We start from the raw sequence: 229,802 nt of genomic DNA on the forward strand, positions 1-229,802 counted from the left end.
CGTTCGAACCTCTGCACATCTGCTCCGACCCGAGGGCCGGAACCATTTCTGTTTGTTGTGCTTCAGGTTACCGAAGTAACGCAAAGCCGTCCAAACAGTGAAGCTGACACTCCATCATCGGATCATGATGTCCACGAAGGACGACCCTAGGAGCGTAGATATGTGCAGTTGTTTGTTCATCGAAATGAACCAAACCGCCCACATATCTCTTCAGATACTCGCGATTTCAAAGAGCGTAGAGACAAAATCAAACTGGATGCGCCGTAACTTCCTGGCGCGCCCCGCCCAACCTTACCTCTGTTTTTCCCGTCAGGCCCTTCGAAGCGTCCGCTCCGTCGTTCCGTCTGGCGTTCCGTTGTGCGCCTCAGCGCCGCCGGTGAAGGGGTATTTACGGATGGGGCCGGATGTCCGCAAGCGCTTTTTGCCGGGGACCGTCATCTTTTTTTCAAAAACCTGGAACCTCGTTCAAAATCAGTAAGTTACACAGAGATTTCTTTCGGATGGTCAGGATTTTCAGGGCACCCTGGTACTCTCGTTTCCGTGAGCTGCTCCCAGATTTTGGGTTATCCACGGGGTTATCCCCAAGTGGGGGTGAATCCGCCCCTGCGTCACCCGATTCATCACCCCGACTCGTGGGTGAATCGCCCCCGACTCGCGAATGACCCGGGGCGGGCCCGACTCGAAAGGGCGGCCCATCGGGCCGCCCTTTCCACTCATTCCGCCGGAGCCGTCCTCTTTCGCCGCGGCAGCCGGATACGCAGCGCGAGCAGGAGGAAGATCACGCCGAGGTAGATCAGCGGCTCGATCTGGAAGCCCTTCACGAGGAGGAAGAAGTGCAGCCCCCCGAGGGGGACGATCACGTAGACCAGCTTGTGCAGCTGGCGCCAGCGCGGCCCGAGCTTGCGGATCGACCAGTTGTTCGAGGTCAGCGCCAGCGGGACCAGCAGCACGAAGGCGGCCATGCCGACGGTGATGTAGGGCCTTTTGTAGATGTCGGCGATGATCTGGCTGACGATCTGCACGTCCAGCACAAGCCAGATGAGCAGGTGCAGGAAGATGTAGAAGAAGGCCGTCAGCCCGATGGCGCGGCGATACTTGATCAGCCTGACGCCCGCGAAACGCTGGAGCGGCGTCACGCAGAGCCCCGCGATCAGCAGCCAGAGCCCCCAGAGGCCCATCTGGTGCTCCATCTCCTTCACCGGATCGACCCCGAGCCCGCCGGTGAAGCCCTGGAAGAGCAGCCAGAGCGGCGGCAGCGCGCCCAGGATATAGAGCGGCCACGCGGGAACCTTGCGGGTCGCCCTGTTGATGCGGTCTGCGATCATGGCTCAGAAGTTCTTCTGGAGGTCCATGCCGTCGTAGAGGCTGGCCACCTCCTCGCCGTAGCCGTTGAACATCTCGGTCTCGCGCCGCGACCCGAAGAGGCCCGCGCCGATGACCCGCTCGGTCGCCTGGCTCCAGCGGGGGTGGTCGACGGTGGGGTTCACGTTGGAATAGAAGCCGTACTCGCGCGGGTTGGCATCGTTCCACGAGGTGAAGGGCTCCGTGTCCTGCAGCGTGATGCGGACGATGCTCTTGATCCCCTTGAAGCCGTATTTCCACGGCACCACCAGCCGCAGCGGCGCGCCGTTCTGGTTCGGCAGGTCCTTCCCGTAGAGCCCGGTGGCAATGAGGGTCAGGGGATGCATCGCCTCGTCGAGGCGCAGGCCCTCGCGATACGGCCAGTTCAGCACCTGATAGCGCAGGCCCGGCATCTCTTCGGGCCGGGTCGCCGTCTCGAAGGCCACGTATTTCGCGCCGGACTGGACGCCCACGCGACCCAGCAGCGAGGCGAGGGTGAAGCCGTTCCAGGGGATCACCATGGACCAGGCCTCGACGCAGCGCAGGCGGTAGATGCGCTCCTCGATCTGCGCCTTGGCCAGGATGTCCTCGAACTGGTAGTCGCCCGGCCTGTCGACCATCCCGTCGATCTTCACCGTCCAGGGGCTGGTGGTCAGCATGTGCGCGTTCTCGGCCGGATCGCGCTTGCCGGTGCCGAACTCGTAGTAGTTGTTGTAGTTGGTGATGTCCTCGAAGCTGTTCGGCTCGAGCCCCTCGGGCGCCGCGAAGGCGGGCCCGGCGAGGCCCAGCCCGGCGCCCGCCGCGGCCGAGGCGATCAGCTGGCGACGGTTCAGGTAGTGCCTTTCGTCGGTCACGTCGCGGTCGCGGAATTTCGGCGTGGTCAGGCGGTGCATGGCGGTCCCTCCGGTGTCTGTCTCACTCTTCACTACGGGCGACAGCGGGGAAACGTTTCAAAAAAGGCCGGCGCTCACGGGATCGTAACCTCGGGGAAGGTGGACCGGGCACGACGCACCCCGGATCGCACCCCGGCTCTCGCGCGCCGCTACTGCGGCCGGCCCTCTTCGCCCATCGTCGGATCCCAGCTCGGCCGGATCTGGCGCAGGGGCACCGACTCGCCGTTGGCCTGCATCACCCGGACATGGCGCCGCCGCATCAGCCGGGGTTCGGCAACGCCGACCGAATGGGCGATCATCTCGACCTCCTTCACGATGGATTTCGCGTAATTCGCCACGCTGAGATACTTCTCCTCCACGACCAGCCCGCGTTGCAGGTGTGGCTGGTGCGTCGTCACCCCCGTCGGGCAGGTGTTCCGGTTGCACTTCAGCGCCTGGATGCAGCCGAGCGAGAACATGAAGCCCCGGGCGGTGGTCACGAAATCGGCCCCCGCGCAGATCGCCCATGCGACATCCGAGGGGTTCACGAGCTTGCCGCTCGCCACCACCCGGATGCGCTCCTTCAGCCCGTAGCGGTCGCGCATGTCGACCAGGCGCAGCAGCGCCTCGCGCAGGGGCATGCCCACCAGGTCCATCAGCGGCATCGGGGCGGCGCCCGTGCCGCCTTCGCCCCCGTCGACGGTGATGAAGTCGGGCGCGCTCTCCTCCCCGCGCTCGAGGATCAGGCGGAACAGCTCCTCGTAGGATTCGGACGAGCCGACCACCGTCTTGAAGCCCACGGGCTTGCCGGTGATCGCGCGGATATGCGCGATCTTGTCGAGAAGCGCCGCGTAATCGCCGATGTCGACGTGGCGGTTCGGAGAGATCGAATCCTGACCCGGATGAATGCCGCGGATCTCGGCGATCTCTTCGGTCACCTTCTCTCCGGGCAGGATGCCGCCCTTGCCGGGCTTGGCGCCCTGCGCGAGCTTCAGTTCGATCATCTTCACCTGCGGATGCGCCGCCACCGCCTTCAGACGGGACTCGTCGAGCCGCCCCTCGAGGTCGCGCACCCCGTATTTCGCCGTGCCGATCTGGAAGACGATGTCGCAGCCACCCTCGAGGTGGTAGGGGCTCAGCCCCCCTTCCCCGGTGTTCATCCAGATGCCCGCCTTCTGCGCGCCCTTCGACAGCGCCCGTACCGCCGGGCGCGAGATGGCGCCATACGACATGCCCGAGATGTTGAAGAAGGAGGGCGCATCGTAGGGCTCGCGGCAATGCGGGCCGATGCGCAGGGGCTGGGTCGCGGCGAACTGGTCGTCGATCGGCGGGAAGGCGGCGTTCACGAAGATCGCCGTGCCGGGGATCGACAGGTTCCGGGTCGAGCCGAAGGCCATCGTGTTCCCCTCGCCCCGGCCCGCACGGTAGACCCAGTCGCGCTGCGCCCGGTTGAACGGCATCTCCTCGCGGTCCATCGCGAAGAAATACTGCCGGAAGAATTCGCCCAGCGTGCTGAACCAGCCGCGGAACCGGCCGATCAGGGGATAGTTCCGCCGGATCGCGTCCGCGGTCTGCATCCGGTCGGCGACCCAGAGAACCGCCGCCGCTGCCGCAACGAGGCCGATCACGATGACGAAGAGGATGACGAGCCACTCCAGCGCGCTCGCCGCGAAACTGACCTTGTCCATGTCGGTGCCTTTCGTTGCCTGCCGGCCCAGACTGCGCAGAAGCCGACGCCGCGGCAAGGGGCCGTCGGGTAAAACCGCGCTGGAGAGATCGTGACCCGGCCCTATCTTGGCAATCGACCGGGAGGATGAGACCTTCTCCCAAAGACATCACCGAAAGGAACGCCCCATGATCCGCCTGCCTGTCGCCGCCGCCCTCTGTGCCGCGATCGCCGCCCCCGCCCTCGCGCAGAGCAAGATCGAGAACGAGCAGATGGTGGTCTACGAAGGCCAATGGGTGCAGTCCAAGCTGCCCGAACAGGCCGGCGCGCTGATGTTCCTGACCCTGCCGCGCGGCCAGGCCGGGGAGTATTTCACCATCTCCTGCAAGCGCGCCGGCGGCGCCGCCGACCGGACGGTGAAGCTGGGCTACCCGAAGCCGCTGCCGCAATCGCCGATGACCCTGACGCTCACCGTCGACGGCAAGCCGGTGCAGGCGACCGCAAGCTTCACCGGCAAGACCCGCGACGACGCCTATACGCAGTCCGACATCCACAGCTATGAGCTCGACTTCGGCGGGAACGCGCAGGAGGAGGCCTTCTTTCAGGCGCTGTCCGCGGGCGGCCAGCTGAACATCGCCGGCCAGTCGATCCCGGTCAGCCTGAAGGGTGTGACTGCCGCGCTGAACGGCCAGGGCGCCTATTGCTCGTAAGCCTCAGGCCCGCTCATCCTTGGGAGAGCCCATCACCACGTAGCTGGTGATGGCGCTCACCTGCGGCAGCGTGCCCAGAACATCCGTGTGGAAACGCTTGTAATCGGCGAGGCCCCCGGCCTCGATCCTGAGAAGGTATTCCCGGTTGCCGGTGATGTTGTGGCACTCGCGCACCTCGGGCGCGGTCGCGACCGCCTTCTCGAATGCCTCCTGCGCGGCCTTGGTGTGCTCGTTCAGGCCGACGGTCACATAGGCGATGAACCCCACCCCCCGCGCCGCGGGGTCGAGCACCGCGCGATAGCCCGCGATCACCCCCTCCCGCTCGAGCGCCGTCACACGCCTCAGGCAGGCCGATGCAGACAGCCCCACGCGGTCTGCGAGCTCGAGATTGCTGATCCGCCCCTCCGCGGTGAGGATCTGCAATATCCTGTCGTTGATGCGGTCTCGTTTCGTCATTTGTTGCGGATGATGCCAGTCGGCACATCATTACGCAATTCCATGCACGACCCTGCCGCATAAACATGCGCCATGACGCATGATCTCCTCCTTGCTCTCGTGGCCTTCGCCTTCGTCTCCTCGATCACGCCGGGGCCGAACAACCTGATGCTGATGGCCTCGGGCGCGAATTTCGGCTTCCGGCGCACGGTGCCGCACATGCTGGGGATCGGAATCGGTTTCACCGTCATGGTGATCCTCGTCGGCGCCGGGCTGATCGGCATCTTCGATGCCGTCCCCGTCACCCACCAGGTGCTCAAGGTCGTCTCGATCCTCTACCTGCTCTGGCTGGCGTGGAAGATCGCCCATGCCGCGCCTCCCGCCGACCGGTCCGAGACGGCGGGCCGCCCGATGACCTTCCTCCAGGCGGCCGCCTTCCAGTGGGTCAATCCCAAGGCCTGGACCATGGCTCTCACGGCCATCGCGGTCTATGCGCCGGACCGCTCTCTCTGGGCGATCCTTCTGGTCGGGCTGACCTTCGGGCTGGTCAACCTGCCCTCGGTCAGCACGTGGGCCGTGCTCGGCCAGCAGCTCCGCCGGTTCCTGACCTCTCCCGCGCGGCTCAGGGTGTTCAACTGGACCATGGCCGCGTTGCTCGTGGCGTCGCTCCTGCCGGTGGTCTATCACTGAGCGCATGACGCTCACGCTGCTGCATACCTCGCCGGTTCATCTGCTGACCTTCGCGAAGCTCCGCGACCGGATCGCCCCCAGGGCGATCATCCGGCAGGAGGTGCGCGAGCCGTGGCTGGCCGAGGCGCGGGAGAGAGGGCTCACCCCCGAGCTTGCCGCCCGGCTCGCCGCTTTCGTGCGCGCGGCGAACGGCCCGGTGATCTGCACCTGCACCACGCTCGGCCCAGCGGCCGAGGCGGCCGGCGCGATCCGGGTGGACCGCCCGATGATGGCCGAGGCCGGCCGCATCGGCGGAAGGATCGTGATGGCCTATGCGCTGGAAAGCACCGCCCGCGCCTCGCTCGACCTGCTCGCCGAGCACCTCCGGCCGGGCAGTTCGATCCGGCCCTTCGAGATGTGCGAACACTGGCCGCTGTTCGAGGCGGGAGACATCGCCGGCTTCCACGCCGCCCTCGCCCGCGGGGTGCAGGAGGAGGTCCGCACCCACGGCGGCGATTGCGTCGTGCTGGCGCAGGTCTCGATGGCCGGGGCGGCGAAGGGGCTGCGGAAACTGGGCGTGCCTGTGCTGACCTCGCCCGAACTCGCGCTGCGCGCGGGCCTGGCCGCCGCACGCTGATCCGCGCGGCGGCCGGGCCCGCGATGCAGGCCGGGCCCGAGCCCGGCCGCCGATCCTCACATCTTGCCGATCGACCAGAAGAAGGTCTCGCCCGAGCTGTCGTCGACGCCGTCGTTGTCGGTCGAGACGAACATCTCGCCCGCGGCGTCCACCGCCAGCCCCTCGACCTTGTCGACGACGTAACCGCCCCAGGCCTTCAGGTCGGGTATCAGGTCGCGCACCTCTTCCTTCGACACGACCGGCAGCGCGCCACCGAGCGGCGCCGCCTTCATTTCGGACAGCGGGATCCGGTAGACCTTCTTCACCTTCGCCGCCGCGCCGATCTGGTTGTCGCGCTCGACCACGTAGACCCAGTCGCCATGCGCCACGATCTCGCTCAGCCCGGTCCAGCCGGTGTCCGCGGCGGCCTTCCGGTAATGCACCGCGCCCCATTCCCCGGTTGCGGGGGTATAGGCCACGAGCTTGACGTGATCCGCCGGATCATCCTTCCATTCCCGCTGCACCGCCATCCAGAGCGTGTCGCCCACCATGGTGACGCCCTCGAAACCGAAGCGTTTCTCCTGCGCGAGCAGTTCGGCGGGCAGGGCCACCTCTTCCACGATCTCGCCCGAGGCATCCACGTGGTAGAGCGCATGCGGCACCAGCTTGTCGGTGTTGCCCTCCGAGGCGATCCAGAAGCCGCCCGCGCCGTCGAGGGTGATCCCTTCCATGTCCAGTTTCTGCGCCGGCATGCCCGCGCGGGTCACTGGCAGCGCACCCAGGATCCGCGCCGGCCGGGCCGAGGCGTCGATGGTGAAGATCGTCGGCTGGTAGCCGTAGAAGCTGTCGTTGACCGCGTAGAGCAGCCCGGGCCGCGTCGCGTCGCCCACCATGCCGGAGAGCGCGCCCCAGCCGATCAGCTGTCCGCTGCCCGCAGAGGTGAGCGTCGGGTAGGAGGCCGTCCCCTCCGCGTAGCGGAACAGCATCACATGCGCCCGCACGCCGCCGTCCGCCACCAGGTCCGTCTCGTTGGCCGAGACGAGCAGCCCGCGGTCCGGCAGCGCCACGTAGCCCTCCGGCCCGATGCCCGAGGGCAGGATCTGCTTCAGCACCGGGACTGCGGGATCGGTCACGTCGTAGACGCCGACCGCGCTGCCGCGCTCCGATCCGACGAAGACCATGGGCGTGCCGTCGAACACCGCCGTCTCGATGCTCTCCGGCTCGACGCCCTTGGCGTCCGACCGCTTGTCCGGGTAATGCCCGATCTCGATCAGTGCGCGCTCGAAATCGGTGCCGCTGTCGTAGACCACGGTTCCGTCCTTCGCGAAGATCGTCCAGCCGCGCGACCCGCCGTCCATGTCGCCCTCGTTCGCCGTGGCGAAATGCGTGTCGTCGATCCACTTCACGGCGTCGGGCTCGCGCTTCCGGCCCAGCTGGCTTTCGGTGAAGATCAGCGCGCCGCGCTCGTCGGTCGCGTCGATCCCCTCGAGCTCGACCGCCCCGGCCGGGAAATGCGACAGCACCGCGCCGTCGCGCGAGACGACGACCATGTGGTTGTTCTCCTGCAGGCTCACCACGATTTCGCCGAGCGCGTTGATGTCGACGAATTCCGGCTCCGGATCCTCGGGGGCGATCTCGGCCAGGCCGGTGAGATCGACCTTCACCAGGCTCTCGCAATCGGCGAGCCCGTCCGCAACGCTCAGCAGGGCAAGGAAACCCGCGGGCATCTGGCCGAGGCGACCGTCGCCTGCATCCTCGTCCCGCTCGTTCTCGATCGCGACGGCGACGAAGCTGCCGTCCTTGGCGACGGCGACGGAATCGGGCTGCCCGCCGAGATCGCAGGCGGCCTCCTCCTGCCGGGTGCCGAGGTCCAGCACCACCAGTCGCCCCGAGGGATTGGCGTGGCTCTCGGAGGTGTTCACGCCGATGAAGGCCGTCGCGCCGATGACGGCGACCGAGGTCGGCTCCCCGCCCATGTCCACGGTGCCGAGCGGTTCCGGCCCCGCGGGATCGGTGATGTCGACCAGGCCGACCGCGCCAAGCGGGCTGTCGGTGTAGACCAGCGTCATGCCGTCCTTCGTCGCGGCGATGATTTCGGCGCTGGTCTCGCGCGCGCGGTCCTCGCCCTCGGCCATGTTGTCGGGGGTCGCGAAGCTGGCGATGCGGTTGAAGGTCATCTCGGCCTGCGCCGTCCCGGCGATCAGGGCCAGAAGCGAGGCGGCCAGCGGCAGATGCGCTTTCATGTGGTGTTCCCGTTGCGATATGTCCCGCGCGGGGGATGCGCCCGGAATGTATCGGCCACGTATAGCTTTGGTGACAGCACCGTGACGCCGGGGGCGCAGCCGAAGAAAAACCCCGGCTCTGGAGAACCGGGGCAAGGCAGCCTTGGCAGGCACGGGGAAGATGATGAAAGGGGCCGTTACCAGTCGTTCGGGCCCTTGTCGGAGAACGCCTTGACGAGGAAGTCGATGAAGGCGCGCACCTTGGGCTGGGTGAACCGGCCCGGCGGATAGACGGCGTAGATGCCCTGAAGCTCTATCGGCAGGTCGGGGATCGCGTCCTCGACCAGGCCCTTGTCCATCGCATCGGCGTAGAGGAAGCTGGGCAGGTAGGCGATGCCGAGCCCGGCGATGGCCGCGTTCAGCAGCGATTGCCCGTCGTTGACCGAGAGCCAGCCCGCGGTGCGCACCTGCCGCTTCTCGCCCGAGGGGGCGGTGATCTTCCAGACGTTGCCCGAGGCCTGGCTGGAGTAATGCAGGAGCTTGTGGTCGTTCAGGTCGTCGATCTTGCCCGGCCGCCCGTAACGTTCGAAATAGCCGGGGCTCGCGATCATCCGCTTGGTGGTCTCGGTCAGCTTGCGGGCCCGGAGGGTGGAATCCTCCAGCTCGCCGATCCGGATGGCCATGTCGAAGCCTTCCGAGATGAGCTCCACGTAGCGGTTGTTCAGCACCATGTTCACGGTGATGTCGGGGAATTCGGCAAGGAATTCGCCCAGCACGGGAGAGAGATGATTCACCCCGAAATCCGTCGCGACCGAGATGCGCAGCAGGCCCGAGGGCGCCGATTGCATCGAGGTCACAAGCGCGTCGGCCTCTCCGGCATCGTTCAGCACCCGGCGGGCGCGGTCGTAATAGGCAAGCCCGATCTCGGTCGGGCTGACCCGGCGGGTCGTGCGGTTGAGAAGTCGGGCACCGAGGCGCGCCTCAAGCGAGGAGACGTGCTTGGAAACGGCGGATTTGGAAATCCCCATCTTCTTGGCCGCATCCGTGAAGCCACCCTGGTCCACGACTGTGGCAAAGGCCTCCATTTCGGTCAGACGGTCCATGATCGTGTCACCTGTGTCACTGCTCGTTGAGGAGGAGGTATCGTTTCCAAATCGGGCAGGAACGCGGCAGGGCGCCGACAATATCGGGGTAATGTCTGGGATTGGTGAAGGCAGGGAAACGGGAGAGCGGCGCCCGAGCGTGGCAGATCCCCGCGGTTCCGCAAGGGGTTGCGCCGTCCGGAGGACGTCGCGGCGGAGGTCGTGCGGACCGGGCATCGAGCCCGGTCCGCACGAGGCCTCCGGCGGGAGTATTTCCGGAAAGATGAAGCCCGGGGTTCACCCCGTCTCGCTGCAATGCCGGCGGAAGGCGCGTTTCAGCAGGTCCAGCTCGGCCCGCAGGAGCGCGACCTCGGAGACCAGGGCCGCGTCGGCGAGCTCGCCGCCGATCACCGCGAACTGGCCCAGGATCGCACCATCCGCGGGACTGCGGATCACGAAACAGCGGATGCCATCGCCGATCGCCTCGGCCGGGACCGGCACGCGGAGCAGGCGGCCGCCCTCGGGCAGCGCCTCAAGCGTGACGCCCTGCACCGGCTCGGCGTCCAGCACGACCTCGAGCGGCCCCGCCCCGCCCGTGACGACGCCCTCCCAGATCCCGCCGGTGAACCGCGTCTTGGTGAGTGTCAGTTCGCGCATCGGCGTCTCCTAGAGGTCCGCCCGCAGGCGGCGGCTGAACGTCAGGTCGCGCAGCACGACCCGGTTCATCTCGGGGCGCTCGAAGATCAGGTCGAGCCACATCCGCTCCACCCGCTTCTCGTTCAGGTTGGAATAGCCGAGGTCGAATTCGACCATCCCGCCGTCTTCCCCGAGCGGCAGTTCGCGGACCAGCTGTTCGGTGTTGGGCCCGTGCTTGATGTTGAGCCGCGCGAAGATCTCGAGCGGCTTCTCCAGCTCGAGCACCGGTTCGAGGCGCACGAGGTGCCTGCGGCGCAGCCCGGCGATCGCCTCCGGCGGCAGGTCGATCACCAGCGACAGGAAGGATCCGTCGAAGCCGAAGACGTCCATGGCGAGGCCGAAGGGGGCGCGGTCGGCCCCGCGCGTGTTGCGCAGCTGGCGCAGGCTCAGTTCGCTCAGGCTGCAATCGTGGAACAATGTCACCTCGTCGCCCAGCCGGGACGGGGAGGGCACCGGCGCGATCCCCTCCTCGGGCAGCGGCCCGCGCCACGGCTCGGGCCGCCAGCACCAGTCGGCCCCCTGCGGCAGCTCCGCGCCCGCGCCTGTCCGCGGCAGGGCGAGGCGGGCGTCGGCCAGGTGGATCACGCGGTCGAGCTCTGCCCGCAGCGCGCGGGCCGCGCGGCGGGCCCCGCGCAGCCGGTCGAGCCCGGCCGTGGGCGCGCCCGCCGCCAGCGCGTGCCAGCGCCGCAGCTCGCGCCGCCACGCGATCCTGTCGAACACGGAGCCGTTCGTCTTGCCCATCTGTCCCGTCTGTCCCGCCTGTCCCGAGGGTCCGCCCAGTCTAGGCGGCGCTATTGCAAGAGACCACCCAGCACCGCATCGCGTTTCGCGGGGGCCGGCACCCGGGCCTCGGGGTCGGGCGCGGGCCGTGGACGCGCCGCGCGCAATGTCTGCGCCAGTTCCACCAGCAGGGCGCTGCCGCCGCGCTCGGCCGCCTGGCTGCCCGCCGGACTGTAGAGCGCCAGCAGCACGAGATGGCCGTTCAGCTCCATCGCGCCGCGCCAGTGCCGGGGATCGGCCCGCGGCACGGCCTTCTCGCCGCCGGTCGCGAGGTGGACGACGGAGACGCCCTTCACCCGCGTGGCGGCCAGAACCCGGGCCGGCGCGAAGGCCCCGGCCAGCTGCCGCGGATCGGGCACGCCGCTGGCCGGGTCGATCTCGGAGGCCGAGACGGTCATCACCACCGGCGCGACGGGACTGCCGTCCTTCCCGCCCGACATCACGAAGCACGAGGCGAGCAGGGCGAAACCGCCGTCGGCGCGGTTGCGCAGCGACCGGCCCTCGACGCAATAGCCTTCGGGTCCGCGCACGAGGATGTCGCCGCCGGCGATCGGCGCCTGCGGCAGAGGCTCGCCCACGGGGCGCGACACGGTCGAGATCACGCCGAAGAGGTCAGCCTCGCCACTGCCGTCCTGCGGCACCGCGAGGCAGCCGCCGAGCGCCATCAGAACCGCGCCGATCGCGGCGGCGCGTGTCACGAATGTCCGGGCCATGCGCCCTCCGATCTTTCCCTGTCCGGAGATCATGCATCCACAAGCCCCCGTGTCGCAAGCATTTGAGCCACAACGCGCAGGCTTGGCCCGGGGTCCCGCGGGATGCGATTGCCGCCGCCCGGGCGCGGGGATACGGTCCGGTCCATGCGCTATCCCGCCTACGAGTCCCTGATCGCCCCGGCCCGGGCCCGCCCGCAGCTCTGGCGGCTGGCGGCGGGGCTGGTGCTGACCGGCGCGGTCTACATGCTGCTCCTGCTCGGGCTGTTCTCGCTCGACCTCGGGAACGACATGTCGGTGATGGGCGGCGGGCTGGGGCGGACGCCGGCCTCGGCCCTGGCGCTGCTCGCCAGCTTCGCCTGCGTCTATCCGGGCCTCTGGCTGGCGCTGCGCTGGCTGCACCGGCGGCGCCTGCGCACGCTCTTCGGGCCGGGGCGCGACATGCTCCGCGACGGCGGGCGCGTGATGGTGGTGGCGCTGGCGCTCTACGGGATCAGCCTGTTCCTGCCGGGGCCCGACTCGGTCGCGCCCGAGCCGAACCTCGCGCCCGGCACCTGGCTCGGGTGGCTCGTCCCCGGTCTGCTCGCCCTCGCGGTGCAGATCACGGCCGAGGAGCTGGTGTTCCGCGGCTACGTGCAAAGCCAGCTGGCCGCGCGGTTCCGCTCGCCCCTGATCTGGCTGGTGCTGCCTGCGCTCGGCTTCGGCCTGCTGCACTACAACCCCGCCGATGCGGGCGACAACGCGCCGTGGCTGCTGCTGCCCGCGATCGCCTTCGGCCTGCTCGCCGCCGACCTGACCGCGCGCTGCGGCAACCTCGGCCCGGCACTGGCGCTGCATTTCCTGAACAACTTCGCCGCGCTGCTGCTGCTCGCGCCCGGAGAGGAGATGTCCGGCCTCGCGCTCTACCGCCTGCCGATCGAGATGTCGGACCCGGGGCTCGTGAGCCACCTGCCGGTCGAGATCGGGCTGCTCTTCATCCTCTGGCTGGCCGCCCGCGTGGCCCTGCGCCGATGACCCCCGCGGTCTATGCCCCGCATAGGGCCTTCGTCGCCCCGGCGCGCGGGTCGAACGACCTCGGCCGCCTCGTCATGGGCATCCTCGCGGTCGAGTTCCTGTTCGGCATCGGGCTGAGCCTCTTCTCGCACCTGATCGAATCCGCGGCTCCGGACCTCGCCCACAACGTGCTCTACGGGCTGACGCCGGCCGGGCTGTCGATCCAGCTGGCGACCTTCGGGCTCTTCGCCGGCAGCCTCGCGCTCGTCATGCGCCGCGCGCACGGCCGGCCGCTCGCCAGCGCGATCGGCCCCCTCGGACCGGCGGCGGCGAACCTGATCCTCGCCGCGGCGGCGGTCTCGGTGCTCTATCTCGCGCTCGAGATCCTGCCGCCGTGGTGGAGCGCCGCCACCCTGCAGGACGGGCCGGGCCTTGTCGCCTGGACCCTCGCCCTGCCCTTCGGGCTGGCCGCGATCCTCGTGCAGGTGTCGGCGGAGGAGCTCTTCTACCGCGGCTACATCCAGCAGCAGCTGGCCGCCCGGTTCGACAGCCCGCTGGTCTGGATGCTGGTGCCCAACCTGCTGTTCGCGGCGGCGCACTGGGACAACGGCGGCACCTCGGAGGAAAGCCTGCAATACGTGATCTGGGCGCTCTTCTTCGGGCTCGCGGCCTCGGACCTGACGGCGCGGACCGGCAACCTCGGGGCGGCCATCGGGCTGCATCTGGCGAACAACGCCTATGCCTTCCTCTTCTTCGGCGAGGTCGGGGCGCCCGATTCCGGGCTGGCGCTGCTGCTCTTCGCGCCCGAGCCGATGACCGAGATGGTTCAGGCCCCGGCCGCGCCGGCGGGCGTGCTGAACATCTACCTCCTGATCGACGTGACGATCGTCTGGCTGTCCTGGCTGGCGGCGCGGGTGGCCATCCGGCGCTGAGCCCGCGGCACGGCCCCGCGAACCCGCCCATGCCCCCGCCGTCGCCCCGCCGCGATTGCAATCCGGGCCGCCGCCGACTATCTCCATCCCCGACCGCAGCCCAAGGGATACCGGCCGCATGAACTGGATCACCAACTACGTCCGTCCGCGGATCAACTCGATCTTCTCGCGCCGAGAGGTGCCCGAGAACCTCTGGACGAAATGCGACGAGTGCGGAACCATGCTGTTCCACCGCGAACTGGCGGACAACCTCAACGTCTGCACCCATTGCGGGCATCACATGGCGATCACGCCGCGCGCGCGGTTCTCCGCGCTGTTCGACGGCGGCATCTTCACCGAGGTCAAGGTGCCCGAGCCGCTGGCCGACCCGCTGAAGTTCCGCGACCAGAAGCGCTATCCCGACCGGATGAAAGACGCGCAGAAGAAGACCGGCGAGCACGAGGCGATGCTGGTCGCCGAGGGCGAGATCGGGCGCACGCCCATCGTCGCCGCCGCGCAGGACTTCTCGTTCATGGGCGGCTCCATGGGGATGTACGTGGGCAACGCCTTCATCGCCGCCGCCGAACGCGCGGTGAAGAAGAAGGCCCCGCTGATCGTCTTCTCCGCCGCGGGCGGGGCGCGGATGCAGGAGGGGATCCTCTCGCTGATGCAGATGCCGCGGACCACCGTGGCGATCCAGATGCTGAAGGAAGCCGGCCTGCCCTATATCGTCGTGCTCACGCACCCGACGACGGGCGGGGTGACGGCCTCCTACGCGATGCTGGGCGACGTGCACATCGCCGAGCCGAATGCGCTGATCTGCTTCGCGGGTCCGCGGGTCATCGAACAGACCATCCGCGAGAAGCTGCCCGAAGGGTTCCAGCGGGCGGAATACCTGCTCGACCACGGGATGCTCGACCGGGTGACGCCCCGGACCGAGATGCGGGACGAGCTGATCCGGATCACCCGCATGCTGATGTCGCTGCCGCCCGAGGTGCGTGGCGACCTGCCCGCGCCCGAGACCGCGCCGCAGATCGAGGCCGCGCCCGAGACGGCGCCGGTGCCCGATCCGAACGCCCCCGCCCCCGCGAAGGACGCCAAGCCCGCGGCCAAGGCGGAGACCGGCAAGTCGTGACCGCGACCTCTGACGTCATCCTCGAGAGGATGATGGCGCTGCACCCGAAGATCATCGACCTCACCCTCGATCGGATGTGGCGGCTTCTGGACGCGCTCGGCAACCCGCAGGAGCACCTGCCGCCGGTGATCCACGTCGCCGGGACCAACGGCAAGGGCTCCACCCTCGCCATGATCCGCGCGGGGCTGGAGGCGGACGGCAAGCGCTGCCACGTCTACACCTCGCCGCATCTCGCCCGGTTCCACGAACGCATCCGGCTGGCCGGAGACCTGATCTCCGAGGCGTACCTCGCCGAGGTGCTCGACGAATGCTATGCCGCGAATGGCGGCGAGCCGATCACCTATTTCGAGATCACCACCTGCGCCGCCCTCCTGGCCTTCGCCCGCACGCCGGCCGATTACTGCCTGCTCGAGGTGGGCCTCGGCGGGCGGCTGGACGCGACCAACGTGGTCGACAAGCCCGCCCTGACGGTGATCACGCCCGTCTCCATCGACCACCAGCAATACCTCGGCGAGACGCTGGGCCAGATCGCCTTTGAAAAGGCCGGCATCCTCAAGCGCGAGGTGCCCTGCGTCGTCGGCCCGCAGGGCGACGCCGCGCTCGAGGCGATCGAGGCGCGGGCGGCCCGGCTGGCCGCGCCGCTGATCGCCCAGGGGCAGCACTGGCACGTCTGGGAAGAGCGCGGGCGGCTGATCTTCCAGGACGAGACCGGGCTGATCGACCTGCCGCCACCGAACCTGCCGGGCGCGCACCAGTTCGACAACGCGGGCAGCGCGCTTGCCGCCCTCCGCCATCTCGGCCTGCCCGAGGAGGCGCTGGAGGCGGCCGTCACCCGCGCCGAATGGCCCGCCCGGATGCAGCGCCTGACCCGTGGCCCGCTGGTGGACAGCGCCCCGGGGATCGAGCTCTGGCTGGACGGCGGGCACAACCCCGCGGCGGGCGAGGCGCTGGCGAGGCATCTCGCCACCCTGCCCGACCGGCCGACGCACCTGATCTGCGGCATGCTCAACACCAAGGACGTCGCGGGCTTCATGCGTCCGCTGGCGCCCCACGTGGCAAGCCTCACCGCCGTCTCGATCCCCGGAGAGGCCGCGACGCTCACCGCCGAGCAGACCTCGGGCATCGCCGCGGCCTGCGGCATCGCCGAGCGGCAGGCGGGGTCGGTGGCCGAAGCGCTGGCGCTGATCGCCGAGGAGACACCCCGCGCACGGGTGCTGATCTGCGGGTCACTCTACCTGGCCGGTCGCATCCTCCGCGAAAACGGCTGAGCGCGGCCGTCAGGTCGGCGATTTTCACGCGATTCGCCGAATCGGGATGAAAAATGCGGATTTTCGATCACGGCGAATCGCTTTCTGTTGACTGATTCGCCTCGATTCGGCATTGTGGTGTCAGCAGCACAGGCATCCGGTCACCACGGACACCAATTCTCAGTCAGACAGATCCGACTTCCCTCGTTGGAGCTAAAAACAGGTGGCAGGCAAGGAATTTGCGGGCACAACGAACATGGGGGCCGGTAAACGGCCCCCTTTTTTCATGCCCGGGCCGCGGCCCAATCCTCTGACATCATCTCGCGCAGACGGCTCGCCGTGCGCTCGAATTCGAAGACGCCCTCGCCCTCCACGTAGAGCGATTCGGGCCAGTCCGCAGCCGAACAGATCAGCCGCACCTTCGCCTCGTAGAGCGCGTCGATCAGGGTCACGAAGCGCTTCGCCTCGTTGAAGTTCGACCGGCCGAGGCAGGGGATGTTCTCGAGGATCAGCACCCGCGCCGCGTCGGCCAGCGCGAGGTAGTCCGCCGCGCCCAGCATCCGCCCGCAGAGATCGTGGAACCCGGCCCGCGCGACCCCGTTCCGGAACGCCGGTATCTCGACCTCGCGGCCCTTCACCTTGAGCGTCAGGGGGTCCGCGTCGCCGCCGGTCAGGTCCTGCCAGATCGCCTCGATCTGGGCCCGGGCCTCGGCGTTGGCGGGGGTGAAGTAGACCTCGCCGCCCGAAAGCCGGTCCTGCCGGTAATCCTTCTCGGACGCCAGCTCATGCACCACCAGCCGCTCCTTGATGAGCTCGATGAAGGGAATGAAGCGTTCGCGCTGGAGGCCGTGCTTGTAGAGGTCGTCGGGATGCCGGTTCGAGGTGGTCACGATCACCACGCCCGCGTCCATCAGACCCTCGAAGAGCCGGCCCACGATCATCGCGTCCGCGATGTCGGTCACCTGCATCTCGTCGAAGGCCAGCACCCGCACCTCCTCGGCCACCGCCTTGACGACCGGGGCCAGGGCATCGTCCACCTTGTCCTGCCGGGCGCGGTGCATGCCGTCGTGCACCTCCTGCATGAAGGCGTGGAAATGGACGCGGCGGACCGGCACGTCGAGGCTTTTCGCGAAGAGGTCCATCAGCATCGACTTGCCGCGCCCGACCCCGCCCCAGAGATACAGGCCCTTCGGCGCCTCGGGCGCCTTGCGCGAGAAGAAGCCGCGTTTCACGGGCTGGTGCAGCCCTTCGCGGATGCGGTCGAACTCGGGCAGGACCTCTTCCTGCGCCGGGTCGGGGTGGATCGTGCCCGCGTCGATGCCGCGGGCGTAAAGCTCTCTCATCGCTGACATGGACGCCGGGATAGCGCGGGGGCGGCGGGTTGGAAAGCGGATACGTCAGAAGGGCTGATGGATCGCATCACCAAGGCTGAATTGACGCCGGCCGGGAAGCTCATACAGTCGCCGCGCGAGCAGGAGTAGCACGATGGAAACCAAGGCCCCCCTCTTCACCCCGGTCCTGATCGTGGGCTGCATCATCATCGTCGTCAGCTTCTCGATCCGCGCCTCCTTCGGCGTGTTCCAGATCCCGATCGCGGCCGAATTCGGCTGGGCCCGGAGCGAGTTTTCCCTCGCCATCGCGCTGCAGAACCTGGCCTGGGGGATCGGCCAGCCGATCTTCGGCGCCGTGGCCGAGAAGATCGGCGACCGGGTGGCCATCGTCATCGGCGCGCTCTGCTATGCCGCGGGGCTGGTGCTCAGCTCGGTCGCGGTGACGCCGGAACAGCACCAGATGCTCGAGATACTCGTCGGCTTCGGCATCGCGGGCACGGGCTTCGGCGTGATCCTCGCCGTCGTGGGCCGCGCCTCGTCGGACGAAAACCGCTCGATGTCGCTGGCCGTCGCCACAGCCGCGGGATCGGCCGGCCAGATCTTCGGCGCGCCGCTGGCCGAGTGGCTGCTCTGGCAGATGCCCTGGCAGCAGGTCTTCGTGATCTTCGCGGCGATGATCCTCTGCACCCTGTTCCTGCTGCCCTTCATGCGGGCGCCCACGCCGCCGGCCACCCGGGCCGAGCTCGAGGAAAGCCTCGGCGGCATCCTCCTGCGGGCCGGGCGGGATCCGTCCTTCATCATGATCTTCCTCGGGTTCTTCTCCTGCGGCTACCAGCTGGCCTTCATCACGGCGCATTTCCCCGCCTTCGTGACCGAGCTCTGCGGCCCCATCGTCCCCGGCGGCTTCCTGCACAACATCGGGATCACGACCACCTCGGCGCTCGGCGCCATCGCGATCTCGGTGATCGGCGCGGCCAACGTGGCGGGCACGCTGCTGGCGGGCTGGCTGGGCCAGCGGCACACGAAGAAATATCTCCTCGCGGGGATCTACACGCTGCGGACCATCGTGGCGGGGACCTTCATCCTGATGCCGATCACGCCGGGATCGGTGATCCTCTTCTCCGTCCTGATGGGCAGCCTCTGGCTTGCCACCGTGCCGCTGACCTCGGGCCTGATCGCGCATATCTACGGGCTGCGCTACATGGGCACGCTCTACGGGATCGTCTTCCTCAGCCACCAGATCGGCGGGTTCTTCGGCGTCTGGCTGGGCGGCTGGATGTACGACCTCTACGGCAGCTACACCCTGGTCTGGTGGATCGGCGTGGGCGTCGGCGCCTTCTCGGCGATCATCCACCTGCCCATCCGCGAGACGCGGGCGCCGCTGCCGAACCCCGCCTCAGTCTGAGCCGCGCAGCGCCCGCGCGACCTCGCGCGGGTGCGTCAGCGGCAGCCAGTGGCTGGCGCCCTTCACCTGCACCTGCCGCGCGTCGCGGTTCCACGCGGTGAGCCGCCCCATGTGGGACAGCGGGATCAGGGCGTCCGCCGTGGCCCAGATCGCCAGAACCGGCAGCTTCGCTGCGGCGATCGCCCGGTGCTCGGTCTCGAGCGTCTCCGACAACATGCCCCGCAGCGACGACAGGACCGCCGGCACGAACCCCCGCGTGTCGAGCTCGGCCGCCTGCGCCGCCGCCACCTCGCGCGCCACGCCCTCGTTGCGGTGCAGCAGCTCCGCCGCACGCCGGTGGCGGCGCGGGAAGCGGAGCCGGAACAGCCAGTCGCCCAGCACGGGCCATCCGGCGCAGCGCCGCTCCAGCCGCTGCGGCACCTGCCCCATGCCCGCCGGCGCGATCAGGGCCAGACGGCGGAGCATCTGCGGATTGCGCGCGGCGTAGCAGGCAGCGATGGCCCCGCCCATCGAATAGCCGACCAGCGTGATGTCGCCCTTCAGCCCCTCGTGGCGGATGATCTCCTCGAGCTGCTCGAGAAAGAACTCCCGGTCCTGCGGGCCCGGCGGCCGGTCGGACCAGCCCCGCCCGTAGAGGTCGAAGGCCAGCACCCGCCAGCCATGGGCCACCATGTCCGCCGCCACCCCGTCCCAGACGAAGGAGGGCGTGGTCAGCCCGTGCACGCAGACCGCCACCGGCCCTTCCGTGCGGTCGCCATACCAGCGGTAATGCGTGCCGCCGCGCGACAGGCGGGCGAAATGGCCCGGGGCCGCGGTCCGGCGCGCGTCGCTCATCGGCGGCTTGCGCCATTCGACCGCGAAGGGCGCCGCGGCGAGGGCCGCGAGCCCGGCAAGGAGCGCCCAGCCGATCACCCCTGGCTCCAGCGCTCCAGCACGTGCCGCGCGGTCATCAGGTCGAGATGCGCCCCGCCGCCGTTCTTGAACAGCGTGATCTCCTCGTCGCTGCCGCGCTGGAAGGCGCTGAACTCGTAGTAATCCGCCTGCACGTCCGCGGCCTCGATCGCGCCCTCGGCGAGCGGGATCTTCAGCTCGCCGATATGGTCCAGGACCGTGTCCCGGCTGTCGACGAAGACCCGCGCCCGCTGCAGGGCCCGGTCGTCGGCCTCGCGCATGTCGGGCCGGAAGGCGCCGATCAGGTCGAGATGCGTGCCCGGCCGCAGCCACTCGCCGAGGATCAGCGGTTCGGTGGACATGGTCGCGCAGGTGACGATGTCGGCCTCGGCCACCGCCTCCTCCAGGTCGATCACCATGCGGGTGTCGGGGTATTCCGCCGCGAGCGCTGCGGCGGCGGCGTTGGTGCGGTTCCAGACCATGAACTCCGCCCCCGGGAAACCCGCGCCATAGGCCTCGCGCAATGACCGCGCCACGGTCCCCGCGCCGACGATCAGGATCCGCCGGCTGTCGGCCCGGGCCAGCCGGCGTGCGGCCATCAGGCTGTCGCCGGCGGTCTTCCACTTGGTCACGAGGTGGAAATCGACGATCGCCTCGAGCGTGCCGTCCGCGTCGGAATAGAGGTTCACGCCGCCGTTCACCACGGGCGTCTCGTGGCCGTCGTTGCCGGGAAAGATCGTCGCCGTCTTCACCGCGATGCCCATCCCGTCGATCCAGGCCGCGCGGCTCAACAGCGTGTCCCCGCCACGGTAGAGGAAGGTGTCGCCGATCTCGGCCCGGGGCCCGCGATGCCCCGCGGCGAGCGCCTCGGTCAGGGCGATCCAGTCCAGCCTGGCCTCGCCCGCCTCGAATGAGATCATCGGAACGCTCATGCCGCCTCCGCCGTCTCGAGCAGCCCGGCCTCGACCAGGCGCGCGGCCCAGCCTTCGGGCCCCTCAAAGAGATGGGTCTGCCAGCCGCGCGCCGCGGCCGCGGCGATGTTCTTCTCGCGGTCGTCGGTGAAGAGCAGCCGCTCGGGCGCGATGCCGCAATCGGCCTCCACCATCTCGTAGATCCGCACGTCGGGCTTGATGACGCCCATGTGGCCCGAGACATAGGCCCGGTCGAATTCGCTCAGGAAATCGTATTCCGTCCGCGCCAGCTCGAAACTGCCGATCCCGAAATTGGTCAGCGCGAAGACCGGCACGCCCCGGGCCTGCAGCGCCCGCATCAGCCGCACCGATTGCGGGATCACCGGCCGCGCCAGCTCCAGCCAGCGGTCGTGCCACATCCGCACCGCGTCGCCATGGGCCGGGTTGGCCGCCGCGGTGCCATAGATCGTCTCGCGGAAATCGTGGCCCAGGTCGACCCGGTCGTTCATCCCGTGAAGGTCGACCTCCGAGAACAGGCGCGTGCGCGCCGCCCGACCGATCTCCCGGTCGTAGAAGTTTTCGGGCTGCCACTCGATCAGCACGTTCCCGATATCGAAGATCACCGCCTCGACCTGCATCGCCTCTCCTTTTTCCGGGCACCGCCCGTTGCGGCGACAAGCCTAGACCGAACCGCAGGGTGACGCCAAGCCGTGACACCCGCTTGCGCCCAGTGTGGCGATGCCCGACACTCCCGCCGCGTCAAAGGAGAAGCAGATGACCGAGGACAGCGACCGTCACGCGAAGAAGATGGCCAAGAAGAAGGCCGCCCGCGACAAGATCATGGCGACCAAGACCGGCGAGAAGGGGCTGGTGATCGTCCACACCGGCAAGGGCAAGGGCAAGTCCACCGCGGCCTTCGGCATGATCTTCCGCTGCATCGCCCATGACATGCCCTGCGCCGTGGTGCAGTTCATCAAGGGCGGGATGTCGACCGGGGAACGGGACCTGATCCTCTCGACCTTCGCCGACAGGTGCCGGTTCCACACCATGGGCGAGGGCTTCACCTGGGAGACGCAGGACCGCGAGCGCGACATCGAGATGGCCCAGGCTGCCTGGGAGAAGGCGAAGGAGCTGATCCGCGACCCCGACTTCCGCATGGTGCTGCTCGACGAGATCAACATCGCGATCCGCTACGGCTATATCGACGCAGCCGAGGTCGTGGCCTTCCTGGCGGCGGAAAAGCCCGAGATGACCCATGTCGTCCTGACCGGCCGCAACGCCGCCGAGGAGGTGATCGAGGCCGCCGACCTCGTGACCGAGATGGAACTAGTCAAGCACCCGTTCCGCTCCGGCATCAAGGCCCAGATCGGCGTCGAATTCTGACGCTGCCCCGGCTTTCCTCTGGTTCCGTATCCTCGGGGGGAGTCGGGCCGCAGGCCCGGCGGGGGGCAGACAGCCCCCCTCCCCGCGCAAGGCCCGCGCCCGGCCGCAAGACAGGAGACCCGCAAACGAAGGAACCCGGCCGCATGGGCCGGGTTCGTTCCGTTCAGCGCCTGAGCGACCTGGTCAGTGCAGTTTCGCGTCCACCGTGGCGATCGAGTCGTCGATCAGCTTGTTGGCCTGGGCCGCGCTGATCTCCTTCGCGATCACCTCGCGGGCGGCGGCAACGGCCACCTGGGCGGCCTGGTCGCGAACCTCGCGGATCGCCGCCGACTGGGCCGATTCGATCTGATCCTCGGCCGAGGCCAGACGCCGCTTGATCGAGGCCTCGAGGTCGCGCTTCGCCTGGTCGGCGGCCGCCTTCGCCTCGGTTTTCGCGGTCTCGACGATCCGGTCCGCCTGCGCCTGCACGTCCTTCTGCTTGCGCTCGTAGGAGGCCAGCAGGGTCTGCGCTTCCTCACGCAGGGCCCGTGCCTCGTCCAGCTCGGAACGGATGCCGTCGGCGCGCTTGTCGAGCATGCCCGCCAGCTTGCCGGGGACCTGGAAGTAGACCAGGACGGCAAGGAACAGGATGAAGGCCAGCAGCACGATGAAGTTCGTGTTGCCGAGCGAGAAGAACGGCCCCGTCGCCGCGGCCGCCGGGGTGGCGGCCAGAACGGCTGCGGGGACGAGTGCGATGCGTTTCATCATGCCCATCATCCCTTCACCCGGTTGTCGACGGCTGCGTCGATCGTGCCCTGGTCGGCGCTGAAGCCGAGCGCGGTCACGATCTCGGCCGCGGCGTCCTTGGCCACGACCCGCACGCTTTCCACGGCGCCGGCACGGATGTCGGCGATCGCCTTTTCGCTCTCGGCGCTCTTCGCGGCGATCTGTTCGTCCGCCTTCGCGATGGCCGCGTCGAGCTCGGCCTGGATCTCCGCCTTCGCCTCTGCGGCGATGCGGCCCGCCTCGACCCGGGCATCCGCCAGGGCCTTTTCATAGGCGTCTTCCGCCTCGGAGGCCTTGCGCTTGAGATCCTCGGCGGCGGCGATGTCGTTGCTGATCGTCCCGGCACGCTGTGCCAGAACGGCACCGATGCGCGGCAGCGCCACGCGGCTCAGCACCAGGTAGATCACGATCAGCGTGACCACCAGCCAGAAGATCTGGTTGGGGAAATGCGCGAAGTCGAGCTGCGGCATCCCGGCGCCCGAGGCACCGTGATCGCCCGCGACGCCGGTGGCGTCCGCGAAGCCCTGTGCGTTTTCGCCCACAGTTTCGGTTGCCATGTGATCCTCCTGGAACCCGATGTTACCACGGACGGGGCCGCTCGGGCACCCGTCCGCACGTAAGGATTGTCAGGTTCGGATCAGACGGCGAACATCAGCAGCAGCGAGACGAGGAAGGCGAAGATGCCCAGTGCCTCGGCGAACGCGATGCCGATGAAGAGGGTCGCGGTCTGCGACGCGGCGGCCGAGGGGTTGCGCAGGGCGCCGGACAGGAAGTTGCCCGCAACGTTGCCCACCCCGATTGCGGCAGCGCCGGAACCGATTGCTGCGAGGCCTGCGCCGATGTGTGCCAGATCGCCTTCCATGATGTGTCTCCTTACGATGGAATTGGTGATTTCGGTGTCATGGGCCGAAGCCCGGGTTGATCGTCCCGGCCCGAAGGCCGGGGGTATGCCGTGGGGTGCGTGCCCTGCAGGCACCGCGCCTCAGTGTGCCGGGTGCAGCGCGTCCTTCAGGTAGACGCAGGTCAGGATGGTGAACACGTAGGCCTGGATGAAGGCCACGAGCACTTCCAGCCCGTACATCGCGGTGACGGCCACGACCGAGAGCGGCGCGATGGCGGCGATCGCGGCGAAGCCGGCGAAGACCTTGATCACGGCGTGGCCGGCCATCATGTTGCCCGCCAGACGGACGGAGTGGCTGACCGGGCGCACGAAGTACGAGATCAGCTCGATGATCGCGAGGATCGGGCGCAGCGCGAGCGGCGCCGACTTGACCCAGAAGAGCTCGAGGAAATGCGCGCCGTTCTTCACGAAGCCCAGGATCGTCACGGCGAAGAACACCGCGAAGGCCAGCACGGCGGTGACCGCGATGTGGCTGGTGGTGGTGAAGGCGAGCGGCAGAAGGCCGAGGAAGTTCGCGAAGACGATGAACATGAACAGCGTCATGATGTACGGGAAGTACTTGATGCCGTCCTTGCCGGTGACGTCCTCGATCATCTTGTAGACGAAGCCGTAGGCAAGTTCGGCGACCGATTGCGTGCGGCTCGGGATGGTGGCCCGCTTCGAGGTGCCCATCACCAGCAGCAGCACGATGGCCAGCACGGTGAGCGCCATCCAGAAGGTCGCGTTGGTGATCGTGTACCAATGCACCGCGCCGTCCCCGAACAGCGGCTTCACGATGAACTGGTCCATCGGGTGGAACTGGAGCGCGCTTTCGCCCCCGTGTGCGTCAGTAACCGCTTCCGTCGCCATCTCAGCCCTCTTCGTCCCTGTCCCCCTTGGGGGAAGCATCCCTGGCGGTCTCTTCGACCGTCCATTCCCGTTGGATTTCCTGGGCCGAGCGAAGCATCGTCTTCACCCCGGCCACGAAACCCAGCAGCGTGAACACGATCATCCCGAAGGGTGCGGTTCCCGCCACGAAATCCAGCCCGTAACCGATCACCGCCCCGATCCCGAGGCCTGCGACCAGCTCCGTGACCATCCGCCAGGCCAGCTGGGCCTGGGAATGGTGGTCCTCCTTGCGGGGGCCCGGCTCCTGCGATTTCTTCATCGCGGCAAGCCGTTCCTCAAGCTGCGCCATGCGCTCCTTATGGTCTGGCTCGGACACCGGAATTCCCCTGAGGACGTCCGCGATGTTGCTATGCGGCATCGCTATGCGAGTCAAGCGACGCAGGCGCGCGGGTCATGCCCATCTAACCCGTTGAAATAAAACGGCATCACGCTACCGCGAAAGGCCGCCCCTCGCCCGGACACCGGCCGCGCAGGCCCGCTTACGCGGTTTCCCCTCATTCAACCGAAAAGTTGAGCAAGCCTCCGGCGCGTCTTGACCCGCCCGGCCCCGCGCGCCTTATGGGGGCGATGACCCGCGCGCTCGATCACGTCTTCTCGGCCCTCGCCGACCCGACCCGCCGCCGCATCCTCGCGATGCTGCTGGAGGACGACATGGCCGTGACCGACGTGGCCGAGCCCTTCGACATGTCGCTCGCCGCGATCTCCAAGCACCTTGGCATCCTGACCCGGGCCGGCCTCATCAGCCAGGAGAAGCGCGGCCGCATCACCTGGTGCAAGCTCGAACCCAAGGGCCTCTACGATGCCTCGGTCTGGATGCAGGGCTTCGGCCAGTTCGAGCCGGTGAACCTCGACGATTTCGAGCGCTTCCTGCTGGCGCAGCTGGAAGAGGGCCCGCCGGACTGACCGCCGCTTTCCGGTCACCATTCGGCAACACCTGTGGCCGATCCGCCCCGGCCGGCCCCGCTTCGGTCGAAATGAGGCCCCAAACGCCCGATACCTGCATCCCGTCATGCAAAGCACCGCGTCCCCGATTCCCCCTCACTCCGCCCCCGGTTCCGGGCCCGGGCGCCCGATGCGCGACTGGCGGCGCGGGGCGCTCCGGCTGCTGGTCCGCCAGCGCGGCGGCAAGGAAGGCGCGCCGGAGACCGAGGGCGGCGCGGCCCATCTCGACAGCGTCCTCTTCCTGCTTGTCGTCTGCGCCATGCTGCTGCCCACCTCGGCCGGCTACGAACTGGCCACCGCGGCGGCGCAATCGGTCGTGGGCCTGCCCTTCGCGGTGATGATGTTCCTCAGTCCCTTCGCCGTGATGGCGCTGCTGCCGCTGCGGCTGCTGCATCTCACGCTCGACGGGCTGTTCGGCATCCGCCTGCGGCTCGGCCTGCTGGCCCCGCTGGCGCTGGTCTGCCTCGCGATCTTCCTGGCCCTCGGCCCGCTCGGCCTGCGGCCTGCCCCCGCCGGTCTGGCCGTCCCCGACGAGGTGGCCGTCGTGGCGGGCCTGTCCTGACCGCGCTCACTCCTCGCGGAGCAGCATCAGCAGCGCCACCACCGTCAGCAGCACGCCGACCAGGATGATCGGGGGCGGCACGCCGTGTCCCAGCATGGCCTCCCAGGCGATCACCCAGGACGGCGTCAGGTAGGTGTAGGCCATCACCTTGGCGGACGGCAGGTGGAGCGTGGCGAACTGGAGCAGCACGAAGGTCGCCGCGCTGGCGAAGATCGACACGTAGAGCAGCGTGATCCAGACGATCGGCGGCAGCGCGGCCCAGTCCGTCGCCAGGATCTCGGGCCAGGCATAGGCGGTGAGCACGAGGAAGCCCGCGACCAGCATGCCGAAGGTGAAGACGACCGGCGGCTCGCCGCGGTTCAGCCGGGCGACCAGCGGGGTGTAGATCGCATGCGCCACGCAGCCCCAGAAATAGATCACCTCGCCCCGGCCGATCTCCATCGCCAGAAGCGCCGAGAGGTCGGCGCGGAAGATCACCCAGAGCGCGCCGGACCCGCCGACGGCCAGCGCGAGCGCCATGCGCGCGGTCGTCACCTGCCGCAGCAGGACCCAGCCCGCGACGGCGGCCATGATCGGCGTCAGGGTGAAGACCGCCGCGGTCGACACCGCGGGCGCCGTCTTGAGCCCCTCGAACATGAGCACGAAGTAGATCGCGAAGATCCCGCCGAGCAGCGGATACCGCCAGGGCGCCCGCAACGCGCTGCGCGGGATGCCGGTGGTGGCCAGGGCCACGGCGCCGACGATCACCGCCGCCAGCAGGAAACGGACCGAGTTGAGCGCCGCCGGCGCCACGAAGGGCGCGGCCATCGACCCCAGCGAGAACGACCCGGCGACCAGCGCCGAGAAGGCCAGCATGGCGGCATGCCCGCGCATCGGGCGCCGTTCGCGCAGGTAGCTGGCCGTCGTCGTCACTGCAGCTTCTCGTCCTTGAACCAGTCCTTGAGGAAGGTCAGGAAGGTCTGGACCTTCGTCGTCCGGTGCAGGTCCATGTGGGTCACCAGCCAGAGCCGGCCCTGCCACTCCTCGGCGGGGGGATGCACCTCGACCAGCTCGGGATGCTGCGCGGCCTCGTCCCGCCGCAGGAAGCCCAGGCCGATCCCGGCCAGGATCGCGCGCTGCACCGCCCGGTTGTCGCCGGACCGGAACACCACCTGCGAGGACGGCACCTGCTCGCGCAGCCATTGCGCATAGGGCGCCCGGCTGGCGGGATCGTCGAAGCCCACGAAGCGGTGCTTGACCACCTCTTCGGCGCTCTCCGGCTTGCCGTGCCGCGCGATGTAGGCGGGCGCCGCATAGATCGCCCAGTTGAGCTCCATGAAGGGCTGCACCACGTTGTCGGGCTGCTGCGGCGGGCTGCCGGCCCGGATCGCCACATGCGCCTCGCCGTATTCCAACCGGAACAGCCGCACCGAGGTCAGGTAGCGCAGGATCACGTCCGGGTATTTCTCCTGGAACGCGGCCAGCGGCGGCACCAGAAGCTGCGAGAAGCCCGAGAGCGTCGTCACCACCAACTCGCCCGAGACGGCGTTGCCGCGCCCCTTGATCCGGCCCGACAGCTGCGAGAACTGGTCATCCGTGGCCTGCGCCACCCGCAGAAGGTCCTGCCCGGCCTCGGTCGGCGTGTAGCCCCGGGCGTGGCGCTGGAACAGCTTGACCCCCAGCCGACCCTCGAGCGCGTCGATGTGCCGGATCACCGTCGCATGGTGGACGCCCAGCACTTCGGCCGCCCCCGAGACGGTGCCCAGCCGGGCGACCTGATAGGCGGTGCGGATTTCGTCCCAGTTTTCCATGTGGCCCTCTTCCGACAACGTTTCTTCTGTGCGTGTACCAACAGTTACCGCAATCAATGCGCTTTGCGTGCGGAGATGCAAGGGGGCACGCTCTGCCACCTGTCGCGACGGCGCGGAACCGGATGCTGCGCCGCAGCGTTCAGCCCCGGTCTGGACGGGCGTGCCCCACTGGTGGAGAGATCGGATGAACTACTACCTGAAAGCCTGGCTCAGCGCCGCGACCCTTCCCGTCTGGCTGGCCTCTGCCTGCTGGTTCGACGCCGTGAAACTCGCGAGCGCGCCGCTGAAGCCCTTCGAGGACGCACGCCGCGAGGAATGACCGCGGGCCCCTCGCGGGCGTCCGCCGACATGGGCCGGCGCAGGAACGGCGGTGCCGGCCGGCGCGTTGTCCCCGGCGACCGCCCGGATGGGTCGCGCGGAAAGGAGTGCTCCCCATGACCCCCTACAACCCCTTCGCTCTCTGGACTTGGCCGATGCAGGCCTCGGCCGCGTTCTGGAGCGCCTACTGGACCAACATGTCCCGCATGATGTCCATGCCCCTGCCGCCGGGCGCTGCCGAAGCGACCGATGCGGCCGCCGCCGGCGCCGCGGCCGTCACCAAGGGCGGCCGCACGCCCGTCTGAGCTCAGAACTCCACTTCGAGCTCGACCACCGCGTCGGGCTCGGCCAGCGCGGCCTCGGTCCATTCCCGCATCGGCGCCCAGTCGAAGATCGTCTCGCAATAGGCCTGAAGCGGGTCCTCCAGCTCCACGGCATAGGTGCGGAAGCGGGTGCAGACCGGGGCCCACATGGCATCCGCGATCGTCGGCCGGCCGAACAGGAACGGCCCGCCGTAGGTCGAGAGGCAATCGGCCCAGATCTCCTTCACACGCGCCACGTCCGGCCGCGCGCCCGAGAAGATCTTGAACGACGCGTGCCGCGCCTTGAGGTTCATCGGCAGGGCCGAGCGCAGGTTGTAGAAACCCGAGTGGATCTCGCCCGAAACCGCGCGGCAATGCGCCCGCGCCTTGATGTCGTCGGGGTAGAGCCCGGCGTCGGGGAATATCTCGTTCAGGTAGCCCGCGATCGCCAGCGTGTCCCAGACGTCCACACCGTCATGGCTCAGCCGCGGCACCCGGACCGACGGGGCGAGCAGCAGGAGCTCCTGCCGGTTCGCGGGATCGTCGGGATCGACCGGCTTCTCGTCGAACTCCAGCCCGGCCATCCGGCACAGCAGCCACCCCCGGAGCGACCAGGACGAGTAATTCTTGGACGAGATCGTCAGCGTTGCCTTCGACATGGTCACACCCTTCGCATTTGATGCTGCGCTGCCAATAATTTTGTCGCACCGCAGCACGCGTTTCACTAGCGTTTTCGCAAGAGACAGGCGCGAGAGGCCGGAATGCTCTACCAGATGTATCAATTTCAGGACGATATGATTGCGCCGATGCGCCATGCGGCGCGCGGGGCCCGGCTGGAACAGAGCGCCCTGGGCCGGATGCTGAACGGCTCGATCCGGCCCTTCGACGCGACGATGGAGATGATCTCGCGCTTCCGGCTGACCCATGAGCGGCCGGATTTCTGCATCCGCAGCGTGCCCGTCGGCAACCGGGAGGTCGCGGTGCGCGAGGAGATCGCGCTCGACCTGCCCTACGGGCGGCTCCTCCACTTCGCCAAGGACATCGACGTGGCCCAGCCCAGGGTCCTGATCGTCGCCCCGCTCTCGGGACATTTCGCCACCCTGCTGCGCGGCACGGTCGAGGTGATGCTGCGCGACCATGACGTCTATGTCACCGACTGGATGAACGCCCGCGACGTCCCGACCGGGGCCGGGCCCTTCGGCGTGGAGGATTACGTCGCCTATCTGATCCGCTTTCTCGAGGTGCTGGGACCGGACAACAACATCCTCGCCGTCTGCCAGCCCTGCGTGCAGGCGCTGATCGCGGTGGCGGTGATGTCACGGGACGACCACCCCTGCACCCCGCGCAGCATGACGCTCATGGCCGGCCCGATCGACGTCCGCGAGAGCCCGACCGAGGTGAACGACCTCGCCTTCGCCAACGAGCTGGCCTGGTTCGAGCGCAACGTGATCGCCACCGTGCCCAACCGCTTCGCCGGGCGCGGGCGCCGGGTCTACCCCGGGTTCGTGCAGCTCTTCAGCTTCATGATGATGAACATGGACCGCCACCGGGCGCAGCACCGCAAGCTCTACCGCCACCTCGCGCGGGGCGAGACGGCCGAGGCCGAGCGGATCATGGAATTCTACGACGAGTATTTCGCCGTGCTCGACCTGACCGAGGAATTCTACCTCGAGACCATCGAGCGCATCTTCCAGAAGGCCGAGCTGGCGAAGGGCGAATTCACCTATCGCGGCGCACCGGTCGACCCGTCCGCGATCCGCAAGACGGCGCTGCTCACCGTCGAGGGCGGGCGCGACGACATCTGCGCGCTCGGCCAGACCGCGGCGGCCCATGATCTCTGCTCGTCGCTCCGGCCGCATCTCAAGCGGCACCACCTGCAGGCCAACGTCGGCCATTACGGCGTCTTCAACGGCACCAGGTGGGAGCGCGAGATCTACCCGGTGGTCCGCAACATGATCCTCGCGATGGAATAGGCGCGACACGCATCTCAGTTTCCGCGTGTATCCCCGGAACGATTCGGGCATCTTGCGCGCATGAGCATCTACCTGCGGCAGATCTGCCTTGTCGCCCGGGACATGTCCCCGGTCCTCGAAACCCTGACCGACATCTTCGGCATGGCCCCCGTCTTCGCGGACGAGGCTGTCGGACGATACGGGCTCGAAAACACCCTCCTGGGCGTGGGCACCCAGTTCCTCGAAGTCGTGGCCCCCCTGCGCGAGGGGACGGCCGCGGGCCGCTACCTCGACCGGATGAAGGGCGACGCGGGCTACATGGTCATCTGCCAGGCCCAGACCAGGGCCGAGCAGGACGCCGTCCGCGCAAATGCCGCGGCGCAGGGGGTCCGCGTGGCCACCGAACGCGACGCCGGCAGCTACCGGATGCTCCAGCTCCATCCCGGCGACATGGGCGCGGCCTTCCTCTCCCTGCCCTGGGTCGAGGGCGGCGATCCGACGGGCACGTGGCCCTTCGCCGGCCACGACGCCTGGCGCGACAGGGTCCGGGACGACACCGTCTCCGCGATCACCGCCGCAGAGCTGCGCTCGCCCGATCCCGACCGGCTCGCCGCCCGCTGGGGCGCGGTGAGCGGCCTGCCGGTCGAGACCTGCGGCGGGCTGCCGATGATCCAGCTCGGCAATGCCACGCTGCGGTTCGCCGAAACCCGCGGCGGCCGGCCCGAACGGCTCGCCGGGCTCGACCTGCGGGTGCGGGACCGGCAGGCGATCCTCGACCGCGCCGCGGCGCGCGGGCTCGAGATCTTCAAGGAAGAAGTGACGATCTGCGGCGTCCGCTTCGCGCTGCACGAGGCGGAGTGACGCGCCGTCTCCCCGACCTGGCCGAAGGCCCCCCGGCTTCCTCTTGCCGGAAATATCCCGGGGGGAATTGGCGGCCCCCGGCCGCCAAGGGGGGCAGCGCCCCCGGGACCCCAGGCATGTAATGCGCCGCGCCGAAGGCGCGGCGCTCCGCTGGATCGGACCTCCCTGCAGATCCCCGCAATGCCCGCCACGGCCGCGCGTTCGGCCGGCCCGGCGCCGCGACGCGTTTGTGGCAAACCCTTGCGCGGCGCGCGGTTCTGCGGCCTCCTGCCAGGAGGGACCGGCCCCCAAGGAGGACGACGCATGATCGAGGACTACGAGGTCTATGCCGTGCAATACGGCACCATCGCCGAGCGGCGCGCCTCCGAGAACTTCCTGGGCGGCGATCCCCACGACGCGGCGCCGATGCCGCTCAACTACTACGTCTGGCTGATCCGGAACGCGGACCGGGTGATCCTCGTCGACACCGGCTTCAATGCCGAGCGGGCCGCGCGCCGGGGCCGGGTGCTGCAGCGCAACCCGGTCGAGGCGCTCGAGGTGCTGGGCATCGCGCCCGAGGATGTCGACACCGTCATCATCACCCATCTCCACTACGACCATGCGGGCAACATGGACCGTCTGCCCAATGCCCGCTTCGTGCTGCAGGAGGCCGAAATGGCCCATGCCACCGGCCGGTCCATGCGGCACGCGCTGCTCCGGCATCCGTTCGAACTGGGCGACGTGCAGCTCATGGTGGCGCTGAACTACGCCGAGCGGGTCAACTGGGTCTCGGGCGAGGCCGAGGTCGCGCCGGGCGTCTGGGTCCACCATCTGCCGGGCCATTCGGCGGGACTGCAGGCGGTGACGGTCGAGACGCGGGCGGGGCGCCTCTGCCTCGCGTCGGACGTGGCGCATTTCTACGACAACATCTCGCGCGGGCTGCCCTTTCCGGTCACCGCGGACGTGGCGCGGCAGCTCGACGGGCACGAGGCGGTGAAGCGGCTCGCGGGACGGCCCGAGCTGCTGATCCCCGGCCACGACCCGCGGGTGAACGAGCTGTTCGCGCCGATCCCGCAGGACCCGCTGATCTTCGACCTGACCCGCCCGCGCTGAAGGCGCCCCTGCCCGATACACCTGCACATGAACCCGGTGACGCCGTCCGCGCGGGCGCTCAGGCCTCGGCCGAGGCGCGGATCATCGTCTTGCCGAGGTTTCCGCCCTGCATCATGTCGATATAGGCGGCGGGCGCATTTTCGATCCCGTCGCGGATGTCCTCGCGGTAGTGAATCCGGCCCTCGGCATACCAGCGGGAGACATCGGCGAGGAAGCGGTCGAAATGGCTGTCCACGAAATCGCCCACGAAATGCTCGTTGACCGTGACGCGGCGCGCGGCGCGCAGATCGGCCGAGCGGGCGAGAAGCGCGGCCTTCCCCTTCGCGGAGGAGCCGTCGGGCCGCTCTCCGATCAGGCCGCAGATTGTCATCCGGGCGCCCCGGTTGAACAATGCGGCGGTGGCGTCGAACAGCCGGCCGCCGACATTCTCGAAATAGACGTCGACACCGTCGGGGCAGGCCTTGGCGAGGTCCCCCGGCAGGTCGGGCGACAGGTGGGAGACCGCGGCGTCGTATCCGAGGTCCTCGCGCGCGACCCGCATCTTCTCTTCCGTCGAGACGATGCCCACCACCCGGCAGCCGCGGATCTTCGCAAGCTGGCCGACGATCTGACCGACCCCGCCCGTCGCGGCCGAGACCACGACCGTTTCGCCCGGTTCCGGCTGCCCCTGCACCAGAAGGCCCGCATAGGCGGTCAGCCCGTTCATCCCCAGCACGCCGAGCGCCAGCGACGGATGACCGAGGGACGGGTCGATCCTCCGGGTCTTCATGTAGGCATGTTCCGGGACGCCCGCGCCGATCAGCCCGTATTCGGACCAGCCGTTCAGGCAATGGACGAAATCCCCGGGCTGCCAGTCGGGGGTGTTGGAGGTCTCGACCTGCGCGACGGTCCGGGCGTGGAGGACGTCTCCGGGCCGCTCCAGCCCCTTCACCTTGTAGCCCCACTGGTAGGGGTCGAGCGAGATGTAGACCGTCCGCGCCAGCGCCTGGCCAGGGCCGGGCACCGGAACCGGGCTCTCGCGGAGGGCGAAGTTCGCGAGCGTCGGCATCCGCTCGATCGGGGCGTCGGTCAGGGTCCACTGGCGGTTGGTCATCGCGGCCTCCAAGCCGCCCGGCGTGCCGCCGGGCAAGGCCCGTGTCAGGGGGGGCTTCGGAGCCCGGGCGGGGATTGGGGGTCAGGGCGCATTGAGCTTCCCCGACCGCCCCGGTGATGCTCAGCCGGCCTTGCGCTTCTCCGTCCCGGCCGTCTTCAGCCCGCCGAGGTCGAGATCGACGAAGGACCCGCCCTCGGCCGCGAGCTTCTTCAGCGTCTCCGCGGGTGCGAAATCCGGGTCCTCGGCTCCGAGCTTCTCCATCCGCGCCAGCACGGCCTTCGGCCCCACCATGTCGCCGTAATACATCGGCCCGCCCTTGTCCTGCGGCCAGCCGTAGCCGTTGATCCAGATGACGTCGATGTCCGAGGGTCGCTGCGCCTTGTTGTCCTCGAGAATCTTCACCGCCTCGTTGATCATCGAGAAGATCAGCGTCTCGGTGATCTCCTCCTTGGTCATGGTCGAGGGCTCGGCCCCGGTCACGTCGCGGATCACCTTCTCCGTCACCTCCGAGGGCTTGCGGTTCCGCGCCTCGTCGTAATCGTAATAGCCCGCGCCGGTCTTCTGGCCGCGGCGGTCCATCTCGCAGAGCGCGTCGCGGATCGGGTTCGCGGTCTTGGCGCCTTTCGACCAGCCGATGTCCAGACCGGCAAGGTCCGACATCTGGTAGGGCCCCATCTTGAAGCCGAAATCGTTGATCGCCGCGTCGATGTCCCAGGGCATCACGCCCTTGTAGAGCAGCTTGTTCGCCTGCACCTGCCGCGCGCGGAGGATCCGGTTGCCGACGAAGCCTGGGCAGACGCCCGCCATGACGGCGACCTTGTTGATCTCCTTCGCGACCTTCATCGAGGTCGCCACCACGTCGTCGGCCGTGTGATCGGCGCGGACGACCTCGAGCAGCTTCATCACGTTGGCGGGCGAGAAGAAGTGCAGCCCGATCACGTCCTCGGGGCGCTTCGTCATCGCCGCGATCTCGTCGATGTCGAGGCCCGAGGAATTCGTCGCCAGGATCGCCCCGTCCTTGCAGATCGCGTCGAGCTTGGTGAAGACCTCCTTCTTGACGCCCATGTCTTCGAAGACCGCCTCGATCACGAGGTCGCAATCCGCGAGATCCTCCATCTTCAGCGTGGGCGTCATCCGGCCCATCCGCGCCTCGACCTCGTCCTGCGGGAAACGGCCCTTGTCGGCGCTGCGCTGGTAATTGCCGCGCATCACCTTGAAGCCGCGGTCCAGCGCCTCCTGCTTGGTCTCGACGATGATCACCGGGATGCCCGCGGTGGCGAAGTTCATCGCGATGCCGCCGCCCATGGTGCCGGCGCCGATGATGCCCACGGACCTCACCGGACGCGTCGACGTGCCGGGCGCGAGGTCGTCGACCTCCCAGGCGAGCTTGCCGGATTCGCCGAGGTAATCGGCCACGTCCATGCCGGAGTGTACGTTGCTCATGATGGTCTCCCAGATCCTTCCGACCGGCCCCGCGGCCGGTCTCCTCCCGCGCCGGATCGAGTCCCGGCGCCGACTTGGACGCGACGTTAGGAACGCCCCCCGGAAGGGTCAAGCGAGCCCCCCGCGCAGTTCACAAGTCTGGGAGAGAAGCCCCGGCGCGGCCCCCGCGCCGGGGCGGGCGGTCATTCCGCCGCGGCCATGCGCCGGTTCAGACGGACCGAGGACCAGAGCGCGATCCCGATCAGGAGCGCGCCGCCAAGCCCGGTGATGACCTCGGGGACATGCACCAGCGTCTGGGCATACATGATGACCGACAGGACCAGGATGGCATAGAACGCCCCGTGTTCGAGGAACTGGTACTGTGTCAGCGTCCCCTTCTCGACCAGCATGATCGTCATGGAGCGCACGTACATCGCCCCGATGCCGAGGCCGATGGCGATCACGAAGAGGTTCTGCGACAGCGCGAAGGCCCCGATCACCCCGTCGAAGGAGAAGGACGCGTCGAGCACCTCGAGATAGAGGAACGCGCCCAGCCCGCCCTGCGCCGCACCCGTCACCGCCTGCTGCTTGCGGTCGAGCACGCCGCCCAGCACCTCGACCAGCAGGAAGGTCAGCAGCCCCCAGACCCCGGCCCGCAGGAAGGTCGCCGCCTGCCCGTCGTCCTGCAGGCGCGAGAACAGGATGAGGAAGACCAGCACCACGGCCACCTCGATCCCGCGGATCGAGGCATAGCGCACGGCCCAGGCTTCCAGGCGCCGGATCCAGTGCACCTCCTTCTCGTGGTCGAAGAAGAAGCTCAGCGCCACCATCATCAGGAAGGTCCCGCCGAAGGCCGCGATCGGCAGATGCGCGTCGTGCATGATCTCGGAATAGCGCCCCGGGTCCGAGGCGGCGAGCACCAGCGCGTCGATCGGCCCGATCCGGGCGGCGATCACGACGATCAGCACCGGGAAGAGGATCCGCATGCCGAAGACGGCGATCAGGATCCCCCAGGTCAGGAAGCGGCGCTGCCAGACCGGGGTCATCGTCTTGAGCTTGTTCGCGTTGACGATGGCGTTGTCGAAGCTGAGCGAGATCTCGAGCACCGAGAGGACCGCGACGATGAAGAGGACGGAGAGCGTCCCCTCCAGCGTCCCGGTCATCGCCCAGCCGAGCCAGCCGCCAAGCCCGATCCCGACCGCGGTGAAGAGAAAGGCCCAGCGGAAATAGCCGAGCGTGGATTTGTGGCCGTGGGTGGCGTCGGTCATGACGTCGCCTCCACGAAATTCGTCTGCGGCGAGCCCGTGCCGCAACGTGCCGTTCTGAACATGATGTATCGACCGTATGCGGCTTTCCCGTCATCTGCGCCGACATCGCAAGAGTGCCGCAAGACTCTTGCCAGAGGGGCCCGGTCGCCACCGGCCCGGGCCGCGGTGCGCGGCGGGGGCGGTATCTTCGGGCATACCTAGTCCGATCCGGGCGACGGTGCAAATCCCGCGCGAAAAGAATCCCGGCTCCTGCGGCGCGGCGATGACAGGGCCCCTGCCACCGGGCTAAGAGGGGGCGGACGACAAGGGGATGTGCAGCGTGAAGATCGTGCAGTTCGGGCTCTGCCACAGCCCCAACCTCGGCGACGGGGTGATCGCGGAATGCCTCGCCCACGGGCTGAGGGCGCGGGCGACCGGGGCCGAGGTCGTGCATGTCGACATCTCGGGGCGGCAGGCGCGCGGCGCGACGACGATCCGCAACCGGCGCCTCGTGCTCGCGGTGCTGGAGGCCCTGCCCCGGCCGCTGCGCCATGCGCTGGCGCGGCGCAGGCTGAACGCGATGATCGACGGGGTCGAAGGCCGCTGGCGCGCGGCCGCGCGGGCCGATCTCGCCGTGATCGGGGGCGGGCAGCTGTTCTCGGACGCGAACCTGAACTTCCCGGTCAAGATCGGCCGCGCGGCCGGGATGATCGCCGAAGCCGGAACGCCGCTTGCCGTTCACGCGGTCGGCGTGTCGCGCAACTGGTCGGCCGAGGGCACGGCGCTCTTCGCGAAGGTGCTCGGTTGCGACCTGCGGACGGTCGGCTGCCGCGACGCCGCCTCGGCCGAGGCCTGGCGCGCGCAGATGCCCGGCGGACCCGCGCCGGGCCTGACCGCGGATCCGGGGCTTCTGGCCGCCGATTGCTATGGCGCGCCGGGCGATGCGCCGCGGGGCATCGGGCTCTGCATCACCGATTTCGCGCTGCTCGCCCATCACGCGGACCAGGACATCGCCGGCGGCGCCGCGGGCCCCGCCTTCTATGGCAGCCTCGCCGCGGCGCTGGCCGGCGCGGGCCACGAGGTGACGCTCTTCACCAACGGCGCGGCGGAGGACGAGGCCGAACTGGCCCGCCTCGCCCGCAGCGCGGCGCTCGCGCTCCTGCTGTCCGCGGGGCAGGTCAGGATCGCCCCCGCCGCGGCATCGCCCGCGGCGCTCGCCCGCCGGATCGCCGGGTTCGAGGCGGTGATCGCGCACCGGCTGCACGCCTGCATCCTCGCCTACAGCTACGGACGTCCCATCGTCGGGCTGGGCTGGGACCGCAAGCTCCAGGCCTTCTTCGGGTCGGTCGGGCTGGAAGGCAGCTTCTCGGCCGATGCGGCGATCGACGGCGCCGGCGTGGTCCGGATGGTCGACGCCGCGCTCTCTGCCGGGATCGCGCCCGAGACCCATGCGAAAGCCATCGCCGCCGCGTGGGACGGGGTCGACGCGCTGCTCGCCTGCGTCAGCCCGCCCGGCGCAGGGTGAAGCGGTAGCCGGTCACGTCGCCGGTCGAGGTCTCGCCCGGCGCCACGCGGATCGAAAGCTCCGCTCCGGCGGGCAGGGCAAGGCCGGCTTCATCCAGCTCCAGCCGGTCGGTGACGGTCCAGCGCCCGACCTCCTCTCCGTCCAGCGCGAGGGTCACGACGACGCCATCCGCGCTGCGTTCCGGCGGGTCGATCCAGCCGGTCAGGTCGACCTCCATCGCCTCGGGCGCGACATAGACATGCTCGACCCCGACCTGATGCGTCCCGCCGCCGCCCGGCAGCAGGCTTTCGGGCAGCAGGCGGACCGAACGGTCCGAGCTCAGCCCGAGGTAGGGGGTCCACGGCATGCCCGGCCGGTCCTGGCCCGGCATGGTCACGAAGGGCGCCCGCCCGCGGGGCGAGACGGCGAAGCGCGCGAAGCCCGCGGCGTCGGCACTGTCGGCCCCCGCCTCCGGATAGGGGAACTGGTGGAAACTGTCCGCCAGCACCTCCTGCGGGCCGAGGGTGTAGTCCACCGCGCCGCTCCCGGCGGTCAGGATCAGCGGCGCCGTCTCGCCGAGCCGGAAGCTCCGCCCCTCCAGGACCTTGCCGGTCGCATCACGGGCGGTGACGCCCTCGCCCGGTTCCAGCGCCCGCGGCATGCCCCAGAGGATCACGCCGCCCGGGAAGCGGCAGCCGTAGGTGAAGGGATCGGGCGCGATGTCCTCGACCGGTTGCCCCGCGAATTCCGATTGCACGAAGCGATAGGCCCGCCCCGCAGCGGTGAGCTCGAGGTCCGGGCCGACCAGCGGTGCGTAATCGTCGCCGCGGGTGTTCAGCGCGTACCAGACCGCCCGCGACACGCCCGACAGCGCCATCTGGCAATAGGCGCGCACCAGAACGTCCGGCGCGGCATCGGGATCCTGCGACCCGAACTCGGTGATCTCGACCGGCATCCCGGCCAGCGCGGGATCGCGCCGCATGACGGCGATCTGGCGCGCGAGATGCTCGATCGGCGTCGAATAGGGGTGGAGCGCGATCGCATCCATGTCCGCCGCCGCGCCGAGCGCCGTCAGCCGCGAGAGGTAGCCCGTGGGGATCGAATGCACCCCGCCGCCCACGATCCGCACCCCGGGCCGCACCGCACGCACCTGCTGCGCCACGGCGTGAAGCAAGGCGGCATAGGCCCGCGCCCGCGCATCGAGCGTGTCGTCCTCGAGCGGGCCGGTGACGAAATTCGCGCTGTTGAACTCGTTGCCCACCTCGACCGCCCGGATCGCCGGAAAGCGCAGCGCGGTCTGCGCCGCGTGGTGGCCGAAGGCGCGCACCGCCTCGGGGCTGAGCGGGGTGGTGCCGCCGTCATGGGCGGGGTGGCCGTTGTTCACCGTCAGGCTCATCCGCGCGCCGCGGGCACCGACGAGGTCGGGGAACATGGTCCGGGGCGTGTCGAAGACGAAGCGGCCCGGCCCCTGTTCGACCTCTCTCCAGTAGACCGCGTCGCGGAAGTCGCGCACCGGCAGGTCCAGCGCGGCGGACATCATCCCGACCTCGAACCCCTGACCGAAATTCGACGCGGCGGCGAGCGCGGGGCCCTTCAGGTCCAGCGCGTGGCCGGCCCCTGCGCCGAGCCCGATCATCAGCGTCGCGGCGGTGAATATGCGCACGTCCTGCCCCTTTGGCCAACCCGCCCGGACCGTGGCCGCCGCGCGGCGGAACCGCAACCGGATTGTGGCGGATGTTTCGCGCTCGTGAACAGAGAACTGCCGCACCCCGGTGCCGTTGCGCCGCAGGTGACGATAACCGGCTCGCCTGCGCGCGGCGCACTTGACGAGCGGGCCCGGAATGGCGCCAGAAGACGGCATGGAGATCGTCCCCAGCACAGTCCTCGCCCTGATCGCGATCGCGGGGCTGCTGATCAAAGGGCCTTATCGCGGCCTCTGGATATTCTTCGCCGTGACGCCCCTCGGAGCCGCGGCGGCCTTCAACCTGCCCGCGCTCGGCGGGGCGACGATCCTGATCTCGGACCTCGCGGCGGTCACGATGCTGGGGCTGGTGCTGGTCCACCGGGGCGGTCCCGGCATGGTGGCGGGCACGCTGCGCTTCGGCGAGCCGGGGTTCTGGCTGATGCTGCTGGTGGTCTACGCGATCTTCTCCGTGCTCTTCCTGCCGCGCCTCTTCGCGGGCGAGACCTCGGTCTTCTCGCTCGCCCGGGTGAACAACGAGACGGGCATCGTCGAGGTGCCGCTGCGCGCCACCACCGGCAACATCACGCAGCTCTTCCGCCTGATGCTGGGGGTCGCGGCCTATCTCGCGCTGGCCACCGTGTTCCGGATGCGGCCCGACGCCCGCACCGTGGTTCACGCCGTGGCGGTGGCGACCGGGGTCAATGCCGCGCTCGGGCTGCTCGACCTGCTGAGCTACGAGATCGGCGTGCCCGAGGTGCTCGAGCTGATCCGCACCGCGAATTACGCGATCCTCTACGACGTGCGGATGATCGGCATCAAACGGATGATCGGCGGCTTCCCCGAGGCGTCGAGCTTCGGGTTCTACACGCTCGGCCTCTTCGGCTTCTGGCTGCAATACTGGATCGGCACGCCGCGCTCCCGCCTCGCCATCGCGATGCTGTCGGTCACCACGGTCGCGCTGCTGCATTCGACCTCCTCCTCGGCCTATGTCGCGCTGGTGGCCTTCGCCGGGGTGCTGGGCGTGGTGGCACTGGCGGCGAACCTGCGGCACAGGCTGCCGCGTCGGGGCACGATCATCGCGGTCGGCGCGGGCATGACGGTTCTCGTGACGGTCTTCGCGCTCTTCCTCGCCTACGAGACGGTGCCCTCGGTCGCGCTCTTCTTCGACCGCGCCCTCTTCGACAAGCTGGGCGGCGCCTCGGGCGTCGAGCGGATGAGCTGGAACGCGCAGGCGTGGCAGAACTTCCTCGACACGATGGGCCTCGGCGCGGGGCTGGGCAGCGTCCGCGGGTCGAGCTGGCTGGTCGCCACGCTCGCCAGCCTCGGGGTGCTGGGCACGCTCTTCTACCTGCTCTTCATCGGGACGGTGATGGGCGGCGTGTCGGGGCGGCGCGGCACGGACCAGCGCTCGGTCGTGATCCGCTCGCTCCGGGCCGCCTGCCTTGCGCTGGTGATCTCGGCCACGCTGGCGGGGGCGACGCCGGACCTGGGCGTGACCTTCTTCGCCTTCGCCGGCCTGGCCGCCGGGCTTGCCCGCGGTGCGATTCTGAAGCGCCGTGCCGAACAGGCGGAGCACAGCGTCGCCGCAGGTTCTGGCGACAATGTGAAGCCATCCCACGCATTGTAGCTGGAAACCCTGCGTCAAAGCCGGTTCTGTGGCCAAAATTGGGCAAAACCTTGACGCAATCCGCCCGGTTTTCAGATAAGCGGTAAAGAGGCGGTTCACCCGTCCGGCCTGACCTGGCCGGCCTCCCGGAAATCGCAGAACCCCAGTCGCCCTCTCGGAGAGTGTAATGGCCATGACCTCGGGAATGTCGGATGCCTTCGGCCGCGGGATCCTCTCGATCCCGTCGCGCGGAGCGGCCCGTGGCGACAGCGACGGGGTGGACCTTGGCGACCTGTCCCGCGGCGTCTGGCGCGGCCGGTTCGTGATCCTCGCCGTGGCGCTGGCCTGCGGCCTGATCGCGGCGCTGGCGGTGAACCAGGTGACGCCGCGCTATTCCTCGGTCAGCCAGGTTCTGCTGGAAAGCCGCGAACGGCGCTACATGACCGACGAACAGGTCGTCTCGGACCTCAAGCTCAATGACCAGGTGGTCGCGAGCGAGATCTCGATCATGCGGTCGAACGTGCTGCTCGAGACCGTGATCCAGTCGCTGGACGAAAGCCACCCCGGCCTGATCGACGCCATCGACCCCGCCAAGCAGGAGCCCGGCGCGATCGACCGGGCGAAATCGGTCATCAAGTCGGTGCTGTCGCTCGGCGGCAGCGACGGCGAGACGGTGGACGAGGTCTCGCGCCGCGCGCGTCTGGAACGGCTGACCTGGGCGATCCGCAACAATGTCGAGATCTGGCGCGACGGCGATGCCTACATCATCTCGATCTCGGCCAAGACGGTGAACCCCGAGCTGTCGGCCGCCCTCGCCGGCACCATTGCCGAGCAATACATCGCGCTCCAGCTTCAGGGCCGGCAGCAGACCGCCGCGCAGGCGACCGAATGGATCGAGAAGCGCGTCAACGAGCTGCGCGCGCAGGTCGAGATCGCCGAGGACAAGGTCGAGGATTACCGCGCCCGGATGCTGGTCTCGCACGGGACCAGCCTCGACATCATCTCGCAGCGCATGGTCACGCTGAACGACGAGCTGGTGAAGGCCCGGATCGCCCGCGTCACCGCCGAGGCCCGCCATCAGGAGATCACCCGCCTGATGGAGACGGGCGGTTACGAGGCGCTCGGCTCGATGCTGGGCAGCGACACGATCACCGAGCTGCTGCAGCGCCGGGTCGACATCCTCGCCAACGACGCGCAATGGGCCGAGAGCTTCGGCGAGGACCACCCGGAACGCCAGAAGCTCGCGCGCCAGCTTGCCGAAGTGGACCGGGCGCTGAGCGTCGAATTCCAGCGCGCCGCCGATGCGCAGCGCAACGAGGTCGAGATCGCCCGGGTGAGCGAGCAGACCCTCGGCAAGGACCTTGATGACATCGAGGAGAAATACCTGTCGATCTCGCGCGGCTCCATCGGCCTGCGCGAGCTCGAGCGCGAGGCGGAAGCCGCCCGCAACATGTACAAGGATCTGCTGAACCGCTACGCCGAGACCCGCACGCAGGAGCAGTTCCAGGCCGCCGACGCCCGGATCGTCGAACGCGCGACCGTCCCCGGCTCGCCCTCCTCGCCGCGGCCGAAGCTGATGATCTTCCTCGGCCTGATGGTCGGCGGCACGCTCGGTCTCGGCTACGTGCTCTACCAGGTGCTGGCGCGGCCGACCTATCGCAACCTCGCGGATCTCGAGGCCGAAACGGGAATGCCCGTGCTCAGCGTCGTGCCCGCCCGCGACTGGGGCTGCACCGCCGACGCGCTGGCCGAGGTCGAGGCGAAGCCGCTCGGCCCGGTGGCCGAGGCGGTGCGCAAGCTCCGCAACGAGCTGTCGCTGGGCTCCGAGGATACCGAACCGCTGAGTGTCGCGCTGATGTCCGCCCTGCCGGGCGAGGGCAAGACGACGACGACGCTTCTGCTCGCGCGGCTCGCCGAGATGGCGGACAAGCTGGTGATCGTGGTAGATTGCGACATGCGTCAGAACTCGATCCAGAAGGAATACCGCTGGACCATGGAGCATGATTTCGGCGATCTGATCCGCGGCGAATGCGACCTGCTCGACGCCGTCTATACCGAGACCGGCCGCGGCTTCGACGTGCTGGCGGCGCGCGAGCGGCTGCCCGATGCCGCCGACCTGCTGTCCTCGGACTGGCTGCGCGGCGTTCTGGACGAGCTCAAGGATTACTACGACGTGATCCTCGTGAACTGCCCGGCGATGCTGCCCGCCGCCGATGCGCTGGCCGTCGCCCGCGCGGTCGACCAGCGGGTCATGCTGGTGCGCCACGACGACACCCCGCGCCCCGCGGTGAAGCGCGCGCTCTCCATGCTCGAGAACAACGGGCTGGACACGCATGGCAACGTGCTCACGCAGGTCGATCCCGACACCGTGCCGCAGGCGTATCTCTACGAATACGGCTACGACCTGAGAGACGCCTGAGCCCATGGCACGGACCACCGAACCGCGGGTGGCGCTGATCCATTACTGGCTCGTCGGCATGCGCGGCGGCGAGAAGGTGCTGGAAGCGCTCTGCCGGATGTTCCCGCAGGCGGACATCTTCACCCATGTCCACGACCCCGAAAGCATGAGCGACACGATCCGCGCGCACCGGGTGACAGAGACCCGCGTCGGCCGCCTGCCCTTCGCGCGGCGGATGTACCAGAGCTACCTGCCCTTCATGCCCCGCGCGCTGGAAGAGCTGGACCTGACGGGCTACGACCTCGTGATTTCCTCCGAATCCGGTCCCGCCAAGGGGGTGATCGCACCGCCGGACGCCTTCCACCTCTGCTACTGCCATTCGCCGATGCGCTATCTCTGGGACCAGTACCACGTCTACATGCGCGGCACCGGGCCCTTGCAGCGGCTGGTGCTGCCGCATGTCGCGCACCGGCTCCGGGGCTGGGACGTGACCAGCGCCGCGCGGGTGGATTCCTTCGCCGCCAACTCGAACCACGTCGCGGCGCGGATCCGGAAGTACTGGCGGCGGGAGTCCGAGGTCGTGGCCCCCCCGGTCGCCGTGCAGGATTTCGCGCCCGTCGCACGGGAAGAGGTGGGCGACTTCTACCTCTGGTGCGGCGAGCTGGCGCCCTACAAGCGGCCCGACCTCGTGGTCGAGGCGTTCAACCGGCTGGGTCTGCCGCTGGTGATGATCGGCGGGCCGGAGAAGACCGCCGCGAAGCTGCGCGCGCAGGCCAGGGGCAACGTGAAGGTGCTGGGGCGGCGGCCGTTCGGGGAGCTGAAGGAGGCCCTCGCCCGCTGCCGCGCGCTGGTCTTCCCGGGCGAGGAGGATTTCGGGATCGTCCCGGTCGAGGCGATGGCCTCGGGCCGCCCGGTGATCGCCTACGACCGGGGCGGCATCCGCGACACGGTGGTGGACGGCGAGACCGGGCTGCTCTTCCCCGAGCAGAGCGTCGAGGCGATCGTCGAGGCGATCCGCCGGTTCGAGGGCGAACGCCTCTGGGACGTCGACAGCGCCGCGCTGGTGCGCCACGCGAGCGGCTTTTCCGAGGACGCCTTCCGCGCGGGAATCGCCCGGATGCTGCCGCCCGGCTATCTGCCTGCGGAGCCCGTGCCGCTCAGCCGTCCGGCAGGATAGAGAGCTCGACCCGCGAGGGCGTGTCGCCGCCGGTGTGGATGGTGATCTGCGCCGCCTGGGCTTCGGTCTCGGCGTAGGGGTCGCCACCGCCGTTCAGGTTCCGCGCGAGCCGCGGGAAGCTGCTGCCCGCCACATGCAGGCGGAGGCGGTGGCCGGCCGGCACGGTGTAGGCGATGTCGCGCAGGTCGACGGTGGCCTCGTAGACCGTTCCCGGCTCCATCAGCTCCGGCGTGGCGTAGCCGTCCCGATAGCGCAGGCGCAGGGCGCCTTCCTGGATCATCAGCGAGGTCCCGTCGGGGGCGACGTCGGTCAGCCGGGCAACGAGGTCGGTATCGGGCACATCCGTCGAGACGTGGAGACGCGCCCGCATGGGGCCGACGATGCGGAGCGGCTCGGTGAGCTCGGACCCGGTGAGGACGAGGAGGTCCTCCCGCCCCTCGATCGGGCGCTGGTCAAGCGGCCCGGCCCGCTGGTCCGGATCCCCGGTGCAGCAGATCGTCCCGCCGATGGTGGGCACGGGGTCCATGGGATCGGAGGTGAAGCTCTCCCTGCCCTGCGCAGGCGGCTCGCGGTTGAGGCTCTCGCCGTCGAGATAGAAGGTCTCGGTGACGGCGGCGGCGGGGGGCCAGCTTTCGGCGTCCATCCAGCGGTCCTCGCCCATCAGGTAGTAGCGGACGGGGGGCAGCTCCGGCGCGGGCGCGCCTTTCAGGTGGTGATCCATGAACCCGACGAAGAGCGCGTCGAAATCCTGCCCCTGCGCGGGATCGACCGGCATGTCCCCGACCGCGCCGTCCACGAAGGCCCCGCCGATGTCGCAATGCAGGCCCGGCAGGATCAGCGCCGTCCCCTCCGCCCCGGTCTCGCGCATCCGGGCGGCAAGCCGGAGGCTTTCCCGCGCGCCGTCGTACCAGTTGTCGACGATCAGGAATGGCGTGCCGAAACGGTCGTCTGCGTCGATGAAGCCCGAGGCCGCCCAGTAGGCGGGGTCGTCGAAATGGTCGAGGAAGGCGGTGTAATCGGTCGGATCCTCGCGGAACGTCGCCACCGCATCCTGCACCGGAAGGGTGTTCAGCCCCCGCGGATAATCCACCGGCGGCTTGCCCATCCGGTCGGGCGTCTTGCCCCCGGCGGCGACGAACCAGCCGAAGCCCGAGGCGAGGTTGAGGATGCCGCCCTCGAAGAAGCCGAAGAACCCGTAGGCCCCGTCCAGCGTCCCGATGGCGCCGCCCGCCCCCATCGGGATCATCGCGCCATGCGCCGGGTGGCGCTCGCTGCCGAGCATCAGCTGCGTCTCGCCGAGGGCCGAGCAGCCGATGGTGCCGACCTTGCCGTCCGACCAGCCCTGCGCCGCGATCCAGTCGAGCGTCGCCGCCCCGTCCGCCGCCTCGTCCGGATAGGGCGCCCAGACCCCTTCGCTGGCGTATCGTCCGCGCATGTCCTGCACGACGACGGCATAGCCCTCGGGCAGGAAGGTGCGCATCCACTTGCGGACCTCGCCGAACCGCGTCTTGCCATAGGGCAGCCGCATGAGGATCGCGGGAAGCGGTCCCTCCGCCCCCTCCGGCAGGTAGACATCCGTCGCCAGCCGCACGCCGTCCGGCATCGGCACCATCGCCTCGTCCAGCCGCTCGGCCCCCATGGCCGAGACGGCGCGACCGTGTTCCCACTCGGCCTTCTGCGCACGCAGCAGCGTCTCGATCCGGTCCCTCTGCCAGAATGCGACGGCGGCCAGGGCCGCGATGACCAGAACCACCAGCAATAGAACTCTCATCCCTGCCTTCCCCTCGACCCTGCCACCACACCCGGTCTAGTCTCGCCCCGACCAAGCCCGGAGGGCCGATGCCCGTCACCATAGCCCTGCATTTCTGGCGCCTGACCGACGCCGAGACCGCGGACACCCTCGCACGCCACCTCTCCGAGGACGAGGCCGCCCGTGCCGCGCGCTTCGTGTTCGAGAAGGACCGGATCGCCTATCGCATCGGCCGGGGCCGCCTGCGCGAGATCCTCGGCGCGGCGACCGGGCAGGCGCCGGGTGCGCTCAGGTTCTCCTACGGCTCGCATGGCAAGCCCTTCCTGCCCGGCGGGCCGGCGTTCAACCTCAGCCATTCGGGCGGCCTCGCCTGTCTCGCGATCGCCGACCGGGTGCTGGGCGCCGACATCGAGGCGCACCGGGAGATCGAGGAGGGTGTCGCCGAACGTTTCTTCTCGCCGCAGGAATTTGCCACGCTCTCCGCCCTGCCGCCCGAGGAATGGAACCCCGGTTTCTTCCGCTGCTGGACGCGCAAGGAGGCGGTGGTGAAGGCCATGGGCGACGGGCTGTCGATCCCGCTCGATCGCTTCGACGTGACGCTCCGCCCCGGCGAGCCCGCGCGGATGACCCGCCTCGACCCGGCGCACGGAGCGCTCGCGGGCTGGCGGCTCGCGCATCTCGACCTCGGGCCGGGGATGGCGGGGGCGCTGGCGATGGAAACCGGGGGCGACACGCTCGCCCCCGAGATCCGCGAGGTGCCGGAGGGGCTGGTGGCTCACGCCTCCGCCTGAGCGCCGGTCTCGCCGAGGAAGCGCTCCATCTCGCGGGCCATGTCCTCGACGCCGACACGCTTGTCGCGCAGGACGAGGACCTTGGGCAGGCGGACGGTCTTCAGCTTCTCCGGCGCGACGATCTTCTCCCAGCCGATCGACGGGCTGAAGCCGCCGCCCGATGGGGTGATCCCGGTCACGACATGCAGCACGGGGAAGTCCACCGGCGCGGGACGATAGGCATCGCGCTTGCGGGACACGTGGGAGATGAAGCGCTCCTGGTCCTCCTCCAGATCGCTCCGCTTGACCCGTTCGATCAGGCCGAGCCTGGTGCCGAGCTGGAGGATGCCGAGCTTCCGGGTGATCGAATACATGCCCAGAAGCGCCGGGAACGACATTTCGCCCGCCCGCACCGCGCGCAGGCGCGAGCGGAGCCCGTGCCATTTCTCCTGCCGGTTCAGCTTGGGGTTCTTCGGCAGGTCGCCGGTGTAGGAGGGCTCCCACACGTCCTTCATCACCACGCCCGCGATCTCGGCGCCCTCGCGTTTCAGCACGCGCGCGGCCTCGAGCGCGAGGTTGCCGTGCACGCAATTGCCGTAGAGCAGGTAGGGCCCCTCGGGCTGCGCCTTGCGGATGACCTCGGCGTAGTCCGCGGCGATCTCCTGGAACGGGCGGTCGTCGAGCGCGATGCCGCGGCCCGCGTCGAAGATGCGCACGCAGGCGGTCTGGCGCGGGACGCTTCCGGCGGTGCCGAGGGCCAGCGCGGTCGCGGCGTTGTTCACGGCGATGAGCGGCAGGCCCTCTCCCTCCTTCCGCAGGCGCATGATCCGCCAGTCCTCGGCCGGGGTCTCTGCATGGGACCGGCGGGCCGAGACGAGGCGGGCAAGGTCGGCGGGCGTCGAATGCTCGTAGACCTGCGTCACGTCGAGCTGCACGCCCCAGCGGTCGCGGATCTTCGTCAGCAGCCGGAGGACGAGGACGGAATGGCCGCCCATGTCGAAGAAATGCGAGGCGGGGGTGACGGTCCCGACCCCCAGCACCTCGGCGAAGTCCTCTTGCAGCGCCTCGAGCACGGCCGGGTCCATCGCCTCGGACCGCACCTGTTTCGCGTTGCGCTTCGGCGCGGCCAGCACGGCACGGTTGACCGCCCCGGTCGAGCTCCGCGGGAAATCGGCGACGATGCTGATGCCGGTCAGGTCGGCGAGGGCCGCGTCGGGGCTCTCGTCCATGATCTTCTGCGGCAGCTCGTCCAGCGGCAGCGCGCCGGTCGCCTGCGGGACGACGAAGGCGTGCAGCGCCTCCTCGGTCCGGATCACCGCCGCCTCGCGCACCATCGGGTGCCGCATCAGGGCGTGTTCGGCGGCCGAGATGCGGCGCCTGTCGTCCTGTCCCCGCTCGGCGAGCAGCGCCGGCAGGGGGATGGCGGAGAGCGGCGCCTCGGCGTCCGCGAAGGCCGTCTCGAAGGCGCCGCGCACCAGCTCGGCCAGCGCCTGCGCCGTTTCGCGGTCGAAGAGCGAGGTCGAATATTCGAGGTTCATCTGCCAGCCCGAGGGCCGGCCCATCACCGCGAGGTCAAGGTCGTAGATCGCCCCCGGCGCGTGGCTGGGCGAGGACCGCAGCGAGAAGGTGCCGTAGGTCTTCGTCTCCATGAAGACCTGCTGGAGGTTGAAATTGACCGAGATCAGCGGGGTCCGCGACGGGTCGCGGCGCGGGTTCAGCCGTTCGACGATCCGGTTGAAGGGCATCGACTGGTGGGTGAGTGCGCCCTCGACCACCTGCTTGGCCTCGGCGACCTGCGCCGAGAGCGGCCGGTCGGCGGGGGCCGAGAAGCGCAGCACGAGATTGTTGATGAAGACGCCGATCATCGGGTCGAGGTCGCTGTCGAGCCGCCCGGCGATCTGGGTCCCGAAGAGCACGTCGTCCCGCCCGCTCGCCCGCGCCAAAGCCGCGGAGAAGAGCGCGCAGCCATAGGTGAAGGGCGAGACGCCCGCTGCCTGCGCGGCTACGGCGAGGCGCGGACCGAAATCCTCGGGCAGGTCGAGGTTCACCTGCTCGACGCTCGTCGTCTTGACGGGCGGGCGCGGCTTGTCGGGCTCGAGCTCGAAATAGGGGGCGTCCTTCAGGCGGGCTTCCCAGTAGGCGCCCTCCTCCTCCAGCACACCCGAGGCGAAGTAATCCTGCTGCCAGAGGGCGAAGTCGCCATATTGCAGCGGCAGGTCCGGCAGGTCGGGCGTGCGCCCCTCCTCGAAGGCCTGGGCGGCGGTGCCGATCTCGTGGCCAAGCACGCGGATCGAGGCGCCGTCGAAGCAGGACTGGTGCACCACGAAGGTCAGGATCGCCCGGTCGGCGGCAAGGCGGATCAGCGTCGCGCGGATCAGCCCGGGCTGGCCGAGGTCGAAGGGCCGCTCCGCCACCTCGTGCGCGATGTCCGAGACGCGGGCCATCTGCTGCGCCTCGGGCACGGTGCGGATGTCCACGGTGTCGAGCTTGAAGGGCACGTCGGCGACCACCTGCTGCACCGGCGCCCCGTCCTTTTCGACGAAGCGGGTGCGCAGGATCTCGTGGCGCTCGATGACGTGCTGGAAGGCGCGCTCGATATTGGCGGTCTGGACCTGCCCGCGCAGCTCCCAGCGGACGGCGACGTTCAGCGAGGGATTGCCGGGCTGCATCCGGTCGAGGAACCAGCAGCGGGTCTGCGTGGCGCTGAGCGGGAACTCGGCGACGAGCTCCGTGGCCTCGGCGGGCTGGCTGTGACGGTCTTCGCTCATTCCGCGGGCCTCCGCTCATTCCGGCGGGCACCGTTGCGGAAGTCCTTCAGCGAGGGCCGCGCCGGGCGGGCGGGTTCGCCGCCGCGGCTGTCGTGGAAGGCGGCGAGCTGGCGGATCGAGGGATGGGCGAACATGTCCCGCGCCTCGAGGTCGAGCCCGGCGTCGAGCATCTGCGCGGCGATCCGGAAGACGGCGAGGCTGTCGACGCCCAGGGTGAAGAGCGTGTCGGTGACGCCGATCTGCTCATGCCCCAGCACCTTGGCCCAGATCCCGGCGATCCGCTTCTCCGTCTCGGTCTCGGGGGCCACCTGGCTGTGCAGGGGCGTGACGCTGGCGCTCTCCGCCGGGTCGGGCAGCGCCTTGCGGTCGAGCTTGCCGTTGCCGGTCTGCGGCAGGGACGAGAGCGTCACCCAGGCGCGCGGGATCATGTAATCCGGCAGGTCCCTCGCCAGTGCCTCGGTCAGCGCCTCGGGGGCCGGGTCCTGTCCCGCGACCGGCACGACGTAGCCGACAAGCTGGCGGTCCCCGGTGCCCCGGGCGCGGAGGTCCACGGCGGCCTTGTCGACGCCCGGGAGGGCGCGGAGGCGGGTCTCGATCTCGCCCAGCTCGATCCGGAAGCCGCGCAGCTTCACCTGCGTGTCGATCCGGCCCAGCACCTCGATCTCGCCATCCGCGCGGCGGCGGGCGAGGTCTCCGGTCGCGTAGAGCTTGCGGGGGGTGCCGCCGAGGCTGACGGACCGGAAGGCGGTCGCGGTCAGGTCGTCGCGGTTGAAGTAGCCGAGCGCGAGGCCGTCACCGCCGATGTTCAGCTCCCCCGTGGCGCCGACGGGCGCGATCTGGCCCGCGTCGTCGAGGATGTGCAGCTCGGTATTGGCGATCGGGTGGCCGATGGTGATCGGCTGGCCAGGCTCGACGCGCTTGACGGCGGACCAGATGGTGGTCTCGGTGGGCCCGTACATGTTCCAGAGCTCGGCGCCCTGCGCGGTCAGGCGCTGCGCGAGGTCGGCCGGCAGGGGTTCGCCGCCGCAGAGCATCCGGAAGCCCTTCGCGGGGGTGAAACCGGCGGTCAGGACCATGTCCCAGAGGGTCGGCGTGGCCTGCATGACGGTGACGTCGCCCCGGTTCAGGCGCTCCACCAGCTTGAAGCCGTCGATCACGTCCTCGGTCTTCGCGATGACCAGCTTCGCGCCCTTCGTCAGCGGCAGGAGAAGCTCAAGCACCGCGATGTCGAACATCACCGTCGTCACGGCGAGGAGGGTGTCGGAGGCGGAAAGTCCCGGCTCCTCCGCCATCGAGGCGAGGAAGTTCACCACCGCGCGGTGCGGGACGGCGACGCCCTTGGGGGTGCCGGTCGAACCGGAGGTGAAGATCACGTAGGCCGCCTGTTCGGGCGGGACCTGCACGGGTTCGGGCGTTGCGCCCTCTTCCGCATCGCCCGTCAGGATCAGCGGCAGCGCGTCTCCCTCGGCGAAACCGGCGGTCTCGGCGCTGTCGGTGAGGATCGCGGCGACCTCGGCCGTCTCGCAGATCGCGGCGAGGCGCGCGGCGGGCTGGCGCGGGTCGAGGGGCACGTAGGTGTGGCCCGCCTTCAGGACCGCGAGCAGCCCCGCGAGCATCCCCGCGCCACGCGGCAGGCAGAGCGCCACGCGCTGGCCCCTGCCCGGCACGCGGGACTGGATCAGCGCGGCGAGCGCATCGCTCCGGGCGGCAAGCGCCGCGTAGGTCAGCGTTCCCTCCGCATCCTCGACCGCCGGGTCCCCGGCATGGGCCGCGACGCTGCGGTCGATCAGGTCGGTGAGCGTCGCCTGCCGGTCGTAGGCCCGGGCGGTCGCGTTCATCTCGGCGCCGATCGCAAGACGGTCGGCCTCGGCCAGGGTCGAGACGGCGGCGACCGGCTGCTCGGGGTCGGCGACCATCGCGGCGAGCACCGTCTCGTAGGCGCGGGTCCAGCCGCGCACCGTCTCTTCGTCGTAGAGATCGGCGTTGTAATGGGCGTCGATCCGGAGGCCCTCGGAGGTTTCGGCGAGGTTGAAGAACAGGTCGAAGTTCACCGCCCGCTTGGCGTTCGGGCGGAAGCCGACTTTCAGCCCCGGCATCTCGGCCATGGCGCTGTCCTTCTCGAGGTTGAACTCGATCTCGGTCAGCGGCAGGCGGTCGAGCTTGCGCGGGATCTCGAGCGCCTGGACGATCGCCCCGAAGGTCGTGTCCTGGTGGTCGAAGGCGGCCATCATCCGGTCACGCACGGCCTGCATGTGGGCCGCGACCGAGGCGCCCTTCGCCATCGGCGCGCGGACCGGCAGGAAGTTCACGCAATGGCCGACGAGGTTCGGGTTCGGCAGGGTCTGCTGCTCTGCCGTCGGCACGCCGAGGACCACGTCGCGCGCACCCGAGAGGCGCGAGACGAGGACCTGCATCGCGGTGAAGGTCGTGGCGAACAGGGTGCAGCCGCGCTTGCCGCCCATCTTCCGCGCGGCCTTCACCGCCTCGGGCGCGATGGTGTGGAAGACGGTGCCGCCGGAATAGCTCTTGCGCTCGGGGCGCGGGCGGTCGACGGGCATGTCGGGCAGCGCCGGGATGGTCTCGTATTGAGCCTTCCAGAACGCCATGGTCGCGCCGTTCGCCAGCTTCGCGGCGGCGGCGCGGGCATGGGCGGCGAAGGAGGGCGCGGGCGGAAGGTCGGCGGAGCGGCCCTCGACCCGGGCGGCGTAGAGGGCCGCGAGATCGTCGAGCATGACGCCGAAGGACCAGCCGTCCGCGACGATGTGGTGCATCGTCATGACGAGGACGTGGGAGGCCTCGGAGAGCGTCACCAGCGTCCCGCGCAGGGGCGGTTCGGCGGTGATGTCGAAGGGGGTCTCGCCCTCCTCGGCGATGAGCGCGTCGAGGGCCTGCTGCGGGTCGGCCGCGCCGGTCAGGTCGAGACGGGCGAGCGGGAGGGGCGCCGGGTCGGTCACGTCGAAGGTCGACCCGTCACGGGCGAAGCGCAGGCGGAGCGCGTCGTGCCGGGCGATCATGGCGTCCCAGGCGGATTGCAGGGCGCCGGCGTCGAGCGTGCCGTCGAGCGTGAGCGAGCCGCATTCGTTGAACGCCGCGGCGGCGGCACCGCCCATCTGGTGCGACATCCAGATCTCGCGCTGGCTTTCGGTCAGCGGGACCTGCGTCGCGGGGGCCAGCGTCGCGGCTGCCGGGAGCGCGGGCGCATCGGCCGCGCGCAGATCGGCGAGGATGCCGACCGACAGCAGCGTGTCGAGCGCCTTCTCGAAGGCCGAAAGCACGCGGGCACATTCGGCCTCGCCATGTTCGGTGGTCAGGAAGCCGCAGAAACCGTCCATGACATGCACGCCCTCCATCCGCATCAGCGGGTAGAGCAGGGTCGCGCGGGGGTCGGCCTCGGTCGTGTTGATGACGAACCAGCTCGAGTAATGCTCGATCAGGTCCGGCAGCCCGCGCGAGGTCATCGCATGCTTGAGCTGATCGGCGAGCGTCCTGCAGCGCTCCGCCGCCTCGACCCAGAGCCTGTCGCCCTCGCGCTCCATGAAATCGAGCGAGGCATCGACGGCGGCCAGCACCAGCGGGTGGCGCACGAAGGTGCCCGCGAAGAAGGTCGGGACCTTCTCGGGACGCGAGTCGTCGCCGTATTGCCACGGGCCGCCGTCCAGCGCGTCCATGAACCGGGCGTCACCGGCGAGCACCCCGATGGGCATGCCGCCGCCCACGACCTTGCCGTAGGTCGCCATGTCGCCCTGTATGCCCCAGACGCCCTGCATGCCGCGGCGCGAGGTGCGGAAGCCGGTGACCACCTCGTCGATGACGAGCGCGGTGCCGCCCTCCCTTGTGACATCGCGGAGGGTACGCACGAAGCTCTCGGGGCGGTGCTCGGGGTGGCGGCTCTGCACCGGCTCGACGATGACCGCGGCGACGTCGTTTATGTTGTCGCGGATCCAGTCGAGCGCGCTGTCCGCGCCGTAGGGCAGCACGATCATGTTGGCGATGCCCGAGCGCGGGATCCCCGGCGCGATCGGCAGGGGACGCGGATCGCCCGGCTTGGTGCGGCCCTTCACGAGGACCTCGTCGAACTGGCCGTGGTAATCGCGGTCGAAGACCACGACGAGGTCGCGGCCCGTCACCGTCCGGGCGACGCGCATCGCGGCCATGACGGCCTCGGAGCCGGTGTTGCAGAAGGTGACCCGCTCGTGGCCCACCCAACGGGCGAACTTCTCGGCCACCGGGCCCGCGAGGTCGGCCTGCGGTCCGATGGGGAAGCCCTTCTCCATCTGTTTCGTCACCGCCTCGACCACGAAATCGGGCGAATGGCCGAAGGCGGTCTGGCCGAACCCGTTCACGAGGTCGACGAAATCGTTGCCGTCGAGGTCGTGGATATAGGCGCCCTTGGAGCGGTCGGCGACGATCGGGAAGACGAGCTCCTTCCACTCGGCCCGGAACCCGGCGGCGGTGCGGGGGTCGGCGTGGACGTCGCGGTATTTCGCCGTGTAGGCCTTGGATTTCGCGTGTTTCGCGGCGTAGCGGTCGGCGAGGTCGCGGGCAAAGGCGGTCTGGGCCGCGTCCATCGTGCCGCCGGTGACGCTCGGGCCGCGGCCAAGCTTGAAGCCGCCCTTGGGCTGGGCCTCCTCGTCGTCCGTCGCGACCGCTTTCGGGGCGGGCGCCGCGGCGACGGCGGCCGGAGCGGGGGCCGCTGCGGGCGCAGGCTGGACCGGCGCGGGCTGCGCCGGGGCCGTGCCGCCGAGGGACTGGAGCTGCTGCGCGAAGATCGCCTGCATGGTCTGGAGCTGGGCCTGGAGCACGCCCTCGACGCCCGAGCCGAGCGCGACGGGCTGCGCTGCGGGCATCGCGGGCGCGGCGGCAACGGCGGCGACCGGGGCGGCCGCGGGGGCCGCGGCGACCGGCGCGGGGGCGGTTTCGGCCGGCATCTCGCTATCGAGATGGGCGGCGAGGTCGCTGAGCGTCGAGAGGTCCGACAGCAGCCGGCGGAAGCCGATGTCCACGCCGTATTGCCGCGAGAGCGCCTGGCTCACCTGCCCCATGAAGAGCGAATCGAAGCCGAATTCGAGGAACGAGGTTCCGGCCTCCGCCGCGGTGATCTCCTCGCCGGACATGTCGGCGAGCAGGTCCGCCAGTTCGGCGATCAGGCGGGGAAGACGGTCCACGGCGACGGGAGCGGTGGTCATGGCGGGCACCTCTTGGGCGATAGGGGCTTGAGACGGCGGGGCGGGCGGCACGGCGGGCATCGCCGCGCCCCGGGCCTCTGGCGGATCGATCCAGTAGCGCTGGCGCTGGAACGGATAGGCGGGGAGCGGCACCTTGCGGTGCCCGCGCGGCCCCTGGCGGGACCAGTCGACGGCAACGCCGCTGGCCCAGAGAGAAGATGCCGCGGCAGCCATCGCATTCATATCGGGAACCGATCTGGCATGATCCGGCAGCGATTGAATTGTACCTTGATGACTGCCGCGACCCAAGGTCTGGCCGGCAAACGCCGAGAGGGTTCGGCCGGGGCCGACCTCGACGAAGACCGGGGACCTTGTCCCGGCGACCGCCTCGAGGGCGGCCTGGAAATCGACGCAGGCCCGGGCCTGAGCCGCCCAGAAGGCGGGGTCCGTGGCCTCTGCGTCCGTCAGTTCGCGGCCGGTGACGGCCGAGACGATGGGGGTGTGAGGGGCGTTCAGGGTGACGCCCCCGGCGGCGGCATGCAGCGCCTCCGTCACCGGGTCCATCATGCGGGAATGGAAGGCGTGCGAGGTGTGGAGCCGCTGGTTCGCGATCCCCGCGGCCTCGAGCCGCGCGGCGAGCGCGTCGATCGCCTCGAAGGGACCGGCCACGACCTGGAGCTTCGGCGCATTCCTGGCGGCGAGGTCGGTGGTGTCGTCGAGATGGGGTTCGAGTTCGGCGAGCGGCGCCCGGACCGAAAGCATCGCGCCCCCGGGCTGGTCCATCATCAGGCGGCCGCGTTTGGCGATGAGCGTGAGGGCGTCCTCGAAGGACATCACGCCCGCCAGCGCGGCGGCGGCGAATTCGCCGACCGAATGGCCGATCATGGCGGCGGGGGCGATCCCCCGCGCCTGCCAGAGCTTCGCGGTCGCGTATTCGGTCAGGAACAGCGCGGGCTGGGTGATCCATGTCTCGCGGAGGGCCCGGGCGGCCTCTTCGGACGTGAGGTCCTGCCCGAGGATCAGGCGCCGGATGTCCTGCCCGAGGATCGGGGCGAGGATCTCGGTGCCCTGATCGATCCAGCGGGCGTAACCGGGTTCGGCCGCGTAGAGCCCGGCGCCCATGCCGGGATACTGGGAGCCCTGTCCGGGGAAGAGGAAGACCACGTCGGGAGCCGCCCCTGTGGCCTTCGGCGCCTTGGCGGCGCGAAGCTGGGCGATGGCGTCGGCCCTGTCCGCGGCGGCGAGGCCGAGGCGGAACTCGTGGGTCCGGCGGCCCTCCTGCAGGGTGAAGGCGACGTCCGGAAGCGGGGTGTCGGTGGTCTCGAGGTGAGAGGCCAGTTCGCCCGCCATCTGCATGAGCGCCTCGGGGGTCCGGGCGGAGAGCGGCAGGAGGGAAATGGCCTCAGTGGCCGGGGTGGCCTCCGCCGAGGGGGCCCCGACCGTCGGAGCCTCGCCGATCACCACATGCGCATTGGTCCCGCCGACGCCGAAGGAGGAGATGCCGGCGAGGCGCGGGCTGTCGCCCTCCCACGGGCCGGCGCCCTCGGGAACGTGGAAGCCCGAGCCCGCGAGGTCGATCCGCGGGTTCAGCGTGCGGAAATGGGCCACGGGAGGGATCTCGCGGCGCTCCAGCATGAGGACGGTCTTGATGACCGAGGTCACGCCCGCCGCGGCGTCGAGGTGGCCGATGTTGCCCTTGACCGAGCCGAGGGCGCAGCGCCCCGCGCCGGTGCCGAAGGCGGACTTCAGGCCCGCGATCTCGATCGGATCGCCCAAGGGCGTGGCGGTGCCGTGGCACTCCATGTAGCCGATCTGCGCGGGCGCCACGTGCGCGTCGCGGTGCGCCATGCGGATCGCATCCGCCTGACCTGCGACCGAAGGCGCGGTGTAGGACATCTTCGCCGCGCCGTCGTTGTTCAGCCCCACGCCCCGGATGACGGCGCGGATGTGGTCTCCGTCGGCCAGCGCATCGCTCAGGCGCTTCAGCACCACGACACCCGCGCCGTGGCCGAAGACGGTGCCGCCCGCCTCCGCGTCGAACGGACGGCAGAGGCCGTCGGGCGAGGCCATGCCGCCCTCCTGGTAGAGGTAGCCGCGCTTCTGCGGGAAGGTGACCGAGACGCCGCCCGCCATCGCGACCCGCGCCATCCCGGCGCGCAGGGCCTGAACGGCCTGCGTGACGGCGACGAGCGAGGTCGAACAGGCGGTGTTGACCGAGATCGCGGGACCGGTGAGGCCCAGCTTGTAGGCGACGCGGGTGGCGATGCCGTCGGAATCGTTGCCGCTCAGCAGCGTGTAGTCGAGCTGGAAGCCGGTGGTGAAGTCGCGCTGCGCGGCGCGGTCGGGGATCAGGTTCTCGAGCAGGTAGGTCGACATGGACGCGCCTGCGTAGAGGCCCACGGGGCCCGCGCGCGTCGGGTCCACGCCGGCGTCATCCAGCGCCTGCTGGCAGAGCTCGAGGAAGATGCGGCCCTGCGGGTCGGTCTCGGCGGCCTCGCGGGGGCGCATGTCGAAGAACTTCGCGTCGAACATCTCGGGGGACGAGAGGATCGAGCGGGCGGGGACGTAATTCGGCAACGCGCGGGTGGCGGGGTCGAAGGCGTCCTCGGCCTGCGCGGGATCGAAGCGTTCGATCACGCTGCGGCCGTCGCGGAGCACATCCCAGAAGGCGTCGAGGCTGTCGATGCCGGGGAGCCGCGCGGCAAGGCCGATCACCGCGATGGCGCCGTCGTCCGCCTTCTGCGGGACGGTCTCGGGTGCAGGCGCCTCGGGGGAAAGCGTCGAGAGCCGGGTGGCGAGGTCGCCGAGGCGCGGCGTCTCGAACATCAGCGCGATGTCGAAGCGGGCGCCGAGGGCGGTCTCGATCCTGGCATGGGCCTCGATCAGTTGCAGCGAGGTGCCCCCGAGGTCGAAGAACGTGTCCGAGGGCCGCGGCGGAGGGCAGCCGAGGACGGATTGCCAGACCTCCGCGATGCCCCGCCGGGTGGCGTTGGTGTCGCGGCTCTGCTCGGGCGCGGGGGCGGCCTTCGCGGCGCGCAGGGCCTTGCGGTCGACCTTGCCCGCCTGCGTCAGCGGGAAGGCGTCGAGGAGGTCGATCTCGCGCGGGATGATCTCGCGCGAGAGGGCGCCGGCGGCGGCCTCCTTCAGCGCGGCGGTGAAGGCGGCAGGGTCGGCGACCGGCGCCTCGGGGATGACGAAGGCGACGAGGCGGGCGGCGGGGGTCTTCACCAGCTCGACCACCGCGTCGGCCACGCCGGGGAGGTCGCGCAGGACGTGTTCCACGCCGTCGATCTCGACCCGGCGGCCGGCGAGCTTCACCTGCCGGTCGGCGCGGCCGGCGAAATCGTAGAGCCCGTCGGGACGGCGGCGGGCGAGGTCCCCGGTCAGGTAGACGAGGCCGGCGTGCCCGGGGCGCGGGTCGGGGATGAAGACCTCGGCCGTCTTCTCGGGGCGCTGGTGGTAGCCGAGCGCGACCTTGGCCCCGGCGATGGCAAGCTGCCCGGTCTCGCCCTCGGCGACCGGCTGCAGGTCGTCGCCGAGGAGCAGCGCCTCTTCCAGGGGGAGCGCGTGGCCGAGAGGAATGGCACCGGCACGGGCGTCCTCGGGCGTGACCTCGTGCACGAGGCTCTGCACGCAGGTCTCGGTGGGACCGTAGGCGTTCACCAGCCGGATCCCGGGCCAGCGCTCCAGCAGGCGCGCGGCGAGCGGGGCGGACATCACGTCCCCGCCCGCGACCGAGAGGCGGACGGTGGCGAAGGCCTCGATCCGGTGCTCGATCATCAGGTGGTGCAGCCCGGCGTACCAGGGCGTGACGGTGACGCCGTGGCGGGTGATCGCCTCGGCCACGATGTCGAGCGAGGCGGTCGCGGCCTCGACCACGGCCACCGCGGCGCCCGAGAGCAGCGGCACCATGATCTCGTGCAGCGCGCCGTCGCAGGCGATGGTGGCGGCATGCAGGCAGACGTCGCCCGGCCCCATGGCGATCGCGGGCTGGCAGAGCGCCATCGCGGTGATCGCCCGGTGCGGCAGGACCACGCCCTTCGGCGTGCCGGTGGTGCCCGAGGTGTAGAGCACGCAGGCCGGGGCCTCGGGGCCGGCAGAGAGCGGCGCGCCGGGTTCGGCCCCCTCGGACCCGGCCTCGCCGATCACGAGCAGGGGGAGCGCCGCGCCGAAGAGGGCCCGGCTGTCCTCCAGCCGCCCGGGGGGGCAGAGCGCGGCCCGCATCGGCAGGTCGCCCGCGATGAACGCCAGCTGTTCGGGCGCGAAATCCGGGTCCATCGGGACGTAGACCGCGCCAAGCCGAAGGCAGGCGAACATGCCGGTGATCGCCTCGAACCCGCGGCCCGCGCAGAGCGCGACATGATCGCCTTCCCCCACGCCCTCCGCCTCGAGCGCGGCGGCAAGGCGCAGGACCTCCGCCGCCAGCCCGGCATAGCTCAGGCGGCGGTCACGACCCAGCAGCGCCGGGGCGTCCGGCGCCGCCGAGACAGCCGCGGCAAACGCCTCGTACACCCCGGTATCGGGGAGGCGGGCGGTGTGGGTGTCCGTGCTCACGAGGGTGCGTGGCTCCTGGAACTGCGTCGCCGGAGGGCCGGGCAGACGCGCGGATGATGTCGCGGATCCATGACGCGCAGACGATCGGGGCGGGCGTCAGGCCCGCTCCGTCCGGTGCCGATCAGGGATTGCGCGGCTTGGAAACAATGAAACCGGGGCACAGATTTACTGTCAAAAGAATAACGCGAAACATGGCGGTCATGCGGCGCGCGGCGGGACGGGACAAGGGACATATCCTCATGATTAGCAACGATTTCAACCGGCCCCGGGCCTTCACCACCGGACCGCTGCGCACAGGCTCCATTGTCGGATGCGCGACGACAAACAGACGCCGTTCCGAAGATTGGTGCAACGACCCGGCATGATCGGGGGTCTCGCATCGCTTTGCGGGGAATCATGGACCGTTTCATGGCAATGGCGGGACCGGCCCGCGCCTTGTCGCCACGTGGTGCCATTCAGTCACGCCGCTCCAGCAGGTAGCCGCGGCTTGCGCTGCGGCCGAGCCAGGGGTGGGTGGGGATCGCATGGGAGAGCTCACCGATCTCCCAGCTGTCGCGCAGATCGTAGCCGAGGGCGTCCAGCTCGGCCTGCCAGGCGGCGCGGGACCGGATCTGGTAGGGCACGCGGCCGTGGCCGATACGCTCGATGGTGAAGACCGCGGGACCGTCGCGCAGCGCGACCTTGTTCAGCAGGATGTGCCGCGGCCGGCCGCCCAGATCCTCCAGCAGGGCGGCGAGCGGGCGGTCGAGGTATTGCATCAGACCGGAGGCGAGCAGCAGGTCGGGACATTCCAGCCCCTTCAGCGTCTCCGCGAACCGCAGATCCGCCGGCAGACCGCCCGCCGCCTGACGCTTCCGCGCGGCGGCGACGATGCCGGGCAGGTCCTGCACGGTCCATTGCAGGCCGGACAGGTCCAGCACGCCCGAGAAGGCGATGTATTTCGTGCCGAGGTGCCCGCCCGCGTCCACCACATGGCGCAGGTCGGGCAGAAGCCGGCTCAGCCAGAAGATCAGCGGGTAGTCGAAGGCCGCACGTTCACACATCTGCGGGAAGGAGACATCGGCGATGCTCTCGTCGTCATAGCCGCCCCGCAGGCTGGCGGGGATGGCCGCAAGCGCGGCGTCCCGGCTGTCGTAGGCGCCGGCGAAACGCGGCGGCCGGGGTGTCATTGCCCGGGCGCGCGCGCCCGCGGCGCCGACCCCCTGGGCAAGGGATTTCGCCGCCCGACCGGTGGCGCGCAGGACGTCGTTCATGAAAGGACCCTTTTGCGGAAACCCGAGGAAAGCTGCGCCCAGAGCCGGGGCGCGAGGCGCCAGAGCGCCAGGATGTAGACGGCCAGCGCCGCGAGCCCGTAGAGCACCGCCTCGACCAGCGGCGGAAGGCCCATGCCGTCGGTGCCGAGGTTCAGCGCCAGCAGCACCCCGGTCCCGAGCGCCAGCGGCACCAGCGCGCCGGTGATGTCCGACAGGATCTCGGCCGGGGTGACGCCGGCGTAGCGCCGGAACAGCCAGAAGGTCGCGACCAGCACAAGCACCGCGATCGCCACCTGCGACCACGCGAGCGCTTGGAGCCCGAGGTGCACCGCCCCGAAGGTCAGCGCGGTCGAGATGGCAAAGACCACCCCCGCGAAGACCGGCAGCACCCGGGCATGGCCCGAGACGGACATGGTCGGTTCGGTCAGCAGGCCGAACATGAAGACCAGACGGCTGAGCGCGAGGATGGCCACCAGCGGCCCGGCGGGCTCCCACTCGGCGCTGAGCAGGCCGCGGATCAGCTCGTCGCTCATGCAGATGAGCCAGAGGAAGACCGGCGCGCTGAGCGCGAAGAGACCGCTGAGAAACCCCCGCAGCGCCACGCGCAGCCGGGCCTGCTGCGCGTCGGCAGGCCCTTCGTCGCGGGCCAGCCGCAGCCGCGTCCAGGCCAGGAGCTGGCCGGGCACGGCGATCACCTCGGCCACGGCGCTGACCAGACGGTCGGCGGCGCGGAAATAGCCGACCGCCGCCGCGCCGAGGAAGCCGCCCACGATGAATGTGGCAAGGTAAAGGCGGACGTAGGTGAACATGCGGCTTGCGAAGATCTGCGCCGAGAACGTCCAGAGATCGCGCAGCACCGGCCCCCGCAGCCCCGCCCGCGGCGGCATCCGCGTGACGAGGAAACTGAGCGCGAGATGCGTCGACTGGTAGGCGATCCGCCCGTAGGCGAGCGAATAGACACCATGCCCGCGCAACAGCCCCGCGACGGCGACGATGAGGCCCACGACCTCTCCGACGATCTCGCAGAGCGCCGAGGCCTTCATCTTCCGCTGCCAGATCATGACCCCCTTCTGCGCCGAGGAGGCGGTGGCGAGAACCACCCAGGCCGCGAAAAGCTCCATCAGGACAACGGTATCCGCGGCGACGCCGAAACGCCCCGAGAGCTGCGCGGCAAGGATGCCCAGGAGCGAGACCGCCGCGCCGCTGGTGATGGCGATGAAGAGCACCTGCTGCGGCACGCGGCTGTCGCCCGACCAGGCCATGATGAAGGGCGCCCAGCCGAATTCGGAAAACCGGAAGAGCAGGATGGCGCAGGCAGAGACGAGGGCGAAGACCCCGAACTCGGCCGGCCCGAGAACGCGGGCAGCGACGATGAAGATCGCGAACTGGGCCGCCTGGGAGACGATCCTCTCGGCAACGGTGATCGCACCGTCGCCCAGCATGGAGCTTCCGCCCCTGCGCGTCTCTGCGGAGGTGTCTGTACTCATGAATGTGGCAGTCTGATGGCGATGGCTGGCGGCGTGTCTGAATGTGGGCAAGTTAATGGCCGATTTCGCGCCAAGTAAGGACGCATCGCGTTTAAATTATGGCAGTGGTTTCACATATCGAAACGAAGCGTTCTTGGTGACAGCGGCTTAACCTTAGTTTACAGGGCCCGTGTTGCCGAAAGCGAAACGCTGTGTCGCGGAAAGAAAAAAGTCACTCCGCCACAATCGTCTATCTTCAGAACTGGCATGATTCGGCACGTAAATTTGGGGGTGGGGTAAGTTTTACCCTGACTTAGTATGACTTTTCAGTTGTCGGATCGCACCGACCGGGCAGGCTTCATCGGAAGCAGCTTCGGGGTGCTCGTTGCGGAGAGAGCTGCCCTCTCCCGCCCGCACAATCCAAGGGCCAAGGCCGCCTTCGACAAGGTGCTCGCCCTGCTGGCGCTGCCGGTGCTGCTGCCGGTCGGGCTGATCGTGGCGCTGGTGCTCGTCATCGCCGATGGCGGGCCGGTGCTCTATTTCCAGCGCCGGGTCGGACGGCACGGCAAGACGTTCCGCTGCTGGAAGTTCCGCACCATGGTCCGCGACGCCGACGCGGCGCTCGAACGCGCGCTCAAGGCCGACCCGGCGCTGCGGATCGAGTGGCTGGCGAACCGCAAGCTCAGGAACGACCCGCGGATTCACCGCGTCGGCCACTTCCTGCGGAAGAGCTCGCTCGACGAGATCCCGCAGCTCTGGAACGTGCTGAAGGGTGACATGTCCTTCGTCGGCCCCCGCCCCGTGGTCGCGGACGAGCTGCATTTCTACGGCCCCTTCGCTGCCGATTACATGTCGGTGCGCCCGGGCTTGACCGGCGCATGGCAGGTCAGCGGCCGCAGCAACACCACCTATGACGAGCGGGTGGCGCTGGATGTCGACTACGTCCGCAACATGACATTCGCGAACGACTTGAAGATCGTGGCCAAGACGGTGAAGGTGGTGCTCGCGCAGACCGGCGCCCGGTAACCTTCCGCATGATGATGGCCCGCCCCGTTCCCGACCTGGCCGACCCGGCACCCCTGATCGTGGCGATCGCCACGACGGGCCGGGCCCCGGTGCTGCGGGAGACGCTGCGCCACCTCGCCACCTTGCCCGACCGGCCCGATCTCGTGGTCCTGTCCGTCGCCGACCCCGCCGATCACGACGGAGACACCGCGGCGCTGCCCTTCCCCCTGACGGTGATCGAGGCGCCGCGCGGGCTCTGCGCCCAGCGGAACGCGGTGCTCGACGCGGTCGGCGGCTCGGGCGTCCTCGTCTTCCTCGACGATGATTTCCTGCCCGCGCCGGGCTTCATGGCGGCGACCCGCGCCGTCTTTGCCGCCGAACCGGACGTGGTGATGGCCACGGGCCGCGTGCTCGCCGATGGCATCCTCGGCCCCGGGCTGGACCACGCCGAGGGGCTGCAGCTGCTCGCCGCCGCGGACGACACCGCCGCGGCGCCCGAAGAGGTCTACAACGGCTACGGCTGCAACATGGCGATCCGCCTGGGCGCGGTGGCCCGGACCGGCTTGCGGTTCGACACCGCCCTGCCCCGCTACGGCTGGCTCGAGGACGTGGACTTTTCGCGCCGGCTCGCCGCCGAGGGCCGGATCGTGAAGGCGCCCGCGATGCAGGGCGTGCATCTGGGCACCAAGACCGGACGCTCGCGCGGCGTGCCGCTCGGCTATTCGCAGATCGCCAACCCCGTCTACCTGATGCGCAAGCGCACGATGGCGCCGCGCCGCGCGCTGCGGATGATGCTGCGCAACTGCCTCGCCAACCTCGCCCGCGCCCCCCGCCCCGAGCCCTGGGTCGACCGGCGCGGGCGGCTGAAGGGCAATCTCCTCGGGCTGCGGGACCTCCTGCTCGGACGGATCGCGCCCGGCCGGATCGACCGGCTGTGAGCGCCGCCGGCCCTGCGCCGGGCAAGGGGCGCGTCGTCATCCTCAACGATTCATCGATCGCGCGGGGCGGGGCCACCGGGCTCGCGCTGATGTCGGCCCGGATGCTGCGGGCACGCGGCCACGCGGTGAGCTTCATCAGCGGCGACACCGGCGACGGCGGCGCGCTTGCGGCGGAGGGGATCGAGGCGCTCGCCCTCGGGGGTCGGCTGCTGCTCGACCGCAAGCGGATCGAGGCGGTCCGCAGCGGGCTCTACAACCGCGCCATGGGCCAGCGCATCGCGGCAGAGATCGCCGCGCGCGACACGGCCCAGACGGTCTATCACCTGCACGGCTGGTCCCGGATCCTCTCGCCCGCCGTGTTCGATGCGCTGCGGCCGGTGGCAGCCCGGACCTACGTCCACGCGCATGACTACTTCCTCGCCTGCCCGAACGGCATCTACTTCGACTATCGCCGGGGCGAGGTCTGCGGCCGCGTTCCGCTGTCGGCGAGCTGCCTCGGGACGAATTGCGACCGGCGGTCCTATGGCCACAAGCTCTGGCGCGTGCTGCGCCAGCGGGCGCTGCGCCGCGCCTTCGGGCCCGGGGCGCCATGGGCGGGGGTGATCTCGCTCGGGCCGTGGATGACGGAGCCTCTGGCGCGCGGCGGCGTGCCCGAACGGCTGATCACGCCGGTCGGCAACCCGGCGAGGGCCTTCACCACCGAACGGGTGCGGGCCGAGGCGGCGGAGCGGTTCTGCTACATCGGCCGGACCGAGCGCGGCAAGGGGGTCCGCACCCTCTGCGAGGCCGCGCGGCTCGCGGGCGTGAAGCTGCGGGTGATCGGCGATACCGCGCTTCAGCCCGACCTGCCGGACGCCTTTCCCGAGGTCGCCTTCACCGGCTGGGTCGATCAGGGCGACATCGGCCGCCACCTTGCCGATTGCCGCGCGCTCGTCGTGCCCTCGCGCTACCCCGAGCCTTTCGGCCTGGTGGCGGCAGAGGCGTCCCGCAGCGGGCTTCCTGTGCTCATCTCGGACGTGATGCCGCTGGCGCGGGAGGTGGCCGACCGCCGGCTCGGCCTTGCCGTGAACAGCCGCAGCGCCGAGGCCCTGGCCGACGACCTCCGCCGAGCCGCCGCCCTGCCGGCGGCGGAACTGCGCGACATCTCCATCCGCGCCTTTGCCGCGGAGGACACGTTCAGCCTGACCCCCGAGGCCTGGATGGACCGGCTGGAAGCGCTCTACGCCCGCGCCGCGGGCGCCGGCTGAAGAACGGAAAATGCGGCGCCGGGAGCAGCGCCGCATTCCCTTTCGACCGGGGGCCGGAGCCCCGCGGTTCAGACCTCGACGGTCGGGTTCACGACCTCGGGGTTGTTCTTCAGCGCAAGGCCGAAGGTCATCAGGGCGACGCCCGTGGTCAGCAACTCGACCGCCAGCAGGATGCCCAGCGAGACGACGGCGGAGCCCGGGTAATTGGCGAAGATCATGATCGCGAGGATGATCGAGATCGCCCCCGAGAGGACCATCATCCAGCGATATTGCGTCATGCTGAAAGCGTAGAAGATCTTCGCGATGCCGCTCGCCAGGAACAGGATCGCGGCCACGAAGGTCAGGGTCAGCACGCCCGCCAGCGGGTTGGCGAGCAGGGTGATGCCCATCCAGATGTAGACCACGGCCAGGAAGATGTTCCAGAGCCGCGCGCCCCAGCCCGAGACCTGGAAGATCGCGATGACCTGAAGGATGCCGCCGATCAGGAAGAACCAGGCGACGAGCTGTTCGGCAGTGACGCTCGCCGCGAAGGGATTGAACAGGGCCAGCACGCCGCCGACCACGCTGAGGACTCCGAGTCCGAACCACAGATACCAATAGCGCATATTGAGCCTTCCTTCTGAACGCGGAGACATCCGCGGAGACCACTCAACCTTGATGCGAATTGGACATTCGGTCAACGGCTCGGAATGGCGAAGTATTTTCACTGTTACCCAACGGCACCTAACCCAGCGTCATGCAGGGCGGCAGATCTACCCGAGGTTGCGGTCGGACGGGGGCGGTGCGGCGCTGCCGCGCGCGATGAACTCGACCTCGATCACGTCCGATGGCCCGGTCAGCGCGGCGGTGTCGATGAGGCCCAGCAGCAGCTCGGCCGCGCTCTCTCCGATGCGGGTGCGGGGCTGGCGGATCGTGGTCAGCCGCGGCGTCAGGTGCTGGGCCATCTCGATATTGTCGAACCCCACGACCGAGACGTCCTGCGGCACCCGCAGCCCCGCCGCCTGCACCACGCCCATGAAGCCCACGGCCATCTCGTCGGACGACAGGAAGAGCGCCGAGGGCCGGTCCGCCATCCGCAGGAAGGCCCGCGCGGCGGCGGCCCCCGAATCCATGGTGAAATCGCCCTCGAGCACCCAGTCCTCCCGCAGCGGAAGACCCCGGGCGGCCAGGCCGCGGGTGAACCCCTCAAGCCGTGTCTCGGTCAGCACGTTGCCCCGCGGCCCCGTGACATGCCCGATCGCCCGGTGGCCGAGACCGGCAAGGTGATCCACCGCCATCTCGGCGCCGCGCGCGTTCTCGACCGTGACCGAGGGCAGGTCGCTGCCCATCCATTCGCAGGCCATCACCACCGGCGGGCGGCCCGGCGTCCGCAGCACCTCGGGCGAGAGCGTGCCGTCGAGCAGGATCAGCCCGTCCGCCTGGCCGGAGGTCAGGTAATGCGCCAGCCGCTCGTCGGGATCGGGCCCGGACTGGGTGTCGGCCACCAGAAGCCCGTACTGGGCGGGCGTGAGCACCGAGGAGAGTCCGGCGAGGATCTGGGAGAAGAACGGGTTGGCAAGGTTGGGCACCAGCACGATCACCGACCCGGTGCGCTGGCGCCGCAGGTTGGAGGCGGTGGCGTTGACCCGGTAGCCGGTCTCGGCAATGGCCGATTGCACCGCCTCCCGAGTCGCGGGCGCGACCACCGAGGGTTTCGAGAGCGTCCGGCTGACCGTCGCCGTGGAGACGCCGGCCGTGCGGGCAACGTCCTGAATAGTCGCAATTTTCCGATCCATGGGGTCTCCGCCGCTGAGGCGCCAATCTGGGCCATGAAAAAGATGTTGTAAACGATTTCATCTTTTGTCACGCTCCCGTGCAAACGATTACATGCGCCCCGGAGGAGACCCGGCGCATGGGGAGGACATAGTGAAGACGATCAAGGGCCCGGCGCTCTTCCTCGCGCAGTTCGCGGGAGACGAGGCGCCGTTCAACGACTGGCCGGGAATCACCCGCTGGGCGAAGGAAGCCGGCTATGACGGCGTGCAGGTGCCAAGCTGGGACAATCGGCTGGTGGACCTCGACAAGGCGGCCGAGAGCAAGGGCTATTGCGAGGAATGGGCCGGTCAGGCCGCCGAGGCCGGGATCGAGGTCACGGAGTTCGCCTGCCACCTGCAGGGCCAGCTCGTCGCGGTCCACCCGGCCTATGACGCCGCCTTCGACGGTTTCGCGACCGAGGCCGTCCGCGGCGACCCGAAGGCGCGGCAGGCCTGGGCGGTCGATCAGGTCCGCAAGACGATCAAGGCCTCTGCCAACCTCGGGCTCACTGCCGTGCCGACCTTCTCGGGCGCGCTGGCCTGGCCCTACATCTATCCCTGGCCGCAGCGCCCGCAGGGTCTGGTCGAGATGGCCTTCGACGAGCTTGCCACCCGCTGGCAGCCGCTGCTCGATTACGCGGACGAGCATGGCGTGAACCTCTGCTACGAGATCCACCCGGGCGAGGACCTGCACGATGGCGTCAGCTACGAGATGTTCCTCGAGCGGGTGAACAACCACCCCCGGGCGATGATGCTCTACGACCCGAGCCATTACGTGCTGCAATGCCTCGACTACATCGACAACCTCGACATCTACGCCGAGCGGATCGGGGCCTTCCACGTGAAGGACGCCGAGTTCAACCCGACCGGGCGCCAGGGGGTCTACGGCGGCTACCAGTCCTGGGTGAACCGGGCCGGCCGCTTCCGGTCGCTGGGCGACGGGCAGGTCGATTTCGGCGCGATCTTCTCGAAACTCGCCGCGATGGATTTCGACGGCTGGGCGGTGGTCGAATGGGAATGTGCCCTCAAGCACCCCGAGGACGGGGCCCGCGAGGGCGCGCAGTTCGTCCGCGACCACATCATCCGCGTCACCCCGCATGCCTTCGACGATTTCGCCGACGGCGGAGCGGATGATGCGGCCAACCGGAGGATGCTGGGGCTGTGAACAGGTTCGAAGGACGCGAGGGGCCGATCCGGCTCGGCATGGTCGGCGGCGGACAGGGGGCGATGATCGGCTCAGTCCACCGGATCGCGGCGCGGCTCGACGGGCATTTCTCTCTGGTGGCGGGGGCGCTGTCCTCGACGCCCGAGAAGGCGCTGGCCTCGGCCCGCGAGGTCGGCCTGCCGGAGGACCGGACCTATACCGACTACGTCGAGATGGCGAAGCGCGAGGCGCGGCTGAAGGACGGGATCGAGGCGGTGGCGATCGCCGCGCCCAACCACATGCACTACCCCGTCGCCCGCGAATTCCTGAAGCGCGGCATCCACGTGATCTGCGACAAGCCGCTGGCCGGCACGCTCCAGGACGCGAAGAAGCTCGCGAAGGCGGCCGAGAGCTCCGAGGCGCTCTTCGTTCTGACCCACAATTACACCGGCTACCCGATGGTCCGCGAAGCGCGCGAGCGGGTGGCAAGGGGCGATCTCGGCGAGATTCGCCTCGTGCAGGTCGAATACCCGCAGGACTGGCTGGGCGACGTTCCGGCGCCGGACAACAAGCAGGCCGCGTGGCGCACCGACCCGGAGCGCAGCGGGCCCGGCGGGGCGACCGGCGACATCGGCACCCACGCCTACAACATCGCCCGTTTCGTCACCGGGCTGGAGCTCGAGGCGCTGGCCGCCGACCTCCAGGCCTTCGTGCCGGGGCGGCCGATCGACGACAACGCCCACGTGATGCTGCGATTCAAGGGCGGCGCGCGGGGGATGCTCTGGTGCTCCCAGGTCGCCGCCGGCTGCGAAAACGCGCTGCGGCTGCGGGTGTTCGGCACGAAGGCAGGCGTCGAGTGGCGCCATGACGAACCCGAACGGCTGCGTGTCACGCCCATGGGCGGCCCGGTCAGCATCGTCACGCGCGGCTCGGCGTCTTCCGGTGAGGCCGCCGGGCGCCTGACCCGCATCCCTGCCGGTCACCCCGAGGGCTTCTTCGAGGCCTTCGCCAACATCTACGCCGAGGCCGCCGCCGCGATCCGCGCCGCGCGCACCGGCGCGGCCCCCGACGCGGCGGTCACCTACCCCACCATCGCCGACGGGGTCGAGGGCGTGGCCTTCGTCGACGCCTGCGTCCGCTCGTCGAAACGCAACGCCGCATGGGTGAGCCTGTGAGCGCCATCCTCGCCGCCCGCGGGGTGACCCGCAGCTTCGGACCCATCGAGGTCCTGCACGGGGTCGATTTCGACCTGCGGCCCGGCGAGGTCCATGCGCTGATCGGCGAGAACGGCGCCGGCAAGTCGACGATGATGAAGATCCTCGCGGGCTACCTCGCGCCCACCACGGGGGATCTGCTGCTCGACGGAGAGCCCGTCCGCTTCACCGACCAGCGCGACGCGGAACAGGCCGGGATCATCATGATCCACCAGGAGTTCAACCTCGCCCTGCCGCTGACCATCGAGGAGAACATGTTCCTCGGCCGCGAACGCCGGAAGGGTCCGTTCCTCGACCAGAAGGCGATGCGGGCCGAGGCGAAGGGCCTGCTCGCGCGGCTGGACTGCCACATCGACCCGCGGGTGCGGGTGAAGGACATCTCGGTCCCGAACCGCCAGATGGTCGAGATCGCCCGCGCCATCGGCCGCAACGCCCGCGTCCTCATCATGGACGAACCGACGGCCGTGCTGACCAACCGCGAGACGGACATCCTGCTGGAGCAGATCGACCGCCTTCGCGCGCAGGGGACGGCGATCCTCTACACCTCCCACAAGCTGGACGAGATCGCGCGCATGGCCGACCGCGTGACGGTCCTGCGCGACGGGACCCACATCACCACGCGGGCGGCCCAAGGCTTCACCGAACACGCCATGGCCGAGGCGATGGTGGGCCGCGAACTGTCGGACCTCTTCCCCGAAAAGCCCGTGCCGCGGGACGAGGTGGTGCTGGAGGTGCAGAACCTCACCGTTCCCGGCAAGGTGCGCGACGCCTCCTTCACCCTCCGCCGCGGCGAGGTGCTGGGCTTTGCCGGCCTCGTCGGCGCGGGCCGGACCGAGCTGATGGAGGGGATCGTCGGCCTCCGCCCCGCGACGGGCCGCGTGAGCGTTCACGGCCATCCGCTGAAACCCGGCAGCGTGCTGGCGGCGCGGCAGGCGGGGCTCGTCTACCTGACCGAGGATCGCAAGGACAAGGGCCTGCTCCTCGGCAAGAACCTGGTCGAGAACCTGACCCTGCTGGCGCTCGACCGCTTCGGCACCCTATCCATCGACAAGGCCGCCGAGGCCGCGGCGCTCGACCGCGCGATCGACGAGTTCGACATCCGCGTGAACGACAAGGAGATGGTCGCGGGCAGCCTCTCGGGCGGCAACCAGCAGAAGCTGCTGCTGGCCAAGACCATGCTGGCCGAGCCCGGGATCGTCATCATCGACGAGCCGACCCGCGGCATCGACATTGGCACGAAACAGCAGATCTACGAATTCATCGCGGCCCTCGCCCGCGCGGGCAAGAGCGTGATCGTCGTCTCCTCGGAACTGCCCGAGGTGATCGGCCTCGCCTCCCGCGTGGTGGTCATGGGCCGCGGCTTCATCGCGGGCGAACTGACCGGGGACAAGATCACCGAGGACGCGATCCTGCGCCGCGCCATGGGCGTGGCAGACGAGAAGGCAAGCGCATGACCGACACCACCGCCACCGAGACCCGCGCCACCCCGCGCCGGAGGCTCAATCTCCAGGTTCTCGGCCCCGTGATGGCGCTGATCGTGCTGATCATCCTCGGGGCCTCGCTGAACTCCAACTTCCTGAGCTACGGCAACGTGACCAACGTGCTCGCGCGCTCGGCCTTCATCGGGATCATCGCGGTCGGCATGACCTTCGTGATCACCGCCGGGGGGATCGACCTGTCGGTCGGCTCCATGGCGGCCTTCATCGCGGGCGTGATGATCATGGCGATGAACTACATGATCCCGACGCTCGGGATCGGCATGCCGCTGGTGCTGGCGGGGATGGTCGTGGCCCTGCTGACGGGGCTCGCGGCGGGGCTGCTCAACGGCTTCCTGATCGCCAAGGTCCAGATCGAGGCCTTCATCGTCACGCTGGGCGCCATGGGCATCTACCGCAGCCTCGTGACCTGGCTGGCCGACGGGGGCACGCTGTCGCTGAACTACGACGCGCGCAGCTTCTACCGCCCGGTCTATTACGACGGCCTCTTCGGCGTCGCCTGGCCGATCATCGTCTTCGCCCTCGTCGCGATCCTGGGCGAGCTGGCGATGCGCAAGACGCCGTTCGGCCGGCACTGCGCCTCGCTCGGGGCCAACGAACAGGTCGCCCGCTACTCGGCCGTGAAGGTCGACCGGGTGCGCATGGCCACCTACGTGCTGCTCGGCCTGCTCGTCGGCGTGGCGACGATCATGTACGTCCCGCGCCTCGGCTCCGCCTCCGGCTCGACCGGCGTGCTCTGGGAGCTCGAGGCCATCGCGGCCGTCATCATCGGCGGCACAGTCCTCAAGGGCGGCTTCGGCCGGGTTTGGGGCACCGTGATCGGCGTGCTGATCCTGAGCCTCATCGACAACATCCTGAACCTCGCCTCGATCGTCTCGCCCTATCTCAACGGCGCGATCCAGGGGGTCATCGTCATTCTCGCTGTCGTCTTGCAGCGCGAAAGCAAGTCCGCCGACTGAGCGGCAATCTGGGAGGAAACCACATGAAACGCAGAGACATCTTCAAGGGCGCGGCGCTCGCCGCGACGATGGCACTGGCGGCGCCCGCCGTGGCGCAGGACAAGCAGACCATCGGCGTCGCCATCCCCTCGGCCACCCACGGCTTCATGGGCGGGCTGAACTGGCACGCGCAGGCGGCCATCGACCGGCTGAAAGAGACCTACCCCAACCTCGACTTCGTCCTCTCCACCGCCGGGGACGCGGGCAAGATGGTCAACGACATCGAGGACATGGTCGCCACCCGCAACATCGACGCTCTCGTCGTGCTGCCCTTCGAATCCGAGCCGCTGACCGCGCCGGTGCAGGCGGTCGCGGACCAGGGCATCTGGGTGACCGTCGTCGACCGCGGCCTCAGCCAGGAGGGGATCGAGGACCTCTACGTCGCCGGCGACAACCCGGGCTTCGGCCGCGCGGCGGGTGAGTACTTCGCCGAGAACCTGCAGGAAGGCGACAACATCGTCGTGCTCCGCGGCATCCCGACGACGCTCGACAACGAGCGGGTCGAGGCGTTCCAGGCGGCGATCGAGGGCTCCGGCATCAACGTGCTCGACATGCAGCACGGCAACTGGAACCGCGACGACGCCTTCAACGTGATGCAGGACTTCCTGTCCAAGTATGACGACATCGACGCGGTCTGGGCCTCGGACGACGACATGGCCGTCGGCGTGCTGGAAGCGATCGACCAGGCGGGCCGCAACGACGAGATGTGGGTCGTCGGCGGCGCCGGCATGAAGGAGATCATCAAGCGCATCATGGACGGCGACCCGATGCTGCCGGTGAACGTGACCTACCCGCCCGCGCAGATCGCCACCGCGATCGAGCTGACGGCGCTCGGCCTCGTCTCCCCGACCCCGGTCTCGGGCCGCTTCATCATCGGCTCGCAGCTGGTGACACCGGAGAACGCCGAACAGTTCTACTTCCCGGACAGCCCGTTCTGATCCGACCCGCCCGAAACGCGGTCAGCCCGGGTCGATGTGCCCGGGCTGACTTGTTTTCGGCGCCCCGAACGGGCAGATGAAACGGATGCAGGCAGGAGAGGCGAGATGCGGCTGATCGCGGACGTGGGCGGAACCAACACGCGGATGGCGCTGTCGTCCGCCGGAGAGGTGCTTCCCGGCACGGTGCGCAGCTTCGTCAACCGGGACTTCCCGGATTTCGAAACCCTCCTGCGGGATTTCCTCACGATGGCGGGCGAACGCCCGGACGAGATCGTGGTCGCCATCGCGGGCCCGGTGAACCCCGGCCGCGCCCGGCTGACGAACCATGACTGGAGCTTCGACGCCCGCGCGCTCTCGGCCGGGTTCGGCGCGCGCCACGTGGCCTTCGTGAACGACCTCAAGGCGCTCGGCCACGCGCTCCCGGCGCTGGATGCCGAGGGGCTGATCCCCGTGGGCCACACCGGCGGCGCAGGCCGCGGCTCGCAATCGCTGGTCGCGGGCATCGGGACCGGCTTCAACGTCTCGCCGGTGCTCTGGACCGGCGGCACCGCGCAATGCCTGCGCTCCGAACACGGCCACCTCGCCCTGCCCGACGACGTGGCCACGCCGCTGCGGGCGGAACTGGGCGAGCGCGCCGGGCATTTCGGGACCGTCGAGGATGTCTTCTCCGGCAGCGGCCTGGCCCGGATCCTGGCCGCCATGACCGGCCGGAGCGGCCTGCCGGCCGAGATCCTCGCGGACGAGGCGGCGGCGGACGTTCAGCAGGCCCGCGCCTTCTATGCCGGGCTGATCGGCCGTCTCGCGCGGAACCTGAAGCTGGCCTTCATGCCGGATGCGGGGCTCTATTTCTCGGGCTCGGTCGCGCGGGCGATCCTGACCTCTCCGGCGCGGGCGGATTTCCTGCGGGAATACGACCGGGCGATCCCGCTGGAATTCGACCTGGTGACCCCGATCTGGATCATCCGCGACGATTCGGCCGCGCTGAAGGGCTGTGCCCGGCTCGACGCCGCGCGCGAGGCCTGACACCGCGCCGCGCCACCCTTGCGGTCTCGCGCCACAGGCGCTCAACGGAGAGTTGCCGCGCGGCGCGCACGGTGCTCTACTCCATCCGACGACGCTCGCGTCCACCGGGTGCGCCCGCCGGGACGCCCTTTCGGGACATTGTGGATGGACACGACCACTCTCGCCGAGGCCTATTCGGGGATCACCCTGAACAGGTATTCCCTGATCACCGCCGAACTGATCCTGCTCATCATCCTGCCGCTCTGCGCGCTGACGGGGGTGCTGGTCGGGCGCTGGCAGCGCGGCTGGCGCATGTCGCGCGGCCTCGATGTCGACGTGAGCGTGGGCGACACGACGCTCGGCGCCATCCTCGCCCTGCTGGGCCTGATCCTCGCCTTCACCTTCGGCAATGCGCTCAGCACCTTCCAGGGCCACAAGGAGACGCTGCTGCGCGAGGCCAACGCCCTTGGCACCGCCTTCCTGCGCACCGACTACCTGCCCGAGCCCGGGGCGACCGAGCTGAAACGGGCGCTCTACGATTACGCCAATTCCCGCATCTTCCCGGATCAGCCGCTGGCCGGCGACCGCGCGGCGCTCTTCGCCTTCATCGGCCGGACACTCGAGGCGCAATCGAAGCTCTGGCCGCTGACCGTCGAGGCGACACAGCGCGACGATGTCCCGGCCCCGGTCCGGACCTTCATGGCGGGGGCCATGAACGACGTGCTCGACGCGCATCTGATCCGGGTCCAGTCGTTCAACGTGCCCGTGGCCGACGCGAGCCAGTCGATGACCCTGATGATCGCGATCATCGCGCTCCTGCTGCTCGGAGGACGCGAGGGGCTGGCGGGCCACAGCATCAACTGGCGGACCTTCGTCTTTCCCGCGATGCTCTGGGTGGTCATGTGCACGATCCTCGACACCCAGCGCGGGCAGGAAGGGCTGGTGCAGGAAGATGACGGGGTGATGCTCGCCACCATCCGCGACATGGAGCAGGCCCTGGCGCGCTGAGAGCGCGGCGCCCCGTACTCAGCCCCCCGTCGGCCGGCCCCGGAGGCCGACCAGCTCGGCCACGATGGCGCGCAATTCGTCGAAGGCGCGGGTCATCGCGCGGTCGATCAGCGCATCCGGATCGGCCTGCACCCTGGCGATGGTCCCGGTCACGGCTTCAAGCTGCGCCTCGATCCGGTCCAGCCGCTCGGCGAGCCCCGCGGCGGCGGCCGCACCTTCCGCGCTCCGCAGCTCCGCCAGATCGGATCGCGCCCCCGCGATCTCGGCCGTCAGGGCGGCGACGTCCTCGCGCAGCGGCAGCACCGCCTCGGTCGCCTGGTTCAGCTGGGCCGAGACGCCTTCCGCGGCGTCCAGCACCTTCCACGCCAGCCAGAGGCAGATGATGACGAGGATCAGCGTCGCGTTGATCAGCGCGAGCAGAAGGTTCTTGGCGGTGGTGCCGACGGTTCTTTCTGCCATGCGCTGACCCGAACTCAGGATTGCAACCGGGCTCAGGTTTGCACGCTCAGGTTTTTCCGTCCAGTGCGGACGCCGCAGGGGCCCGGCGGCGATGCATCACGGGCTGCGGGAAATCGGCCACTGACTTCCCCTGCGTCACCTATTCGATTGTCACAACACAATTCCTACGGTATCCAAAATACATCTACGCAATCTCCGGAGAACCCGCCGTGCTGAAGATGATCTACTCCCTTCTGGCCTATCTACTTGCCAACGCGGCGGGTCTGCTGCTCGCCACGCTGCTGCTTCCCGGGTTCCGCATCGACGTCCTCTCCTTCGTCTTCGCCGTCGCCCTCTTCTCGGGCATCCAGACGCTGCTCGGGCCGCTGGTGACCAAGACGGCGATCCAGTACATCCCGCAGATCCGCGGCGGCATCGCGCTGGTGACGATCTTCGTCGTGCTCTTCATCGTCGACATCCTGATGGACGGCTTCCACATGGGCGGGCTGTCCAACTGGCTCGCCGCCACGCTGCTGGTGTGGATCGGCAGCCTCGTCGCGGCGATTCTCCTGCCGATCTATGTCTTCAAGGAACTGGTCCAGCACCACCGGGAAGAGCGTCGCGACCTCTGATCAACCTGCGGCGCGGGCCGCCGCGACGGTCGCCCGCCCGGAGACACCCTTTGCCCCGGGGTCCGACGCCCCCCCCAGCTGAGAGGCCTTCCCATGCGCGTGATCCGCTTCCTTTTCGTCATCGTCGTGCTGCTCGTCGTCTTCGTGATCGGCATGGGCTACCTCTTCCCCCTGCCGGACAAGAGCGGGGTGGAGACCTCCGAGGGCGTGCCCGCCTCCGAGAACACCACCCTCGGCGCGCTTTCGTTGTCCGAATCCGAGAAGAACCCCGGCCTGAGCGGTGTCTACCCGCTGGCGGACGGGCCCGAGGCTCTGGCGGCGCGCGTCCTGCTGGCCCGCAACGCGGAAGAGACGATCGACGCGCAATATTACATCTGGCAGATGGACACGACGAGCTTCCTGCTGCTGGACGAACTGCGGCAGGCCGCCGAGCGCGGCGTGCGGGTGCGGCTCCTGCTGGACGACAACGGCATCCCCGGGCTGGACGACATGCTCTCGGGGCTGAACGCGATGGAGAATTTCGAGGTCCGCCTCTACAATCCGTTCACCCTGCGCAGCCCGAAGCTTCTGTCCTACACGTTCAACTTCTCCCGCCTGAACCACCGGATGCACAACAAGTCGATGACCGCGGACGGCGCCGTCTCGGTGATCGGGGGCCGCAACATCGGCGACATCTATTTCGAGTTCGGCGAGGGCGCGCATTACTTCGACTTCGACGTCATCGCCATGGGCCCGGTCGCGCAGGCCACGCAGGAGACCTTCGACGCCTACTGGTCCAGCGCCGCGGCCTACCCGGCGGAGCTGCTGCTGGAGGACGCGCCGGACGGGGCACAGCAGGTGGCCGATGCGGGCGCGGCCGCGCGCGAGTCGGTGGACGGGTCGGCCTATGTCGAGAAGATCCGGACCTCCAACCTGATGGCCGACCTGACTTCGGAGGAGGGCTTCTTCGACTGGACCGAGGTGCAGCTTCTGACCGACGATCCGGCGAAGACCCAGAAAGAGGTCGCCCGCGAGGATCTGCTCGTCAGGAAGCTGGGCCAGATCCTCGCCACGGCGGAAGAGAAGGTCGACCTGATCTCGGCCTATTTCATCCCGGCCGACGAGGGGACCGCCCTTCTGACATCGCTCGCCGAGAAGGGCGTCGACACCCGCGTGATGACGAACTCGCTTGAATCGAACGACGTGGCCCCGGTGCACAGCGCCTACATGAAGTACCGGCCCCAGCTGCTGGAAGACGGCGTGAAGATGCTCGAGCTCCGCTCGGATTCGCCGAACGAGAACACCGCGCTGGTGCCCGATCCGCTGGGCGTGAGCTCGAGCCTGCACGCCAAGTCCTTCGCCATCGACGGCCGGCGGGTCTTCATCGGGTCGTTCAACTTCGACCCGCGCTCGGCCTCGCTCAACACCGAGATGGGCTATCTGATCGACAGCCCCGAGATCGCCGCGAACATGGCCGCGGCGCTGGACGACGTCGAGGATTACTACCGCGTCACCTTCGACGACGACGGCCGGATCGTGTGGTTCCTGACCCGCGACGCGACGGACGAGCAGTTCGAGGTCGAACCCAACACCAGCGCCTTCCAGCGCGCCGTCGTGACCTTCATGAGCTGGCTGCCGGTCGAGTGGATGCTCTGAGCCGCGGGCGCCGCGCGTCCCGGCTGGATCCGCCGAATGACGCGGGCTGGACCTGTCGCGGCGCCCGCCGCTCGTCTTGACTGGACCATGGGCAGCCCTGCCCGATGAAGCCACGACAGGACATTCCATGCCGACCACGATCTACGCCGCGAAGAAGATCCACACGATGAGCCATGCGCGCCCGGTGGCAACCCATGTCGCGGTGCGGGACGGCCGGATCCTCGGGGCCGGAACGCTGGAAGAGCTGGAACGCTGGGGCGCCTACACGCTGGACGAGACCTTCGCCGACAAGGTGCTGATGCCCGGTTTCGTCGAGGGGCACGCCCATTCGAGCGCCGGATCGACATGGGACGGCACCTACCTCGGCTGGTTCGACCGGACGGACCCGGACGGGAGGGTGTGGGACGGGCTGAAGTCGATCGACGCCATCGTCGAGCGGCTGAAGACCGCGGCCGAGGCGAGGCCCGACGAGCCGCTCGTCATTGGCTGGGGGCTCGATCCGATCTACATGGACAACGTCCGCGTCACCCGCGAGGACCTCGACCGGGCCTGCGCTGACCGGCCGATCGTGATCATGCACGCCTCGGGCCACATCATGAACATGAACAGCGCCGCGCTGGAAAAGGCGGGCCTCCTGAAGCCCGGCATGAACCACCCGGGCATCCCCCTGGGCGGCGACGGGCTGCCCATGGGCGAGCTCAGGAGCCCCGAGATCATGGGCCCCGCCGGCGCCAAGGTGGGCTTCGACCGCGGCAAGGCGATCGAGGGCTCGTCCGAGGGGCTGATCTCCTACGCCCGGCTCTGCGTCCGCGCCGGGGTCACCACCGCGACGGACCTCGCCCGCGCGCTGACGGACGAGTCGGTCGAGCAGGCGCTGAAGGTCACCGGCGCGAAGGATTACCCGCTCTGCCTCGTGCCCTTCCGGATCATGCTCGGCATGTCGCCTGAGGACCTGGTGACCTTCACCGCCGGGCTGAAGGCGAAATCCACCGAACGCTGCGACCTCGGGCGGATCAAGGTGGTCGCCGACGGTTCCATCCAGGGCTTCACCGCCCGGCTGCTCTGGCCCGGCTACCAGAACGGCGCGCCGAACGGCCTGTGGTACATCGCGCCCGAGCAGATGGCCGAGATCTATGAACGCGCGCTCGAGGCCGGTGTTCTGGTCCACACCCACACCAACGGCAACGAGGCGACCGAGCTCGCCATCGAGACGCTCGAAGCCGCGCTGAAGAAGAGCCCCTCGCGGGACCACCGCTTCACGCTCCAGCACTGCCAGCTCGCCACGCCCGCGCAGTTCAGGCGGATGGCGCGGCTCGGGATGTGCGTGAACCTCTTCGCGAACCACCACTTCTACTGGGGCGACGAACACTACAGGTACACCGTCGGGCCGGAGCGCGCCGAGCGGATGAACGCCTGCCGCACCGCGCTCGACTCGGGCGTGCCGATGACGATCCACTCCGACGCGCCGGTGACCCCGCTCGGGCCGCTCTTCACCGCATGGGCCGCCGTCACCCGCATCACCGCCTCGGGACGGGTTCAGGGCGAGGGCGAGAAGATCACCGTGGCCGAGGCGCTCGAGGCGATCACCCTCGGCGCGGCCTTCACGCTGGGCATGGACCACCTGATCGGCTCGATCGAGGCCGGCAAGCGCGCCGATTTCGCCGTGCTCGAGGACGACCCCTACGAGGTCGCCCCCGAGGCGCTGAAGGACGTGGCCGTCTGGGGCACCGTGCAGGGCGGCCGCATCTTCGCGGCCGAAACGATCTGAGGCGACGGTCGTGACCAGGCGCCCCCGATCCGCCGGGGGCGGATCGGTGCCTCGTGGTGAGGGATGCACCCAGGTCTCCACGGTCCGTGATCCACGAACCGGCCGATTGCGGTCCCTCGCCCCCCGGTCCCCCTCTCATCACCCGATCCCGCGCTCCAGAAGCCCCATCCGGACAGGCACCCCATGCCCATGACCCCAACCCTCCCCGTCACGATCATCGGCGGCTATCTCGGCGCCGGAAAGACCACCCTGGTCAATCACCTGCTCAGGACCTCGGGCCTGCGCCTCGCGGTGATGGTGAACGAATTCGGCGCCCTGCCGATCGACCGCGACCTGATCGAGGCCGAGGGGGACGCGCTCATCTCCATCGCCGGCGGCTGCGTCTGCTGCGAATACGGCGACGACCTCGTCGGCGCGCTGATGCAGGTGCAGCAGATGACGCCGCCGCCCGACCAGGTCCTGCTGGAAAGCTCGGGCGTGGCGATCCCCGGCTCGATCCTCGCCTCGCTGATGTTCGTGGACGGGATGCGCGGGGACGGCGTGGTGGTGATGGCGGATGCGGCCGGGATCCGGACCACGGCCGCCAACCGCTACCTCGCGGACACGATCCTGCGGCAGCTCGCGGATGCCGATATCCTCGTGCTGAACAAGACGGACCTCGTCCCCGAGGCGGAGCTCGAGGCGGTCACGGCGTGGCTGCGCGAGGCGGTGCCCGGACCCCGGATCATCCCCTGCACGCAAGGCCAGGTGCCGCACGAGGCGCTCCTCGGCTCGGTCCCCCTGCCCCGGCGCGGACACCGGGTGAGCGGTCATGCGGAGGGCCTCTTCCGTTCGGTCGTGCTGCAGCCCGAAGGCGCGGTGGATGCCGTCGCGCTGGCGCGGGAGCTGGCCGAGGGCGGGCACGGGCTGGTCCGCGCGAAAGGCTACGTCCGGAATGCCGAGGGCGGGCTGGTGCTGATCCAGGTCGTGGGCGAGAGATGGGCGGTGGAGCCGATCTCCGGCCCGCACGAGACAGGCGTGGTCTGCATCGGGCTGAAGGCGGGATTCGACCCGGCGGGACTTGCGGGGCTGGGGCGGATCGAGGCCGCCTGAACCGCAAGGGCTTCGGCCATCCCGCGCACCGGAAGATCGGCAAGCGCCGCGCAGGGAACGACGAGGGACCGCCGGGTCCTGGCCGGGCCCGCCTCCCGGGCCGGGCGCTCCGGCAACAGCCCGGGGCGCGCGCGGGTCCACCCCGCCCCGTCCCGACCGCCCCGGGGTGCGTGACCTGCACGCAGCGCCCGGCCTCAGGCCGCGCGCCTCAGTTCCGGGATCGGCGGCTCCAGCTCGCCCGCGTAGTGGCAGGCGACCCGGTGCCCCTCGCCGAACCCGCGCAGGGCGGGCTTCTCCGCCCGGCAGCGCTCGGTCGCGAAGGGGCAGCGGGCGGCGAAGCGGCAGCCTGGCGGCGGGGCGGTCGGGCTCGGCGGCTCGCCCCCCAGGAGCGGCCGTTTCGCCAGGGTCCCGCGCTCGGCCTCGGGCGACAGCGCCGCCGACATCAGCGACCAGGTGTAGGGATGCATCGCCGAGGAGAAGAGCTTCGCCGCCGGCGCCTTCTCGACGAATTCGCCGAGATACATCACCGCCACCTCGTCGCAGACATATTGCACCACCGCCAGGTCGTGCGAGATGAAGACGTAGGACAGCCCCATCTCGGCCTGCAACTGCCGCAGCAGGTTCAGGATCTGCGCCTGGATCGCCACGTCGAGCGCCGAGACCGGCTCGTCGCAGACGATCAGCTCGGGCCGCGAGGCGAGCGCCCGCGCGATGCAGAGCCTTTGCCGCTGCCCGCCCGAGAACTGGTGCGGGAAGAGCCGACCGGCCTCGCGGTGCAGCCCCACGGCCGCCAGCATGTCCTCGGCCACCTTGTCGCGGCCCTTCTCGTCACCGATCCCCAGGAGGTCCAGCGGCTCGCGGATCGCCGCGCGGGCCTTCTTGCGGGGGTTGAGCGAGGAGAACGGGTCCTGAAACACCATCTGGAAGCGGTCGCGGACGGCCCGCAGGCTCTGCCCCTCCAGCCCCGAAATCTGGTGTTCCTTCAGGAAGATCGACCCCTCGGTGATCGGCACCAGCCGCATGATCGCCTGCGCGATGGTCGACTTGCCCGACCCGCTTTCGCCCACGATGCCGTAGCTCGTGCCCTTCCTGACCGAGAAATCCACCCCGTCCACCGCGTGCACCGTCCGGCGCCCGCCGCCGGGCGCGCGGCCCGCGTCGAAATGGACCTTGAGGCCGTTCACCCTGAGAAGTTCGTCGCTCATGCCATGACCTCCGTTTCGGCTTTCCAGCAGGCGGCCGCATGGGCCGGGCCGACCTCCACGTCGGGGGGCATCACGCTCCGGCAGCGGTCGTCGGCCAGCGGGCAGCGCGGCGCAAAGCGGCAGCCCTGCGGCATCCTGCCCAGCTGGGGCACCATGCCGGGGATCTCGCGCAGCACCGCCGCGCCGTCCCGCGCGGCCGCGCTGAGGCGCAGGCGCGGGGTGCAGGACATCAGCCCCGAGGTATAGGGATGCGCGGCGTGGCGCAGGATCGCGCCGGCCGGGCCGCTCTCGATCCGTTTCCCGGCGTAGAAGACGGCGACGTCGTCGGCCAGCTCGGCCACCGCGCCGAGGTCGTGGGTGATGAGCATGATCGCCGTCCCCGTCTCCTGCTGGAGCTCGCGCATCAGGGCGAAGATCTGCGCCTGCACCGTGACGTCCAGCGCCGTCGTCGGTTCGTCCGCGATGATCAGCCGGGGCTGGCAGGCGAGCGCCATGGCGATCATCACCCGCTGGCGCATCCCGCCCGAGAACTCGTGCGGATAGGCATGCAGCCGCGCCTCGGCCCCGGGGATCTGCACCGCCTTCAGCATCTCGATCGCTCGCTGCTCGGCCGCCCCGGCATCAAGCCCCTGGTGCTGCTTCACCGCCTCGGCGATCTGGTCGCCCACGGTGAAGACCGGGTTGAGCGAGGTCATCGGCTCCTGGAAGATCATCGAGATGTCGTTGCCCCTCAGCGCCCGCATCCGGGCCTCGGGCACACGGGTGATGTCCTCGCCCTCGACCAGCACCTGCCCGGCGGTGATCTCGAACCCCGGCGGCAGCAGGCGCATGATGGCGAGCGCGGTCATCGACTTGCCGCAGCCGCTCTCGCCCACGATGCCCATCGTCCTGCCGCGTTCGATCCTCAGCGAGACGTCGTCGAGCACGCGGATCGCGCCGCTTTCGCCCTTCATCTCGACGGTGAGGTTGCGGACCTCAAGGAAGGGAGTGCCGGTCATCCGCGTTTCCTCGCTCTGGGGTTCAAGGCGTCGTTGATGCCGTCGCCGATCAGGCTGATCGCGAGCACCGTGAGGAAGATGGCGATGCCCGGGCAGGTCACGGTCCACCAGGCGTCCATCAGGTAGTTCTGGTTCTGCCCGATGATCAGCCCCCAGCTCAGCTGGTTCGGATCGCCGAGGCCGAGGAACGAGAGCCCCGCCTCGAAGAGGATCGAGGCGCCCGTCACCAGCGCCGAGGCCACCACGATCGGCGGCAGCGACCCCGGCAGGATCACCCGGAACATCAGGTAGCCGTCCCTGGCCCCCGCCGCGCGGGCGGCCTTCACGTATTCGAGGCTGGCGATCCGCATGAACTCGGCCCGGGTCAGGCGGGCGATCTGGGCCCAGCCGACGATGCCGATGGCGAAGATGATGGTCCCGAGGCTGGGCGAGAAGATCGTCACCATGACCATGGCCAGCAGCAGCGAGGGCAGCACCTGGAAGAATTCGGTGAACTTCATCAGCGCCGCGTCCACCCGTCCGCCGAAGAACCCGGCGAAGGACCCCACGACGAGCCCGATCACGATGGTCATCACGGCCGAGACGGCGCCCACGATCAGCGTCACCCGCCCGCCCACGAGGATCCCGGCCAGGATGTCACGCCCGATGTAATCGGTGCCGAGCGGGGTGCCGTCTCCGGGGGGCGAGAGCGGCATCCAGACCATCTCGTAGGGGTCGACCCCGTAGATCGCCGGCCCGAAGATCGTCGCGAAGAGGATCAGCCCGAGCAGGATCAGCCCGCCCGCCGCCGACCTGTTCTTCAGGAAGATCTTCAGCGTCTCCCGCATCGGGTGGTCGGGCTTCGCGGCGGGCGCGGCCTCGACCGGGGCGGCGGTGGCCTGCATCGGTTCGCTGCTCATCATGTCCGGGCCTTTCTCATGCGGGGGTCGATCCGGCGGTAGGCGATGTCGGTCAGCAGGTTGGCGATCATCACCAGCACGGCCGAGAACAGCAGGATGCCCAGAAGGGTCGGGTAATCGCGCCGCAGGATGGATTCGTAGGCCAGCCGCCCGAGGCCGGGCCAGTTGAACACCGTCTCGACCAGCACGGCGCCGGCGAAGAGCTGACCGAACTGGAGGCCCACCATGGTCACGATCGGGATCAGCCCGTTGCGGAGCGCGTGCTTCCAGATGACCTTGTTCTCGGGCAGGCCCTTGGCGCGGGCGGTGCGGATGTAATCCTGGCCCAGAACCTCGATCATCGAGGTCCGGGCGAGGCGGGAGTAATAGGCGATGTAGATCATCGCCAGCGTGATCGTCGGCAGCACGAGGTGGTGCAGGATGTCGAGGTAATAGGCGAACCCCGAGGGTTTCCTGAGCGACTGCATCCCGGCCACCGGGAAGATCGGCCAGACCGAGGCGAAGAGGATCAGCAGCATCATCCCGATCCAGAAGACCGGCGCCGAATAGCCCACGAGCGAGATCACCGTGACGATGTGGCTGCCCGCCCCGTCGGGCTTCCGCGCCGAGAAGGCGCCGGCGAAGGTGCCGACCAGCACCGCCACGAAGAGCGCCGAGAGGCAGAGCAGCACGGTGGCCGGCACGCGCTGCAACAGCAGGTCCAGCACCGGCGTGTTGAAGTAGTAGGAATAGCCCAGGTCCCCCGTCAGCACCTTGCCGAGGTAGATGCCGAGCTGGTGCAACACGGGCTGGTCCAGCCCGTATTGCTGGCGCAGCTGGGCGATCAGCTCTTCCGAGGCGCCGCCCATCTCGCCGACGATGACCTCGACCGGATCGCCCGGGGCCATCTGGATCAGCAGGAAGTTGAGGATCACCACCGCCATCACCAGCCCGAAGGCCTCGAGCACGCGCTTGAACGCGGGTGTCAGTTTTCGCAGGGTCTGCATCGGTGGGATCCTCTCCTTCCTAGGGGGTCAGGCCGGGCTCACTCTGCCCAGTGAAGGTCGTCCATCGGAGAGACGGCGCCCCAGATCCCGTCCGGCACGCCGGCGAGGCCCTTCTTGTAGACGGTGGCGTAGGGGATCACGTTGATGAAGTAGATCGGGCTCTCGTCCACGACGATTTCCTGGAACTCGTCGTAAAGTGCCTTCCGCTTCTCCTGATCGGTCTCGAGCGCCGCTTTCTCCAGAAGCTCGTCCACCTTGGCGTTGGAATATTGCTGGGTGTTCGACCAGATCACCCCCTCGCGGATGTTCGAGGACATGTAGGTCCGGTTCACGCCGATCACCGGGTCACCCCAGTTGAACACCTGGTCCATGGTCACGTCGAAATCGTGGCTCGAGATCCGCCCGGCCCAGGTCGGGAAGTCGGGGGCGATGCGCAGCTCGACACCGATGCCGACCTTGCGGAGCTGGGACTTCATGTATTCGAGGACGTTGCGGCCCATCTCCTCGTTCGCCGCGGTGGTGTCCGCGGTGATGGTGAAGCGCAGCCCGTCGGCCCCCGGCGCCAGCCCGGCCTCGTCGAGCAGCGCGTTGGCCTTGTCGAGGTCGAGGTCGTAATTCTCGACACCCGCGTTGGCGAGCGGCGAGCCCGGCACGATCGGGCCGGGGGCCACGGGCGCCTGGCCCTGGAGCAGCGCCTTCAGGATGAAATCGCGGTCGATGGCGTAGTTGATCGCCTTGCGGACACGCACGTCGTCCAGCGGGGCCTTCCTGGTGTTGTAGGCGAGCCAGTTGATCGGCCCGATGGCCTGTCCGAGATCGCTGTCGACCACGAGGTCGGAATTCCCGCTCAGCCGTTTCAGCTCACGCGGCGAGCTGACGAAGGGCACCATGTCCAGATCGCCACGCTCCAGCGCGAGCATCAGGGAGTTGGTGTCGGGGAAGATCTGGACATAGACCTCGTCGAGGATCGGCTTGCCCTCGATGAAGAAATCCTCGTTCTTCACCATCTTGTAGTATTCGCCCTGCTTGTACTCCTCCAGCTTGAAGGGGCCCGCGCCGATCGGCTTCAGGTTCGCGGGGTTCTGCTGGATGTCGCCGTTCTCGGGGCCGTAGACGTGCTCCGGCAGGATCGGCATCAGCACCGGGGACATCGCCAGCAGCAGCGCCGGGTGCGGGTGGTCGAGGTGGATCACGACGGTGGTGTCGTCCGGCGTGTCGACCGAGGCGACCGGGGCCAGCATGGTCTTGAACGGGTGGTTCGCCTTGATCGTCTCGATCGAGAACTTCACGTCGGCCGAGGTCAGCGGCTCGCCGTCATGGAATGTCACGTCGTCGCGCAGCTTCAGCGTGACGGTCAGCCCGTCCTCCGAGGTCTCCCAGCTTTCCGCGACATAGGGCTCGGGCTCCCAGCTGTCCGAGTAGCGCAGCGGCGAGGCGTAGATGTTGGACGAGGGCATGAAGGTGAAGATGCCCGACTGGATCGCCCCGTTGAAATGGCGCGGCACGCCGGTGGAGCCGATCACGACCGAGCCTTCCGCCATCGCCGAACCGGCGCTCAGCGCGGCCATGCAGGTGGCGGCGAGCAGGGATTTCCAATGTTTCATGAGTGCAGTCTCCTGTTGGGTCTTTTGTGGTTATCGCTAAGTGAAATCGGCCTCAGACCAGCCCCGCCAGCCCGCGCAGGCCCGAGGCGATGGCGGTCGCCAGCAGCACCAGCATCGCCATGCGGCGGAACCCGCTCTCGCTGGTGCGGGCGAAGGCGCGGCCCCCGGCCCAGGTGCCGAGCAGCATCAGCGGCAGGGCGATCAGCGCCATGACGACGCTCGGCCCCGTGACCACCCCGCCCCAGATCAGCCCCGGCAGGGCCAGCAGGGAGGTGGCGAAGAAGAAGATGATCAGCGAGGCGCGGGTGCGGATCGCCGGGGTGTCCGTGGTCAGGAAATAGGCGACCGCGGGCGGCCCCGGCATCGCGGCGAAGCCGCCGAAGAGCCCCGCGACAAGCCCCGCCAGCATGGCCAGCGGCATCGACGGCGGGCCGAAGCCCGCGCGCGGCTTCCACATCAGCATGGCCAGCCCCACGAGGATCAGCGCGGCGATGGCCAGCCGCGTCACCGTGGGGTCCAGCACCAGGAGCAGCGCGACCCCGAAGGGCGTGCCGACGACCGCCCCCGCCACCATCCGCTTCAGGATCGGTCCGTCCCAGGTGCCGCGAAGCGTCACGCTGTCCTTCAGCCCGGCAAGGGATTGCAGCAACACCGCCATGGCGACCGCCTGCGAGGGCGGCAGGAAGAACGACATCGCCGGCACCGCCGCGAGGGCGAAGCCGAAGCCCGTCAGCCCCCGCAGGAACCCGGCCGCAAGGACCGAGAGGCAGACCAGAGCCGTCTCGGCCCATGGAAGCGCGTTCAGCATATGTCGGCCCCGCCTTCATCCGCCTCACATCGCCATCACGATGGTCTTCTTGCGGGTGAAATGCTCCAGCATCGCCTCGAGGCTCGCCTCCTTGCCGAGGCCCGAATTCCCGAAGCCGCCGTAGCTGAGGTTCGGCTGGATGGTCAGGTTCTGGTTCACCTGCACGTAGCCCGCGTTGATCCGGCGCGTCGCATCGAGCGCGGTGGCGAGGCTGTCGGTCCAGACCGTCGCCGCAAGCCCGTAGGGCGAATCGTTCGCCGCCGCGATCACCGCCTCGTAATCGCTCCACCGCTGGATCATGCAGACCGGGCCGAAGATCTCCTCGCGCGCGGCCGGGCTGTCCTCGGGCAGGTCCAGCAGCAGCGTCGGCTGCATGAAGAGGTCGGGGGCGAGGTGATCCTCCGTCGGCAGGGTCCCGCAGCGGAGGACGCTGGCGCCCGGCGTCTGCTCGGCGATGCGGACATAGCGGTCGATGGTCGCCTTCTGCCGCGGATTGATGATGGTCCCGATCTCGGTCGCCTCGTCCAGCGGGTCGCCGATGACCATCGCGTCGAGCTTCGTCTTCAGCGCCGAGAGGAAAGCGTCGTAGAGGCTTTCGTGCACGTAGATCCGCGAGGCCGCGGTGCAGCTCTGCCCCTGACGGGTGAAGCGCATCCCGTTGATCGCCCCGGCCACGACCTTGCCGAGGTCCGCATCCGCGCAGACGATCATCGGGGACTTGCCGCCCAGCTCCAGCGACACCGGCACGATCCGCTGCGCGCCCGCGCCATAGACGATGCGGCCCGCATTCTCGGATCCCGTGAAGGTGATCTTGGCGATGTCCGGATGCGCGGTCAGCGCCGCGCCGCAGCTCGGGCCGTCGCCCACGACCACGTTCACCACGCCCGCGGGCAGGTAACGGTCGAGGATCACGGCGCAGGCGAGGGTGGCAAAGGGGGCTTCCTCGGACGCCTTGATGACGACGGTGTTCCCGGCGACCAGGGCGGGCGCGATCTTCAGCATGGTCAGCACCAGCGGCACGTTCCACGGCACGATCGCGCCCACGACGCCGAGCGGTTCGCGCGTGGTCGTGGCGAAGACGGAGGGGTCGAAGGGCACGGTCTCGCCCTTCAGCTCGGAGCCGAGCCCGCCGTAGAATTCGAGCAGGTCCGCGGCGACCGCCAGCTCTCCCCTGCATTCGGTGGCGACCGCCTTGCCGGTCTCGCGGGCCAGCAGTTTCGCCAGCACCGCGGCCTCGGCGATGATCGCGCGGCCCGCTTCGGCCACCATCTTGCCGCGCTTGCGGGCGTTGGTGCCCGCCCATCCCGGCTGCGCCGCCTTCGCGGCGGCGACGGCGGCGGAGACCTCGGCCTCTCCGGACGCGGCGGCGGAGCCGAGCACCCGCATCAGCGCGGGTTCCATCACGTCGAGCGAGGCGGCGGCCCCGGTCAGCGCACCGCCGATGAAGTTGCGATCGGCCAGGACGGCAAGCCAGTCCTCGGCGGTGGTTGCGTCCTCGGGACGCGTCGGGGTGGGGAGTACCTTGTCCATGGTGCCACTCTGCCGCGTCGCAGCGTGGCCCATAGGTCCAGCCAGCGGGATTGGAGGGTTCCAGAGCCCCGGCGCCCTTGTTTCACGGCAAGGGCGGGAGGGAACGCGCGGACCGGCGCCTGTTTATTGTGCAGCATTCCGCAGCGATGCCCGCCTGGACGCCAAGGCGCGTCAGCGGCCCTGCAGATACCGCGCGGCCGTGGCGATCTCGGCAATGCCGGGCGCGATGAGTCGCTGGTCGATGGCGCTCAGACCCAGCCGGAAGAACCGCCCGCCCAGATGCGGCGCGACGAAGGGATCCCCCTTCTCGACCAGCACGCCGCGCTCCGCGCAGGCGGCGATCAGCTCCGTGGCCTCGAGGTCGGGCGGACATTCGATCCAGAGGCTCGAGCCCCCGATGCTCCGGCTCATGCGGAAGTCCGGCAGCTCGCGCCGCACGCAGGCGACGGCCTCCTGCCAGCGGTGCGACAGCGCCTCCCGGACGACCCGGACCATGCCCTCGTAATGCCCGTTCGCCAGAAGGATCGCCGCCGTCCGCTGGTTGTTCAGCGGCGCCGAACGGTGCATCAGCCGCCGCATCGCGCGGGCCTCGGCGATCAGCGGGGCGGGGGCGACGATGTAACCGATCCGCACGCCCGGCGCGAGGATCTTGGACATGGTGCCGATGTAGACGACCCGCCCCGAGCGGTCGATCGACTTCAGCGCGGGCGGCGTCTCGGCCGAGCGGATCTCGCCCTCGTAATCGTCCTCGAGGATCAGGAAATCCTCGCGCTCCGCGAGGTCCAGAAGCTGCGACCGCCGCTCGTGGCTCATCGTCACCATGGTCGGGCAATGGTGCGCGGGCGTGACGAAGACGAGGCCCGCGCCCCGCAGTTTCGCCTGCGCCGCGCCGTCCAGCACCACCCCGTCGTCGTCGACGGCGAGGCGGCGGATCTCGGCCCGGTGCGCCTCGAAGATGTTCTGCGCGTCGGGATAGCCCGGGTCCTCCACCGCCACCGGGTCGCCGGGGCGCAGCAGCAGTTGCGACAGCAGGAAGATCCCGTGCTGGGAGCCCAGCGTCACCATCACCTCGTCGCGCCGGGCGAAGATGCCCCGCTGCGGCAGGACGTGGCGGCAGAGCTGTTCGACCAGCAGCGGATCGTCCTCGAGCGCGCGGTCCGAGGCCCAGTAGTCGATCGCCGACCGCCCGAGCGCGTCCCGCGAACAGGCGCGCCACTGGTCGACCGGGAAGAGGTTCCGGTCCACCTGGCCGTAGACGAAGGGATACTTGTAATCGTGCCAGTCCCACGGCTTCTCGATGTGCCGCATCCGGGAGGGGGCGAATTTCAGGTGCCGGTCCCAGGCGACCTCGGTCCCCGTGGGCGCGTTGGCCTCCGCCTCGACGGGCAGGTGCTGCTCGGTCGCGCCGACGAAGAAGCCCATCCGCTCGCGGGATTCGAGGAACCCCTGCGAGACGAGTTCCTCGTAGGCCGCCGTCACCGTGTTCCGCCCGATGCCGAGGCTCTTGGCCAGATGGCGGGTCGCCGGCATCCGCTGGCCGCCCTGCAGCTTGCCGTCGAGGATCGCGTTGACGAGCGACTGGCGGATCCATGACTGGAGCGGGGTCCCCGGAGCACGGGGCTGGAAGAGAGCGTTGTCGAGCATGGCCCGAGGGTCGCGTCGGGGGCCGCGCCCGTCAATATGCCGCGCCGCGGCGCCGGGTCACGATACGCGAAGGTCCGGGCGCGCCGCCGGACTCTGCCTGTTATTCGGGCGGAGCTCACGCGCCCACCCCGCGTGAGCCGGGCATCGGGAAAGGCTCGGCCGCCGGAGCGGCCGGCTCCTCAGCCCGCCACCTCGCCGATCGCCGCGTCGATCGCCTCGACGATCATGTCGATGTCATCGCCCGTCGAGATCAGCGCGGGCGACAGGCAGAGCGTGTTGTTGAACCCGGGGATCGAGCGGTTCGTCATCCCGATGATCACGCCGCGCCTGTCGCAGGCGCCCACCACCTGCGCCACGAGCTTCTCGTCCATCGGCTCCCGGGTCTTGCGGTCCGCCACCAGCTCGGCCCCGGCGAAGAGCCCGAGCCCCCGCACGTCACCGACGCAGGCGTGCTTCTCCTTCAGCCCCTCGAGCCCGGCCATCAGCCGCGCGCCCATCTCGGTCGTGTTGGCCAGAAGCCCCTCGGCCTCGATGATCCGCATGTTCTCGATCGCCGCCGCCGGGCCGGCGGTGCAGCCGCCGAAGGTCGAGATGTCGCGGAAATGGTCCAGCGGATCGCCCGCGTCGGTCCGGAACAGGTCGAACACCGCCTCGGTGGTCACGAGGCAGGCGATGGCGGCATAGCCCGAGGCCACGCCCTTCGCCATCGTCACCATGTCGGGCTTCACGCCGTAATGCTGGTAGCCGAACCATTCGCCGGTCCGGCCCACGCCGCAGACGACCTCGTCGATATGCAGCAGGATGTCGTACTTGCGGCAGATCTCCTGCACCCGCTCCCAGTAACCCTTCGGCGGCACGATCACCCCGCCCCCCGCCGTCACCGGCTCCAGGCACAGGGCACCGACGGTCTCGGGCCCCTCCCGCAGGATGACCTCCTCGATGGCATCTGCCGCCCGCTCTCCGTAATTCTCCACGTCCCATTGCGCCCGGTATTCCAGGCAATGCGGCACCTCGACGAAATCCGGCGCGAAGGGGCCGTATTGCGCCGCCCGCTGCTGCTGCCCGCAGGCCGAGAGCGCGCCGATGGTGGTGCCGTGGTAGTCCCGCTCGCGGAACAGCACCTTCGTCTTCTTCCCGCCGTAGCGCTTGTGCGCGATCTGGCGGACCATCTTGAAGGCCTTCTCGTTCGCCTCGGATCCGCTGTTCGTGTAATAGACCCGGGTCATCCCGGGCATCTTGTCGGTCAGCATCTCGGCAAAGCGCGCGCCGGGGATCGAGCCCGCGCTGCCGGCGAAATAATTCATCCTCACCACCTGGTCGCGGATCGCGTCGCCGATGCTCTCGCGGCCGTAGCCGACGTTGACCGTCCAGACCCCGCCCGAGACGGCGTCGAGGAACTCGGTCCCGTTCTGGTCCCAGACCCGCAGGCCGCGGCCCTCGACGATGATGCGGGGGTCCTTCGCGTCGAAGGCGCGGTGCTGCATGAGGTGGTGCCAGACATGGGCGCGGTCGGCCTCGACGATGCCGCTCAGATCGTTGTCGTACATGGAATGCTCCTTCGGGAATGGCGTGTTCGGCCCACCAAGCGGGCTCCGGCGGCCAGGGAACAGCGCCAGCCCGGCCGAAACGGAGGTGCCAGCCGCGGGCCGGCGCGCTGATCCGGGAGCAAGCCGGCCCGTCAGGGCCTGCGCGGGTTCAGCGCCGGGACCGGGCCGTAGGCGCGCGGCGCGTCCTGGAAGATCGCCGCCGGCGCGGGGTAGGAGACCGGGCCGTTCGGCGTCTCGACCGTCACGCGCCTGAGATGCGGATGCGCCGAGAGCCCCGCCATGTCGTTCACGACCGCGAGCGCCACGTCCGCGCGCAGGAGCGCCGCGATGGCGTCGTCGCGGTCCCGCGCCGCGAACGCCGCGCCCACGATGGCATCCGTCTCGGCCCGGTTGCGCACCCGCTCCACGTTGGTGGCGAAACGCGCATCGGTCCCGAGCCCCACGTCCTCCAGGAACTCCGCGCAGAGCTTCCGCCACTCCCTGTCGCTCTGGACCGAGATCAGCACGAGCGTGCCGTCGCGCGTCTCGAAGGCGCCGTAGGGCGCGATGGAGGGATGCGCCATCCCGATCCGCCGCGGGCTCTTGCCGCCCTCGTGGTTCAGGAGCGGCACGGTCAGCCAGTCCGCCATCACGTCGAACATGGAGATCGAGATATGCGCCCCCTCGCCGGTGATCCCGCGCCGGATCAGCGCCTCGAGGATCGCGGCATGCGCCGTGGCGCCGGTCGCGATATCGACGATGGAGAGCCCCACGCGGGCGGGTTCCGACGGCCCGCCGGTGATCGAACAGAGCCCGCTTTCGGCCTGGATCAGCAGGTCATAGGCCTTGCGGTCGGCCATCGGGCCGTCGTCGCCATAGCCGCTGATCCCGCAGGTGATGAGCCGGGGATAGTCGCGCCCCAGCCGGTCGGTCCCGAACCCGAGCCGCTCCAGCGCGCCGCGCTTGAGGTTCTGGATCAGCACGTCGGCCTCGCCCAGCAGGGCCTCGAGCTCGGCCTTGCCCTCCGGCGAGGCGAGGTCCAGCGTGACCGAGGTCTTGCCGCGGTTCAGCCAGACGAAATAGCTCGACTGCCCGGCGGCCACGTCGTCGTAGCCGCGCGCGAAATCACCCTCGGGGCGTTCGATCTTTATGACCTCGGCCCCGGCATCCGCCAGCCGGGACGAGGCGAAGGGCGCGGCCACCGCCTGTTCGATGGCGACGACCTTGAGACCCGCGAGCGGCAGCACCATCAGAAGGACCTCGGCATGCCGAGCACGTGCTGGCCGACGTAGCTGAGGATCATGTTCGTCGAGATCGGCGCGACCTGATAGAGCCGGGTCTCGCGGAACTTGCGTTCGACATCGTATTCCTCGGCGAAGCCGAAGCCGCCGTGGAACTGGATGCAGGCGTTGGCCGCCTCCCAGGACGCCTTGGCGGCGAGGTACTTCGCCATGTTTGCCTGCGCGCCGCAGGGTTCGTCCGCGTCATACAGGCGGCAGGCCTCGAACCGCATCAGGTCGGCCGCCGCGGTCTCGATGTAGCTTTCGGCGATCGGGAACTGCACGCCCTGGTTCTGGCCGATGGGCCGGCCGAAGACGACGCGTTCCTTGGTGTAGGCGGTCACCTTGTCGATGAACCACCACGCGTCCCCGATGCATTCCGCCGCGATCAGCACCCGCTCGGCGTTGAGCCCCGAAAGCAGGTGCTTGAACCCCTGCCCCTCGGTCCCGATCAGGTTCTCGGCCGGGATCTCGAGGTTGTCGAAGAAGAGCTCGTTGGTCTCGTGGTTGACCATGTTGCGGATCGGCTTGACGGTCAGGCCGTTCCCGAGGGCTTGCTTGATGTCGACCATGAAGATCGACATGCCCTCCGACGGCTTCCGGCACTCTTCGACGGGCGTGGTCCGGGCGAGCAGGATCATCAGGTCGGAATGCTGGACCCGGCTGATCCAGACCTTCTGGCCATTGACGACGTATTTGTCGCCCTTCTTCACCGCGGTGGTCTTGAGCTTCGTGGTGTCGGTGCCGGTCGTGGGCTCCGTCACGCCCATCGACTGGAGCCGCAGGTCGCCCGCGGCGATGGCGGGCAGGTACTTCTGCTTCTGCGCGTCGGACCCGTACTTGATGAGCGTGTTGATGACGTACATCTGCCCGTGGCAGGCGCCGGAATTGCCGCCCGAGCGGTTGATCTCTTCCATGATGACCGAGGCTTCGGCGAGCCCCAGCCCCGAGCCGCCGAATTCCTCGGGGATCAGCGCGGCCAACCAGCCTTCCTTGACCAGCGCGTCGACGAACTCTTCCGGGTAGCCGCGCTCCTGGTCGACCTTGCGGTGGTATTCGTCGGGGTACTGGGCGCAGAGCGCGCGGACGCCGTCGCGGATGTCCTGGTACTGGTCCGGGGCCTGTTCGATCATGGGTGTCTCCTCTGGGTCGCGCGGGATGATGCCGTCCGGGGGCATAATGATCAAATATCCGATTTGCCTGTGTCCCATATCGAAAATATATGGATAAGGATCCGGACCGGAGGCGACCATGGACACCAGAAAGCTCCGCTATTTCCTCGCCATCGTGGAGGAGGGCGCCTTTTCGCGCGCCGCCGGGCGGCTCAACGTGGCCCAGCCCGCGCTCTCGCTGCATGTCCGCCGGATGGAGGAGGCGCTTGGCACGCCGCTCCTGATCCGCGAACCGCAGGGCGTGCGCGTGACCGAGGCGGGCGACCTCCTCGCCCGCCGCGCCCGCGCCGTCCTGTCCGAGCTCGACCGGACCGAGGAGGAGCTGAAGAGCTTCGGCCGCGAACCCTCCGGCACCGTCAGGATCGGCCTGCCCGGCACGATCAGCGGCATCCTCTCGGTCCCGCTGATCGCCGAGACCCGGGCACGCTACCCCCGGATCAAGCTGATCATCGCCGAGGCGATGTCGGGCTTCGTCCGGGACTGGCTGCACGACGGGCGGGTGGATCTGGCCGTGCTCTACGCCGAATTGCGCGAGCCCGGCGTGCGGTCGGAGGTCCTTTTGCGCGAGGAGCTCGTGCTGCTGCGCCCGCCCGGCCCGACTGCGGCCCCCCTGCCCCCGGAGGCGCTGAAGGACCTGCCGCTGATCCTGCCCTCGAACCCGCACGGCCTGCGCAAGATGATCGAGGCGGACCTGCCCGGCATGACGCTCGATCCGGTGATCGAGGTCGACAGCTATGCCAGCATCAAGAAGCTGGTGGCGGCGGGATACGGCTGCTCCGTCCTGCCCTATCACACCGTGGTCGACGAGGTCGCCCGGGGCGCGCTGCAGGCCCTGCCCTTCGCCGGCCCGGGGCTGAGCCGTCACGCCTGTCTCGCCTATGCCTCCGCCCGCCCGCTGACCGGGGCCGCCGAGGCCGTGAGCCTGCTGCTGAAGGAGGTGGTCGCCGGGCTGATCCGCGACGAGACATGGGCCGGCGCCCGGCAGATCGACGGCTGAACCGGGCCCGTCGCGCCTTTGCCAAACGGCGCCACATCTGTATCACCTGCAGGGACGCTTCCCGAAAGGACAGGCCATGACCCACGTTTTCCCCCGTCACACCAAGGCAGACCTGCCGGTCGCCGTCCACGGCGACGGCATCTACCTCGTCGACAGCACCGGCAAACGCTACCTGGACGGCTCCGGCGGCGCGGCGGTCTCCTGTCTCGGCCACAGCGACGCCGAGGTGCGCGAGGCCGTCCGGCGGCAGGTGGACACGCTGGCCTTCGCCCATACCTCCTTCCTGACCTCGGAACCCGCCGAGGCGCTGGCCGACAAGCTGATCGAACATGCGCCGAAGGGTCTTGACCGGGTCTACTTCGTCTCGGGCGGTTCCGAGGCGATGGAGGCCGCGCTGAAGCTGGCGCGGCAGTATTTCCTCGAGATCGGCCAGCCGCAGCGCCATCACATCATCGCCCGGCGGCAGAGCTATCACGGCAACACGCTGGGCGTCCTGGCCACGGGCGGCAACATGTGGCGCCGCGAACCCTTCGCGCCGCTCCTGATCGGCACCAGCCACATCGCGCCCTGCTACGCCTACCGCGACCAGCGCGGCGACGAGACCGCCGAGGCCTACGGCCTGCGCGCCGCGGACGAGCTGGAGGCCGAGATCCAGCGCCTGGGCCCCGACAACGTGATGGCCTTCGTCGCCGAGCCTGTGGTCGGCGCCACGCTGGGCGCGGTGCCGCCGACCCCGGGCTATTTCCGGCGCATCCGCGAGATCTGCGACCGCCACGGCGTGCTGCTGATCCTCGACGAGGTGATGTGCGGCATGGGCCGGACCGGCACGCTCTTCGCCTGCGAGCAGGACGGGATCGCGCCCGACATCACCGCGATCGCCAAGGGGCTCGGCGCGGGCTACCAGCCGATCGGGGCGATGCTCTGCACCGGCGCGATCTACCGCGCCATCGAACAGGGCTCGGGCTTCTTCCAGCACGGCCACACCTACCTCGGCCACCCGGTCGCCACGGCGGCGGCGCTCGCGGTGCTGGGCAAGCTGACGGACGGCGGGCTCGTCGCGCGCTCGCAGGCAATGGGAGAGGTGCTCCAGTCCGCGCTCGAGGCGGCCTTCGGCCAGCATCCGAACGTGGGCGACATCCGGGGCCGCGGCCTCTTCCGCGGCATCGAGCTGGTCGCCGACCGCGAGACGAAGGACCCCTTCGCGCCCGGTCACAACGTGGCCGCGCGGGTGAAGAAGGCGGCTTTCGAGGCCGGGCTGATCTGCTACCCGATGAGCGGCACGGTCGACGGCCGGCACGGCGACCACGTCCTGCTGGCCCCGCCCTTCATCATCGAGGAGGCGCAGATCGACGAGCTGGTCCGGAAACTGGGCATCGCGCTCGAGGCCGCGACCGGCACGGGGGCCGCGGCATGAGCAGCGCGCCCGACCTTTCCCCGATCGCCGATGCCGACTGGCCCGAGGCGGTCGCGGACCTGCTGCCGGGCTTTGCCGGCCAGCTCAACGTCTACCGCACGATGGCGCATGGTCCCGATCTGCTCCGCGCCTGGGCCCCGCTGCGCCAGCACGTGGTGAAGGACACCGCCCTCGGTCCCGCGCGGTCCGAGGTGGTGATCCTGCGCACCGGCCATGCCCTCGGCTCGCCCTACGAATGGGCGCACCACGTCGTCCGCGCCCGCGCCTGCGGGCTGAGCGACCGGCGCATCGCCGCGCTCCGCGGCCCGGTCGAGGCGATGGAGCCCGAGGACGCGCTCATCGCCGGCGCGGTGGACGAGCTTTTCGGGCGGAAGGCGCTCTCGCAGGACACGCAGGCCCGGCTCACCGCGCTCGTCGGCGTGCAGGGCATGCTCGACCTGATCGCCACGGTTGGGTTCTACTCGGTCCTCGGCTACCTGCTGAACAGCGCCGGCACGCCGATCGACCACGACATCGCGGAGGCGCTGGAGCGCGACCCGCTGGAGGGGTGACGGCGGGGGCCGCCGGGCGCGGTGGCGGACCGGACGGAAGAAGGTTCGAACACATTCTTCGACGCACTCGAGAGTCCTGCCGCCGGGCTCTCGGCACCAAAGGCTCGCAGGATGATCTCTGGCGGCGCGCGGCACCAGCCGCGCCATGTTTGACGCGAACTGCGGACGGACGTCAGTCCCTTCCCACAATCTGAGCGGGAGACGAGCGCCGCCCGTCCAGCGGTCGACAGGGCCATGGATCGCACCTGCGCCTGCGCCCACATCGCCAGGACGGGCAAATGCATCGCCTTGCAGCAAGACCTGCGAAATGCCGCAAAAGCGGACCTTCAGATGGAAGCGGCGGGGCAGGTCCTCTTCGGGGAGGGATCTTGAGGTTTGCGGGCTTTCGCCGCGATTTCATTTGCCCGGAGGCACCTTACGACAGCATACTGACTTCACCGAGGCCATTCGCGGTGAACCATGTTCAACATCCGTGCCAAGCATATCGAACAGGATCTGGCGGCGGTCCATGCGGCTTACGGCGACGTGGTCGAGGGGCTGACCTTCGACTTTGCCGACCAGGACACCGGCGGCATCCTTGCCACCGGAGGTTGTCTGGGCCCTCTCGGCATCATGTTGACCTCCTACGAGATCACGGCAGGCTACGCGACCCTGCCAGGCGATGATTTCCTGAAGTTCGAACAGGCCCGGAACGGTAGCATCGTTCAGGTTCAAGGCGCTTCAGAGCTGATTTCACGAAACGGAACGACCGTGTTGACCGGACCGGGCCTGAACAGGATGGCGTTCCAACCTGACGGTAGGGCCGTTCGAAGCATGAGTGCGAACCTCTCGGTAACCGTATTGCAGGAGCTACTGGACAAGTCGGAAGAACCGATCGTGCTGGGAAAGGTAACTCAATCCGGAAACGGCTCACGCCCCGCAAGCGAGGCCCAGCTTTCGGGGCTGGTGCAGCATCTGCTTGAACATTTCCAGGAATATGCCGCTTCGCCAAGGCGCGGCGAGCTTGCGGAAGCTCTTCTGATGGAGTGCTATTCCGCCTATCTGCGTGACACGGGCTACATTCGCGGGGTCGAGGTCGCCGGTTTGCGCCCGGACACCAGAGGCGTGAGAGGCAATGCAAGGATCGTTGCCCGGGCCGAGGCCTTCATGCGGTCACACTATCAGCTGCCCCTCACGATGGCCGATGTCGCGGCAAATGCCGGCGTGAGCCTGCGCAAGCTCCAATCCGTGTTCCGTGAACGCCGCAATTCGACCCCCAGCATGTTCCTCAACGAAACCAGGCTCGCGCAGGCACGACAAAGGTTACTGCACCCGGAGAGTTCCGACAGTGTAACCTCGGCCGCGCTGGAATCCGGAATCTTCCACCTGGGGAGGTTCTCGAGGGCCTATCTCGCGAAGTACGGAGAGTTCCCGTCCGAAACCCTGGCCCGTTCGAAACGATAGTCCGGATGGGCCCTTCGGCACAGGTTCAGCAGTCGCTGAGCGGCCGGACCCTGCCGCCCGGACAATGGCCCCCGCTGCGGGAGGTACGGCGAACCAGCCGCCTGCCGGCCCAAGGCAGCAAGCATCTCTCGGCTGGGTGGCGCTTGTCCACCGTCAGGGCGTCAAGCGGGATCTCCACGCTGAAGCATCCGCCTGCGTCTCTTGACGGTTTCAGTTGCCGCTGAAGAAGCCCTTGATCTTCCCGGCATCGTAGGTGTCGCCGCCATCCGTCGTCACCGTTTCCAGCGTGGTTTCCAGAACGCTGCAGAAATCGGCCTGAGGCATGTCGCTGACATCCTCTCCGTTGACCCGGGCAACCTTCTCTCCCAGCGTCAGGCCCGCGGACTCGGCCGGGCCGCCTTTCGCGAGGGCACTCACGTAGACCCTCTCGCCGTCATGGGCGAGACCGACCGAAGCGCCATCGCCAAGGCGCGGGACGCTGCCATCCTCCGATAGCGGGTCGAGGTACATGGTCCGGGTCGCCCAGTCGAAGGTGACAACGAAGTTCTTCAGGAAACCGTGCCCCATGTTGCCCTGCGTCGTGGGCGCCATGCCGTCACCGACAATGACGGTCGTGGTGATCTCGGTCTCGCCGAACCGTATGGGAAGCGTCACGCCAGAGACGGTCGCCTCGAAAGTTCCGGCCGCGCCGCCGGTGAGCGTCGCGCTTGTCGGCGCGTCCTCGGGTACCTTCAGGCCGGTGGCGGCAAAGTCCGCAGCATTTACCGTCAGCGGGATGCCGCCCCCGGTGTCCACGATGAACGTCAGTGTCCCCTCGCCGATGCCCAGTTCGACCACGGGCGAAGGCGAGATCGTCTTTTCGTTCCAGGTGAAGGGCAGCGCAATCGCGCCATCGACATGGTCGAGCTCGTCGACCGTCGCGGCGACATGGATCTCCTGGGCGCCGTAATCCACCTGCCAGACCGCGTTTCGCATGGCCGGGGCTCCCAGCAGCCCGTTCCGGGTTATGCAGTAGAACGCGCCGGCCGGGGACCAGCCCGTCTCGGCCGAAGCATTCCTGATCTCCAACCCCCCGATGGTGAGCGAGGGAATCCTGACCATCGGGTTCCACAGGATCCCGCCGCCCCCCGCGGCACTTCCCATTTCGGCCAGAACTTCGCCGCCATGCGCTGCCGTGATCTCGGGCGTCAGGATCGTCGGCGCGCCCGTATCGAACATCAAGGGCACCGGATCGTCGTCGCCGAAGGCCACGTCGATCACGACATGGTTCTGAATTTCGCGATACGGAATGGTGACGGGCAGCGAGGCCGGATCGATCTGGTTGATCGTCGGAATGATGCCGTCGATGTTCTCCAGGAAGGCGGCGAGCGCTGCCAGTTTCTCCTTGTCCGCTTCCGTGAGGTCGAGCTGCTGGGCCGACAATGCGCTCGATTGCAGCGCCACCATGACGGGAAGGCAGACGCTGACGCAGATCGTTCGTTTTGGCGAAGCCTTCGGTGTCATGTTTCCGCTCCTGTTGAAAACTGTTCTGTCTCAGGCGTAGGGACCACCGGCATCGTCCTGCGGATGCGCGTGACCTGGCTGGCGTTGATCTGAAACCAGCCCCCTGCTCTTGCAAGGTTGGCAGGTATCGCTGCCTTCCGATCGCCGGTGACGAGGGAAACACCTTTTCGAAAGGCAGCGATCTGGAGCCAGCGAGAATTCGTCCACCGGCCCAAGGGTACGGACGCCGCTATTCGGCCATGGTCAGCACGATGGTCTCCGAGCTTCCTTCGGTCGATCCGACCTCGGCTTCCCCCATTTCGCAGAACAGTTCGGGATTCAGCGCATGCACGGCCTGGCCGGTCGCCATATATGCGGCCAGCGACATCTGCATCGAAGCCCGGACGACCTGGTAGTCCGCATCACCGCTGTCGTGGCCCTCCAGCGCAGTCCCCAGAAGATCTGCAAGCTTGTCTTCATCCAGGTCGAGACCATCACAGTTCCGGGCGATGGCGATCTGCATGCCAATGTCTTTCAGCAAGCTGATCTGGTTTGTCTGGAAGTGTTCTCCGATGAACTCTTCAACCCAGGCGGTGATCTCCATATCCATCTTGGCGATCGTATCGGCATCATTCGCCAGAGCTGCGCCCGAAGAAAAGAACATCGAGGCAAAGACAGTGGCGGCACCCAATTTATTGATCATTTCGTATCTCCTCTCCGGCTTCAGAATTCGTGCTGGGTCCAGCGGGACGAATAGACCCCGTTCCAGTAGCATTTCCGGACCTCCGGGAAGCAGCGCACGTTCTTGGCTGCGACATAGGGTTCCCCCCCGGCTTTCTTGTCCTCCTGCACTTCCTTGAGTTTCGAGGCGATCGCGATCCCCACCAAGGCGCCCGCCAGCTTCTTCTTCTCGTCGTCTGTAAGGGCATGACTTGCTTGAGGTGCGACTGCGGCAGCAAACAAGGCGGCCGCCGTCGTCAGCAAAAGAAGTTTCTTTTTCATCCTGAAAGTCTCCTGTTGATTTTGAACTCTATGGAAAACGAGTGGCACTCTTTACGCCAAGGTCCTTGGCCGACGCGGTGATTGTCCTTTTCTCACCAGGCGTTGACCCGTTTTTCCGGTGGCAGCCACATCGGATCGCCTTCCTCGATTCCGAATGCGTCATAGAAGGCGTCGACATGCTGCAATGGCGCTGTCGTGCGGAATGTGTCCGGAGGATGGTTGCCGGCCGTGGCGACATTGATCAGGAACTCGTCGGTCGCCTGTTCGGCCCAAAGCTGCGCCCAGGCGACAAAGCAAAGCTGCTCCTGCGTGAAGCCACCGATTTCGACATCCTCCTCGGGATGCTCCGCGAGGTAGTCCATCAGCGCGGCATGGCCGAGCGTGATCCCCCCCACATCGGCCATCATCTCGGGCAGCCAGTATTCGCCGCGGCCCGTATAGCCCGCCACGATCTCGGTTTCGTTCGCCTGGTCGATCAGCTTCTGCGCTTCGCCCAGGAAGGCGCCGGCGTCCTCGTCGGTCCACCAGTTGCGCAGGTTGCCCTTGGCATCGTACTGCCTGCCGGTCGTGTCGAACCCATGCGTGGTTTCATGCCCGATGATCGCGCCGAAAGCGCAATACCGCACCGCCGGGATCTCCGGCTGGTAGGCCGGTGCCTGCGCGATGGCCGTGGTGATCTCGAAGCCGTTGATCCCGAAATTGTAGGCGGCGTTCATGGCGATCGGGAAGGTGCTGTTGCCGAAGAACTTGTCGCGCACGACAGGGCCGCCGAACTGGTCGAGAGAGCGTTGCCATTCGAATTCGGCAACGACCATCAGGTTGGCCACCGGGTCGTCGGGAACGATCGTGAGTTCGCTGTAATCCACCCAGTCCTCTTCGTCGGGATAGCCGACGGCAACGGAGAAGGAGTCCACCTTGGCCAGGGCCTCGGCCTTGGTTTCCTCCGACAGCCAGTCGCGGGTCGGGATCCGCTCGCGGAAGGTCGTGAGAACATCGTCGATCATGACGAGGAGGTCGGTGCGCGTCTCCTCCTCGAAGACCGCTTCGGCGTAGATCCGGCTGATCGGGTGGCCGAGCGATTCCGTGAGAAGCGCAAGGGCACGGTCCTTCAGCGGATCGAGTTCGGCGACGCCCTCGAATGCCAGGCTCAGGGTCCGTTCCGGTGCCTCGAAGTCGGTCGACAGGACATTGGAGAAACTCTTGATCAGCCGGTAGGTCGCGTAAACCTTGAAATCCTCGAGGGGGCGCTCGTCGAGCATCGAGGACAGGACCGGGAAGAACCTCGGCTCGACCAGGATGACCTGCTCGGGAAGCTCGAAGCCGAGCTCGTCGAGATAGACCGAGAAATCCAGGTTGGGGATCTGGGCCTGCACCTCCGCCGGCGGGGTCAGGTTGTAGAAGTTCCGGGGATCGCGCGATTCCTCATCGGTCAGAAGGGCCGCGTTCAGCTCCGTTTCCATCTCCAGAATGGTGTCGGCCATTCCGGATGCAACATCCGCCTCGTAGCCCGCGACCGTCAGCAGCTCTTCGATATACGCCCGGTAGGCCACCCGGCGCGGCGCATCATCGTCCGACGTGTAGACATCGCGTTCCGTCTCCAGCCCCAGGCTCGTTCCGGCGGCAAGGACGGCGTATTTCGTCCCGTCGGCCAGGTCGGGCCAGGGTCCGAAGCCGAGGAACAGCGGCGCAGCGGCAATCGTCTGGAAACGGGCGGCATAGCGGGCGAGATCGTCGATGGAGGAAATCGCGGCAATCCTGTCGAGATCCTCCTGCAGCGGGGCCATGCCCTGTGCATCCCGGTGCGCGGTGTCCATGTAGGCCTTGTAGAAGTCACCGACGAGTTGCGTCACGCTGCCCTTCGGCGCCTCGGGCGCGTCTTCGACCACCGTGTCGAGAAGCGCGAAGGCTTGTGCCTTGATCCGCTCCGACTGGATCCTGGCGAAGCCGTAGGACGCGAATTCGGCCGGACGTTCCACCCGGTCGATCCACCCGCCGGCGGCAAACCGGGCGAAATCCTCCGCCGGATCGGCGTTCAGGTCCATGTTCTCGATCGCAAACATCAGATCGTCCGGCCCGAGCTCCGGCAGGTCGATCTCCTGAGACGCCGCCAGATTTGCCATAAGGGCCATGGCGCTGGTCGTCATCGCGACACCAGTGAATTTCATTCTCGAAGTCTCCCTATCGTTGAACGAATTGGTACAAGGCGGCCCATCATCCGCCGTAGATCACGGCGTCGGGAATCTCGTAGCGTTCGATTCCGTCGATGAAGATCAGGTTCAGGTCTCCCAGGCGTTCCTGGTGGGTTGCCTTGCCGGGGTCGGAGCCGACGAGATTGCCCTCCCTGAAATCGAGGTAGCGTTCGCCTCCGGCCGGAAGCGCCACCCACAGGCTGGCGGTGCCACCGCTTCCGCGCGACACGCGAAAGGCGCAGCGGCCCATCGGCTGGCTTTGGGAGACCGCGCAGGGTATCGATCCGCTGGCCCCGTTCACGGGCGGGGCCGCCGCCTCGACGAGATACCGCCCCGCGACCCAGCCGCGCACAGGCTGGTCGCCCGGCATCTCGACCCGGCACCAGCGGGTCGACCCGTTCATGGCGCATCCGAGGTTTCGCACCCGGTCGCCGTTTCCGAACGCCCCGATGACGGAATTCCCGATCCCGGCGCCCGTGCGGACGTTGAGCGTGTCATTGGCGGCCAATCCGGTCACTTCCCACCAGTCCGGCCCGCCGGACAGACCGTCAGCGAAATCGCCCGAGGGAGGCGCGGCAGCCGCGGATTGCCCGGCGATGGAAACGCGCAACGTGTAGTATGCGACCTCGTTCCGGCGGGCCGCGTTGCGCATGAGGTAGACGCGAACCCGGTAATCCCCGGACGCCGGAAGCGCACCGTCGAACCTGTTGCCGGCTATGGAACCGACGTGCAATGCGGCAGGATCATTGCCGCGCATCAGATTGAAATAGGCCGAAGGATTGTCCGTCGTGAAATCCACCGTCATCCGCTGGCCTTCCGAGGCGCCAAGCAGATAGTCGACCGAGGAATGGCCCTGAATCCGCCCCTCGATTGTCGTTCCCGAACTGCCGGGAGAGAATTCGATCCGTTTCTCGACGGTATCCTGCGACCACGCGGCGTAGGGCAAGGCCGACAGCAACAAGAGAACTAAGTACCTCATGGAGGGACTCCAGGGTTTGGGAGCAGCAGCCCCGCCGGCAAGCCGGACAGAAGCCGGGAACTGCATAGTAAGTTCGCACAGATTCGCTTCTTAAGATGTTTGATCTTAGCCGTTGCCTCATGGCGGCCGCCAAAGCATTCGATATCCAGATCGCGCGGAAACCTATCCAGATTGCGCGCCTTGCCTGCAGGCGTATCCTCACGCCCATTACCCCGCCCCTTTCAGGCTGTTTCAAGGAAGCGCTCGCAAAGAAATCGCAACGGTCAGGATGACAATTGCCCGATTTCCTTTTGGCGTCTTGTGGGGCTGATCAACGGGTCATCATGACCGACGCGAAAAAACGCCTGCGAGAACGCCATTCTCGCTTTTGCGGTGAATGGCGGAACTGACGGGCAGCTTCGCAGCGACAATCGGGCCGGATGTCGGGCGACTCCGAGACATGGCCGGACTTTGGCAGCGAGATGCAAGAAAGTCCGAACCGGGCGGGCATGATGTTGAAATGGTTGCCGGGGTTCGAAGTCTTCAGATCGACGACCAGACGCCAGGCTGCGCTGGCCTGCAGTCGATCCCTCCATACCCGGTGATGCTGTCCCGAATGACAGTGCCGCACGTCCCCGCATCGAACCGCATCTGCCGGATCGCCATCTGCCGGCTCAGCGCCGCGCGTTTGGATCGAAGCCTCATGCAAGACCGCCTCGACCGGAAATCGGGAGCGATCATCCGCGGCCCGCAAGTGCGGTGGCTGCGCCCGGTCGGGCGCGGCGGAAAGGAAGGCAGGCGCTGTCTCATCCCTGGTGGTCGTCCTGCGACGGATCCGCTGGGTCGGTGTCGACAATGTCCTCGGCCGGTGAGATCTCGGGGTCCGCCAAGGGCTCTCCATCGACGGCCGCCCCCGCATCGAGCTCGACCAACCGGGCGCCATCCACGCCGTCATGCGGCAACGCCTCGCCCGCGGGAATGCCGAGAGCGTCTGCGTAGGGATCCTCGGTCGCATCGGGCAACCGGTCGGTCAGCGCGGTCTCCGGCGGAGCGGTGCTCGCTATCGCGCCGAGATACGGGTCACCCGGTTCAGGCGACACCACAGGAGCCTCGGGCGCCTCCGACTCCCCTGACAAGGAGGAGATGGCGACGTTTGCATCCCCTTCCGGAACCGTCACGTCGCCCACGTCCGTCGCCCTGTGCTGCTCCGCATCGGCATCACCGATGTGGCCCGAGAGGTCGAGCGCGCTCGGCTGATCCTCGATGGCGTCGATCGACACCTCGGAGGGTCCGGCCGAGGCCGTTTCCGTGGCTGTCTGCCCGGCCGCCACCGACTGCACCGACAGGGTCGGTGCGTCGAGTCCGCCTTCGATGGTGATCGTGACCTCACTGCGATGGCCGTCGACGGTGGTGACCCCGATCACCTCGGTCAGATGCTGATCAGGACCAAGCGCCTGTATCGCTCCCTGGCTTTCGCGCGCGGCGTAGCGCCACTGGCCGTCGGCGGTGATTTCGAGCGTGCCGTATTGGCCGTCGATCCGATCGGCCTGAAAGGCCTGATCGCCGGTATCGGCATCCCGGATCGTCAGCTGGCCGGTGATCTCGATACATTCCTCCGCAGCCGCCGGCGCATCGACAATGGCACCCGATCGGGAGGCGGCCAGCGCCTGAGTGTCGACCAGCCCCTGCCCCATGGACGGGTGATAGCCCAGGTCTTGCAGTTTCTGCAGGACGATATCGTTGATCGTGTCCGACCAGCGCGCAACGAATTTCGGCTCGAGGTCCGCAAGATGCATCGCCTGTCCCGGCGGTATGTCGAAGTCCTTCGGGTTCTGCTGGATCTCCCAAAGCACCTGCTGCGCGACGGCTTCCTGCACCTGAGGCGGCACCTGTTGCAGGTGCAGACCCAGGTCCGGGTTTCCACCATCGGTCAGCCCGCCGATCAAGGCATCGACGTTCGGGTCGAACGCGCTGATCGTCACTGTGCCCTGCGCGATCGGCTGAGGCTCAGGTGTGGGTGTTCCCGTGTCCGCCGGTTGCGGCTGCGGTTCCGGGGTGACTTGCGGGAGCGGCTGAGGCTCCGGTCTGGGCGCTCCCTGGTCCACCGGTTGCGGCTGCGGTTGCGGCACCGGGGTGCCTTGCGGGATCGGCTGAGGCTCCGGCCTGGGCGGGCCCTGGTCCACTGGCTGCGGCTGCGGCACCGGGGTGCCTTGCGGGAGCGGCTGAGGCTCCGGCCTGGGCGGGCCCTGGTCCACTGGCTGCGGCTGCGGCACCGGGGTGCCTTGAGGGAGCGGCTGAGGCTCCGGTCTGGGCGGGCCCTGGTCCACCGGCTGCGGCTGCGGTTCCGGGGTGCCCTGCGGGAGCGGCTGAGGCTCCGGCCTGGGCGTTCCCTGGTCCACCGGCTGCGGCTGCGGCTGCGGGGTGCCCTGCGGGAGCGGCTGCGGCTCCGGCGTGGGCGGACCCTGGTCCACCGGTTGGGGCTGCGGCACCGGGGTGCCTTGCGGGATCGGCTGGGGCTCCGGCGTGGGCGCTCCCTGGTCCGCCGGCTGCGGCTGCGGTTCCGGGGTGCCCTGAGGGAGCGGCTGCGGCTCCGGCGTGAGCGCTCCCTGGTCCACCGGCTGGGGCTGCGGCACCGGGGTGCCTTGCGGGAGCGGCTGAGGCTCCGGCCTGGGCGCTCCCTGGTCCACCGGCTGCGGCTGCGGCACCGGGGTGACTTGCGGGAGCGGCTGAGGCTCCGGCGTGGCCGCTCCCTGGTCCACCGGTTGCGGCTGCGGCACCGGGGTGCCCTGCGGGATCGGCTGAGGCTCCGGCCTGGGCGCTCCCGGGTCCACCGGCTGCGGCTGCGGTTCCGGGGTGCCTTGCGGGAGCGGCTGAGGCTCCGGCGTGGCCGCTCCTTGGTCCACCGGTTGCGGCTGCGGCACCGGGGTGCCTTGCGGGAGCGGCTGAGGCTCCGGCCTGGGCGTTCCCGGGTCCGCCGGTTGCGGCTGCGGTACCGGGGTGCCCTGGGGGATCGGCTGGGGCTCCGGCGTGGCCGATCCCTGGTCCACCGGTTGCGGCTGCGGTTCCGGGGTGCCCTGCGGGAGCGGCTGAGGCTCCGGCTTGGGCGCTCCCTGGTCTGCCGGTTGCGGCTGCGGTTCCGGGGTGCCCTGAGGGAGCGACTGAGGCTCCGGCCTGGGCGCTCCCTGGTCCACCGGCTGAGGCTCTGGCGCCGGGGTGCCTTGCGGGACCGGCTGCGGCGTGACGGGCGGCGGTAGATGGGGATCGGTGGTCGGGCCCAGGGGAACGTCGTCGGGCAAGCCCGGCTCCAGACCGCCTTCTCGCTGCGTGCGGTCCTGGTCCGGCGGAACGAGGCCCGGGGTTCGAGGGGGCGTCGTCTCGACCGCGTCGCCGGGCGTATCGGGCGCCTTCGTCCCGGTACGCCATCCGAACGCCTCTTCGGACTGACCATGACGGGGATCCCTCGCATCCTCCGGCGTTCCGGCCAGACGCGACCAGAGCCGGTGCAGAAGGCCGGTCGCGGGTTTGTCGTCCTCGGGCGATGATCCGGTCATGTCGTCCCCTACCGCTCGGTCAGTGCAAGATCGAGATTGGTGAAGACCGGCTTCCAGAGATACGCGAAGACGGTCTTGCTGCCGGTGGTGATATCCGCCTCGCCCGTCATGCCCGGCAGCAAGGCAAAGCGCTGTGGATCCTCGCCGAAGAAGGCCTGCGGCAGGTCGATCAACACCTGGTAATGAGACGCCCCTTGGTCATCGTTCACCGTGGTTGGAGAGACCTCGGCGACCCGCCCCTCGAGTGCGCCGAACCGGCTGAAATCGAAGGTATCAATCTTCACCCTCACCGGCTGGCCAACCGTCACGAAGCCCACGTCACGCGGGCTGAGCGCGCCCTCGAAGCGCAGCGACACGTCACGGGGGACGATCTCGGCCACCAGTCCGCCCGCCTCGATGAAGCGGCCGACCACGGTTTCCGGCAGGCTCTGGACGGTGCCTGCCACCGGCGTTCTGAATTCGGTCTGGGCAAGGCGCCTGATCAGCCGCGCGATGCGCTCGGCCACTTCGAAAAGGTCGCGGTTGACGTCGGCGATCCGGGCGCTGGCGATGTCTGCCTCGCCCACGTCGATCTCGGAAAGGCGCTGTTCGAGCTCGGTCTTGCGGGCGCGCAGGACCGCGGCGCGCCCGGTCAGTTCGGCCAACTGGAATTCGTAGTCCGCCTCGATCTGGATCGCCTCGACGAGATCGGCCTGTGGCGTGAGGCCTCGCTCCTGCAGCTGCTCCAGCTTGTCCACGCGGTCGCCAGCCGCGGCGCGCTGCCGCTCCACCGCCGGCCGCTCCGTGGCGATCGCGTCAAGTTCCGCGCTGGCCGAAATGATCTGCTGCTGCACGAGGTTGCGCGCATTGTCGAGATAGTCCTTGCGGGCTTCGAACACGGCCATCTCGCGCGCGATCGCTTCGTCCACATCGTCTTCCGGCAGGCCAAGGTGGCGCGCACTGGGAACCTCCGGCAGGGAGGGGAAGTCGGGATCGACGGCGCGCGCCCTGATCGGTTCGAAATCCGGCGTCCCGCCCTCGACGAGCGCGGTCAGGCGCTCGCTCTCCAGCGCCATCCCGAAGGCCTGGCTGCGCGCCTCGCGCAGTTGCGACAGAAGTTCGGCCGCATCGAACTCGACGATGAGCTGTCCCGCCTCGACCTGCTCACCAAGCTCCACGTGCACCGCTCCGACGGCACCGCCGAATTCGCTCTGCAAACGCTGCGTGGAGCTTTCGGGCTCCACCACGCCGCGCGCACGCACGACTTCATCCACCGGGGTGATCATCGTCCAGCCGAGCAGCAGGACGAGGCACCCGAGCACAGCAAGGCTGGCGATCCGCGCCAGCCGCGCCACCGGCGCGTCGTTCAGCTCGAACCGCTCGAGCGGGGAGGTTTCGTCTCGATCGGCCATGCTGTCAGGCTGCCCCCTGTTCGTTGTGCTCGCCGCGACGGGCGGGGCCGAAATGACGCAGTAGCCCGTCGTCGAGATAGATCGCGTTGTCCGCGGCCGGGACCAGCGAGAGATCATGGGTGGAAAAGAAGACCGTGGCGTGACCTCGAACGCTGCGCAGGTAGGCCAGGAAGGCCTCGCGCTCGGCGGGATCGGCACAGCCGGTCGGATCGTCCAGCAGAACCAGGACCGGATCGCATCCCGAGGGCGCAGGGCTGTCCGGCGGCGCCGCATCCGGCGCCAGTGCATCGGCCAGTACAGCGTCCATGGCGGCGCGCGGAGACCACGCGCCCGCCTCCGACAAGGACCAGGGCGCCCCGCTTCCCGATCCGCGCTCAGCAAGCGCGGGCAGGATCAGGGAGGTCAGCGCAAGCTCTGCGGGATCGTATTGGCGCAGCGTGACACCGTCCAGCAGCACCTGCCCCGATTGCGGAGCGAGGCTGCCGGAGAGCAGCCGCAGAAGCGTGGTCTTGCCAGCCCCATTGGCCCCGATGATCACGTTGACGCTTCCTGGCGCGACGCTGAATGACACGTTGTTCAGCGCCGGTTCGGTTTCGGCATCATAGCGAAAATAGGCGCCCTGCAGGGCGATATCCGGCGCGCCGCGCGGCGCCGACTGAAGGCCCGCCGGAGCGGGGCCCGCAAGCTCGCTCGCGACCGGCGTCTTCAGCGAGCGCAGGGCAAGACGAATGGCCTGCAGCCGCGGCAACGCGATGAAGAGCGCCTGCGCCGGGCCGGTGATCCGCCAGGTCAGCAACATGGTTGCCACGAGGGCGCCCGAGCTCATCATGCCGCCGATGGCAAGCCAGACACCGACAGCCAGTGTTGCCAGCGCCGCGCCGGTCCCGAGGATCGCTCCCAGCGCCATGATGCCGGCCGAGCGCAGCCCGCGCGCGTAGCTCCCACGGGCCGCATGCGCGGCCTGTTCCGCCAACCGCCCCAGCCAGACGGCGCCAAGCCGGTTTTCCATGATCTCGGGAGCCTTTACCCCGACCTCGTGCAGCATCGCAGCGCGTTCCCTGCCGGCTTGCGCCAGCATCGGGTCAGCGCCGAAACGGTCCCGCGACACCAGCAGGGCCACCCCCATCATGAGCAGCAGGTAGAGCGCCGGGACCAGGACGAGGATGCCGCCGAGCAGCCCGATCGCGAGAAGCGACAGCAGCACGAAGGGCGCGTCAAAAACGGCGGCCGTATTCGCCGATGCAAAGACATCCGCACCCCGCCGCGCCGCCGTGATGCGTGCCTCGATGCTCTCTCTCGACTGGGCCAACACCGCCTGCAACGGCAAGCTCAGGAGCCGGGCCTCGGCGGCGGCACCGGCAAGCGCGGCCAGTCTGGCGTGCTGGGCGGCGAGATAGCGCGCGCGCACCAGCCGCAGCAAGGCGACACAGGCCACCGCGAGGGCCGCCCCCGAGAGGATCGGCCACAGCGAACCGGCCGCCCCCACCCCCAGCACCCGGTCGAAGACGGCCATGATGAAGAGCGGCACGAGCACCGCCACGACATGGATGAAGAAAGAGAGCGCCAGCCCCGTCCGCAGGCCCTGGCGCAGGCGGCGCAATAGCATGTCGCGCGTGATGCGGTCGCGGTCCGCCTCTGCCGACCGGTAGACAAACAGCACGCGTTCGGCTTGGCGGAGCGTCCTGCGGATATCCGGTCGCGGAGTATCCGTACTGGCGAGGACGATCTCCTGACCGTTGATCCGGGCCATGGCGACCGCTTCCTCCCCCGAAAGCGCCAAGATCGCTCCGTCGCCGCCATCCTGCCACGCGCGCGGCGGAGCGCTGCCGACCTCGCTCGGCAGGCAGAGCCCGGTCAGAAGCATCGAGGCGTCATCGAGCGAGGCCAACGCATGCTGCGGCGGCAGGGCGCTATCGAACACGACCGGCGCTCGCTGCCATCCCAGGCGGCCCAGCACCTCCGGCAGAAGATGCTCGAGCGGGCTGCGACGTCGACCGGGACGCTCAGGCCGAGGCGGTTGCGCTGGCTCGGGCATCCTGGCATCCGCTGCCGCGCTACCGTGGGCGACATTCATGCCGCCACCTGCGCGGGCGCACCCCTGTCGCCGCCATCGGTGGCGGAAAGATCACGCCCGTCAAGCACGCCTTCGCGCGTCAGGACGACGACCGTGGTGCTGGCCGAAACCTTCCGCAGAAAGGCAAGGAGCCGGTCGACGCCGTCCTTGTCGAGTGCATAGGTCGGGTGGTTCAGCACCACCAGACCGGGTGCGCCGGCGAAGGCGCGAACCAGACCGATCCGCTTGATGGCACCGCTCGACAGCGGCGCACCAAGCCGGTTGCCGACCTCTGTCTGGTAGCCGTTGGCCAATCGTCCCACAGGCCGCTGCAAGCCGAGTGTTTCGCTTATCTGCATGGCGACGGTGGTCCGCGACGGATCGAAGCCTGTGATGTTGCCCAGGATCGTGCCGCGAAACAGGCTGGGCATCGCCCGCACCATGGCGATCCGGGACGCATGAGCATGCGGCACTGCCTCGCCGGTCCCGGCGAGCTTCAGCGAGAACGGATCGATCCCGTCGTGCCGCGCCTCGCGCAGCGCATCATGGAAGGCGACGAAAGCCGCATCCGCATCGTCGAAGCTCGGGAATGTCACGACCGTCAGCGCACCCGCAGCGACCTCGATCCGGCGTCCTTCCGGCCCGACCCAGGACAGGCCAAGCGGGGCGGCCAAGGCCGCTTCGTCCATTGCGGGCGGGATGAGTGGGGCCGTATCGGCCATCACCGCCTGCAGCATCCGATGCGCCGAGGCGGCTGTCTGACGACGCGCCAGCCCGGCCAGGAGCCCGACCAGCCCGGCCACCGCGCGCTGACCAAGGATGAGGCATGCCGCCAGGGCGCCGACGGTCATGTTTCCCTCAAGCACCTGCACGGCCCCAAGGCCAAGCACCGACACCGCCGTTGCCAGGCTGGAAATCTGCGTCAGGTCGGTGAGCCGCCCGGTCTGGCGCTCGGAGCGCTCGGTGGCCGCCGCCCCGGCTCTGGCGGTCTGGCGCAGTCGGGCCATGAGCCGCCCCGGCAGGCCCTGCGTGCGCAGCAACTCGATGCGATTGAACGCCACCGTCAGCAACGACGTCCACTTGGAATGTTCCGCGAACCGCTCCGCGACGGCCTGCCTGTTGAGATATGCAGCGCGAAAGGCCAGCGCGCCGATCACGCCGATCACCGCAAGCGGCGCAAGCACGACTGCTCCTCCCAGAAACCAGACAAGGGCAAGAAAGGCGAATGCAAAAGGCGCGTCGAACAATCCCATCAGGGACCGCGCCTCGAGGATCTCGCGGGATCGGGCGATGGTGGCGAAAAGCCCGTCGATCCGTCCAGCCCCCATGCGACCGAACCTTTCGCGCGGCATGGTGAGGACATGTTTCGCGACGCGAAGGGAAAGGCGATGCTCCTCCACGCTGCCGATCCTGGCAAAGATGGCCGACCGGGCAAATCGCGCGAGACCATCCAGCAGGAGTGCGATCAAGACCGCGGAAAACAGCACCGCCGCCGTGCCAAGCGACTGGTTCGGGATGATGCGATCATACACCTGGATGAGCGCCAGGGGCAGTGCCAGGCCGAGAATATTCGACAGAAGCGACAGCGCAACAATCCAGACGCGTGACATAGGCGACCTCCACAACCCACGGAAATACACTACGCAGTCAAGGCGCCGAAGCAATTGAAAGTGACCCCATCTTGCCCCCGAAAATAACCGGCTAGGCGAACTCCATCTCCGCTCGTCCCCGCGGTGATCCTGAACGCGCTCGCCGGCACAAGGCACACGGAACAAGTGTGACCTGCGCCTTTGGGCAGCCGGTCATTGCTCGGTCTCCCGCAACGGTAGCTCTCACTCCGCTCGCAAGATGACATCGGCACATGTCCATCCTGCCCGAAGGACGCACGTTTGCGAGGCCGCAGTATGGCATCTGCACCAGATTGAGGCGATCCGGGGCCCCTGAAGCGCCAGCGGTGCCGGACGGTTTTTCGTAACGGGTTTCGACGGGGGATCGGGATGCGAAACCACCCACACAATCCGGAACTTTACGCTGGCATCCCGAACAACGCGCCTACTGTGTCTTCCGTCTATGCTGCCATTCATATCACTCGGAACGCGCGTTTGGGTGTTGGCGGGGTTCGGCAGCATAGTGTTGGAATATAAGGACCGAACCGGAACGAGCGATGTTCCCAAACCGAGACTGAGGCCCATCCTGAGCCCAGCTTCGGCCGGGCGGCGCGTCTATAAGGTTCGGCCGGTTCTTGCAAACCCCTTTGATAACACGGAAAAAGCCGTGCCCGTCAAATCGCTGTCACTGGTTCGGCAGGGTGATGATGGCGGGCCGAAGCCGACGAAACGGAGAACTACACCTACGCTATAGCCCTCTAAATTGCGGCACGAGCGAATGACTAGCTGCGTGCGAGTCAAACTCCGAGGGTGGGGACTGCCTAGCCGCGCGAGCTGTCCACCCAATCCAGAGTCGATTTGCATGCAAATCGCGCGGCACTTTAAAGATTATGATGTATCGTTGGCGCAACGACTGTAGTGACCCAGTGATGCCACGGAATGGGGGGCGATAACATGGAATATTCGGATGCCTATCTGCGCGAATACCTGCCGCGCGAGAACCCGCCGATGGAGTTGGTTCCGGGCGATGTCATCGACGAAGTCGAGCGCTGGGGTGATTTCATCGGCGAGGATCGCGAACTGATCGCACGGTCCACCTTCTGGACCTATGCAATCTTCTCTGAACTGGGCCTAGGTCGCTATCGATCCGAACGTTTGCATGACCGCTTCTGGCGGGTCAGGCCGTGGTTCACGCTGGCTGGAACAGACTTCAATATGAAGCGGGTCACATTCGGTCTTTTCGACAAGGACCGAGAAAAGGCGGGGATCGGGTTCGCCATCGACGTTCCCCAGTGGGACGGGCCGGAATTTGCAATCATTGACAGGCTAAGCTTTCCGCTCCTCGGGGGTGTAACCTTCCCTTTCGCGATCCGACAGAACGAGATCGAGCATCATGTGGCGCATCCCAGCGGGGCGACCAGCGCTTGTTGGGCACAGTGCAGGACGACATCGCTCTGGGGCGTGCTCACCGCAGGCCATGCGGTCAATGGCAACCGACCCGGCCGGGCCGTGTCTATGGCGTCGGGCGACACCGCCTCGCTCGGCCGCTCCTACTTCCAGCCGGTTGATGCCGCCTTCGTGCTGACGCCAGCACCGAGCCACAAGCCGACGCAGCTTCCTTTCATGAGCTTTGCCTCAATGGGACTACCGGTCATCATCGACTGTCAGTCTGGTTCGGTCTCACGCACCGTCGTCGATGTGCAGAACAATTGCGGAGTCCTCAACACGCGCGAGGTCGGCGTCACGCTCTGCCTCGACCAACCTGTCTCCAAAGGCGATTCCGGGGCGCTTATTCGCGTCGCAAATGGCGACGCCGTTGGCCTCTATCGCGGTTCGATGAAGGCGCCGAGCGCGCCGAATGGTTTTCGCGGCCTCGCCCAGAATTTCGAGCAGGCGATCCTCGCCCTCGATGTCTTTCCCTATCTGTAGAGGAGCATCCCATGACCGAGCCTGCGCAGGACGAATTCGAGATCTCGATCTTCGTGCCCGAGGAGGGTACGGCCGTGCCGTTGCCGCCCGATCCATCGGTCGAGCATCATTCGATGCGCGACTGGGTGCCGGGTCTTGGCCGGGTCGCCAAGGTCCGTGCAGGGCAGGTCCAGGAGCAATGGACCCGCACTGTCGATACGCTTATGAAATTGAGTTCAACCACCGCCGCCCGCTCGAAGGAATGGTCGATCGAGGAAATCGAGGTCGGCCTGACCCTGAGCGCCAAGGGCGAGCTGTTATTCATCGCTGAGGCGGGCGCTGAGGCGAGCATCAAGTTCAAGCTGACCCGCAAGGGCGAGTCCGCGCCCCAGGCGCCTACGCTCTTGCCGTCAGGAAATTGACGCCGATGGCAGCAATGACCGATCCGGGCAATGCGCTGGCGCTCTATCAGCAGGCGTTTGCGGCCGGCGTGATTCCGCTGCAACCCTGCCGGCTCGACCCGAGCCTGTTGATGGCGGTCGATCACCCCAACGGCAAGAAGCGCTTCTCCTATATGCGGTTCACGGGGACGAAGATGACTGCTCTGGTCATGTTCGCGCAGGACGGGATGGAGGAGGGCGGCCCGATCTTTAACATCGGTTATGCCGTCGATGATTGCGCGCGCGGGCGCGGTCTTGCCCAATCGACACTGGTCGCAGCCCTTGCTGAACTCGAGCATGGACTGAAAGGTGCGAATGTGCCTGTGCTTAATGTTGAGGCGGTGATCAACATTGATCACATCGTCTCGCAGCGCGTCGCCGCAACGATCTTCCCCGATGCGCCCAAGCCCATAATCGACAGCGGATCGGGCCTGCCAGCGCTCCATTATTACCGATCGATTCTGCTCAACGCGCCGCGCGCGTGAAGAAGGCCCTCAGTTGCACGCTAAACCCGAAGGCTGAGGTGCGGCGATAGAGAACCATGAGGCACAGCGAGCAAGACATCTTCGCCAGTCGCAGCAGCGCTGCTATCCTAAAAATGCTGGGACGACAACTCATGACATATCCGGACCTTTACGCCTAGGCCGGCGAGAGTTGATATCTGGTCAAAAGCATCCGCACTACTGACCCGGACATGCTGGTATCGGACAATAGCGTGGAATCGGCGGTTCGTTATACGGCATGGTGGCGTGCCGTAATCGGCGGCAATATCGCGCCATAGAGAGCAATCGGCGGCGTTTGGCGGAGGGGATGGGCCTGATATCCAACCTTCTTTTGTGGATGCAGCTCGGTTTGCAAGGAATTTCTGATCGTCTGGGCATGTGATCGAGTGCGAACTTTTGTCAGGCCTGTTCGTGCGGCCGACTGGCGCCGCTGGCCGGGATGGTGATGCGCGGAGCGGGGCCAAATCTCCAAGAGCGAGCTCGAGGCTCGGAGAAGGTTTCTGGTTTGCCCGACCCGGATCATATCGATCATTTGCCCATACTGATCATGCCTTCCTCACAACTCGGTGGCCCGAGTGCCCCTTCGGTGCCCGATCAGGCGCCGATCAGCACCGGGCCACGATAGCTTTCACCGCGCGTCAGCATCGCCCAGATGCCGCGCGCCATCTTGTTCGCCAGGGCTCGACATGGAGTTCAACAGCCTCGATGCGCAGCGGGAGGCTTGCGAGGCCTACATTGCCAGCCAGCGCGCCGAGGGGTGGGCCTGCCTGCGCGAACGCTACGATGACGGCGGCGTCTCGGGCGGCACGCTGGACCGCCCCGCGCTGAAGCAGCTGATTGCCGATGTCGAGGACGGGCTGATCGACGTTGTCGTGGTCTACAAGATCGACCGCCTCAGCCGCGCGCTGATGGACTTCTCGAAGCTCGTCGAGATCTTCGACCGCCACGGAGTGACCTTCGTGTCCGTCACCCAGTCCTTCAACACCACCACGTCGATGGGCCGCCTGACGCTGAACATCCTGCTCAGCTTCGCCCAGTTCGAGCGCGAGGTGATCGGCGAACGGATCCGCGACAAGGTCGCCGCCTCGAAGAAGAAGGGCATGTGGATGGGCGGCTACGTGCCGCTCGGCTACGATGTGGTCGACCGCAAGCTGATCGTGAACGAGGCCGAGGCCGCGCAGGTCCGGACCATGTTCGAGCTCTTCGCGCGGTCCGATTCCACCGCCGCCGTGATCCGGGAACTGAACGCCCGCGGCATCCGGTCCAAGCGCGGCCGGCCCATCGACCGCGGGGCGCTCTACAAGCTTCTGCACAACCGCATCTACCGCGGCGAGATCACCCACAAGGGCGAGACCTATCCCGGCATGCACGAGCCCATCGTCGATGCAGAGCTGTGGGACGCCGCCCACGCTGTGCTGGCCGGCAACCGGAACCAGCGCGCCGGGCGCACCCGGAGCACCGAACCGGCGCTGCTGCGCGGGCTGATCTTCACCGAAACCGGCGCCGCGATGACCCCGCACCACACGAAGAAGGGGAACAGGCGGTACTGCTACTACGTCTCGATGGACGTGATCCAGAAGCGGCCGACGGCCGAGTTGCGCGGGCCCCAGCGGCTCCCTGCGGCCATGGTGGAGGAAGCGGTCATCGGCGAGACCCGGCGGCTGCTGCGTACGCCGGAGATCATTGCGCGGACCGCCCGCGCGCTGAAGAAGGAACGGCCTGACCTCGACGAGGGCACCGTCACCGCGGCGCTGACGCAGTTCGACGATCTTTGGAAGGCGCTGATCCCAGCCGAGCAGGCTCGTATCGTCCAGCTGCTCGTGGCGCGCGTGACAGTGGGCGAGGACGGGTTGGACATCGATCTTCGCCATGACGGGCTCGGCGCACTGGCGAGCCTGATGGCGCCCACGCGGGTGGACGCTGCCTGATGCCCGCGAACGAGACGATCCGCGTCCACATCCCGCTCACGGTCCGCAAGCGCGGCGGTCGCCCGCGCATCCTGCCGCCGCGGGATATCGAGACTTCGGACCCGCCGCCGGGGCAGGATCCGCGCGTGCTGCGCGCCATCGGCCGGGCATGGGCGTGGCGGCAGCGGATGGAGCGCGGCGAGGTCACCACCATCGCCGATCTCGCTGCCGAGGAAGGCCTCTCCGACCGCTATGTCAGCCGCCTGCTGCGCCTCGCATGGCTGTCGCCGGAGGTTCTCGAGCGACTGGTCGTGCGCCGCGAGCCCTGCGCAATTAGCCTCTACGACCTGTGCTTCGTGGCCTCTCTGCCGTGGGACGAGCAGCAGGCGCAGGTTTTCGACTGAGCCACTCCCAAAAGACCATTCAAAGGATCCAGATTCGAGGCTACCGTTGGCAAAAGTCACCTTACTTGAGGTTTGTTTTGCTTGCCGAAAATGCACTGGGGCCTGGCTTTCCCGAATGGACGGAACTAGGGCAGGAAACGGGTCTTGATCCACTTGGGATGCAGCGACCAATCGAGGTCGTCTATCAATCCCTTTTGCCGGGCATCAGCACCATCACACTTCGGCTTCGCTACTATTCGTTCTTTCCCTGGCTTCTGGACTCGTATGCGCGACGCAATGGAAGCACCGATATGCAGGAGTTTCGGTTCTTTCAGCGAAAGGCGGAAGCTCTCTATGCACTACTCTGCGCCCATCGTGACTATGAGCTCGGCATCGCCGGGATACTTTGGGCCAGTCGGGAACTGCAGAGTCTGGCCGAAGAAACCGATCCGAATGCCATAGTTGATTTCGCGTCATCCGCAGACCCGGATTCCCGTCAGAACCGCTACCTTGAGAACAAGGGAGGTGCCTTCGGCGGCATCTACGCCAGCCAGCTTCGTGAGATGGGCCTCGTGCGTGTCGATGACCCCAACATACCCATTCCGTATTGTACAAATGCTGCGATGGACCTGGCAGACGCCATGTCTGATCAGCTTGGTGATCTCGCAGAGGTCTTTCTCAGTGCTGTTGAGAAGGGCCAGGTAACGGTTGAAACGCTCGACCGGCTTGCGCTGATGAAACCGTCGAGAGTGCCCGCCGACAGCGTTGAGCAAGAGGCGCTGGCAGCGGTCTTGATGGGACGACAGCAGAACGCGCGCGAGCCAGATGTCATGAGGCGCCAAACGCTCATTGAACTGCTGCGGTTAGCCGGCGAGCTACAAAGAATTCCGCGGGCCGATGACGCGAAGTGGGCGTGGTTCAACGAGGGAAATTCACAAGAGACCGACCGTATCGATGTTCTCGGGCTTTGGTCTCTGTATCAAGCCAGCGACCTTTGCCGCCTGGCATATGAAGGCTTTCTGTCGGCAGCGCTTCAGTCGCTCGAGGCCGCCCCGTACCGCAGGAAAACACTTCGCGAGATTGTCGCCGACCTGATCGAGCCAACGGATTTGGAAAATACGACAACGCTCGCGGAATATCTTCGGAATCAGACGGCAGACGAAGAACCGGAAACCTTGGCGAAGCAGGCTGCTTCCGAACTTCTCGAGGCTGAAAAGACTGGCGACGTCGACGGTGAGGTCAGAGCGTCGATTCGTCTGCTTTCGGCGCTTTGGCGAAAGAGCTCGGATTATTCGAGTTCCGTTCTCAGACGGCTCCGCTCGGCTGATCACTTCCAGTCGTATGCTACCGAGATACGCTTTCTTGAGCAGCGATTGTCGACGCCGGCAAGAACAGCATTCGAGGAGATGATTTCCTCCCGCGTGATCAAGCGCCATCTCTGGGTGGCCTCGCGCAAGTTTCGCAATCAGAAGGCCTACACATTCCTCATGGAACCGGACGACGGCCAGTTGCGCTTCCGCAGCCGGTTTTCCGTCTCTCCCAGTAGTCCGCGCATCGACCAGGCAGTTCAGTTTCTGCACGACGCAAAATTGTTGGACGACAAAGGCCCAACATCCCTTGGAATTGCTGAAATCGAGCGTCAATGAAGTATTACGAAGCTTTCTCGGGAAGTGGATACGACTCTGCTTTCATGACGACCTACGCCTTCTCGGCACAGGCATTTGAAGATGTGCCGTTTCCGAGGCTGCGGGGTGGCGGATGCCGGAACATCACCGTTCTGGCGGACCGCGGAATGCTCAACATGAGCTTTGATGAGTTCGGACCGCCGCGCTATGCCGGCACACTCTACCATGTGGTGAAGGCCACGATGCCTGGCGCCTTCCACCCCAAGATCGCTCTTCTGGCAGGTGCCGCGAAGGGCCGATTGATGATCGGTTCCGCAAACCTGACTGGATTGGGACTTGGCGGAAATCGAGAATTGGTAGCCGATCTCGCCTACACCACAGACAACCCTGAATTCACCTCACTTTTCGGACAGGCAATGCGGTACATAGCGCGCCACGTGCCCAACGACGATCCGTGGTTTTCCTCGGCACTTGACCGAGCCTTGAGGCACGCCTCCTGGCTGCGAACGGCCATGGCCGACGAGTCCGTGACAGAACGGGACGACATCCGTCTAATAATCGACCGTTCCGAGGGCACCATTCTTGATCAGATCGCGGCCAGTATCGGTACTGACCCGATCCGCCGCCTCATTGTTCTTTCGCCTTATTGGGACGAACGACTGGAAGGATTAAGACGGCTACGATCGGTCTTGGGGATGCCGCCAACGGACATCCTTATCCAACCCGCAGCAGGTTTGTTTCCGGCTGAAAGCCTCGGCAGGCATGACAATCTGCGGCTGTTCAATTCTGGGTCTGAGCGTTCGTCGCGCTTCATTCACGCCAAGCTCTTTGTGGCCCTTGGTGAAGAATCGGATCATTTGATCTCAGGCAGTATGAATTGCTCGGCCCCTGCATTGCTTGGTTCTGCCGATGTCTCGGGCAATGCCGAGGCCGGGATCTACAAACGCGTTCCAAGCGGCACGGCGCTGGCCGCGCTCAACCTGGAGGGATACGAAGAAAACCCCGTCAGCCTGTCAGATTTGCCTGCACGCGAAGAGCGGGAGCGATCCTCATCTGCTGAAGCATTGCCTGCCGATGCAGGCAACTTCGAACTGCGTGGTGGAGAATTGTTCTGGCGCCCCCCGAACGATGGTGCGTTGGATGCCTCCGAGATCCGGTTGTTTGACCGCGACTACGAGGAACTGGCGCAAGTACTTCAAATCGAAGCTGGCGGAACCAACAGGTGGGCCATTGATCCTGACCTCCGACGCCCGAGGGTCGCACGCCTGGTTGGCCATGCCGGAACGTGGTCTGCACCAGCCTCAATCGTTGATCTTGAGATACTGTCGTCCTCCACGCTTCCTGTCCGAAGGGGGCGGAAGCGAACGCTCGTCGATAGCCTGGCCGAGCTCGACCAGGAAGATCTGACAATTCTAGAAGCCCTCAACGAACTGGAGATGCTCGAGGAAACCGAGCACAGCAAGAACCCGGGCACCGTTTCATCCCGCAGCCAGACACCGACGACGCAGAGGGACACAGAGCAGCTCCATCAGGTGCTGCCCTACGAGGTGTTCGTGGCTGCACGCAATCGATCACGAGCAGAGAAGGACGGACGGACTGCGTGGTCCCGTGCGCGCGAGGATGACCCGGCCGGGATGATCAATGCCTGCCTGAATCGCCTGGTCGGCCTTGTATCTGAAGATCTGTCAGAAGACGAAGAGCGCGCCATGCTGGAAGACGCCGCGACCGACCTGCGAACTACCGAACCGGCCAAGGCTGAGGACACAGATGCCGAAGGACTGAATTCTGCAGACAATTCAATCAGTCCAGCTCGGCGAGCTCACGTCACGGCAACAGCAAAGAAATATGTCGACGCTGTGAAGGCCTTTGAGAAGCGAACGACGGCGCTGAAGGGCAGCCCGATAACAACGGCTGAACTGGTTCGGTTGCGGGCCCTCCTGCAAATTGTCCTGGCTGGGGCGATGCCCGTTGCCGGACAGGCGAAAGAACATCAGGTGCTTCCATTGGAAACGAAGGATAGCACTGAGTGGCCGCGTCTGATTGGGCGATTGCTGCGCCAGCATTTTGGGACGATCCGCGCGCTACAGTCCCTTCAGGTCGAAGACGATGAGAGCGAGCACACGCGGGTTCTGGATTACCTTGCAACGGCGAAATTCGCAGCACAGATGGCTGTTCGAGGGGCTCAGTCGAGTCGGTCGCTTGCTCCAATTCAGAAAGCCCTCGGCGCGCTTTCTGCAGACTTGGAAACTCAGATCAAGGCGATCGCCGCCTCCGACGAAGCTGACCTCGCCCGGCTGCAAGAACTGGATGGCAAACTGGCCTCGCGGTTTGGACCAGCGCTCGGGATATGAAACTGACTTCGCTCCCCGCATCTGCCGTCATCATCACGTTGGTTTACGACCAACTGCGCCTCTCGCCTGTTGCGGCTCTGTTCTCCTCGAAGGCGATGGAAACAGGGGGCGAAGTTTTGGCGGAGTTGAAACTCAGGTCATTGGAAAAGCGTGAAAAAATCCGACCGAACCGAATTTAGCGAGGTTCGCCTGAACAGAGACGGAGGGCCATTCAGAGCCCGAAACAGGCTTGGCGCGCAGTCTCCGAGGTTCGCATGGGGGAAGCAAAGCCCTTTGAAAACACGACTATTTCAGCGCGGCGATGGGCGTCTGTCCGTGTTCGCAACTGGGATAGTGGCGGAGGAGGTGGGATTCGAACCCACGGTACGCTTGCACGCACGACGGTTTTCAAGACCGCTGCATTCGACCACTCTGCCACTCCTCCGGGTCCGGACCCGATTAGACGGGCCGGATCGATTCGGCAAACCCCCGCCGGCGGTGCAAAGACGTCACGCCGGGCGGGGCCCGGGGTGGCGGGCCGCGGGCAGGCTTCCCAAGTTCGCGGGAAAAGGCTACACTCGCTGCCAAACAACGCCCGAAAAGGGCGATCCTATCGGCAGCGCCGGGGCAACCGGCATCGCGCGGCGCAGACCGCGACAGGCAAGAGGCAAGGGCATGATTGCAGGGACTTCCGACGATTTCGGGGCCGTACGGGCCATTTCCGGCCGCACGCTGCGCGCGGCAGGGGCGGCGGCCCTGGTGCTGGGCCTGAGCGCCTGCGTCGACGGCGGCGACTTCCCGATGTTCAAGTCCGAGGCCACGGACAGCGGCGACGAGGTCGCCACCCGCCGGGCCACGCGGCTGATCGAACGCGACATCGAGGCGCCCGAGGTCTTCCAAGTCACCGAGGCCGGGCTCTGGGACGGGCGGCCCTCGCTCGGCGGTGTCTGGGTCGCGCATCCGGACGTGAAGGAGCCCGAACGGGTCCTGATCCGCAACACCGCCAACGACAAGTTCGTCATCGGCGCCCTGTTCCGCCGCGAACGCGAGAACCCGGGCCCGCGGGTGCAGGTGTCCTCCGACGCCGCCGCGGCGCTCGGCATGCTGGCGGGCGCGCCGCAGAACCTCAACGTCACCGCTCTCCGCCGGGAAGAGGCGCCGAAACCGGCCGCGGCCGCGGCAGAGAACACGGGATCCGCGGAGCCCGCGGCCGATCCGGCCGCGCAGGGCGCCGAGGGCGGCGCCATGGCGCTGGCCGCACCCGAGGTGAACACCGTGCCGCTCGCCTCGCCCGCGGCACCGGCGGCGCAGGTCCGCCCGCAGCCCGCCTCGGTCCCCGCGGCCCCGGCCCCGAAACCCGCGGCCTCGTCGCTGACGCGGCCCTATCTCCAGATCGGCATCTTCAGCGTCGAGGAGAACGCCCGCAACACCGCCACCGCGATGAGCCAGCAGGGCATGGTGCCGACGGTCCGCAAGCAGTCGAGCAAGGGCAAGACCTTCTGGCGCGTGCTGATCGGCCCGGCGACGACCGAATCCGAGCGCGACGCGCTTCTCGATAAAGTGAAGGCGACGGGCTTTACCGACGCCTATGCTGTGACAAACTAGGCCGCCCGTGCCAGTATGGCGGGACAACCGGACCCGCCGGAGGGTCCGGGACAGACGGAGACATTGATGACCAAGACCAGAGCACAGCGCGCGCCGCGTGCGATGCTGGCAGCCCGGTGGACCTCCGCCGGGCTGAGCCTCGTTTCGGCCTGCCTTCTCACGCTCGCGACCGCCCTGCCGGCCAGCGCCTTCGACACCTCGGCCCGGGCGGCCTACGTGATCGACGTCACGACCGGGACCGTGCTGCTGTCGAAGAACGCCGACGAGCCGCTGCCGCCCGCCTCCATGTCGAAGCTCATGACCCTCTACGTGGCCTTCGAGGCGCTCAAGGACGGCCGCCTGACGCTGGACGAGAAGCTGCCGGTCTCCTCGCACGCGATGAGCTATGGCGGCTCGACCATGTTTCTCGACACCACGGACAAGGTCGCGGTCGAGGACCTCCTGCGCGGCATCATCGTGCTGTCGGGCAACGACGCCTGCGCCGTGATCGCCGAGGCGCTCTCGCCCGACGGGACCGAGGCGGGCTTCGCGCGCTACATGACCCAGCGGGCGCAGAAGATGGGGCTCGACCATTCCACCTTCCAGAACTCCAATGGCTGGCCGGCCGAGGGTCACCGGATGTCGGTCCATGACCTCGCCCTGCTGGCGACGCACATCATCCGCGACTTTCCCGAATACTACCCGCTCTTCGCCGAGACCGAGTTCGCCTTCGATGGCCGGGCGCCGCAGAACGTGCACAACCGCAACCCGCTCCTGGGCATGGGCATCGGCGCCGACGGGCTGAAGACCGGCCATACGTCCGAGGCAGGCTACGGCCTCGTCGGCTCGGCCAAGCAGGATGACCGGCGGATCGTCTTCGCCTTCACGGGGCTCGACAGCACCACCGCGAGGGCCGAGGAGAGCCGTGCCATCGTCAACTGGGCCTTTCGCCAGTTCGCCGAGAAACAGATCGCGACATCCGGACAGGTGATCACCAGCGCCGAGGTCTTCATGGGCGCCTCGCCCGCCGTCGGCCTCACCCCGCGCGAGGATCTCGTGACCCTGCTGCCGGTGCTGGTCGGCGACACCCTCGATGCGGAGGTCGTCTACAACGGCCCGATCGTCGCGCCGGTCAAGGCGGGCGACGAGCTGGCCGAGCTGATTCTGAAGCCCGAGGGCCTGCCCGAGACCCGCGTGCCGCTGGTCGCCGCCGCGGATGTCGCGAAGGGCGGCTTCCTCGTGAAGCTGCGCACCGCGTCGCAGCACCTGATGGAACGTTTCGGCGGAGCGGCCGAGCCTGTCCCGGCGGCGGACGCCTCTTGAGCCCTGCCGGATCCGGGCTCTTCATCTCCTTCGAGGGGATCGACGGGTCCGGCAAGTCCACCCAGGCCCGGCTGCTGGCCGAGGCGCTGGAACGCTCCGGCCGCGAGGTCGTCCTGACGCGCGAGCCCGGCGGCTCTCCGGGCGCCGAGGACATCCGCAAGCTGGTGCTCGAGGGCGACCCCGACCGCTGGTCGGCCGAGACCGAGATCCTGCTCTTCACCGCCGCGCGCCGCGATCACCTCGAACGGACGATCGAACCGGCGCTCGCCGCCGGCAAGGTGGTGATCTGCGACCGCTTCGCCGATTCCACCCGGGTCTACCAGGGCGTCTCCCGGGGGGATCTGCGCGGCCTGGTCGACCGGCTGCACGCGCTGATGATCGGCCGCGAACCCGACCTGACCGTGCTGATCGACATGGACCCGGCGCAGGGCCTCTCCCGCGCGCTCGGGCGGCAGGGCACCGAGGAGCGGTTCGAAAGCTTCGGCGAGGGACTCCAGCAGAAGATGCGCGCCGCCTTCCTCGCGCTGGCCGAGGAATTTCCCGCGCGCTTCCGCAGGATCGACGGCAACCGCGGGATCGAGGCGGTGGCCAGGGATGTCCTCGCCCTCGCCGCGACGGAGCTGGCCTGACGGCCGGCCCCCCCGCCCGCCACCGTCCTCGCAGGGCCCGAGGGGCAGCTGCGACCACCAATACCCTGCACCTTCCTCTGGTCCATGTATCCCCGCCGGAGGCACACCGCGATTTGCCCCGCAAATCGCAAGGCATCGCGTGCGCGCCAAGGGCGCGCGCCTTTCGACACCGCCCCCTCGCGCCGTCCGACGAGGTCTTCACCTCCCGCCCCATCCCCCCTATCCTCCGCCCGACCAAGCCGGACCGATCCATGACCGACGACACGATCCCCCAGCCCGACCGCATCGACGGCGCGCCCCATCCGCGCGACACGCCCCGGATCTTCGGGCAGGACGCCGCGCAGCAGGCGTTTCTCGAGGCGTTCAACACCGGCCACCTGCATCACGCCTGGCTGATCACCGGCCCCAGGGGCACCGGCAAGGCGACGCTCGCCTGGGCCATCGCCCGGTTCCTGCTCGCCACGCCGCCCGACGCGGGCGACGCCCTGTTCGGAGCGCCGCCCCCCGTCACCTCGCTCGACATCGACCCCGGGCATCCGACCGCCCGCCGCCTCCGCGCGGGGTCGGAGCCGGGGCTCTTCGTGCTGAAACGCCCCTGGGACGAGAAGGCCAAGCGCCTGCGCCAGGAGATCACCGTCGAGGAGGCGCGCAGGATGAAGGGCTTCTTCGCCCTCTCCGCCGCCGATGGCGGCCGCCGGGTGGTGATCGTGGACGCCGCGGACGAGCTGAACACCTCCGCCGCCAACGCGATCCTGAAGATCCTCGAGGAGCCGCCGAAGGACACCACGATCCTGATGATCGCGCACCAGCCCTCGGCGCTCCTGCCCACGATCCGCTCCCGCTGCCGCGAATTGCGGCTCGCGCCGCTCTCGCCGGAGGACATCGCGCAGGCCCTGACCCAGGCCGGCATCGCCCCCGAGGGCCAGACCGACGCGCTCGCCGCGCTCGCGGCGGGCTCGGCGGGCGAGGCGGTGCGCCTCTCGCTCCTCGACGGGCCCAAGCTCTATGCCGATCTGGTGCAGCTCTTCGACACCCTGCCCCGGCTCGACCGCGCCCGGGGCCTCGCCCTGGCCGAGGCGGCCGCCGTCCGCGGCGCCGAGGACCGCCGGGATCTCATCAATTCCCTGACCGATCTCTTCCTCGCCCGCCTCGCCCGCACCGGCGCCACGGGCGCTCCGCCCCGGCCCGAGGCCGCCCCCGGCGAGGCGCAGCTCCTCGCCCGTCTCGCCCCCGATGCCCGCTCCGCGCGCAGATGGGCCGAGGCCGCGCAGGAGATCGGCGCCCGTTCGCGGCACGGCAAGGCGGTCAACCTTGACCCTGCCGCGCTCATCCTTGATACCCTCTTCAGGATTCAGAAGACCGCCGCGGCCTGACGCCTGCGGCATACCGGACCCGGAATGACAGAACCCCAGATCACCGACAGCCACTGCCACCTCGACTTTCCCGATTTCGACGGAGAGCGCGACGCGGTCATCGAACGCGCCCTCACGGCCGGCGTCACCCGCATGGTGTCGATCTGCACGAAGATGAAGAACGTCCCCCAGGTCCGGCAGATCGCCGAGGACCACGCCCAGGTCTTCTGGGCCGGCGGGCTTCATCCGATGAGCGTGGCCGAGCACCCGCCGGTCTCGGCCGAGGAGCTGATCGCGCTTGCGCAGCATCCGAAATTCGTCGGCATCGGCGAGACCGGGCTCGACTACCACTACACCGCCGAGAGCGCCGAGGCGCAGCAGGCCTCGCTCCGGACCCACATCGCCGCCGCGCGCGAGACCGGGCTGCCGCTCATCATCCACGCCCGTGCGGCGGACGAGGACATGGCCCGGATCCTGACCGAGGAGCACCGCAACGGCGCCTATTCCTGCGTCATGCATTGCTTCTCCTCGAGCGCGGAGCTCGCGAAGGCCGCGCTCGATCTCGACTTCTACCTGTCGATGTCCGGCATCGCGGCCTTCCCGAAATCCGCCGAGCTGCGCGGGATCTTCGCCGCCGCGCCGCTCGAGCGGATCCTCGTGGAGACCGACAGCCCCTACCTCGCCCCGCCCCCGCACCGCGGCAAGCGGAACGAGCCCGCCTTCACCGCCCACACCGCGCGCAAGGGGGCCGAGACGATGGGCGTGGATTACGAGACCTTCGCCCGCGCCACGCAGGAGAATTTCGACCGGCTGTTCTGGAAGGCCGCCGAATGGAGGGCGGCCGCCTGATGGGAGAACTGCGCTTCACGATCCTGGGCTGCGGCTCTTCCGGCGGCGTGCCCCGCCTCGGCGGCAAGTGGGGCGATTGCGACCCGGCAGAGCCGAAGAACATCCGCAAGCGCTGCTCCATGCTGGTCGAGCGCGAGGGGCCCGAGGGCACCACGACGGTCCTCATCGACACCACGCCCGACATGCGCCAGCAGCTGCTCGACGCGGGCGTCGGCAAGCTGGACGCGGTGATCTGGACGCATTCCCACGCCGATCACGTCCACGGGCTCGACGATCTCAGGATGATCGTCTTCAACACCCGCAAGCGGCTGCAGGTCTGGGCCGACGGCGACACGCAGAACGACCTGTTCTCCCGTTTCGGCTACGCCTTCGTGCAGCCCGAGGGTTCGCCCTATCCGCCGATCCTGAACATGCACACGATCGACGGCCCGATCACCGTGGAGGGCGCGGGCGGCGAGATCACCTTCACGCCGTTCTGGGTCAACCACGGCTCGATCGAAGCGCTCGGCTTCCGGATCGGCGACCTCGCCTACCTGCCCGACGTCGCCAAGATGAACGACGAGGCCTGGGCCGCGGTCGAGGGGCTCGACTGCTGGATCCTCGACGCGCTGCGCCGGGATCCGCATCCGACCCATTCCCATTTCGCGCAATCGCTCGAATGGATCGAACGGGCGGCGCCGCGCCGCGCCGTGCTCACCAACATGCATATCGACATGGACTACGCGACGGTGGAGGGCGAGACGCCCGATCACATCACGCCCGCCTATGACGGCATGACGATCACCTACCCGGCCTGAGCCGATGCAGTCCCTGATCACCGTCATCCTGCCGGTCTTCCTGCTGATCGGCGCGGGATGGACGGCGACCCGCTACGGCCTGACCTCGGCCGCCGCGGCCGAGGCGCTGACCAAGTTCGCGCAATCGGTGGCCTTTCCCTGCCTTCTGTTCCGCGCCGTCGTGCAGCTCGACATCGGGCAGGAATTCAGCGCGCCGCTCCTGCTGAGCTACTACGCCGCCGCCACCGCCTGCTTCTTCGTCGGCCTGATCGCCGCGCGGGTGGTGTTCCGCCGGGACTGGGAGGATTGCGTCGTCGTCGGCTTCTGCTGCCTGTTCTCGAACACGCTGATGCTGGCGATCCCGATCACCGAGCGCGCCTACGGACACGAGGCGCTGGCCTCGAACTTCGCCATCGTCGCGATCCACGCGCCCTTCTGCTACACGCTGGGCATCGTCGCGATGGAGATCGTCCGGGCCGGTCCCGGCCGCCTGAACCCGTTGCGCCTCGGTGCGCAGATCTCGCGGCAGGTGGCGACGAACCCGCTGGTGATCGCGCTGATGCTGGGGTTCATCGTCAACCTCTCGGGGCTGGTCACGCCCGCGCCGCTCTATGCCGCGGTGAACATGCTTGCGAACGCGGCGGTGCCCGTGGGTCTCTTCGCCGTCGGGGGCGTGCTCACCCAGTACAGGCTGGAGGGCGACGGCCGCCTGATCGCGATGATCTGCGGCGTGACGCTTCTGCTGCACCCGTCCCTGATGTGGCTCTTCGGCCGGGCGGTGGACCTGCCGACCTCGGCCTTCCGCTCGGCCGTCATCACCGCCGCGGTGGCGCCCGGGGTGAACACCTATGTCTTCGCCAACATCTACGGCCGGGCCAAGCGGGTCGCGGCCTCCTCGGTGCTGATCACCACCGTGGGCTGCATCCTGTCGGTGTGGTTCTGGCTCTCCGTCCTGCCCTGACGCTCAGCCCCGCCCGGCATCCGACGCCTCGAAATGCGCCATCTGGTCCGCGACGGCCTTGCCGAAGGCGGGCCGGGCGCAGGCCCGTTCGACATAGTCCCGCAGCGCCGGGTGATGGCCGAGGCGGCCCAGCTCGTCGGGCAGGCGCAGCACGTCCGCCATCAAGATGTCCGCCGCGGTGAAGCGCCCCGCGGCCAGCCAGTCCCGCGACGACAGCACCGCGTCGAGCCGTTCGAACCGCTGCTCCATCCAGCCCGACAGCGGGTTCTGCTCCGCGCCCGACATCTTCACGAACCACCATGGCACGGTGACCATCTCGATCGAGTTCAGCGCCGCGATGACCCATTCCAGCACCTCGGCCCGCCCCACCGGGTCGCCGGGCATCAGCGCCTCGCTCTTCCCGGCGATGTGCAGGAGGCAGGCGCCGCTCTCGAAAAGGCGCACCTCGCCGTCCTGCAGGAAGGGCACCTGCGCGAAGGGCTGGCGGGCGAGATGCTCGGGGCTGCGATCCTCGAAAGGCACGGTGGCGACGCGGTAGGGCAGCCCCGCCTCCTCCAGCGCCCAGCGAAGCCGGACGTCGCGCACCTTGCCCCGCGGCATCTGCGGCACCCAGTCGTAGGTCCAGATGGTGAGAAGGGGGTCCGTGGCGTCCTGCGGCATGTCGCGCTCCTCCCGGTGAGACGCCCCATGGAAGCACGGTGCGCGGACAGGTCAAGCGCGGCCGCGCGCCATGGGCGGGAAGCCACCCATGGCGCGGGGCGACCGGTCAGGCCCCGTTCAGCCGGGCGCGGAGCGCGGCCATGTCGGCCTGCATGACGGCGTGGCCCGCCCCCGGATGGACGTGGAACGACACGTCCGCCCCCATGCCGCGCAGCGTCTCGGCGCTGTCGCGGGCACGCTTCAGCGGGATGTGCGGATCGCGCTCGTGGACCGAGATCCAGACCTGTGCGCCCTCGCGCCGCCCGTCATAGGCCAGCCGCTTGTCGGCGGCGCCGTAGAGCGCCTCGACCTGGGCGGAGCCTGCGTCCGCCGTGCCGACCAGCCCGCCGGAAAAGGCCAGCACCCCCGCCAGCCCGGCCCCGTCGCGGGCGAAGCTCTCGAGCGCGAGGCAGGCCCCCTGCGAGAAGCCGCCCAGCCAGATGCGCCCGCGCGGGATGCCCTCGGCCTCGGCCGCCGCCACGCCGTCGCGCATCGCCGCCAGTCCGCGCCCGAGCGGTCCGGCCATCTGCGCCATCGGCGCAAGGTACGAGGTCGGCCACCACGACGCCCCCGGCGCCTCGGGCGCGAAGCCCGCCACGTCGGGCAGCGCGGCCTGGTCGAGCAGGCCGAGGATGTCGGCCGCGGACCCGCCCCGGCCGTGGGCAAGGACGACGGCCGCCCGCGCCTCCCCGGCCATCGCGCCGCTGCGCCTCACGTCGTCACCCTCAGCTCGGGCAGGATGCGTTCGATCTGGCCGCGCAGCCGCTCGTGCTGTTCGGGCAGCTTCAGCGCCTGGCCGAGCGTCTCCAGCGGCTCGTCCGCGGTGAAGCCCGGCGGGTCGGTGGCGATCTCGAACAGCACGCCGCCCGGTTCGCGGAAGTAGATCGCGTTGAAATACTGCCGGTCGATCACGGGTGTCGTGGGCAGGCCGACCGCGGCAAGGCGTTTCTGCCATTCGGCCTGCTCGGCATCCGAACGGGCGCGGAAGGCCACGTGATGGATCGTCCCCGCCCCGGGCCGCCCGATCGCGGGCTTCTCCGACAGGTAGATGTCCACGACGTTGCCGCGCGCATTGCCCGGTGCCACATAGCGCAGGCGGCGGCTGCCGTCGGCGCCCGCCTCCTCGCCCGCAGCTTCGTAGCCGAAGACCTCGGTCAGCACGCGGGCCGTGGCCTCGGGCGCCCGTTCCCAGAGCGTGACGGAGTGGAAGCCGTCCAGCACGGTGTCGGCCGCGCGGTCGGTCTCGACCAGCTCGACCGGGGCGCCGTCCGGATCGGAGAGCGTGATGACCCGCTGGCCGAACCGCTCCACGGGTCCGGCGAAGTCGATGGCGCGCGCGGCCAGATCCGCCATGAGCGCATCGAAGCGGCCCTTCGAGACCGAATAGGCATAGGCCGAGGCCATGCCCGCGCCGGCCCGGCCGGGGCCCGCGTCGACGAAGGGGAAGAAGGTCAGGATCGTGCCGGGGCTGCCGGCATGATCGCCGTAATAGAGGTGATAGGTGTCGGGCGCGTCGAAGTTGACGGTCTTCTTCACCAGCCGCTGGCCCAGCGTGCCGGTGTAGAAATCGACATTCTCCTGCGGCGGGCCCGAGATCGCGGTGACGTGGTGGAGGCCGGGAATCGTGGTGGCCATGATGTTTCCCTTCCTGTGGCGGCCCGAGAGCCGGGCCGCTTCAGCCTCCAATATCGGTGTGCATCCGCGCCGATCAACGGGCGGCCGGCCTGCGCCATTGCACAGGGTCTGTGTCGTATCGGTCGCGGACGGCCCGCGCCGGCCCGTTCAGCCGCCGAGCCGGGTGCGCAGGCGGGACACCGTCTCGTCGGGCAGGCCGATCGTGCGCATGTAGGCCGTGGCCCCGCCATGTGCCTGCTCCAGCCAATCCAGCGTCGCGCGCATCGTCTCGGGCCGGGAGCCGAGAACCCGTTCGGCATGCGCGGGATCGCTGCCGCGGGCGCGGGCCTTCTCGCGCAGGGTGTCGATCAGGCCGGCGCCATGGGTCGCGGTGGCGGCGTAATCCGCGACCACGTCCTCGCGCTCCACCCCGGCGTTCAGGAGCAGGAGCGCGGCGACCAGCCCGGTCCGGTCCTTGCCCGCCGTGCAATGGAAGAGCGTCGCGCCCTCCTCCGCCTCGGCGAGATGGCTCAGCGCCGCCGCGAAGGCCTCGCGGCAATCGCCGAGCGCGGCGCGATAGCGCAGCCCCATGTCGAAGCCGTCCGGGTGGGTCTTCGTCATCGCGTCGATCGTCGCCAGCCCGTTGTAGATCGGCAGGTGGCGATAGCCGATGACCTCGTGACCGGCGAGCGGGTTGGGGCCCTCGGCCACCTCCATGTCCGAACGCAGATCGAGGATGCGCACCAGCCCGCCGTCGAGCAGCGCGCGCAGCCCCGCGGTATCGAGCCCGCGCAGCGCGTCCCCGCGCAGGAACACGCCGGACCGCGTCACCCCGCCGCCCGGCAGGGGATGACCCCCGAGGTCGCGGATGTTGTGAATGCCGCTCAGGGCGGCGGCGGTCGTGGTCGCGTGCATCTGGCTCTCCTGTCTCGCCGCGGACCTTGGCGGCAAACGCCGCGCCGCGCAACCGGACGGGCCGGGCTTCCTCATACCCGTCCGATGTCGCCGCGGGCCACCGCCACCGACTTGACGATGGCATGGCAGGAGCGGCCCGGCGCAAGGTCCAGCGCCTCGGCGGACCGGCGGGTCAGACGGGCGAGGATCACGTCCTCTCCGGCGCGGAGCTGCGCGATCACGCCCGGCCCCTCGCCCTGTTTCAGCGCGACGACCACGGCGGGCAGGATGTTCAGCGCCGAGAGCCCCTCGGGCCGGTGGCGCGACAGGATGACGTCCTGCGCCTCGATCCGGACGCGCAGGCGCTGGCCCTCGGCCGCCTGCACCCGCGGCAGCAGCAGCGTGCCGCCGGACACCCGCAGCTCGCTCAGCCCGTCGGGGTGATGCGCCACGACCTCGCCGGTCAAGAGCGCGCCCGCCTCGCGCAGGCCGAAGCGCGGCGCGAGGTCCGGGTCGGCGAAGAGCGCCTCTGCCGGGCCGGCGCGGACCACGCGGCCCTCGGCCAGCAGCACGACGGTCGTGGCCAGCCGCGCGACCTCGTCCAGCGCATGGCTGACGTAGAGGATCGGCAGGCGCATCTCGTCCCGCAGCCGTTCGAGATAGGGCAGGATCTCGGCCTTGCGTTCGGCATCGAGCGCGGCGAGCGGTTCGTCCATCAGCAGCATCCGGGGCGCGGAGAGCAGCGCGCGCCCGACGGCGACCCGCTGCTTCTCGCCGCCCGAGAGCGCGCCGGGCCGGCGCTCGAGCAGCGCGCCGATCCCCAGCATCTCGACCACGCGCGCGGTCTCGGCGGCATCGGCCTTCCGCCCCGTGACCCGCGCCGGATAGGCGAGGTTCCCGGCCACCGTCAGATGCGGGAAAAGCCGCCCCTCCTGGAAGACGTAGCCGATCCGCCGCCGGTGCGGTTTCAGGCAGACCCCGGCGGCGCTGTCGAAGAGCACCTCGCCGTCCAGGTCGATCCGTCCGCGTTCGGGCCGCAGAAGCCCGGCGACCGCGTTCACCAGCGTCGTCTTGCCCGCGCCGGAGCGGCCGAAGAGCGCGGTCACACCCTCGGGCGCCTCGAAGGCGGCCTCCAGCGTGAAGCCACCGAAGCCGTGGCCGATATCGACGAGAAGGCTCATTCCGCCGTCCCGATCCGGCGCGCCAGCGCGCGCGACAGCGCCTCGGCCCCGATCAGCGCGATCATCGACACGGCGATCGAGACGCCGACAAGCACGCCGACCGCCCCCTCTCCGCCGGGGACCTGCAGGAAGGTGTAGATCGCCGAGGCGAGCGTCCGGGTCTCTCCGGGGATGTTGGAGACGAAGGTGATCGTGGCGCCGAATTCCCCCATGGCCTTGGCGAAGGCCAGCATCGCGCCCGCCAGCACGCCGGGCAGGGTCAGCGGCAGGGTCACGGTCAGGAACACCCGCCACGGCGGCGCCCCGAGCGTGCCCGACGCCTCCTCAAGCCGCCGGTCCACCGCGTCGAGCGACAGCCAGATCGCGCGCACCATCAGCGGAAAGCCCATGACGGCGGCGGCCAGCGCGGCACCCGTCCAGCGGAAGGCGAGAACGAGGCCGAAGGTCTCGTCGAGCCAGCCGCCGACCATGCCGTTGCGCCCGAACCCCAGCAGGAGGAGATAGCCCGTCACCACCGGCGGCAGCACCAGCGGCAGATGCACCGCGACGTTCAGCAGCCCGCGCCCCGGAAAGCGCCAGCGCGACAGGGCATAGGCCGCCAGAACGGCGAACGGCAGGGAACAGAGCGTCGCCCAGAACGCGACCCTGAGCGAGAGGCCGAGCGCCTGCCATTCCTCCGGCCCGATCAGGTCCATCATCGCCCCTTCCGCTGCGTGCCGGGGGATCTGGCAAGCAAACCAGCCCCTTGGCAAGCCCCCGCGCGGCAATTCGCGGCCGGGTCACTCGTCGAAGGCGATCTCTCCGGTCCGGGCGGGCGGGAAGGCGAGCACGGCGATGTTGAAGCAGCAGAAGGCGACGGCGGTCAGCGCCGACATGCCGTGGAAAATGCCGAGGTCATAGACCGTGGTGGCATCGAAGGCATAGCCCGCGATGACGCAGATGCTGGTGGAAAGCCCGGCGACCGCGAAATAGACCGGCCCGTCGGGGTCCGGGTTTTCGGGCGCCATCAGCGCGAGGACGCAGTAGCTGCCGATCAGCATCCCGATCGCCGTCGGGACCGACATGTGATCCGCCCCGATCCTGTCGCCCAGCAGGACGCCGTCGATGCCGGGGCTCGAGAGGAGGAGGAAGCTGGCCAGGTTCACCAGCGCGACCACCACGACCGCGAAGGACATCGCCCAGGCGACCCGCGCCCGCCACGACCGGTCGCAGAACCATCCGAGGATCAAGGCCGTGCTCAGAAGCACGAGGCAGAGCGCCGTGCTGGGCACCATGTCGACATAATCGCCGGGCGCACGATCAACCGCCGCACGGGCCGAGGACCACCCGTCGTAAAGGCCGTAGAGCCCGATCACACCTGTGAGCGTTGCAAAAGGCAGTGGAACGACGTCCAGAACCCTTGCAGCAAGGCTGTGTTCCATACATCCCCAATTCCGTGACGCTGCATGGGGGCAGATCACGTCAGCAACGATACGGAAGGGGCTGCGCCCTGTCTCGGCAAAGCGTTAATTCTTCCTTAACGATTGCGAAATGTTACGCGGCGCCGGGTCTCCCCTCGCATGGCGGGCAATCGGCGCGGGGGCGGGACTTCCGCGCGCAACTGTGCGAGGGTCGCCGCAGACGCAGGAGAGACCCGACCATGACGATCACGCGCGACGACGAACTCGAGGGGCTGAAGGACATCGGCCGCATCGTGGCCAACACCCTCCGGGCCATGGCCAGGGCGATGGAGCCGGGCATGACGACGGCCGAGCTCGACGCGATCGGGGCGGCGCTTCTGGAGCGCGATGGCGCCGTTTCCGCCCCCCGGTCGACCTATGACTTCCCGGGCGCCACCTGCATCAGCGTGAACGAAGAGATCGCGCACGGCATCCCGGGCCCCCGCGTGATCCGGGCCGGCGACATGGTGAACATCGACGTCTCGGCCTCGAAGGCGGGCTATTTCGCGGACACCGGCGCCACCTACCGCGTGCCGCCGACGCGGCCCTCGCAGGACACGCTCTGCCGCGACGGGCGCAAGGCGATGCAGATCGGCATCGCGCAGGTCGGCGCCGGCCGGCCTCTGGCGGGGATCGGCAATGCCATCGGACGCTTTGCCTCGGCCAGGGGCTACACGCTGATCCGCAACCTGGCGAGCCACGGTGTCGGACGCGCGCTGCACGAATACCCCGAGGAGATCGCCACCTGGCCCACGCGGTCCGACCGGCGGCGCATCACCCGCGGGCTGGTGATGACGGTGGAACCCTTCCTGTCGCGCGGTGGTCTCTGGGCCGAGCAGGGCGATGACGGCTGGACGCTCTACAGCGAACCCGCGGCCGAGGTGGTCCAGTACGAACACACCGTCGTGGCGACCGACCGCGGCGCGATGGTGGTCACGCTGCCGGGCTGACGCGACGGCGCGATCAACTCTCGTCCCGCGGAAGGAACATCCGCCCGCGCGCCATGGTTGCCCGGATACACCGGTTCCATGGAGACGCCAGCTATGACCAGCGGTAAGACCGTTCCCCCCACCACCACCGACGCAGGCATCCGCGTCCAGAGCGACGAGCACTCCCTGACCGTCGGGCCCGACGGCCCGATCGTGCTGAACGACCATTACCTTCTCGAGCAGATGGCGAACTTCAACCGGGAGCGCATCCCGGAACGCCAGCCCCACGCCAAGGGCGCGGGCGCCTTCGGGCATTTCGAGACCACCGCGGACGTGACGAAATACACCAAGGCCGCGATCTTCCAGCCGGGTGCCCGGTGCGAATCCGTGGTCCGTTTCTCGACCGTCGCGGGCGAACGCGGCAGCCCCGACACCTGGCGCGACCCGCGCGGCTTCTCGGTCAAGCTCTACACCGAGGACGGCAATTTCGACATGGTCGGGAACAACACCCCGATCTTCTTCATCCGCGACCCGATGAAGTTCCAGCACTTCATCCGCAGCCAGAAGCGCCGCGCCGACAACGACATGCGCGACCATGACATGCAGTGGGACTTCTGGACCCTCTCGCCCGAGAGCGCGCACCAGGTGACCTACCTGATGGGCGACCGCGGCATCCCGAAAAACTGGCGCGAGATGAACGGCTATTCGAGCCACACCTATTCGCTGGTCAATGCCGAGGGCGAGAAGTTCTGGGTGAAGTTCCACTGGCACACCGACCAGGGCGACGGCAACGCCTACCTCAGCCAGGACGAGGCCGACAGGCTCGCGGGGTCGGACGGCGATTACCACCGCCGCGACCTGTTCCAGGCGATCGCGGACGGCAATTTCCCGAGCTGGACGCTGAAGTGGCAGGTCATGCCCTACGAGGACGCCAGGACCTACCACCTGAACCCGTTCGACCTGACCAAGGTCTGGCCGCACGGGGATTATCCGCTGATCGAGGTCGGCAAGCTGACGCTCGACCGCAACCCGACCGACTTCCACACCCAGATCGAACAGGCCGCGTTCGAGCCGAACAACATGGTCCCGGGCATCGGGCTGTCCCCCGACAAGATGCTGCTGGCGCGCGGATTCTCCTACGCCGATGCGCACCGCGCGCGGCTTGGCGTGAACTACAAGCAGATCCCGGTGAACGCCGCGAAGTCGCCGGTCCATTCCTATTCCAAGGACGGCGCCGGGCGGACCGAGACCGTATCGGACCCGGTCTATGCGCCGAACTCCTACGGCGGCCCGGCGGCCCAGCCGGACCTCGGCGGCGAGGCGGGCCTGTGGTATTCGGACGGCGACATGGTCCGGCAGGCCTACACCCTGCGCGAGGATGACGACGACTGGAGCCAGGCCGGCAAGCTGGTCCGCGAGGTCATGGACGACGGCATGCGCGAACGGCTGGTGATGAACGTCGTGGGCCACCTCTGCGACGGGGTCAGCGAGAAGGTGCTGCTCAGGGCCTTCGACTACTGGAAGAGCATCGACAGGGACACCGGCGAGAAGATCGAGGCCGGGGTCCGCGAGAAGCTCGGCGGCACGTCCGAGGCGCCGGGCCTCGCCTCGGCCGAGAGCATCTCGAAACAGGCGGCCGAGTGACGCCGCACGCGAAAGGGGCCGCGGTTTCCCGCGGCCCCCTCTCTGCCCCTCGCGGGGAGGTCCGGTTCAGAGCGTCCAGCCGGAGACGGCCTTCACTTCCATGAAGTCCTCGAGGCCCCAGACGCCGCCCTCGCGGCCGTTCCCGGACATCTTCATCCCGCCGAAGGGCGCACCCGCGCCGCGCGGCTTGCCGTTCATCTCGACCATGCCCGAGCGCAGTTTCAGCGACATCCGGTTGGCCTTCTCGCCGTCCTGGGTCTGGACGTAGTTGGTCAGGCCGTAGGGCGTGTCGTTGGCGATCTCGACCGCTTCCTCTTCGGTCTCGAAGGGGATGATGGTCAGGACGGGGCCGAAGATCTCTTCCCGCGCGATGGTCATCTGGTTGTTCACGTCGGCGAAGACCGTGGGTTTCACGAAGTAGCCGCGGTTCATCCCCTCGGGCTTTCCGGTGCCGCCGGCGACCAGCCGCGCGCCCTCGTCGATGCCCTTCTGGATCAGGTCCTGGATCTTCTCGAACTGGCTCGCATTGACCACCGGACCGATGTGCTTGCCGTCCTCATGGGCGGACCCCACGGTGACCTTGCCGGCGATCTCGGCGGCCGCCTCGACGGTCTTGTCGTAGATCCCCTTCTGCACCAGCATCCGGGACGGCGCGTTGCAGGACTGGCCCGAGTTGTTCATCATGTGCAGCACGCCACGCTTCACCGCCGCGTCGTCCGCGTCGTCGAAGATCACGTTGGCGCCCTTGCCGCCCAGCTCCAGATGCACCCGCTTCAGCGTCTCGGCCGCCGCGATGGAGATCTGGCGCCCCGCGCGGGTCGAGCCGGTGAAGCTGACCATGTCCACGTCCTCGTGGGTGGTCAGCGCGTTGCCGGTGTCCACGCCGTTGCCGTTCACCAGGTTGAAGACGCCCTTCGGGAAGCCCGCCGCGTCGATCATCTCGGCGAAGAGCATCGCGTTCAGCGGCGATTCCTCGGAGGGTTTCAGCACCATGGTGCAGCCCGCGATCAGCGCCGCGATCACCTTCAGCGTGATCTGGTTCATCGGCCAGTTCCACGGCGTGATCAGCGCGCAGACGCCGACGGGCTCATAGACGATGCGGGTGTTCGGGTCATGGTCGCCCAGCGGACGGTTGAACTCGAACGCCTTGGCGGCGCGGATGAAATTCTTGGTGTGGCCGAGCCCGGCGCCCACCTGGGCGGAGCGGGCCAGCGCGATCGGCGCGCCCATCTCGGTCGAGATCGCCTTGGCCATCTCCTCGGCGCGCTCCTGGTAGATCTCGAGGAATTTCTCGACCTTCGCGATGCGCTCTTCCGGCGGCGTGGCCATCCAGCCCGGGAAGGCGGCCTTGGCGGCGGCGACGGCGGCGTCCACGTCGGCCTTGCCGGCGATGGAGATCACCGCGCAGGGCTCCTCGGTGGAGGGGTCGATCACCTCCAGGTCCTTGCCCTCTTTCGGGTCCACCCACTCACCGTTGATGTAGAACTGACGTTTCTCGAGCATGTTTGTCTCTCCCTTGTCCCGCGGATTCCGCCTCGCGGGCGGCGCTTCCGCATTTCGGCGGCACTGTTGCACCGGGCGCATGGCGCTGCAAGCGCAGACGGGGGTGCAAAGGCGCACGATGCTGTCTATCTATTGCGCAACGACATCCAGACAGGAGGACCTCATGGGTTTGCGCATCAACGACACCGTCCCCAATTTCACCGCCGAGACCGACCAGGGCGAGATCAAGTTCCACGACTTCATCGGCGACAGCTGGGCGATCCTGTTCTCGCACCCCAAGGACTTCACCCCGGTCTGCACGACCGAGTTCGGCGCCGTCGCCCAGCTGGCCGACGAATGGGAGAAGCGCAACACCAAGGTGATCGGCATTTCCGTCGACAGCGCCGAGGATCACCGCAAGTGGAAGGGTGACATCGAGAGCTTCGCGGGCGCCAAGGCCGGCTTCCCGATCATCGCCGACCAGGGGCTCGAAGTGGCCAAGATGTTCGACATGCTGCCCGCCGAGGCGCATCTGCCGGACCAGCCGACCCCCGCCGACAGCGCGACCGTGCGCTCGGTCTTCATCGTCGGGCCGGACAAGAAGCTGAAGCTGTCGATGACCTACCCGATGACCATCGGCCGGAACTTCGCCGAAGTGCTCCGCGCGCTCGACGCGCTGCAGGCGACCTACGAGAAGCCGATCGCCGCGCCCGCCAACTGGGTGCCGGGGCAGGACGTGATCGTCGCGCTGTCGCTGGACGACGCGGCGGCCGAGGAGAAATACGGCAAGCTCGACAAGAAGCTGCCCTACCTGCGGTTCGCCAAGGATCCGAGCTGAGAGCGTCCGTCGGGCACCCTGCCGGCCGGGGTTCGCCCCGGCCCGAGGCTCTGAAAACACGTAGATGACATCGCAGGGCGGGATCGATCCCGCCCTGCCTATGCCGGCCGACCCGCACCTGCCGGAGCGCCAACCGATCCCCGAGGGCGGATTCACCCCGCCGGTCCCCCCGGGTCCGGGGCCAGACTCCTCCCACCCCGCCCCATACCGGTTCGCGCCCGAGGCCGAGGGCGGAGAGCGCGCGCCATGATGGACCCCGCGGATTGCAACCGCTCCCCCCTCAACCCGTCTTGCCCCCGCCCCGCGCTCCCCCGATGATGCGCGCATGGATTGGCGGGATCAGGGGATCGTTCTGGCGGTGCGGCGGCACGGCGAAAACGCGGCCATCGTCGAGGTGTTCACCCCCTCGCGCGGCCGCCATGCCGGCGTCGTGCGCGGCGGCACCTCGCGCAAGATGACGCCCGTCCTGCAACCCGGCGCGCAGGTCGACCTCGCCTGGCGCGCACGGCTCGAGGATCACCTCGGCCATTTCACGGTCGAGCCGGTCCGCTCCCGCGCCACCGCCCTGTCGGACCGGATGTCGCTGGCCGGGCTCAACGCGGTCTGCGCCCTGCTCAGCTTCTGCCTGCCCGAGCGCGAGGCGCACCAGCCGCTCTATCGGCGGACCGAGACGCTGCTCGACCTGCTGGGCGACGACGATCTCTGGCCGCTGGCCTATCTTCGCTGGGAACTCGCCCTGCTGGAGGAGGTGGGCTACGGGCTCGATCTCTCGGCCTGCGCGGTGACCGGCGCGCGGGAGGGGCTGGCCTTCGTGTCACCCCGCACCGGCCGGGCGGTGACGCGGGCCGGTGCGGGGGAGTATGTCGACCGCCTCCTGCCCCTGCCGCCCGTGCTGCTCGGCGCCGGCGAGGCGCCGGACAGCGAGATCGCCGAGGCATTCCGGGTCACGGGCCATTTCCTGTCGGAACGGCTGGCGCCCGAGCTGGGCTCCAGGCCCCTCCCGGATGCGCGCCAGCGCTACGTGGACCTCTTCGCGCGGCGCCTGCGGCAGGGCGGCGGCGTGCCGGGCTGAAACCCGGCCCGGCCCCCCTCCCCTGCCCGCGGGATGGGCGGAGCCGCGGCGTCCCGGCCCCAGGGGCCCCCGGGGCGGTAGACATCCCGCCCCCGCCCGGCCTATCAGGGGCCGGACAAGCAAGAGGCCGACATGGACATTCCGAAACCGGTGGTTCTGTGCATTCTCGACGGATGGGGGATCGGCGAGACCGAGACCGCCAACGCGCCTGCCCTGGCGAAAACCCCCACGTTCGACCGGATCATGGCGACCTGCCCGCATGCGACGCTGATCACCCACGGGCCCGACGTGGGCCTGCCCTCGGGGCAGATGGGCAATTCCGAGGTCGGCCATACGAACATCGGCGCCGGACGCGTCGTGGCGATGGATCTCGGCCAGATCGACCTCGCCATCGAGGACGGGTCCTTCTTCCGCAACGCGGCGCTGCAGGACTTCATCGCCCGGCTGAAGGAGACCGGCGGCACCGCGCATCTGATGGGCCTCGCCTCGGACGGCGGCGTGCACGGGCACACAAACCACATCCTTGCCGCGGTGAAGGCGGTGACCGACGCGGGCGTGCCGGTGGTGCTCCACGCAATCACCGACGGGCGCGACGTGGCGCCCAAGTCGGCCTATGGCTACATCGGCGAGATCGAGGACGCGCTGCCGGAAGGCGCCCGGATCGGCACGCTTTCGGGGCGGTACTACGCGCTCGACCGGGACAATCGCTGGGAGCGGGTGGCCGAAGCCTACCGCGCGATGATCGGCGGCGAAGGGCAGGTCTCGGCCACCGCCCATGCGGCGGTGACGCGGGGCTACGAGAACGGCGAGACCGACGAGTTCATCACCCCCACCGTCATCGCGGGCTTCCGGGGCGTGCAGGACGGAGACGGCGTCTTCTGCCTCAACTTCCGCGCCGACCGGGCGCGCGAGATCGTCGCGGCGATCGGGCAGCCGGATTTCGACGGGTTCGACACCGGCCCGCGCCCGAAACTGGCGGCGCTTCTGGGGATGGTGGAATATTCGCAGGCCCACAACGACTACATGACCACCTGTTTCCCGAAGCAGGAGATCGTGAACACGCTCGGCGAATGGGTGGCGAAGAAGGGCCTGCGCCAGTTCCGGCTGGCCGAGACCGAGAAATACCCGCATGTCACCTTCTTCCTGAACGGCGGCAAGGAGCCCCCCGAGGAGGGCGAGTCGCGCTTCATGCCGAAATCGCCGAAGGTCGCGACCTACGACCTGCAGCCCGAAATGTCGGCAGCGGAGGTCACCGACCGCTTCGTCGCCGCCATCGAGGCCGGCTATGACCTGATCGTGACGAACTATGCCAACCCGGACATGGTAGGCCACACCGGCGACCTCTCTGCCGCGATCGCCGCCTGCGAGGCGGTGGATGCGGGGCTCGGCCGGGTCGTCGAGGCTCTGGAAACGGCGGGTGGCGCGATGATCCTGACCGCGGATCACGGCAATTGCGAGATGATGGTGGACCCGGTCACGGGCGGGCCGCACACGGCGCATACGACGAACCTCGTCCCGGTGGCGCTGTTCGGCGGGCCGAAGGGGGCGACGCTGAGGGACGGACGGCTGGCGGACATCGCGCCGACGCTGCTCGCGCTCATGGGGCTGGAGCCGCCGGCCGAGATGACGGGGAAGAGCCTGATCGCATGAGGCGCGGGGGCTTCCGATATCCGGCGCGATCCGGCCTGCCAGGCGCAGATCGGGGCTCTGTCGCCCAGGCGGTCACGCGGGGACCGAAAGCCGTCTTGGCCGCCGCCCTCCTCGCCCTTCCCCTTCCCGCCCTCGCCACCCCCGCCGACCCCGGCGCGGCGGCAAGGAGTGCCGCGCAGATGCTGGGCGCGGCTGCGGAAGAGCTCGACCAGGCCGACACCGCGCGGAACCGCGTCAAGGCGCTGACCGCCACGGTCCGCGCCTACGAGGCCGGGCTCGCCGCGATGCGCGAGGGGCTGCGCCATGTCTCGATCCGGGAAGCCGCGCTCGCCGCCGAGCTGTCCTCGCGCGAGGCCGAGATCGCGCAGCTCCTGGGCGTGCTCCAGACCCTCTCGCGCAACACCTCGCCGGTGCTGCTGCTGCACCCGGCCGGGCCCGTGGGCACCGCACGGTCGGGCATGATCCTCGCGGACGTCGCTCCGGCGCTCGAGACGAAGGCCGCGGAGCTGCGCGCCAAGCTCGAGGAGGCCCGGACGCTCCGGACCCTCCAGCAGGCGGCGCTGAACCAGCTGCAGGACGGGCTCGACGGCGTGCAGAAGGCCCGTGCCGCGCTCTCCGAGGCGGTGGCCGACCGCAAGGACCTGCCGAAACGCTTCACCGAGGATGCGGTGAAGACGGGGATCCTGATCGCCTCGACCGAGACACTCGAGGGCTTCGCCTCGGGCCTCAGCGATATCGCGACCGACGAGGCGCCGGGCTCCCTGCCCGACATCACCGCCCGCAAGGGCAGCCTTCCGCTGCCCGCCGAGGGCCGCGTCCTGCGCCGCGCGGGCGAGGCGGACGCGGCGGGCGTGACCCGTCCTGGCATCGTTCTGGCGACTCGTCCGCGGGCGCTCGTGACCACGCCCACGGCCGCCACGATCCGTTATCGCGGGCCGCTTCTGGACTACGGAAACGTGATGATCCTTGAGCCGCAGGCCGGGGTTTTGTTCGTGCTGGCCGGTCTGGAGGTGGTCTATGGTGCCGCCGGACAGGTCTTGCCCGCAGGCTCTCCGATCGGCCTTATGGGCGGCGACCAGCCCTCCGCCGAATCCATCGTCCGGCAAGCGTCCGACGGCGGGGGCAGCGAGCGCAGCCAGACGCTCTACATCGAAGTGAGACAGGGGAATGACCCCCAGGACCCGGAAACGTGGTTCCAAACGGCGAAGGAAGGTTAAGGCATGAAACGGTTCTTCATTGCGGCAGCGGGCGGGATCGCCACCGGGGTGCTGATCAGCACCCAGGTCGCCGCCCCGCTCCTGGCGCAGGAAACCTCGCGACCGGCGAGCGTCTACGAGCAGCTCGACCTCTTCGGCGACATATTCGAGCGCATCCGCGCGCAATACGTGGAGGAAGTCGACGAGGGCAAGCTGGTCGAGGCGGCCATCGACGGCATGCTGACCTCGCTCGATCCGCATTCCAGCTATCTCTCGCCCGACGACGCCGCGAACATGCGCGTCCAGACCCGGGGCGAGTTCGGCGGTCTCGGGATCGAGGTCACCCAGGAAGACGGCTTCGTGAAGGTCGTCTCGCCGATGGACGGCACCCCCGCCGCCGAGGCGGGCGTCGAGGCGGGCGATTTCATCACCCACGTGGACGGCGAGAGCCTTCTGGGCCTGACGCTGGACGACGCGGTCGAGATGATGCGCGGCCCGGTCGGCTCGGAGATCGTCATCACCGTGGTGCGCGAAGGCCAGGCCGATCCGTTCGACATCTCGATCATCCGCGACACGATCAAGCTGACGGCCGCCCGCGCCCGGACCGAAGGCAAGACCGTCGTGCTGCGGGTGACCACCTTCAACGACCAGACCTATCCGAACCTCGAGGAAGGGCTGAAGAAGGAGATCGAGGCCGCCGGCGGCATCGACAACGTCAACGGCGTCGTGCTCGACCTCCGGAACAACCCGGGCGGGCTGCTGACGCAGGCGATCAAGGTCTCCGACGCCTTCCTCGACAAGGGCGAGATCGTCTCGACCCGGGGCCGCAATCCCGAGGACGGCGAGCGCTACAACGCGACCGAAGGCGACCTGATCGACGGCAAGCCGATGGTCGTGCTGATCAACGGCGGCTCGGCCTCGGCCTCCGAAATCGTGTCGGGCGCGCTGCAGGATCACCGCCGCGCGGTCGTCGTGGGCACCAAGAGCTTCGGCAAGGGGTCGGTCCAGACGGTCATGCCGCTGCGGGGCGACGGCGCGATGCGCCTGACCACGGCGCGGTACTACACGCCGTCGGGCCGCTCGATCCAGTCGCTGGGCATCTCGCCCGACATCGTCGTGGCCCAGCCTACGGCCAAGCCCGAGGAAGAGGAAGAGGACGAAGGCAGCATCGCCCGCCGGAACCGGTCCGAAGCGGACCTGCGCGGCGCGCTGTCGAACGACTCGCTCTCCGAAGACGAGATCCGGCAGATCGAGGACGAGCAGGAGCAGGCCGAACAGGCCGCCAAGCTGCGCGACGAGGATTACCAGCTCGCCTATGCGATCGACATCCTGAAGGGCTACACGGCGCTGAAGCCGTAAGCCCCTGACAAAGCTATGCGAAGGGCCGGTGCGGATGCGCCGGCCCTTTTGCTTTGCGCCATCGGAGCCGCGCGCTCAGACGATCCCGTGAAACCGCTCGGGAATGCGCACGACACGCGGCGCGCCGGGCATCAGCGGCTTGTTCCAGGCATAGGGCGGCCGCAGCAGCGTCTGGACCCGGCGCGCGGTGCGGGTCGTCTCGTCGAAATCGCCGGGCGGGGTGCCCGCCACGATGTCGAAGGCCTTCTGCCGGCGCCTGAGGTGGTTCGTCCAGCCGCCGGCGATCCGGTCGCTGTCGCCGCTGCGCGCGGTGGCCGTGGCGTGGTCCATCATCCCGAGGTGGAAGAGGTAGAGATGCGGCTGGATGTGGAAATTCCGCCGCTTCACCCGGTGGAACCCGCTCCCCCACGTCACCGGCGCGAAGGAGATCGCGGGCTTGGTGTAGCGGGTCGAGACATGGGCAAAACGCCGCTGCCCGAGGATCGGCCGGTCGAGCGCGATCGGCCCCTCCTCTCCGGTGTGCTGGGCGACGTCGAGCCCGAGCCCCGAGAGGGAGCTGACGTTGCGCTCCGCGAGCGTCCTGGCCAGCAGCGCGGAGAGGTCGGTGTAGTGGTCGGGATCGGGCACGAGGAATTCGTCCACGTCCAGCGCGATCACCACGTCGTAGAGACGGTGCAGCCCCCGCGCGATGTCCGAGATCAGCCGCGCCCGGCGCCGGTCCGCGACCGAGCGTTCGGCCGGCACGAAGGGCACCCGGAGGAGGTTCGGCGCCGGCACGGCGTCGGGCAGCGGCTGGTCGAAGCCGTCGAGCACCACGTAGAGGCATTCGGGACCGAACAGGCGGCCGTAATAGCGCAGCCACAGGTCCAGGAAGACGCTGTCGTTGCGCACGGAAGTGAGGACGGCGACTTTCATCCGGGCTCGCGTGCTTTGGTCTCGGGTGGCGCGAGTCTTACGCGAAACGGCGGCAGAGGAAAGCGCCCGGCCGGGGCCGGGCGCGACAGTGTCACGGGGAACGGGCCGCCCGCCTGGCGGGGCAGCCCGCGCCCCGGCGCATCATTTCCGCAGGCGGCGGCCCGAGGACAGTTCGTCGTCGATCTCGAAGGAGCCCGAGATCGTGACCTCGACCTCCACGTCGCCGGCCGAGACCGGAACCGCCATGTCCGCGGCCATCTCCATCCGCTGTGTCTTCATCGGCATCGGGCGGCCGACCATCTGCTCGTCGATGCTGATCACGCCGACGACCCGGGTGCCGATCGCCTCGGCATATTGCTCGGCCTTCTCGCGCAGTTCGGCGGCGGCCTTCGCGCGGGCCTCGGCCTCGAGCTCGCTGGTGTCCTCGATCGAGAACTCGATGGAGTTGATCGTGTTCACCCCGGCCTCGACCACGGCATCCAGCGCCGAGCCGAGCCCGTCGATCTCGTCCACCCGGATCCGCACGATGTTCGTCGCCTGATAGCCCGCGATGCGCGGCACCTCGCCGCTTTCGGGCCGCTCGTTGGCATAGCGCGGATCGAGCGAGATGCTGAGCGTCGCGATGTCCTCGGACGGGATGCCGGCGGCCTGCAGACCGGTCATGACCTGCTGCATCTTCTCGGTATTGGCGCGCATCGCCTCCTGCGCGGTGAGACCCTCGCTCACCACGCCGATGGTCACGCTGGCCTCGTCCGGCGGCGCGGTCACGGTGGCGGTGGAGGTCACGCGGATCTGCGGGATCTGCTCCTGCGCGGCGACGGGGGCGGCCAGCGCGAGCGTGGCAGCCAGCGCGAGGGGCGTGCTCATAGTCCTGAGTTTCAAGGCGAAATCCTTTCCTGATCGATTCCCGCCCAACGTTGTGTGGCGGGGCCCGGTTGCATCCTAGCGAGCCTTGCGCGCCGCGTCCCATCACGGCTGCTTGTGCACGGGGAGAGGGGCGTTGAAGGCGGCGGGCGGATACCGCAGGATCGCCGGAACCGGAGGAGCCCCATGACCCTGAAAGCCGCCTGCCTCGCCCTGATCCTCGCCCTCGCCGCGGCCGCCGCTCCCGCGCAGGACCGCGCCGCCGTCGAACGCCAGTTCCGCGGCTGGCTCGAACAGGTCGTCTGGCCGCGGGCCGCGGAGCAGGGCGTCACCCGCGCGACCTTCGAGCGGGCGTTCGACGGGGTCCGGCTGAACTGGGAGCTGCCCGACCTCGTGCCGCCGGGGACCACGCCGCAGACGCCGAAACGCCAGCGGCAGGCCGAATTCGGCGCGCCGGGGAAGTATTTCAACCGCGGCTCCGTCGACGGCGCCACCGCCACGGGCCGCGAGATGGCGCGCCGCCATGCCGGCACGCTTGCGGCCGTCGAGAGGACGACCGGCGTGCCCGGCCGCATCATCCTCGCCATCTGGGGCCGGGAAAGCGGCTATGGCCGCGTCGCGATCCCCCACGACGTCTTCGAGGTGCTGGGCACCAAGGGCTTCATGTCCACCCGCGCCGGGTATTTCACCGACGAGCTGGTCGCCGCCCTGCAGATCGCCGAGGCCGGCCATGCGCCGGAACGCGCCATGAAAAGCTCCTGGGCGGGCGCGCTCGGGCAGCCGCAGTTCATGCCGTCGAACTTCCTCGCCTACGCCGCGGACGGCGATGGCGACGGGCGTGCCGACATCTGGCGGTCCGAGGCGGACACCATCGCCTCGATCGGCCATTACCTCGCGCGGCACGGCTGGGTGCCCGGACGGGACTGGGGCTTCGAGGTGACCGTCCCCGGCACCGTGTCCTGCGCGCTGGAAGGGCCGGATCAGGGCAGGCCGATCCGGGCGTGGGAAGCGCTCGGCATCGCCCGCGTCGGCGGCAAGGCCTTCCCGGAGCACGAGCGCGACGGCGAGGGGTTCCTGCTGATGCCTGCCGGCCGGAACGGGCCCGCCTTCATCGTGACGCCGAATTTCTACGTGTTGAAGGACTACAACATGAGCGACCTCTACGCGCTGTTCGTGGGCCACGTGGGGGACCGGATCCAGTACGGGATGGGCGATTTCTCGGCCGGCTGGGGCGCGGTCGGCGGGCTCTACCGCTCGGACGTGGCGGCGATGCAGCGCGCGCTCGAGGCGCAGGGCCATGATGTCGGTGGCGCCGACGGGCTGGCGGGCTTCAAGACCCGCCGCTCGATCGGACGCTGGCAGCAGGCGCAGGGCATGCCCGCGACCTGTTTTCCCGAGGCGGCGATGAAATCCGCGCTTTCGCGCTAGGCCGTAAACCTTCGGGCAAGGTTTCGCGGGTAGTCCGGAGCGGCACAGCTCCGGGAGGGCGCAGATGTTCACCCCGTCGATCATGGGCAGCGGCCTAGTCGGCTATACCTTCCTCGCCCGCACCCGGGCCGACCAGCAGGCCGCGATGGCCCGCACCCCCGTGATCGCGCGCGAAGCCTCGGCCTTCGTCGCCGGGCTGAAGGACGTCCAGACCGTCGATCAGCTGATGGAGAACCGGACATTGCTGAAGGTCGCGCTCGGCGCCTTCGGGCTGGGAGAGGACATCGACAACCGCGCCTTCATCCGCAAGGTGCTCAGCTCCGATCTCGCCGACGAACGGTCGCTGGCCAACCGGCTGGCGGACAAGCGCTATCTCGCCTTCGCGCGGGCCTTCGCCTTCGGTGGCAGCGGCACGCCCGCGCTGGCCGGGCTCACGCCGGCCGACAGCGTGGCCGACGATCTGGCCGCCGTCCGCACGGTCGACGACCTGATGGCGGATCCGGCCCTCCTGCGCGCGACGCTCCAGAGCTTCGGGCTCGAAAAGGACATCGGCAACACCTATTTCCTGCGCCAGGTGCTGGGCTCCGACCCGGCCGATCCCGCCTCCTTCGCCGCCCGGCTGTCCGATCCCCGCTACGCGGAGCTGGCCGCGGCCTTCGGCCTCGCCGACAAGCAGCGGGAGGCGGCGGGCATCCGGGGCTTCGCCGACGCCTTCGCCGACGCGGCGGAGGGGCTGAAGACCGCCGACGACCTCTTCGCCGCCCCCGATCTTCTGCAGCGGGCGCTGCGCATCTTCGGCCTGCCCGACGCCCCGGAAGACACGGACTTCCTGCGCGGGGTGCTCGAATCGGACCTCGACGACCCGGCCTCGCCCGCCAATGCGCAGGAAGATCCGCGCTACGCCGCGCTCGCCCGCGTCTTCGGCTTTGCGGAACGGGCGGCGGCGGAAGCGGCCGGAGAGGTCTTCACCAGCCGGCTGGAGAGCTTCGTCGCGAAGATGTCCGAGCGCGACACGGGGTTCACCCGCCCCAAGGACCTGCTGGACGACATCGGGCTCAGCCTCGCGGTCTTCGATTTCTTCGACCTTCCCGTCGGATCCGAGAGCTTCGCCTTCGCGCACCGCGTGCTCGCCTCGGACCGCGACAGCCCGACCTCGCTGGCCAATGTGCACCCCGACCCCCGGGTGAAGGCCTTCGCGGATGCCTTCGTCTTCCCCCCGACGGAGACGCGGCGCGTCTATCCGCCGGGCTTCGCGGAGAAGGTCGTGCAATCCTACCTCGACCGGGAATTCGAAGCCCGCGTGGGCGAAACCGATCCGGCCCTGCGCATCGCGCTGTCGCTGCCACGCGATCTGGCGCAGGTGATCGACTCGGGCGGGGGCGCCAATTCCCGCTGGTTCGGGGTGATGGCCTCGCGCCCGCTGCGCGCGGTGTTCGAGGCCGTCTTCAACCTGCCGGAAAGCTTCGGAACGCTGGAAATCGACCGCCAGCTCGGCGTGTTCCGCGCACGGGCCGAGGCGATGTTCGGCACGTCCGACCTCGCCGAACTGGCCGGGCCCGACCATATCGAGGACATCCGCCGCCGCTACCTGGTGCAGAGCAGCCTCGCCCAGAGCAAGGCCGCGCTGGTCGGCTCCGGCACGGGCGGCAGCGTCGTCTCGGCACTGCTCGCCGGGGCGATCCGGTAGGCGGGACGGTCGGACGGGCCGCCATCGATGCGGCGCGGTTCGTCACACAGGCCGATGCCGGATCATTCTGGCGCGGCTCCCCGGTTCGACCCCTCGGGCGGGATCAGCGAACCATGCGGGTCTGGTGAAGGCGGCCGCCCGGCGCATGCGGCCGAAAGCTCGTGCAGCGCGGCCTCGCGGACTTAAGCGCGGCAATGGCCAGCACACCGGCCGCAACATCGTCCCGGCGCTGCACGCCAGGGCGATCGGGCGGGAAAGGATCAGCTGGCCGGGTAGGTCGGGTGGAACAACCCGCCGGGCGACAGGGTGAAGATCTCGCAGCCATCGGCCGTGACGCCCACGGAATGCTCGAACTGGGCTGAGAGCGACTTGTCCCGCGTCACGGCGGTCCAGTCGTCGGCCAGCACCTTCGTTTCGGGCCGCCCGAGGTTCACCATCGGCTCGATGGTGAAGAACATGCCCTCTTCGAGCACAGGGCCCGTGCCGGGGCGGCCGTAATGCAGCACGTTCGGCGGCGCGTGGAAGACGCGGCCCAGGCCGTGGCCGCAGAAGTCGCGGACGACCGACATGCGATGCGCCTCGACGAAGCTCTGGATGGCGTGGCCGATGTCACCGAAGGTATTGCCGGGCTTAACCGCCTCGATCCCCTTCATCAGGGCGTCGTGGGTGATCTCGATCAGCCGCTCGGGCTTGCGGGCCAGCTTGCCCGCCACGTACATCCGCGAGGTGTCACCGTACCAGCCGTCCACGATCACGGTGACGTCGATGTTGAGGATGTCGCCGTCCTTCAGCTTCTTGTCGCCCGGGATCCCGTGGCAGACCACGTGGTTCACCGAGATGCAGGAGGCGTGCTTGTAGCCCTTGTAACCGATGGTCGCGGATTTCGCGCCCGCCTCGTCCACCCAGGTTTCGATCAGACGGTCGATCTCTCCGGTCGTCTGGCCGGGAAAGACATGCGGCGCGATGCGGTCGAGGATCTCGGCCGCCAGCCGGCCTGCCCTGCGCATGCCGGCGTAATCCGCCTCCTGGTAGATGCGGATGCCATCCTTCGTCATGCGTCCCCGGTGTTCCTGGTCCAAGGAGGTCGGTCCCTTCGAGATAATTACGTGCACTTGCAGCGAAAATAGCCCTTTGCGCGACGGATTGCCAGTGACATGCCGAAAATTGCCTGCATCGTGAGGCGGGTTTTACCCGTTCGTTACCGGGTCGGCGCCACCGCGGCCCCCGTGATCGCCCCGACATCCGCCGCATCGCCGACCGTTATCCCCTCGGGCGAGATGCGACAGCCGAGCGCCATCACCTCCACCCCCGCCGCAAGCGCCGTCTCCATCCCGGCCGCATAGGCGGGGTCCATGTCGGCGGCGAGGCGCACCTGTGCGCAATCTGTCCGCTGCACGACGAAGAGCAGCACCGCCCGGTGCCCGGCCCGCGCCATCGCCGCCAGCTCGTGCAGGTGCCTGAGCCCGCGGGCCGTCACGCTGTCCGGAAACTCGGCGAGGCCCGCGCGGCGCGACAGGGTGACCGCCTTCACCTCGACATAGGCATCGGGCAGGCCCGCGCCCTGAAGCAGGAAGTCCACGCGGCTGCCGGTGCCGTATTTCACCTCCGGCCGGACCACGTCGTAGGCCGCCAGCGCCGGCACCGCGCGGGCGACAAGCGCCTCGCGCAGCACCCGGTTCGGGACCGAGGTGTCCACACCCGTGAAATGTCCGTTCTCGTGATCGACCAGCCGCCAGCCGTATTTCAGCTTCTTCCGGGGGTCGTCGTTGGGCTCCACCCAGACCAGCATCCCCGGCTCGGCCAGCCCCATCATCGAGCCGGGATTGGCGCAATGCACCGTCACCTCTGTCCCGTCCTCGAGCCGGACATCGGCGAGGAAGCGCTTGTAACGGCGGATCAGGCGCGCGGGGACGAGGGGGGTTTGAAAGCGCATGTGCCGCGCCTATACCGTTGCGAAGGCGCACTCAAGGAGACCAAGATGCCCAATCCCTCCGCCGCGATGCTGGTGATCGGAGACGAGATCCTCTCGGGCCGCACCCGCGATTCCAACATGTATCACCTCGCCAACGAGCTGAACCGGCATGGGGTGGACCTGAAGGAGGTCCGTGTCGTGTCCGACGACAAGGACGCCATCGTGGCCGCGGTGAAGCACCTCTCGGCCAGCTTTGACGTGGTCTTCACCTCGGGCGGGATCGGGCCCACGCATGACGACATCACCGCCGACAGCGTGGCCGAGGCCTTCGAGCTGCCTATCGACGTGCGCGACGATGCCCGCGCCCTGCTGGTGAAACACTGGGAGAGCCGCGGCGTGGAACTGACCGAGGCGCGGATGCGGATGGCCCGGATCCCCGACGGCGCGACGCTGATCGAGAACCCGGTCTCGATCGCGCCCGGTTTCAAGGTGGCGAACGTGCATGTCATGGCCGGGGTGCCGGCCGTCTTCGAGGCGATGGTGGCGAGCGTCCTGCCCACGATCACCGGCGGCCAGCCGCTGATGAGCCAGACGCTCAGGATCGAGCGCGGCGAGGGCGAGATCGCGGGCCCGCTCGGGGCGCTGGCGAAGGAATATCCGGATCTCTCGATCGGCTCCTACCCCTACCAGCAGAACGGCGTCTTCGGCGCCAATATCGTGATCCGCGGCACCGACGGTGCGCAGATCGACGCCGCCATGACCAAGCTTTCGGACCTCTTCCCCGCATGACCGACCTGACACGACTTTTCGCCGCGCTGGAGGCCACCTGGCCGCCCGCCGCCACCTCCGCCTGCGGGCCCTTCACGATCCGCGACGGCCAGGGCGGCGGCAAGCGCGTTTCGGCCGCGACCGCCGCGGGCCCCGCCACGGAGGCCGAGATCGACGCCGCCGAGGCCGCCATGGAGGCGCTCGGCCAGCGCCCGCTGTTCCAGATCCGGCCCGGCGACGCGGCGCTCGACGCGCAGCTGGCCGCCCGCGGCTACGAGGTGGTCGATCCCACGCGGCTCTACGCGGCGCCGATCGACGCCATTGCCGGGGCCGACAAGGGCGTGAAGGACGTCAAGACGATCCACGGCTGGGGCCCGCTGGCCTTCATGCTCGAGATGTGGGCCGAGGGCGGCATCGGCCCGGAGCGCGTCGCGGTGATGGAGCGGGCAGCCTCTCCCAAGACGGGTTTCCTCGGGCGGATGACGAACACCCCCGGCGGGACCGCCTTCGTGTCGGTCGACGGGGACGTCGCGATGATCCACGCGCTCGAGGTCCGCAAGACCTCGCGTCGCGGCGGCATGGGCCGGGTCGCCACCATCGACGCCGCGATCTGGGCGCGGGAGCAGGGGGCGCGCACCTTCGCGCTGGCCTGCACCGAGGCGAACGAGGCCGCGAACGCGCTGTATTCGAGGCTGGGGATGACGGACGAAGGCGGCTACCATTACCGCCAGAAGCCGTAAGGAGTACCGCATGAGCCCCGACCGCATCATGGCCCTCGACCTGCCGATGGTCGATCCGCTGCCGCCGCAGACGCAGAAGTACTTCGACATCTGCCAGGAAAAACTGGGGATGGTGCCCAACGTGCTGAAGGCGCATGCCTTCGACATCGACAAGCTCAACGCCTTCACGGCGCTCTACAACGACCTGATGCTGGCCGACAGCGGGCTGACGAAGCTCGAGCGCGAGATGATCGCGGTCGTCGTCTCCTCGATCAACCGCTGCTTCTACTGCCTGACGGCGCATGGCGCCGCGGTACGGGAGCTGTCGGGCGATCCGAAGCTGGGCGAGCACCTGGTGATGAACTGGCGCTCCGCGCCGGTGACGCCCGCACAGCGCGCGATGCTCGACTTCGCCGCCAAGGTCACGACCGAGAGCCACGCCGTCGACGAGGCCGACCGCCAGGCGCTGCGCGACGCGGGCTTCTCGGACCGGGACATCTGGGACATCGCCAATGTCACGGGCTTCTTCAACATGAGCAACCGGGTGGCCTCGGCCATCGACATGCAGCCGAACGACGAATACCACGCGGCGGCGCGCTGACATGGCGCGCGCCCTGCCCCTGCTGACCGCCCTCGCGCTCGCCGCGGGCTGGAGCGGGACGGCCCGGGGGCTCGAGCTGTCGCTCCCCGCCGCGGCGCGGTCCACCGCGCAGACCGAGGCCGCGCCCGACAGCTACGCGATCCCGACAGGACCCTATGCCGATGGCGCCCTGCCGGTGATCCGGGCGGAGGGCCGGGTCAGCCGCCGCGCCTGGCAGATCCCCGCGCAGGGGCTGACGACGCTCCAGATCATCGCCCCGCTCAGGCAGCAGGTGCGCGACGCCGGGTTCGAGCCGCTGCTCGAATGCGCCGACAGCGAATGCGGCGGCTTCGATTTCCGCTATGCCGCCGACGTCTTCGACGCACCCGCCATGCATGTCGACCTGTTCGATTACCGGGTGCTGACCGCGCGACGGGGCGAGGGCGAGACCGCCTCCTACCTCATGCTGCTGGCCAGCAAGACCTCGAGCGCGGGCTACCTGCAGATGGTCCTCGTCACCCCGCAGTCGGGCGATGGCCTGACCGCCGGTCCCCCCGGCGCGGCGCCGGTCACGGTCGACGCGGGCGCGGGCCTGCCCCTGGCCGAACGGCTCGAAGCGCAGGGCCATGCCGCGCTGTCCGACCTCGATTTCGCCACCGGATCCGCCAAGCTGACCGAGGGCAGCTATGCCTCCCTCGCCGCGCTCGCCGCCTACCTCGCCGGCCACCCGGACCGGCGGGTCGCGCTGGTCGGGCACACCGATACCGAGGGCTCGCTCGACGGCAATATCGCGCTGTCGCGGCTCAGGGCGCAGTCGGTGGCAGAGCGGCTGGTCGAGAAATACGGCACCGCGCAGGGGCAGCTCGATGCCGAGGGGATGGGCTATCTCTCCCCCGTGGCCAGCAACCTCACGCCCGAAGGGCGCGAGGCGAACCGGCGGGTCGAGGCGGTCCTGCTGAACACGCAGTAGACCGCCCCTCCTGCGTCAGACGGACATGCAGACGTATTTCATCTCGAGGTAATCCTCGATCCCGTGGTGCGAGCCCTCGCGCCCCAACCCGGATTGCTTCACGCCCCCGAAGGGCGCGACCTCGGTCGAGATGATGCCGGTGTTCACGCCGACGATGCCGTATTCCAGCGCCTCGGCCACCTTCCAGACGCGGGAGAGGTCCTTGGCATAGAAATACGAGGCCAGCCCGAAGATCGTGTCATTGGCCATCGCGATCACGTCGTCCTCGTCGTCGAACTTGAACAGCGGCGCGAGCGGGCCGAAGGTCTCGTCCTTCGACACCAGCATGTCCTGGGTCACGTTGGTCACGATGGTCGGCGGGCAGAAGGTGGAGCTCTCGTCCCCGATATCGCCGCCGTAGAACACCAGCGCGCCCTTCGAGGTCGCATCCTCGATATGCTCCTTCACCTTGGTCTTGGCGTCGAGGTTGATCAGCGGCCCCAGGTCGGTGCCGTCTTCCAGCCCGTCGCCGACCTTCATCTCGCTGACCCGCTTCTTCAGCTTCTCGGCAAAGGCTTCGTAGACGCCGGACTGCACGTAGATCCGGTTGGCGCAGACGCAGGTCTGCCCGTTGTTGCGGAACTTGCACATGATCGCCCCCTCGACGGCGGCGTCGAGGTCGGCGTCGTCGAAGACGATGAAGGGCGCGTTGCCGCCCAGCTCCATCGAACATTTCATCACGCTGTCGGCGGCCTGCTTCAGCAGGATGCGACCCACTTCGGTGGAGCCCGTGAAGGTCAGCTTGCGGACCTTGGCGTTCTCGCAGAACTCCTTGCCCGCCTCCGAGCTCCTCGACGAGGTCACCACCGACAGCACCCCCTTCGGGATCCCCGCCCGCTCGGCCAGCACGCCCAGCACCAGCGCCGAGAGCGGCGTCTCCTTCGCGGGCCGCGCCACGAAGGCGCAGCCGGCGGCGAGCGCCGGCCCGGCCTTGCGGGTGATCATCGCGTTCGGGAAGTTCCACGGCGTGATCGAGGCCGCGACCCCGATGGGCTGCTTCAGCACCATGATGCGCTTGTCGCGCTGGTGGCCGGGGATGGTCTCGCCATAGACCCGCTTGGCCTCTTCCGCGAAGAACTCGATGAACGAGGCGCCATAGGCGATCTCGCCCCGGGCCTCGGCCAGCGGCTTGCCCTGTTCGGCGGTCAGGATGGTGCCCAGGTCGTCCTGGTTCTCCATCATCAGGTCGAACCATTTCCGCAGCACCGCGGCGCGCTCCTTCCCGGTCCAGGCGGCCCATTCCTTCTGCGCGTCATAGGCCGCGTCGATCGCCTTGGCGATCTGGCCGCGCGACAGGTCCGCGACCTTCGCGATCACGTCCCCCCGCGCCGGGTTCACGACGTCGAATGTGCCCTCGTCGCCCTGCACCCACTCACCCGCGAGATAGGCCGCCTCGACCAGAAGCGAGGGGTCCTTCAACAGCGATTTCAGATCGGTCGTGCTGTCCAGCATGGCAGTTCCTCCTGGAATGTAAGTCGCGCTCAGGCTGACCCCTGGCGCCGGGAAAGTCCAGCGCCACGGCCCCCCCACACTCCGGCGGCCGGGGTCCGCCTGCTTCCTCTTGCCGGAAATATCCTGGGGGGAGCTCGAGGGGGGCAAGGCCCCCCTCGTCAGCAGGAATGGACAACCCGCGCGGGCTTGCCCGCGCTCCGCTGGATCAGGCCCCGCCGTGAAGCGCCGCGTAGGCCGGAAACACGTCTCCGGGCTCCGACCGCGCCGCGAAGACCCCGCGCGCCACCGCCCGCGCCATGCAGACCGCCGCCGCATGGCCCAGGATCAGCGTGTCCGCCGCGGGCGTCTCCATCGGACGCGCCCCCGTGGCGGCCGCGAAGATCAGGTCCCCGTCATGCGGCGTGTGCGAGGGCACCAGCGCCCGGGCGAAGCCGTCGTGCGCCGCCGTCGCGAGCCGCGTGCATTGCGCCTGCGTCAGCGCCGCGTCGGTGGCGACGATGCCGATGGTGGTGTTGCGCCGGGCATTGGCCTTGGTCACCGCGAGATGCGGGTCCGGCCAGTCCGTCGCCACGCCGCGCCCGCCGAATTCGGTCCCCAGCTCGAAGGGCGCCGCCCAGAAATGCGGCCCGCCGTCCACCGTCGCGGCGCCGAGCGCGTTCACGGCCACCAGCGCCCCCACCGTGTGGCCCGAGGGCAGCACGACCGAGGCCGAGCCCAGCCCGCCCTTCAGCCCCGCGGTCATGGCCCCGGTCCCGGCGCCTTCGGTGCCGAGCGCGAACTCTTCCCCCAGCGCGTCGAAGGCTGCCCGGCCGAGCGCCGCATAGGGGTTCCCGGTCCACCCCTTGTCGCCGCCGTTCACCAGATCGAACAGGATCGCCGCCGGCACGATCGGCACCCGGACGGGCCCCGCGGCATAGCCGCGTCCCGCCGCCCTCAGCCGGTCCACCACGCCCGAGGCCGCGTCGAGCCCGAAGGCCGAGCCGCCCGAGAGGACCAGCGCGTCGACCTCCTCGACCGTCTTGTCCGGCGCCAGCAGGTCCGTCTCGCGCGTGCCGGGCGCGCCGCCCATGACATGCACCCCCGCGGTGAAGGGCCGGTCCGCCGAGAGCACCGTCACCCCGGTCCGGATATCCGCGTCCGAGGCGTTGCCGACCCGCAATCCGGGCACGTCGGTGATCAGGTTGCGCGCCCCGGTGGGCATCCTCTCGGCCATGCTCGGATCCTCGTCTTCTCGGCCGCGGCGGTCTGCCCGCCCGTGCCGGTTTCGGCGGCACGCTAGCCCCGGCCCCCGGCATTGAAAACCCCGGCCCGCGCGAAAAGCCGGCTGGACAGGTGGGGCGCCCGTGGTATGGATCCGGCGGGCCAAGCGCGATGGCGTCGCGCATCCCCGGCCCCGCGCAACCGTCCTGTACGCCGGGACCTCTTCACACGGAGGTCGCGATGAGCGAACGCACCCCCTTCTACCGCATGCACAACGGCGCGAAGGCCACCCTGCCCTTCCCCGAGCTCGAATACGAAACCCGCCTGCGCGGATTGCGCCGGAGCATGGACGAAAAGGGCCTCGGCGCGGCCGTCCTGACCTCGATGCACAATATCGCGTATTATTCGGGCTTCCTCTACTGCGCCTTCGGCAGGCCCTATGCGCTGGTGGTGACGCCCGACAGCTCGGTCACCATCTCGGCGGGCATCGACGCGGGCCAGCCGTGGCGCCGCAGCCACGGCGACAGCCTGACCTATTCCGACTGGGCGCGGGACAATTTCGAACGCGCCGTGGCGCATGTCGCGGGCGAAGGGCAGGTGGTGGGCTACGAGGCCGATCACCTGACGCTCGCCACGCGCGACCGGCTCGAGGACGCGCTCCGCCCCCTGGTGATGGTCGACATCGCGCCCGACACGATGCGCCAGCGGATGCGCAAGAGCCCGGCCGAACTGGCGCTGATCCGCGAGGGCGCGCGCATCGCCGACATCGGCGGCGCGGCGATCCGGGAGGCGATCCGCGAGGGCGTGCGCGAGATCGACATCGCCATGGCCGGACGCGACGCGATGGAACTCGCCATCGCCGAGGCCTTCCCCGAGGCCGAGTACCGCGACACCTGGGTCTGGTTCCAGTCCGGGCCGAACACCGACGGGGCGCACAACCCGGTGACCTCGCGACGGCTCGCGCACGGGGACATCCTGTCGCTCAACACCTTCCCGATGATCTCGGGCTATTACACCGCGCTCGAGCGGACGCTCTTCCTCGGCGAGGTGGACGCCGCCTCGCTGGAGATCTGGGAGGCCAATGTCGCCGCCCACGAGCTTGGCATCTCGTTGCTGCAGCCGGGGACGAGCTGTGCGCAGGTGACGGCCGGGATCAACGACTTCCTCGCCGACCGCGACCTGCTGCAGTACCGCAGCTTCGGCTACGGCCATTCCTTCGGCGTGCTCTCGCATTACTACGGCCGCGAGGCCGGGCTCGAGCTGCGCGAGGACATCGACACGGTGCTCGAACCCGGCATGGTGATCTCGATGGAGCCGATGCTGACGATCCCGGAAGGCACGCCGGGGGCGGGCGGCTACCGCGAGCACGACATCCTCATCATCGGCGAGGACGGGCCGGAGAACATCACCGGTTTCCCCTATGGTCCGGCGCATAACGTGGTGGCCTGAACGCGCCTGGGGCGCGCGGCGCCCCGCGCTCCGGGCCGATGCGGCTGTGTCGGCGGCCCGCGCCGCCGGTCACAGCCGGATCACGTAGTCCTTGCGGGTGGTCTCCACGACCTCCCAGGTGCCGCGGAACCCGGGCGGGATGACGAAGCTGTCGCCGGGCCCGACCGGGACCGCTTCGCCGCCCTCCTCGGTGATGACCGACCGGCCCTCGAGGATGCGGCAGTATTCCCATTCGTCATAGGCGATCCGCCAGGCGCCGGGGGTGGATTGCCAGATGCCGCAATAGAGCCCGTCACGCTCTTCCAGGTTCCAGGTGGTGAAGACCGGATCGCCCGATACCACCTTGGCGGGATCCGGGCGTTCGGTCTCGGGCTCGACGGCGGGGGTGACGGGGATCAGCGGCATCGGCGCTCTCCCCGCGGCGAGGTGAGGAGCCCGGTCCGCCGGGTCCTGCCGGTGCCGTTCGAAGAAATCTGCATCTGGGCCTCCTGTGCCTGGCGCATGGCGGATCGATCCAGAATGGTCGCAGCGCCGGCCTTCGGCAAGCCCATGCTGCCCTCCCGTTTTCCGATGGCGCCGCGGTGAAATTCGCGTCTATTGTCCCCATATCAAAGCCAAGCCTTTTTGTTGACGGGAGAGTGAGATGGCCGATTTCGACGCCCAGGTGCGCGAGAGCCAGGAGCAGGTGGCCGCGGCGCAGGCCAAGATCAGCGAGCTCACCAGCCGGATCGAGACCGCCCGTCAGAAGATGAAGAGCGGCGACGACGCGATGGTCGATATCGAGAACGCCACGCTCGAGGACGTGCATGCCCATGCCGAGGTGATGAACGCCAACATCGCGGAACTCATCATGGGGCTCGACGACGTGACCGCCGGATTCTCGCGCGATTTCGAGGAGATGCGCTCGAAGACCGGGTGGGAAAGCTTCGTCGGGATCTTCTCGCCCGGGAAGTCGGAATCGCTCCGCCAGGAGCGGATGCGGACGGCCTCGATCGACGACAAGCTGCAGGACCTGATCGCGAAATCGGACACGATCACCCGTCTTCTGCAAAGCCAGCTCGACGTGCTGACCACGCAGCGCGCGCAGGTCGAGACGAACCTGACCGAGACGCTGGACGAACGCGAGCGGACGGTGGGCGAGCTCGAGGCGCTGCGGGCCGAGATCCGGGCGCTGGATCCGAAGATCATCGACCTGGAGAACAGGATCTCGGTCGAGCAGGACGCCGCGGCACGCACCAGGCTCGAAACCGAGCTGTCCGAGATGAACCGTGGCTACAACGCGATGGTGCAGGACGAACAGGTCAAGCTGGCCCGGAGCCAGACGCTGGAGCGCTACATCGAGAAGGGCAAGACCTGGGTCGACAGCCTGCAGAACCAGGCCGCGACGCAGATGGTGCTGATCAACAAGCTCCAGACCGACACCAGGCAGCGGGTTGTGCTCTATGACGCGCTGTCGAAATCGCTGAAGACCGCGCAGCAGCAGGACGTGGCGCACCGGATCAACGAGATCGGGACCGAGACCGACAAGCAGGCGCAGCAGGCGATGGCGCAGATCGGCGCGGCGACCAACGCGAAGATGGCGGACATGCTCGAGGCGCACGAGGGCCACATGGTCTTTGCCCGCGAGGTGCTGGAGGCCAAGGCCAAGGCCGACGAACGCTTTGCCCGGCGCTTCCAGAAGATCGTCGAGAAGCACGACAAGAACCTCTATGGCGCGTGAGACGGACGGGACGGCGGGCGGGGCGTCGCTCCGCAGGCGCGCAGCCGAAGGATGTGCGCCTCGGGAGCGCGCGCCGCGCGTCCGGCCCGCTGCGTGATGGCTGACCTCGAGACCCCCGTCGGGCTGACCGACACCCACGCCTCGCGCCGCTACTTCCGCAAGTTCGAGGCGATCACCGGGCACCTCGCGCCGGTCGCCGCCGTGATGGAGGTGGAGGGCCGGTTCACCGCGACCGAGGTGAGCCTGCTGGCCCGCCACCTGCAGGCGCTGACCTACACCTTCCGCGCGCTGTCGATGAAGTACCTGATGGCGGGCCGCGAGACCGGGCGCTTCTTCGGCTCGCTCTCGATCGACGACCACGAGAGCGGCTTCCCCGCGACGCAGGAGCTGCTGGTCATGATGAACGACGCGCAGCAGGCCGAGCGCCACCTGCGCGACATGCCGTCCGTGGCCGAGCTGAAGAAGCAGATGGTCGCCCAGATCATCGGCGGGCAGGAGATCCCGACACGGCTGCAATTCGCCCTGTCGCAGCGGCTCTATTACCAGGAGCTCGCCCGGGGCACGCTCTTCTGTCCGCGCAACGACCCCGAGGCGCACTGGCTGGAGACCCTCGGCCCCCGCCGGCGCTACCTGCTGCACTGGTCGGTCTACGACAGCCAGGTCAACCTGCCGGTCATCTACCTGATGGAGGTCGAGGATTCCGGCCGCACCGCCCTGCCCAAGGACGAGAACCGCTGGCCCGAGGCGCAGGCCCACCTGATGGCGCAGTCGCTGGGCGGGCTGAAGCTGCTGACCATCGCCAAGGGCTTCGACGAGGATTTCCCGGACCTGCACCCGAAACGGCTGCGGCGGCTGCACATCGGGCCGATGTATTCGCACGCCTACACCCGCCAGTCCGGGCCGATCGCCGAGGTGCTGGCCGAGGCGGCCTCGCAGGAAGGCGACGACTGGGCGCTGGTCTGGACGATGGAGGACCTGCTCTCGGAACGGGTCCGGACCGAACGCGCGGGCTGGTTCGGCACCGTCGAGCGCGAGGTCTTCGCGCTCGACCCGTTCTCGGGGCGGGGCGCGGAGACCGGGGCCTCGGCCACCGAGCGGGCCATCGTCCTGCCCGCCCGCCCCTACCAGGTGCTGGCCGAGAAGCGGCCCCCGGGGTTCGAGACGGTGCGCAAGTTCGTCGTCGGGCGCGACGGGCGCGTGATGAGCGTGCGATGACCGGGGCCGGGGACATTGGCCGGACAGCGCGGCGCTCCGAATTCGCCGCCCCTGGCGGCGAAGCCTCCGGCGGGAGTATTTTCGGAAAGATGAAGCAGGGGGGCCTGCCATGAGCCTGATGTCGGACCAGATGGAGCTGCGCGAGGAGGACATCCGCAGGCATTATGCCGCGGCCTTCGGGCTGCTGGAGGGGTTCGATCATGCGCCGCGGATCGCGACACCCTCCGGGGTCGCGGCGCCGGAACGCTCGCCGGGGATCGGGTCGCGGCCGCGGTTCCGCTCCACCACGCCGGGGCTTGCCACGCGGCGGATGGAGCGGCCCGAGGGCGTGCGGCTGATCGAACGGATCGAGGGCTCGGACGGTGACGACCCGCTGATCTCGCCCCGGCAGGCGGCCGTCGCGGGGGCGCTGCGGCGGGCCGTGGCCATCGCGCTCGCCCTGGCCGAGGCCTATGGCGCGCGCACCGGGTTGGCCGAGCTGAAGCGGGCGAACCTCGAAAGCGCGCTGCCGGCGGACCGGCGGGCCGAGTTCTCGGAGCTGCTCGCCGCCGAGGCGCTGATCACGCTGCATGTCCTTGCCAACGCGACCGCCTTCCTGCTGGCCCCGCAGGCAAGCGAGGTCACGGTCGAGACGGGCGATGTCGAGGAGGTGCTGACCGACAACGGCCAGCTCGCGCTGCACGGCGCGCTCTGGGAGCTCGACCAGGCCATCGCGCGGCACGGCAGCGACGAGGCGCGGATGGTCGCGACCGTGCTGGGCTTTGCCGAGGCGCTGATGGACAAGGTCGCGACCCGGGCCGCCAACGCCCCGCGGCTTGCGCCCTTCACCGCCGCCGCATGGCGGGTCGAGGCGGACGATTTCGCGATCCGCGGCTTCGAGCCCGCCCGCAGGGGCAAGGGCGCCACCCTCGCCATGACGTTCAAGGAGCCGCATGAGGTCGTCGGCAACCACATCGCCAAGTACCAGGCGATGAAACTGGCCAAGATGCTCATGGCCTATGATTTCGACCGCCGGCTGAATCCTTTCGCCGAGCTGGGCGGCTTCATCTTCACCTTCATGGGTGACGGCAAGCCCGGCACCGGCAAGACCACGCTGATCCAGATGATGGCCGGGCTGATCTCGGGCTATTGCGAGACGGCGGGCTATGCCTTCCGCTACCAGAACCTGTCGACCGACAACATCGACAGCTACCAGGGCAAGTCGGGCCAGAACGCCAAGGCCTTCATCGACGCGATCCTCGACCCCGGCGCCATCGGCTTCGGCACGATCGACGACATCGACCAGCTCGCCGGCAAGCGCGGCGACCGGCAGAGCTCGGCCGGGCAGCTCGAGATCACCGCCGTGCTGATGGAGAGCTTCGCGGGCGCCAACACCGTGGTCCGGGGCAATTGCACCTTCGGCATGTTCTCGAACTACCCCGAGAACGTCGACGACGCGCTGCGCCAGCGGGCGGGGGCGCGGTTCCTGGTCGACGGGCCGCAGACGCGCGAGGATTACATCGACATCCTGCACCTGCTCATGGGGAAGAACCACGCGATCCCGCTGGGCGCGCACGACCTCTACGGCGCGCAGGAGATCAAGCGCGCGGTGGCGCGGTCCTTCGAGAGCCATGCGAAGCCGCACGAGGCGGGGCTGCTGAACGTCTTCGACCGGGTGCACGAGACGGAGGGAGAGCTGGACACGATCGCCAAGCTCGGCACCTACCTGAAGGCGATCCAGGAGGCCGACGCGCGCTTCACGGGCCGGGCGATCAAGAACATCACCGACGCGGTGAAGGTGCGGGCGATGGATTTCGAACTGCCCGACGCCTGGATGGAAGAGCCGGAGCTCTTCCTGCGCAAGGGCTATGACGAGAAGAAGGCGATGATCGAGGCGCTGCGCGTGCCGATCACCACCGAGATGGTGGTCCAGGAGATCAACCGCTACGCGGATTCGGAATTCCGCTATGCCGACAAGTCCGACGAGGCGGCGGTCGAGGCCATGGTCCGCGACCTCGCCCGGCAGGAGGAGGCGCGGCGGCGCTACCTGGAGGGCAAGGGATGATCGAACTGCTCCTCCTTGCCCTGCCCGCGGCGATCGGGCTGACCGTGCCGCGGCTGCTGCTGCGCCGGCGTCCCGATGCGCCGCGCTGGCAGGTGCTGCTCGGCGCGCCGGTGCTGGCGCTTCTGGTGTCCTACGGGCTTCTGGTGCTGGTCTGGCTGGCGCTGCAGCTCTTCGCCGGGACGCTCGGCCGCGCGGGCGTGGACGTCATGGCGCTGGCCGATCTGGTCGGGGTCACCGCAACGGGCATGATCCTCGCACCGCTCTGCGCCTTCGGCGCGGCGCTGTGGCGGACGCGTGGCGCGGGGCGAGGATCATGAGCGGGGCGCAGATGCGGAGGATAGAGGGATGAAACGCCTCATCGAAAGGGGCCTGATGTTCGGGAACCTGATCCCGGTCACCGCCCCCGCCCTGGTGGAGCGCTACAACCGCGCGCTCCATCACCTGACCGGCCGGCGCACGGGGCTGAGCGATTTCCACATCGACATCTCGGGCTTCTCGCCCGAGATCGGAGAGGAGCTGGACGATCCGCTCTACCTCAACCGGAACGGGGTGAACCGGCAGTTCATCCTGCTGAGCACCGACCAGAAATCCGCCCCGCTGCTGAACGCGAGCTTCTCGACCTCGCGCGGGATCCTGCGACAGTTCATCGAGGAGAACGAGACCCAGCTCTTCGCGCTGACCGCGCGGGACGCGGTGGCCGGAGAGCTGGTGAATTCGGTCTTCTCGGTCGCCGATCCCGAGCGGCTGATGGAGATCCGCCGGATCCGGGTCGAGGCCGACACGACCTCGGGCACCGTCAGGGACGCGGAGGAGCTGGGTCGGCTGACCGACCGTTTCCTCGGCGAGGAGGACGCCTGGTTCGATGACGTGCTGATCGCCGAGATGATCACCATTGCGAAGCGGACCGGCGACGTGACGCGCAACCCGGTGCGGCTGAAGCAGATGGAGTTCCGGCAGGAGAACTTCTGGACCGCGCATTTCGGCGGCACCTACCTGTTCCGCGGCGTCGCACACCCCGCCATCCTGACGGCCGGGGATCCCGCGCCGCTGGCGCCGCTGATGGACCATGTCTACGGGCTGGAGGCCCGGAACCACGTCGCGAAATTTCTCGACCTGAACGGGCTGGTGGAGCCGGTGGTGCGCGCCCCCGGCATCGACGGGGCGGCGATCCTGCGGCAGAAGATGGACTTCATCGTCGTGGACGCGGCGCAGGAGGCGGGGCTGGACCTGACCGGCGCCACCCGCCGCGACATCCGCAACCTTGCCCGCGACCACGCCGACCGCCTGCCGTCCGAGTACCACGCGCTCCGCCGTCTCGTCGCGTGGGCCGAGGAGGGCGGGCCCTGGCCGCGCGTGTCGTCCGAGGATCCGGCCTATTTCTACACGCTCCGGGCCTCGGACGTGGCGGATGCGGACCTGGTCAACATGCTGCTGGCCGAGCTTTGCCCGAAGGACGTCCGGCAGCTCTTCATCTGCCACAAGGAGCTTTTCTACCGGCTCTACGCCGGCTGGTCCGAGACCAAGAAGAGCTATGTCGCCGATTTCCTCGCGCGGGAATACGCGGTCGACAAGGCGGGCGCGCGCCGGGCGCTCTTCGGGTTCGAGGCGCCGATGGAAGAGGTGCCGCCGCCGCCGCCCGTGACGGCGGAGCGCAGGCCGCCGCGCGAGGAGATCATCGCACGGGTCGGTCCATGGGGCGCGATCCCCCGGGGAAGGTAGGTCATGTTCGGCTTCGTTCCGGTCTTCGTGGTGGGCTTCGCCGTGCTGTCGGTGGTCTATGTCGCCGTCTCCTTCTGGTCGCGGCAGGTCCGCCGCCGCAAGCTGCGCAAGAGATGGGAGGAAGAGGGGCGACCCGGCGATCGCGAGTCCTACGTGGAGGCGGGACTCGACGAATACGACGACAGTTTCCGCCGCAAGCTGATCCTGCTGGTCTACCTCGTGCCGCTGGCCGTGATCGTCGCGATCATCTATGCCGTGAACTACATGTAAGGGAATATCGACCACATGCGTTACGTGAAATGGGCCTTCTGGATCACCTTCTGGCTGCTGGTGGCCGCCTTCTTCCACTACACCCTGCCGCAGCACGACATCGCCCGGATCACCGACACCTACGAGCGGCGGATCGATTTCGGCGAGAACTCGATCTTCTGGGCCTCGCCCGACGTGGGCAGCGACGGCACGCTCAACAACCGGGACGTCTTCTTCATCCAGACGGTGCAGCCCGACGGCGACGTGATGGTCTACCGCAACGAGGACACCGGCTGGGGCTGGCCGCCGTATTTCAAGTTCGACACCTCGAACCTGCAGGCCGAGGCCGCGGACCTGCGGTCGACCTCGGCCAATCCGACCTGGGTGGCGATCACCCATTACGGCTGGCGCAACGAGTTCATGTCGATCTTCCCGAACGCGGTCTCCGTGAAGCGGGTCGAGGGGCCGGATGCCACGATCATCCCCTGGGTGAGCATCATCGTCCTTCTGTTCTTCGCCGCGCTGGCCTGGGGCCTCTGGGTGCGCTGGAAACGATTCCGCGCCGCCCGGATCGATCCGCTGGTCTCGGACATGGGCGACAGCTGGGACGCGGCCGGGCACAACCTGAACGAACGGCGCGGCCGGTTCTCGCGCTGGCTGGACAGCTGGAAGCAGAAGTGACGGTCTGAGGGCCGCAGGAAAGGCGCCGGGCCCGGCCCCGGCGCCTTTCGTTTCTGTGCCCGGCCCGCGCGGTGGAAAGCGCGGGAACCGGGCTCCGCGATCCGGCCCCCGCCCGGTGGCTCGCCCTCTTCCCCGGATGCTCGTCGGGTGAGGTGACGGTCTACCAGGCCGGGTCCGACGATCCGAGCCGCTGCGCCGGCCGGTCCCAGGCCATCGGCGCGCCAGCGACCGTGATCGCCGGTTTCAGCCGCCGGGCCGGGCCCCACGGCGTCGCCTCCTCGGCCGCCTGCCGGTCCTCGGCCGCGTGCGACAGGGAGAGCCGTCCCGGCACCTCCTGCCGGTGCGCGCAGAGCAGCTCCGCGGTCCGCGCGAGCGACAGGCGGGCGCGGCCCGCCCCCTCTCCGGCGGCGGCGCGATGAAGCAGGCGCAGCGCCGCGGCGGCCATCAGGTAGCCCGTCGCATGGTCGAGCGCCTGCACCGGCAGGGGCGTCGGTTTCTCGGCCCCGGCCCAGCCCATGCCCGCATCGGCGATGCCGCAGGACATCTGCACCAGGCTGTCGAACCCGCGCCGCCCGGCCCAGGGCCCGGTCCAGCCATAGGCGTCCAGGGTGATTTCCACGAGGCCGGGTTTCAGCGCCTGACGGGCCTGCGTGTCATAGCCGAGGTTTGCCAGCGCGTCGGGACGGTAGCCGTGCACGAGAAGGTCCGCCTCTGCCAGCAGCCGCTCGAAGGTCTCCCGGTCGGTCGCGTCGGTCAGGTCCAGCATCGCGCAGCGCTTGCCGAGCGTGATCTCGGGCACCACGTTCGCCTCGTCCCAGCCGGGCGGGTCGATCCTGAGCACATCGGCCCCGAACCCCGCGAGCGTCCGGGTCGCGACCGGCCCCGCCAGCACCCGCGTCAGGTCCAGCACCTTGAGGCCGGCGAGCGGGCGGTCGGGGCGGCCCTGCCAGGTCAGCGCGGGCGCGGGCACGGGATCGTCCCGGTGGATCAGCGGCTCCGCCGCCACCGCGGCGCCGTTCGGATGGGCACGCCACTCGGCCCGGCTGCGCATCGCGGCGGCGACACCGCCGGCGGCGACCACCTTGGCCTCGACCTCGTCCTTGTCGCGTTCCATCAGCGCCCGCGCGACCGCCGCCCGGTCCACCCCCACGCCCAGGACCGAGAGCGCCGCATCGCGGTGGTGCGGCAGGTTCGTGTGAAGCCGGATCCAGCCGTCCCGCGTCGGGTAATCGCCCGCCACGGCATCCCAGACCGGCGGCATCTCCCAGCCCAGGGGCTCCAGCGAATGCCCCGCCCAGAGCGAGGCGAGGCGCCGGTCCACCGTCACGGCGGGCGCGACGGAGGCGAGCCCGGTGCCCGCCATCACCCCGGCAAGCGCCTCCCCGACCGCCGCCATGGAAGCGGTCAGCAGCTCCGTCACGGCATAGCGGGAGGGCAGGTTCCCCTGCCCGCTCACCTGCGCTTCCGGACCGATCAGCCCGAGCGCCGCGCGGATCTCCTGCATCAGCCGAAGACGCGGGTCAGGGCCACGTCGACGGCTTCGGTGATCCGGTCGATGTCCGCCTCGGTCGCGATCAGCGCGGGCGAGAAGGTCAGCGTGTTGTTGAAGCCGGGGATCGAGCGGTTGGTCACGCCGATGATGACCCGCTCGGCCGCGCATTCCGCGACGACCCTGGCGCAGAGCTTCTCGTCCGCCGGTTCCTTCGTCTCGCGGTCCGCGACCAGCTCGGCCCCGCAGAAGAGCCCCTTGCCGCGCACGTCGCCGATGACCGCGTGCTTCTCCTGCAGCGCGCGGAGGTTCGCCATCAGCCGCGCGCCCATCTTCTCGCAATTCTCCAGAAGCCCCTCGTCCTCGATGATCCGCATGTTCTCGAGCGCCGCGGCGGGCCCCGCGGTGCAGCCGCCGAAGGTGGAGATGTCGCGGAAGTAGTTCATCGGATCGCTGCTGTCGTCCTTGAACAGGTCGAACACCTTCTCGGTCGTCACGCAGCAGGCGATGGCGGCATAGCCCGAGGCGACGCCCTTCGCCATGGTCACGAAGTCCGGCTCGATCCCGTAATGCTGATAGCCGAACCAGGTGCCGGTCCGGCCGATGCCGCAGACGACCTCGTCGATGTGCAGCAGGATGTCGTATTTGCGGCAGATCTCCTGCACCCGCTCCCAGTAGCCCTCCGGCGGGACGATGACGCCGCCGCCCGCGGTGATGGGTTCGAGGCAGAGCCCGCCCACCGTCTCGGGCCCTTCACGGAGGATGACCTCCTCGATCGCATCCGCGGCGCGGCGGCCGTAATCCTCCACATCCCACTGCTTGCGGTATTCGAGGCAATGCGGCACCTCGACGAAGCCCGGGGCGAAGGGGCCGTACTGGGCGTTCCGCTCCTCCTGACCGCCGGCCGAAAGCGCGGCGATGGTGGTGCCGTGGTAATCCCGCTCGCGGTAGAGGATCTTGTGCTTCTGCCCGCCGTAACGCTTGTGCGCGATCTGGCGGATCATCTTCCACGCCTTCTCGTTCGCCTCGGAGCCGGAGTTCGTGTAATAGACCCGGGTCATTCCCGGCATCTTCTCGATCAGCTTCTCGGCAAAGAGCGCGCCCGGGATCGAGCCCGCGGCACCGGCGAAATAGTTCAGCTTCACCAGCTGCTCGCGCACCGCGTCGGCGATCGACTCGCGCCCGTAGCCCACGTTCACCGTCCAGACACCGCCCGACACGGCGTCGAGGTGTTCGACCCCCTTCTGGTCCCAGACCTTCATCCCCTTGCCCTCGGTGATGATCCGGGGCTCGCCGGTCTCGAAGGGTTTGTGCTGGGTCAGGTGATGCCAGACATGGGCGCGGTCGGCCTCCACGATCCTGGTGATGTCGTTGTCCTGAAACTTGCCGTCCATGAGAGGCCTCCAATCCTGCCGGAAGAATTGGCGAGAGCCTAGGCGCGCCACGGGACTTTGGCAATCTCGCTGGCGAGGCGCGGTGCAAGGCCCTAGGGTCGGGGCATGAGCATGACCGACGACACCCGCGCCTTCCTTGTCAGCCTCTTCGACGCCGCCGTGGCCGCGGCCGACCCCGGTGAGGCGCTGAAGGCGCATCTGCCTGAAAAACCTGTAGGAAAGACCGTGGTGATCGGTGCCGGGAAGGGCGCCGCACAGCTTGCCGCGGCCTTCGAGGACGCATGGGGCGCGCCGGTCGAGGGCGTCGTCGTCACCCGCTACGGCTATGCCGCCCCCTGCCGCCGGCTGAAGGTGATCGAGGCCGCGCACCCGGTGCCGGACGCCGCCGGAGAGGCCGCGACTCGGGAGGTCCTGGCGGCGCTCGACGGGCTGACGGAGGACGACCTCGTCGTGGCGCTGATCACCGGCGGCGGCTCCGCGCTGCTGGCCGCGCCGCCGGACGGGCTGACGCTGGCGGACGAGGCGGCGCTGAACGAGGCGCTCCTGTCCTCGGGCGCGCCGATCTCGGCCATGAACGCGATCCGCAAGCAGGTCAGCCGGGTCAAGGGCGGCCGCCTTGCCGCCGCCGCGGCGCCTGCGCGCGTGGTGACGCTGGTGGTGTCGGACGTGCCGGGCGACGACCCGGCCGAGGTCGCCTCGGGCCCCACGGTCCCGAGCCGCACGGGACGGGCCGAGGCGCTGGCGGCGATCCGGACCTACGGGATCGCCCTGCCGGACCGGATCATCCGCCACCTGGACGCGGCCCCCGAGGACGCCCCCGCCCCCGACGACACGGCCTTTGCCCGGAACGAGGTGCAGGTCATCGCCTCCGCCGCCCGCTCGCTCGAGGCGGCGGCCGCGCGTGCCGCGGCGCAGGGGGTGCCGGCCGTGATCCTGTCCGACGCGGTCGAGGGCGAGGCGCGCGAGGTCGCCAAGGTCCATGCCGCCATCGCGCGTGAGGTCGCCCGACGCGACCGCCCCTTCGCGAAGCCGGTGGTGATCCTGTCGGGCGGAGAGACGACCGTCACGCTCAGGGGCAAGGGCGGACGCGGCGGCCGCAACAGTGAATTCCTGCTGTCGCTCGCCATCGCGCTGGAGGGTGTGCCCGGCGTGGCGGCGCTGGCCGCGGACACCGACGGGATCGACGGGTCCGAGGACAACGCCGGGGCCTTCGCGGATGGCGAGACCACGGCCGAGATGCGTGCGGCGGGCATCGACCCCGCCGAGGCGCTCGGCGCCAACGACGCCTGGGGTGCCTTCGACGCGGCGGGGCTGCTGTTCGTGCCGGGACCGACCGGCACGAACGTCAACGACTTCCGCGCGATCCTGGTGCGCTGAGGCTCACTCGCCGTTCAGGCAGACCATCAGCGCATCGGCGATGCCCGTCACCAGCCGCCCGTAGAGCGCCGGGCCGGGTTCGAGCTGCGCGCCGATCGGGTCGAGCGTGCCGGTCCGCAGGTTCAGGTCCTCGGCCAGCGTCGCCACCTGCCGGGGATTGAACTGCGGCTCCGCGAACAGGCACGAGACCCCTTCGCGCTGCACCATCTCGCGCAGGGCCGCGACGCGGGCGGGTCCGGGCTCCACCGCGTCCGAGGCCGACAGCGCGCCCCGGGCACGAATGTCGAACCGGTTCTCGAAATACTGGTAGGCGTCGTGGAAGGTGATGAAGCCGCGGGGCGTGTCCTTCAGCCGGACCGCGATGGTCACGTCGAGCGTCCCGAGCTCCTCGGCCGTCCTTTCGGCATTGGCGCGGTAGGCGACGGCATTCTCGGGATCGGCCTCCGCAAGGATCTCGGCAATGGCGCGCAGCCACGTCTGGGCGTTGCGCGGGTCGAGCCAGGCATGCGGATCGGTGCCGTGAGCCGCGTGGTCATGATCGTCATGCCCGGCCGCTTTCGCGTGATCGTCGTGCCCGTCTGCGTGGTCGTGATCGTCGTGCCCGTCTGCGTGGTCGTGATCGTCGTGCCCGGCCGCGTGCTCGTCATGCCCGTCCGCATGCTCGTGCCCCTCGCCACCATGGTCGTGCGGCGCGAAATTGCCGCCTTCCCGGACCGGCAGCAGGATCGAGCCCTCGAGGTCCAGCATCTCGACCGACGTCGCGTCCGGCGCGAGGGTTTCGACCGTCTCGCCCAGCCACGGCGTGTCCTCCTCCCCGATCCAGAACACCACGTCCGCATTGGAGATCTTCCTCGCTTCCGAGGGTTTGAGCGCGTAATGGTGCGGCGAAACGCCCGGCTCGATGAGCAGGTACGGCTCTCCCACACCCTCCATGACCGAGGCCACGAGGGAATGGACCGGCGCGATGTCCGTCACGACATTCGGAACATCGGCAGCGGCAGGCGCGGCAAAGGCGATCAGGCTGGCGGTCAAAACGGTGCGCATCGGCAGGTCTCCGGGAATTTATGTCTGGTCACGGGCTATTTGATACATTATAACAATTCAAGATGAAAAACGACAGGACACCCATCGGCTTCCAAAGCCACGATCACGCGAGCTGCATCGCCTCGGCGCTGGACGTCGCGCAGGCGGAATGTGCGGCGCGGCGCCTCCAGTTCACGCCGGTGCGCCGGCGGGTGCTCGAGATCCTGCTGGAAAGCCACGTTGCGCTCGGCGCCTACGACGTGCTGGACCGGCTGGCGGCCGAGGGGCTGGGCTCCAAGCCGCCGGTGGCCTACCGCGCGCTGAACTTCCTCGTCGAGAACGGATTCGCGCACCGGATCGAACGGCTGAACGCCTTCATCGCCTGCGGCCATCCCGGCGAGGCCCATGCGCCCGCCTTCCTGATCTGCCGCGCCTGCGGGCAGGTGGCCGAGGCCGAGGCGCCCTCGCCCATCGAAGGCGCGGCCGGATTCGCGGTCGAGACCACGGTCGTGGAGGCCGAGGGTCTCTGCCCCGCCTGCCAGGTGGCCGCAGCGTGAGCGACCTGATCACCGCGCGCGGGCTGGCGAAACGCTACGGCGGGCGGCGGGTGCTGGACCATGTGGATTTCCGCCTCGCCCCCGGCGAGATCGTGACCATCGTCGGTCCGAACGGATCGGGCAAATCGACCCTGCTGCGGCTGCTTGCGGGGGCCGAGACGGCGAGCGCGGGCAGCATCTCCCGCATGCCGGGCCTGCGCCTCGGCTACGTGCCGCAGAAGCTGCACGTGGACCCGACCCTGCCGCTCACCGCCCGCCGGTTCCTCGATCTGCCGCACCGCGCCGACCCGGCCGCGGCGCGCGCCGCCCTGCTGCGCGTGGGGCTCGAGGACGGCGTGGAGAAAACCCAGATGTCGGACCTCTCGGGCGGGCAGTTCCAGCGGGTCCTGCTGGCCCGGGCGCTGCTGCAGGACCCCCATGTGCTGATGCTGGACGAGGCGACGCAGGGGCTGGACCAGCCCGGTTCCGCCGCCTTCTACCGGCTGATCGAGGACCTGCGCCGCGACCTCGGCTGCGCGGTGCTCATGGTCAGCCACGAACTCCACGTGGTGATGAGCGCGAGCGACCGGGTGATCTGCCTGAACGGCCACGTCTGCTGCGAGGGCGCGCCCGAGCATGTCTCCTCCGCGCCCGAGTACCGGGCATTGTTCGGCAGCGGGACGCAGGGTGCGCTGGCGCTCTACCGGCACGATCACGACCATCACCACGATCATGCGCATGACCATGACCATGCGCATGACCACGGGCACCACGGAGCGCATTGATGCTCGACGATTTCCTGATCCGTGCGGCGCTGGCGGCGCTCGGCGTGGGGCTGGTGGCCTCGACCCTGGGCTGTTTCGTGGTCTGGCGCCGGATGGCCTATTTCGGCGACGCCACGGCCCATGCGGCGATCCTGGGCGTCGCGCTGTCGCTGGGCCTCGCGCTGCCGGTGACATGGGGCGTGCTCGCGGTGGCGCTGGCGATGGCGCTGATCATCGCGGCGCTGTCGGACCGGCGGCAGGGCATGGACACGGTGCTGGGGGTGCTCGCGCATTCCGCCCTGGCCATCGGCCTGATCGCGGTGACCTTCGTGCCGGGGGCGCGGCTCGACCTCGAATCCTACCTCTTCGGCGACATCCTGTCGGTGTCGCGCGGCGATCTGGCGGTGATCTGGGGCGGTGGCGCGCTGGTGGCCGCCGTGCTGGCCTGGCGTTGGCAGGCGCTGCTGACGGCGACGGTGAACCCCGATCTCGCGGCGGCCTCGGGCATCGATCCGGGGCGGGAGAAACGGGTGCTGACGATCGCGCTGGCGGTGGTTGTCGCGGTCTCGATCAAGGTGGTGGGTGCGCTGCTGATCACGGCGCTGGTCATCATCCCGGCCGCCGCGGCCCGGCCCCTGTCCCGCACGCCCGAACAGATGGTGGCGGCGGCGGCAGGCATCGCCGCGGTGGCGGCGCTCGGCGGGCTCTGGCTGGCGTTCCGGCTGGACGCGCCCGCAGGGCCGAGCATCGTGGCGACGGCAGCGATGGTCTTCGCGGTGACGAATGTGCTGGGGCGACTGCGGGGGTAGGTCAGGTTTTCGACCTGTCCCGCGCGTGCCATCGGCTCCGGACACCTGCCCGGCTCCGGGATGCGTGGTCGCAGGCTCCATCCGCCCTGTCCACGCGTGCAGGCCGGACATCGGGACAAGCTCGCCCCCGTGCGCCGACCCGAAGGCGGAGATGCGGGCCGGGCTTCCGACCGGACCCCCCTGCCCGAAACGAAAACGCCCCCGCCTGAGGCGAGGGCGTCTCTCCATTACGAGACCAAAGCCCTCAGAGCCCGAGCTCTCCGGCCACCTGGTCGAGCGCGCCCTCGACCTTGCCGACCAGCTCGTCGATCTGCGGCTTGGTGATGATCATCGGCGGGCAGAAGGCCAGCGCGTCGCCCATGTTGCGGCAGATCAGGCCGGCCTCGAAGACCGCGGCGCCGACCCTGGCGCCAAGCGCGCCGGGCTTCTCGAGCGCGGTCTTCGCCTGCTTGTCGGTCACCAGCTCCAGCGCCGCGATCAGCCCGATGCCGCGCTTCTCGCCGACCAGCGGATGCGCGGTCAGCGCGCCCAGCTTCTCCTGCATGTAGGGGCCGACCTCGCGGACGTTGCCCAGGAGGTCGCGCTCCTCGATGATCTTCAGGTTCTCCAGCGCCACCGCCGCGGCGACCGGGTGGCCGCCGCCGGTGAAACCGTGCCCGAAGGTGCCGATGCGGTTCGATTCATCGGCGATCGGCTCGAAGACCTTGTCGTTCAGCATGATGGCCGAGATCGGCAGGTAGGACGACGACAGCTGCTTCGAGCTCACCATGATGTCGGGCTGCATCTCGCAGGTCTCCGAGCCCCACATGTTGCCGGTCCGGCCGAGCCCGTTGATCACCTCGTCGGCGATCAGCAGGATGTCGTATTTCTTCAGCACCTTCTGGATCTCGGCCCAGTAGCCCTTCGGCGGGACGATCACGCCGCCCGCGCCCATCACCGGCTCGCCGATGAAGGCGGCGATCGTGTCGGGGCCTTCGGCCAGGATCATCTCCTCGAGCTCCTGCGCGCGGCGCTTCGAGAAGTCCTCCTCGCTCTCGCCGTCCGCCGCCTCGCGCCAGTGGTGGGGCGAGCCGGTGTGCAGGAAGCCCGGCAGCGGCAGGTCGAAGGAGCCGTGGTTCGCCGGCAGCCCGGTCATCGAGCCCGAGGCGATGGTGATCCCGTGATAGCCCTTGATCCGGCTGATGATCTTCTTCCGCTGCGGCTGGCCCATGGCGTTGGCGCGGTACCAGATCATCTTGACGACGGTGTCGTTGGCCTCGGAGCCCGAGTTGGTGAAGAAGACCTTCGACATCGGGTTCTCGAGCTTCGGCGCCATCCCGATCAGCTTCTCGGCCAGCTCGATCGCCGGGGTGTGCGAGCGCATCGCGAAGGTGTGGTAATAGGGCAGCTCGGCCATCTGCTTCGCGGCCGCCTCGACGAGGCGCGGCTCGGAGAAGCCGATGCCCACGGACCAGAGCCCGGCCATAGCCTCGATGTACTGCTTGCCGTTGGTGTCCCAGACATGGACCCCCTCGCCCTTCGCCATGACCGTCGGACCGTTCTGCTGGAGCGCGCGGGCGTCGGTGTAGGGATGCATGTGGACGGCGGCGTCACGCGCCTCGATCGAATTCGGCAGGTGGTTCATGGCGGACCCTTTCGGCTATGCGCAGTTCTGCGACGAGTTGCGCCCCACCGGAGGAAAGAGTCAACCGCAGCCGGCGCACAGCCGCCTTACGCAGGTCTGTCGCGGCCCCCTCAGCTGCCTTCGTAGCCGAGCGCGGGCTCGAGCGCCTCCCAGGTCCGGTCCATGGGCCAGGCCTTCGCCGTCGGCATGGAGACATGGCCGTAGAAGAACGACAATTGCCATTCCGCCTGGAACTCCGTCGCCTGCGCGGCTCGGGCGAGGAACAGCGCCGAGGCGAGACCCGAGCGGTCAGCGCCGCTCTGGCAGTGGATCAGCAGCGGGCGCGGCAGCGTGTCGATCAGCTCCATCAGCCGGGCGAGCCGCTCGGGATCGGGCTCGGACCATGCGTCCAGCGCGAGATCCGCATGGGTCACGCCGCGCCTTTCGGTGACGGCGACCTCGCCGCGCCACCACCCGGCCGCCGGATCGGCGCCGCGCAGGTTCAGCACCGAGCGGATGCCATGGGCGGTGATCTCCCGGTCCAGCCGTTCCGGAGACAGCTGGGCCGAGCGATAGAGCAGCCCCGCCCGCACCTCGTGGAAGTTCCCCGTGACCTCGAGCCAGCCGCGCCAGAGCGCGGCCACCAGCAGAAGCAGTCCCGCCGCCTGCGCGGCGCGCATCACCCAGCGTCGCATTATCCGCCCCTCACATAGAGAAATCCGATTGTGACCGTCATGCACCCCGCCCGCACCCTCAGGCAAGCGACTCCGGCTGCGGCATCCTGCCCTTGCCCCGCCTCCGGGTAATTTTCTGTCGCCTTCTTCCACATCCCGGCGCGGCCTCTATAGTCGCCTGCGATGTCCGGCAGCCGACATGGCCTGAGCCGGACGAGCTACAGGGAGGCAACATGGACATCTCGAAACTCTTCTCGCTCGAAGGCCGGGTGGCGCTCATCACCGGCGGGTCCCGCGGCCTGGGCAAGCATTTCGCCGAGGCCTTCATCGCCGCGGGTGCGAAGGTCTACATCTCGTCGCGCAAGGCCGACGTCTGCTTCGAGACCGCCGAAGAGCTCGGCCCGAACTGCATCGCCCTGCCCGCCGACGTCTCGACCATGGAGGGGATCGAGAGCCTCGTCGCCCAGCTGAAGGAGCACGAGGACGGGCTCGACATCCTGGTCAACAACGCGGGTATCGCCTGGGGCGCCAGCTTCGACGAGTTCCCGGAAAAGGGCTGGGACCGCTCGATGGACCTCAACCTCAAGGCGCCGTTCTTCCTGACCCAGAAGCTGCGCGGGATGCTGAAGGCCCGCGCCTCGGCCGAGCGGCCCGCGAAGGTGATCAACATCGCCTCGATCGACGGGCAGCGGCTGAACCCCTGGGACACCTATGCCTACCACGCGTCTAAGGCCGGGCTGATCTACCTCACCCGGCGCGTCGCCGCCGAGTTGATCCAGGACCAGATCAACGTCACCGCCATCGCGCCCGGCGCCTTCGCCTCGGACATGAACACCGCCGCGCGGGATCACGGCGACGACGTCGGCAAGCGGATCCCGAACGGCCGGATCGGCAAGCCCGAGGACATCGCCGCCGCGGCGCTCTACCTTGCGGCGCCGTCCGGGGATTACGTCGTGGGCAACACGCTGACCGTCGACGGCGGTATCGTGAACGCCCATCTGGGCGGCTCGATCGACAAGTGAGCGCCGTGTGGCCGGGGTGCATGCCACCGGCCACACGCGAACGCGGGAGCTCCTGGAAGACCGTTCCGTCGACCTGGCGCAGACATACCGTCAGCACGCCTGTGTCCATCAGCGCAATCGTTGCAGGAAGAGAACGTTGTCAGTCACGGTTGCGCTTTGTCCGTCCGGCCCTGTGGCGGTTCGGGCAACGGGACAGAGGCATCGGTGCGTCCACGCCTCAGGCGAGAGCTGCATCGACGCGAGCGTATCCTCGGCTGTCGGGAAGCGGGTATCTTCGGGCGACCAGGACCAGGGCGCGCGCGAGGCGTGCTCCACGATCAGAATGTGACCGCCCGGCGTCACTCCCTCGGCGGCCCGTGCCAGCACTTCGCCACGGGGCCAGTCCCCGGGCGAATGCAGGAAGCTGGCGGTGACGAGGTCGAAGCGGCCCTCGGGACAGGAGAGGGCAAGATCGCGGGCCTCGAACCGGATGCGATCCGAAACCCCCGCGGCCTCGGCGTTGCGCGCGGCGATCCCGAGCGCAACGGACGAGACGTCGACCGCTGTCACCCGCCAGCCCTGCCGGGCCAGCCAGACGGCGTCGTCACCCCGGGCACAGCCGAGCTCGAGTGCCGAGCCGGGGCGCAAGGGCCCCGCAAACTGCGAAAGCGCCAGCCCCGGCTTGCCCGACGAGGTCTGCGGGCCCGTGGCGTAGATGTCGTTCCAGATGGTTTCGGTCTGCATCGGTTTTCTCCTTCAGGCGGCATCGGTGAGATCGGGATCGAAGATCAGCGACCGGTGCGCGGCGACCCCGGCCATCACGCCCGCCGCCGCTGCCAGCGTCGCATTGGCCATCGGGTTGGCGATATCCCCCGCCGCGAAGACGCCGGGAACGCTCGTGGCCTGCAGCGCGTCGACGGCGAGGTAGGGTCCGGTCGGGCCGTCTTTCGCGATGCAGCCGAGCGAGGCGCCCAGCTCGCTCGACGGTGCTGTCTGCGGCGCGACGAAAAGGCCCGCCGCGGCGATCTCGCGCCCGTCGGCCAGCCGCACCGCCTCGAGCGCCGGGGCCGGTCCGAGCAGCGCCGTGATCGGCGTGTCTTCGAGAGCGACGCCTCGGGCGGCCAGCATCCGGCGCGCCTCCGGGGCCGGCGCGAAGCTGCCTTGCGTGAAGAGCGTGGTCGGCCCCCAGTCGGGCAGCAGCATCGCCTGGTGCATCGCAGCCTCGCCGCTCGCCAGAACGCCCAACGGTCGCCGGTTCAACTCGTAGCCATGGCAGTACGGGCAATGCAGCACGCTCGCGCCCCAGCGCCGGGACAGGCCCGGCACGTCGGGCAGGGTGTCGCGCACACCGTAGGCGAGGATGAGCCGCCTGGCCGTGAGCGCCTCTCCGGCCGAGAGCGAAAGGCGGAAGCCGGCTCCCTGACGGGACGCATGCATCGCCTCGGCGTCCCGGAACGTCACGGTGGGATAGGCGCCAAGCTCGGCGCGCAGCGCATTCCTGATGTCCTCGGGGCGCCTGCCGTCCTGGCCGGGAAAGCCATGGGATGCGGCCGCGTATCGATTGCGTGGCGCTCCGGTGTCGAGCACGAGCACATTTCGCCGGGCCCGGGCCAGCTGCATGGCGGCCGAGAGCCCGGCGAAGCTGCCGCCGATGATGGCGACGTCGTGGTCCATGAAAGCGCCCCTCTGATCCGGTTTGATGCAACACGGAGAGTTACGTGATTCGGCAGAGGCCGGCAAGACACGAAACTTGAAATGTTGCGTGACGGGTGCTAGACATCGGGGACCGATAGAGGATCACGCCAGATGCCCCGCGACCTGCGCCTTTCCCGTATGCTGCATGTGCTCATCCACATGGACCGCCATGTGGCGCTCGCGACGTCAGAGCAGATATCGAAGATGATCTCGACCAATCCGGTGGTGGTGCGCCGGATGATGGGAGGCCTGCGCGACAGGGGCATCGTCACGTCGGAAAAAGGCCATGGCGGGGGCTGGAAACTTGCCCGGTCCCTGACCGACGTGACGCTGCGCGATGTCTACGAGGCCGTTGGTGCGCCGCCCCTGTTCAACATCGGTCCCAACGCGGACCCCTCCGGTTGCCTGGTCGAGAAGGCGGTGGATACCAGGCTCGACGCATCGCTGCGCGAGGTCGAGGCGCAGCTGCTTGCGCGGTTCGCCGAGATCCGGGTCGAGGACGTGGCAAAGGACTTTGAAGACCAGGTCGCCGATCAGGCGTCTGGCGGCCCCTCCTTCAGCGCCGGCCTGGAGCCGCAGTCCGAACCTGGCGCATGACTTGCGGCTCCGAAAGGCAATCGGCATCCGCGGGACGTCAGTCGACGATGCAAATCTGAGCCTCGTGACCGGTGCCGCATTGATCGACTGCTTCCGTGATCCGCGTTGTGGCGCAGAGCCGCGCGTGCTGCAGCTGCGCAGCAACTCCGTCGTCATGCCGCAATCGCACCGGGCAATCGCCGAATGACCGGAAAGTCCGCACATGAGACGCTCTGGCGAGCTGCAGCGAAGGTCGGCTTCGAGCCCAGAGTGACAGATGCTGCAAAGCAGCTAGATGATCCTTTGCTCCAGCTCGGCAGGATCTGCGACATCTACGTGCCAAAAGTCGCGCGCTTCGCCCGGTAGCTTCGCCAACACTCGCTCGAAGTCTCTCCGGTTGGTGGTTCGCCGAACCGCCCATGCCGTCGCCTCAATGGCATTGTCCGGCGTCAGGTTGTGGTTCACCCTCACCGCTTTGACCTCGGAAACGAGCTTTTCGCGGTCATAAAATTCAGCGCGGGGTTCCGTAACATCCCAGTTGTGCACGAAAATCGCACGAAGAACGGTCGGCAGGACACTTGCGAATTCCAAACCCTCTTGAGCGTTCAAACGACGCCGAAACACCTGCAGGACCGCATCGACCGCCGTGTACGCCATGTTGTCGGACTCAAGGGACATGCGCTCTTTCACATCATCGAGGAAAGCGCGCCATTCCTTGGAAGCGTGTCGATATGTCCATGGCATCGGCATGGGTAGCTGATCCCCTTCAACGGCATCGTTTCCCACACCGATATCGAAATTCACGAGATTTGTCGAATAGACGAATGACCGTTTCGTCCGCACCGCCGACGCTCGCGCCAGCCGCAGGGAATGGCCGCTTCGGCGCAGGTCGCCCGGTCAGAGGCAACGCTTCCGACGGAAAGGGCAGAGCTATGTGATACCGTCCGGGGGGATTTGGTGGAGCCTAGGGGGATCGAACCCCTGACCTCTTGCATGCCATGCAAGCGCTCTCCCAGCTGAGCTAAGGCCCCGTTACGGGCCGACCCTGCGGCCCGTTGCGGCTATCTAGTGTGGCGCGCGGAGAGGTTCAAGCAAAAAAACGGCGCCTGACGCCGCGGCCCGGACGGTCCCCGCGAACGACGAACGCCGCACCCGGGGGGCGCGGCGCTGCAAGGTCGGGAACCGGCGCAAAGGGCGCTCAGTCCTCGCTTTCATCGCTCGAGACATCAGCGATCTCGTCGAGCGAAACGTTGTCGTCGTCGTCATCGTCTTCCAGCAGATCGTCGTCCAGATCCACATCGACGTCGTCGTCGTCCTCGATCACGTCGTCGCTGTCGTCGTCCTTGGACCGGGTGCGGAGCTTCTTGGTCTCTGCGTCTTCGGCATCGGCGACGATCGTGCGCCCGCGGGCGGTGTCAATCTCGACCACCTCGCCCGTGTAGGGGCTGATGATCGGATTGGCGTTCAGGTCGTAAAACCGTTTGCCGGTGGTCGGGCAAACGCGCTTCGTGCCCCATTCTTCCTTGGGCATGGGTGATCCCCTTTTGGTGACATCTCTTGTCGGCGGTCCGCGCCACCTGCCATAACGGGATGGGGCTGTCAAAGCCTTTCCAGTAAAGCAGTCAGGGGCGGGGAACTACAGGCATATGGGGCAGCACATCCTCCCGGGCAACCCCCCGGTCGAGGTCAACCTGAAACGATCCGCCCGGGCGCGGAGAATCAGCCTTCGCGTGTCCGGCATCGACGGGCGGGTAACCCTGACGCTGCCCCGCGGCGTCAGCGAGCGCGAGGCGATGGCCTTCGCCAGCGAAAAGGCCGCATGGCTGCGCGGCCACCTCGACCGCCGCGCGCCGGTGGTGGAGGTCGGGATCGGCGCGCGCCTGCCCGTGGAGGGGATCGAACGCGACCTCCGCCCGGGCGCGGGCCGCGGCCTGAGGCTGACCGACGAGGCGCTGCTGGTCTCGGGCGATCCGGCGACGGCCGGGCGTCGGGCCGGGGCGTGGCTGAAGGCGCTGGCGCGGGACCGGCTGGCGGCGGCCTCGGACCTCTATGCGCAGAGGCTGGGGCGGAGCTATGCCCGGCTGACGCTCCGCGACACGCGGTCGAGATGGGGGTCCTGCACCGCGGACGGCGGGCTGATGTATTCGTGGCGGCTGGTGCTGGCGCCGCCCGAGGTGCTCTCCTACGTCGCCGCGCACGAGGTCGCGCACCTGGCCGAGATGAATCATTCCCCCGCCTTCTGGCAGGCGGTCGAGCGGATCCACGGCCCCTACAAGGCGCAGCGCGCGTGGCTGCGGCAGAACGGGGCCGCGCTGCACGCCTATCGGTTCGACTGACGGAGCGGCGGATTGACCGGCGCGCGGTTTGTGATCACACTCCCGCCATGCTGATCAACCCGCGCCCCGATCCCTCGCCCTCGGCCCATGACCGCACCTATCGCGGGCTGCGGACGCGCATCATGCATGGCGAGATCCCGCCCGGCGCGGCGCTGACCCTGCGCGGGATCGGCAAGGAATACGGCGTGTCGATGACCCCCGCGCGCGAGGCGGTGCGCCGGCTGGTGGCCGAGGGCGCGCTGACCCTCTCGGCCTCGGGACGGGTCGCGACGCCGGACCTGTCGAACGAACGCATCGAGGAGCTCGCCGCCCTGCGCGCGCTGATCGAGGTCGAGCTTGCCTCGCGCGCCCTGCCGCGGGCGCATCTGGCGCTGATCGACCGGCTGCAGACCATCAACGCCGCGATCGGCGACCGCGTCGACCAGCAGGACGCGGTCGGCTACATCCGCACCAACCTGGAATTCCACCGCACCCTCTACCTGCGCGCGCAGGCCCCGGCGATGCTGGCCATGGCCGAGACCGTCTGGCTCCAGCTCGGGCCCACGATGGCCAAGCTCTACGGCAGGATGCGGCGGCGGGAGGCGCCGCAATACCACCGGCACATCATCGCCGCACTGCGGGCGGGGGACGAGCCGGGCCTGCGCCTTGCCGTGCGCACCGACGTGACGCAGGGCCTGCGGATGCTGGTCTCGTGAGCGGGCTGACGCTGCACGGGTTCCGCTACTCGGTCTATGTCCGGGCCGTCCGGCTGGCGCTCGAGGAGCGCGGGCTCGCCTACGAGATGAACGAGGTGAACCCCTTCGCCGACGCGCCGGAGCTGAACCCGCATCCGATGAACCGGGTGCCGGTGCTCGACCACGGCACCTTCCGGCTGCACGAGACCGCGGCGATCCTGACCTATGTCGCCCGCGCCTTCCCCGGCCCGCCGCTGATCCCGGAGGAGGCCGCGGCGCAGGCCCGGATGGTGCAGGTGCAGGGGATCACGGATGCCTACGCCTATTGGCCGATGGTGCGGCTGGTCTATTCGGCCGGGGTATTCGCGCCCGCCCTGGGCCAGGAGCGCGACGGCGAGGCAGTGGCGCGGGGGCTCGCCATGGCGCAGCCGGTCCTGGCGATGCTCGAGACGATCGCCGCCGAAGGCCGGGTGCTCGACGGCGCCGGCCTGACCCTTGCCGACCTGCACCTCGCCCCGATGATCGCGGCCTTCACAGCCGCGCCCGAGGGCTACCGCGCGCTGGCCGCCCATCCGGCGCTGCATGGGTGGTGGCAGGCCATGGTCGGGCGGAGGAGCCTCGCCCGGACGGACCCGGGGCTGCCCGGCTGACGGGCACCCGCGCCGGTCAGGCGGCGAGGCCCTTGGACCCGATGTCGAGGAACTTCCTGCGCCGGTCCTCGATCAGCTTCTTGGCCGACAGACCGTCGAGCTGCGAGAGCATCTCGGTGATCGCCTTGCCGACCTCGACGATGGCCTTCGCGGAATCGCGATGCGCGCCGCCGAGGGGTTCGGGGATCACGCGGTCGATCACGGCAAGCTGCTTGAGGTCCTGCGCGGTCAGCCGCATCTGCTCGGCGGCCTCTCGCATCTTCTCGGAATCCTTCCACAGGATCGAGGCGCAGCCCTCGGGCGTGATGACCGAATAGACGGAATGTTCGAGCATCGCGACCCGGTTCGCCGTGGCGAAGGCCACCGCGCCGCCCGAGCCGCCCTCTCCGATCACGACCGAGATCACGGGCACGCCGATCTGCAGGCACTTCTCGGTCGAGCGGGCGATCGCCTCGGACTGGCCGCGCTCTTCCGCGCCCTTGCCGGGATAGGCGCCGGGGGTGTCGACCAGCGTGACGACGGGCAGGCCGAACTTGTTCGCCAGCTCCATCAGCCGGATCGCCTTGCGATAGCCCTCGGGCCGGGCCATGCCGAAGTTGCGTTCGATCCGCGACTTGGTGTCGTTGCCCTTCTCCTGCCCGATCACCACGACGGGGCGGTCGTTGAACCGTGCCAGCCCGCCCATCACGGCGAGGTCGTCGGCAAAGTTGCGGTCGCCCGCGAGCGGGGTGAAATCGGTGAACAGCGCGTCGATGTAATCGCGGCAATGCGGCCGGTCGGGATGGCGGGCCACCTGGCATTTCCGCCACGGCGTCAGCTCCTTGTAGAGCTTCACCAGCATGTCCGCCGCCTTCTTGTCGAGCTGCGCGGCCTCCTGTTCGACATCCGCCTCGGGGTTCTGCCGCGCCATGGCGCGCAGTTCCTCGGCCTTGCCTTCGATCTCGGCGAGGGGGCGTTCGAAGTCGAGGTAATTGGTCATCCGGGACCTCCATTGGCTTGGCTGCTATATGAAGCGCGGCGGGGCGCGATGCAACTCCGTCGCCGCTCACGCCGTTGTGCAGGAGTCGGAGACGCCGAGGAGGACACCCCATGACCGACCGTATCGAGATCCGCGACATCCCGGAGCGCCGCCTGATCGGCGTGCCGCACAAGGGGCCCTACGACCAGATCAGCGCCGCCTTTGCCCGGCTGGACGAGATCCTGGACCGCGACACGTTGCGGGCGCGGGCCGGTGCGATGGTGGCGCTGTTCCACGATTCCCCGGACGAGGTGCCGCCGGCCGAGTTGCGCAGCTTCGCCGCCGTCGAGATGGACCGCGGCACCGCCACGCCCGAGGGCGCGGAGGAGGTCATCCTGCCGGCCGGTCCCGCCGCGGTGCTGGCGCACCACGGGTCCTACACGGAGCTGCCCGCCGCCTACGACCGGCTGTTCGGGGAATGGCTGCCCGGGTCGGGGCGCAGGCCCGCGGGCCAGCCCTATGAGCTCTATCACAACACGCCCGACGAGGTCGCGGCGGACCGGCTCGTCACCGACATCCACCTGCCGCTGGAACCCTGACCCTCAGGCCGCGAGCAGGTCGAGCAGCGACACCTCCTGCGGGACGGCGCCACGCAGCAGCGCCGTCTCGGGTGCCGAGAGACAGCGCCGCGGCGCCCGGGCGGCCGGATCGAAGAGCTCGGTCGCGCGCTGGACGGCCGGGGGCAGTTCCGTCTGCCGGGCCTTTTCCGCATCCATGCTTTCGATCCAGAGCGAGCCTGCATTGATGATCTCGTGCCGGCGCATCACCACGATATGGTAACTGAGCCCGCCCATCGAGGGATCGGCGCGCGGCTCCCCGCGGCGGCTGAGGTCCGAGAACCGGGCCAGCACCTCGTCCGTGCCGAAGAAGGCTTCGCATTCCGGCCGCTTCACCAGCGCGCGCGTGCCGGGCGCGACGCGCAGCTTTTCGGTCAGCTTGCCGCCCGGGCCGTATTCCCCCGGCAGGAAGACGATCGGCGGCGGCGGCGGCGCGCCCGAGGGCAGGACCTTCATCCGCACGATGTGCAACACCTCCTGCGCGCCGTGGTCGCGGGTGATCAGCTTGTCGCCGGGGGCCAGCCATTCCACCGGGATCTCGCCGGTCGTGGCCAGCAGCATGGTGCCCGGCCCGATGCCGGAGAGGGTGTGTTCGTTCAGCATGCGCAACGCCTTTTTGCGCGACTATCACCGAACTGCCTTGCCATGGGGTTAAGCGCCGCGCTTGCCCGCACCGGCGCGCTCGTGCATCAAGGCGCGGATGGCGAAGCAACTGCCCTATAACACCATGCGCGAGATCTTTGCGCGCTTCCACGAGGCCGAGCCCGAGCCGAAGGGCGAGCTGGAGCACGTGAACGCCTACACGCTCGTCGTGGCGGTGGCGCTGTCGGCGCAGGCGACCGACGCGGGGGTGAACAAGGCGACCCGAAGGCTCTTCCAGGTGGCGGACACGCCCGAGAAGATGCTGGCGCTCGGCGAAGAGGGCCTGACCGAGCACATCAAGACGATCGGGCTGTTCCGCCAGAAGGCGAAGAACGTCATCAAGCTCTCCCGGATCATCGTCGAGGAATACGGCGGCGAGGTCCCCAATTCCCGCGCCGCGCTGCAATCCCTGCCCGGCGTGGGGCGCAAGACCGCGAACGTCGTGCTCAACATGTGGTGGCACTATCCGGCGCAGGCGGTCGACACCCATATCTTCCGGGTCGGCAACCGCACCGGAATCGCCCCCGGCAAGGACGTGGTCGCGGTGGAACACGCGATCGAGGACAACGTCCCGGCCGATTACCAGCTTCACGCGCATCACTGGCTGATCCTGCACGGGCGCTACATCTGCGTCGCGCGGAAACCCAAGTGCAATGCCTGCCTGATACGCGATCTCTGCCCATACGAGGACAAGACTCCATGAAAAAATACGACGTCGTCGGCATCGGCAACGCGATCGTCGACGTGATCACACGCTCGGACGATTCCTTTCTCGATCTCATGGGGATCCAGAAGGGCATCATGCAGCTGGTGGAGCGGGAACGGGGAGAGCTGCTCTACGGCTCGATGAAGGAGCGGGTCCAGACCCCCGGCGGATCGCTCGCCAACACCATCGCGGGGATCGGCAGCCTCGGGCTGGCCACCGGCTTCATCGGCCGGGTGCGCGACGATGCGCTCGGCAAGTTCTACGCCGAGGAGATGGAGCGCGGCGGCACCGATTTCGTCAACGCGCCCGTCGCGGGCGGAGAGCTTCCGACCTCGCGCTCGATGATCTTCGTCAGCCCCGACGGCGAACGCTCGATGAACACCTATCTCGGCATCTCCGCCGAGCTCGGGCCCGAGGACGTGTCGGAAGATGTCGCCTCCAACGCCCGGATCCTGTTCCTCGAAGGCTATCTCTACGACAAGCCCAAGGGCATGCAGGCCTTCGAGGCCGCCTCGCGCGCCACCCGCGCCGCCGGGGGGATGGCGGGGATCTCGCTGTCGGACCCGTTCTGCGTGGACCGGCACCGGCCAGAGTTCCGGCGGCTGGTGAAGGAGCTCGACTACGTCATCGGCAACGAACAGGAATGGCTGTCGCTCTACCAGACCGACGACCTTGGCTTCGCGCTCGAGACCGCGGCCTCGGAATCCGGTCTGATCGCCTGCACGCGCTCGGGCCATGACGTCGTGATCGTGCGCGGCGAGGAAGAGGCCGTGATCCCCGTCCGCCCCGTGACCCCCGTGGATGCGACGGGCGCGGGCGACCAGTTCGCCGCCGGGTTCCTCTACGGCCTCGCCACGGGGGCGGATCTGGCCGTCGCGGGCCGGATGGGCTGCGTTGCCGCCGCCGAGGTCATCGGCCATGTCGGCCCCCGGCCCCAGGCCGACCTGTCCGAACTGTTCCGCGCCGAAGGACTCCTCTAGCGCCGCACCGGGCCGCGGGCCCGGGCGCCTGCCGCGACCGCGCCGCCGACCCGGCACCCGTCCGGGGGCCCCGGGCCCGCGGCGCCTTTGCCCGCGAAAATGCCTCGTCGGGCGACATCCGGCATGGTTCAATGCCTCTCGCGCCACCGCGACCGAGGATTTTCAGCCCCCCTTGCATATCACATTCAAATAAACATATATGAATTCCACCCCGGCGACCGAAGCGAGACCAGAATGCCGCACGCCTCTTCCGCGATGAAAACCGTCCGCCGATACCTGCCCATACTCGAATGGGGCCGCAGCTACGACGGACAGACCTTCTCCAGCGACCTGATGGCCGCGATGATCGTCACGATCATGCTGATCCCGCAATCCCTGGCCTACGCGCTGCTGGCCGGGCTGCCCGCCGAGATGGGGCTCTACGCCTCGATCCTGCCGCTTGTCGCATACGCGATCTTCGGCACCTCGCGTGCGCTTGCCGTCGGGCCGGTCGCCGTCGTCTCGCTGATGACCGCCGCGGCCGTCGGCGCCATCGCCGAGGCGGGGACCATGGGCTATGCCACCGCCGCCATCACGCTGGCCTTCCTGTCGGGGCTGATGCTTCTGGCGCTCGGGCTCCTCCGGCTCGGTTTCCTCGCGAACTTCCTGTCGCACCCGGTGATCGCCGGCTTCATCACCGCCTCGGGCATCCTGATCGCGACATCGCAGCTCAAGCACATCCTCGGGGTGCCCGCCCACGGCGAGGCGCTGCCGGACCTGCTGATCTCGCTCCTGACGCACATCGGGCAGACGAACCCCTATACGCTGGCCATCGGCCTGGCCGCGCTGGCCTTCCTGTTCTGGGTCCGCAAGGGCCTGAAACCCCTGCTGCTGCGCACCGGGCTCCGGCCGCGCATGGCCGAGCTGCTGGCCCGCGCCGGGCCGGTCGCGGCGGTCGCGGTCTCGATCCTGCTGACCTGGGGGCTGGGGCTCGAAGCGAAGGGTGTGGCGATCGTCGGCGCGGTGCCGCAGGGCCTGCCGCCCTTCTCGCTGCCCTCGCTGGATCCGGGCCTGCTGCGCGAGCTTCTGGTGCCGGCGCTGCTGATCTCGATCATCGGCTTCGTCGAATCGGTCTCGGTCGCGCGCACCCTCGCCGCCAAGCGGCGGCAGCGGATCGTGCCGGACCAGGAGCTGATCGGCCTCGGCGCCTCGAACGTCGCGGCGGCCTTCTCGGGCGGCTACCCGGTCACCGGCGGCTTCGCGCGGTCGGTCGTGAACTTCGACGCGGGCGCCGAGACACCGGCAGCCGGGGCCTTCACCGCGCTCGGCATCCTGATCGCCGCGCTGGTGCTGACCCCGCTGCTCTATTTCCTGCCGAACGCCGTCCTCGCCGCCACGATCATCGTGGCCGTCCTGTCGCTGGTGGACCTGTCGATCCTGAAACGCGCATGGTCCTATTCGCACGTCGATTTCGCCGCCGTCGCCGCGACGATCCTGCTGACCCTGGTCTTCGGGGTCGAGATCGGCGTCTCGGCGGGCGTCGCCCTGTCGGTCGGGCTGCATCTCTACAAGACCTCGCGCCCGCATGTGGCCGAGGTGGGCCTCGTCCCCGGCACCCAGCATTTCCGCAACATCCGGCGGCACGACGTGGAGACGCACCCGAGCCTCCTGACCATCCGGATCGACGAGAGCCTCTATTTCGCCAACGCCGCCTTCCTGCAGGACCTCGTGATGGACCGTGTCGTCTGCGACCAGCCGATCCGCCATGTCGTGCTGATGTGCTCCGCGGTGAACGAGATCGACCTCTCTGCGCTCGAGACCCTGGAAGAGATCAACCACCGTCTCGGCGAGATGGACATCCGGCTGCACCTGAGCGAGGTGAAGGGTCCCGTGATGGACCGGCTGAAACGCTCCCACTTCCTCGACCAGCTGACGGGCGAGGTCTTCCTCGCGCAATACGATGCCTTCCGCCGGCTGACCGGACCGCAAGGGCCGGCACGGATTGACCCTGTGGCCGCCGGGGCCTAGATCCCGGCGTCATGGAATGGGTCGGCATCTGGAACACCGTTGACGGCACCCGCGGCTGGCGCTTCTCGGGCAGCGCGGTGAGCGGCACGCTCGACGCGGGCGCCTGCCGCGCGGTCTTCGGCGAGATCGACACCGACCGCATCCTCGTCGCCGGGGCCGAGAGCGCCCCGCCCGAGGCCCTGCCCGCCAAGGTCATGCCCGACCAGCTCATGACCGGCGCCGGCGCGCTGGTGCTGCCGGGGCTCGAACAGGGCAACCCGCGCCACCGGATCGACGGCGCACGGCTCACCGCGCTCGGGTTTCTCGCGCTGAACGGCGACTGGGACGGGGTGATCTGCATGCCCGGGTCCGTCACCCACTGGCTGAGCATCAGCGCGGGCGAGGCGGTCTTCCTGCAGAGCGCGCTGAGCCTGCGGCTCTCCGGCGCGCTCGGCCTGCCGGTCGAGACCCCGGACCCCGAGGCCGTCTCGGCCGCGCTCTCCCGCCCCGAACGGCTGGCCACGGCCCTGCGCAGCGCCGCGCTCGCGCGCTCCGGCGCAACCGCCACCGGCTGGCTGATCGGGGCCGAGCTGGCCGCCGCGAAACCGCTCTGGCTCGGCCAGCAGGTCGCGGTGCTGGGCGACGGCCCCGCCGCCGGCGCCTACCGTGCCGCGCTCGAGGCGCAGGGCATGGCCGTCACCGTCGCCTCGGCCGCCGCGATGGCCGAAAAGGGGATGACCGCGCTCGGGACGAAATTCGGCCTGACCCGCTAGGCTGACCCTGCGCCCGCCTTGCCTTGCTTCCCCGGCCGTGACACGCTTTTGCCCAAGATCGGGAGGAGCCCCATGGACCAAGTCACCGAGACCCTCGCCCCCGGCCTGCCCCAGACGGTCGAGCCCCGCAATCCGGGCATGGACCTCGACATGGACTGGGTGCGCGCCGTGCAGGCCAACACCTCGGCCATCGAGCGCCGCGCCGCGACCCTGCCGGGGCGGCGCTCCGTCAAGAAGGATTACCAGGCGGCCTGGCTCTTGAAGGCGATTACCTGCATCGACCTGACAACGCTGTCCGGCGACGACACCGAGGGCCGTGTCCGCCGGCTCTGCGCGAAGGCGAAACAGCCGGTCCGCGCCGACATCCTCGAAGCGCTCGGCGTCGAGGGGCTGACCACCGGCGCCGTCTGCGTCTACCACGAGATGGTGCCCGCCGCGGTCGCCGCGCTCGAAGGCACGAACATCCCCGTCGCCGCCGTGTCCACCGGCTTCCCCGCGGGCCTGTCGCCCTACCGCCTGCGCGTCGCCGAGATCGGCGAGAGCGTCGCCGCGGGCGCCAAGGAGATCGACATCGTCATCTCCCGCCGCCACGTCCTGACCGGCGACTGGCAGGCGCTCTACGACGAGATGCGCGAGTTCCGCGCCGCCTGCGGCGAGGCCCACGTGAAGGCGATCCTCGCCACCGGCGAGCTGGGCACGCTCCGCAACGTCGCCCGGGCGTCGCTCGTCTGCATGATGGCGGGGGCCGATTTCATCAAGACCTCCACCGGCAAGGAGGGGGTGAACGCCACCCTCCCCGTCTCCCTCGTGATGATGCGCGCGATCCGCGCCTATCACGAGCGCACCGGTTTCCGGGTCGGCTACAAGCCCGCGGGCGGGATCTCCAAGGCGAAGGACGCGGTGACCTACCTCGCGCTGGTGAAGGACGAGCTCGGCAACCGCTGGCTCCAGCCCGACCTCTTCCGCTTCGGCGCGTCGTCCCTGCTGGGCGACATCGAGCGCCAGCTCGAACACCATGTCACCGGCGCCTATTCCGCCGCCTGGCGGCACGCGGCGGGGTGATCGAGATGCAGACCCGAGGCGCCGCACAGACGAAGGAGGCCACCCGATGACCGTCAAGGAAATCTTCGACACCATGGACTACGGCCCCGCCCCCGAATCCGCCGAGGACGCGCTGGCCTGGATCGTCGACCAGGGCGCCAGCTTCGGCCATTTCATCGACGGCGCCTTCACCGAGCCCGGCGAGACCTTCGAGAGCCGCAACCCCGCGACCGGCGAGATCCTCGCCAACATCTCCCGCGGCACGCAGGCCGACGTGGACGCCGCCTTCGCCGCCGCCCGCAAGGCCCAGCCCGGCTGGGAAGGATCCGGCGGCCACGCCCGCGCCCGCGTCCTCTACGCCATCGCGCGGCTCCTGCAGAAGAACGCCCGCCTCTTCGCGGTGCTCGAGACGCTCGACAACGGCAAGCCGATCCGCGAGAGCCGCGACATCGACATCCCGCTCGCGCAGCGGCATTTCTACTATCACGCCGGCATGGCGCAGATCATGGAGACCGAGCTGCCCGACCGCCGCGCCATCGGCGTCTGCGGTCAGGTGATCCCGTGGAACTTCCCGCTGCTGATGCTGGCGTGGAAGATCGCGCCCGCCATCGCCATGGGCAACAGCGTGGTGCTGAAACCGGCCGAATACACCTCGCTCACCGCGCTCCTCTTCGCCGACATCTGCCGTCAGGCGGGCGTGCCGCCGGGCGTGGTGAACATCATCACCGGCGACGGCGCCACCGGCGAGATGATCGTCACCCATGACGAGGCCGACAAGGTCGCCTTCACCGGCTCCACCGAGGTCGGCCGCCGCATCCGCCGCGCCACCGCGGGCCAGGGCAAGGCGCTGACGCTGGAGCTGGGCGGCAAGTCCCCCTACATCGTCTTCGACGACGCCGACATCGACAGCGCCATCGAGGGGCTGGTGGACGCGATCTGGTTCAACCAGGGCCAGGTCTGCTGCGCCGGCTCCCGCCTGATCGTGCAGGAGGGCATCGCCGAGAGCTTCCACACCCGCCTCAAGGCCCGGATGGACAAGCTCCGCGTCGGCGATCCCCTCGACAAGTGCATCGACGTGGGCGCCATCGTGGATCCGGTGCAGCTCGACACGATCACCCGGCTGGTCGATGCGAACACCGCCGGTGAGGTCCACCGCGCCGCCTGCGACATGCCCGCCTCGGGCTGCTTCTACCCGCCGACGCTGATCACCGGCCTCGATCCCGCCGACCCGCTGATGCAGGAGGAGATCTTCGGCCCCGTCCTCGTCTCGACCACCTTCCGCACCCCCGCCGAGGCGGTGAGCCTCGCCAACAACACCCGCTACGGGCTCGCCGCGACGCTCTGGAGCGAGAACGTCAACCTCGCCCTCGACGTGGCGCCGAAGCTGAAGGCCGGCGTCGTCTGGGTCAACGGCACCAACATGTTCGACGCCGCCGCGGGCTTCGGCGGCGTGCGCGAAAGCGGCTTCGGCCGGGAAGGCGGATGGGAGGGGCTGACGGCCTACACCGCGCCGAAGGACAGCCCCGAGACGCTCGCCCCGCGCGAGGCCGAGACCGGCGAGAACGGGCCCGTCGAGGGGCTCGACCGCACCGCCAAACTCTATGTCGGGGGCAAGCAGGCGCGGCCCGACGGGGGCTATTCCCGGACGATCCACGGCCATGACGGCACGCCGCTCGGCCATGTCGGCCTCGCCAACCGCAAGGATGTGCGCAACGCCGTCGAGGCGGCGCAGGCCGCCGGGGCCTGGGCGAAATCGACCGGGCACCTGCGGGCGCAGATCCTCTACTACATCGCCGAGAACCTCTCGGCCCGCGCCTCGGAATTCGCCGCCCGCCTCGACGCGATGACCGGCCAGGATGGCGCGCAGGAGGTGCTGGCCGCCATCGACCGCCTCTTCACCTGCGCCGCCTGGGCGGACAAGTACGGCGGCGACGTCCGCGCCGTCCCGATTCGCGGCACGGCGCTGGCGATGCGCGAACCGACCGGCGTCATCGGCGCCCTCTGCCCGGACGAGGCGCCGCTGCTCGGCCTCGTCTCGGTCATGGGCCCGGCCATCGCCATGGGCAACCGCATGGTCCTCGTGGCCTCCGAGCCGCATCCCCTCGCCGCGACCGACTTCTACCAGGTGCTCGACACCTCGGACCTGCCCGGCGGGGTGGTGAACATCCTGACCGGCAGCCACGCCGAGCTGGGCCCCGTCATGGCGAAACACCTCGACCTCGACGCGGTCTGGAGCTTCTCCTCCACCGACCTCTCCGCGGTGATCGAACGCGAGAGCGCCGGCAACCTCAAGCGGACCTGGGTGAACAACGGCAAGGCGACCGACTGGGCGCGCCCCGACATCCACGCCTTCCTCGACGCGGCAACCGAGGTGAAGACCGTCTGGATCCCCTACGGCGAATGACCTGGCCGGCCCCGGCTGCGCTGCCTCCGGCGGGAGCATTTGCGGAACGACAAAGGGGGGCGCTGCGCCCCCCTCCTTCCTCTGGTCCATGTATCCCGGGGGAGTCGCCCTCAGGGCGACGGGGGCAGCGCCCCCTGACGGGCCGCCATCCGCACGCGCCTCGGGCAGTCAAGCCGGGCGCGCGCGCCGTCGGTGGCAGGGCAAGCAACAGCGGGTCCGGCCCCCCACCCCGCCGGTCACATCGGGATCGGCATGATCTCCGCGACCTCGACCGAGCCGCCCCCGGCCACCATCGGGTTGCCCCTGGCCATCTCGCAGGCGGTCGCGATGTCCGGCGCCTCGACGATCGAGTAGCCGAAGGCGGCGTTCGGGACATCGTCCACCACGCCCTCGGCGGTCACCGCTTTCGATTTCCCGACCGGCTCGCCGGGGTTGGTCATGGCCGGTCCGACCTTCTCCATCCAGTCGCCCCAGGCCTTCATCCCGGCCTCCTGCTCCTCGGGCGTGACGGGGACGGAGTCGGCGGATCCGTGGTATATGTAGAGATACTGAGGCATTCTGTTTTCCTTTCGGGTCAAAGAATTTCGGGAAGACGTCGGGCGACGCCCCTCGGGTCACTCCTGAAGCGTCGGGTTCGGATCGAGCAGGACGTCCAGCTTGCGGAGCGTCGAGAGCCAGCCCCGCGTGTGGCTCTGCGCCGTCTCGACCGAGTCGAGCGCGCGGTGCGTGAGCGTCAGGCGCGCGCCGGTCGCGGTCTCCTCGACGGTGAAGGTCACGTGGCTCTCCGCCCCGCGGGTCCCGTCCGGGTCGTGCCAGGCCCAGGTGAAGCCGACAGAGCCGGCCCGGCCTTCGGGCGGGCGGACCGAGGTGATCTGGCCCGAGACGTGGAAACGGTCGCCGCTTTCCTTGCCGACCATCACGCAATGCCACGGCCCGGTCCGGCGGAAATCCATCTCGCATTCCGCGAGATAGACACCCTCGGGTCCGAACCACTGGATCAGCTGGACCGGTTCGGTCACCGCGCGCCAGAGACGCGCCAGCGCCACGGGATAGTCGCGGACGAATTCCACGTCCGCCGTTTCGGCATCCTTCATCGCTCTCCCTCCCCGGGATCGAGCGCGAGGAGCGTGTCGAGCCGGTCGAGGCTGGTGCTCCAGAACGCGCGGTGGTCCATGGTCCAGTCCACGATGGCGCGCAGCGCCTCGGGGCGGACGGCATAGAAGCGATGCGTGCCCTGCGCCCGCTGCTCCACCAGCCCCGCCTCGCGCAGCACCTTCAGGTGGCGCGAGATGGCGGGAGCGGAGATCGCGGCCTCGGCCACCAGATCGCCCGCGGGCAGCTCGCCCCGGCGGATCAGGGTCTCGACCAGCGACAGGCGGGTCGGGTCGGACAATGCGGCAAAGGTTCGGGTCAGATCGCTCATGACCCGAATATTCGCGATTCGGTTAATTAACGCAAGTGTTAATTTATGGGTGCCGGATCAGGCGGCGAAATCCTCGCGCCGGTAGCCCTGGATATAGAGCAGGGCGGTCAGGTCCCCGTGGTTGATCCGGATGTCGCATTCCGCGGCCACCACGGGCTTGGCATGCAGCGCCACGCCCGCCCCGGCAAGCCCGAGCATCCCGAGGTCGTTGGCCCCGTCGCCGACCGCCATGACCTCGTCCTTCCGAAGGCCGAGCCGCGCCGAGATCTCCTCCAGCGCCTGCACCTTCGCCGCGCGGCCCAGGATCGGGCGGGCGACCTCTCCGGTCAGCATCCCGCCCTCGGCCAGCAGCGTGTTGGCCCGGTTCTCGTCGAAGCCGAGCTTCGCGGCGATCACCTGCGTGAAGGCCGTGAACCCGCCCGAGACGAGCGCCGCATAGGCGCCGTTCGCCCGCATCGTCGCCAGAAGCGCCGGCCCGCCGGGCATCAGGGTGATCCGCTCGTCCAGCACCTTGGCGATGACCGTCTCCGGCAGCCCCTTCAGGAGCCCGACCCGTTCCGTCAGCGCGCCTTCGAAATCGAGCTCGCCGTTCATCGCCCGCGCGGTGATCTCCTTCACCCGGGCGCCGACGCCCGCCGCGTCGGCCAGTTCGTCGATGCATTCCTGCCGGATCATCGTGCTGTCCATGTCGGCGAGCAGCATCCGCTTCCGGCGCCCCTCGGAGGGCTGCACCACCATGTCGACCCTCTGGCCCTGCATCCCCTCCCAGACCTCCCAGCGGTTGCCGGGGACCTCGGGCACCTCGAACTCCGCCGCCTCGCGCGTGGCGAGCCAGCGGATCTCGCCCCCGCCCCAGGCGTTGCGCAGCGGCGTGACGATCCCGCCGTCGAGGGTCGGAGCATCGGGCGAGGTCAGGAGCGTGACGGTGAACATGGGGCCTCCGGCGTGATCGGGCATCTCGGTCGCATTGGGGGGCGATATTCCACGTCGCGCCTGCGCTGACCAGAGGGCGGCGAAGTTTCCGATAGGAGACAGGGCCGGCGCCACAGGGCCGAAAAGCGGCCTGCAGGCGCCTGGATGCGACATCTGCCGCGTTGCGCCCTTCCCGAATCGCCCGTATATCCGGCGGCGGGACACCCCTCCCCAACGAGGGGCGCTTATCTGGAAGGATAGCTACATGGCTATTGATGCACCGGTCACGCGGCCGGCAAACCCGCGTTTCTCCTCCGGCCCCTGTGCCAAGATCCCCACATTCTCGCTCGACAAGCTCTCCGACGCACCGCTCGGGCGCTCGCACCGTGCCGCCATCGGCAAGGAGAAGCTGAAGGCCGCGATCGACGGCACCGCCGAGATCCTCGGGATCCCCGAAGGCTACAAGGTCGGCATCGTGCCCGCTTCGGACACCGGCGCGGTCGAGATGGCGATGTGGTCGATGCTGGGCGCGCGGAAGGCGACCATGCTGGCCTGGGAAAGCTTCGGCGCGGGCTGGGTGACCGACGTGGTCAAGCAGCTCAAGATCGACGCCGAGGTGAAGGAAGCGGGCTACGGCGACATCGTCGATTTCACCGAGGTGGATTTCGACACCGACGTCGTCTTCACCTGGAACGGCACCACCTCGGGCGTGCGCGTGCCGAACGGCGACGCGATCCCGGCGGACCGGGCGGGGCTCACCATCTGCGACGCGACCTCGGCCGCCTTCGCGCAGGACCTGCCGTGGGACAAGCTCGATGTCGTGACCTTCTCGTGGCAGAAGGTGCTGGGCGGCGAAGCCGCGCACGGGATGCTGGTCCTGTCCCCCCGCGCGGTGGAACGGCTGGAAAGCTACACCCCCGCCTGGCCGCTGCCCAAGATCTTCCGCATGACCAAGGGCGGCAAGCTCAACGAGGGCATCTTCAAGGGCGAGACGATCAACACGCCCTCCATGCTGGCGGTCGAGGATTACCTCGTCGCGCTCGACTGGGCGCGCTCGGTCGGCGGGCTCAAGGGGCTGATGGCGCGGGCGGATGCCAACGCGCAGGCGATCTGGGACTTCTGCGAGAGCCGCGACTGGATCGCGAACCTCGCCAATGATCCGGCGACGCGGTCGAACACCTCGGTCTGCCTGAAGTTCACCGACGACCGGATCAGCGACGGCGCTGCCTTCGCCAAGGCGGTCGCCAAGCGGCTCGAGAACGAAGGCGTGGGGCTCGACCTCGGCGCCTACCGCGACGCGCCGGCGGGCCTGCGCATCTGGTGCGGCGGCACGGTCGAGACCTCGGACATCGAGGCGCTGCTGCCCTGGATCGAATGGGCCTACGAGGCCGAGATCGCGGCGCAGTCCCAGGCGGCCTGAACGGGGGTGGGGTGACCCCCCACCCTGCGGCACCCACACATCCCATCTCCGCAGGCCGGGCTTGACCCCGGCCCGCCCCCAGACATCCATGCAAGGAACGCCTGACATGGCACCCAAGGTTCTCATTTCCGACAAGCTCTCCGCCGCCGCCGTCCAGATCTTCAAGGATCGCGGCATCGAGGTCGACTTCCAGCCGGACCTCGGCAAGGACAAGGACAAGCTGGCCGAGGTGATCGGCAATTACGACGGCCTCGCCATCCGCTCGGCCACCAAGGTGACCGAGAAGATCCTCGAGAAGGCCACCAACCTCAAGGTCATCGGCCGCGCCGGGATCGGTGTCGACAACGTCGACAAGGAGGCCGCGTCCAAGAAGGGCGTGATCGTCATGAACACGCCCTTCGGCAACATGATCACGACGGCCGAGCACGCCATCGCGATGATGTTCGCCGTGGCGCGCCAGATCCCCGAGGCCTCCGCCTCGACCCATGCCGGCAAGTGGGAGAAGTCGAAGTTCATGGGCGTCGAGCTGACCGGCAAGACGCTGGGCGTGATCGGCGCCGGCAACATCGGCGGCATCGTCTGCGACCGGGCCCGCGGGCTGAAGATGAAGGTTGTCGCCTACGATCCCTTCCTGAGCCACGAGAAGGCCGAGAAGATGGGCGTCGAGAAGGTCGACGAGCTGGACGACCTGCTGCAGCGCGCCGATTTCATCACCCTGCACGTGCCGCTGACCGAGCAGACGAAGAACATCCTGTCGAAGGAGAACCTCGCCAAGACCAAGAAGGGCGTGCGGATCATCAACTGCGCCCGCGGCGGTCTGGTCGACGAGGCGGCGCTCGCCGAGCTGCTGAAATCGGGTCACGTGGCCGGCGCGGCCTTCGACGTCTTCTCCGAGGAACCCGCGACCGAGAACCCGCTCTTCAACCTGCCGAACGTCGTCTGCACCCCGCACCTGGGCGCGGCGACCACCGAGGCGCAGGAGAACGTGGCGCTCCAGGTGGCCGAGCAGATGTCGAACTACCTGCTGGACGGCGCGGTCGAGAACGCGCTGAACATGCCCTCGATGACCGCCGAGGAAGCCAAGATCATGGGTCCGTGGGTGGCCCTCGCCGGCCATCTCGGCAGCTTCATCGGCCAGATGACGGACGAGCCGATCAAGGCGATCAACATCCTCTACGACGGTGTCGTGGCCGAGATGAACCTCGCCGCGCTGAACTGCGCCGTGATCGCCGGGATCATGAAGAAGGTGAACCCGGACGTGAACATGGTCTCGGCCCCGGTCGTCGCGCAGGAGCGGGGGGTGCAGATCTCGACCACCAACCAGTCCAAGTCGGGCGCCTTCGACGGCTACATCAAGGTGACCGTGGTGACCGAGAAGCGCGAGCGCTCGATCGCGGGCACCTGCTTCAGCGACGGCAAGCCGCGGTTCATCCAGATCAAGGGCATCAACATCGACGCCGAGGTCGGCGAGCACATGCTCTACACCACCAACAAGGACGTCCCCGGCGTCATCGGCACGCTGGGCTCCACGATCGGGACCAACGGCGCGAACATCGCGAACTTCACGCTGGGCCGGTCGGCCGCGGGCGGCGAGGCGATCGCGCTGCTCTACCTCGATGACGCGGCGAGCCCCGAGCTGGTCAAGCAGCTCGAGGCCACCGGCGTCTTCGAACAGGTCAAGCCGCTGGCCTTCGACGTCGCCTGATCCGACGCGATCGGGGAGGATGGAAAGGGGCGCCCCGTGGCGCCCCTTTTGCCGTTTGCCCCCCCGCCGCGACCGCCCCGGCCGCAAATCGGCCGCGGACCGGCGAATTTCCCCGCCCCGGCGGGCCGCGGCCGGATGACCGCTTTCCCCGCGGCGCCCGCCGTGGTTCAACATCTCCATGACGATCTACGCGATACCCGACATCCACGGCCACGCGGCCATGCTCGACAAGGCGCTGGCCCGGATCGAGGCCGACGGCGCGACCGATGCGGACGAGGTGATCTTCCTCGGCGACTACATCGACCGCGGCCCGGATTCGCGCGGCGTGCTCGACCGGCTGGTCGCCGGGCGGGAAGAGGGGCGCAACTGGACCTTCCTGATGGGCAATCACGACCGGATGATGCTCAACTACCTGACCGACGGCACGGCCACCGATCCGGCGGTGAAATCCGCGGTGCCGTGGACGCATGACCGCTTCGGCGGGGCCTGCTTCCGGTCCTACGGGGTGGAGCCCTCGGGCCGTGGCCGACCGAAGGACCTGTGGGAGGCGTTCCGCGAGGCCGTCCCGCAGGCGCATCAGGATTTCCTCACCACGCTGACCTACGCGGAGGAGCGCGACGCGCTGCTCTTCGTGCACGCGGGCATCCGTCCCGGCCTGTCGCTGGCCGAGCAGTCGCAGGACGACCTGATCTGGATCCGCGGCGCCTTTCTCGAAAGCCGCGAGCCGCATCCGTGGCTCGTGGTGCATGGCCACACCGCGCTGGTCGCGCCGCGGCATTTCGGCAATCACATCGACCTCGACGGCGGCACCGGCATGGGGCGGGAGCTGTTTCCCGCCGCCTTCGAGGGCACCGAGTGCTTCCTGCTGACCCGGACGGGCCGCGTCCGCCTGGAGCGCGAACCGCTCGGGCCGCAGGAAACCCCGCCCTGGGAGTGAGGCCGCGGCCCTAGTCCTGCCGCACGGCCCCGGTCACAGCGGCCGCACCGAGCGCGGTCAGCACCCAGCCCAGCCCCGCCGCGATCCAGCGCAGCCACCAGCCGACGCGCCCCAGCGGAGAGCGGCTGGTCGAGGGAGCCCACGCCGCCTCCTGCCCCAGCGAGACCAGGGGCACGAAGACGTCGGCGGCATAGGCGATGGGGTTGAAGGTCTCGTAATCCTGGCCGGCCTGACCGGGCGCGGACCAGAATTCGGCCGGGTTGTCGGGATGGCTCTGCACCGCCGCCTGCCAGCCCGCCGAGACGAGGATCGGCGCCGCGTTCGGCGCAATGTCCCCGGCCCGCCAGACCTGCGCGAAGAACAGCCCGAGCGCCACGACCAGCACGACGGCCAGCGCCAGCGCGCGGCCGGGGCGGTAGCCGAAGCCCACGGCGTATTCCATGATCAGATCGGCCGCCCCGCTCAGCCACCAGCGCAGGGTCCGGCCGTCGCGGGCACGCAGCGTGCGGCGATCCTCGCGGCGCAGCACGGCCTCCTTGCGCATCCGCACCGTCCGCGCGTCCGAGCGGTGGCCCATGTGGGTCAGCACCCGGGCGAACTGCTCGTAGGGCTGGGCGGTGAAATCCGCATCCTCCGGACGCCGCGCCAGCCATTCCAGCCGCGCCTCCAGCCCGGTCTCGGCGTGGCGCGAGAAATCGTCGTAGGTGAAGCCGTCCAGCCGCACGGGATAGCTCGCCCCCGGCCCCGAGGGTTCGTCCCGCAGCCGCGCGGCATGGCACCCGGCGAGCGAGACCGCACCGCGGGCGATCTGGTTCTCGCGGAAATAGAGGATGCCGCCGATCCGCGCGCGGGCCAGCGAAATGGCGTTCTGCGGCCCGTGCTCCTCGCTCGAGGCGAAGAGGCCGCCGCCCGCGCCCTCCTTGGGCGACACGGCACAGCGCGTGATGAAGAGGTCGTTCTCGATCTGCGCCGAGGCGAGGAAGATCGCGCCCTCGCACTGCAGCTCGGTCCGCGTCTCGGAGAACGGGTAGTCGCCGAGGTAGACCGACCCGCCCACCTTGAGCGTGGGCGCGAAGACCGCGTCCTGCCCCTCGGCCTTCAGAGCGACATCGCAGAGCTGCATGTCGCCCTCGATCCGCGTGCCGGCAAGGCTCAGATCGCCCTTCACCAGCGTACCGCCGCGCAGGAAGAGAGAGCCCTCCAGCACCGCGCCGTCGGCAAAGAGGCCCGGCAGGTAGCAATCGGTCATGTAGACCGAGCGCAGCCGGGCGTTCATCATCTCGGGACGGTCGGTGAAATGGCAGGACGAGAAGGCCATGTCGAACCGCGTCTCGACGGCGCGCAGGTCGAGCACGCCTTCAATGCGGGCGCCCTTCAGCCGCAACCCCTTGTCGGGCAGCGTCAGCTCGGGGTCCGCCCCGGTCAGGGCCAGCCGCAGCAAGCCGGCGCGGATCGCCGGCGCGGTCTCGCCCTCGGGCGGTTCTTCGGCGAGGACGATGCGCTCCTGCCCGGCCACCCCGGCGACAAGCGCCTCTTCCGCCGCGTTCAGCGGGGTGAAGTCGGCCAGTTTCATTTGGCCGGAGCGTTGCATGATCCTGCGCGGCAGGGCAAGACGGTGCCCGACTGCCGGTGCGGAGCCCCGCCCGGCCAGAAGGGAGAGACCGACATGAAAGACATCGTCATCCTCGACGGCGCGCGCACCGCCATCGGCACCTTCGGCGGCAGCCTTGCGGGCGTCGCCCCGATCAGCCTCGGCGCAACGGCGGCGAAGGCCGCGCTGGAACGCTCCGGCGTCGAGGGCGCGCAGATCGGCCACGTCGCCTATGGCCACGTCATCAACACCGAGCCGCGCGACATGTATCTCAGCCGCGTCGCCGCGATGGAGGCCGGGATCCCCGACACCACGCCCGCGATGAACGTGAACCGGCTCTGCGGCTCGGGCGCGCAGGCCATCGTCTCGGTCGTGCAGTCGCTCGCCATGGGCGACGCCGACTTCGGCCTCGCCGGCGGGGCCGAGAGCATGTCGCGGTCTCCCTACATCAACCCCTCGGAACGCTGGGGCCAGAAGATGGGCGACATCAAGGTGCTCGACATGATGCTGGGCGCGCTGAACTGCCCCTTCGGCACCGGCCACATGGGGGTGACGGCCGAGAACGTGGCGGGCGAACACGACATCACGCGCGAGGCGATGGACGCCTTCGCGCTGGAGAGCCAGAAACGCGCCGCCGCCGCCATCGAGAACGGGCATTTCACGTCGCAGATCGTCCCCGTCGAGGTGAAGGTGAAGCGCGACACCGTGGCCTTCGACACCGACGAGCACCTCAAGCCGTCGACCACGCTCGAGGGCCTCGCCAGCCTGCGGCCCGCGTTCCGGAAGGACGGGCGGGTGACGGCGGGCAACGCCTCGGGCATCAACGACGGCGCCGCCGCGCTGGTGCTGGCGACCGCCGAGGCCGCCGAGAAGGCGGGGCTCAAGGCGAAGGCCCGCGTGCTGGGCTACGCCCACGCCGGCGTGCGGCCCGAGGTGATGGGCATCGGCCCGGTGCCCGCGGTGCGCCGCCTGCTCGAGAAGACCGGCCTTTCGGTTTCGGACTTCGACGTGATCGAATCGAACGAGGCCTTCGCCTCGCAGGCGCTGGCCGTGAACAAGGAACTTGGCCTCGATGCCGCGAAGGTGAACCCGAACGGCGGCGCCATCGCCCTCGGCCACCCGGTCGGCGCAACCGGAGCGATCATCACGGTCAAGGCGCTCTACGAGTTGGAGAGGATCAACGGCAAGCGCGCCCTGATCACCATGTGCATCGGAGGCGGCCAGGGCATCGCGCTCGCCATCGAACGCCTCTAGAAAAGCATTTCAATAAAGAGTCTTGAGCGACCCCCCGTGTGCGGCGCGGGGGGTCTTGCCGTTCGGGATTGTCCGCAGCGGAAATTACAGTTCCACTATGCGGAATATTAATCTGCTCGGCGTTGGTTTCGAGTTTACATCGCAGAACGGCACAAATACCTTTCAGCAGACGCAAGGGAGGAGCGTTCGCTTCAGGACGATCCTTGCGGTCAACAGGAGGAACACATGACAATTCGATTCAGCGCCGCCCTTGCCGCGGCCGTACTTGCCGTGCCTGCTTTCGCACAGGACGTCGAACTCCCGGGACAGGTGAGCTGGACGGCCTATGACCTCGGCTCCGCAGGTTACAACCAGGCCGTGGCCATCGGGTCCGCCTTCAAGAATGCCTACGGCACCAACCTGCGGGTTCTGCCGGGCAAGAACGACGTGGCCCGCTCCGAGCCGCTGCGCCAGGGCAAGGTCGACTTCTCGGCCACCGGCATCGGCGGCACCTACATGGCACAGGAAGGCGCGTTCGAATACGGCGCCGAGAACTGGGGCCCGCAGCAGGTCCGCGTGATCCTCGCGAACGTGGGCCCCGTCGGCCTTTCGGTCGCGGTCACCCGTGCCGCCTGCGAAAAGGCCGGCAAGCCCGATTGCGAAGGCTTCACCTATGCCGACATGAAGGGCCTCCGCGTGGCCGAAGTCCGCGGCGCCCCGGCGCTGAACGTCGCGATGGAAGCCTACCTCGCCTACGGCGGCCTCACCTGGGACGACGTCGAGGTGGTCGAGTTCGGCGGCTACGGTGACAGCTGGAAAGCGCTCGGCTCGGGCCAGTCGGACGTGGCCTTCGCCGCGACCAACTCGGGCTTCGCCTACGAGCAGGAGACCAACCCGAACGGCCTGTTCTGGCCGCCGATCGACGCCAACGACACCGAGGCGCTCGAGCGGATGCAGAACGTCGCGCCCTATTTCGCCCCGGGCGAGGCAACCGTCGGCGCCGGGATCGACGGCAAGGACGCGATCAAGACCGCCAAGTATCCCTACCCGATCCTGATCGCGATGGCCGACAAGGACGAAGACTTCGTCTACAACCTCACCAAGGCGATGGTCGAGCAGTTCGACGAATACAACGGCGACGCACCGGGCATCGAGGGCTGGGCGCTCGACAAGCAGAACATGACCTTCGTGGCACCCTACCACGACGGCGCGATCCGCTACTTCAAGGAAGCCGGCGTGTGGTCGGAAGAGGCTCAGGCCCATAACGACCAGCTCATCGCGCGTCAGGAGGCCCTGGCCGCTGCGTGGGAAGAACTGAAGGCCGAAGCCCCGGACAATTGGGAAGAGGCATGGGCCGAGAAGCGCCGCGCGGCGCTCGAGGCCGGCGACTTCAAGGTCGTCTTCTGATCGGGTGGCCGGCACATGACTGATACGACTTCGCAGAACGAGCACGGGCTCACTCCGGACGACGGCGAAGCCGCCGCCGCCCGGATCATGCCGGGGCCGCAGCGCGCGGTGATCATCGCCGCGACGCTGGCGGGCATCGTGCTGGCCATCTACCAGCTCTTCCAGTTCCGCCAGTTCGGCGTGGTGCTGGAAGGGCGCTACCTCTACATCCTCGCGGGGCTGTTCCTCTCGATCACCTTCCTGATCTACCGGGCACGCCCCGGCGAGAAGGGGACCGCCCCGTGGTACGACTGGCTGCTCGCCGCCTTCGCGGCGGCGGTGGCCGGCTATTTCGCCTGGACCGCGGACATGTCGCTGGAACAGGGCTGGGAATACGCGGCCCCGGACAATGCCCGATGGGCCTCGCTCGCCTTCTGGGTCCTCGTGCTCGAGGCGACGCGGCGCGCGGGCGGCACCGTCCTGTTCCTGATCGTGCTGGTGATCTCGCTCTACCCGACCTTCGCCGGGTGGATGCCGAACCCGCTGAACGGTTTCCAGCAGCCCTTCTGGGACACGATCCCGTTCCACATGATCTCGGCCGAAAGCTCCTTCGGGATCCCGATGAAGAGCTTCGGCCAGCTGGTCATCGGCTTCATCCTCTTCGGCGCCGTGCTGGCGCGGACGGGGGGCGGGGCCTTCTTCAACGACCTCGCCTTCTCGCTCGTCGGCCAGTTCCGCGGCGGGGCGGCCAAGGTGGCGATCTTCGCTTCGGGCCTCATGGGCTCGATGTCGGGCTCGGTGATCTCGAACGTGCTGTCGACCGGCGCGGTCTCGATCCCGACGATGAAGAAGACCGGCTTCTCGCCCCAGACCGCCGCCGCGACCGAGGCCTGCGCCTCGACCGGGGGCGTGCTGATGCCGCCGATCATGGGGGCCACCGCCTTCATCATGGCGTCGTTCCTCGGCCTGCCCTACGTCGAGATCGCGCTCGCCGCGGCGATCCCCTCGCTGCTCTACTACTTCGGGCTCTTCACCCAGCTCGACGCCTACGCCGCCCGCAAGGGCCTCAAGGGCGTCCCGCGGGCCGAGCTGCCGAAACTGGGCAAGACGCTGGCCTCGGGATGGACCTATCTCTTCGTCTTCGCGCTGCTCATCTACATGATGGTCTCGCTGCGGCAGGAGACCCTCGCCCCGTTCTACGCCACCGCCCTGCTTCTGGTCCTGAACCAGATCCTGCCGGGCAACCGGCTGTCGCTCAGGGGCGCGTCCGATGCCATCGTCGGCACCGGCGGCGCACTGGCCGAGCTGACCACGATCCTTCTGGGCGTGGGCCTCATCGTCGGCGCCTTCTCGGCCACGGGCCTTGCGGGCACGCTGGTCAACGACCTGATCTTCATGGCCGGCAATTCGACCCTCGCCCTGCTGGTGATGGGCGCGGCCACCGCCTTCGTCTTCGGCATGGGGATGACCGTGACGGCCTGCTACGTCTTCCTTGCCGTGGTCCTTGCCCCGGCGCTGGAGCAGGTCGGCCTGAACCGGATCGCGATCCACCTCTTCATCCTCTACTGGGGGATGGTCAGCTACATCACCCCGCCGGTGGCGCTCGGCGCCTTCACGGCGGCGACGCTGGCCGGGGCCAACCCGTTCAAGGTGGGGATGGAGGCGATGCGCCTCGGCGCGGTGATCTACATCATCCCGTTCTTCTTCGTGCTCGACCCGGCGCTGGTCGGACAGGGCACGGCCTCCGAGATCGTCGTGGCGCTGGTCGCGGCCCTGCTGGGCGTCTGGTTCATCTCGGGCGGGTTACAGGGCTACGTGACCTTCTGCGGCCCGCTCGGGAAATCGGTGCTGGGCTACGTGATGCGGACGATGCTCGTCTTCGCGGGCCTCGCCATGGCGATCCCGGGGAACGAGTCTCTCGGTCTCACGCATCTCGGCACCGCGATCACGGGCGTGGTGCTGGCCGCGCCGCCGATCCTCGTGGCCCTGATGCAGGGCCGCCGGGCGGCCACCGCCTGACAAGAGACGGGCGCGGCGAGCCTCTCGCCGCGCCCCGCCTGCCTCTCACCCCGTCATTCCAGTTCGACTTTGACCCGCGCCGCGCGGCCCTCGGCGTCGATCACCGCGATCTCCGAGAATCCCGCGGGCAGGCGATCGAGCAGCAGCTCGCGCCGCCGCACGCCCGTGGCCACCGGGCGCCCGCTCACCATCCAGGTGAAGGGCGGCTTGCCCTCGCGCACCCGCACCGGCACGCCCGCCTCGCCCGCCGCCAGCACCGCGCCGTCCGGCGGAAAGGCCATCACCGGCGCCTCCGGGTCGGGGATCAGCCGGGCGGCGCGGCCGCGGAAACGCTTGAGCGGTTCCGGCAGACGCGAGGCGCCGACCAGCAGCGTCTCGGGCGGCGGCGGAGGCAGCGGGTCGAGCGACGGCTTCAACCGCTGGAACGCCTCGAAAAGCACCGGCGCCGCCGTGTCCGCGCCGAAGGCTCCCGGCACCGGCGTGCCGTCCGGACGCCCCATCCAGACGCCGATCGCGTGCCGCCCGTCGAAGCCGAGCGCCCAGGCGTCGCGGTGCCCGTAGCTCGTCCCGGTCTTGTAGGCGAGCCGGTTCATCGGCGCGCCGGGCGGCGGCGCGAGCCCCGAGAGGATATGCGCCACCTGCCAGGCGGCCGCGCGCGAGGTGATCCGCCGGGCGGACGCCTCTGAACCTTCGTCGATACGCCAGCGCAGGGGCGTCGCGATCCCGCCCTGCGCCAGACCGGCATAGAGCCCCGTCAGCTCCTCCAGCCGCACCCCGACCCCGCCGAGCGCCAGCGCCAGCCCGGGCTTGCCGCCGGGCAGGACCGCCTCCACTCCCGCCCGTCCGAGCGCCGCCATCAGCTTCTCGGGCCCGAGCGCGTCGGTCAGCAGCACCACCGGCACGTTGAGCGACAGGCGCAACGCCTCTTCCACCGGCAATTCGCCGCGGAAGGCGCCGTCGAAATTCTGCGGGGCGTAGCTGCCGAAGGCGACCGGCCGGTCGGCGATCAGCGTCTGCGGATGCGCCAGACCGGCGTCGAAGCCGAGGGCATAGACCAGCGGCTTCAGCGTCGAACCCGGCGAGCGCAGTGCCCGCGTCATGTCGACGAAGCCCTCGCGGCCCCTCACCTCGTAGCCGCCCGACCCGACCGAGGCGAGGATCTCGCCCGTCACGTGATCCGCCGCGACGATGGCGATGGAGACGCCTCGCGCCGCCTCGCGCAGCCGGTCGCGGGCAAGCGTTTCCAGCTTGGCCTGAAGGGCCCTGTCGAGCGTCAGCAGGTGGATCGCCCGGTCCGGCGCCTCGGCCAGCGCGCGGTCGGTCATGTGCGGCGCCAGCGCGGGGAAGGCGCGCCGCCGGGTCGGGACAGGATCGCGCATGGCGGCCCGCGCGGCCTCCTCGCTCAGCACGCCGGCCTCGGCCATCCGCGCCAGCACGCGGTCCCGCGCGGCGCGGGCGGCGTCGGGATCCCGGTCGGGCCGCCGCGCCTCGGGCGATTGCGGCAGCGCCACCAGCAGCGCCGCCTCGGCCGGGGTGAGGCGCGCGGGCTCCTTCCCGAACCACGCGAAGGTCGCGGCGCGCAGCCCCTCGAGGTTGCCGCCGAACGGCGCGAGCGCCATGTAGAGCCGCAGGATCTCGTCCTTCGCGAGGCGCCGCTCCAGCGACAGGGCCAGCCGCGCCTGCCGGATCTTGCCGGACCAGGCGCCGGTCCCGCTGTCCTCCAGCAGCCGCGCCACCTGCATCGTCAGGGTTGAGCCGCCCGAGACCACCTGTCCCTGCACCAGCGCCTGCCAGCCCGCCCGGAGCACCGCGAGAGGGTCGACGCCATGATGTTTTCCGAAGCGCTTGTCCTCGTAGGCGACCAGCATCGCGGTATAGCGCGGATCGACACGCGCGGGGTCCACCGGCAGCCGCCAGATGCCATCCGCCACCGTATAGGCGCGGAGCAGGGCACCGGTCCGGTCCCGCATCTCGACCGAGGTCGCGGGCGCGAGCGACGGCAGCTCCGTGGCGTCGACCCAGGCGTCGAGGGCATCCCGCCCGCCCGCGTCCAGCCCGAGGGCCAGCGCGAGGGCGGCAAGCGAGAGGCCGGCGCGGCGGGTCATTCGATGACCGTCACCGCGCCCGCCTCCGTCCGCGCGCGGTAGCGCGGGCGGTACATGTCCTCGACCACCGCGGCCGGGTGGTGATAGCTGCCCGGCGTGATCGCGCGGACGATATAGGCGAGGTCGAAGCCCTGGTCCGAGGCCCAGTCCACCGCCGCGAGGAAGCGGTCCGCGCGGAATTCGGTCGTGCGGGTGTCCACCGTCTCGAGCCAGGACAGCGCCGCGATGTCGCCCGAGCGCAGGAGGTTCGGGTTGTCGATCTCGAACCCCGCGGGCAGCGGGTCGTTCACCATCAGCCGCGCGCCGGTCTCCTCGAAGGGTTGCACGTGCAGCACCGTCACCAGCCGCGATCCGGACGCCACCGTATCGGGCGAGACCTCCTCGCCTTCCAGCGTGTAGTAGCGCCGGGTCAGCGCGTAGCCGTAGCCGTCCGCGGGCAGCGGCGTCTCGGGCACGCCGACGGTGGTCAACGTGATGTCCGTGGGCGTGGCGCCATCGTTCCGGATCGCCATGCCGACGGCGGCCTCGGCCTCCATCGCGCGGACCATGGGCCCTGCGACCGGCGTGCCGTTGACCGAGATGTTGCCGACGGAGGGGTCGTCCACCAGCGCCTTGGCCGCCAGCAGGGTCCAGGCGCTTTCCTGGGTCGAGAAGGGGCCCTCCGCCGCGCCGACATGGGCGGCAAGGAAGGCGCGGTCGACGGCGGTGGAGCCCGCCTCGACAGCGAGGGACAGCACCCCCGCGGCGTCGCGCATGTCGGTGCCGTAATCGTCGCGGAAGATGCGCGGCTCGTCGCGGTTCGCACGCGCCTGCATCATCCGGCCGGCGATGGCGAACATCGCGTCCGCCCGCACCTGGTCACCGTAGGAGGCGAGCGCCGTGCCAAGCTGCGCCGCCGCCAGCGGGGTCGCGAAATCCTCTCCCTTCGCATCCGCATAGTACCGCAGGTCGCCCATGGCCGCCGCGCCCTCGCGCGCCAGGACCATCAGCGCATAGGCCACATCCTCGCCGCCGCCGTTCACCGTGGCGTCGAAATCCGGGGCGTAGTTGATCCGGTTGCGCAGGTTGTCCATCGCCGCGCGGAAGGCGATGTCGGGCACGTCGTAGCCCGCCGCACGGGCGCGGCTGAGGAAGTCGGTGACATAGGCATCGAGCCAGAAATCGCCCGAGTCGGCCTGCCAGAGGCCGAAGGCGCCGTTGGCAGCCTGCCGGGTCAGGACAAGCGTGACCGCCTGGTCGATACGCGTCCGGATGGTGCTTGTGCCCTCCAGCCCCATGGCCTCGGCCACGGAGGAGAGATAGAGCAGCGGCATCGCCTTCGAGGCCACCTGTTCGGTGCAGCCGTAGGGATAGCGGTCGAGCGCGGCCAGCAGCTCGGGCGCGTTGAGCTTCGCGAGCGGGCCGGCCGAGACGATCGCCTCTCCGGTGCCGGGGCGCATCCCCGCGAAGACCGCCGCGTCGAGCGTGAAGGTCGCGCCCGCCGCCAGTCCGAAGCGGCGGGTCGAGGCGACCTCCGGATCGTTCGCGCGCACCGGCAGCGTGAGCGTCTTGGTCAGCGCCTTGCCGCCCGGGGTGGTGAGCGCGACGCGGATCTCGTGATCGCCGACCGCGTCCGCGGTGACGGGCAGGCGCAGCGCGACCTTGCCCTTCTCGGTCAGGTCGACCCCCGAGGGGATCGTCCCCGTCAGGCTGACGCCATCCGCCGTGACGTCCAGCCCGGCGCGGCCCGTCGGTCCCTGTGCATGCACGATCTCGAGCAGCAGGGAAGAGGTATCGCCGGGCGCCAGGAACCGCGGCAGGCTGGCGGTCACGACCACCGGGTCGCGCACCAGCACATCCGCCTCGGCGGATCCGACGCCGGTCTTCGTCCAGGCCAGCGCGGCGAGCCGGACGGTTCCGTTGAACTCCGGCAGGTCGAAGGTGACCTCGGCCCGTCCATCGGCGCCGACCTGGACGGGGCCGGAGAAATAGGCCACCAGCTCCTCGGTCGGCGGCGGGCTTTCCATACGCATCCGGTTGGACCCGTCCCCGCCCGAACGCACCGCGCCCTGCGCGCCGTTCATCCCGTCGATCAGCCGGCCGTAGAGGTCGCGGATGTCCATGCCGAGCCGGCGCTGACCGAAGTAATGGGCCCGCGGGTCGGGGGTCTCGAATCCCGTCAGGTTCAGGATGCCGACATCCGTGGCGGCGATGGTGACCCAGGCCGTCTCGCCCTCGGTCACGCCGGTCACGCGGACGGCGGCGGTGAGCGGACCGCGGGGATCGACGGCCCCGGGCGCGTCGAAGCTGACGTCGAGCGCCTTGGGCCCGGGCTCCACCCTGGCGTAGCTCAGGCCCAGCCCGCGGGCCGGGTTGCGCCCGGCGGCCACGTCCATCGGGCGGATCACGGAAACGGTGACATATGCCCCGGTGCCCCAATCGGCGGTCACGGGCAGGTCGATGAGGTTCTCGCCTTCCGTCACCTCGACCACCTTCATGTCGATCAGCCGGTTCGACAGCACGCTCACCAGAGCCGTGCCCGCGTAGCGCGGCACGACGCGCAGCTCGGCGGTGTCGCCGATGGCATAGCCCGGCGCGTCGAGCGAAAGCTCCAGCGTGTCGGGGGTGGAGGAGGCATCGGCGGGCGCGTACCAGCCGGCCCAGAAATCCTCGGAGGCGGTGACGGGCGTGCCGCCCGCGCGCTCCACGACGATTTCGTAATGGCCCCACTCCACGGGGGCCGAGACCTCGACCGGATCGGCGCCGAGGGTCGCGGTGCCGGTGGCGACCTCGGTGCGGGTGGTGAAGGGCTCCCACTCCCAGTTGCCGTATTGCTGGTACCATTGGTAGCGCGTCTCGACCCGGTTCACGGTCCATGTCACCGGCATCCCGGTCCGGGCAAGGTCCGGCCCCACGGCGATCAGGTCGAAGGCCGCCTCGGAGCCTTCGCCCGCCACGTCCTCGAACAGCTTGCGGATGCCGATCACCGGCTCGGGCGGGGCCACCATGCGGGTGATCCGGCGCTCGACCGGGCGGCCCGACCCCTCGCGTATGCGCAGGTTGACCGTCGCCTCGGCCGGACGGTCGAGCCCTTCGACCACCGGAAGCTCGACCGGCAGGCTGGCCGAGCCGTCATCACCCGTCCGCCCGCCGTCGAGATAGCCGGTCTGGGCGTAGAGCTCGGCGTCGTACTGGCCGAAGACATAGCCCGGGAAATCCTCCAGCTCCCGCACCGGACGCAGGCGGATGTCGCCCTCGATCTCCAGCCCGCCCGCGGGGGCGCCGAAGAGATATTTCGCCGCGATCTCCAGCTCGGGCACGGCGTCGTAGGCGAGCACGCCCTCGGGCAGGGTCATCTCGAAGTCGATACGCTCGGGCAGGAAGTCCTCGACCAGCACCTCCCCGGTGGCGAGCGCCGGGGCGTCCGGGTCGGCGTGGATGTCGATGCGCCAGGTGCCGCGGGGCGCGGCGGCGGCGACGGGCAGGTCGAAGACGTGGCCGCCCGCGACGTCGTCGGTCGAGGTGATGCGGGAATATTCCACCCCGTCCGGACGGGTCAGAACGGCGGTCAGCGGCAGGTCCGGGATCGCCTGCGCGGTGCCGTTCCGGGCCAGCGCGGTGGCATGGATCACCTCGCCCGCGCGATAGGCGCCGCGGTCGGTGGCAAGGAAGACGTCGATCGGCGGCGCGGGCGGCAGGCCCTCGACGCCGCGGTCGGAAAGATCGAAGGCCGGGTCGGTGAGCGACAGGAAGGCGAGGTCGCTCTCGCCGTCCTTCGCCACCACCAGCGCGGGCGCCGATCCGCCCTCGCCCCGGGTCAGCCCCTCGCCGAAATGCGCATAGCCCTGCGCGTCCGTCCGGACGGTCGCGAGCACGCGGTTGGCGCGCGACAGCAGCTCGACCGAGACGCCCTCGCGCGCGGCGGCATCGCCAAGGCCGCGGATGAAGACGTGCAGCCCGTCGGTGCCGTCCATCGTCGTCAGCCCGAGGTCGGTGACGATGAACCATTGCGTGGCGGGCTGGACGTCATAGGGATCCTCGCCCGGGACCTGCGCGGTGAGCGCATAGGCCCCCGGTGCCAGCCCCTCGAGAACCTCGTCCATGGGCAGCCGGGTGGTCATCTCGCGGTTCAGCTCGTTCTGCACCTCGCCGGTGCCGGTCCAGACCTCCTCGGCCACCTCCCCGGTGAAGCGCTCCTCCTCCCAGGCATAGACCGGACGGCCGAAGAAGCTCTCCTGGATGGCGCGCAGCAGGTTGCGGTCGGTCACGCGGCGGAGCTTCAGCTCCACCCGGTCGGTGTTCACCGTCTCGATCGGCAGCGATGCCTCGCCCGAGGCGGGCAGAACGTAGGACCGGCCGGGGAAGCGCGCCATGGGCGAGCGGTCGCGGATGTAGAAGCGCAGCTCCACGTCCTTGGCCAGCGTCTCGCCATCGCCCGCGGGCATCCCCTCGCGGAAGACCACCGTGTAGCGGTCGCCGTGCGTGCCGCCGTTGATGCAGATCTGGTTGCCGTCGGCCTCGACCGCCATCGACTGGTCGGGCAGCTTCACGTAGGTCGCGTAATCCACGCCGGTCGCGGCCAGAGGGGCGGAGAATTCGGCGCAGATGCGGGGGCGGGCCTGGTCGTTGTCGACCCGGTGCTCGGTGATGCGGAATCCGTACTTTCCGATGGCGTCGTCCAGCGCGGCGGTGATCTCGTCGCGCGGCTGAAGGCGTTCGGCAAGGCGCAGCGCCGGGATCATGTCGGCGCCGCGGTCATTCGCCCCGAGCGCGTCGGCCAGGATGGTGAGGGCATTGACCCGCAGCGGCTCCGAGCCCGACCGGAGGTAGGCGTTGACCGCGGCGGCAAGCGCCCGCTCGCGGTAGCGCCGCTGCGCCGAGCGATCCTCGGTCCGCACATCGAGCAGGAGCCGCGCGAACTCGGCCCAGTGCGCGGGATCGTCGGTGGTCGCCACCGCGCCGCCCATCCAGCGCATCGCGTCGCGGGTGTCGCCCTCGGCCCGCTTCCGGCGCGAGGTTTCCAGCATCTCCGGCACCGCGTAGGCGCCCGAGGGGTGCACCCAGCCCACCTGTTCCGCCAGGTGCCGCGCCTCTGTCAGGGTGCGGTCGCCGACGAAGGGGATCTCCGCCGCGCGGGTCTGCGCCAGGTCGCGCGCCTCGGGCGGCAGGACGATCATCCGTGCCGAATGCGCCCCGTCGAAGGGGATCGCGGCGCCGGGCGCGGCCTTGGGGAAGCAGGCGTTGGATTTGGCGTTGAAGGTGAAGGCGGTGCAGACCTCCTGTGCCGCGCAGGCCCTCCGGCAGGCTTCGAAATCGGTGTCGAAGAGGCTCTGCAGGTCGCCGCCCGGCAGGTCGGTGTTCATCGTCACCACCATCCGCTTCTGCGGCAGAAGCCCGGTGCCCTGGGCCAGCGGGGCCGTTGCGGTGACGAGAAGCGCGAGGCAGGCGGCGAGAATGCGGGACATGGAAAGGCTCCTGGGCAATGCGCGGGGATGATCGCCGGGCACCTGACGCAACGCAAGCCTTCCAGCGGCCGACGGAGGAACGTGAACGGAAATTTCACCGAGTTGCGGGAACGTGAGAGGCGGAGGCGGATCACTGGCAGGAGGCACGGCGCCGGACATGACCCTGGCCGAAAAACTTTCGGAAGAACGCCGCGCCCGGCTCGCGGCGGAACGCCTGCTCGAACAGAAACAGGCCGAGCTTCATGCCGCGAACCGCCGGCTCGGGCGGCATGCGAAGCAGCTGTCCGAAGAGATCGTCGAGACCCGGGCAGAGGTGCAGACCGTCCGCGACGAGAACCTGCGCTTCCGCTCCGAGATCACCGAGGCGAATCACAAGATCGCCATTGCGGAGCGGCGGCTCTGGCTCTCGATCCAGTCGATCCATGACGGCTTTGCCTTCTTCGACGCGGAGGGGCGGATGATCGCGGCCAACCGCGCCTGGCTGACGGTCTTCGACGGGCTGGAAGAGGTCGCGCCGGGCGTCTCCTTCGTGCGCATGCTGCAGCTGGCGACCGAGGAGGGGATCATCGACCCGGGCGCCGAGACACCGGCGCAATGGCGCGCCCGGATGATCGACCGCTGGCAGGACGCCACGCCTGACTCGGAGGTCGTGCGCCTCTGGAACGGGGAGTTCATCCGCCTGATGACGCAGCGCGGCCACGGCGGGGACATGGTCAGCCTTGCCACGAACATCACCGAGACCGTCCGCTACGAGGCCCGGCTGAAAGCGGCCCGGCGACGGGCGGAAGCCGCCAGTCGCGCGAAATCCGCCTTCCTCGCCAACATGAGCCACGAGATCCGGACACCGATGAACGGCGTGGTCGGCATGGCCGAGATGCTCTGCGACACCGCGCTGACCGCGGACCAGAGGCTCTATGCCGACACGATCCGCAAGTCGGGCGAGGCGCTGCTCGTGATCATCAACGACGTGCTCGATTACTCCAAGATCGAGGCCGACAAGCTCGAACTTCATGCCCGGCCGTTCGATCTCGAACGCTGCATTCACGAGGTCGTGACGCTGCTGATGCCCTCGGCGCGGGACAAGGGGCTCGACATCTGCATCGATTACGACCTGTTCCTGCCGACCGGCTTCCTCGGCGACGAGGGGCGGCTGCGGCAGGTCCTGACCAACCTCGTCGGCAACGCGGTGAAGTTCACCGCCCGCGGCCATGTGCTGATCCGCGTGACCGGCCTGCCCGCCGAGGCCGGCGACGGCCAGCACCTGCACGTGAGCGTCGAGGACACCGGAATCGGCATTCCCCCCGACAAGATCGCCCGTGTCTTCGAGGATTTCAGCCAGGTGGAGGACGATCGCGACCGCCCGTTCGAGGGCACGGGCCTCGGGCTCGCCATCACGCGGCGGCTGATCGGGCTCATGGGCGGCGAGGTCTGGGTCGACAGCGAACCGGGCGCAGGGTCGGTCTTCGGGTTCCGCGTCAGCCTGCCCGTCGCGGGCGCGGCCCCGGCCCCGCCGCCGCCCCTGCCCGAGGGGCTGCGCCGGGTGCTCGTGGTGGATGACGAGCCGGTCCACCGCACCATCCTGATCCGGCAGATGGAAATGCTCGGGGCGCGCGGGCTGCCCTGCGCCAGCGGCGCCGAGGCGCTCGCGCAGGCAGGGGCGGCCGACCTCGTGCTGACGGCGCATGGCATGCCCGGGATGGACGGGTTCGAACTGGCGCAGGCCCTGCGCGATGCGGGTCACGACCTGCCGGTGATCATGCTCAGCGCCAATCCCGGCCACGCCGAGACGGACCCGGCCCGGACGCATCTCTCCGCCCTCCTGCACCGGCCGACGCCGCGCCATGCCCTTTTCGCCGCGCTGGCCGCGCTCGGCGACGACAGGCGGGTGGAAGAGCCCGCGCCGGCGCCGATGCCCACCTTCGCGTCACGCCGCGCCCGGATCGCCAGCGGCGAACGGCGCCTGCGCCTGCTCGCGGCCGAGGACAACGCCACCAACCGGACCGTATTCCGCAAGATGCTGGGCGACGCCCGGATCGACCTGCACTTCGCGCGCGACGGGGAAGAGGCCCTGTCCCTCTGGCGCAGGCTGTCGCCGGACCTGATCTTCATGGACATCTCGATGCCCCGTCTCGACGGCAAGGCGGCCACCCGCGCGATCCGCGCGGCGGAGCTTGCGGAGGGCCGGGTGCCGGTGCCCATCATCGCCATGACCGCCCATGCGGTGGAGGGGGACGCGATCGAGATCCTCGCGGCCGGGCTCGACGCCTACCTCGCCAAACCGCTGCGGCGGAACGACATCCGGCAGGCGATCGACAGGTTCACACCCCCGGGCATCGCGCCGCCCTTCGCAGAGGTGTCCCTTGCCCAACCCGACCGCGACGCGCTGCCGCGGCCGGGTCTGCGCCTCAGGCTCCCGCCTGCCGCGGCCGGGTGAAGGCGGGCTTGCCGGGGGCAGAGCGTTCCGCGTCGTGGCGATAGCCGTCGAGGTCGAAGCCGGTGATCCCCTCGGGCTCGGTCACGCCGCTGGTGATGAGCCAGCGCGCCATCGTGCCCCGCGCCCGCTTGGCGAAGAAGCTGATGGTCTTGGCGGTCTTGCCGTCATCCTCGAGGAAGACCGGGGTGAGGACATCGAGCCCCAGCCGTTTCTCGTCCACCGCGCCGAAATATTCCTGGCTCGCGCAATTCACCAGCGTCTGCGTGCCGATCGCCCCGGCCTGCCGCTTCAGGGCCTTCGCGGGCTGATCGCGCCAATAATCGTAGAGGCTTTGCCCCCGGCGCGTGTGCAGCCGGCTGCCCATCTCCAGCCGATAGGGCTGGATCCCGTCGAGCGGCCGCAGCACGCCATAGAGGCCGGAGAGGATCCGCAGCCGCTCCTGCGCCTGGCCCATCTGCGCCTTGGTGAAGCTCCCGGCCTGAAGCCCCTGATAGGTGTCCCCCGCGAAACAGAGCGCGGCGGGGCGGAGCATGTCGGCCTCGGGCGCCTCCGCGAAGGCGCGGAAGCGGTCGCGGTTCAGCCGGGCGAGGTCGTCCGACAGGTCCATCAGCCCGCGCAGATCGCCGAGCGTCAGGTTGCGCATGGTCCTGGCCAGCCGGTTCGCGTCCTCGAGGAACTCCGGCTCGGTCATCGCCACGTCGCGCGCATCCCAGTCGAGCCGTTTCGCCGGCGAAATCACGATCAGCATGCCTGTCCCCTGCCCGGTGTCATCGTCGCGGGGTTCTATCCCGCCCGCCTGCGGAGGTCCAGAATGGCGCCCCCCGGAGGGCCGAGCGGTCAGCCCGCTTCCCGCAGCACGTCGAGGAAGGCCGCCCCGAACCGCTCGGTCCGCCGGTCGCCGAGGATGCGGGTCAGCCCGGCCGCGTCGCCGGGCCGGACCTCGGCCACCTTGGCGAGCAGGGCGGCAGAGCAGGACAGCGGCTTGTCGATCCCGTCGGGCCCGCGCGCCAGCTCCGCCTGCGCCTCTAGCAGCCGGTCGTAGAGCGCGCCGGAACCGCGCCCGGCCAGTTTCATCCGCGCGGGGTGAACCTCCGCCCCCGCCCCGGTGACGATCTCGAGGAAGGTCGCCCCGTAGCGTTCCAGCTTCTTCGCGCCGATCCCGTTGATCCGCGCCATGTCGTCCAAGCTCTTCGGGCGCGACTGCGCGATCTCGATCAGCGTGCGGTCGGGGAAGATGACATAGGCCGGCACGCCGCCGGCCTCGGCCAGCGCCCGCCGCTTGGCCTTGAGGGCCGAGAGCAGCGGTTCGTCCTCTTCCGACACCAGCGCCTTGACGGCCGTCCGGCTCGCCTTCTCCCGCGCGCGGTCGAGGCTGTCGCGCCGCAGCGAGATGCCCTCCTCGCCCCGCAGGATCGGGCGCGCGGCCTCGGTCATCGTCAGCGCGCCGTGGCGGTCGGGGTTCGGGCGGATCAGGTCGAAGCCCATCATCTGTCGGAAGACCGCGCCCCATTCGCGGCGCGAGAGCTCCTTGCCCACCCCGAAGGTCGGCAGCTCGTCATGCCGGCGCTCGCGGATCTTGTCGGTCTCGTTCCCGGTCAGGATGTCGGTCAGGTGCCCCGCGCCGAACCATTCCCCGGTGCGCAGGATGGCGGAAAGCGCCTTGCGGACGGCCTCCGTCCCGTCGAAGACCTCGGGCGGCTTGTCGCAGAGGTCGCAATTGCCGCAGGGCGCGGCGTCCTCGCCAAAGTAGCGCAGGAGCTTCATCCGCCGGCATTCCAGCGCCTCGGCCAGCCCCAGAAGCGCGTTGAGCCGGCCGTGATCGGCCGCGCGACGTTCGGGCGGCGCGAGCCCCTCGTCGATCTGGGCACGGCGCAGGCGGATATCGTCCGGGCCGAAGAGCGTCATCGTCTCGGCCGGCGCCCCGTCGCGGCCCGCGCGGCCGATCTCCTGGTAATAGGCCTCGATGGATTTCGGCAGGTCGGCATGGGCCACCCAGCGGATGTCGGGCTTGTCGACGCCCATCCCGAAGGCGACGGTGGCGACGACGATCAGCCCGTCCTCGCGCTGGAAGCGGGTCTCGGCGATGCGGCGGTCCTCGGCCTCCATTCCGCCGTGGTAGTGGATCGCGAGATGCCCGTCCTCGCGCAGCGCCTGCGCCAGGCTCTCGGTCTTCGCGCGGGTGCCGCAATAGACGATCCCGGACTGGCCCTTGCGGGCGGCGGCGAAGGCGAGGATCTGGCGGCGCGGGTTGTCCTTGGCGGCGAAGGCGAGGTGGATGTTCGGCCGGTCGAAGCCGCGCAGGAAGCTCTCGGGCCGGGCGCCGTCGAAAAGGCGGGTGACGATCTCGGCCCGCGTCTCCTCGTCGGCGGTGGCGGTGAAGGCGGCGACGGGCACGTTCAGCGCCTTCCGCAACGCGCCGATGCGCAGGTAGTCGGGCCGGAAATCGTGGCCCCACTGGCTGACGCAATGCGCCTCGTCCACCGCGATCCGGGTCACCCCGATCCGGCGGAGCATTCGCATCGTCGCCTCGGAGGCGAGCCGTTCCGGCGCGAGGTAGAGAAGCTTCAGCGTGCCCTGCTCGATCCGCTCCCAGACGAGGTCGGTCTCTTCCGGGGTGTTGCCGGAGGTCAGGGCGCCCGCGTCCACGCCGGCCTCGCGCAGCGCGCGGACCTGGTCGCGCATCAGGGCGATGAGCGGAGAGATGACGACGGTGATCCCGTCCGAAACGAGGGCGGGAAGCTGGTAGCACAGCGACTTGCCGCCGCCCGTGGGCATGATGGCGAGCACGTTGCGATTGGCGATCACGGCATCGACGATCTCGGCCTGGCCGGGCCGGAAGCCGTCGAATCCGAATACCTCGCGAAGGAGCCTGGCTGCGTCGCTCATCGGGCCTGTTGGTCTGGTTGATCCGCTCTTAGTGGGAATGTCCCATACTAAGATTCGGTAAACAAGGGAGGGGCGGGGAATATGCGGAGCCCCGGGGGGGGGCGTCGGGTCTTGTGTGAGAAGGGCCGCGCCCTTCCTCGGGCGGGCGCAGGGACCTCGACGGTCGGCGCCACGCCGTCACGCGCAATACGAGGGTTCGGTGCGGGGCGGTGAAGATGCGCCCTCCCGGGGGGGAGGGAGGGCGCGGCCCGGGGTGCCCCCGGGCCAGGTCAGTTCGAGCGGAGTGCCTTATTCAGGCTCGCCAGGGTGACACCCCCGGGGCTCCGCCCGTGAATTGCCCGAAACGTCCACTGGACGTTTCGCCGGCGCTGAAGGCGCCGGTCCGGCAATTCACCCCTTCTTCAGGCACTCCCGGCCGAGCACTTCCGCGATCTGCACCGCGTTCAGCGCGGCGCCCTTGCGGAGGTTGTCCGAGACCACCCAGATGTTGAGCCCGTTCTCGACCGTCGAATCCTGCCGGATCCGCGAGATGAAGGTCGCGAAATCGCCGACGCATTCGATCGGGGTCACGTAGCCGCCGTCCTCGCGCTTGTCGATCACCATGCAGCCCGGCGCCTCGCGCAGGATGTCGCGGGCCTCGTCCTCGTCGAGGAAATCCTCGAACTCGACGTTCACCGCCTCGGCGTGACCCACGAAGACCGGCACCCGGACGCAGGTCGCGGTGACCTTGATCGAGGGGTCCACGATCTTCTTCGTCTCCGCCACCATCTTCCACTCTTCCTTGGTGGAGCCGTCCTCCATGAAGACGTCGATATGCGGGATCACGTTGAAGGCGATCTGCTTCTGGAACTTCTTCACCTTCACGTCGTCGGTCGGGTTGTAGATGGCCTTGGTCTGGTCCCAGAGCTCGTCCATCCCTTCCTTCCCGGCGCCCGAGACGGATTGATAGGTCGACACCACGACCCGCTTGATCTTCGCGCGGTCATGCAGCGGCTTCAGCGCCACGACCATCTGCGCGGTCGAGCAGTTGGGGTTCGCGATGATGTTCTTCTTGGAATAGCCGTGGATCGCCTCGGCGTTGCACTCGGGCACGATCAGCGGCACGTCCGGGTCGTAGCGGTAGAGCGACGAGTTGTCGATCACCACGCAGCCCGCGGCCGCGGCCTTGGGCGCGAACTCCTTCGTCGGGCCGGAGCCGACGGCGAAGAGCGCCATGTCCCAGCCGGTGAAGTCGAAGGTGGCAAGGTCCTGGGTCTTCAGGGTCCTGTCGCCGAACGATACCTCGGTGCCCAGCGACCGGCGCGAGGCCAGCACGGCGATGTCGTCGATCGGGAATTCCCGTTCGGCGAGGATGTTCAGCATTTCGCGGCCCACGTTGCCGGTGGCACCTGCGACGACGACTCGATAACCCATAGATGAAATCTCCTTTCGGTTCGGGGCGCTCCATAAAGTATGGCCCGATGGGGGGGAAGCCAATTCCGCTTATGGGGCTGTTTGCGGAACGAGATGGAGCCCTGGGGAAGGATTGCAAACCTGACGCCACGTGGCCGGGGCCTCAATCCGTCCGGTCCGGCGCCCGGGCGTAGATCGCCACGCCGAGCGTGAGGGCCACGGCGTAGAACAGGAAGATGCCGTCGTAGGCCTGTTCATAGCTGCCGCCCGCCGCCAGCACCCGTTCGTGCAGGCGGCCGGTCAGCATCTGGCTCAGTCCCACGCCGACCATCCCGCAGAGGTTCATCAGCGTGACGCCCCGCCCGATCTGGTGCGGCGGGAAGAAGGCCCGCCCGTGCGAGATGATCAACGCGTAGGTGCAGGTCAGCAGGCAGATCGCCGCCAGCATCACCGCCGAACGGACGAGGTCGTCCGGCGGAAGCACGACCATCGCGGCGCAGACCGCCGCCGCCAGCAGGTTGCCGGCGATGGCCAGCCACTTGCGCGTCTTGAAAAGCCGCTCGGCCGGGCCATAGCCCAGCGTTCCGCAGATCATCGCCACCCCCAGCCCGAGCGCCACGGTGCCGATCACCGCCTGCGAGGCGCCGTAGACCTCGGCCAGGTAGGGGCCGGTCCAGACCCCGCGAAACCCGCCGGAGGGCATGTAGGACACGAACATCAGCGGCAGGATCGCCCACATCGCCGGGATCTTCAGGATGTCGAGCAGGGAGCCGTGGCTTTCGGTCACGACGCGGCCCGGATCGCGCACCACCGCCAGGAGCCCGAGCGCGACGGCCGCGCTGATCAGCGCCAGCGCCCCGACCGACGCGCGCCAGCCGATCGCCTCGGCCGCCCAGACCAGCGGCAGGGACGAGAAGATCGAGCCCGAGGTGCCGATCCCGAGGATCAGCCCCGCCAGGGTCGAGAACCGCGCCGCGGGGAAATCGCGGGCCAGGATGTAATAGGCCGCCATCAGCACCGGGGCGCAGCCGACACCCAGCAGCGCCATCGCCGCCGAGACATGCCACGGCTCGGTCGCCAGCGCGAAGACCGCGGCGCCGCCGCCTCCGCCCGCCAGCAGCAGCCAGCCCGAGGTCCGCCGCGGTCCGATCCGGTCCAGCGCGACCCCGACGGGCACCTGCATGGCGGCGAAGGACAGGAACCACAGCCCCGAAGCGGCGGCGAGCTGGTCCGCGGACGCGCCGAGATCCTCCTGCAGCGGCGTGGTGAGGACCGACAGGAAGCTCCGGTAGAACTGGCTCAGCACATAGGCGAGCCCGAGCAGCATCAGGTCCTTCCGCATCGTCCCCTCCCCGGCTCACGCGCCCGGCTCACGCGCGTGCCCCGCCTGCCTATGTCCGGGCGTCCGGGCCTGCAAGCGCCGCCGCGCGTGCAGCGGCCACCGTGCACGGTCATGGAAGGACCGCTCTCCATCGCGGCCATGTCCGAAGCGGGGCAGAGGGTGGCGCCGCGCCGTCAGGCGTCGAGTCCCGCCCGGGCGGGATGGTCGCGAAGGCCCTCCCTGCCCGTTCCGGCGGCGCCCGCCGGCCGCCTCTCCTCAGGCGGTTTCCGGCAATTTCGGCGCCGCTTCGATCAATTGCCGCGTATAGGGGTGGGACGGCGCGTCGAAGACCCGGTCGGTGGGCCCCTCCTCGACGATCTCGCCCGATTTCATCACCATCACCCGGTCGGTGATCGACCGCACGACGCTCAGGTCGTGGCTGATGAACAGGTAGGTCAGCCCGAACTTCGCCGACAGGTCCGCCAGCAGGTCGAGGATCTGCGCCCGCACCTGCACGTCGAGCGCGCTGACCGCCTCGTCCAGGATGATGAGGTCCGGCTTGATGATCAGCGCCCGCGCGATGGCGATCCGCTGGCGCTGCCCGCCCGAGAATTCGTGGATGTACTTTTCCTTGTCCGACGGACGCATCCCGACCGAGATCAGCGCCTCGTCGATCGCCGCCGCGCGCGCCGCGCCCCTGGGCGGATCGTCGAGCAGGTGGAACGGCTCGGTCACGAGGCGCGAGACCTTGTGCCGCGGGTTGAAGCTGCCATAGGGGTCCTGGAACACGACCTGCATCCGGCGGCGGACGTCGCGGTTCGCCCGGTGCCCGTCGAAGACCGGCTCTCCGTCGAGGCGGATGTCGCCCTCCTGCACCTCCTCGAGGCCCAGGATCGCCCGTGTCAGGGTCGATTTCCCGCAGCCGCTCTCGCCCACGAGGCCAAGGCTCTCGCCCCGCTCCAGCGTGAAGGAGACGCCGCGCACCGCGTGGACCTTCACCGGCGCCCCGAAGAGCGTCTTGCGCGGCAGGGTGTAGTCCCGGATCACCCCGCGCACCTCCAGCAGCGGCGCCTGCCCCGCGCGTTCGACCCTCTCGGGCACGTGGGACGACGCCGCCAGCAGCGCCTTCGAATAGGGATGGGTGAGGTTCGAGAAGATGCCCGGGCAGGCGCCGCGTTCGACCACGCGCCCGTGCTGCATGATGACGATCTCGTCCGCCATGTCCGACACGACGGCCAGGTCATGGGTGATCATCAGCATCCCCATCCCGTCCTCGCGCACCAGCCGGGTGAGCAGCGCGAGGATCTGCGCCTGCGTCGTCACGTCGAGCGCGGTGGTCGGCTCGTCCGCGATCAGCAGCTTCGGGCGCAGGGCGATGGCCATGGCGATCACGACCCTCTGGCGCTGGCCGCCCGACAGCTCGTGCGGATAGCGGCTCAGCGGAAAGCGGTCGGCGGGCAATTCGACCCTGTTCAGGGCCTCCCGCGCCCGTTTCATCGCCTCGGCCTTCGGCACGTCCTCGTGGATCAGGATCGTCTCGGCCACCTGGTCGCCGATGGTCCGGATCGGGTTCAGCGCCGTCATCGGCTCCTGGAACACCATGCCCACCTCGTTGCCCCGCAGGCGGCAGAGCTCGGCCTCGGGCAGGCCCAGCATCTCGTGCCCCGACAGGCGCACGGAGCCCGCGGCCTCCGCCCCGTTGGGCAGAAGCTGCATCACGGTGAAGGCGGTCATCGACTTGCCGGACCCGCTCTCGCCGATGACGCCCACGATGCGCCCCGGATCGACCGAGAAGGACACGTCCCGCAGGATCGGCGTGCCGTGGATGTCGAGGTCCAGGCCCGAGATCTCGAGCAGGCTCATGCGCGCGATCTCCTCAGTTTCGGGTCGAAGATGTCGCGCAGCCCGTCGCCCATCAGGTTCAGCCCCAGCACCGTCAGCAGGATCGCGAGCCCCGGGAAGATCGCCATGTGCGGCGCGATCGAGATCATCGTCTGGCTGTCCGCCAGCATCCGGCCCCAGGACGGCACCGGCGGCTGCGCGCCAAGGCCGACATAGGACAGCCCCGCCTCGGCAAGGATGCCCAGCGAGAACTGGATCGTCCCCTGCACGATCAGCAGGTTGGTGACGTTGGGCAGGATATGCTCGAAGGAGATCCGGGCGGAGCTCTTGCCCGACACCCGCGCGGCGAGGATGAAGTCGCGCTGCCAGAGGCTGAGCGCGCCCGACCGGGTCAGCCGCGCGAAGACCGGGATGTTGAAGATCCCGATGGCGATGATCGCATTGACCGCCGAGGGGCCGAAGGTCGCGGTGATCATGATCGCGATCAGCAGCGACGGGAAGGCGAAGACCAGGTCGTTCGCCCGCATGATCACCTCGTCCAGCATCGAGCCGCGCCGCGCCGCGGCCCAGAGCCCCAGCGGCACGCCGAAGAGCATCCCGATCCCGACCGCGACCACCGCCACGGCGATCGAGGTCCGGGCGCCCACCATGATCATCGACAGGATGTCCCGCCCGAAATGGTCGGTGCCCATCCAGTGCGACCAGGACGGCACCTGCATCTTCTCCGAGATCGCCAGCTTGCTGATGTCATAGGGTGTCCAGACGAACGAGATCAGCGCCGCGGCCACGAAGACCAGCGTCAGGACAGAGCCTATCACGAGGTTTCTCGACCGGAACGCCAGGTGCCAGGTCCGGAACGGCGTCGCCTCGGGCGGGATGTGATCGACGCGGGGATCGCTCATCGGCCGGCCCTCAGGCGCGGATCGACCAGCGCATAGGCGATCTCGACCGCGAAGTTCACCACGACCACGGCAAAGACCAGAAGCATCACCACGGATTCCACCACGACGAGGTCCCGGGACGAGATCGACTGGAAGATCAGCCGCCCGAGGCCCGGAAGGAAGAAGACGTTCTCGATGATGATGGCCCCCGCCAGCAGGAACGAGAATTGCAGCCCGATGATCGTCAGCACCGGGATCAGCGCGTTCCTCAGCGCGTGCCGGCGCAGCGCCTGCGCCCGGGTCAGACCCTTGGCCCGCGCGGTGCGCACGAAATCCTCCGACAGCGTGTCCAGCAGCGAGGATCGCATCACCCGCGCGAGGATCGAGGCCTGCGGCAGCGCCAGCGCGATGGCCGGCAGGGTCAGCGCCTTCAGGCAGGCCAGCACGCCCGCGTCCCAGCCCGGGAACCCCCCGGCCGAGAACCAGCGCAGGTTGATCGAGAAGACCAGCACCATCAGCATCGCGAACCAGAAGTTCGGGATCGCGACCCCCAGCTGGGTCACCCCCATGATCGCCACGTCCCCCGGCCGGCCGCGGCGCGAGGCGGCGTAGATGCCCGCCGGGAAGGCGATGACCGTCGACAGGACCAGCGCATAGACCGCCAGCGGCAGGGACACCTTCACCCGCTCGGCGATCATGTCGGCGACCGGCGTGCGATAGGTGTAGGAGGTTCCGAAATCGCCTTGCAGCAGCCCGAGGATCCAGGAGCTGTACCGCTCCCACCCGGACATGTTCAGCCCGAGCTGCTCACGCAGCGCGGCCAGCGTGTCCTCCTGCGCATTCACCCCCAGCATGTAGGCCGCCGGATCCCCCGGCAGCACCTCGATGGCGAGGAAGATCACGACCGAGGCCACGGCGAGACTCACCGCAAGGGACACCAGGCGTTTCAGGGTATAGCGCAGCATGGCAGCTCAGGCGGCCCGGGACGGACGGGCGGCAAGGGCGCCACGCCCCGCCTTCCTCTGGTCCCGTATCCTGGGGGTGAATTTCGCGCCTGCGCGAAAGAGGGGGCAACGCCCCCTCCCCCCCGGCCCGGAGGGCCGGCAGGGATCGTGTGCGCCGCGACGCGGCGCGCCGGTGGAGCGGACGCCGGACGCGGGCGCGACAAGGGGGCTCACGTCCGGCGCGCGCATCATTCGGTCCAGTAGACGCCGGTCATGTCGGCGGCCTGGGTCGGGGCGTTCTCCCACAGGCCCTCGATCTTCGCGTTGGCCACGGTCAGGAGCGGCAGCTGGAAGAGATACGCGTTTACGTAATCCTGCGCGATGATCTCCTGCGCCTGTTTCAGCAGCTCCGAACGCTTCGCCTCGTCGGTCTCGAGGTTCAGCTGATCCATCACGCCCTGGAACTCGGCGCTGTCGTACTGGAAGTAGTAATCAGGGTTGGCGTAGATCCCGATGTCCATCGGCTCGGTATGCGAGATGATGGTCAGGCCGAAATCCTTGCCGCGGAACGTGGTCTCGAGCCATTGCGCCCACTCGACGTTCTCGATCTGCGGCTCGATGCCGATCTCGCGCAGGGCGGCGGCGATGATCTCGCCCCCGCGGCGGGCGTAGGACGGCGGCGGCAGGGTCATCTTCACCTGGATCGGCAGGCTGACCCCGGCCTCTTCCAGAAGCGCCTTGGCCTTTTCCGGATCGTGGTCCGACATCCCGGTCAGATCGACGTAATCCGGGTGGTGCGGTGCAAAATGGGTGCCGATCGGGGTGCCATAGCCGAACTGGGCGCCGTCGATCACCTCCTGCCGGTTCACCGCGTGGGCGATCGCCTCGCGCACCTTCACGTTGTCGAAGGGCGGCAGCTTGTTGTTGATGGCGAGGATCGTCTCGCCCTCGGTCGAGCCGACCAGGACCTTGAACCGCGGATCGGCGTCGAACTGGGGCAGGTTCTCGGGCGCCGGGAAGGCGCCGAAGGCCTGCACGTCCTCGGCCATCACGGCGGCGAAGGCGGCGGTCGGGTCGCTGATGAACTTGAAGGTCACCTTTTCGAGCTTCGCGGGCTCGCCCCAGTACTCGGGGTTCTTCACCAGCGTGATGCTGTCGCCCTGCACCCAGTTCTCGAACCTGAAGGCGCCGGTGCCGACCGGGTTGGTCTTGATGGTCTCGATGCTCTCGGGCGCGACGATCACCGCATCGCCCCAGGCCATGTTGAACAGGAAGCTGCCGTTCGGCGCCGCCAGCGTCACCTTGACCGTCTGCGGATCGACGACCGTCACCTCGGTGATGCCCTCGAACAGGCCCTTCTGCGCATTGGCGCTGTCCTCGGCCCGGGCGCGGTCGAGCGAGAATTTCACATCCTCGGCGTCGAAATCGGTTCCGTCGTGGAATTTCACCCCCTCGGCCAGCTTGAAGGTGTATTCCAGCCCGTCGTCCGAGATCTCCCAGCTTTCCGCGAGCCCGGGGATGATCGAGCCGTCCGAGGCGAAGCGGGTCAGCCCCTCGAAGATGTTGGCATAGGTCACCGCGTCGATCGCGCCCGCCGCGGCCGAGGTCGGATCGAGGTGCGGCGGTTCGAGCTGCTGGCCCATGGTGAGGTCCGTGCGCGGCGCGGCCAGCGCCAGCGAGGCGCTCAGCGCGAGGGCCGAGGCCGCTCCGGCGCGGGCGAGAAAGGCGTATGTCATCTTAGGCTCCCTGTTGTCTCGCGCCGTCTTTCCGCGGCGCGTCAGTCCCTTGGTCCGAGCAGGGTCAGAAGGCTCAGCCCCATGACCTTGGCGGAATCGACCATATCATCCACACCGACATATTCATCGGGTTTGTGCGCAAGGTCCAGAATGCCCGGCCCGTAGGCGATGCAGTTCTTCAGCTTGCCGATCCGGTCGATGTGCTTCTGGTCGTAGGTGCCCGGCGAGACGACGTAGGACGGCTCGGTCCCCAGGGTGGCGCGGATCGCCTCGGTCACGGTCGTGACAACGGGCGCATCCTTCTCGGTCATCGTCGGCAGGACGCGGTGCATCTCGCGGATGCCGTAGTCGAAGCGCTCGCGCGTCTGCTTGAGCCCGTCGAGGATCGAGGTGATCTCGCGCTGCACCTCGTCGATGTTCTCCTCGATCAGGAAACGGCGGTCGATGACCATCCGGCAGCTGTCGGGCACCACGGGGCTCGGCAGGCCGGTCTCGGGGCGGACGATCTCGGACTGGCCGCCGTGGATCGAGTTGATGTTGAGCGTCGACTGCTTGGCCCCCTCGGGCACCACCGGCATGTCGGTGCGCTTGGCGGCCAGCGCCGGAAAGAGCGAGGTCTCCATCTCGTCCAGCACCGCGCCCATGTGCCGCACGGCGCAATCGCCGAGGAAGGGCATCGAGCCATGGGCGATCTCGCCGTAGGTCTCGATCTCGGCCCACCAGACGCCGCGGTGGCCAAGGCAGATGCGGTCCTTGTTCAGCGGCTCGGGGATGATGACGTGCTGCACCCGCTCGGGCGCGAAGAAGCCCTTCTGCGCAAGATAGGCGACACCGCCGAACCCGCCCGATTCCTCGTCCGCGGTGCCCGAGATCTCGATCGCGCCGCGGAAGTCCGGGCAGCATTCGATGAAGGCCTCGGCGGCGATGATCGAGGCGGCGAGCCCGCCCTTCATGTCGCAGGCCCCGCGGCCGTAGACCTTGCCGTCCTCGAGCTCACCGCCGAACGGATCCTTGGTCCAGCCGCGGCCCACGTCGACCACGTCGATATGCGAATTGAAGTGGACGCATTCGCCGGGCTCTGCGCCCTCGCGCCGGGCCACGACGTTCCAGCGCGGGTAGCGGTCGCTGTCGCCGGGGGACCCTTCGGCGCGGACCAGTTCGATCTGGAAACCCTTCGCGGAGAGACGTTTCGCGAGGTAGTCGCAGATCTCGCGGTAGTTCTCGCCCGGAGGGTTGAGCGTCGGGATCCGGATCAGGTCCTGCGTCAGCGCGATCAGGTCGTCGCGCTTGTCGTCTATCGTGGCAGTCAGGCGGTCGGTGAGCGTCAGGGTGTCCATTTGGCCTCCGTGGGGACTTGCGAAGTTTGCGAAGGGATGGCTACGGTGTCGATACCGTAGAATTACGGGTGGGCGCAGCCCTCGGGGCGTCATCCTCGGGCTCGACCGAGACTCTCGGCGGTACGAGGTCATCTGCTCAAGCCGGAGGATGACGGGTTGCGGGGTGTGGCGGAGTGAAACCCGCCATACGGAGCGCGGCGGTTTCGCAAGGTGCACCCGGATCGCGCCCGCCCTGGGGGCGGGGTCGGGCGCGATCCGATCCGGCAAGGCCGGATCGGGGCACGGGCGGAAAGCGAGGTGACTCATATGGACGAGACAGATCTTCTGCTGATGGCCTTCCAGGAGGCCCCCGTGGGCATCGTTCTCACCGAGGACCGGACCATCCGGGCCTGCAACGCCACCTTTGCGCGCCTCTTCGGCCACCCGGAGAGCGCGCTCATCGGCCAGAGCTTCCGGCTTCTCTACGAGACCGAGCGCGAGTTCGAGGAGATCCGCGACATCGGCCTCGCGCCGCTGCGCGACAGCGGCACCTATTCCGACGAACGCCTGATCCGGCGGATCGACGGCACCCGCCTCTGGGTCCGGTTCCGCGCCCGGACGCTGACGCCCGAGACGCCGCTGGCCCGGCTGGTGATGTCCTTCGCTCCCCTGCCCCGCCCCGCCGCGGCGACGGTCGCGCTCACGCCCAGGGAACGCGATGTGGTGTCAGGGCTGGCGCATGGGCGGACCTCGAAAGAGATCGCCCGGCACCTCGGCCTGTCCCCGCGCACGATCGAGGACGTCCGCGCCCGGCTGCTCCGCAAGTTCGAGGTGAGAAATGTTACCGAATTGCTCACGCGGTTGACGGGACCGGGGATTTCCGGCTGAATTCCGCCTGTTAACCACCATTTCGCGTTGCTCCGGACGGGCAGGACATCTAACCACGCGCGACTTGGAAGAACGGGCAGGGCGGACAAAAGGGTTATGAAGGCCGATTCCCATCCTGCGCAGGCGGCTCGGCTCGCCGCCCTGCGCGATTACGATATCCTGGACACCGCGCCGGAGGAGATGTTCGACGACATCATCCGGCTGGCATCCGAGATATGCGAGATGCC

General features: G+C 69.0%; 194 protein-coding genes and 2 tRNA genes (1 of these 196 running past the window's edge). 99 read left to right on the forward strand and 97 right to left on the reverse strand.

Going from position 1 to position 229,802, the window contains the following annotated elements:
• Positions 1-713: 713 nt before the first annotated feature.
• The 3 genes from msrQ to Q344_RS0110170 form a co-directional block, all read right to left on the reverse strand.
• Positions 714-1,325 carry a protein-methionine-sulfoxide reductase heme-binding subunit MsrQ gene (gene msrQ, locus Q344_RS0110160; RefSeq protein ID WP_028286604.1) on the reverse strand — a complete coding sequence of 204 codons (612 nt, stop codon included), beginning with the start codon at positions 1,323-1,325 and terminating at the stop codon, positions 714-716.
• A gap of 3 nt (positions 1,326-1,328) precedes the next feature.
• The gene (gene msrP / locus Q344_RS0110165) at positions 1,329-2,234 is read right to left on the reverse strand and encodes a protein-methionine-sulfoxide reductase catalytic subunit MsrP (RefSeq protein WP_028286605.1); all 906 of its coding nucleotides are present in this window, start codon (positions 2,232-2,234) and stop codon (positions 1,329-1,331) included.
• Between the two features lie 149 nt (positions 2,235-2,383).
• On the reverse strand, positions 2,384-3,901 hold the full coding sequence (locus tag Q344_RS0110170) for an FMN-binding glutamate synthase family protein (RefSeq protein WP_028286606.1): 1,518 nt from the start codon (positions 3,899-3,901) through the stop codon (positions 2,384-2,386).
• Positions 3,902-4,067: 166 nt separating this feature from the next.
• On the opposite strand from Q344_RS0110170, the gene Q344_RS0110175 reads away from it, so the two are divergent.
• Positions 4,068-4,589 (forward strand): hypothetical protein, encoded by a 522-nt coding sequence (locus tag Q344_RS0110175; RefSeq protein ID WP_028286607.1) that lies wholly within the window; start codon positions 4,068-4,070, stop codon positions 4,587-4,589.
• Positions 4,590-4,592: 3 nt separating this feature from the next.
• On the opposite strand, the gene Q344_RS0110180 is transcribed toward Q344_RS0110175, so the two are convergent.
• The gene (locus tag Q344_RS0110180) at positions 4,593-5,045 is read right to left on the reverse strand and encodes an Lrp/AsnC family transcriptional regulator (protein ID WP_028286608.1); all 453 of its coding nucleotides are present in this window, start codon (positions 5,043-5,045) and stop codon (positions 4,593-4,595) included.
• Positions 5,046-5,117: 72 nt separating this feature from the next.
• On the opposite strand from Q344_RS0110180, the gene Q344_RS0110185 reads away from it, so the two are divergent.
• Both Q344_RS0110185 and Q344_RS0110190 read left to right on the forward strand, forming a co-directional pair.
• A complete protein-coding gene (locus Q344_RS0110185) occupies positions 5,118-5,714 on the forward strand; it encodes a LysE family translocator (protein ID WP_028286609.1) in 597 nt (198 codons plus the stop codon).
• A 4-nt stretch (positions 5,715-5,718) separates the two neighbouring features.
• Complete coding sequence (locus tag Q344_RS0110190; protein ID WP_028286610.1) at positions 5,719-6,330, forward strand: hypothetical protein; 612 nt, start codon at positions 5,719-5,721, stop codon at positions 6,328-6,330.
• 56 nt (positions 6,331-6,386) lie between these two features.
• On the opposite strand, the gene Q344_RS0110195 is transcribed toward Q344_RS0110190, so the two are convergent.
• The 5 genes from Q344_RS0110195 to Q344_RS23665 form a co-directional block, all read right to left on the reverse strand.
• Positions 6,387-8,552: an esterase-like activity of phytase family protein gene (locus tag Q344_RS0110195; RefSeq protein ID WP_028286611.1), complete on the reverse strand. Its 2,166-nt coding sequence runs from the start codon at positions 8,550-8,552 to the stop codon at positions 6,387-6,389.
• A gap of 176 nt (positions 8,553-8,728) precedes the next feature.
• On the reverse strand, positions 8,729-9,634 hold the full coding sequence (locus tag Q344_RS0110200) for a LysR family transcriptional regulator (RefSeq protein WP_028286612.1): 906 nt from the start codon (positions 9,632-9,634) through the stop codon (positions 8,729-8,731).
• A 276-nt stretch (positions 9,635-9,910) separates the two neighbouring features.
• On the reverse strand, positions 9,911-10,270 hold the full coding sequence (locus tag Q344_RS0110205) for a hypothetical protein (RefSeq protein ID WP_028286613.1): 360 nt from the start codon (positions 10,268-10,270) through the stop codon (positions 9,911-9,913).
• 9 nt (positions 10,271-10,279) lie between these two features.
• Positions 10,280-11,050, reverse strand: coding sequence for a DUF6478 family protein (locus Q344_RS0110210; protein WP_028286614.1), 771 nt, complete (start codon positions 11,048-11,050; stop codon positions 10,280-10,282).
• A 50-nt stretch (positions 11,051-11,100) separates the two neighbouring features.
• A complete protein-coding gene (locus Q344_RS23665; RefSeq protein ID WP_051630538.1) occupies positions 11,101-11,802 on the reverse strand; it encodes a hypothetical protein in 702 nt (233 codons plus the stop codon).
• A 144-nt stretch (positions 11,803-11,946) separates the two neighbouring features.
• Between Q344_RS23665 and Q344_RS0110220 the strand changes: the two genes are divergently transcribed.
• The 4 genes from Q344_RS0110220 to Q344_RS0110235 all read left to right on the forward strand — a co-directional run bounded on the left by Q344_RS0110220 (position 11,947) and on the right by Q344_RS0110235 (position 16,106).
• Positions 11,947-12,813 carry a CPBP family intramembrane glutamic endopeptidase gene (locus tag Q344_RS0110220; protein ID WP_028286615.1) on the forward strand — a complete coding sequence of 289 codons (867 nt, stop codon included), beginning with the start codon at positions 11,947-11,949 and terminating at the stop codon, positions 12,811-12,813.
• Complete coding sequence (locus Q344_RS0110225; protein ID WP_028286616.1) at positions 12,810-13,724, forward strand: CPBP family intramembrane glutamic endopeptidase; 915 nt, start codon at positions 12,810-12,812, stop codon at positions 13,722-13,724. The genes Q344_RS0110220 and Q344_RS0110225 overlap by 4 nt, the downstream gene beginning before the upstream one ends.
• Positions 13,725-13,842: 118 nt before the next feature.
• Positions 13,843-14,838 carry an acetyl-CoA carboxylase, carboxyltransferase subunit beta gene (gene accD / locus Q344_RS0110230; RefSeq protein ID WP_028286617.1) on the forward strand — a complete coding sequence of 332 codons (996 nt, stop codon included), beginning with the start codon at positions 13,843-13,845 and terminating at the stop codon, positions 14,836-14,838.
• Positions 14,839-14,867: 29 nt separating this feature from the next.
• Positions 14,868-16,106, forward strand: coding sequence for a bifunctional folylpolyglutamate synthase/dihydrofolate synthase (locus Q344_RS0110235; RefSeq protein WP_051630717.1), 1,239 nt, complete (start codon positions 14,868-14,870; stop codon positions 16,104-16,106).
• A 263-nt stretch (positions 16,107-16,369) separates the two neighbouring features.
• On the opposite strand, the gene zapE is transcribed toward Q344_RS0110235, so the two are convergent.
• On the reverse strand, positions 16,370-17,437 hold the full coding sequence (zapE, locus tag Q344_RS0110240; protein WP_036539074.1) for a cell division protein ZapE: 1,068 nt from the start codon (positions 17,435-17,437) through the stop codon (positions 16,370-16,372).
• Between the two features lie 133 nt (positions 17,438-17,570).
• Between zapE and Q344_RS0110245 the strand changes: the two genes are divergently transcribed.
• Entirely contained in the window at positions 17,571-18,821 is a 1,251-nt protein-coding gene (locus Q344_RS0110245) for an MFS transporter (RefSeq protein ID WP_028286620.1), read from the forward strand.
• Here Q344_RS0110245 and Q344_RS0110250 read toward each other — a convergent pair.
• From Q344_RS0110250 to Q344_RS0110260, 3 genes are read right to left on the reverse strand one after another with little or no spacing between them, the layout of a single operon-like run.
• Positions 18,813-19,733 carry an alpha/beta fold hydrolase gene (locus Q344_RS0110250; RefSeq protein ID WP_028286621.1) on the reverse strand — a complete coding sequence of 307 codons (921 nt, stop codon included), beginning with the start codon at positions 19,731-19,733 and terminating at the stop codon, positions 18,813-18,815. The genes Q344_RS0110245 and Q344_RS0110250 overlap by 9 nt on opposite strands.
• Complete coding sequence (locus tag Q344_RS0110255) at positions 19,730-20,644, reverse strand: ornithine cyclodeaminase family protein (protein WP_028286622.1); 915 nt, start codon at positions 20,642-20,644, stop codon at positions 19,730-19,732. Before Q344_RS0110255 ends, Q344_RS0110250 begins: the two co-directional genes overlap by 4 nt.
• Positions 20,641-21,261, reverse strand: coding sequence for an HAD family hydrolase (locus Q344_RS0110260; RefSeq protein WP_028286623.1), 621 nt, complete (start codon positions 21,259-21,261; stop codon positions 20,641-20,643). Before Q344_RS0110260 ends, Q344_RS0110255 begins: the two co-directional genes overlap by 4 nt.
• Positions 21,262-21,397: 136 nt before the next feature.
• Between Q344_RS0110260 and cobO the strand changes: the two genes are divergently transcribed.
• Positions 21,398-22,006, forward strand: a complete 609-nt coding sequence (cobO, locus tag Q344_RS0110265) for a cob(I)yrinic acid a,c-diamide adenosyltransferase (protein WP_028286624.1) — start codon at positions 21,398-21,400, stop codon at positions 22,004-22,006.
• 183 nt (positions 22,007-22,189) lie between these two features.
• On the opposite strand, the gene Q344_RS0110270 is transcribed toward cobO, so the two are convergent.
• From Q344_RS0110270 to Q344_RS0110290, 5 genes are all read right to left on the reverse strand, one after another.
• Entirely contained in the window at positions 22,190-22,753 is a 564-nt protein-coding gene (locus Q344_RS0110270; RefSeq protein ID WP_036539441.1) for a F0F1 ATP synthase subunit B, read from the reverse strand.
• Positions 22,754-22,758: 5 nt separating this feature from the next.
• Entirely contained in the window at positions 22,759-23,328 is a 570-nt protein-coding gene (locus tag Q344_RS0110275) for a F0F1 ATP synthase subunit B' (RefSeq protein ID WP_028286626.1), read from the reverse strand.
• Between the two features lie 80 nt (positions 23,329-23,408).
• Positions 23,409-23,633, reverse strand: coding sequence for a F0F1 ATP synthase subunit C (locus tag Q344_RS0110280; RefSeq protein ID WP_008755373.1), 225 nt, complete (start codon positions 23,631-23,633; stop codon positions 23,409-23,411).
• Positions 23,634-23,753: 120 nt separating this feature from the next.
• Positions 23,754-24,521 (reverse strand): F0F1 ATP synthase subunit A, encoded by a 768-nt coding sequence (locus Q344_RS0110285; protein WP_028286627.1) that lies wholly within the window; start codon positions 24,519-24,521, stop codon positions 23,754-23,756.
• A 1-nt stretch (position 24,522) separates the two neighbouring features.
• On the reverse strand, positions 24,523-24,849 hold the full coding sequence (locus Q344_RS0110290) for an AtpZ/AtpI family protein (protein ID WP_229669263.1): 327 nt from the start codon (positions 24,847-24,849) through the stop codon (positions 24,523-24,525).
• Positions 24,850-25,127: 278 nt separating this feature from the next.
• Between Q344_RS0110290 and Q344_RS0110295 the strand changes: the two genes are divergently transcribed.
• Both Q344_RS0110295 and Q344_RS0110300 read left to right on the forward strand, forming a co-directional pair.
• On the forward strand, positions 25,128-25,463 hold the full coding sequence (locus Q344_RS0110295) for an ArsR/SmtB family transcription factor (protein ID WP_028286629.1): 336 nt from the start codon (positions 25,128-25,130) through the stop codon (positions 25,461-25,463).
• Positions 25,464-25,632: 169 nt separating this feature from the next.
• On the forward strand, positions 25,633-26,064 hold the full coding sequence (locus Q344_RS0110300) for a hypothetical protein (protein ID WP_028286630.1): 432 nt from the start codon (positions 25,633-25,635) through the stop codon (positions 26,062-26,064).
• 6 nt (positions 26,065-26,070) lie between these two features.
• On the opposite strand, the gene Q344_RS0110305 is transcribed toward Q344_RS0110300, so the two are convergent.
• Both Q344_RS0110305 and Q344_RS0110310 read right to left on the reverse strand, forming a co-directional pair.
• Positions 26,071-26,937 carry a DMT family transporter gene (locus tag Q344_RS0110305; protein WP_036539445.1) on the reverse strand — a complete coding sequence of 289 codons (867 nt, stop codon included), beginning with the start codon at positions 26,935-26,937 and terminating at the stop codon, positions 26,071-26,073.
• 35 nt (positions 26,938-26,972) lie between these two features.
• A complete protein-coding gene (locus Q344_RS0110310) occupies positions 26,973-27,854 on the reverse strand; it encodes a LysR family transcriptional regulator (RefSeq protein WP_028286632.1) in 882 nt (293 codons plus the stop codon).
• A 184-nt stretch (positions 27,855-28,038) separates the two neighbouring features.
• Here Q344_RS0110310 and Q344_RS26690 point away from each other — a divergent pair, with 184 nt between their 5' ends.
• Together Q344_RS26690 and Q344_RS0110320 are read left to right on the forward strand one after the other, a co-directional pair.
• Positions 28,039-28,173 (forward strand): hypothetical protein, encoded by a 135-nt coding sequence (locus tag Q344_RS26690; protein WP_268238695.1) that lies wholly within the window; start codon positions 28,039-28,041, stop codon positions 28,171-28,173.
• A 115-nt stretch (positions 28,174-28,288) separates the two neighbouring features.
• Positions 28,289-28,477: a hypothetical protein gene (locus Q344_RS0110320; protein ID WP_028286633.1), complete on the forward strand. Its 189-nt coding sequence runs from the start codon at positions 28,289-28,291 to the stop codon at positions 28,475-28,477.
• Between the two features lie 2 nt (positions 28,478-28,479).
• On the opposite strand, the gene Q344_RS0110325 is transcribed toward Q344_RS0110320, so the two are convergent.
• On the reverse strand, positions 28,480-29,133 hold the full coding sequence (locus Q344_RS0110325) for a glutathione S-transferase family protein (RefSeq protein ID WP_028286634.1): 654 nt from the start codon (positions 29,131-29,133) through the stop codon (positions 28,480-28,482).
• A 102-nt stretch (positions 29,134-29,235) separates the two neighbouring features.
• Here Q344_RS0110325 and Q344_RS0110330 point away from each other — a divergent pair, with 102 nt between their 5' ends.
• From Q344_RS0110330 to Q344_RS0110340, 3 genes are all read left to right on the forward strand, one after another.
• Positions 29,236-30,447 carry a polyhydroxyalkanoate depolymerase gene (locus Q344_RS0110330; protein ID WP_028286635.1) on the forward strand — a complete coding sequence of 404 codons (1,212 nt, stop codon included), beginning with the start codon at positions 29,236-29,238 and terminating at the stop codon, positions 30,445-30,447.
• A gap of 60 nt (positions 30,448-30,507) precedes the next feature.
• Entirely contained in the window at positions 30,508-31,287 is a 780-nt protein-coding gene (locus Q344_RS0110335; RefSeq protein ID WP_028286636.1) for a VOC family protein, read from the forward strand.
• Positions 31,288-31,590: 303 nt separating this feature from the next.
• Positions 31,591-32,379, forward strand: coding sequence for an N-acyl homoserine lactonase family protein (locus tag Q344_RS0110340; RefSeq protein WP_028286637.1), 789 nt, complete (start codon positions 31,591-31,593; stop codon positions 32,377-32,379).
• Between the two features lie 58 nt (positions 32,380-32,437).
• On the opposite strand, the gene Q344_RS0110345 is transcribed toward Q344_RS0110340, so the two are convergent.
• The 3 genes from Q344_RS0110345 to Q344_RS0110355 all read right to left on the reverse strand — a co-directional run bounded on the left by Q344_RS0110345 (position 32,438) and on the right by Q344_RS0110355 (position 36,162).
• The gene (locus Q344_RS0110345) at positions 32,438-33,472 is read right to left on the reverse strand and encodes an NADP-dependent oxidoreductase (protein WP_028286638.1); all 1,035 of its coding nucleotides are present in this window, start codon (positions 33,470-33,472) and stop codon (positions 32,438-32,440) included.
• A 120-nt stretch (positions 33,473-33,592) separates the two neighbouring features.
• Positions 33,593-34,915, reverse strand: a complete 1,323-nt coding sequence (locus Q344_RS0110350) for a 3-hydroxyacyl-CoA dehydrogenase (RefSeq protein ID WP_028286639.1) — start codon at positions 34,913-34,915, stop codon at positions 33,593-33,595.
• A gap of 182 nt (positions 34,916-35,097) precedes the next feature.
• Entirely contained in the window at positions 35,098-36,162 is a 1,065-nt protein-coding gene (locus Q344_RS0110355) for a DUF475 domain-containing protein (RefSeq protein WP_028286640.1), read from the reverse strand.
• A 319-nt stretch (positions 36,163-36,481) separates the two neighbouring features.
• On the opposite strand from Q344_RS0110355, the gene Q344_RS23670 reads away from it, so the two are divergent.
• A complete protein-coding gene (locus tag Q344_RS23670) occupies positions 36,482-37,666 on the forward strand; it encodes a polysaccharide pyruvyl transferase family protein (RefSeq protein WP_169739189.1) in 1,185 nt (394 codons plus the stop codon).
• Here Q344_RS23670 and Q344_RS0110365 read toward each other — a convergent pair.
• Entirely contained in the window at positions 37,644-39,308 is a 1,665-nt protein-coding gene (locus Q344_RS0110365; RefSeq protein WP_028286641.1) for a hypothetical protein, read from the reverse strand. The two genes, Q344_RS23670 and Q344_RS0110365, sit on opposite strands and share 23 nt — an antisense overlap.
• A 196-nt stretch (positions 39,309-39,504) precedes the next feature.
• Between Q344_RS0110365 and Q344_RS0110370 the strand changes: the two genes are divergently transcribed.
• From Q344_RS0110370 to Q344_RS23675, 3 genes are all read left to right on the forward strand, one after another.
• Entirely contained in the window at positions 39,505-40,956 is a 1,452-nt protein-coding gene (locus tag Q344_RS0110370) for a hypothetical protein (protein ID WP_028286642.1), read from the forward strand.
• Positions 40,957-41,122: 166 nt separating this feature from the next.
• A complete protein-coding gene (locus Q344_RS0110375; protein WP_084178376.1) occupies positions 41,123-43,354 on the forward strand; it encodes a GumC family protein in 2,232 nt (743 codons plus the stop codon).
• A gap of 4 nt (positions 43,355-43,358) precedes the next feature.
• Entirely contained in the window at positions 43,359-44,510 is a 1,152-nt protein-coding gene (locus Q344_RS23675; protein ID WP_051630542.1) for a glycosyltransferase, read from the forward strand.
• Here the strand turns inward: Q344_RS23675 and Q344_RS0110385 are convergent.
• Positions 44,491-46,281, reverse strand: a complete 1,791-nt coding sequence (locus Q344_RS0110385) for a CocE/NonD family hydrolase (RefSeq protein WP_084178377.1) — start codon at positions 46,279-46,281, stop codon at positions 44,491-44,493. The two genes, Q344_RS23675 and Q344_RS0110385, sit on opposite strands and share 20 nt — an antisense overlap.
• Before the next feature lie 68 nt (positions 46,282-46,349).
• Between Q344_RS0110385 and Q344_RS23680 the strand changes: the two genes are divergently transcribed.
• The gene (locus tag Q344_RS23680) at positions 46,350-47,051 is read left to right on the forward strand and encodes a 4'-phosphopantetheinyl transferase family protein (protein WP_051630544.1); all 702 of its coding nucleotides are present in this window, start codon (positions 46,350-46,352) and stop codon (positions 47,049-47,051) included.
• Here Q344_RS23680 and Q344_RS25115 read toward each other — a convergent pair.
• From Q344_RS25115 to Q344_RS0110410, 4 genes are all read right to left on the reverse strand, one after another.
• Positions 47,036-49,798: a condensation domain-containing protein gene (locus Q344_RS25115; protein ID WP_051630545.1), complete on the reverse strand. Its 2,763-nt coding sequence runs from the start codon at positions 49,796-49,798 to the stop codon at positions 47,036-47,038. The genes Q344_RS23680 and Q344_RS25115 overlap by 16 nt on opposite strands.
• Positions 49,795-59,517, reverse strand: a complete 9,723-nt coding sequence (locus Q344_RS23690; protein ID WP_084178378.1) for a hybrid non-ribosomal peptide synthetase/type I polyketide synthase — start codon at positions 59,515-59,517, stop codon at positions 49,795-49,797. The genes Q344_RS25115 and Q344_RS23690 overlap by 4 nt, the downstream gene beginning before the upstream one ends.
• A gap of 455 nt (positions 59,518-59,972) precedes the next feature.
• Positions 59,973-60,770, reverse strand: coding sequence for a methyltransferase, TIGR04325 family (locus tag Q344_RS23695; protein ID WP_036539080.1), 798 nt, complete (start codon positions 60,768-60,770; stop codon positions 59,973-59,975).
• The gene (locus Q344_RS0110410) at positions 60,767-62,212 is read right to left on the reverse strand and encodes an oligosaccharide flippase family protein (protein WP_028286645.1); all 1,446 of its coding nucleotides are present in this window, start codon (positions 62,210-62,212) and stop codon (positions 60,767-60,769) included. The genes Q344_RS23695 and Q344_RS0110410 overlap by 4 nt, the downstream gene beginning before the upstream one ends.
• A 354-nt stretch (positions 62,213-62,566) precedes the next feature.
• Here Q344_RS0110410 and Q344_RS0110415 point away from each other — a divergent pair, with 354 nt between their 5' ends.
• From Q344_RS0110415 to Q344_RS23700, 3 genes are read left to right on the forward strand one after another with little or no spacing between them, the layout of a single operon-like run.
• Positions 62,567-63,262, forward strand: a complete 696-nt coding sequence (locus Q344_RS0110415; protein ID WP_051630547.1) for a sugar transferase — start codon at positions 62,567-62,569, stop codon at positions 63,260-63,262.
• 8 nt (positions 63,263-63,270) lie between these two features.
• A complete protein-coding gene (locus Q344_RS0110420; protein WP_229669265.1) occupies positions 63,271-64,179 on the forward strand; it encodes a glycosyltransferase family 2 protein in 909 nt (302 codons plus the stop codon).
• Complete coding sequence (locus tag Q344_RS23700) at positions 64,176-65,426, forward strand: glycosyltransferase family 4 protein (protein ID WP_036539083.1); 1,251 nt, start codon at positions 64,176-64,178, stop codon at positions 65,424-65,426. Before Q344_RS0110420 ends, Q344_RS23700 begins: the two co-directional genes overlap by 4 nt.
• Before the next feature lie 68 nt (positions 65,427-65,494).
• On the opposite strand, the gene Q344_RS0110430 is transcribed toward Q344_RS23700, so the two are convergent.
• A complete protein-coding gene (locus Q344_RS0110430) occupies positions 65,495-66,031 on the reverse strand; it encodes an HdeD family acid-resistance protein (RefSeq protein ID WP_051630549.1) in 537 nt (178 codons plus the stop codon).
• Positions 66,032-66,178: 147 nt separating this feature from the next.
• The gene (locus Q344_RS0110435) at positions 66,179-67,201 is read right to left on the reverse strand and encodes a LacI family DNA-binding transcriptional regulator (protein ID WP_028286649.1); all 1,023 of its coding nucleotides are present in this window, start codon (positions 67,199-67,201) and stop codon (positions 66,179-66,181) included.
• A 130-nt stretch (positions 67,202-67,331) separates the two neighbouring features.
• On the opposite strand from Q344_RS0110435, the gene Q344_RS0110440 reads away from it, so the two are divergent.
• The 7 genes from Q344_RS0110440 to Q344_RS0110470 all read left to right on the forward strand — a co-directional run bounded on the left by Q344_RS0110440 (position 67,332) and on the right by Q344_RS0110470 (position 75,019).
• On the forward strand, positions 67,332-68,384 hold the full coding sequence (locus Q344_RS0110440; RefSeq protein WP_028286650.1) for a sugar phosphate isomerase/epimerase family protein: 1,053 nt from the start codon (positions 67,332-67,334) through the stop codon (positions 68,382-68,384).
• Positions 68,381-69,538, forward strand: a complete 1,158-nt coding sequence (locus tag Q344_RS0110445; protein WP_028286651.1) for a Gfo/Idh/MocA family protein — start codon at positions 68,381-68,383, stop codon at positions 69,536-69,538. The genes Q344_RS0110440 and Q344_RS0110445 overlap by 4 nt, the downstream gene beginning before the upstream one ends.
• A complete protein-coding gene (locus Q344_RS0110450) occupies positions 69,523-71,031 on the forward strand; it encodes a sugar ABC transporter ATP-binding protein (protein ID WP_028286652.1) in 1,509 nt (502 codons plus the stop codon). Before Q344_RS0110445 ends, Q344_RS0110450 begins: the two co-directional genes overlap by 16 nt.
• Positions 71,028-72,032 (forward strand): ABC transporter permease, encoded by a 1,005-nt coding sequence (locus Q344_RS0110455; RefSeq protein ID WP_028286653.1) that lies wholly within the window; start codon positions 71,028-71,030, stop codon positions 72,030-72,032. Before Q344_RS0110450 ends, Q344_RS0110455 begins: the two co-directional genes overlap by 4 nt.
• A 23-nt stretch (positions 72,033-72,055) precedes the next feature.
• A complete protein-coding gene (locus Q344_RS0110460; RefSeq protein WP_028286654.1) occupies positions 72,056-73,009 on the forward strand; it encodes an ABC transporter substrate-binding protein in 954 nt (317 codons plus the stop codon).
• A 105-nt stretch (positions 73,010-73,114) separates the two neighbouring features.
• Positions 73,115-74,032 (forward strand): glucokinase, encoded by a 918-nt coding sequence (locus tag Q344_RS0110465; protein WP_028286655.1) that lies wholly within the window; start codon positions 73,115-73,117, stop codon positions 74,030-74,032.
• A gap of 144 nt (positions 74,033-74,176) precedes the next feature.
• Complete coding sequence (locus Q344_RS0110470) at positions 74,177-75,019, forward strand: hypothetical protein (RefSeq protein ID WP_028286656.1); 843 nt, start codon at positions 74,177-74,179, stop codon at positions 75,017-75,019.
• 18 nt (positions 75,020-75,037) lie between these two features.
• Here Q344_RS0110470 and Q344_RS23705 read toward each other — a convergent pair whose 3' ends face one another.
• Positions 75,038-75,478 carry a hypothetical protein gene (locus Q344_RS23705; protein WP_051630551.1) on the reverse strand — a complete coding sequence of 147 codons (441 nt, stop codon included), beginning with the start codon at positions 75,476-75,478 and terminating at the stop codon, positions 75,038-75,040.
• A gap of 218 nt (positions 75,479-75,696) precedes the next feature.
• Between Q344_RS23705 and Q344_RS0110480 the strand changes: the two genes are divergently transcribed.
• The 4 genes from Q344_RS0110480 (at position 75,697) to Q344_RS25120 (ending at position 80,584) form a co-directional block, all read left to right on the forward strand.
• On the forward strand, positions 75,697-76,089 hold the full coding sequence (locus tag Q344_RS0110480) for a phage holin family protein (RefSeq protein ID WP_308423377.1): 393 nt from the start codon (positions 75,697-75,699) through the stop codon (positions 76,087-76,089).
• Between the two features lie 93 nt (positions 76,090-76,182).
• Positions 76,183-77,724, forward strand: coding sequence for a phospholipase D family protein (locus Q344_RS0110485; protein ID WP_028286658.1), 1,542 nt, complete (start codon positions 76,183-76,185; stop codon positions 77,722-77,724).
• A 127-nt stretch (positions 77,725-77,851) separates the two neighbouring features.
• Positions 77,852-79,492, forward strand: coding sequence for an amidohydrolase (locus Q344_RS0110490; RefSeq protein ID WP_028286659.1), 1,641 nt, complete (start codon positions 77,852-77,854; stop codon positions 79,490-79,492).
• 183 nt (positions 79,493-79,675) lie between these two features.
• Positions 79,676-80,584, forward strand: coding sequence for a CobW family GTP-binding protein (locus tag Q344_RS25120; protein WP_051630553.1), 909 nt, complete (start codon positions 79,676-79,678; stop codon positions 80,582-80,584).
• Positions 80,585-80,778: 194 nt separating this feature from the next.
• Here the strand turns inward: Q344_RS25120 and Q344_RS0110500 are convergent, their stop codons facing one another.
• From Q344_RS0110500 to Q344_RS0110550, 11 genes are all read right to left on the reverse strand, one after another.
• On the reverse strand, positions 80,779-81,789 hold the full coding sequence (locus tag Q344_RS0110500) for an ABC transporter ATP-binding protein (RefSeq protein ID WP_028286660.1): 1,011 nt from the start codon (positions 81,787-81,789) through the stop codon (positions 80,779-80,781).
• Entirely contained in the window at positions 81,786-82,787 is a 1,002-nt protein-coding gene (locus Q344_RS0110505) for an ABC transporter ATP-binding protein (protein ID WP_028286661.1), read from the reverse strand. The genes Q344_RS0110500 and Q344_RS0110505 overlap by 4 nt, the downstream gene beginning before the upstream one ends.
• Positions 82,784-83,689 (reverse strand): ABC transporter permease, encoded by a 906-nt coding sequence (locus Q344_RS0110510; RefSeq protein WP_229669266.1) that lies wholly within the window; start codon positions 83,687-83,689, stop codon positions 82,784-82,786. Before Q344_RS0110510 ends, Q344_RS0110505 begins: the two co-directional genes overlap by 4 nt.
• Positions 83,686-84,672 carry an ABC transporter permease gene (locus Q344_RS0110515; protein ID WP_028286663.1) on the reverse strand — a complete coding sequence of 329 codons (987 nt, stop codon included), beginning with the start codon at positions 84,670-84,672 and terminating at the stop codon, positions 83,686-83,688. Before Q344_RS0110515 ends, Q344_RS0110510 begins: the two co-directional genes overlap by 4 nt.
• 38 nt (positions 84,673-84,710) lie before the next feature.
• Positions 84,711-86,276, reverse strand: a complete 1,566-nt coding sequence (locus Q344_RS0110520; RefSeq protein ID WP_028286664.1) for an ABC transporter substrate-binding protein — start codon at positions 86,274-86,276, stop codon at positions 84,711-84,713.
• 52 nt (positions 86,277-86,328) lie between these two features.
• Positions 86,329-87,084: a sulfite exporter TauE/SafE family protein gene (locus Q344_RS0110525; protein ID WP_028286665.1), complete on the reverse strand. Its 756-nt coding sequence runs from the start codon at positions 87,082-87,084 to the stop codon at positions 86,329-86,331.
• Between the two features lie 24 nt (positions 87,085-87,108).
• The gene (locus Q344_RS0110530; protein ID WP_028286666.1) at positions 87,109-88,614 is read right to left on the reverse strand and encodes an aldehyde dehydrogenase family protein; all 1,506 of its coding nucleotides are present in this window, start codon (positions 88,612-88,614) and stop codon (positions 87,109-87,111) included.
• A 171-nt stretch (positions 88,615-88,785) separates the two neighbouring features.
• Positions 88,786-90,258 (reverse strand): MocR-like pyridoxine biosynthesis transcription factor PdxR, encoded by a 1,473-nt coding sequence (gene pdxR, locus Q344_RS23715; protein ID WP_036539089.1) that lies wholly within the window; start codon positions 90,256-90,258, stop codon positions 88,786-88,788.
• Positions 90,259-90,437: 179 nt separating this feature from the next.
• A complete protein-coding gene (locus tag Q344_RS0110540) occupies positions 90,438-91,805 on the reverse strand; it encodes an aminotransferase family protein (protein WP_028286667.1) in 1,368 nt (455 codons plus the stop codon).
• A 131-nt stretch (positions 91,806-91,936) separates the two neighbouring features.
• The gene (locus Q344_RS0110545) at positions 91,937-93,034 is read right to left on the reverse strand and encodes a CaiB/BaiF CoA transferase family protein (protein ID WP_268238697.1); all 1,098 of its coding nucleotides are present in this window, start codon (positions 93,032-93,034) and stop codon (positions 91,937-91,939) included.
• Positions 93,034-94,197, reverse strand: a complete 1,164-nt coding sequence (locus Q344_RS0110550) for an acyl-CoA dehydrogenase family protein (RefSeq protein ID WP_028286669.1) — start codon at positions 94,195-94,197, stop codon at positions 93,034-93,036. Before Q344_RS0110550 ends, Q344_RS0110545 begins: the two co-directional genes overlap by 1 nt.
• 118 nt (positions 94,198-94,315) lie before the next feature.
• Here Q344_RS0110550 and Q344_RS0110555 point away from each other — a divergent pair, with 118 nt between their 5' ends.
• From Q344_RS0110555 to Q344_RS25125, 4 genes are all read left to right on the forward strand, one after another.
• Entirely contained in the window at positions 94,316-95,233 is a 918-nt protein-coding gene (locus tag Q344_RS0110555) for a LysR family transcriptional regulator (protein WP_028286670.1), read from the forward strand.
• Positions 95,234-95,309: 76 nt separating this feature from the next.
• The gene (locus Q344_RS0110560; RefSeq protein WP_028286671.1) at positions 95,310-96,647 is read left to right on the forward strand and encodes an aspartate aminotransferase family protein; all 1,338 of its coding nucleotides are present in this window, start codon (positions 95,310-95,312) and stop codon (positions 96,645-96,647) included.
• Positions 96,644-97,198, forward strand: coding sequence for a carboxymuconolactone decarboxylase family protein (locus Q344_RS0110565; RefSeq protein ID WP_028286672.1), 555 nt, complete (start codon positions 96,644-96,646; stop codon positions 97,196-97,198). Before Q344_RS0110560 ends, Q344_RS0110565 begins: the two co-directional genes overlap by 4 nt.
• Positions 97,199-97,657: 459 nt before the next feature.
• On the forward strand, positions 97,658-98,641 hold the full coding sequence (locus tag Q344_RS25125; protein ID WP_028286673.1) for a helix-turn-helix domain-containing protein: 984 nt from the start codon (positions 97,658-97,660) through the stop codon (positions 98,639-98,641).
• A 210-nt stretch (positions 98,642-98,851) separates the two neighbouring features.
• Here Q344_RS25125 and Q344_RS0110580 read toward each other — a convergent pair whose 3' ends face one another.
• The 9 genes from Q344_RS0110580 to Q344_RS0110635 form a co-directional block, all read right to left on the reverse strand.
• A complete protein-coding gene (locus Q344_RS0110580; protein ID WP_156954687.1) occupies positions 98,852-100,144 on the reverse strand; it encodes a PDZ domain-containing protein in 1,293 nt (430 codons plus the stop codon).
• A gap of 229 nt (positions 100,145-100,373) precedes the next feature.
• Positions 100,374-100,826 carry a hypothetical protein gene (locus Q344_RS0110585; protein ID WP_028286675.1) on the reverse strand — a complete coding sequence of 151 codons (453 nt, stop codon included), beginning with the start codon at positions 100,824-100,826 and terminating at the stop codon, positions 100,374-100,376.
• Positions 100,827-100,846: 20 nt separating this feature from the next.
• A complete protein-coding gene (locus Q344_RS26090; RefSeq protein ID WP_156954688.1) occupies positions 100,847-101,125 on the reverse strand; it encodes a hypothetical protein in 279 nt (92 codons plus the stop codon).
• Between the two features lie 92 nt (positions 101,126-101,217).
• On the reverse strand, positions 101,218-103,290 hold the full coding sequence (locus Q344_RS0110595) for a M13 family metallopeptidase (protein WP_028286676.1): 2,073 nt from the start codon (positions 103,288-103,290) through the stop codon (positions 101,218-101,220).
• 46 nt (positions 103,291-103,336) lie between these two features.
• Complete coding sequence (locus tag Q344_RS25130; RefSeq protein WP_156954689.1) at positions 103,337-104,275, reverse strand: SH3 domain-containing protein; 939 nt, start codon at positions 104,273-104,275, stop codon at positions 103,337-103,339.
• 803 nt (positions 104,276-105,078) lie between these two features.
• A complete protein-coding gene (locus Q344_RS0110610) occupies positions 105,079-106,254 on the reverse strand; it encodes a VCBS domain-containing protein (RefSeq protein WP_028286677.1) in 1,176 nt (391 codons plus the stop codon).
• Between the two features lie 1,577 nt (positions 106,255-107,831).
• On the reverse strand, positions 107,832-109,214 hold the full coding sequence (locus Q344_RS0110625; RefSeq protein ID WP_028286680.1) for an HlyD family type I secretion periplasmic adaptor subunit: 1,383 nt from the start codon (positions 109,212-109,214) through the stop codon (positions 107,832-107,834).
• A gap of 4 nt (positions 109,215-109,218) precedes the next feature.
• Positions 109,219-111,249, reverse strand: a complete 2,031-nt coding sequence (locus tag Q344_RS0110630) for an ATP-binding cassette domain-containing protein (RefSeq protein ID WP_169739190.1) — start codon at positions 111,247-111,249, stop codon at positions 109,219-109,221.
• 35 nt (positions 111,250-111,284) lie between these two features.
• Entirely contained in the window at positions 111,285-112,877 is a 1,593-nt protein-coding gene (locus tag Q344_RS0110635) for an ABC transporter transmembrane domain-containing protein (protein ID WP_028286682.1), read from the reverse strand.
• 951 nt (positions 112,878-113,828) lie between these two features.
• Here Q344_RS0110635 and Q344_RS0110640 point away from each other — a divergent pair.
• The 7 genes from Q344_RS0110640 (at position 113,829) to Q344_RS26095 (ending at position 121,991) form a co-directional block, all read left to right on the forward strand.
• Positions 113,829-114,803, forward strand: coding sequence for a hypothetical protein (locus tag Q344_RS0110640; protein ID WP_028286683.1), 975 nt, complete (start codon positions 113,829-113,831; stop codon positions 114,801-114,803).
• Between the two features lie 11 nt (positions 114,804-114,814).
• Positions 114,815-115,204, forward strand: a complete 390-nt coding sequence (locus Q344_RS23735) for a Pepco domain-containing protein (protein ID WP_051630560.1) — start codon at positions 114,815-114,817, stop codon at positions 115,202-115,204.
• Between the two features lie 5 nt (positions 115,205-115,209).
• The gene (locus Q344_RS23740) at positions 115,210-115,707 is read left to right on the forward strand and encodes a GNAT family protein (protein ID WP_156954690.1); all 498 of its coding nucleotides are present in this window, start codon (positions 115,210-115,212) and stop codon (positions 115,705-115,707) included.
• A 704-nt stretch (positions 115,708-116,411) separates the two neighbouring features.
• On the forward strand, positions 116,412-117,653 hold the full coding sequence (locus Q344_RS23745; protein ID WP_084178384.1) for a recombinase family protein: 1,242 nt from the start codon (positions 116,412-116,414) through the stop codon (positions 117,651-117,653).
• A complete protein-coding gene (locus Q344_RS0110660; RefSeq protein ID WP_036539092.1) occupies positions 117,653-118,036 on the forward strand; it encodes a hypothetical protein in 384 nt (127 codons plus the stop codon). The genes Q344_RS23745 and Q344_RS0110660 overlap by 1 nt, the downstream gene beginning before the upstream one ends.
• A gap of 65 nt (positions 118,037-118,101) precedes the next feature.
• Complete coding sequence (locus tag Q344_RS0110665; protein ID WP_156954691.1) at positions 118,102-119,661, forward strand: hypothetical protein; 1,560 nt, start codon at positions 118,102-118,104, stop codon at positions 119,659-119,661.
• Between the two features lie 44 nt (positions 119,662-119,705).
• Complete coding sequence (locus tag Q344_RS26095) at positions 119,706-121,991, forward strand: phospholipase D-like domain-containing protein (RefSeq protein ID WP_156954692.1); 2,286 nt, start codon at positions 119,706-119,708, stop codon at positions 121,989-121,991.
• A 334-nt stretch (positions 121,992-122,325) separates the two neighbouring features.
• Here the strand turns inward: Q344_RS26095 and Q344_RS0110675 are convergent.
• Positions 122,326-122,415: transfer RNA gene (locus Q344_RS0110675), tRNA-Ser, on the reverse strand.
• A gap of 230 nt (positions 122,416-122,645) precedes the next feature.
• On the opposite strand from Q344_RS0110675, the gene Q344_RS0110680 reads away from it, so the two are divergent.
• The 7 genes from Q344_RS0110680 (at position 122,646) to Q344_RS0110710 (ending at position 129,444) form a co-directional block, all read left to right on the forward strand.
• Complete coding sequence (locus tag Q344_RS0110680) at positions 122,646-123,575, forward strand: SPOR domain-containing protein (protein ID WP_051630564.1); 930 nt, start codon at positions 122,646-122,648, stop codon at positions 123,573-123,575.
• 102 nt (positions 123,576-123,677) lie between these two features.
• Complete coding sequence (locus Q344_RS23750) at positions 123,678-124,877, forward strand: D-alanyl-D-alanine carboxypeptidase family protein (protein WP_036539497.1); 1,200 nt, start codon at positions 123,678-123,680, stop codon at positions 124,875-124,877.
• On the forward strand, positions 124,874-125,506 hold the full coding sequence (tmk, locus tag Q344_RS0110690; protein WP_028286688.1) for a dTMP kinase: 633 nt from the start codon (positions 124,874-124,876) through the stop codon (positions 125,504-125,506). The genes Q344_RS23750 and tmk overlap by 4 nt, the downstream gene beginning before the upstream one ends.
• A 251-nt stretch (positions 125,507-125,757) precedes the next feature.
• Positions 125,758-126,879 carry a DNA polymerase III subunit delta' gene (locus tag Q344_RS0110695; RefSeq protein WP_028286689.1) on the forward strand — a complete coding sequence of 374 codons (1,122 nt, stop codon included), beginning with the start codon at positions 125,758-125,760 and terminating at the stop codon, positions 126,877-126,879.
• 24 nt (positions 126,880-126,903) lie between these two features.
• Positions 126,904-127,707: a TatD family hydrolase gene (locus Q344_RS0110700; RefSeq protein WP_028286690.1), complete on the forward strand. Its 804-nt coding sequence runs from the start codon at positions 126,904-126,906 to the stop codon at positions 127,705-127,707.
• Positions 127,707-128,504, forward strand: coding sequence for an MBL fold metallo-hydrolase (locus Q344_RS0110705; RefSeq protein ID WP_028286691.1), 798 nt, complete (start codon positions 127,707-127,709; stop codon positions 128,502-128,504). The genes Q344_RS0110700 and Q344_RS0110705 overlap by 1 nt, the downstream gene beginning before the upstream one ends.
• 4 nt (positions 128,505-128,508) lie before the next feature.
• Positions 128,509-129,444 (forward strand): AEC family transporter, encoded by a 936-nt coding sequence (locus Q344_RS0110710; RefSeq protein ID WP_028286692.1) that lies wholly within the window; start codon positions 128,509-128,511, stop codon positions 129,442-129,444.
• A gap of 3 nt (positions 129,445-129,447) precedes the next feature.
• On the opposite strand, the gene Q344_RS0110715 is transcribed toward Q344_RS0110710, so the two are convergent.
• The 7 genes from Q344_RS0110715 to Q344_RS0110745 all read right to left on the reverse strand — a co-directional run bounded on the left by Q344_RS0110715 (position 129,448) and on the right by Q344_RS0110745 (position 135,253).
• Complete coding sequence (locus tag Q344_RS0110715; RefSeq protein ID WP_028286693.1) at positions 129,448-130,104, reverse strand: glutathione S-transferase family protein; 657 nt, start codon at positions 130,102-130,104, stop codon at positions 129,448-129,450.
• Between the two features lie 106 nt (positions 130,105-130,210).
• Entirely contained in the window at positions 130,211-130,858 is a 648-nt protein-coding gene (locus Q344_RS0110720; RefSeq protein WP_028286694.1) for an alpha/beta hydrolase, read from the reverse strand.
• Entirely contained in the window at positions 130,855-131,778 is a 924-nt protein-coding gene (locus tag Q344_RS0110725) for a ring-cleaving dioxygenase (RefSeq protein ID WP_028286695.1), read from the reverse strand. Before Q344_RS0110725 ends, Q344_RS0110720 begins: the two co-directional genes overlap by 4 nt.
• Before the next feature lie 147 nt (positions 131,779-131,925).
• Positions 131,926-132,672, reverse strand: coding sequence for a tyrosine-protein phosphatase (locus tag Q344_RS0110730; protein WP_028286696.1), 747 nt, complete (start codon positions 132,670-132,672; stop codon positions 131,926-131,928).
• A gap of 71 nt (positions 132,673-132,743) precedes the next feature.
• Positions 132,744-133,832, reverse strand: a complete 1,089-nt coding sequence (gene modC, locus Q344_RS0110735) for a molybdenum ABC transporter ATP-binding protein (RefSeq protein WP_028286697.1) — start codon at positions 133,830-133,832, stop codon at positions 132,744-132,746.
• Positions 133,829-134,530 carry a molybdate ABC transporter permease subunit gene (gene modB, locus Q344_RS0110740; protein WP_028286698.1) on the reverse strand — a complete coding sequence of 234 codons (702 nt, stop codon included), beginning with the start codon at positions 134,528-134,530 and terminating at the stop codon, positions 133,829-133,831. The genes modC and modB overlap by 4 nt, the downstream gene beginning before the upstream one ends.
• Before the next feature lie 81 nt (positions 134,531-134,611).
• Positions 134,612-135,253 carry a hypothetical protein gene (locus tag Q344_RS0110745; protein ID WP_156954693.1) on the reverse strand — a complete coding sequence of 214 codons (642 nt, stop codon included), beginning with the start codon at positions 135,251-135,253 and terminating at the stop codon, positions 134,612-134,614.
• A 218-nt stretch (positions 135,254-135,471) separates the two neighbouring features.
• Here Q344_RS0110745 and map (Q344_RS0110750) point away from each other — a divergent pair, with 218 nt between their 5' ends.
• Together map (Q344_RS0110750) and Q344_RS0110755 are read left to right on the forward strand one after the other, a co-directional pair.
• Positions 135,472-136,221, forward strand: coding sequence for a type I methionyl aminopeptidase (gene map / locus Q344_RS0110750; protein ID WP_028286700.1), 750 nt, complete (start codon positions 135,472-135,474; stop codon positions 136,219-136,221).
• Positions 136,222-136,314: 93 nt separating this feature from the next.
• Entirely contained in the window at positions 136,315-137,844 is a 1,530-nt protein-coding gene (locus tag Q344_RS0110755) for a catalase (RefSeq protein WP_028286701.1), read from the forward strand.
• Between the two features lie 66 nt (positions 137,845-137,910).
• Here the strand turns inward: Q344_RS0110755 and Q344_RS0110760 are convergent, their stop codons facing one another.
• Entirely contained in the window at positions 137,911-139,347 is a 1,437-nt protein-coding gene (locus Q344_RS0110760) for an aldehyde dehydrogenase family protein (protein WP_028286702.1), read from the reverse strand.
• 163 nt (positions 139,348-139,510) lie between these two features.
• Between Q344_RS0110760 and Q344_RS0110765 the strand changes: the two genes are divergently transcribed.
• The 5 genes from Q344_RS0110765 to Q344_RS0110785 all read left to right on the forward strand — a co-directional run bounded on the left by Q344_RS0110765 (position 139,511) and on the right by Q344_RS0110785 (position 145,441).
• The gene (locus Q344_RS0110765) at positions 139,511-140,164 is read left to right on the forward strand and encodes a peroxiredoxin (RefSeq protein ID WP_028286703.1); all 654 of its coding nucleotides are present in this window, start codon (positions 139,511-139,513) and stop codon (positions 140,162-140,164) included.
• Positions 140,165-140,489: 325 nt separating this feature from the next.
• Complete coding sequence (recO, locus tag Q344_RS0110770; RefSeq protein ID WP_028286704.1) at positions 140,490-141,236, forward strand: DNA repair protein RecO; 747 nt, start codon at positions 140,490-140,492, stop codon at positions 141,234-141,236.
• A gap of 132 nt (positions 141,237-141,368) precedes the next feature.
• Complete coding sequence (gene gpmI / locus Q344_RS0110775) at positions 141,369-142,886, forward strand: 2,3-bisphosphoglycerate-independent phosphoglycerate mutase (RefSeq protein WP_028286705.1); 1,518 nt, start codon at positions 141,369-141,371, stop codon at positions 142,884-142,886.
• Between the two features lie 95 nt (positions 142,887-142,981).
• Positions 142,982-144,103 carry a murein hydrolase activator EnvC family protein gene (locus Q344_RS0110780; protein ID WP_028286706.1) on the forward strand — a complete coding sequence of 374 codons (1,122 nt, stop codon included), beginning with the start codon at positions 142,982-142,984 and terminating at the stop codon, positions 144,101-144,103.
• A gap of 3 nt (positions 144,104-144,106) precedes the next feature.
• Positions 144,107-145,441 (forward strand): S41 family peptidase, encoded by a 1,335-nt coding sequence (locus tag Q344_RS0110785; RefSeq protein ID WP_028286707.1) that lies wholly within the window; start codon positions 144,107-144,109, stop codon positions 145,439-145,441.
• A gap of 75 nt (positions 145,442-145,516) precedes the next feature.
• Here the strand turns inward: Q344_RS0110785 and Q344_RS0110790 are convergent, their stop codons facing one another.
• Positions 145,517-146,356: a glycosyltransferase family 2 protein gene (locus tag Q344_RS0110790; protein WP_028286708.1), complete on the reverse strand. Its 840-nt coding sequence runs from the start codon at positions 146,354-146,356 to the stop codon at positions 145,517-145,519.
• 141 nt (positions 146,357-146,497) lie between these two features.
• Positions 146,498-147,238, reverse strand: a complete 741-nt coding sequence (locus Q344_RS23755; protein ID WP_156954694.1) for an SIMPL domain-containing protein — start codon at positions 147,236-147,238, stop codon at positions 146,498-146,500.
• 168 nt (positions 147,239-147,406) lie between these two features.
• Here Q344_RS23755 and Q344_RS0110800 point away from each other — a divergent pair, with 168 nt between their 5' ends.
• The gene (locus tag Q344_RS0110800; RefSeq protein ID WP_028286709.1) at positions 147,407-148,648 is read left to right on the forward strand and encodes a lytic murein transglycosylase; all 1,242 of its coding nucleotides are present in this window, start codon (positions 147,407-147,409) and stop codon (positions 148,646-148,648) included.
• A gap of 64 nt (positions 148,649-148,712) precedes the next feature.
• The gene (locus Q344_RS0110805; RefSeq protein ID WP_028286710.1) at positions 148,713-150,335 is read left to right on the forward strand and encodes a DUF1217 domain-containing protein; all 1,623 of its coding nucleotides are present in this window, start codon (positions 148,713-148,715) and stop codon (positions 150,333-150,335) included.
• A 260-nt stretch (positions 150,336-150,595) separates the two neighbouring features.
• Here the strand turns inward: Q344_RS0110805 and map (Q344_RS0110810) are convergent, their stop codons facing one another.
• Positions 150,596-151,390: a type I methionyl aminopeptidase gene (gene map, locus Q344_RS0110810; protein WP_036539103.1), complete on the reverse strand. Its 795-nt coding sequence runs from the start codon at positions 151,388-151,390 to the stop codon at positions 150,596-150,598.
• Positions 151,391-151,533: 143 nt separating this feature from the next.
• Positions 151,534-152,268, reverse strand: coding sequence for a DNA/RNA nuclease SfsA (gene sfsA / locus Q344_RS23760; protein WP_051630570.1), 735 nt, complete (start codon positions 152,266-152,268; stop codon positions 151,534-151,536).
• Between the two features lie 45 nt (positions 152,269-152,313).
• On the opposite strand from sfsA, the gene Q344_RS0110820 reads away from it, so the two are divergent.
• From Q344_RS0110820 to Q344_RS0110835, 4 genes are read left to right on the forward strand one after another with little or no spacing between them, the layout of a single operon-like run.
• Positions 152,314-153,036, forward strand: coding sequence for a competence/damage-inducible protein A (locus tag Q344_RS0110820; RefSeq protein WP_028286712.1), 723 nt, complete (start codon positions 152,314-152,316; stop codon positions 153,034-153,036).
• Complete coding sequence (locus Q344_RS0110825; protein ID WP_028286713.1) at positions 153,033-153,755, forward strand: GNAT family N-acetyltransferase; 723 nt, start codon at positions 153,033-153,035, stop codon at positions 153,753-153,755. The genes Q344_RS0110820 and Q344_RS0110825 overlap by 4 nt, the downstream gene beginning before the upstream one ends.
• A 10-nt stretch (positions 153,756-153,765) precedes the next feature.
• Positions 153,766-154,335 carry a peroxidase-related enzyme gene (locus Q344_RS0110830; protein ID WP_028286714.1) on the forward strand — a complete coding sequence of 190 codons (570 nt, stop codon included), beginning with the start codon at positions 153,766-153,768 and terminating at the stop codon, positions 154,333-154,335.
• Position 154,336: 1 nt separating this feature from the next.
• Positions 154,337-155,284 (forward strand): OmpA family protein, encoded by a 948-nt coding sequence (locus Q344_RS0110835; RefSeq protein ID WP_028286715.1) that lies wholly within the window; start codon positions 154,337-154,339, stop codon positions 155,282-155,284.
• Positions 155,285-155,299: 15 nt separating this feature from the next.
• Here Q344_RS0110835 and Q344_RS0110840 read toward each other — a convergent pair whose 3' ends face one another.
• Together Q344_RS0110840 and Q344_RS0110845 are read right to left on the reverse strand one after the other, a co-directional pair.
• The gene (locus tag Q344_RS0110840; RefSeq protein ID WP_028286716.1) at positions 155,300-156,775 is read right to left on the reverse strand and encodes an NAD-dependent succinate-semialdehyde dehydrogenase; all 1,476 of its coding nucleotides are present in this window, start codon (positions 156,773-156,775) and stop codon (positions 155,300-155,302) included.
• A 205-nt stretch (positions 156,776-156,980) separates the two neighbouring features.
• Positions 156,981-157,988: a P1 family peptidase gene (locus Q344_RS0110845; protein WP_229669216.1), complete on the reverse strand. Its 1,008-nt coding sequence runs from the start codon at positions 157,986-157,988 to the stop codon at positions 156,981-156,983.
• A gap of 227 nt (positions 157,989-158,215) precedes the next feature.
• Between Q344_RS0110845 and Q344_RS0110850 the strand changes: the two genes are divergently transcribed.
• Positions 158,216-159,424, forward strand: a complete 1,209-nt coding sequence (locus Q344_RS0110850) for an aminopeptidase P family protein (protein ID WP_028286718.1) — start codon at positions 158,216-158,218, stop codon at positions 159,422-159,424.
• A gap of 69 nt (positions 159,425-159,493) precedes the next feature.
• Here the strand turns inward: Q344_RS0110850 and Q344_RS0110855 are convergent, their stop codons facing one another.
• Positions 159,494-159,829, reverse strand: coding sequence for a cupin domain-containing protein (locus tag Q344_RS0110855; RefSeq protein WP_028286719.1), 336 nt, complete (start codon positions 159,827-159,829; stop codon positions 159,494-159,496).
• A 238-nt stretch (positions 159,830-160,067) separates the two neighbouring features.
• Here Q344_RS0110855 and Q344_RS0110865 point away from each other — a divergent pair, with 238 nt between their 5' ends.
• From Q344_RS0110865 to Q344_RS0110895, 7 genes are all read left to right on the forward strand, one after another.
• The gene (locus Q344_RS0110865; RefSeq protein ID WP_028286720.1) at positions 160,068-161,144 is read left to right on the forward strand and encodes a hypothetical protein; all 1,077 of its coding nucleotides are present in this window, start codon (positions 160,068-160,070) and stop codon (positions 161,142-161,144) included.
• A 96-nt stretch (positions 161,145-161,240) separates the two neighbouring features.
• Positions 161,241-162,359 (forward strand): hypothetical protein, encoded by a 1,119-nt coding sequence (locus Q344_RS0110870; protein WP_028286721.1) that lies wholly within the window; start codon positions 161,241-161,243, stop codon positions 162,357-162,359.
• Positions 162,360-162,468: 109 nt separating this feature from the next.
• Complete coding sequence (locus tag Q344_RS0110875; RefSeq protein WP_028286722.1) at positions 162,469-164,403, forward strand: AAA family ATPase; 1,935 nt, start codon at positions 162,469-162,471, stop codon at positions 164,401-164,403.
• Positions 164,400-164,720, forward strand: coding sequence for a hypothetical protein (locus Q344_RS0110880; RefSeq protein WP_028286723.1), 321 nt, complete (start codon positions 164,400-164,402; stop codon positions 164,718-164,720). The genes Q344_RS0110875 and Q344_RS0110880 overlap by 4 nt, the downstream gene beginning before the upstream one ends.
• Before the next feature lie 28 nt (positions 164,721-164,748).
• Entirely contained in the window at positions 164,749-166,122 is a 1,374-nt protein-coding gene (locus Q344_RS0110885; RefSeq protein WP_028286724.1) for a DUF6638 family protein, read from the forward strand.
• 3 nt (positions 166,123-166,125) lie between these two features.
• Positions 166,126-166,392 (forward strand): hypothetical protein, encoded by a 267-nt coding sequence (locus Q344_RS0110890; RefSeq protein ID WP_028286725.1) that lies wholly within the window; start codon positions 166,126-166,128, stop codon positions 166,390-166,392.
• Between the two features lie 15 nt (positions 166,393-166,407).
• Positions 166,408-167,052, forward strand: coding sequence for a DUF1523 family protein (locus tag Q344_RS0110895; RefSeq protein ID WP_028286726.1), 645 nt, complete (start codon positions 166,408-166,410; stop codon positions 167,050-167,052).
• Between the two features lie 160 nt (positions 167,053-167,212).
• Here Q344_RS0110895 and Q344_RS0110900 read toward each other — a convergent pair whose 3' ends face one another.
• Together Q344_RS0110900 and Q344_RS0110905 are read right to left on the reverse strand one after the other, a co-directional pair.
• A complete protein-coding gene (locus Q344_RS0110900; RefSeq protein WP_028286727.1) occupies positions 167,213-168,556 on the reverse strand; it encodes a CoA transferase in 1,344 nt (447 codons plus the stop codon).
• Complete coding sequence (locus tag Q344_RS0110905; protein ID WP_028286728.1) at positions 168,556-169,935, reverse strand: aminotransferase family protein; 1,380 nt, start codon at positions 169,933-169,935, stop codon at positions 168,556-168,558. The genes Q344_RS0110900 and Q344_RS0110905 overlap by 1 nt, the downstream gene beginning before the upstream one ends.
• Before the next feature lie 111 nt (positions 169,936-170,046).
• Here Q344_RS0110905 and Q344_RS0110910 point away from each other — a divergent pair, with 111 nt between their 5' ends.
• Positions 170,047-171,312 (forward strand): glycerate kinase type-2 family protein, encoded by a 1,266-nt coding sequence (locus Q344_RS0110910; protein WP_028286729.1) that lies wholly within the window; start codon positions 170,047-170,049, stop codon positions 171,310-171,312.
• A 3-nt stretch (positions 171,313-171,315) separates the two neighbouring features.
• On the opposite strand, the gene Q344_RS0110915 is transcribed toward Q344_RS0110910, so the two are convergent.
• Entirely contained in the window at positions 171,316-172,356 is a 1,041-nt protein-coding gene (locus Q344_RS0110915) for a zinc ABC transporter substrate-binding protein (protein ID WP_036539110.1), read from the reverse strand.
• 62 nt (positions 172,357-172,418) lie between these two features.
• Here Q344_RS0110915 and Q344_RS0110920 point away from each other — a divergent pair, with 62 nt between their 5' ends.
• The 3 genes from Q344_RS0110920 to Q344_RS0110930 are packed head-to-tail and all read left to right on the forward strand — an operon-like array spanning position 172,419 to position 174,444.
• The gene (locus Q344_RS0110920; RefSeq protein WP_028286731.1) at positions 172,419-172,892 is read left to right on the forward strand and encodes a helix-turn-helix domain-containing protein; all 474 of its coding nucleotides are present in this window, start codon (positions 172,419-172,421) and stop codon (positions 172,890-172,892) included.
• Positions 172,889-173,656, forward strand: coding sequence for an ATP-binding cassette domain-containing protein (locus Q344_RS0110925; RefSeq protein WP_028286732.1), 768 nt, complete (start codon positions 172,889-172,891; stop codon positions 173,654-173,656). Before Q344_RS0110920 ends, Q344_RS0110925 begins: the two co-directional genes overlap by 4 nt.
• Entirely contained in the window at positions 173,656-174,444 is a 789-nt protein-coding gene (locus tag Q344_RS0110930) for a metal ABC transporter permease (protein ID WP_028286733.1), read from the forward strand. The genes Q344_RS0110925 and Q344_RS0110930 overlap by 1 nt, the downstream gene beginning before the upstream one ends.
• Before the next feature lie 244 nt (positions 174,445-174,688).
• Here the strand turns inward: Q344_RS0110930 and Q344_RS0110935 are convergent, their stop codons facing one another.
• Positions 174,689-176,068 (reverse strand): aspartate aminotransferase family protein, encoded by a 1,380-nt coding sequence (locus Q344_RS0110935; protein WP_028286734.1) that lies wholly within the window; start codon positions 176,066-176,068, stop codon positions 174,689-174,691.
• 110 nt (positions 176,069-176,178) lie between these two features.
• Positions 176,179-176,742 (reverse strand): tyrosine-protein phosphatase, encoded by a 564-nt coding sequence (locus Q344_RS0110940; protein WP_051630572.1) that lies wholly within the window; start codon positions 176,740-176,742, stop codon positions 176,179-176,181.
• Positions 176,743-176,954: 212 nt separating this feature from the next.
• Between Q344_RS0110940 and Q344_RS0110945 the strand changes: the two genes are divergently transcribed.
• Complete coding sequence (locus tag Q344_RS0110945; RefSeq protein ID WP_028286736.1) at positions 176,955-177,743, forward strand: SDR family oxidoreductase; 789 nt, start codon at positions 176,955-176,957, stop codon at positions 177,741-177,743.
• Between the two features lie 108 nt (positions 177,744-177,851).
• On the opposite strand, the gene Q344_RS0110950 is transcribed toward Q344_RS0110945, so the two are convergent.
• Positions 177,852-178,466, reverse strand: a complete 615-nt coding sequence (locus Q344_RS0110950) for an SAM-dependent methyltransferase (RefSeq protein WP_028286737.1) — start codon at positions 178,464-178,466, stop codon at positions 177,852-177,854.
• Between the two features lie 12 nt (positions 178,467-178,478).
• The gene (locus tag Q344_RS0110955; RefSeq protein ID WP_028286738.1) at positions 178,479-179,396 is read right to left on the reverse strand and encodes an NAD(P)/FAD-dependent oxidoreductase; all 918 of its coding nucleotides are present in this window, start codon (positions 179,394-179,396) and stop codon (positions 178,479-178,481) included.
• A 132-nt stretch (positions 179,397-179,528) separates the two neighbouring features.
• Between Q344_RS0110955 and Q344_RS23765 the strand changes: the two genes are divergently transcribed.
• On the forward strand, positions 179,529-180,014 hold the full coding sequence (locus Q344_RS23765; protein WP_051630574.1) for an RrF2 family transcriptional regulator: 486 nt from the start codon (positions 179,529-179,531) through the stop codon (positions 180,012-180,014).
• 270 nt (positions 180,015-180,284) lie between these two features.
• Here the strand turns inward: Q344_RS23765 and Q344_RS0110965 are convergent, their stop codons facing one another.
• From Q344_RS0110965 to Q344_RS0110975, 3 genes are all read right to left on the reverse strand, one after another.
• A complete protein-coding gene (locus Q344_RS0110965) occupies positions 180,285-180,797 on the reverse strand; it encodes a DUF2267 domain-containing protein (protein WP_308423369.1) in 513 nt (170 codons plus the stop codon).
• Between the two features lie 151 nt (positions 180,798-180,948).
• A tRNA-Ala gene (locus Q344_RS0110970) sits at positions 180,949-181,024 on the reverse strand.
• Positions 181,025-181,191: 167 nt separating this feature from the next.
• Positions 181,192-181,524 carry a TIGR02300 family protein gene (locus tag Q344_RS0110975; RefSeq protein ID WP_028286740.1) on the reverse strand — a complete coding sequence of 111 codons (333 nt, stop codon included), beginning with the start codon at positions 181,522-181,524 and terminating at the stop codon, positions 181,192-181,194.
• 115 nt (positions 181,525-181,639) lie between these two features.
• On the opposite strand from Q344_RS0110975, the gene Q344_RS0110980 reads away from it, so the two are divergent.
• Genes Q344_RS0110980 through Q344_RS0110990 form a run of 3 tightly spaced genes read left to right on the forward strand, consistent with a single transcriptional unit; the run spans position 181,640 to position 183,653 of the window.
• Positions 181,640-182,329 (forward strand): M48 family metallopeptidase, encoded by a 690-nt coding sequence (locus Q344_RS0110980; RefSeq protein WP_028286741.1) that lies wholly within the window; start codon positions 181,640-181,642, stop codon positions 182,327-182,329.
• 47 nt (positions 182,330-182,376) lie between these two features.
• The gene (locus tag Q344_RS0110985) at positions 182,377-183,024 is read left to right on the forward strand and encodes a GntR family transcriptional regulator (RefSeq protein ID WP_028286742.1); all 648 of its coding nucleotides are present in this window, start codon (positions 182,377-182,379) and stop codon (positions 183,022-183,024) included.
• Positions 183,021-183,653 (forward strand): glutathione S-transferase family protein, encoded by a 633-nt coding sequence (locus tag Q344_RS0110990; RefSeq protein ID WP_028286743.1) that lies wholly within the window; start codon positions 183,021-183,023, stop codon positions 183,651-183,653. Before Q344_RS0110985 ends, Q344_RS0110990 begins: the two co-directional genes overlap by 4 nt.
• A 16-nt stretch (positions 183,654-183,669) precedes the next feature.
• On the opposite strand, the gene Q344_RS0110995 is transcribed toward Q344_RS0110990, so the two are convergent.
• Complete coding sequence (locus Q344_RS0110995) at positions 183,670-184,632, reverse strand: acetyl-CoA carboxylase carboxyltransferase subunit alpha (protein WP_028286744.1); 963 nt, start codon at positions 184,630-184,632, stop codon at positions 183,670-183,672.
• 110 nt (positions 184,633-184,742) lie between these two features.
• On the opposite strand from Q344_RS0110995, the gene Q344_RS23770 reads away from it, so the two are divergent.
• Entirely contained in the window at positions 184,743-185,210 is a 468-nt protein-coding gene (locus Q344_RS23770) for an AraC family transcriptional regulator (protein ID WP_051630576.1), read from the forward strand.
• 3 nt (positions 185,211-185,213) lie between these two features.
• On the opposite strand, the gene Q344_RS0111005 is transcribed toward Q344_RS23770, so the two are convergent.
• A complete protein-coding gene (locus Q344_RS0111005) occupies positions 185,214-185,831 on the reverse strand; it encodes a Hint domain-containing protein (protein WP_028286745.1) in 618 nt (205 codons plus the stop codon).
• Between the two features lie 97 nt (positions 185,832-185,928).
• Between Q344_RS0111005 and nth the strand changes: the two genes are divergently transcribed.
• The 6 genes from nth (at position 185,929) to Q344_RS0111035 (ending at position 193,760) form a co-directional block, all read left to right on the forward strand.
• The gene (gene nth / locus Q344_RS0111010) at positions 185,929-186,573 is read left to right on the forward strand and encodes an endonuclease III (RefSeq protein ID WP_028286746.1); all 645 of its coding nucleotides are present in this window, start codon (positions 185,929-185,931) and stop codon (positions 186,571-186,573) included.
• The gene (locus tag Q344_RS0111015; protein ID WP_028286747.1) at positions 186,570-187,556 is read left to right on the forward strand and encodes an adenosine kinase; all 987 of its coding nucleotides are present in this window, start codon (positions 186,570-186,572) and stop codon (positions 187,554-187,556) included. The genes nth and Q344_RS0111015 overlap by 4 nt, the downstream gene beginning before the upstream one ends.
• Before the next feature lie 255 nt (positions 187,557-187,811).
• On the forward strand, positions 187,812-189,563 hold the full coding sequence (locus Q344_RS23775; protein WP_156954721.1) for a SulP family inorganic anion transporter: 1,752 nt from the start codon (positions 187,812-187,814) through the stop codon (positions 189,561-189,563).
• Between the two features lie 11 nt (positions 189,564-189,574).
• Positions 189,575-190,315, forward strand: coding sequence for a 2-dehydro-3-deoxygalactonokinase (locus Q344_RS23780; RefSeq protein WP_051630578.1), 741 nt, complete (start codon positions 189,575-189,577; stop codon positions 190,313-190,315).
• Between the two features lie 72 nt (positions 190,316-190,387).
• A complete protein-coding gene (gene deoC / locus Q344_RS0111030) occupies positions 190,388-191,377 on the forward strand; it encodes a deoxyribose-phosphate aldolase (protein ID WP_028286748.1) in 990 nt (329 codons plus the stop codon).
• A gap of 46 nt (positions 191,378-191,423) precedes the next feature.
• A complete protein-coding gene (locus Q344_RS0111035; RefSeq protein WP_028286749.1) occupies positions 191,424-193,760 on the forward strand; it encodes an aldehyde dehydrogenase family protein in 2,337 nt (778 codons plus the stop codon).
• A 236-nt stretch (positions 193,761-193,996) separates the two neighbouring features.
• On the opposite strand, the gene Q344_RS0111040 is transcribed toward Q344_RS0111035, so the two are convergent.
• From Q344_RS0111040 to serB, 4 genes are read right to left on the reverse strand one after another with little or no spacing between them, the layout of a single operon-like run.
• Positions 193,997-194,317 (reverse strand): YciI family protein, encoded by a 321-nt coding sequence (locus tag Q344_RS0111040; protein ID WP_028286750.1) that lies wholly within the window; start codon positions 194,315-194,317, stop codon positions 193,997-193,999.
• 57 nt (positions 194,318-194,374) lie between these two features.
• The gene (locus Q344_RS0111045) at positions 194,375-194,854 is read right to left on the reverse strand and encodes an SRPBCC family protein (RefSeq protein ID WP_028286751.1); all 480 of its coding nucleotides are present in this window, start codon (positions 194,852-194,854) and stop codon (positions 194,375-194,377) included.
• The gene (locus tag Q344_RS0111050) at positions 194,851-195,183 is read right to left on the reverse strand and encodes an ArsR/SmtB family transcription factor (protein ID WP_028286752.1); all 333 of its coding nucleotides are present in this window, start codon (positions 195,181-195,183) and stop codon (positions 194,851-194,853) included. Before Q344_RS0111050 ends, Q344_RS0111045 begins: the two co-directional genes overlap by 4 nt.
• 57 nt (positions 195,184-195,240) lie before the next feature.
• Complete coding sequence (gene serB / locus Q344_RS0111055; protein ID WP_028286753.1) at positions 195,241-196,116, reverse strand: phosphoserine phosphatase SerB; 876 nt, start codon at positions 196,114-196,116, stop codon at positions 195,241-195,243.
• A 244-nt stretch (positions 196,117-196,360) separates the two neighbouring features.
• Between serB and Q344_RS0111060 the strand changes: the two genes are divergently transcribed.
• The 3 genes from Q344_RS0111060 to Q344_RS23785 all read left to right on the forward strand — a co-directional run bounded on the left by Q344_RS0111060 (position 196,361) and on the right by Q344_RS23785 (position 200,157).
• On the forward strand, positions 196,361-197,515 hold the full coding sequence (locus tag Q344_RS0111060) for a phosphoserine transaminase (protein WP_028286754.1): 1,155 nt from the start codon (positions 196,361-196,363) through the stop codon (positions 197,513-197,515).
• Between the two features lie 106 nt (positions 197,516-197,621).
• A complete protein-coding gene (gene serA / locus Q344_RS0111065; RefSeq protein WP_028286755.1) occupies positions 197,622-199,220 on the forward strand; it encodes a phosphoglycerate dehydrogenase in 1,599 nt (532 codons plus the stop codon).
• 178 nt (positions 199,221-199,398) lie between these two features.
• The gene (locus tag Q344_RS23785) at positions 199,399-200,157 is read left to right on the forward strand and encodes a metallophosphoesterase family protein (RefSeq protein ID WP_036539123.1); all 759 of its coding nucleotides are present in this window, start codon (positions 199,399-199,401) and stop codon (positions 200,155-200,157) included.
• A 10-nt stretch (positions 200,158-200,167) separates the two neighbouring features.
• Here Q344_RS23785 and Q344_RS0111080 read toward each other — a convergent pair whose 3' ends face one another.
• Positions 200,168-201,730, reverse strand: a complete 1,563-nt coding sequence (locus tag Q344_RS0111080) for a hypothetical protein (RefSeq protein ID WP_028286756.1) — start codon at positions 201,728-201,730, stop codon at positions 200,168-200,170.
• A 93-nt stretch (positions 201,731-201,823) separates the two neighbouring features.
• Between Q344_RS0111080 and Q344_RS0111085 the strand changes: the two genes are divergently transcribed.
• The 3 genes from Q344_RS0111085 to Q344_RS0111095 all read left to right on the forward strand — a co-directional run bounded on the left by Q344_RS0111085 (position 201,824) and on the right by Q344_RS0111095 (position 206,386).
• The gene (locus Q344_RS0111085; protein WP_028286757.1) at positions 201,824-203,002 is read left to right on the forward strand and encodes an acetyl-CoA C-acyltransferase family protein; all 1,179 of its coding nucleotides are present in this window, start codon (positions 201,824-201,826) and stop codon (positions 203,000-203,002) included.
• Positions 203,003-203,227: 225 nt separating this feature from the next.
• Complete coding sequence (locus Q344_RS0111090) at positions 203,228-204,388, forward strand: TAXI family TRAP transporter solute-binding subunit (protein WP_028286758.1); 1,161 nt, start codon at positions 203,228-203,230, stop codon at positions 204,386-204,388.
• A 15-nt stretch (positions 204,389-204,403) separates the two neighbouring features.
• Positions 204,404-206,386, forward strand: a complete 1,983-nt coding sequence (locus Q344_RS0111095) for a TRAP transporter permease (protein WP_028286759.1) — start codon at positions 204,404-204,406, stop codon at positions 206,384-206,386.
• 53 nt (positions 206,387-206,439) lie between these two features.
• Here Q344_RS0111095 and pbpC read toward each other — a convergent pair whose 3' ends face one another.
• The gene (gene pbpC / locus Q344_RS0111100) at positions 206,440-208,491 is read right to left on the reverse strand and encodes a penicillin-binding protein 1C (RefSeq protein WP_028286760.1); all 2,052 of its coding nucleotides are present in this window, start codon (positions 208,489-208,491) and stop codon (positions 206,440-206,442) included.
• Positions 208,488-213,935, reverse strand: a complete 5,448-nt coding sequence (locus tag Q344_RS0111105) for an alpha-2-macroglobulin family protein (protein ID WP_028286761.1) — start codon at positions 213,933-213,935, stop codon at positions 208,488-208,490. Before Q344_RS0111105 ends, pbpC begins: the two co-directional genes overlap by 4 nt.
• Before the next feature lie 157 nt (positions 213,936-214,092).
• Between Q344_RS0111105 and Q344_RS23790 the strand changes: the two genes are divergently transcribed.
• On the forward strand, positions 214,093-216,369 hold the full coding sequence (locus tag Q344_RS23790) for a response regulator (RefSeq protein ID WP_084178387.1): 2,277 nt from the start codon (positions 214,093-214,095) through the stop codon (positions 216,367-216,369).
• Here the strand turns inward: Q344_RS23790 and yaaA are convergent.
• From yaaA to Q344_RS0111155, 9 genes are all read right to left on the reverse strand, one after another.
• Entirely contained in the window at positions 216,341-217,117 is a 777-nt protein-coding gene (gene yaaA / locus Q344_RS0111115; RefSeq protein ID WP_028286762.1) for a peroxide stress protein YaaA, read from the reverse strand. The genes Q344_RS23790 and yaaA overlap by 29 nt on opposite strands.
• A gap of 89 nt (positions 217,118-217,206) precedes the next feature.
• On the reverse strand, positions 217,207-219,255 hold the full coding sequence (recQ, locus tag Q344_RS0111120; protein WP_028286763.1) for a DNA helicase RecQ: 2,049 nt from the start codon (positions 219,253-219,255) through the stop codon (positions 217,207-217,209).
• Positions 219,256-219,645: 390 nt separating this feature from the next.
• Positions 219,646-220,668 carry an aspartate-semialdehyde dehydrogenase gene (locus Q344_RS0111125; RefSeq protein ID WP_028286764.1) on the reverse strand — a complete coding sequence of 341 codons (1,023 nt, stop codon included), beginning with the start codon at positions 220,666-220,668 and terminating at the stop codon, positions 219,646-219,648.
• Between the two features lie 142 nt (positions 220,669-220,810).
• The gene (locus Q344_RS0111130; protein ID WP_028286765.1) at positions 220,811-221,989 is read right to left on the reverse strand and encodes an MFS transporter; all 1,179 of its coding nucleotides are present in this window, start codon (positions 221,987-221,989) and stop codon (positions 220,811-220,813) included.
• Positions 221,990-222,244: 255 nt separating this feature from the next.
• Positions 222,245-223,831: an ABC transporter ATP-binding protein gene (locus Q344_RS0111135; protein ID WP_028286766.1), complete on the reverse strand. Its 1,587-nt coding sequence runs from the start codon at positions 223,829-223,831 to the stop codon at positions 222,245-222,247.
• Positions 223,828-224,712, reverse strand: a complete 885-nt coding sequence (locus Q344_RS0111140; RefSeq protein ID WP_084178388.1) for an ABC transporter permease — start codon at positions 224,710-224,712, stop codon at positions 223,828-223,830. The genes Q344_RS0111135 and Q344_RS0111140 overlap by 4 nt, the downstream gene beginning before the upstream one ends.
• Positions 224,709-225,656, reverse strand: a complete 948-nt coding sequence (locus Q344_RS0111145) for an ABC transporter permease (protein WP_028286768.1) — start codon at positions 225,654-225,656, stop codon at positions 224,709-224,711. Before Q344_RS0111145 ends, Q344_RS0111140 begins: the two co-directional genes overlap by 4 nt.
• Before the next feature lie 227 nt (positions 225,657-225,883).
• Positions 225,884-227,371 (reverse strand): ABC transporter substrate-binding protein, encoded by a 1,488-nt coding sequence (locus tag Q344_RS0111150; RefSeq protein ID WP_028286769.1) that lies wholly within the window; start codon positions 227,369-227,371, stop codon positions 225,884-225,886.
• Positions 227,372-227,412: 41 nt separating this feature from the next.
• Complete coding sequence (locus Q344_RS0111155; RefSeq protein ID WP_028286770.1) at positions 227,413-228,708, reverse strand: acetylornithine deacetylase/succinyl-diaminopimelate desuccinylase family protein; 1,296 nt, start codon at positions 228,706-228,708, stop codon at positions 227,413-227,415.
• A 306-nt stretch (positions 228,709-229,014) separates the two neighbouring features.
• Between Q344_RS0111155 and Q344_RS0111160 the strand changes: the two genes are divergently transcribed.
• Positions 229,015-229,575, forward strand: coding sequence for a PAS and helix-turn-helix domain-containing protein (locus Q344_RS0111160; RefSeq protein ID WP_028286771.1), 561 nt, complete (start codon positions 229,015-229,017; stop codon positions 229,573-229,575).
• A gap of 96 nt (positions 229,576-229,671) precedes the next feature.
• A protein-coding gene (locus tag Q344_RS0111165) for a sensor histidine kinase (protein ID WP_028286772.1) crosses the window boundary here: on the forward strand, positions 229,672-229,802 show its beginning. 952 nt of this gene lie beyond the right edge of the window; 131 of the gene's 1,083 nt are visible here — the first part of the coding sequence; it begins with the start codon at positions 229,672-229,674; the stop codon falls past the right edge of the window.

Origin of the sequence: Pseudooceanicola nanhaiensis DSM 18065, from assembly GCF_000688295.1 — a bacterium.
GTDB classification, from domain to species: Bacteria; Pseudomonadota; Alphaproteobacteria; order Rhodobacterales; family Rhodobacteraceae; genus Pseudooceanicola; species Pseudooceanicola nanhaiensis.

Coding starts and splice junctions, on each gene's coding strand:
- msrQ (WP_028286604.1), bottom strand. CDS start 1,325: ATGATCGCAGACCGCATCAACAGGGCGACCCGCAAGGTTCCCGCGTGG.
- msrP (WP_028286605.1), bottom strand. CDS start 2,234: ATGCACCGCCTGACCACGCCGAAATTCCGCGACCGCGACGTGACCGAC.
- Q344_RS0110170 (WP_028286606.1), bottom strand. CDS start 3,901: ATGGACAAGGTCAGTTTCGCGGCGAGCGCGCTGGAGTGGCTCGTCATC.
- Q344_RS0110175 (WP_028286607.1), top strand. CDS start 4,068: ATGATCCGCCTGCCTGTCGCCGCCGCCCTCTGTGCCGCGATCGCCGCC.
- Q344_RS0110180 (WP_028286608.1), bottom strand. CDS start 5,045: ATGACGAAACGAGACCGCATCAACGACAGGATATTGCAGATCCTCACC.
- Q344_RS0110185 (WP_028286609.1), top strand. CDS start 5,118: ATGACGCATGATCTCCTCCTTGCTCTCGTGGCCTTCGCCTTCGTCTCC.
- Q344_RS0110190 (WP_028286610.1), top strand. CDS start 5,719: ATGACGCTCACGCTGCTGCATACCTCGCCGGTTCATCTGCTGACCTTC.
- Q344_RS0110195 (WP_028286611.1), bottom strand. CDS start 8,552: ATGAAAGCGCATCTGCCGCTGGCCGCCTCGCTTCTGGCCCTGATCGCC.
- Q344_RS0110200 (WP_028286612.1), bottom strand. CDS start 9,634: ATGGACCGTCTGACCGAAATGGAGGCCTTTGCCACAGTCGTGGACCAG.
- Q344_RS0110205 (WP_028286613.1), bottom strand. CDS start 10,270: ATGCGCGAACTGACACTCACCAAGACGCGGTTCACCGGCGGGATCTGG.
- Q344_RS0110210 (WP_028286614.1), bottom strand. CDS start 11,050: ATGGGCAAGACGAACGGCTCCGTGTTCGACAGGATCGCGTGGCGGCGC.
- Q344_RS23665 (WP_051630538.1), bottom strand. CDS start 11,802: ATGGCCCGGACATTCGTGACACGCGCCGCCGCGATCGGCGCGGTTCTG.
- Q344_RS0110220 (WP_028286615.1), top strand. CDS start 11,947: ATGCGCTATCCCGCCTACGAGTCCCTGATCGCCCCGGCCCGGGCCCGC.
- Q344_RS0110225 (WP_028286616.1), top strand. CDS start 12,810: ATGACCCCCGCGGTCTATGCCCCGCATAGGGCCTTCGTCGCCCCGGCG.
- accD (WP_028286617.1), top strand. CDS start 13,843: ATGAACTGGATCACCAACTACGTCCGTCCGCGGATCAACTCGATCTTC.
- Q344_RS0110235 (WP_051630717.1), top strand. CDS start 14,868: ATGATGGCGCTGCACCCGAAGATCATCGACCTCACCCTCGATCGGATG.
- zapE (WP_036539074.1), bottom strand. CDS start 17,437: ATGTCAGCGATGAGAGAGCTTTACGCCCGCGGCATCGACGCGGGCACG.
- Q344_RS0110245 (WP_028286620.1), top strand. CDS start 17,571: ATGGAAACCAAGGCCCCCCTCTTCACCCCGGTCCTGATCGTGGGCTGC.
- Q344_RS0110255 (WP_028286622.1), bottom strand. CDS start 20,644: ATGAGCGTTCCGATGATCTCATTCGAGGCGGGCGAGGCCAGGCTGGAC.
- Q344_RS0110260 (WP_028286623.1), bottom strand. CDS start 21,261: ATGCAGGTCGAGGCGGTGATCTTCGATATCGGGAACGTGCTGATCGAG.
- cobO (WP_028286624.1), top strand. CDS start 21,398: ATGACCGAGGACAGCGACCGTCACGCGAAGAAGATGGCCAAGAAGAAG.
- Q344_RS0110270 (WP_036539441.1), bottom strand. CDS start 22,753: ATGATGAAACGCATCGCACTCGTCCCCGCAGCCGTTCTGGCCGCCACC.
- Q344_RS0110275 (WP_028286626.1), bottom strand. CDS start 23,328: ATGGCAACCGAAACTGTGGGCGAAAACGCACAGGGCTTCGCGGACGCC.
- Q344_RS0110280 (WP_008755373.1), bottom strand. CDS start 23,633: ATGGAAGGCGATCTGGCACACATCGGCGCAGGCCTCGCAGCAATCGGT.
- Q344_RS0110285 (WP_028286627.1), bottom strand. CDS start 24,521: ATGGCGACGGAAGCGGTTACTGACGCACACGGGGGCGAAAGCGCGCTC.
- Q344_RS0110290 (WP_229669263.1), bottom strand. CDS start 24,849: ATGGCGCAGCTTGAGGAACGGCTTGCCGCGATGAAGAAATCGCAGGAG.
- Q344_RS0110295 (WP_028286629.1), top strand. CDS start 25,128: ATGACCCGCGCGCTCGATCACGTCTTCTCGGCCCTCGCCGACCCGACC.
- Q344_RS0110300 (WP_028286630.1), top strand. CDS start 25,633: ATGCGCGACTGGCGGCGCGGGGCGCTCCGGCTGCTGGTCCGCCAGCGC.
- Q344_RS0110305 (WP_036539445.1), bottom strand. CDS start 26,937: ATGCGCGGGCATGCCGCCATGCTGGCCTTCTCGGCGCTGGTCGCCGGG.
- Q344_RS0110310 (WP_028286632.1), bottom strand. CDS start 27,854: ATGGAAAACTGGGACGAAATCCGCACCGCCTATCAGGTCGCCCGGCTG.
- Q344_RS26690 (WP_268238695.1), top strand. CDS start 28,039: ATGAACTACTACCTGAAAGCCTGGCTCAGCGCCGCGACCCTTCCCGTC.
- Q344_RS0110320 (WP_028286633.1), top strand. CDS start 28,289: ATGACCCCCTACAACCCCTTCGCTCTCTGGACTTGGCCGATGCAGGCC.
- Q344_RS0110325 (WP_028286634.1), bottom strand. CDS start 29,133: ATGTCGAAGGCAACGCTGACGATCTCGTCCAAGAATTACTCGTCCTGG.
- Q344_RS0110330 (WP_028286635.1), top strand. CDS start 29,236: ATGCTCTACCAGATGTATCAATTTCAGGACGATATGATTGCGCCGATG.
- Q344_RS0110335 (WP_028286636.1), top strand. CDS start 30,508: ATGAGCATCTACCTGCGGCAGATCTGCCTTGTCGCCCGGGACATGTCC.
- Q344_RS0110340 (WP_028286637.1), top strand. CDS start 31,591: ATGATCGAGGACTACGAGGTCTATGCCGTGCAATACGGCACCATCGCC.
- Q344_RS0110345 (WP_028286638.1), bottom strand. CDS start 33,472: ATGACCAACCGCCAGTGGACCCTGACCGACGCCCCGATCGAGCGGATG.
- Q344_RS0110350 (WP_028286639.1), bottom strand. CDS start 34,915: ATGAGCAACGTACACTCCGGCATGGACGTGGCCGATTACCTCGGCGAA.
- Q344_RS0110355 (WP_028286640.1), bottom strand. CDS start 36,162: ATGACCGACGCCACCCACGGCCACAAATCCACGCTCGGCTATTTCCGC.
- Q344_RS0110370 (WP_028286642.1), top strand. CDS start 39,505: ATGGAGATCGTCCCCAGCACAGTCCTCGCCCTGATCGCGATCGCGGGG.
- Q344_RS0110375 (WP_084178376.1), top strand. CDS start 41,123: ATGGCCATGACCTCGGGAATGTCGGATGCCTTCGGCCGCGGGATCCTC.
- Q344_RS23675 (WP_051630542.1), top strand. CDS start 43,359: ATGGCACGGACCACCGAACCGCGGGTGGCGCTGATCCATTACTGGCTC.
- Q344_RS0110385 (WP_084178377.1), bottom strand. CDS start 46,281: ATGAGAGTTCTATTGCTGGTGGTTCTGGTCATCGCGGCCCTGGCCGCC.
- Q344_RS23680 (WP_051630544.1), top strand. CDS start 46,350: ATGCCCGTCACCATAGCCCTGCATTTCTGGCGCCTGACCGACGCCGAG.
- Q344_RS25115 (WP_051630545.1), bottom strand. CDS start 49,798: ATGAGCGAAGACCGTCACAGCCAGCCCGCCGAGGCCACGGAGCTCGTC.
- Q344_RS23695 (WP_036539080.1), bottom strand. CDS start 60,770: ATGAACGACGTCCTGCGCGCCACCGGTCGGGCGGCGAAATCCCTTGCC.
- Q344_RS0110410 (WP_028286645.1), bottom strand. CDS start 62,212: ATGCTGGGCGACGGTGCGATCACCGTTGCCGAGAGGATCGTCTCCCAG.
- Q344_RS0110420 (WP_229669265.1), top strand. CDS start 63,271: ATGATGATGGCCCGCCCCGTTCCCGACCTGGCCGACCCGGCACCCCTG.
- Q344_RS0110430 (WP_051630549.1), bottom strand. CDS start 66,031: ATGCGCTATTGGTATCTGTGGTTCGGACTCGGAGTCCTCAGCGTGGTC.
- Q344_RS0110435 (WP_028286649.1), bottom strand. CDS start 67,201: ATGGATCGGAAAATTGCGACTATTCAGGACGTTGCCCGCACGGCCGGC.
- Q344_RS0110450 (WP_028286652.1), top strand. CDS start 69,523: ATGGGTGAGCCTGTGAGCGCCATCCTCGCCGCCCGCGGGGTGACCCGC.
- Q344_RS0110455 (WP_028286653.1), top strand. CDS start 71,028: ATGACCGACACCACCGCCACCGAGACCCGCGCCACCCCGCGCCGGAGG.
- Q344_RS0110460 (WP_028286654.1), top strand. CDS start 72,056: ATGAAACGCAGAGACATCTTCAAGGGCGCGGCGCTCGCCGCGACGATG.
- Q344_RS0110465 (WP_028286655.1), top strand. CDS start 73,115: ATGCGGCTGATCGCGGACGTGGGCGGAACCAACACGCGGATGGCGCTG.
- Q344_RS0110470 (WP_028286656.1), top strand. CDS start 74,177: ATGGACACGACCACTCTCGCCGAGGCCTATTCGGGGATCACCCTGAAC.
- Q344_RS23705 (WP_051630551.1), bottom strand. CDS start 75,478: ATGGCAGAAAGAACCGTCGGCACCACCGCCAAGAACCTTCTGCTCGCG.
- Q344_RS0110480 (WP_308423377.1), top strand. CDS start 75,697: ATGATCTACTCCCTTCTGGCCTATCTACTTGCCAACGCGGCGGGTCTG.
- Q344_RS0110485 (WP_028286658.1), top strand. CDS start 76,183: ATGCGCGTGATCCGCTTCCTTTTCGTCATCGTCGTGCTGCTCGTCGTC.
- Q344_RS0110490 (WP_028286659.1), top strand. CDS start 77,852: ATGCCGACCACGATCTACGCCGCGAAGAAGATCCACACGATGAGCCAT.
- Q344_RS25120 (WP_051630553.1), top strand. CDS start 79,676: ATGCCCATGACCCCAACCCTCCCCGTCACGATCATCGGCGGCTATCTC.
- Q344_RS0110500 (WP_028286660.1), bottom strand. CDS start 81,789: ATGAGCGACGAACTTCTCAGGGTGAACGGCCTCAAGGTCCATTTCGAC.
- Q344_RS0110505 (WP_028286661.1), bottom strand. CDS start 82,787: ATGACCGGCACTCCCTTCCTTGAGGTCCGCAACCTCACCGTCGAGATG.
- Q344_RS0110510 (WP_229669266.1), bottom strand. CDS start 83,689: ATGATGAGCAGCGAACCGATGCAGGCCACCGCCGCCCCGGTCGAGGCC.
- Q344_RS0110515 (WP_028286663.1), bottom strand. CDS start 84,672: ATGCAGACCCTGCGAAAACTGACACCCGCGTTCAAGCGCGTGCTCGAG.
- Q344_RS0110520 (WP_028286664.1), bottom strand. CDS start 86,276: ATGAAACATTGGAAATCCCTGCTCGCCGCCACCTGCATGGCCGCGCTG.
- Q344_RS0110525 (WP_028286665.1), bottom strand. CDS start 87,084: ATGCTGAACGCGCTTCCATGGGCCGAGACGGCTCTGGTCTGCCTCTCG.
- Q344_RS0110530 (WP_028286666.1), bottom strand. CDS start 88,614: ATGGACAAGGTACTCCCCACCCCGACGCGTCCCGAGGACGCAACCACC.
- pdxR (WP_036539089.1), bottom strand. CDS start 90,258: ATGCTCGACAACGCTCTCTTCCAGCCCCGTGCTCCGGGGACCCCGCTC.
- Q344_RS0110540 (WP_028286667.1), bottom strand. CDS start 91,805: ATGTACGACAACGATCTGAGCGGCATCGTCGAGGCCGACCGCGCCCAT.
- Q344_RS0110545 (WP_268238697.1), bottom strand. CDS start 93,034: ATGGTGCTGCCGCTCGCGGGTCTCAAGGTCGTCGCCATCGAACAGGCG.
- Q344_RS0110550 (WP_028286669.1), bottom strand. CDS start 94,197: ATGATCGAACAGGCCCCGGACCAGTACCAGGACATCCGCGACGGCGTC.
- Q344_RS0110555 (WP_028286670.1), top strand. CDS start 94,316: ATGGACACCAGAAAGCTCCGCTATTTCCTCGCCATCGTGGAGGAGGGC.
- Q344_RS0110560 (WP_028286671.1), top strand. CDS start 95,310: ATGACCCACGTTTTCCCCCGTCACACCAAGGCAGACCTGCCGGTCGCC.
- Q344_RS0110565 (WP_028286672.1), top strand. CDS start 96,644: ATGAGCAGCGCGCCCGACCTTTCCCCGATCGCCGATGCCGACTGGCCC.
- Q344_RS25125 (WP_028286673.1), top strand. CDS start 97,658: ATGTTCAACATCCGTGCCAAGCATATCGAACAGGATCTGGCGGCGGTC.
- Q344_RS0110580 (WP_156954687.1), bottom strand. CDS start 100,144: ATGACACCGAAGGCTTCGCCAAAACGAACGATCTGCGTCAGCGTCTGC.
- Q344_RS0110585 (WP_028286675.1), bottom strand. CDS start 100,826: ATGATCAATAAATTGGGTGCCGCCACTGTCTTTGCCTCGATGTTCTTT.
- Q344_RS26090 (WP_156954688.1), bottom strand. CDS start 101,125: ATGAAAAAGAAACTTCTTTTGCTGACGACGGCGGCCGCCTTGTTTGCT.
- Q344_RS0110595 (WP_028286676.1), bottom strand. CDS start 103,290: ATGAAATTCACTGGTGTCGCGATGACGACCAGCGCCATGGCCCTTATG.
- Q344_RS0110625 (WP_028286680.1), bottom strand. CDS start 109,214: ATGGCCGATCGAGACGAAACCTCCCCGCTCGAGCGGTTCGAGCTGAAC.
- Q344_RS0110630 (WP_169739190.1), bottom strand. CDS start 111,249: ATGCCCGAGCCAGCGCAACCGCCTCGGCCTGAGCGTCCCGGTCGACGT.
- Q344_RS0110635 (WP_028286682.1), bottom strand. CDS start 112,877: ATGTCACGCGTCTGGATTGTTGCGCTGTCGCTTCTGTCGAATATTCTC.
- Q344_RS0110640 (WP_028286683.1), top strand. CDS start 113,829: ATGGAATATTCGGATGCCTATCTGCGCGAATACCTGCCGCGCGAGAAC.
- Q344_RS23735 (WP_051630560.1), top strand. CDS start 114,815: ATGACCGAGCCTGCGCAGGACGAATTCGAGATCTCGATCTTCGTGCCC.
- Q344_RS23740 (WP_156954690.1), top strand. CDS start 115,210: ATGGCAGCAATGACCGATCCGGGCAATGCGCTGGCGCTCTATCAGCAG.
- Q344_RS23745 (WP_084178384.1), top strand. CDS start 116,412: ATGGAGTTCAACAGCCTCGATGCGCAGCGGGAGGCTTGCGAGGCCTAC.
- Q344_RS0110660 (WP_036539092.1), top strand. CDS start 117,653: ATGCCCGCGAACGAGACGATCCGCGTCCACATCCCGCTCACGGTCCGC.
- Q344_RS26095 (WP_156954692.1), top strand. CDS start 119,706: ATGACGACCTACGCCTTCTCGGCACAGGCATTTGAAGATGTGCCGTTT.
- Q344_RS0110680 (WP_051630564.1), top strand. CDS start 122,646: ATGATTGCAGGGACTTCCGACGATTTCGGGGCCGTACGGGCCATTTCC.
- Q344_RS23750 (WP_036539497.1), top strand. CDS start 123,678: ATGCTGGCAGCCCGGTGGACCTCCGCCGGGCTGAGCCTCGTTTCGGCC.
- Q344_RS0110695 (WP_028286689.1), top strand. CDS start 125,758: ATGACCGACGACACGATCCCCCAGCCCGACCGCATCGACGGCGCGCCC.
- Q344_RS0110700 (WP_028286690.1), top strand. CDS start 126,904: ATGACAGAACCCCAGATCACCGACAGCCACTGCCACCTCGACTTTCCC.
- Q344_RS0110705 (WP_028286691.1), top strand. CDS start 127,707: ATGGGAGAACTGCGCTTCACGATCCTGGGCTGCGGCTCTTCCGGCGGC.
- Q344_RS0110710 (WP_028286692.1), top strand. CDS start 128,509: ATGCAGTCCCTGATCACCGTCATCCTGCCGGTCTTCCTGCTGATCGGC.
- Q344_RS0110715 (WP_028286693.1), bottom strand. CDS start 130,104: ATGCCGCAGGACGCCACGGACCCCCTTCTCACCATCTGGACCTACGAC.
- Q344_RS0110725 (WP_028286695.1), bottom strand. CDS start 131,778: ATGGCCACCACGATTCCCGGCCTCCACCACGTCACCGCGATCTCGGGC.
- Q344_RS0110730 (WP_028286696.1), bottom strand. CDS start 132,672: ATGCACGCGACCACGACCGCCGCCGCCCTGAGCGGCATTCACAACATC.
- modC (WP_028286697.1), bottom strand. CDS start 133,832: ATGAGCCTTCTCGTCGATATCGGCCACGGCTTCGGTGGCTTCACGCTG.
- modB (WP_028286698.1), bottom strand. CDS start 134,530: ATGATGGACCTGATCGGGCCGGAGGAATGGCAGGCGCTCGGCCTCTCG.
- Q344_RS0110745 (WP_156954693.1), bottom strand. CDS start 135,253: ATGGAACACAGCCTTGCTGCAAGGGTTCTGGACGTCGTTCCACTGCCT.
- map (WP_028286700.1), top strand. CDS start 135,472: ATGACGATCACGCGCGACGACGAACTCGAGGGGCTGAAGGACATCGGC.
- Q344_RS0110755 (WP_028286701.1), top strand. CDS start 136,315: ATGACCAGCGGTAAGACCGTTCCCCCCACCACCACCGACGCAGGCATC.
- Q344_RS0110760 (WP_028286702.1), bottom strand. CDS start 139,347: ATGCTCGAGAAACGTCAGTTCTACATCAACGGTGAGTGGGTGGACCCG.
- Q344_RS0110765 (WP_028286703.1), top strand. CDS start 139,511: ATGGGTTTGCGCATCAACGACACCGTCCCCAATTTCACCGCCGAGACC.
- recO (WP_028286704.1), top strand. CDS start 140,490: ATGGATTGGCGGGATCAGGGGATCGTTCTGGCGGTGCGGCGGCACGGC.
- gpmI (WP_028286705.1), top strand. CDS start 141,369: ATGGACATTCCGAAACCGGTGGTTCTGTGCATTCTCGACGGATGGGGG.
- Q344_RS0110785 (WP_028286707.1), top strand. CDS start 144,107: ATGAAACGGTTCTTCATTGCGGCAGCGGGCGGGATCGCCACCGGGGTG.
- Q344_RS0110790 (WP_028286708.1), bottom strand. CDS start 146,356: ATGAAAGTCGCCGTCCTCACTTCCGTGCGCAACGACAGCGTCTTCCTG.
- Q344_RS0110800 (WP_028286709.1), top strand. CDS start 147,407: ATGACCCTGAAAGCCGCCTGCCTCGCCCTGATCCTCGCCCTCGCCGCG.
- Q344_RS0110805 (WP_028286710.1), top strand. CDS start 148,713: ATGTTCACCCCGTCGATCATGGGCAGCGGCCTAGTCGGCTATACCTTC.
- map (WP_036539103.1), bottom strand. CDS start 151,390: ATGACGAAGGATGGCATCCGCATCTACCAGGAGGCGGATTACGCCGGC.
- sfsA (WP_051630570.1), bottom strand. CDS start 152,268: ATGCGCTTTCAAACCCCCCTCGTCCCCGCGCGCCTGATCCGCCGTTAC.
- Q344_RS0110820 (WP_028286712.1), top strand. CDS start 152,314: ATGCCCAATCCCTCCGCCGCGATGCTGGTGATCGGAGACGAGATCCTC.
- Q344_RS0110825 (WP_028286713.1), top strand. CDS start 153,033: ATGACCGACCTGACACGACTTTTCGCCGCGCTGGAGGCCACCTGGCCG.
- Q344_RS0110830 (WP_028286714.1), top strand. CDS start 153,766: ATGAGCCCCGACCGCATCATGGCCCTCGACCTGCCGATGGTCGATCCG.
- Q344_RS0110835 (WP_028286715.1), top strand. CDS start 154,337: ATGGCGCGCGCCCTGCCCCTGCTGACCGCCCTCGCGCTCGCCGCGGGC.
- Q344_RS0110840 (WP_028286716.1), bottom strand. CDS start 156,775: ATGCTGGACAGCACGACCGATCTGAAATCGCTGTTGAAGGACCCCTCG.
- Q344_RS0110845 (WP_229669216.1), bottom strand. CDS start 157,988: ATGGCCGAGAGGATGCCCACCGGGGCGCGCAACCTGATCACCGACGTG.
- Q344_RS0110850 (WP_028286718.1), top strand. CDS start 158,216: ATGAGCGAACGCACCCCCTTCTACCGCATGCACAACGGCGCGAAGGCC.
- Q344_RS0110855 (WP_028286719.1), bottom strand. CDS start 159,829: ATGCCGCTGATCCCCGTCACCCCCGCCGTCGAGCCCGAGACCGAACGC.
- Q344_RS0110865 (WP_028286720.1), top strand. CDS start 160,068: ATGGCCGATTTCGACGCCCAGGTGCGCGAGAGCCAGGAGCAGGTGGCC.
- Q344_RS0110870 (WP_028286721.1), top strand. CDS start 161,241: ATGGCTGACCTCGAGACCCCCGTCGGGCTGACCGACACCCACGCCTCG.
- Q344_RS0110875 (WP_028286722.1), top strand. CDS start 162,469: ATGAGCCTGATGTCGGACCAGATGGAGCTGCGCGAGGAGGACATCCGC.
- Q344_RS0110880 (WP_028286723.1), top strand. CDS start 164,400: ATGATCGAACTGCTCCTCCTTGCCCTGCCCGCGGCGATCGGGCTGACC.
- Q344_RS0110885 (WP_028286724.1), top strand. CDS start 164,749: ATGAAACGCCTCATCGAAAGGGGCCTGATGTTCGGGAACCTGATCCCG.
- Q344_RS0110890 (WP_028286725.1), top strand. CDS start 166,126: ATGTTCGGCTTCGTTCCGGTCTTCGTGGTGGGCTTCGCCGTGCTGTCG.
- Q344_RS0110895 (WP_028286726.1), top strand. CDS start 166,408: ATGCGTTACGTGAAATGGGCCTTCTGGATCACCTTCTGGCTGCTGGTG.
- Q344_RS0110900 (WP_028286727.1), bottom strand. CDS start 168,556: ATGCAGGAGATCCGCGCGGCGCTCGGGCTGATCGGTCCGGAAGCGCAG.
- Q344_RS0110905 (WP_028286728.1), bottom strand. CDS start 169,935: ATGGACGGCAAGTTTCAGGACAACGACATCACCAGGATCGTGGAGGCC.
- Q344_RS0110910 (WP_028286729.1), top strand. CDS start 170,047: ATGACCGACGACACCCGCGCCTTCCTTGTCAGCCTCTTCGACGCCGCC.
- Q344_RS0110915 (WP_036539110.1), bottom strand. CDS start 172,356: ATGCGCACCGTTTTGACCGCCAGCCTGATCGCCTTTGCCGCGCCTGCC.
- Q344_RS0110920 (WP_028286731.1), top strand. CDS start 172,419: ATGAAAAACGACAGGACACCCATCGGCTTCCAAAGCCACGATCACGCG.
- Q344_RS0110930 (WP_028286733.1), top strand. CDS start 173,656: ATGCTCGACGATTTCCTGATCCGTGCGGCGCTGGCGGCGCTCGGCGTG.
- Q344_RS0110935 (WP_028286734.1), bottom strand. CDS start 176,068: ATGAACCACCTGCCGAATTCGATCGAGGCGCGTGACGCCGCCGTCCAC.
- Q344_RS0110940 (WP_051630572.1), bottom strand. CDS start 176,742: ATGCGACGCTGGGTGATGCGCGCCGCGCAGGCGGCGGGACTGCTTCTG.
- Q344_RS0110945 (WP_028286736.1), top strand. CDS start 176,955: ATGGACATCTCGAAACTCTTCTCGCTCGAAGGCCGGGTGGCGCTCATC.
- Q344_RS0110950 (WP_028286737.1), bottom strand. CDS start 178,466: ATGCAGACCGAAACCATCTGGAACGACATCTACGCCACGGGCCCGCAG.
- Q344_RS0110955 (WP_028286738.1), bottom strand. CDS start 179,396: ATGGACCACGACGTCGCCATCATCGGCGGCAGCTTCGCCGGGCTCTCG.
- Q344_RS23765 (WP_051630574.1), top strand. CDS start 179,529: ATGCCCCGCGACCTGCGCCTTTCCCGTATGCTGCATGTGCTCATCCAC.
- Q344_RS0110975 (WP_028286740.1), bottom strand. CDS start 181,524: ATGCCCAAGGAAGAATGGGGCACGAAGCGCGTTTGCCCGACCACCGGC.
- Q344_RS0110980 (WP_028286741.1), top strand. CDS start 181,640: ATGGGGCAGCACATCCTCCCGGGCAACCCCCCGGTCGAGGTCAACCTG.
- Q344_RS0110985 (WP_028286742.1), top strand. CDS start 182,377: ATGCTGATCAACCCGCGCCCCGATCCCTCGCCCTCGGCCCATGACCGC.
- Q344_RS0110995 (WP_028286744.1), bottom strand. CDS start 184,632: ATGACCAATTACCTCGACTTCGAACGCCCCCTCGCCGAGATCGAAGGC.
- Q344_RS23770 (WP_051630576.1), top strand. CDS start 184,743: ATGACCGACCGTATCGAGATCCGCGACATCCCGGAGCGCCGCCTGATC.
- Q344_RS0111005 (WP_028286745.1), bottom strand. CDS start 185,831: ATGCTGAACGAACACACCCTCTCCGGCATCGGGCCGGGCACCATGCTG.
- nth (WP_028286746.1), top strand. CDS start 185,929: ATGGCGAAGCAACTGCCCTATAACACCATGCGCGAGATCTTTGCGCGC.
- Q344_RS0111015 (WP_028286747.1), top strand. CDS start 186,570: ATGAAAAAATACGACGTCGTCGGCATCGGCAACGCGATCGTCGACGTG.
- Q344_RS23775 (WP_156954721.1), top strand. CDS start 187,812: ATGAAAACCGTCCGCCGATACCTGCCCATACTCGAATGGGGCCGCAGC.
- Q344_RS23780 (WP_051630578.1), top strand. CDS start 189,575: ATGGAATGGGTCGGCATCTGGAACACCGTTGACGGCACCCGCGGCTGG.
- deoC (WP_028286748.1), top strand. CDS start 190,388: ATGGACCAAGTCACCGAGACCCTCGCCCCCGGCCTGCCCCAGACGGTC.
- Q344_RS0111035 (WP_028286749.1), top strand. CDS start 191,424: ATGACCGTCAAGGAAATCTTCGACACCATGGACTACGGCCCCGCCCCC.
- Q344_RS0111040 (WP_028286750.1), bottom strand. CDS start 194,317: ATGCCTCAGTATCTCTACATATACCACGGATCCGCCGACTCCGTCCCC.
- Q344_RS0111045 (WP_028286751.1), bottom strand. CDS start 194,854: ATGAAGGATGCCGAAACGGCGGACGTGGAATTCGTCCGCGACTATCCC.
- Q344_RS0111050 (WP_028286752.1), bottom strand. CDS start 195,183: ATGAGCGATCTGACCCGAACCTTTGCCGCATTGTCCGACCCGACCCGC.
- serB (WP_028286753.1), bottom strand. CDS start 196,116: ATGTTCACCGTCACGCTCCTGACCTCGCCCGATGCTCCGACCCTCGAC.
- Q344_RS0111060 (WP_028286754.1), top strand. CDS start 196,361: ATGGCTATTGATGCACCGGTCACGCGGCCGGCAAACCCGCGTTTCTCC.
- serA (WP_028286755.1), top strand. CDS start 197,622: ATGGCACCCAAGGTTCTCATTTCCGACAAGCTCTCCGCCGCCGCCGTC.
- Q344_RS23785 (WP_036539123.1), top strand. CDS start 199,399: ATGACGATCTACGCGATACCCGACATCCACGGCCACGCGGCCATGCTC.
- Q344_RS0111080 (WP_028286756.1), bottom strand. CDS start 201,730: ATGAAACTGGCCGACTTCACCCCGCTGAACGCGGCGGAAGAGGCGCTT.
- Q344_RS0111085 (WP_028286757.1), top strand. CDS start 201,824: ATGAAAGACATCGTCATCCTCGACGGCGCGCGCACCGCCATCGGCACC.
- Q344_RS0111090 (WP_028286758.1), top strand. CDS start 203,228: ATGACAATTCGATTCAGCGCCGCCCTTGCCGCGGCCGTACTTGCCGTG.
- Q344_RS0111095 (WP_028286759.1), top strand. CDS start 204,404: ATGACTGATACGACTTCGCAGAACGAGCACGGGCTCACTCCGGACGAC.
- pbpC (WP_028286760.1), bottom strand. CDS start 208,491: ATGACCCGCCGCGCCGGCCTCTCGCTTGCCGCCCTCGCGCTGGCCCTC.
- Q344_RS0111105 (WP_028286761.1), bottom strand. CDS start 213,935: ATGTCCCGCATTCTCGCCGCCTGCCTCGCGCTTCTCGTCACCGCAACG.
- Q344_RS23790 (WP_084178387.1), top strand. CDS start 214,093: ATGACCCTGGCCGAAAAACTTTCGGAAGAACGCCGCGCCCGGCTCGCG.
- yaaA (WP_028286762.1), bottom strand. CDS start 217,117: ATGCTGATCGTGATTTCGCCGGCGAAACGGCTCGACTGGGATGCGCGC.
- recQ (WP_028286763.1), bottom strand. CDS start 219,255: ATGAGCGACGCAGCCAGGCTCCTTCGCGAGGTATTCGGATTCGACGGC.
- Q344_RS0111125 (WP_028286764.1), bottom strand. CDS start 220,668: ATGGGTTATCGAGTCGTCGTCGCAGGTGCCACCGGCAACGTGGGCCGC.
- Q344_RS0111130 (WP_028286765.1), bottom strand. CDS start 221,989: ATGCGGAAGGACCTGATGCTGCTCGGGCTCGCCTATGTGCTGAGCCAG.
- Q344_RS0111135 (WP_028286766.1), bottom strand. CDS start 223,831: ATGAGCCTGCTCGAGATCTCGGGCCTGGACCTCGACATCCACGGCACG.
- Q344_RS0111140 (WP_084178388.1), bottom strand. CDS start 224,712: ATGAGCGATCCCCGCGTCGATCACATCCCGCCCGAGGCGACGCCGTTC.
- Q344_RS0111145 (WP_028286768.1), bottom strand. CDS start 225,656: ATGCTGCGCTATACCCTGAAACGCCTGGTGTCCCTTGCGGTGAGTCTC.
- Q344_RS0111150 (WP_028286769.1), bottom strand. CDS start 227,371: ATGACATACGCCTTTCTCGCCCGCGCCGGAGCGGCCTCGGCCCTCGCG.
- Q344_RS0111155 (WP_028286770.1), bottom strand. CDS start 228,708: ATGGACACCCTGACGCTCACCGACCGCCTGACTGCCACGATAGACGAC.
- Q344_RS0111160 (WP_028286771.1), top strand. CDS start 229,015: ATGGACGAGACAGATCTTCTGCTGATGGCCTTCCAGGAGGCCCCCGTG.